This window comes from Pseudanabaena yagii GIHE-NHR1, assembly GCF_012863495.1.
GTDB lineage: Bacteria > Cyanobacteriota > Cyanobacteriia > Pseudanabaenales > Pseudanabaenaceae > Pseudanabaena > Pseudanabaena yagii.
The window spans coordinates 57,672-288,357 of the sequence record NZ_JAAVJL010000001.1 but is presented as its reverse complement, the minus strand read 5'-3'; the positions used below and the strand labels follow the sequence as shown (position 1 = coordinate 288,357).

The window sequence follows — 230,686 nt, the reverse complement described above, 5'->3', positions numbered from 1 at the left end:
AATTCTCTTTCTCTTTTTGGTTAAACTGCATCACGATGCGATCGCCATCAAAGCTAATCTCAGCAGCACCCTTGGGACGACTTTCGAGTTCGCCAATGGTGAGGGCAATTTCGGACTGATCGGGGTGAGTGGCTCTAAGTACTAACTCAATGGGACGACGGGTGGGATAGACCTGACCTCTCCGAAATAGGGGCTGATATTTCCATTGTTCCGTAGTCCGATCCCAATGACGAATCGCATAGGAATGGAATAGATAGTCCTGCACACTTACACCCTGACTAAGTAGCAATGCCCCGTGAGCGATCGCTTCAAAGGGTTTGTGGCTATAGACTTTTCCCATCGTGAAATAGGATTCAACAAAGGTACGCACTGAGGGAATGAGGGTACAACCACCGACTAAGAGAATATGCTTGATATCACCTTTGAGAACTCCTTTATTAAAAGCACGGTTAATTAATTCATTGATCGCTAATTGCAGAATGCGATAAAAACCTTTGCGATCGAGTAACTGTTCTAGCTGTTGGCGAGTATAGCTAATCTCAAGTGCTGATTGAGAATTGATATCAAAAAATATTTCGGAAGCAGTTTCTGTTTCCGAAAGCTGGATTTTAATCCGTTCCATTAATAATTTCAGAATACTAGAACTCCTTAATCCATCACTATCAACAATATCTTCTCGACTATCTAAATAATCCTGAACTAGCCACTGATCGATATCTTCACCACCCAGCGTATAACCAGTTTTGGCGATCGCTTCGGCTTTATGTTCCGTCCATTGACTACGATTGACACCAATCTGATCACCCCATTTCACCACATTGTCACTCTTAGGCAAGCGCACCAATGATAAATCTAAGGTTCCGCCTCCAAAATCAATTACTAGTACCAATGCACTAGGGGCGATCGCCTCATAGCCCAGTGCTGCTGCCGTTGGTTCGTCAATAATCCGAATGCGCGGTACTTCTAAAGTCGGCAAATTGGAAGCGAATATTTCTACACTACATTCCTCTAGCCAGCGTAGATATTTCTCGTAAGCTTGGACAGGAGCCGTCAAAATCACTTCCGATGGAAAGATTTGTTGCGATCGCAATTTGTTGAGGAGTTGCCTCAAGAACTGATTGCCCACCCATTCTGGCGTTACTTTTACATCATCAAGCCTAGGACTATAGCCAACATTTGCCACCAATCGCCGCTTGATTTGATTAAACAATCGTGGTTGAGGACGATCTTTTCCCCTATCGATTACATATTGTCCAATCTCTACGATTTCCTCTTGAGCATTCTGGACATAGAGCAATGATGGCACAAGGGCATTTAAAGGTGCTGGACGATTGAGATTTTCAAAATTTAAAGTTTCAGGTTGATTAGTAGCGATATTCCATCGAGCAATCACCGTATTACTACTACCAAAATCAATGGCGATCGCATTCATAAATGTTCCACAAAACTAACATCTTCGTAGAGATCCTCAAACTTACCTTCAAAGTTAATACTAGATAATCGGAAAATTTCTTGCTCATCGGAATATGTTGCTAAAAACCAGCGTCCTGCTTCTTTCCGAAAACAATCAAGGCGTTGACGTTTGGTATTAACTAAAACATATTCTTCTAGGCTTTCTAATTGTTGATAATCAGCAAATTTATCACCTCGATCAAATCCCTCAGTAGATTTTGAGAGAACTTCGATAATTAGTTTAGGAAAGCTTTTATGATTTGGAGTTTGAGTATCTCTAGGATCGCAAGTTACCATGACATCAGGATAGTAAAAGCGATTTAATGAGTCTATCCGTGCTTTCATATCTGACATATAGACTCGACAATTAGAACCGCGTAAGTGGTTGCGGATTACAAAAGCCATATTTAAAGCGATCGTCACATGGGGATCGTTTGCTCCAGCCGTTGCATAAATATATCCATCAATATATTCATGTTTGATATCGCTGTTTTCCTCCATTTCGAGATATTCTTCTGGAGTTATATAATTAAATTGCGGATTGGCAATCATAATTTACTATTGATTTAGTGATGCAGTATCTTAATTTGTTGACATTGTTGACATAAATTATTTGTGCAGTATTTAAATCGACGCTCTGCCAGCGATCACAAAATCCTCAAATCTGTGGATAGGAATCTGAGTGTTATTGACTAAATATGTAGTCATATTATTTTTCCCTCAATATTTGTTCAACTTCTTTAATAAAAGCTGTTGCTTTCTCTAAAAGCATTTCTGCTTCAGCTAATGTTCCAGTAAACTCTATATCGTAGTCACTCAATTGTCTAAGATCATAGGCTGCCTTTAAAGTATTTGACCACTCTGAAGAGAATTGTCCTGTTTTTACAAAATGTAGACTAAATAGGCGAATCAGTCCTTTATGGGTCGATACATCTATATTTTGAGATAAAAATAGTGCTTGGGTAGCATAATACATGGAGTAATAAGAACGGGAAATACTGGTACGATAATGTACTCTTTCAAGTAAAAGTTTCGCTATATCTAATTCTTCTAATGCTAAAGCTAATAACTTCTTAAACTCGTTCATAGTTCAATGCCTTCTCTTTGGATATTTCTCAATAAAGCAACATCTTTAGCATTAAATCGAGCTTCACTCATTGGTATGATAGAGACAAGCTCATTGTAGTCTAATAGAATTTTGACGCAAAGTTCTGACATATGAGATATTTCTTGTGATTGAGATACTGGACTTTTAAGTACTGCTAGTAAGTCAATATCTGAGTCAGGATTGGCTTCGCCTCTGGCATGGGAGCCAAATAAAATTAATCGCACAAGGCGATCACCATATAGCTCTTGCAACTCTCGTTTGAGTTCGTTAAGTACTGGCTTAATGTTAGCTAGGGTAATATTCATGAGAATGGGAAGCATCCATGTAATGCAAATAAATTTCTATCGCAAGGAAGGTTAGTTGATCGCTAACCCCTCCTCCAAATTACAAATAGATTTACTTCTTCTTAAAGAATGGTAAGGCTCCCTTGAGCAATTCCATTACACTCTTATCCTCTAAATTATTAGACTGTTCTTCATCTACAGGATATTTAAAATCTAAGAGTAGAACGATGCGAGTTTGTGTACCGCGATTCCATGCCTCATGCTCGGTGGTGTCGTCAAACACAAAGGTCTTTCCCTCTTCCCAACCGCGAGTTTCATCGCCAACTCTTAGCCCACATCCTTCACAACCAACTAATCCTAAATGACAGCGCAGTACGCCATCGGGATAGCCAGTATGCGGCTTAATATGAGTTCCAACTTTGAGGGAGGAAAAACCTGCGGTGACGAGATGAGGAATTTGCTCAACTAGTTTGGTGGTTTCGGGACAGAGTTGGCAATTTTTGTCTAGCTTCATGCCAAAGGCGTACAAACCGAAAATATCCCAGCCATCTTGATAGAGGTGCTTTTCTGGCCATTCCACAAAACTGCGATCGCTGAGTTGTTCGAGTTCGCGACGCACAGTCAGCCAATTGTCTTCTAAAATCTTGGTAAAAGGAAAATCTTGAGAATTTTTATACATAAATTTATTTAACTGTAATTAGGCAGCAACTCCAGAAGCGATCGCCTGACTATCAACCACATTTGTAACATCGATTAATTCTGCCTCAAAACTGACTTGGGCACGATTGGTCTTGCCTCCGACATAAAGGCGATCGCCTACTTGCAAAGCCCATACCTGCGAATGACTGATATAGCTCATCACTACACCCAACATCAACAGTCCAAATCCTGCGTAAACAATGGGAATTCCGGGGTCAGCTTTAATTTGTAAGCCTGTGCTACCGATCGCTTCTTTTAGCGTAAAGGTAACACCATTAACTTCTGCTTTACCATTAGTTCGCACTGTCGTGAGCAGATTTCCTTGCTCGTCATAAATCAAGAAAGTACCTTGCAAATCTGGCGTAATGAGTGTCACTCCTGCACTGAGATCGGGCTTCGTCGGAATCCATGTTCCCCAAACTTGCCGTCCGCCATTTTGAGATTCCAATTTATTGACAGGCAATTGGAGAACAGGACTATTATTGAGCGTAAATTTGATGGCGTGAATATCCCAGTTTGCTTGATAGAAGCTGACTCCCTTATATTTCAAGGGCTTGTTCACATGGATCGTTTGGCGATCAACTTCTTTGCCATCTTTATCGAGAACCGATAAATCGGAATAGAACTGATCAATTCTTCCTGTCGGTGTGTAATCAATCCAAAAGCGATTAACTCGCACTGACCAATCCTTAGGAACTTGGGAAGCTGACCAAATCCCTGCTTCCGTAATATTTTTTACTTGAAATGTCTCGCCACTGGGAACCATTTCCTGCGCGATGAAACCTGTCATCGAACCCCAGATCGAGCCAATCAAAACCAATAACATACTGGCATGAACGATGATCGGTCCAATTCTGCCAATAAGTCCTTTACGCGCATAAAGGCGATCGTCGGCTTGATATACCTTGTAATTTTTGGACTGTAATGACTGTGCTAACTGGGTGAGATTGCCGCCAACAATTTCCGTGGCAAGGGGCAGTTTCGCAAAACTTTGGGGCTTAGTGTAGTAAAACCAACGCTTAGAAGCCTTAAGGATTGGCAATTGACGATTGAAAGTGCAAGCAGTGAGACTTGTGCCAAACAAAATTAGTAAAGTGAGAAACCACCAGCTACCGTAAACATGTTCTAATCCGATCGCCAAAATCACTTTGTACGACAAGAAACCAAATAGGGCAGGATGTTCAGGATAATTTTCGCGATAGAAATCAAGGGTTTGCCCCTGTTCGATCACTGTGCCAAGGATGCTAAACAGGGCAATTAATAATAAAAGGGCGATCGCTACCTTGAGATTGGCAAGGACTGCCACGACCTGATGTCGCCAAATTTGGTTTGCCTGAAATCGGAGTTGTTGAAACACGTCACGTCAATGATTACTACTTCTAGACTAGATCTTAGCTCATATGTTTATCTTGACCTTCGTTAAGGGTTAAAAGTCAATTTTTGTGATGCGGCAAAGCCGCACTACAAAAATCGGTTCTTTATTTAAATTCACGCTAAAGTTATGCGAGATATCTAGGTATTTAAAATTTATGTCACAGGGCAAAGAAACTACAGTTTTAGTTCTGTCATTACTGGTCACAGCAGGGATTGCTGGTGGTGGCTATTGGTTCTTCTCGCAGCAGAGTAAACCAACTCAATCCCCAACTTCGACAGCCACACCTGAAGCAACATCTCCTACAGCTACTAAAACCAGTGCGCCAACTCCAACTAGCTTAAATTTTGATACATCTTTGCCCAATCCCAATGTTTTGGAAATTGACGGCAGTACCACGATGGTGACGTTAATTAAAGAATTGCGGACTGCCTATAGCCAAGTTAATCCGAATATCCCCACCACATTTGGATTGCCTGATGGTAAACCCAATGGCTCTAGTCAAGGTTTGCAAAATCTGATAAGTGGCTCGATCTCGATCGCTGCAACCTCACGTCCTCTCAAAGCCGCAGAAGCCCAAGCAGGTGTCCAACTAGTACCGATCGCCAAAGATGCGATCGCTGTAGTAGTGGGCATTAACAATCCCTTTAAAGGCAATTTAACTAAAGATCAAGTTCGTGATATTTATCAGGGCAAAATCACCAATTGGTCACAAGTTGGTGGCACAAATCAACCAATTAAAGTAATTAATCGCGCAACCACAAGCGGCACTAGAGAAGCTTTTCAAGATATCGTCCTACTTGGGCAAAACTTTCCACCTGATAGCCCTAACTTCATTACTTGGAAACAGGATGAAACGACAGCAATTTTAAGGGATTTAGGCGATAACGGCATTAGTTATGCCACAGTTTCTCAAGTGGAAAAACAGGAAATTGTCAGAATAGTGGCAATTGATGGCATCAATGCTACTGATATCGCTGCGATTAAATCTGGTAAGTATCCGATCAGTCGGAGTTTGTTTTTAGGAGCCAAGAAAACAACTAGCCCTGTTGTTAAGCAATTTATCGAGTTTGCCCTTTCGCCTCAAGGTCAGCAAATTGTCCAGAAATTAGGATTCATTCCTATGCAATAAAAAAAGGGATGCATTGCATCCCTTTTTTTATGAATTGATAATTTTATTTACGCTCGCCTGTATAACCCGATAAATCAGCTAGTTCATCTAAAGAGCGCTCGCCTGAAACCATCTTGCCATTAATTTCCCAAGTAGGATAACCCTTAATGCCTTTTTGCTCGCATAGTTGAGCCTCTGACTTTACTCCATTAGGAGGATTGGCAGCACATTCCACGTAAGGAATTAGTTTCTTTGCCTCGCCAAATCTTGCTTTCTGATCCTGACAATGCGGACACCAATATGCGCCATACATCTTGGCATTGGTGGCAGTCAAGTGATGGGCGAGCCTACCAGCAAAAGAATTACTTTGCACAGCAATCTTAGTTTGGCTAGCATAAACACCAACAGTAGCTGTCAAGGTGATGATCGCCACGATCGCACCTGTGAAGAACAACTGCCCCACATCTTTCCAAGAGTTGCCAAATACTGTCAGCAACCAAATCAAAGCCATGTTTGTCGCGGAGGTGACACAGTAAAGGCAAAACTGTGGTTGTCCGTTAATGCTGTCAACTTTGCCTGAGGCAAGTAGATACATTAAGTAACCACTAAACACAAATGTTGCTGACGAAACCATAAACATCAAGAAATTGGCAACTTCCTTGATTTTGGCTTGCTCTTTAGGGTCGTCGCGTTTTAGCAACATTGGCACTCCAGCCAGAAGCCCCAGAGTCAGATAGCCTAAAGCTCCAAAAATCGTGAGGGGAATACCAAAGATTTTGGCATATTCACTACTTAGTACTAGGTCACAACCACTGCCTTGAACATCACAAAGAGCAACTTTTTGCCCAAAGAAGTGTGTGACGGTTAAATAGGTTGTAAGCGAAAAGCCAAATATAGCGATCGCAATGATCGCAGGGTGCGACCATCGATGCAACCAAGGCTCAGATCGTTTTCGCGTATTTGTTCCAGACAATTTGTACCTACCTGCTAATAGCCCCGTTGAAAATCACAGCGCATATTGCACCATGATTTCCAAATTATAAGAGTTTATTCAATCTACTTTTACCCAATTGACACTGTTGGCGATCGCAATATTTGCTCTTCAGCCAGATTTTTTTTGCGATTAGCAATATCCAAACGGACAGCATCAACAAAACGGCTGACCCGAATCGGATCGATCGCCTGTTGAATCTGACCATTTCGCTTGAGAGAACTGGAAACAATGACACCATCAGCATATTGCATCAGTTGCGGCACATTGTCCCATGTTGCGCCAGATCCAACAAATAGAGGCGTGTCACCACAGGCAAGCTTTGCTTCCTTGAGATCCTCAGTTGTCGGTGGATTGCCTGTTGCCCATCCTGATAGAATCACGGCATCGGCAAGTCCGCGATGAATCGTATCGTGAACCGCCGCAGTAATTTGGGGCACAGAAATGGGTTGAGCGTGCTTGACCAAAACATCAGCAAAGATTTTCACATCTGTACCGAGTTCGCGGCGATAACGCAGCAGTTGATAAGCATCACCTTCGATAATGCCTTGATCGGTTGCCATTACGCCCATGAGGACATTGACACGGATAAACTGAGCGCCTACACAGGAGGCGATCGCCATCGCGCTATGACCGTCATTCCTCAGAACATTAATGCCTACGGGGATACCCACCATCTGTTTGACTCGATGCACAACCAGACTCATGGCACTAACCACCGCAGGATCAACACGATCTTTAGTAAAGGGAGCGTCAAAAAAATTCTCTACGATAATTCCTTGAACTCCGCCTGCGGCAAGGGCAGTGGCTTCTTGTTCGGCTCGATCAATGACCTCTTTAAGGCTGCTCCCCCAACGCGGTGAAGTAGGCAATGGTAAAAGATGAATGACCCCTATTACGGGTTTTGATGTATCAAATAAACTAATTAAATCCACATGCGTGATGTTTATAAAAATTTGGGTAAAAAGCTCAGTTACTAGCTTTTAATTTAACTCGATTATGAGTGCATAATTTTATCGTGAATTCGATCCCGTCATTTCAATTTCTAGCGATAATACAGAAAATGAGTTTTAGCGATCGCGCCAATAGCAAAGGAGCAAAATAAATGACTCAAGCAATTGCACCACCATTGACCCTGTACGAGCGCGATCTTGATCTGTGGTTAGAGACTGTGATCACCCAATTAAAAGCAGGTGATTTTCACAATCTTGATGTCGAAAATTTAATAGAGGAGTTAGAGGGCTTGTCAGGCAGTAACAAACGTGAGATTGAGAGCAGACTCAAAAGATTAATCGAACATATCCTGAAACGATGCTATGTCGATATGCCTGAATGTTATCGTGGCTGGCTGTTAACAATATTCGAGCAACGAGATGAACTAAAATCACTGCTCAGACAGTCACCTAGCCTCAAGCGTCACTTTTTGAAAATGTTTGATGATTGCTTTGAAACTTCTTTAAAGCGGCTCAAGATTGAATACCCTGATTACCAATTCCCCGATACATGGCAATTTGGGCGGGATATCGACACAATGCTCAATGTTGATTTTTGGGAATAGCTACAGCGCTTTGCGCTGACTTGAAACCCAGAGAAATTTGTGAAAGCACGGCTTCGCCGTGCTTTCACAAATTTCTCTGTAATACTTTAAGTAAGCCTCAACAGGCTGTATTATGCTTTCCTCGATAAATCCTTGAGCGCATGGGAATACGAGGTTTTAAATATTAAGTGGCGGCGCGAAGCGCCGCCGCTTATATTTTGGGTTTATGATTGGGAAGAAAAGTCGGTAATTATTCATGCTCTCCACTCCTCTTGTCACAGATATTTCTACGGATATCCTGATCCTGTCCAATGGACCAGGGGAGCTGACCACATGGGTATATCCTTTTCTGAAAGCTTTGGAAAGTGCGTGGCGATCTCCAGATGATGCAGCGAAAACTCGGATCTCGATCGCCCTTGCCCCTTGTCAAAATGCCAGTGGACAGGAAGCGCAACTCGCTAAAAGTTTTCCCAATGTTGATCGCGTCTTGCCGCAGGAACAATTTTTCGATTTTCTAATATGGGGCAAAACTCCTGATTGGCAATGGGCTAAACAGGGCATGGTCGTATTTTTGGGAGGGGATCAGTTTTTTGCCTTAGCGATCGCTAAACGGCTGGGCTACAAAACTCTAATCTATGCTGAGTGGGAGGCAAGATGGTATCGCTGGGTGGATTTGTTTGCCGTACGAAATGAGGCGATCTCCACTAAAATTCCTAGCCCATTCCGACACAAAGCGCATGTAATTGGGGACTTAATGGTGGATCGCCTAGATTCCCAACCGCAATCAGAATCACTCACCCAGAAGCGTATTTGTTTTATGCCGGGATCAAAGGGACACAAACTCAGGATTGGTGTGCCTCTAGTTGTGGCGATCGCTGATATTTTGCACCAAAAGTATCCTGATATTGAACTAGCGATCGCCCTTGCGCCTACGACGACACCCGAAATTTTAGCGACCTATGCCCAGTTCAGTTTTCCAACCGCAGATAGTGAGGGATCGACGGCAAACTTGGCTGATGGCAACTTATTAACCGCAAAAGGAACAACTATCAAGATTCATCGTGAATTTCCTGCCCATGCCCTCATCAAGAGCAGTCAACTTTGCGTTACTACTGTTGGCGCAAATACTGCTGAGCTTGCCTCTCTTCATCAACCGATGATCGTCCTTTTGCCAACAAATTTTACTGACATGAAAATTGGCTGGGATGGAATATGGGGGTTACTAGCGGCTGCCCCATTATTAGGGAAGGTACTATCCAAGATCATTAATTCCATTCTCATCTCCCAAATTCAGAAAAAAGGTCAATTACTAGCTTGGCCAAATATCTGGGCAGGTGAAGCGATCGTGCCAGAGTTTTTAGGAGAACTTACGCCTACCCAAATTGCTGAGCAAATTGTGGTTTATCTGGAGCATCCTGAAGAACTAGAGAAAGTGCGAGATCGCTTAAAACAAGTATGCGGAGAAGCAGGTGCGGCCAGCAAACTTGCCGCAATGGTCATCAACGCAATCTAAAAGCCTCGCAATGCGAGGCTTTTAGACGCTATTCCCAATCGAAAAAAAGTGAATAGAGGTGTGCGGCAAAGCCGCACACCTCTATTCACTGGGAAGTTAGTAAAACAAAGAGTTCGCATTGCGAACTCTTTTTGCAATTTAGGCGACTGTGGCAGCAGGGTAGCAAACATTTGTGCCACCTAGACCACAATAGCCATTGGGGTTTTTAGCAAGATATTGCTGATGGTAGCCCTCAGCATAATAAAACTCGCCTGCATCACGAATTTCCGTGGTAATACCTTGCTTCATGCCCGAAGCCTTCAGTGCATCCTGATAAACTTCTCGCGAATCCTCAGCTAACTTGCGTTGGACATCGTTGTAGACATAAATACCTGAACGATATTGCGTTCCCTGATCATTGCCCTGACGCATTCCCTGTGTGGGATTATGGGATTCCCAAAAGACTTTTAGCAAATCGGAGTAGCTAATTACCTTGGGATCGTACACAACTAGGACAACTTCATTATGTCCAGTCATGCCAGAGCAAACCTCTTCGTAGGTGGGGTTAGGTGTTAAGCCTGCGGCATAACCGACAGCCGTTACATAAATCCCCTTTTGTTGCCAGAATCGACGCTCTGCTCCCCAAAAACATCCCAAACCAAATACAGCAGTTTCCATTCCTTCAGGAAAAGGCGGTTTCAGCGCATTGCCATTGACAAAATGGTGTGACGCTGTGGGAATTGCTGTAGATCTGCCAGCAAGAGCATTTGCCGCAGTTGGAAGTGTTAGTTTTTTGCCAAGTCCAAATAACATAATGCTCACTAAAAAAATAAAAAATGTTTAGCATTCACATAAGAGGTAAGGCAAAAGGGCAGTCCCCTCATTTGATGCTGAATTGCTATATCAAAAATTTCTAATAATTAAACTGACATCCAGCGATCGCTGATATGCACAGATATGGATCTTGTAAAGATCCTCTTTATGCATTTATCTCATAAAAAACTAGGGGCATCAGCCCCTGTAGTCATTGATCAATTTAGTGATTACAGAGTCTGACCGCTAAATGCAGGAAAGCGGTCGAACTTAAAATCCAGTGAGTCATCATAAACTGTGAGATTTTCTGGTCTGCAACGTTTAACTGTTACAGCCAAACCCTTAGACCCTTCAGCCTCTAAATCTTCGATGTAACCACTTTTGGCAGATTCAGCTTCAGACTCATTGCTGAAAGGTCCAAAATAATAAGTACAACGTGGTGAATCGGTGACAATTTCGACCCACACTGCCAAACCAAACGTTTCGAGAATTGATGTAAAAATGTTCTTAAACAAGTTACCACCCATGAGTTTACATAGCTAAAGTGAATGGTTTAGGTGAATGACAAAGCCTTAAATTTAAAGCTTTCTTCCTATATCTTTATATAACTTAAAACATGACTTCAAGACAAATTGTTCAGGTTTAACGTATTTACCCAACGTTGTCTGAAAATCTCATATAGCGCCATTCCTGTCGCTACTGATGCGTTTAAGCTTTCCACTTTTCCATCTAAAGGAATAGATACAAGGAAGTCGCAATTTTTCTGAATGGAAAGACTTAATCCTTCTCCTTCCGCTCCAATCACCAAAGCGATCGCTCCAGTAAATTTGGCTTTGTGAATGGCATCACCTGAACTTGCGACAGTTCCATATACCCAAAAACCAGCTTCCTTAATTTTCTCAAGGGCACGATTGAGATTGACTACACGCGCAACGGGAAGAATTTCCAATGTACCCGCAGCAACCTTAGCGACAGTGGCTGTGATCCCCGCCGCACGACGCTGAGGAATCACGAGAGCCTGCGCTCCAAGAGCTGCTGCACTGCGAATAATTGCTCCCAAATTATGGGGATCAGTGATTCCATCAGCTATCACAATCACAGGATTAGTAGATTTCTCTTTTGCCTTCACAATCAATTCATCAAGATCCGCATATTCATAAGCGGAAACTTGAACGGCGATCCCTTGATGTCTACCATTTTCAGTGATGCGATCAAGACGGGTATTGTCCACTTCATCAACTACGGCTCCGCCTGACTTAGCTTCATCAATGAGGGGCAAGAAGTCAGCGGAGTAACGCAGTCTGGGTGTGACCCAAATACGGTTAATGCTGCGATCGCTATTTAATACTGCTTCAACGGCATGACGACCATAGACAATATCAGGATTTGCTTCAGCTTGGCTGGGTGGCACAATCGCTAGTTCGCCATCGGGATCAAGATTGCGCGAAATTGGTGGCAGCGATCGCCTTTCAAAGTTGGGAACCGATGGACGATCTCCAAAGTTGCGATCTCGATCAAATTTGCGGTCAGGACGATCACCAAAATTGCGATCGCGATCAGAGCGATCAAATTTACGTTCAGGACGATCACCGAAATCACGATCGCCACGCTCAGAGCGCTCAGGGCGATCCCGATCAAACTTGCGATCGCCAAACTTCTTGTCACCAAATTTATCGCCAAATTTCTTATCGCCGAATTTTTTATCGCCGAACTTCTTTTCAGCAAACTTGTCCCCAATCTTTTTGGCGATCGGCTTATCAAACTTGCGATCGAATCTTGGTTCAGGTGCATCTGCTCGTCTCTCAAAACTCTTTTCGGGGCGACGATCTGCATATTTGTCTGAATACCTGTCAGATTTGCCTGAATATTTAGAATCAGAGCGGCTGTCTGCGGCTTTGTAAGGTTTATCAAAGGACTTTTCTGCTCGGTCTGGGCGCTTATCCGAGCGTTTGTCAGCATATTTATCTGAATACTTACCAGCACGGCTGTCAGTCCGTTTGTCCGAATATTTATCGAAAGACTTTTCTGGACGACTCTCGAAATTCCTATCTATGTCTCTATTGGACTTTTTCTTCTTCGATTTCAGTTTGGGTTGCGATGTCATGGCGATGGGGGATCGATGTGGCTAAGTAGCTGAGTAAAAATTTGGTCGAGGCGATCGCGATCGGTTAAGTAAAGATAACCAATCAGTACCTCAAATCCTGTTGCTTTTTGATAAATGTGAGGATTGACTTTACGGGGAGCCGATCCCGCAGCATTGCGCCCGCGTCTTACGAGATCGGACTCAAATTCTGTGAGATCAAGTTTTTCGAGGAGTTGCGCTTGTTGCTCTGCTCTGACTTGACTAACTACAAGTTGGTGATATTGCTTAGCAGTACGTGGCGGTAGCAAGTAATGCAATCGCATCTGCATTTCATAAATAGCATCTCCAATATAGGCTAGAGCAGAGACTGGGATCTCAGCGATATTGTCAATAGTTCGGCTAAGAGACATTATGGAATAATGCCGTTACACAAGAGTTTGCTTAAAGTACGTTTGGACAACAATGTTTAGATACTGACGTAGATATTTAACATTTACATTTATTTTAGACACTGATGGGCAAGCATTGCTTGCCCATCAGTATTTATAAACTTTGTCTTACTTACATCATAAGTTGATTCTGCCTAAATCAGCACAATCTCGAGACAATAGTTTTTGAAAGTCGGTAGATTCAATACAAACATCAAAACAAGAAGATTTGCCCCAATTAATCTCCCTAAACATCTAGTGATTAAGTTTTGTTCATTTTTGACTCAACTTAATTTTAAAGTTTTACGTCGAGCGTGATTTTGTGATGTAGATCGTGAGTGGATTCTCTAGCCTTGCTTGGGCTGATCAATTTTTGCCAGAGCTTCATCAATTGATGTCTGGAGTGATAGGAATTGGTCTAAGCGGACTAGTTTGACAGTTTGGGTAACTCTAGGATTGGTAATAATCTGAAGAGTGCCACTCAGCCCCTGAGTTTTTTTAGCCATTTGCACCAAAACCCCAAGCCCAGAGCTATCGACAAAATCAATGGTTGACAGATCTAAAATCACATTAGAAGGTCCATCCTCAACGCACTTACCAATTACCTTCTTAAAGGCTGGCTCAGAAAAAGCGTCGAGAAGACCTGTGAGGCGGATCAATTGATAGGTGTCCTTGACTTCGCGGCTGCCTCGTAAACTCACAGTCAGGGTTAGCGGTTCAGGAATAATGACCTCCAAGCGGTGCGAACGTACCTTAATTTGCGGATATATTGTATTTGCTTTGTCCGCACTTGTCCAGAAAATTGTTAAATTACCCTATCGTTAGCATTAGCTGGTTTGGTTTTATAATTGGGATTCTGCCCAATAACCCATCAGATTGTTTATGTCATCGATCGCCCAAATTCGGCAAACCTTAATCAATAAAGAGCGATCAGCAACTGAAATTGCTCAAGAGTTTTTAGATCGCATTGATCGGCTAGAACCGAAATTACATAGTTTTGTCACTGTTACTCCCGAAGTGGCGATCGCCCAAGCAAAGGTCATTGATGCTGCGATCGCCGCAGGTGAGACCTTACCAGCATTAGCAGGTGTCCCCCTTGGCATGAAAGACAATATGTGTGTCAAGGGAATGCCTACTACCTGTGGCTCCAATATGCTCAGAAATTTTGTGCCCCCCTATGAGGCGACAATTACCGCTAAATTGCGTGAGGCTGGAGCCGTGATGGTTGGTAAGACTAACCTCGATGAGTTTGCGATGGGTAGCTCAACGGAAAACTCAGCAATCGCCCAAACTACGAATCCTTGGAATACAGACTATGTTCCAGGAGGATCGTCAGGTGGCTCGGCAGCAGCAGTTTCTAGTGGTGAATGTGTAATTGCGACAGGTTCCGATACGGGTGGCTCGATTCGTCAACCTGCTTCCTATTGTGGTGTGGTGGGACTAAAGCCTACCTATGGACTAGTTTCCAGATTTGGACTAGTTGCCTTTGCTTCATCCCTCGATCAAATTGGTCCTTTTGCTAACACCGTTGAAGATGCGGCGATTTTCTTGGGTGCGATCGCAGGTTATGACCCTAAGGATTCAACAAGCATTAAGACAGAAATTCCTGATTATGCTGCTTTATTAACACCTGATCTAACTCAATCCCTCAAGGGCAAAAGAGTTGGTGTAATTACCGAAACCTTCGGTGAAGGTTTAGATAGTGAAGTGGAAGCTGCGGTCAGAAAAGCGATCGCCCATTTCGAGAGTATGGGTGCAGAGGTTTATGAAATTTCCTGTCCACGTTTTCGCTATGGCTTACCTACCTATTACATCATTGCTCCCTCTGAGGCATCGGCAAACCTCGCCCGCTATGATGGCGTAAAGTATGGCTTGCGGGATGAAAATGCCGATAATTTGCTGAGTATGTATGAGAATACTCGCGAGCAAGGTTTTGGTGCGGAAGTCAAGCGACGGATCATGATTGGGACATATGTACTGTCCGCAGGTTATTACGATGCCTATTACCTGAAGGCGCAAAAAGTCAGAACTTTGATTGTGCAAGACTTCCAAAAAGCTTTTGAGCAAGTCGATGTCCTCGTATGCCCCACGGCTCCGACTACCGCTTTCCAAGCTGGCAGTAAAACTGAAGATCCACTTGGGATGTATCTATCGGATTTGATGACTATTCCTGTCAACCTTGCGGGACTACCTGGAATTAGTATTCCTTGCGGCTTTGACTCCAAAGGTTTGCCCATCGGTCTCCAACTGGTCTCTAACGTGTTGCGAGAAGATGTGCTGTTGCAAGTCGCCTATGGCTACGAGCAGTCAACGGAATGGCACAAGCGCCAACCTAAAATTTAATACCAAAACACAAAATGGCATTGCCATTTTGTGTTTTTAATCCTGATTGGGTTGGTTTTTTAATTCACAAGAGTGTTGGTACACTTTCGTAAAGAGACTCAGATAAGCAAAGCTTTTTGCTTATCTGAGTCTCTTTACGATTAGTTTGTATGTACCTTTGCCTGTGCGATCGAAGGCATTGACGATGGTGCGATAGGTTCCTGTAAAGGGTAACTCAACGGTAATCGATGCACTGGTACGACTTGGCAAGCCATTGTTCTCTTTTAAAACTTTGCTGTTGGGGGCAAATAGGACTAGATAGGGGTGAAAGTCGGAACTGACCAGATCGATTTGGACGATTTGTCCTGCTTGGGCATTAAAGCTAAAGGTATCGAATAGACTGCCATCTCTGGCTAAGACGCGGCTCTTGTCGTCTAAAGTGCCATTTTTTTGTAAGAGGATATCGCGATCGCTTGTTGTCTCGGCTGTGAAGTTATTGCTGATGCGACCTGAGAGGGTAAAGGAACCTGTATCGCCGACTTCATAGGAATTGGCATAGAGAGTATATTTGCCTGTGCTAGGTAAGGTAATGGCAATACGGGCATTTTTGCCGCCGCCACCATCATCATCCTCGGCAATTTTGCGCCCCTTAGCGTCGAATAATACGAGGTAGGGATCAATCCCATTACCGCGCATCTCGATCACTACCGATTGTCCTGCTTGACCCTGAAACTGATATGCCTTGTAGTAGCTGCCATCGGGCAAGGTATTGTCATTTGTGCCGAGGGTGGAGGTAATCGGATTGCCATCTAAGGTTAGAGTGCTGGGGTTAGGTAGGTTTGCGACGGAACTCGGGACTCTACCTTGACGAGCTGCCGCTATAAATTGATTAACAGTATCGGCTTCGATCGCTAAACCAATGCCACTATTTGTCGAAGTGGTGGTAAAAATTGCGGTGTTTACGCCCACTAATTCCCCACGACTATTGAGCAAAGGTCCACCCGAATTTCCGGGATTGAGAGCGGCATCGGTTTGTAATAATTTGCGATCGCGATCGATGCGACTGATGATGCCTGTGGTGAGTGTGCCTGCAAAGCGTCCAAAGGGATTACCGATCGCAAAGGCACGCTGTCCTACTTGAATACCATTGGAAGTGGCGATGGTAACAGTTGGCAGATTGGTGGTGACTCCATCTAGTTTAATTAGCGCGAGGTCAGGGTTACGGCTACTGGCGATCACGGTTCCACGAAACTGACGCTTATCACTGAGGATGACATTAACGGTGGTGACACCCCGCACGACATGGGCATTGGTCAAAACTAAGCCTGTCGGATCAATAATTGAGCCACTGCCATTACCCCGTTGCGTTTGGATCGAGACGACCGCAGGGCTAGCTAATTTATAAACACGAATATTCGTATCTTCGTCGGATTGAGCCTGTGCGGGTGTGGATACCATGAAAGGAAGGGCGGCGATCGCATTCATGCCGCCGCATAGCACGAGGCTAGAGGCAACCAAATTTACAAAACCTTTTTTTATTCCTTTTTTCACAGCACCATCCTCAAACACAATCATCTTTGTCGATACCTTTAGCGATTTGCGGCTAGACAAATAGACTAGCTGCCATACTTGCTTGTTTCCAATCTATACCAAATGAAAAAATAGCTACGCCATTTCTTCATTTGAAAAACCTTACTGGGCTTGGTTTTTAATTAAATAGTTTGTGAAAGCGCAACCCAAAGGGTTGCGCTTTCACAAACTATTTAGGATTTATCTACAATCCCCAATATTTTACTCTGTCTGTGAGCCAGCTACTTTTGCGCCATTTGTCCACAATGGCAAAGACCCGATCGCGCAAGTCTAAATGCTGGAGTCCACGCGGTAAGGCGATCGCTAAACTATGTACGGCTAAGGGCTGACCAATAATTTCATATTCGGGGTGTTCCTTGAGCCATTGGGTGAGACTGCTGCGATCGCCAACAAAGGCTTTGACTTTACCTGCTTGTAGGGCAGCTAGACCATCCTCGTAGGAATTCGCGCCAATAATTGCTGCCTTGGGAAATTGCGATTGGATCACGGCAATGGATGCGGAATTTTTGAGAACAGCGATCGCTATGGGTTGGTTGAGGTCTTGACGGGTGTTGCCCTGCTTGGCGATCGCGATGGTGCTATCGGTGTAGTAGGGCAAGGAGAAATCAACTAGGCGTGTGCGATTGGTGGTGACGGTAATTTGGGCGATCGCTAAATCTACTTGATTATTGGCTAATGCAGATAGGCGATCGCGATTTTTGAGTGGGACAAATTCGACGGGTATATTTAGCTCTTTACCTAATTCACGGGCAAGTTCGATTTCTAATCCTGCTAAGTTGCCATTGCGATCGCGAAATCCCAATGGTGGCAAGTTGTCCTTAATGCCCACGATTAGTTTGCCGCGTTTCTGAATTGCATCTAGGGAATTGATGTCTGAATTTATGGCGGAGTTGTTATTGGAACTAGAGGCGATCGCATGGGTGAGTGGTTGGGCAGTGAGGGGATTTGCTAAATCCCATAAGGCGATCGGTGTTGCTATGGTGAGCGTGGATGAGACGACTGCTAAGCAATTTAGATACTGCCTTCTATTAGTTTGAGATTTGTTGCCTTTTTCTATCTGTCTCACACCCACATATCTCCACAATTGATTGAGGATTGCTAATGCAGTTTTCAAAGGAGTATGCATCCTTTGAAAACTGCTATAGGAATAGTAGCATTTACTTTTTGGTTGGAGATGGGCGATCGAGGATGACGCGAAAGAGAAAGGCGAGGGCGATAATAATCCAGAAGGTTGGATCGTTAACAAATGCAGGATTGGTGTTTGGGTTATCTGCGTTGTTGTTTTGGGCGATCGCTTGAGTTGTAACTTGCTTTTGATTTTGAGTATTCATATTTTTGAATTGCCTTTGGTTGTTTTGACAATATCAAGAATCTCAAATTAGGTTTGGAGGTCACTCCACATACATAGCCTTACAAGCCTTACATTGCCTTACATATTTCCTTACATAGTCAGGGTTACAGAACTTACCTCCACTACCACAAAAAAGATCAAAGGCTGTAGGGGCAAAGCATTCCCGCAATAATTTACAAATTTACCGAGCTTTTTAAATCGGGAATGCTTTGCCCTTAATCTCAAATCGCAGGGACAATTTTTTAAATCGGGAATGTTTTGCCCTCAACCTTGAATATGCATCGATTATTCTCAAACCGCAGGGAAAATTTATCGGTAAAAGCGGAGAGGGTTCAGCATTTGCAGAGTGATATCTCTGTGATGGGTTTTGAGATTGTGGAGCAAATGCTGAACCCCTACAGGTTTTGTTCATCTTAAATTTTCGGTTAAGATAAGCCTATCTAATCGCCAGATTGCCTATGTTTCCTCGCAATTTCTTAACTGATTTGGCTCGTAAGTACGAGTTGTCTCCTGAACAAGAAGAAGTGTTTTTGCTTTGGTGGGGCAATGGTAAGGGAGATCGCGAGATATCGGAACAACTACATGTCACAGTTGAGGCAATCCGCAATCGCAAGACTGGTATTTACAAGAAATTTAGTATTACGGGTACTGGCGCGAATAAGGCGAATAAGTTGAGAAATTGGTTAGAGACAGAGGCGAAAAAGCAAAATGTAAAAGCTGATCTTCAACCTGACGACAATCTCGATCTCCTAGTCCAAGAGGTGAAGCAAAAAATCGCGGCGGATGTTACTGAGTGTTGTGGAACAATGAGAGTGTTGGATATGACGCAACCTCTTGATCTAGCTCGTATTTATACCGATGTTAGTATCATAAAAGAGCTGACTGGACTACGACGCATTGGATATGACGAGGTGATGGATGTTTGTACTCGCGAACATTTTGACCGCTTTTTAGTGGGAACAAATCAAAAACGGGTGACGAGTTTTGATGCGGTAAATAAGTTGCAAAAGCTGATTGTATTAGGCAAACCGGGGGCGGGGAAAACTACATTTATGAAATATTTGGCGATGTCTTGCCTCAATGGAAAATTTCATGGGGAGCTTGTGCCAATCTTTGTGACTCTGAAAGTTTATGCCGAAACTAGGGGCGAACCATCGTTACAGGAATATATTTTTAGTGAGTTGCAACAGCGCAAGGTGACGCGAGATTCAGTAGAACGCTTGCTAGAAAATGGGAAAGCTTTGATCTTGTTGGATGGATTAGATGAAGTCAAAAAGGAAGACGATCAACGCGTTAAGCAAGATATAGATAAATTTTCTAGGGATTGGCTCAACAATCGATTTGTAATCACTTGTCGAATTGCAGCGCGGGACTATCAGTTTGAGAAGTTTACGGACGTGGAAATTGCTGATTTTGACAAACAACAGATATTGACGTTTGTAAATAAGTGGTTTCAGAAGAAAAGTCCGTCAAAAGCGGCGAGGTTGTTAAAGAATTTGAAAGAGAATAAATCTGTAAAAGAATTAGCGAAAAATCCTTTGTTATTGACGTTTTTATGTTTTGTTTTTGAGGAAAAAAATAATCTTTCTGAAAGACGATCTGATCTTCTCAAGGAATGTTTAAGTTTTTTACTAAAACAGTGGGATAAAAAACGTAATGTTGACAGAGATGTTTCAAGGCACTTTAGAGGGGAGCAAATATACAAAAAACTATCTTCTGAGGACAAAGCAGACATGCTTGCGAAAATCGCCTTTCGCTCCTTTGTAAGTGGGGAATATTTATTTCAACAAGAGGATTTACAACAACAAATTAAAGACTATATCTGCAATCTTCCCAAAGCCTCATCCGATCCTGACGCGCATAGCCTTGATCTTGAAGTTGTGCTAAAAACAATCGAGCACCATCATGGGCTGCTAGTGGAACGGGCAAGAAATATTTATTCCTTTTCACATTTAACTTTTCAAGAATATTTTACGGCACGAGAAATCGTGCGGGAATGTCAATGGGAGATGCTGGTAGCATATCACCGATCCACGATGGAAAGAAGTTTTCTTATTGACAGCAGAAATGTTGAGAGGCTCAGATGACTTTTGGCGATTGCTGAAAAAGCAGATTGATGGAATATTAGCCGAAGATGAGAATTTGCAAAAGTTTTTACTTTGGGCAAAACATAAGGCAGATTCAGTTCAGACAAATTATAAAACGGTTGCTGTAAGAGCTTATTACTTTGAATCTGAGTTATATGCCCTAGACATAGCCATTGACTATGCCATCGCTCTAATCCTAGCTATCGACCATAATCTCGCCATTGTTCATGAACGTGTCGTTGCCCTCGTCAAGCGACTCAATAGCCATGAAGATAGCGGTTTTAATAGCTCCGAAGATAGCGGTTTCAACAGATCTCAAAGCAGTGGGTTCAATAGACCCAAAAGCCGCGCTTTCCACGCCCCCGAATCCATCCTTGTGCTTAATGATAATGGCGATTCCACTATTGTTGTCAGAGTACCCAATGGCAGCACATGGAATGATAACAATTCCATGCTTGCTGTCAGTGCCCCCGATGGCACATGGCTTGCCTCTATAGTAAGCACTTCTGATTCCATCAAACTTAACTCCGACCTCAACCTTGACAGCAAACTGGCTAGCGCAAGCAAACTATCAGGCGAACATTCCCCTGATATTGAGGGCATACTCAAACTCGCTAGTGATATGGGTAACGATGTATTGCAACAAAAGCTACTATCACTTAAGGATAGATTACCCTATAAGCAAAGGAATTCTAATCATAACGTTCAATGGTGGCTAACTAACGGACAAGAATGGATAGGTGAATTGCGCCAATTATGCATCGACCACCGCAACATTTGTCACAATTGGAAGTTTACTGGTGAACAAGTTCAACTACTTGCAAAGTATTTCAAAGCCAATCTCCTCCTTGTCGAGTGCATGAACCGCAGCTACGTCAGCAAACAAGTCCGCGAAGAAATCGAAGCAACGATGCTGTTGCCAAGGAAAAAGTAAAAAGGTAAAAGTAAAAAGTTTGGGAATAGATGTTTTTTTACTTTTTACTTTTACCTTTTTACTTGAGTAACGCTTAACCATCTTCGCCTTCACCGATCGCTTGCCCCTGCGTTGCGAGGTTTAGGGCAGAGCATTCCCAAATTGAAGGAATCTGTAAAATCATCAACTTCTGCGAGAATGCAATGCCCCTAAGAGATTTTGGAACTATGGGGATATTTCATAATCATCCAGAGCGATCGCTTTAGCGAAACCCCTTACCCTGTGATGATTCTGTCCAAAGCATGAGCTGACCATCAGCATTCGCCGCAGCAAGCTTTTTGCCCTGTGGTTGCCATTGCAAAGCTGTAATCTCACCCATCGGAGTCTCAAGCGCCTGTACCCAGTCCTTCGCATCTTTCCAAATGGCGATTCTGCCATTTTCATCGGCGGATGCTAAGGTTTCGGTCTTAGGCTTAAAGGCAACAAAGCCCACAATGTTGTTATGTCCCTTAATGACCTCACCTTCCCAACCAACATTTAAGTCAGCATGTTTTTCCCACACCACCACATCGGAACCGCTTGAGGAAGCTAATAGGGGGGATGTTTTACTAGCTGTCCAGTCAAAGTAGCGAATCTTGCCTGGAAAGCCCTGCATCCGCCAAGGAGAAGCATCAAAATCCTTACCGAGCCACTGCATCACCACCACCAAATTATCAAGGGTGCTTGCCACGAGATATTCTCCTGAGGGATTCCAAACCATCTTTGCCGCAGCAGTGGGCATTTCAAAGAGAATAGGGTCTTCATACCAATCCTGTGCCGCCCAAACCTTAATCCCTCCATCACCACCAACGGAGAGATAGTCGCCACTGGGATGCCATGCGATCGCTAAAACCGTTGATTGCTCAAAATGCAAAGTAGTCACAATATCCAGAGTTTCTGCACTCCAGACCTGCACATATTTCCCTAAGCCAAAGGCAAATTCGGAACGGGTAGGATGCCAAACGAGATGTTCGATCCATGTTTTGCCAAGGTCGATCGTTGAGGCGATCGCAGGTTGCGCTCCTGCCAAGTCCCAGACACGCACCTTCCCATCCTGTCCCCCAGCCGCCAGCCAACGCCCATCGGCGGAAAAGCCCAAACAATCCACAGAAATTTCCGTTGGTGCTTGTAATTCCGTTTGTTTCTGAGCAAGGTCATTCCCTGCCTTTGCCTCATCGATCAGGACGATCTCTCCTGAAGCAGTCGCCGCCGCTAGATATTTGCTATTAGACGACCATGCGATCGCGGTGATGTATTCGCTGAGGGTAATTTGTGATTGAGGTTTGGAATTCAGGATGAGATTCGTCTTAGGCTTTGGCATATTGATTATTTGCTGATGTTATATGCAAGGAATTCTTGTGATGTCCAAGGTTGGGGGCTGGCACGGGGGCACAGCCCCTACAAGATCTAAAATTATACAGGTAGGGGCAAATCCCCCGTGGTTGCCCTGCCTTGTGATTTAGCAAGAGATTCATCAGAGCATTACGATTTGATTAGTTGCTGCCGCTTTTTCCGCCGCATTTGCCACAGCGAGAGAATGCAAAATACTTTCGTGATTGGTATAAAGCGGAGTACCTGTAAACAAATGAGAAAGGACATTCTCTGTATCCTTCTTAAACAATCCTCTTGTTGTCCCCGCATCCAGTTCCATTTCGCCATCGGCAGTAATCAGCTTACCTTTATCAGCAGAGAAAATTAAAGCACCTTGACTTCCCTGCAATTCCATAATTCGCTCTGGTTGCCAGAAGTTCTCACCCTTGCTATAGCTAATATCCGCAATTACTCCATTCTCAAACTGAAGCTGAGCATTGCAGACACAGGAAGTAAAATGATGAGGCAAATTTGCGCCACTATAGCGTAATTGACAAGAAACTGCTTTAACTTTTCCAAATAAAACAATAATCCGATTGAGGCGGGAAACTGCCGCCGTTAGAGGAAAGCCAAACAGGTCGGGTTTATATGTCCATTTGTCAGGTACAGGACGCTGTGGGCTTTTGGTGGAATATCGCGCATAGAAGGGAGTTCCCACTTTCGCTAAATGTTCCATCACCAATTGATGTACGCCGCCTAATAGCTCAATATGCTCGACATGGAGCAATAAATTCTGCTGTTGAGCTAGCTTTACAAGTTCTTCTGCTTCAGCCAAATTGAAGGAAAGTGGATATTCCACAATTACGTGTTTGCCCGATCGCAAAGCTTGCCCAACTACGGCTCCATGATCGCGATTGACATTACATACCACCACCAAATCCACATCAGGGCGCACCACCAACTCTGACCAATATTGATGCACCTTGGGAATATTAAACTCTTGGGCGATCGCCTGTGCTTTTTCGGGAGTACCAGCGATCGCGACTAGTTTAATCCTTGCATCTTGGCTCAAAATTTCGGCACGTAGCTTGGCAACAAAGCCCGAACCAACGATGCCAACTCGCAAAGGTTGGTTTAATGATGCGTAGGTCATGGTGTGAGAATTCTCTTATTTATTTCGGGGGATTGCGGATAATTTATTTCAGACGATTTAACTTAGAAGGCGGCAATAGTTTGCGCTCTTGGACGACTTTAGGACGAGGCGATCGCACATAGAAAATTTTGCGTCCTGTGGTTTCATTGACCCAACGGGCAAAGCGATTCCAGACTTTTTCTGATAAATATTTTTGAGCCACGATCGCTAAACCAATCACAACTCCGATGGGAAATACTGTATCAAAGGGATTGCCATCACGACTGCCCACAAATAAAAGTACTATCGAGGAAATTAGCGCCGAGATTAGTAAAAATTGAAATTTAGACATAGGGTTTCCTGAAGTGTTTTGTTGTTAGCTGTTAGCTTTTGGCTGTTAGCTTTTGGCTGTTAGCTATTAGCTGTTAGCCGTTAGCTTTTGGCTATTAGCTTAACTAGGGATTCTCTTAATTTTCATGGATTCTACATTTGATAACCCTTAATAAGTGAACTACATCCAAAAGCCAATCGCTAACAGCTAAAAGCTAATCGCTAAAAGCCAATCGCCCTAACGAGTTTTGAATGTTGTACCATCTTTGGCGATCGCTAAACATTTTGTCACAGCATTAACACCAATTGCTTGCCATGCCTGACTCATTGCTTGGGCGACTGCCTCTATTGTACCCATTGGCGCTAAAGAAAGTAGGGTGGGACCAGCACCACTAATTACCAAGCCGTAGGCTCCTGCGGCGATCGCGGCGGCTTGTACCTCTGCCATGCCTTTAATCAAACTTTGGCGATAGTTTTGATGTAGTCGATCCTGCAAGCCCGCCTTCAACCAATTCACATTCCCTGTCTGGATACCATGACTTAACAGGGCTAAGTGCGAGGCATTAAAGACCGCATCATGCATCGAAAATTTCTTAGGTAATACTTCTCTCGCCTTGGCTGTCGATAGCTCAAAGTCAGGAATTGCCACAACTAGCCCAATACTTTCATGCCACTGCAAATCGCAATATTCCCAACCACCTGCTTGATTAGATGCCATCAACTGACAACCGCCCAACATCGCAGGCGCAACATTGTCGGGGTGACCTTCCATTGCGATCGCTAAATCCAACAATTCCAAACGCTCAAGTGGTGAACCTGCCAATAGATTTGCGCCGACAATACCGCCTACAATTGCAGTTGCGGAACTACCTAACCCACGCGATAGGGGAATCTTAGTATCTGTATGAAAAGCGATCGTCGGAATTGGGCGATCAATATGCTGATAAAACTTAGCGATCGCTCGATATACCAAGTTTGTTTCGTCCCGTTCCACCTTGTCTGCACCTTCACCCGATGCTGTGATTGTGAGGCGATCGGCGAGAGAAAATTCAAAATGGTTATAAAGTGTTAAGGCTGCGCCAAGGCAATCGAACCCCGGGCCAATATTAGCAGTAGTCGCAGGAACGGAAACTTCAAAAATGGTCATGTTGAAAATCTAAAATACACTGGAGCCAAGAACTATTGGTTATCTCCGTCAACGTAGGACATTATATAGCTAAGGGTATTGTGTCTTACTATACTGACCTAATAGAGTGTAGAAGTGATGGAGTTTTTGCTTTCATCTCCATTGCAAAGGCTTCATCTTCAGCAATTTGTTGTCTAATTTCTCGAAAATGGTCGTGATAATAGGACAGGGCAGAATAAACATCCGCCAATATAATTGTGGGATATTGTGAAACTATTTCATCGGGTGATAGTCCCATGCGTTCATGCCAGATGACAATATCTTCAACTCTAATCCTATGTCCAGCGATGCGAGGTCTTCCTCCACATACGCCTTCGGTAATTTCAATGTGGCTGTTAATCACTGTTGTCATTTACAGTTTTACCTGTTTCTCAGAGATTGGTTATAAATTTCCCTTAATTAGCAAATTAGAAATCATCTTTATCATCTCTGGAAGATATATGTTGATAAAGATCATTTTCCTTAAGGAGTTTATCGAAAGTATCAGGATCTAATTTCTTGTTCTGTTTTAATTTATAAATTACTGAACCAACTTCAAAACTTCCCTTTATTTGTTCATTAGTAACAATACCTTTGATTATTCGTTCAATTTGTTCTAGTGAATAATCATTATAATTTTCTATTATAAATTTACTACATCTGTTTGCAGCGTCATACGAATTAGATGTTAAGTAGAGATCGATACTCCTATCTGCTACCAGAGGATGAAGATCAAAGCCACATACCTGATTTAACAGGTCAATTTGGTTTATCTCTCTAAGTCTTTGCTTAGCTTGTATTTGTAAAGGTTTAAAATTCAAAAAAGTTCCTAAGCTACCTATATCTCTAGATGGTAAATTTTGAATGTACTGCGCTATTTTTTGTTGAACATCGTTATCTATATAGTTCCAAATCTCCCTATAAGTTATTATTATTAACTCAATTTTATCCATTTCATTATCTTTTATCTCTCTTAATAAATCTGACAGCTTTTTATTTAAAACGTCGTCATATATGTCTTTGTACATTATTTCAGTTGCTTGTAAAGCACAAATGTACTTTTGTATTTCTTTAAATTTATCTACATTAAGATTGCTGATTAATTTCTTAAGAAGTATGATTATAAAATTCCTTACAAGACTGTATCTTGCTTTAAATAAAGGACTCTTCTTAAAAGCAACTTCAGCCTGTTTTGTCGTAATTGGAAAATATTCAGAATCAACTTCAGCCAATAGTTTATCTAATGCATATTTACCTTGTGCAGGTGGATACTGCAATAAATATTCAACAGCATTTCTAATATGGACTCTAGCCAACTCAGCAGGAGGATTAAATATTTCTCCTTCAGATGTCATTGATGGATGAGCGCACCGATCTCGGTCTTGCTTTAACCGTTCCAAGTCTAAGCACTCAATATGTGAGATTAATTCAAGCTTATCTTTGGCAATTCCCAAAAGCTCTCTTTCAAACTTTAATGCACTTGTAATATCATTCTGTCTTCTTGCTTTTTCAAAGATTTCGAGTTGGTTTTCGGCTTCTTTATCGCCAGATAGAGCAAGTTCTTTGATTTTATCGATTATGTCAAATGTTACTGCAATCCAAGTTGAAACAATTGCCGATCTGAAAGCTCCTGCTTTGTAACAAGATACAGCCTCTCGAATATATTGCTTGGATTTTTCATCTCGACATTTCAAAACTAATTCATCTAAATCGGCTAACGGTGAAGCCATAATTTTTCCCTCCAATAATTTACGATGCTATACATTCTTCATAGTGATAAATAGTCAACGTTATCATGAGAAGAAACGCTCGTAATCATCATGATTTCCAATCCAAAACCAAGTCACCATATCGCCTTCTAATATTCCAAGCGCTCGATAATTCCTCGTCACCCTCACAGACCAGATAGCCTCATCGCTATTTATACACTTGAAATGTAAAGAAGGATGAAATGAATTTTCTGCCCACAATCTATAAGCTTTTCTAGCACTTTGTCTGACATCATCATCAAGTTTTCGATACTCAATCCAAAATGAAGGTAAGATAAACGATTTCATAGCTGTTCGTAGTCAAGAGCAACAGCTTTTCCCTCAGCGATTTCTTGCTTAGCACGCCTAGCTGCCATAACTAGTTTAGATTGCGTCTTTTCAAATGACTTGCTCCATTTAATGTCATCTTGCAAGTCATAAATATACTCTCTCAAATGTTCTGTAACCTTCTCCTGTAAACTATCAGGCAAAGTTTCCATTATCTTGACTAGCGTTGTAATTTGAGGTGACGACATAGTTGCAATAATCTAGAGAAATATTCTGATTTTAAAGCTAGCACAAATTTACTTTCGCTTGTCAGTCTAGGCAAGGTTATCGATATATTCGAGGCATTTACGCATTTGTTGTTGCATGGTGGCGAGATCGCTGTTAAACCTTCTACCCACTCTTGATTGAAATTTTAAGAAACACTTTAAAATATTTGTATTTAAATAGAGTGAGAAAAACTAGAGCATATCAGGACGACGCTGTTTTGTTCTTAAAATTTGTTGTTCCTTTCTCCATTCTGCAATCAGCTTATGATTACCCGATCGCAAAACTTCGGGAACTTCCCAACCCCGAAATATTGGTGGGCGCGTATATTGCGGATAATCTAACAATCCATCTTCAAAACTCTCAAACTTGAGCGACTCTTCTTTCCCAACAGTTCCCGGGCGCAAACGTACTACTCCATTAATTAGCGCCAATGCAGGAATCTCGCCACAGGTCAGTACAAAATCACCAAGGGAAACTTCGCGAGTTACGAGATGTTCACATACACGTTCATCAATTCCCTCATAGCTGCCACAAATGAGAACTAGCTGTTCATAATCTGCTAATTCCTTAAATAGATTCTGTTTCATTGGCTCCCCCTGCGGAGTCATATAGATAATTTCGCGCTTTGGCAAAATTGGCAAAGACTCCACCGCCGCAAAAATAGGATCAGGTTTCATCAACATTCCCACACCACCGCCGTAGGGTTCGTCATCGACTCGATGATGCTTATCGGTGGTGAAATCTCTAGGATTGGTGAGATGTACTTCCGCAATTTGATTAGCGATCGCCTTTCCTAGCAAACTGGTCTGCAAAGGCGAAGTAAAAAATTCAGGAAAGAGGGTAACAATATCTATACGCATACATAAATTTTACCCGAACCAATGCTATTTTTTGAAAAGCTGACTTGGTGAGCTGTTCAAAAATAACATTGGTAATAGCATTGGTAAATTGATATGCTGCCTGTCTCTGAAGTCGAAAAAATTATTTTGGATTTGGTAAAACCTTTTGCACCTGAAGGCGATAGTGAAATTTTGCCACTGTTGGAGGTTAACAACCGAATTTTAGCAGAAGACATTACAAGCGAATGGGACTTTCCCCATTGGGACAACTCAGCAATGGATGGCTATGCACTACGTTATGCCGATATTGCTGACGTAATCGACTGGCAGAATTTGAAATTAGCGATCGCCCCCTATGAAATCACCGCAGGTAAGGCGATCACTCAATTGTTAAAACAAGGTGAATGTGTCCGCATCTTTACGGGAGGAATGTTGCCGAAGGGAGCAGATACGGTCATCATGCAAGAAGATACTGAACGAATAGATAATTTTTTGCAACTTAAAGTCAAACCGACTCAAGGTGAATATGTAAGACATAGGGGTGAATTTGTCAAAGCTGGCACAACTCTGGTTAGAGCAGGCACGAAATTAGGTGCAACTGAGATAGGTGCTTTAGCCTCAGCAAGATGTCAGCAGGTGAAAGTTTATCGCCAGCCTAAAATCGCCATTATTTCTACAGGTAATGAGTTGGTGAGCCTTGATCGTTCTCAATTTCTTCAAGATGGACAGATTATTGATTCTAATCTCTATGCCCTAGCTACTCTAATTACCCAAGCAGGAGCGATCGCAATTCCCTTTGGTATAGTAAGTGATGATCAAGCAGAACTAGAAATTACGATCAAAAAGGCGATCGCCTCAGCAGATATCATAATTTCTTCGGGAGGTGCTTCCGTTGGTGATTATGATTATGTCGATGCAATTCTCGAAAAAATGGGAGCGAATATTCATGTATGTTCAGTAGCAATTAAACCAGGCAAACCTTTAACCGTTGCTTCCCTCACTCGCTCTCTCAATGTGAATGAAAGTGAGGATGTTATTCTCTATTTCGGAGTTCCCGGAAATCCTGTTTCTGCAATGATGAGTTTCTGGCGATTTATTCGTGGTGCGATCGCTAAATTAAATGGAGCGAACAGTAATTATTGGCATCCTCAATTTATCAAAGCCATTACTACTGAGGATTTGCACGCTCAGGGTAGACGCGAAACCTATCTCTGGGGGCAGCTCACCTATCATAAAGGGAACCCAATCTTTCAGCCTATCAAAAACTATAGCTCTGGCAATTTGATTAGTGCGATCGGGACAAATGCACTGGCAGTCATGCGTGTCAATCAAACCTATGTGCCTGTAGGTGACGAAGTGATGATAATGATAGTTTGAGAGAATGTTTAGAGAAAAGTAATCTTAATTCTCTTTTGAGATTTCGCAATGATTTAGGATAACGATACTTGTATAATCTAGGGCAGGGAACCGCGCATTAGAATGTAGATTGTATAAGATTCATGTTTTTATATTGCTTATATCCTAAAGTGGTCTTACACTAAACCGATATTTGGGGTTGACAAAAACTAAGGTAATAAAGCCTTTCTACATGTCTATGTGCAAGTGACAACTATCGGTATCAAGCACATGTATGCAAAATTCTCATGTTATGTGTTGGGCATATCTTCGAGCTGCTTACATCTTTGAGGATGTCTGCCGTATGCCATTAGATTCAAATCCGTCAACTAATGAGAATATATTGCCTCTGTTAAGAGCCTATCGAGTTTCGCCATCGGAAAACTTGCAGGAGCAGATTGTCGAGATTTATATGGGCTTAATTCGGGAAACGATCGCTGCTTTGCCCGTATCTTTAATTAATCAAACAAGGATTGGCGATCGCCGATCGCCAAATCGACCAGCTACATCTGACCGTCGTGTATCTAATCGTCGCACTGCGGAACGTCGGGAAAGCGATCGCGAATTACTCGAAATCGGAAAGCAGGGATTTAAAAAGGCGCTTGTCCAATTTAATCCTGAAAAAGATATTGATTTTTCGGAATTTGCGCGATCGCAGATCTATCAACACTTAGAGAATTTTTTGCAGAGACAACATCTAGACAATCGCAACGAACCACAGGACGAGGAGGATGTTGATATCACGCCCACGATTAACCGTAAACAAGAAACCCTCGAAATTTTGCAAGCCTATCGGGCGAATCCCACAACTAAACTTCGCAATCAGCTTGTCAATTTGAATATTGGCTTAGTACGTCGTGAAGCCTATCACTGGAAAAATCAATGCCAAGAAAGTTTTGAAGACTTAATGCAGGTTGGTTCGATTGGTCTGATCAATGCGATCGAGCGTTTTGATGTTAGTAAAGGCAACGCTTTTAGTTCATTTGCCGTGCCATATATTAAGGGGGAAATTCAGCATTATTTACGCGATAAGAGTCCAACGGTACGGATGCCGCGTGCTTGGCTCACTACATACAATCAAGGCTGTAAGATCATTCGCAACAAACGTACCGAAACTGGTCGTGAGCCTTCTAGCCAAGAAGTTGCGGATGAGCTAGGTATTAGCGTCAGCGAGTGGTACGACATTAAACTCGCCTGCCAAAACCGTTCTCCTATTAGTCTGGATACTCCAGTCGATCAGAGTGAAGATAGCTCAACATCCATCGGCGATCTCGTCACCGATCATAAATATCAAAGCTTTCAACTTGCCCAAGAAGATAGTATTCGTTTACAGCAAGCTCTTGATCTCTTAGAAGATCGCACCCGCGAAGTCGTAGAGTTTGTATTTTTAAAAGAATTTACGCATCGTGAAGTTGCGGAAACCTTAGGCATTAGCGCAGTCACAGTTTCACGACAACTCAAAAAAGGCATAACTGCCCTCAAAAAAATCTTAGCTACACCCATAGATTAAAAAAGCACTCATATTAAATGAGTGCTTTTTTAATCAAATAAATAATTAACTGACTTAAATCGGTGTAGTTGCTTGCACTCTAGCGCGAGCAGTACGTAGATGTTGTTCAGCTTGAATTTTGCCTTGCTTATCATCAGGCTTAATATTTGCCAGATCTTGCTCAGCTTTTGCCAATTCCTGACGAGCTTCTTCAGCATTGATTTCACTGCCAAGTTCGCCATTACGCACCAAAACGGTTACTTCATTTTCTTCAACTTCAGCAAAACCACCTGTAAGAGCGACGGCTGCCCAAGCTTTATCTTTCCGAAAACGTAATACGCCTGTTTCTAGTGCGGAAATTAGAGGAGCGTGACCAGTTAAAATACCAAGTTGCCCCGTGGAACTAGGTAAAATCACTTCCTCTGCGACAGTATCCAGAATCGTGTGATCTGGGGAAATTACTTTTACAGTTAGGGTCATTTTTTAAAATATTTGGTAATAGGTTTTAACTTTATAGCTGCTGGCTATTAGCCGTTAGCTGTTAGCTGTTAGCTTTTTATGAGCTAAACGCCAACAGCTAAACGCTAATAGCTAATGCCTAATTACCAGCCTTGAGCTTTTCAGCCTTAGCGATCGCTTCTTCGATGTTGCCAACGAGGTAGAAAGCTTGCTCAGGGAGATCATCGAGTTCACCCTTAAGGATGCGATCGAAACCACTGATGCTTTCTTCGAGGGTGACATACTTACCAGGAGATCCAGTAAATACTTCTGCAACGAAGAAGGGCTGAGACAAGAAGCGCTCAATCTTACGAGCACGGGCTACAGCCAACTTGTCTTCTTCAGAAAGTTCATCTAGACCCAAGATGGCGATGATATCTTGAAGTTCTTTGTAGCGCTGAAGAATTGCCTGTACGCCACGAGCAACACGGTAATGCTCATCGCTAACAACCCCTGGTTGCAACATGGTCGAAGAGGAATCGAGGGGGTCAACCGCAGGATAAATCCCCTTAGAAGCCAAGCCACGAGACAATACGGTGGTTGCATCAAGGTGAGCAAAGGTGGTTGCAGGTGCGGGGTCAGTCAAGTCATCCGCAGGTACATATACCGCTTGTACTGAGGTGATAGAACCTTCAGTAGTTGAAGTAATACGCTCTTGCAAAGCACCCATGTCGGTTGCCAAGGTAGGTTGATAACCTACAGCCGAAGGCATACGACCAAGTAGTGCAGATACTTCTGAACCAGCTTGAGTAAAGCGGAAAATATTGTCGATGAACAACAATACGTCTTGCTTGGACACATCACGGAAGTATTCAGCCATGGTCAAAGCAGTTAGACCGACACGCATACGCGCACCAGGTGGCTCGTTCATTTGACCGTAAACAAGAGCGAGGTACTGAAGTACTCCCGATTCTTTCATTTCGTTGTAGAGGTCATTACCTTCGCGGGTACGTTCGCCTACACCACCAAACACCGACACACCAGAGTGCTTTTTCGCGATGTTGTTAATTAATTCTTGGATTAATACGGTTTTGCCTACACCAGCACCACCGAATAGACCAATTTTGCCACCACGACGATAGGGTGCAAGAAGGTCAATTACCTTAATGCCCGTTTCAAAGGTGCTAGGTTTGGTTTCTAAGGAGGTAAATGCAGGAGATGGACGGTGAATAGGGAATTTTTCTTCGGTAGTAACAGGACCTAATTCATCAATAGGTTCACCTAATACGTTGAAGATACGACCGAGGGTGTTAGGTCCAACAGGAACGCTAATCGGTGCGCCTGTGTCTGTTACATCCATACCTCTAACGATGCCGTCAGTGGTACTCATCGCAACAGCACGTACTTGGTTATCACCTAGTAATTGTTGTACTTCGCAGGTGACGTTGATGTCTTGTCCTGCGGAGTTTTTGCCAGTTACGACAACGGCGTTATAAATTTCGGGGATTTTGCCACTGGGGAATTCGGCATCGACCACAGGACCGATGATCTTGGTGATGCGCCCGACTGATACTTTCTCTGCGGTTGTTACCATGCTTGCTGTTTACTCCAGCCTCTTAACTCAGAATCTAAAAAATTTGCAATGAAATGACGTGCAAAAAGATATATGCAAGAAAATGCAATACATCAAACTATAAAAGCTTAACTTTTTGTTTAACTTTTTGTTTAACTTTTTGCGCTCACATATAAAGCTAACCGCTTCTCAAAATATCATTTAATGGGGATCTAAAGATCGCTGGTTTCCTGAAAACGATTAGATTTTCTGTGATGGGACAGCTAATTTTGTACATTGCCACTAGCTTGGATGGCTATGTTGCGCGTAGTTCTGGCGAGGTAGATTGGCTTTTTACCGATCAAGATTATGGCTATGAGGATTTTTATAGTTCGATCGATCGTTTAATTATGGGACGCAATACCTATGAGCAGATCCAATCGTGGGGCGAGTATCCATACGCAGATAAGGTAGGATTTGTTTTTTCGCAAACTCTCCAAGGCGATCGCGACGAGAATGTAACTTTTGTGTCTAGCGATTTAGTTAGTTTTGTTAAAGACCTAAAAAATCAGGAAGGAAAAGACATCTGGTTAGTCGGTGGTGCAGCGATCGCTAAGACCTGTTTAGAGCAGCATCTGGTGGATAAATTTATTCTGTCAATACACCCGATAATTTTAGGTAAAGGAATAGCTTTATTCGCACCTCCATTACCCACGTTGCCCTTAAGTTTGGAGAGTTGTCAGGCTTTTGAAACTGGTTTAGTGCAACTCACTTATCAAACTTATCAAAACCATACTGGACTTAAAGAATCATGAAAACTTCTTTCCCTTTGATTAGGTTAGCTATCGCTTCCGTTTCAATCATTACAGGAACTTTCAGTACAGGAGCTTTGCCAAGTTTTGCTCAGGTAACTTTAACTGAAGAATCTCAAGTGGGTACAAATGGTATAGGGTCGGTTTTGGTAGGACAGACAATCGATGAGGCTGTAAAGGCTTCAGGTCTAAACATGAAGAAAGTCTATGGGGGAAATCCTAAATATTGTACTTACTACAAACCTGTGAGTGGATTAGATGGTGTTAGCTTCATGGTGTCTGACTATCGCATTGTAAGAGTTGATATAGATAATCCTAGAGTTACAACTTTTCGTGGTGCAAAAATCGGCGATTCTGAGGAACGAATTAAATATCTCTACCAAGGACAAATTTAAGTTCAAAAGCATCCCTACAATAGATTTGGAGGACATTACCTAGTCTTCATTCCGAGGGATGAAGAAGATAGTAATTATCGAGTGATTTTTGAGACAGATGGACAAAAGGTTGTACGTTATCGGGCTGGTAAGTTACCAGAGGTAGGTTATATCGAAGGTTGTGCTTGATGCAATCCATCTCAAATCCCTAATACTTGGCAAACGAGCGGCTGGGGGGAGCTGTGAATTGTGGTGGGCGATCGCTATTGGTGTTATTTGTATTTTGCGGATTTTGGCGTAGCGATGGGCGCGATAATGCCTCTGGATTAAAGCGATAACCAATATTTCGCACTGTTTGAATTAAATTGGGCTGCTGTGGATCAACTTCTAATTTTTTTCGCAATGATAAAACATGGGTATCCACAGTGCGCGGATTATTAATCTCATCTGGCCAAGCTCGTTGTAAAAGCTCCGCACGACTTAGGGCTAAACCCTCGGATTGAGCAAGGACATAGAGCAAGCTAAACTCCTGCGGCGTGAGATCGATCGCACTGCCCTTGAGTCTGACCTGTCGTTGCACTAGATCAATTTTTAATACGCCATAGTCAAGGCAGGCTGGCGGAGCCGAGGTGCGTAATCTGCGCGTTAACGCTTCTACCCTTGCCAAAAATTCCTGCATTCCAAAGGGTTTCGTCAAATAGTCGTCTGCACCTGCTTTCAAACCCTCCACGATGTCAGACTCGCTCGTACGCGATGAAATGACAAAGATCAAAGAACTTCTTTGCTTATGCAACCAACGGCATAGCTCAATTCCATCCCCATCAGGCAAATCTGTACTCAAAATCACCAAGCTTGGCTGTTGCTTTTGAAATACCAACTTTGCTTGCTGACCACTGACTGCCTGAAATACCGAATAGCCAATCTGCTGTAAATGCCAACCCAAGAGAGAGGCAAGATTCGGATTACCTTCTACAATTTCTATACTGATCGGAATCAAAGAAATACTCTCCTGCCGAGTAATGCCTATAGCTCTCGGATTATGAATCTGCATGATAACTTAGTGTCAAGCTGCATTTTGTAGCTGTAATTACTCTCTTCGAGTGCAGCAAACTTTGCTTTAAACCCTATAGTTCACAATAATGTTGAGCTTGTTCTGGGACTTCATTTCACCCTCATGACTAATCAAGTGACTTATCGAAACCCTGTTCCTACAGTTGATATCATCATTGCTCTGCGCGATCGCCCCCATCAACCGATTGTGTTAATAGAACGTCTTAATCCACCGCATGGCTGGGCGATCGTTGGGGGATTTGTGGACTATGGCGAGCGTTTAGAGGATGCGGCGAGGCGAGAGGCTCAAGAAGAAACTGGCTTAAAGGTTGAGTTAATCGATTTATTAGGAATTTATTCTGATCCCCGACGCGATGAACGATTACATACGATCAGTACTGTGTATATGGCTGAGGCAGTCGGTGAACCTAAAGCGGATGATGATGCTAAGTCTGTGGGAATTTTTGCAGCATGGGAAATGCCAAGCCAGTTATGTTTTGATCATGCCCAAATTTTGCAAGACTATTGGCGTTACCGCACCTATGGCATTCGCCCTGCAATTTGATTTTTGTGGTGCGGCAAAGCCGCACCACAAAAATCAATAAAATTTTCTTCAGGTGTTGACAAACTAACAACTAGGTAGGTATCTTAATAAAGGTCAAGAACACGCCCCCATCGTCTAGAGGCCTAGGACACATCCCTTTCACGGATGCGACGGGGATTCGAATTCCCCTGGGGGTATTCTTGACAAGCAAAAAAGCCTTTGCACTGCAAAGGCTTTTTTGTCGGAAAAGAAAATTAGCTCAATCAGCTAAAAAATAAACTCAAACAATACGCCCCCATCGTCTAGAGGCCTAGGACACATCCCTTTCACGGATGCGACGGGGATTCGAATTCCCCTGGGGGTATTAATAAAGAAGCCTTCGCATTGCGAAGGCTTCTTTGCTTAGAGAAGTTTTTCTAGTCCATAAATTAGTGACTTGAGAGCAAGCACTTTGCGGACACAAAGCAAGACTCCTGCCATGTAGCAAGTGCGATCGCTAGCATTATGCTCAATTTTTAAAGTTTCCCCCATTGCGCCAAAAATCACTTCCTGACGGGCGACTAGTCCCGGCACACGGACACTGTGAATGCGGATATTTTCGCCATAGGTCGCACCTCTTGCGCCTGTGAGATGTTCTTTTTCATCGACAAGAGCAGGATTGAAAGATTGACCTAGTTCTGAGAGCATTTGGGCGGTTTTAATTGCCGTACCGCTAGGAGCATCTGCTTTTTGATTGTGGTGCAGTTCGATGATCTCGACATGCTGGAAATATTTGGCGGCAGCGATCGCTGCTTGTTGCATTAGGATTACGCCAACGGAGAAATTTGGGGCAATGATACAGCCTGTACTTGCCTTGTCTGCAAAAATGGCAAGATCATCAATTTGTTTTTCGCTTAAGCCCGTTGTGCCGACGACGGGACGCACACCATAGGCGATCGCCGAGCGAATATTGTCATAGATGATGCTGGGGTGGGTGACATCGACCATGACGGGTAGTTGTGATTCTTGGGCAGCTTGAGCAAGAACGACTTCGAGATTATCGGTCACAGGTATTTCTAATTCGCCAATACCAACAACTTCGCCAATATCTTCGCCAAGGTGCTTCCGCCCGATCGCCCCTACAAGATACATATCTGGTGCTTGGGCGATCGCTTTGATAATTTCGCGCCCCATTTTGCCTGTCGCCCCAGAGACAACAACAGGAATTTGTGCATTATTGGTCATAAATAATAAGTAATTTGGCAGGTCTACACTTTGGCTAAATATAGCGCTTTTCCCGCAAGCGAAGTAGAGAGTTGTTTCCCCACAGAAGGTGGAGAAACAACTCTCTACTTCGCTATTTACTTTTACCTAAGCTACACCATAGCCCGTATATTTTCTTACTGCTGGCTCTTGGAAACCTAATACGATATCTTGCTTGGGAATACCTGACGCGACTAGTTCATCGGTTATGCCGTCTTCAGTGCCGTCACGTTGTACCCAGAGATGATTACCAATAATTTCAATATGAATCAAGCAACCATGTAAATGTCTTACGCCATCCCAGCCATCAGACATGATTAGATATTGTCCATGTTCATCATCAAAAACTGCAATGTTTCGTACAGGTACATTGGCATAGGTGATTTTTGTGTAGGGTAGTAAGACATTACGGATAATTTGTCGATAATTTTCTAATTTATCCATCGTTTTAATACCTCCATTTCTGGATCAAACGTTAACAATTTCAAAACTTGTCTATCTAACAAAAGCTTACCAATCGTCTCCTCAAACAAATCAACAAAAACTGACTCGCGTACAGCTAAATATAAAACGCGATCGGGCTCAAGAACGCTAAGAATATTGTGATACAAAACATACTGACCTAAAGCGTTTTCTAAATCTCGAATCTCAGATTGACTAACAAAGCTTTTAATTTCTACTGCAATTTTCTGATTATCCTTTTCTGCTGCCAAAAGTTTCTCTGCGCCTAAATCCACGAAAAAATCCTTTTTCCCCATGCGTAAACTTAGTGGATCATGGGTAATTGTCCAGCCATCCTTGAGCAATGCTGCTTTAGCGCTGTCATGGAACATATCTTTTGCAGGCATTTTTACCTCATGAAGCAGGGAAGTGTAGCAAGTGTTGCAGTGCATTTACGAGCTTAGCTTACAAGTTATACCAATTCACGAAAGTGTGACTGCATTTTTGTGAATTTAAAACCAAACCCAGTAAAGCTTTTCAAAGCTAAAAATGGCTATGCCATTTTTAGTTTCTGTATTAGCCAATTTCTTGTTTAATCTCTCTATTCGTGAATTTAATCGCGCCAATAATTAACAGGAAAATCACACAGCTTAAGATTGCCAATATTGTTTCCTGTGGCTTAGGGGAAATAATTACGATAAAACCTTGATCTTTGATCAGTGAAGAGAAACTAGATACACAAAAGGGCATTAAGTACAGTCGAAATACTTGCCAATAATCCACTTTGTCATTGCTATTAGAAACACTTAAGATTAGTGCAGTACCAATTACAACACTTATTCCCATCGCATTGATCCATATTTTAGGCGTAGGGTCAAAATGAAAAGTAATGATCACTAAATACCAAATTAAATAGCACCATAAAATTAATTTATTGAGTTTGATCTCTCGAAAATATTGCATCAACCATTTCATAGTTTCTATGCCAAAAAAATTACAATAAAACCCAAAGAGGCTGTTTTGCTCGCTACGCGAGCAAAACAGCCTCTTTGGGTTTTATGAAGTCGAAGTACTTATCAATACAGGTTGATACCCTGCGGTAGCAGGTGAAACGGTTGAGATAAAAACTAACGGTTCTTCGCCATCGTTCAATACTCCATGCACAAAGCCTTTAGGTGCAATTACGATATCGCCTGCGGCGATCGCTTCAGTTCTACCTTGTTGATCTAAATAATATTTGCCTTTGCCCTGCAAAATAGTCCAAGTGTCCTGTCCATGAGGATGAAGATGGGGCGCAATTTCTTGATTGGGGTTAATATACCAAGCAACAACGACGGTATCTGGAGATTCGGTAATGACTGAGCGAATAGGATCTCCTTTTGTTGATTGAAAAAACTTAGCACTATCAAAAATTCGGCTATTACTCATTTGTATTACAGTGCGTGCAATTTGCTTGCTTTACAAACTTAATTTTCCTGATTAATCTACATAAAAACTGTCAAACTAATCACCTTATGAAAGCTTATTAAAAAATTTCATTTAATATAGTGTATGAGTAATAGAACGATATTTTATTTGATTTTAATTAGACGTAATTTTTGAATAACTTCTAGTTAGGAGATCTTAGTTAACCACAAGTCAAGCGCAACCTCAATAATTAGATCGAGTGAATTTGCTTTACTAGGGTTGTCAAGAAGTTTTTTATAGCCTTTAGCTGCATAACCAGTTCTATCCTTTTGATACCATTTAACTAGGTCAATAGGATCTGACCAGTAAGACCAATCCCATGCGTCACCTTTTCTAAAACCTTTAGGACAATAATCTAGTCTATTTACTAAGAGCCAATCTTGTGTAGAAATAAGCATTCTAGCCATGTGCCTGCGGCTAGGATGTGGCAACCATAGGAAAAGACGGAAAGAATTGCTTGCTTTATCAAAGCGAAATTCAGCACATGGGCTATTTTTAGTTTTACTATACAGAACAGAAGATGTTGAATTTATCTCTTTTAATCTTTCATCAAAGTTTAAAATCTTTTCTCTGATGTCTAAGATCCTTTTTTGAATATTTTCATCATTGCTTAAAGCCCAATTTAAAAGTTTTCTTGGTACTGAAGGCAAAATTCGCTTTACTTCTTCTTGCTTATAAACAATGTCAAAATGTGAAAACTGACCGTTTTCTGAGTTTTGCAAAATAAAATTGAACTTAAGATCTTCATGAACAACTTTAAATGTTAAAAATTCTATAGAAAGAGTGTTGTATTGCCGATCAATTAGATTGTCTCTATGAAAAGATGGAGAGACAGCTATGAGACGGACTGGCTTTGAATAATCAACTTTGTCATCATGGGGCTTACTTTCTATCAACGCATGATAGTAGCGAGTTAGTTGCTGTACAACATAACGATCTTCTTGATTTTTTAGTTCAATGACAACTAATTGACGGTTTCTACTGACTGCAACAATATCGCAGTATTGACCATTGATATGATGCTGTCTTTTTAGCGGTAAAAGATCAAATATCCCCTCTAAGTTAGTCCAAATAAATTCTTCTAACTCTGCTTCAGTTTGAAAATTCCATTTGTCTACCGATTGTTGAAGTAAAACCATCTAAACCAGAATATAAAGCGAAAGTTGAACCATTATAACCAAATCGATAAGCTGGCTTATTGGATACATGGAATTAACTACATTCCTTGAAAAATCATTTTAATTTCAGCGAGATTAATGCGCGTTGCAGAAAATCTCAAAAATTAATTGCTTAAGAATAGTTCGAGGTTGTAATATGGTTAGCTGGACTGAAAAAATAGGAGACTAGTACTATGAGTCGCGTATGCCAACTAACAGGCAAAAAAGCCAATAATGCCGTATCGATTTCCTTCTCACACAAACGCCATAAGCACTTACAACACGTAAACTTACAAGATAAGAGAATTTGGTGGGAAGAAGGCAAGCGTTTTGTAAAATTACAAATTTCTACCAAAGCAATCAAGACTTTGCAAAAGAAAGGGCTTGCTGCATTTGCTAAGGAAGCTGGACTTGATCTCCGTAAATTCTAATATGCGTAAAGGGGTGCAAAGCACCCCTTTACGCATTGGAGCCTCTATGAAAATTGGTATAGTCGGACTGGGATTAATTGGTGGATCTCTAGGTTTAGATCTTCTCGCTGCAAATCAAGACTCTAAACAAGATAATTATGTATGGGGCATCAGTCGTAATCCTGAAACCTGTAAACAAGCAGAAGCGATCGCTGCGGTAAATATTGCCAATCCAAATATTGAGAATATTCCCGATCGCGTTTTGGCGGAAACAGAGATAGTCGTTATCTGTACACCGATCGCTTCGATATTACCGACGATTGCGGCGATCGCGCCCAAGCTACCAAACCATGTGATTTTTACGGATGTTGGTTCGGTGAAGGCAGCGATCGTTGAACCTGCCTCTAAAATTTGTGCAGATTTTGGGCAAAGGTTTATCGGTAGTCATCCGATGGCAGGCACAGCTTTTCAAGGCATCTTAGCCGCCGAGAGAAATCTTTTTCAAGATCGTCCCTGTGTAATTACACCGAGCGAAGATCTTGAAGCCTTAGAGAAAGTGCGATCGCTTTGGCAAGCAGTGGGAATGAAAGTCCTTGAATGTAGTCCAGAAGAGCATGATCGGGCGGTAGCGATGATTAGCCATGCGCCTGTGATGATTAGTGCTAGTTTAATTGCCGCTTGCCAACAGGAAGATGATGTCAAAGTTTTAGACCTAGCGCAGACTCTGGCAAGTTCGGGTTTCCGTGATACTAGCCGTGTGGGTGGTGGCAATCCTGAACTGGGGAGGCTCATGGCGGAGTACAATCAATCGGCAGTATTGCGATCGCTCCATACATATCAGCAATCTTTACAGCAAGTAATCAATTTGATCGAGTCCAAAGAATGGGACAAACTCGAAGCATTTTTAGCTAATACTCAACGCGATCGCCTGTTTTATGTGGAATAAAAACGAGCATTGCTTGTTTTTGCTGAATATATTGTCAAATCTAGAGTTGTCAGCTATATTAGCTATCAGGTTGAATAAACCTTTCGATGTCAGACATCGAAACCCCGTTTGATAATAAACATTTAGACAACAGGAGGTGATGCCCATGCAATCAGATAGTAGTAACGGTAAACGTATGGGTCTTCAGGTTTCCGAGCTGTGCGCTGGGGCTGTTCTGTAAGGTATCTAGTTAAATATCTCTAGTTCGCTAGTTTGATTTACTAGTAAGCCTGAGATCCTTCCAGCAGTTGACTGTGACCTAAAGATCCTAAAGTATTCCGAAACAAAAAGATCGAGCCATTGGCTCGGTCTTTTTGCTTAATAGGTAAGATGCAGTGCGAAGCACTGCATCTTACCTAACGTGAGTTCGGGATAAGGATAAGGACAAAAAAGGGAGAAACCGATAAGCTGAAAATAAGTAAAACAAGTTCAGCGAGGTAACTCCCATGACTAATAGTTTAGAAGAACTTTTTTGCCACGTCGATGATTTTTGCCAAATATTTGAACCAAAATGGCGGCAGTTACTGTTAAGCAATGGGTTACAGCAAAGACAAAGGTCACGATGTCTTTGCCTGAGTGAAATTATGACGATTCTGATTAGCTTTCATCAAAACCACTACCGCAATTTCAAACACTTTTATCAAGACCATGTTTGTAAATATTGGCGCAAAGAATTCCCGAAACTACTAAGCTATAACAGGTTCGTTGAGTTTATGGGTTCAGCAATGATGCCGTTGTGCATATACCTCAAGCAATGTTTTGGCAAATGTACAGGTATCAGCTTTGTTGACTCTACCTGCCTGCATGTTTGCCACAATCGACGCATAAAACAACACCGTGTCTTTAAAGAGATGGCAGAAAGAGGGAAAACTTCCGTGGACTGGTTCTTCGGTTTTAAATTGCATCTGGTGGTTAATGACTGTGGTGAGCTACTAAACATTCAGATTACTCCAGGCAATGTCGATGACCGTAAGCCTATTCCTGAATTATTCAAATCATTGTTTGGCAAGGTGTTTGGTGATCGAGGTTATGTTTCTCAACCTTTGGCAACACAATTATTGGACAACTTTGGCATTGAGTTTTTTGCAAAACCCAAGCGCAAGATGAAAAACCGTTTGATGCGCTTAACTGACAAGTTGTTAAGTCGCAAGCGTTCAATTATTGAGACCGTCATCGACCAACTCAAAAATATTTCCCAGATTGAACACTCTCGACACCGTAGTCCCATCAATGCCATGCTCAATGTCATTTGTGGACTGATTGCTTATTGTCATCAACCTAAAAAGCCTTCTCTCCATATGGATTGGGCTTTACCTCCTTCTGCTTAACCCGAACTCTAATAGGTAAGATGCAGTGCGAAGCACTGCATCTTACCTATTAGAGTTTTACTCCCAGAAATCAACATTTAACATCGTGTTGATATCACGCCCAAACTGCCATACATCAGGGAATTGATATCCTTTTTGGGAATATTCCTTTCTCACATCTCTCAGTGCAGCGCGAAAAGCAATATCGAAGGTATCATTCCACAAAGCTTGTAAGCTAGGGGAGTCATCAAGTAAGAACTCAATTTCAGTTCTTTGATTTCTGATAGTTCGCTCCCAGCCATTGAACTCTTGGGGCATATCGACATATATACGCTTGATCAAATGTTCTAGCAAGGTTGTTAGTCGGCTTTTAATCTCCTTTTTTTCTGATTTACCCAAACTTTCGATTTCCTCTATCAAGTTTTCCAAGTCCACATGGTCAAAGTCCTTAGCCTTTAGCTTGGCTACTGTGTCTTGAGTCCAGAGCAGAAAATCCGACTCATATAGCGATTTACTAAGGATTGCTTGTGTCATTTTGATTTAGCTCCTTTATTATTGGCGCGATCGCTATTCCCAAAAATCAACATTTAACATCGTGTCAATATCGCGGTTAAATTGCCATGTTTCAGGAAAAGCCGTTTCAAGATATTCAGTCCGTACTATTTTTAAGGCTGTAGCAAAGGAGTCATCAAACATTTTTGAGAAGTGACGTTTGAGGCTTGGTGATTGCTTAAGAAGTTTTTGGAGTTCATCGCGTTGATTAATGATCGTGACTTCCCATCCTCTAAAGCATTCAGGCATATTGACATAGCAACGTTTAAGAATATGTTCAATTAGCCTTTTTAGCCTAGTCTCTACCTCACGTTTGTTACTACCCGACAAGCCCTCTAACTCCTCTATTAAATTTTCAACATCAAGATTGTGAAAATCACCTGCTTTTAACTGGGCGATCGCGGTTTCTAACCATAGGTCAAGGTCACGCTCGTATAGGGTTATTGACGGAGTGATTGCTTGAGTCATTGATTTCAACTCCTTTGATAAAGCTAGTTATACCAAAACTAAAAATGGCTACGCCATTTTTAGTTTTGAAAACCCTTACTTGGTTTGTTTTTTAATTCATAAAAGTGTTGTCACACTTTCGTGAATTGGCATTAAGCGCTAGTAAGGAATAAAATTACATCGCCTTCTTGAACGACATATTCCTTGCCTTCACTGCGTAGTAGTCCCTTGGCACGCGCAGCACTCATTGATCCTGATTCTACAAGATCCTTAAAGGCAACGGTTTCGGCACGAATGAATGCTTTCTCAAAGTCAGAGTGAATCACACCTGCGGCTTGAGGAGCTTTCATGCCTGCATGAATTGTCCATGCCCGCGCTTCTTTGGGCCCAACCGTGAAATAGGTGCGTAAACCTAAGAGATGATAAGTAGCTCGAATTAGGGATTTTAATCCGCCTTCCTTAACCCCAAGAGATTCTAGAAAATCTTGACGTTCTTCTTCGGGCAGCTCTAGTAACTCTGCCTCCACTTGGGCGGAGACAATGGTTACTTCTGCATTTTCCGCATCAGCGATCGCTCTCACTTTATCGACAAAAGCATTACCTGTTGCCAAATCATCTTCAGCAACATTGGCAGCATAAATGGTTGGCTTGAGCGTTAACAACTGCAATACTGAAATTGCATTTTTCTCTTCATCAGTAAGATTAGCTAAACGCGCAGGTTTACCAGCATCAAGGACTTCGCGGACTTTTTCTAAAGCTGCCATTTCGACTTTTGCTTCAGAGTCATTACTGCGGACTCCCTTACGGGTGCGCTCAATGCGGCGCTCAACTTGGGCTAAATCAGACAGAGCGAGTTCAAGGGTGATGATCTCAATATCACGGGCAGGATCGATTGATGCTTCCACATGGATGATGTCATCGTTTTCAAAACATCGCACCACATGGACGATCGCATCGCAAACTCGAATATTTCCTAAAAACTGATTTCCTAAACCTTCACCCTTACTAGCACCTCTGACCAGTCCTGCAATATCGACAAATTCGACTCTGGTGGGGATGATTTGCGCGGACTTACCAACTTCAGCGAGGGTTTTGAGGCGATCATCAGGGACGGACACCGAGCCAACGTTGGGTTCGATCGTGCAAAAGGGAAAGTTGGCTGCTTCGGCTTTGGCGTTGGCAACTAGGGCATTAAATAACGTAGACTTGCCCACATTGGGTAGTCCGACAATCCCAGCTTTGAGCATGGCTATCTAAACGAAAACTTTTTTGACATTGTGCTTATAAATTTTGTCATAAAAGTCTCACTACATGAGACTTTTCGCAAAACAAACAGTAATTCTCTGTTTTTTATAGCAACGAAAGAGATAGCTAGGATAAACTAAAACCCAAAAGATGAGTTGCGGCGCGAAGCGCCGCAACTCATCTTTTGGGTTTTATGCCCTAATTTTGAGCATCCAATGTTCGAGCATTTCTTGGAGTTGTTTACGGCGGATGGGTTTACTGAGGTAATCATCCATACCAACCGCTAAACAGCGATCGCGATCTTCTTTAAAGGCATTCGCAGTCATCGCTAAAATCACAATATGATGCGGTAGCTCATTTGCCATTTCCATTTGACGGATAGCCTGAGTGGTGTCATATCCATCTAATAAAGGCATCTGGCAATCCATCAAGATAATGTCATAATGCTTGGATATCACTAATTGCAGTACCTTTTCCCCATTGTCAGCCAGATCTGCTTGGCAATTTAGCTGTGATAAGTATGTCATCATGATTTTTTGATTGACGATATTATCTTCTGCTAACAAAATTTTTAAATTACTTAAATTTTCTATGTGAGAAGTATCTTTGCAAGGCTTCCCGTTATATTGAGCAGAATTAGGTAATGGACAATCATTAATAGTAGAGAGGATATCGATACCTAAGGCTACAGATATAGTTTTCAACAATCGTTGTCTTTTAAAGGGTTTCGTAATATAGCCATGAAAACCTTGAGTAAGAACTTTCTGGATCTCACTTTGTTGGTTAGCGGTCAAGATGGCGATAAATGGTAAGTTTCTCGACTTGGATTGTGTATGAATTTGTTGGATTAATTTTGTAGCATCAAAATCTGTTAATTTCCAATCAAGTAGGACTATATCAATCGTTTGATCGGCATCTAAATAGGCGTTCACTTTGGCAATATTGATAGCTTCGTAGACCTCTGCACCAAAATGTTTCAGATAATAGCAAATTGCATCACGGGTATGTTGCTTTTCATCAATTACTAAAACTGATTTATGCTTGAGAGATTCGCTGCCATCCATCACTGAGGCTGAACTACTTGGCGGCTGAACATAGAAAGGAACTCGAAACCAAAAACAAGTGCCGCTTCCCTGCTCTGGAGTGGATATTCCAATTTCTCCTTGCATCAAATCTGCTAACTGCCGACAAATAGCTAGACCTAAGCCAGTACCGCCAAAACGACGAGTTGTGGTGGCATCGACTTGCGAAAAAGGTTTGAATAATTTGTCATAGTCTTGTTCATTAATGCCAATACCTGTATCAGTAATTGAGAATTTTAAGTAAATTGGAGTTTGTTCCAAATAGTTATCAGCAATACTTGCTAATTTGTTGTCTGTATCAGCTAAGGTTTCCTCAAAGAGGCGATCGCGCTCAACCTTGACAAATACTTCGCCGTGATCCGTAAACTTAATGGCATTACCGATGAGATTCATAAGCATTTGCCTTAATCTCACGGTATCTCCTAGGAGAAAATTAGGTAAATTATCTTCAAAAATAACATTGAGTTCTAATCCTTTATTGTGAGCTTGTAGAGCAAATACTTCTAGAGTCTCTTCTAAACATTGCTCTAAATGAAAAGATAAGCTTTCTAACTCTAGTTTCCCTTCTTCTAATTTTGATAAATCGAGAATGCGATTAATTAAGTTCAGCAAGAGATTCCCACTCAAGCGAATATTATCAACGAAATCCTGTTGACGATCATCGAGTTCTGTACTTAGCAATAAGTCAGTCATCCCCAATACTCCATTAATGGGAGTGCGGATTTCATGACTCATGTTTGCGAGGAAAATGCTTTTGGCTTGAGCCGATTGCTCAGCAAATTGTCGGGCAGCTAGTAATTCTTGTTCTTTGCGCTTAATTTCGGTAATATCTCGACCAACATAGACGAAATGATGACTTGGTTCGATATCATATTCAAGCTGATGATTTAAGATGGTTGAGCAAGAGAAAGAAATTAAGACCTCTTCTCTATTCTTAGAGAGACAGAGTACTTCGATGTTATAGAAATTGCGATCGCTTACGGTGATTTGCTCATCAGAACGCTCGGAATTATCATATTGTGATTGGAGCGCTTCAAACTGATGAGCATTATGAAATAACATGCTCATCGGGCTACCAACCAACTCAGATTGTGAATACCCAAATAAATTGATAGTCGCAGGATTGACCGTTTTAATCATCCCTTGGTCATCAGTGACAATTAAGGCATCTGCCATTGACGAAATAATCTTATCAATATATTCCTTGGATTTACTGAGGGCATTTGTAAGCAACTCAGATTCATTAATCCTCTGTAATAAGACCTGAGAACTATCCATGATATCCGTAACATCTTCAATACAGATAATAATGCTTTTATCTGTTTCTTCTAACTCATTAGTGCCAATGATATAAAAATCAAAATAAAGGTGCTTATTCGCATTATGGGAAGAACGGCAAATCCCCTTGATTTCAAAGCTAGTTACTTGATTGAGCCAAATGTTGCGAAATATCTCTTCTAAGCCAATTGTTTCTGGAAATACATGGCGAATGTCTTTCGATAATAGAGATTCATAGGGAAATTCAGAAAATCTCTCCGCACCATAGGATGTGTCCGTAATTACAAACTCTCGATCAATCATTACAAAGGATCTCTCTGAAGCAGTAAGTAGTTTTTTGAGGATTTTTGACTGTTTCATAGCAGTGTAACGATGGGACAGAGAATCAATCTTATGGTTCTTTTAGAGAGCTTTTGTTAATATTTTTGAATGTATCGAATGGTAAATAGTGCCTCTATTCTAACATTAGGATTTGGTGTGCTAGAGTTTGAAATATTTCATCAACTCCTTCCCCTGTCTTTGCAGATGTTACATATACAGAGATTTTAAGCTTAGCGAATTCCATCAGAAGAGATTGAAATAGAGTATCCCTTTCGTGGGCTGTGATTAAATCGACTTTATTTAGAGCAATGATCACTTGAGAGCGAGGATTAATCGACCGAAAAAGTTGGACATGAGCTTCCAGATTTTGCATACTTGTTTGTCTAGTGACATCACCAACAATTAATGCGCCTTTAGCTCCTTGTAGATAGCTAGGAGTGATTCCCTTAAAGCGTGTACTTCCTTCAATATCCCAAATAATTAGCTGGAGTTGCTTTAATTCTTCTGAAGAAGTATTTGTGGTATTGACAACTGAATCTGAAATAGATACTAGTTTACGCGAAATTTTCACGCCAACGGTTGATAGATATTTATCACTAAATTGACGATCTACAAATTGACGGATGAGGCTAGTTTTGCCAACCCCAAAATCGCCAACAAGACACATTTTTTGAGAAATTACTTTGGGAGAAGAATGCATTTAATTAGATAATCTCGGACATTTATTTTAGCGTAGGTTCAAACTCTACCCATCTTGCTATTTGGTCAGAAGGTTGCTGAATAGATGGCTCTATTATCCCAGAAATATGCAACCGATTTGCATTGATTCCCTTCTCTGTGAGAGCATCGCGTAATGCTTGGGTGCGTTTGACCCCTAATTGGTAATTGATACTGCGATCGCCAATATTGTCACTCTTCGCAGAAATTTTGAGGTTATAGTCGGGATATAGGTCTAAAAAAGCTTTTACTTCTACTAATTTTTCTAGTTCCGTTGGCTGGAGAGTGGTCACTCCAAAGGGGAAATAAATCCGAGTTGATAGCTTTGGTATCAGGATAGTTGCGGTATTAGTGACGGTTGTAATTCCAGAAATTTTGCTATAGGTCTGGGTGATTTTGGGCATGAGTCGGGGCTGCTCAACTTGTCCTGTAATCGTCAATTGCCCGTCTTTGAATTGAGTGGCGATCTTCACACCTTGGGTATAGTTCAGTACTTTGGTGAGGCGTTCCACCTCAGCCGCAACGAGGATTGGGTCTGGAGGTACATTCACGGCATAGATACTGTTATTGATATTGGAGATCGCTATTTCTGCTTTGGTGGCTTCATTGGCAACTTGGAGGGCGCGATCGCGTAAATTTTGATTAGGTAATTTTCCTGATAACTTGAGATGATTGCCATTGGCGTTCACATTGAGACGATAGACCGCTAATTCAGGCGTATTGGCAAAGGCTTCTAAGACTTTGGCTTCGATTTGGCGATCGCGTTGAGATTGATGCTGATAAATGCCAATGGGGACAAAAATGAGCGCCATTAACGCTAAACCCAGAAAGATCAGAGCTTTGGATGATTTTTTTTGAGGTTTCTCCGCTTGTACTTCCATCAATGACTTGAGTTCAAGATGGACTTTGAAAGGGACAGTACTAGCATCTCCGTCAAACTGTTTCAGCTTTTCCCCATAGACTTGGACAATTTGACCAAACACATCGCGAATTTTCGTGACAAATTCTAGATCAGGCTCACCACGAATGATAACTGCGAGATAGCAATAGCCAGCTACTTCTAATAAAATTTTTGAGCCACTGTAGTTAATTGTATCAATTTCAGCCTTGTCCTCAGATGAGCGTGACATACATTCACTAGCAAAGCTGCGAATGGCGGTCAGCATCCCTGCCAACATATCCGAATCAATCGGTGCAATCAGTGCATTCAAGTCACTTTGCTGAATGTCAACCATCACTAGTCCCGAAAGGTTGTGAATCAGAAATATCGCTTGTACCTCAAAGGGAACTGATTCTTTGAGAATGAGTTCTGCTTCGGAAACACCCTGTATCGTTGCTCGAATTTTGCGGCGCAATCCTTCCACGCTAAAGGTTTGCTCAACCTTTTCATTAATTGTCCGAATCGCTTCAGCAAAATATTTCGCGATCGTGTTGCCGATTACAGGATAAAGGGCATCTACCATGGAGTCCCGTTCGAGGGCAATTTGACGCTTAATCGCTGATCCCATTTCTGGTGCTAGAGCATCGATAATCGCATCTCGATCTAAGCGAATTTGTTCACGAATTGCTGCCCCCATCTCTGGAGCGATCGCTTTGGCAATCCCTTCAGGACTACTTTGAATATGCTCACTAATTGCACTGGGCAGAATATCGGAAATGGCATGACCCATGGCGACCCGATCAAGTTGCGATCGCTCAAAAATCACTTCCGCAATAATGGGCATAATCGCTTGACACATTGACTCGCGTGATTCCGTCACTTTGAGACTTAGGATATCGGCAATTACTGGCAATAAAAGCTGTACTAGTTCATCGGGTTCGTTAATTCGGTGTTCTAATTGAGTAATCCGCGCTCTCACCTGAGCAATTTCTGTAGGGATATTGTCTTGCTCATTCCCAAGTTCCGTTAGCTTTGAGCCAAGACTATTGAGCCCACGCGATGCATTTTGAATGAGGCTTTCTAAGCCCTCAATCTTATTCATAATTTCAGGATTATTGACCTGACTTTCGACAATTCCCAGCTTTTGTTCGACAGAAATTTTGAAACTTCTTAGATCTTCGATTTCTGGCACAACGAGAATATCTTGCAAAAGATGCAGGGCTTGATCATCTGCTAAGACATCTCCTGAATTGCTGTAGGCAGATTCGCTTGGTAATACTTTGGGTAATTCCCTTGTACTTTTGGGATAGACATCTTGATTACTAACTGCTAGTTGTGACTGTTCTAGCTGTACTTGGGCAGGAGCTAAAGGTTCATCAAGTATATTTAGAATTTCTCCACCTAGTAGCAAATCTTGAAGACGGTTGACAGTTTCTTTTTCTTTGGTTTGTCCTAGGGATGCATAATCTGGATTGTTAGGAGTGCTGGGATTACTTGAGCGGATAGCAATTTCTGGAGTTTGAGGCTGTTGATAGCTCCCTGAACTATTGTGACCATTAGTTTCAGGGACTTCACGAATAGCCTCCAGATCTTTTAAAAAAGGTAATTCATCTAAAAGGCTAGGAAATGGATAAACCGCAGGCGATTGCTTGCTCTCATATTCATTTAGAGATTCCTGTTCAGATAGGGTATCTAATAGTTTTGCTCTAGATTTTGGCTCTTCAATTGGAACTATAGGACTAGAGGGTGGGCTTGATTTAACAACTCTATTGTCATCATCAGGCAGGATTGGATCTTGATTAGTAGAACTTTGAGACTTGTCAGATTCAATAATATTAAGTTCGGAGAGCAGAAGGAAAAATTTCTCAACATCGCTGAGAGCATTATCGTTGAAATTTCCATTTCTCTCCGACATACTATTGGGGATAACAACGGTAATTTGTAATTATAAATAGCAATAATAGGGTAGGCTCAAGGCACTACCCCCCTACAGAGTTAATAACTCTCGAATTAGCTAAAATTTAAAGCTTAGAAGATGTAGACTTGGTGCGAGAGGCTTTAGTAGCTGTGCTGCTTGCAGTTGTTTCAGCACTTAGTGAAGATGGGCGTTCGCTTTTAGGTTCGATATTGACTTGCTCATACTTTTCGTCAACCCTTTCTTCGGCTGCCTCACGCAAAGCAGGTACAAATTCTGAGCCTTTGAGTCTCATCCCTAACTCAAATAGCAACTCTGCCAAATCATCTTTGGACAGCTTATCTTCACGGAGAATTGAGAAATGACGATCTAGCTCTTCTAAAACTAGCGATCGCAATTCACGGGTATCATTTTGCAGACTATCTCTAGTTTGAGCGAGTTCATCACGCAAAGCGATTCTTTGAGCCTCAACGGTTTCATCAAGGTTTTCAATGTTGCTTGTAAACTTGCGGTTTAGGCGATCAAACTGTTGACGGAGGTCAGCGGCTTCTTCTTGGGCTGATGAGCTAATGGTTTTTAAGCGTTTGTCAATTGACTCAACGGCAGTTCTTAATTCAGTAGCTAATGTTAGTTTTAGATCATTCAGGCGATCGCGGACATCCTGTTGAATTGCCGAAATATCGGATTCTGCCTTATCTAACCGACTGGTATATTCGCGCAAATGTGCGCCGAAAATGATATCGCGAATTTGATCAATATTGCCTAAGCGTTCGCGGATTTCATCTCTGGTGATTTCACCCATTGGATTACCTCTAGGAATGTTTGTAACGGATATATAGTGCGGAGGTACAGATAGGTATTTCCCCGCCAAAGGCGGGGAAATACCCCCCTTACTTCACTAGACTGGAAAACGCTATAAATTTTTAGCCAAGTTTTAGCCAAAATTTTAGCTTTTGGACTGTGAATATTCTGGCGATCGCCAATACAAAATAACCATAGCAAAGTCTTGTCATTTTTGTTGTATAGCTAAACCCAGAAAAGAAAGGCACAGGAACAAGTATTGTCATCTACTTTTAAGCTGGAATTGGGTAATATAAACACAGCAATGCTAGTTAGCAAGGCTCCTATTAGCAAAATATGTCTGCGATCGCCCAATTACCTCCCAAAAAACTACGCTGGCAGAGAATTAAAAGCTCCTCTCTTGCCCGCCAACGGGAAGTATTTTTAGCTGCCTTTACATTCCTGTTTTTTATATGGTGGGATAAATTTTGGCAAATCGACACATCGCGTACCCGCAGCAAACGCGCCGAATGGCTAGTACGCAATATGCTCGAGCTTGGTCCAACCTTTATCAAAATCGGTCAGTCCCTATCCACCCGTGTGGATATATTGCCTCCCGAATATATTAGTAATTTGTCACAGCTACAGGACAAAGTCCCTGCTTTTAGTGCCAAAGAAGCAAGAGACATCATTGAACTCGAACTTGGCAAGTCTCTTTATACGATCTATCGTGATTTTGATGAAGTGCCTCTAGCGGCGGCGAGTCTGGGTCAAGTCCATCGTGCGACTCTACATACTGGGGAAGATGTGGTGGTCAAGGTTCAACGCCCTGGGTTAAAAAGACTATTCGATCTTGATTTACTTGCTGTTGGTAAGTTGCTTAAGGTTTTTCGGCAATATTTGCCTTGGGCTCGCAAATATAACTTAGAGGGGATTTATAACGAATTTTTCACTATTCTTTATCAAGAAATCGACTATGCGATCGAGGGGAGCAATGCCGATCGCTTTCGCAAAAATTTTGAAGGCTATCCAAGAATTGTTATTCCTAAAGTTTATTGGGAATATTCGACTTCGATGGTTTTGACCTTGGAATATGTTCCTGGAATTAAGGTGGACGATCGCCAAGCTCTCGAAGCCTGTGGCTTAAATCCCAAGGAAATTAACCAGTTGGGGATCTGCTGCTATCTCAAGCAATTGCTCCAAGATGGCTTCTTTCACGCCGATCCCCATCCGGGGAATTTAGCTGTTAGCCCTAGTGGTAGTTTGATTTTCTATGATTATGGGATGATGGCGGAAGTCAAAACCATGGCAAAGGATCAGATGGTCAAAACCTTCTTTGCCGTATTGCGAAAAGATACGAATGAAGTGGTTGATACCTTGATGAGTATGGGCTTTATCGAGCCGATCGCCGATATGAGTCCTGTGAAACGGATGTTAAAGTTCGTTTTGGATCGCTTTACGGAAAGACCTGTCAATATTTACGAATTTGAGCAAATCAAAAGTGAAGTGGTTGCCATTTTTGAGAAGCAGCCCTTCCGATTGCCGCCACAGATGACTTATCTTCTCAAATCCCTGACGACATTGGATGGCATCGCGAGGATTCTCGACCCAGAATATAATTTTTCCACGGCGGCTCAGCCCTTTGTCAAAAGTATTGTGTTGACTAGAGGTCGGGGTAATACTTTAGGAGCATTAGCTCAACAAGCCAAAGATTTTCTGGTTTATCAGTTGAATAAACCGAGTCGGATGGAAATCCTGCTAGAGCGTTTGGAAGAAAGAATTGAACGTGGCGAATTGATGATTCAAGTCAAGTCTTCGGAAAGCGATCGCACACTCAAGCGGATTAATATTGCGGTTAAAGCTCTCATTTATGCTTGTTTAACAGGATTTTTATTGCTCGCGGGAGCTGTGCTTTTGGTCGGTACAAATGGTACTTATGCGAGTTGGGCGATCGTCACTTTTGTGGGTGCAGGTTTTACTGGCTTATCACTGATTCGTGCCCTAATTCAGCTCTCGATTCGTGAGAAGATTGATAATCTTGCTGAGCAATAGTTTTGAGAGAATGTACCCCTTAGGGACTTGCTATTAATTAAAGTACCTGTGGCTTCGACTCCGCTCAGCCAACGTTAGCTGAGCGAAGTCGAAGCTAAATAACTTTGGTGGGACATTTTTTATCCGCAAGAGCCTTAGGTATGTCTTCTCTCAAAACTTTAGGACTACGATATTTATGACCATTGAACCTGAACAATTATTAGATCTGGCGCACAAATTGGGCTGTGAAGCAGCAGAGGTCTATGCATCTCGCTCAGTTTCCCGTCCCGTATTTTTTGAAGCTAATCGACTCAAGCAACTGGAAAGCATTGACTCAGAAGGCGTAGGACTAAGAATCTGGAAAGATCGGCGCGTCGGTTTAGTCACTGCCTATGGTGAGGTAGAACCTAAGGACTTGGTGGAACAGGCGATCGCGCTCAGTGCATTGAATGAACCTGAAGAAATTTTGTTGCGTAACTCTACAATTGCTGACTATCCGCAAATTTATGGTCAAGAAGTTAGTGTTGAGCAAATGATCGATTGGGGGAAAACAGCGATCACGGAAGTCCTAGCTCATTACCCCGAAGCAATTTGTGGTGCTGATTGGGAATGTAGCGAAGAGTCGGTAAGCATTATCAATAGTAAAGGGCTGGACTGTGGCTATACAGATATCACTGTGGATGGCTCTTTGAATGTGGAATTGACGCGAGGCGATGACTTTCTCAATGTTTGGTATGCTCAATCGGAACGTGGCAACTTAAATCCTCAGGTGATCGCTCAAAAAGTACTGCAATCCCTTCACTGGGCTAAGAAAAATGCCAAAGCCCCATCAGGTAAAGTCCCCGTGATTTTTACAGGCAAGGCAGCAGATTTGTTATGGGGCGTAGTAGCGATCGCGATGAGTGGCAGACAAGTTCAACAAAAGGCAACACCTTGGCTCGAAAAAGTAGGACAGCCCGTAATTTCCCCTATTTTCACCGTCAGTCAACATCCGAATTTTGGCGTTTATAGTGCTCCCTTTGATGATGAAGGTACGCCCACTAAGGAAATAACTTGGATTGATCGGGGCATCTTGCAAGGATTCTATGGCGATATGCGTACTTGTAAAGAGTTAGGAATTGCCGCAACGGGTAACGGATTTCGTGGTGATTTAGGCAATTATCCTAGTCCGGGTTTATGCAATTTGGAGATCGCTGCTAGTGAAACGATACAAGGCGATGTTTTAGAACTTGCGGCTACTTTAAAAGATGGATTAATTGTCGATCAGGTTCTCGGTGATGATACAGATTTATCAGGAGATTTCTCAATCAATGTCGATTTGGGCTATCGCGTCAAAAATGGCAAAATCATCGGGCGCGTCAAGGACACAATGCTAACAGGAAAAGTCTATACGGTACTAAATCAAGTGACGGCAGTAGCAAGCGATCGGCATTGGCATGGTTCGCTATATGTTCCCGCCATGCTTGTTGAGGGTATATCTATTACTAGTCGGGATTCCTAAGTAGCTATGCAAATTAAAACCCCCAAACCTGTAGCGCACGCTGCGCGTGCGCTACAGGTTTGGGGGTTTTAATTTAATTGTGTCTATCTACTTAACTACTTAACTACTTAACATGATGTAGCTATACTGCTTTATTGTTTTTATCAAATATAACTAAAACTGTTTTTACAATTAGCTGAAGATCGTACCAAATACTCCAATTTTTACGGTATTCGATGTCATAGTTCACTACTTCTGCAAAACTCCTTACACTAGAACGCCCATTTACTTGCCATACACCTGTAATCCCTGGTCTGACATCAAGGCGGTTCCATTCAGTGTAGCGCTCATCCTGATATTCAACCTCTAGTTCGTAGGAGTTAATCTCATTAAAGGTAGGTGGACGAGTACCAACTAAGCTCATATCACCAATTAGTACATTCCAAAATTGGGGAAATTCATCAAGACTAGTCTTTCGTAAGAATTTACCAATCCTAGTTACACGAGGATCATCGGCATTCTTGAAAAATTTGTCATTAGCACTATTCGATTGTTCACTTCCTTGGGCATTAGCAGTACTAGCACTCACTTGATTTTCTACTTTCATCTTTAGCTGTTCAGCATTTTGTACCATTGAGCGGAATTTCCAAATCTTGAATGGTCGACTGAGTAGTCCACAACGGACTTGCCCAAATAACACATTACCCTTACTTTCCATGAGAATTGCGATCGCGATCGGTGCAAATAGAATAGCTGTAAAGCTTAGCCCGATCAGTGCTCCGATGATATCAATTAATCTCTTTAAAGGGTCTCTTACAGAGGGATGGACAGGAACACCAGGATCAATATCCACCGAAGGGAAGCAGAATTTTAATATCGGATAAAAAATTCTTAGGACAGGGATTTTCTTGAGTAATCTCTGTGTGCGGAATAGGAATAAACCAAATGGTGTAATATTACTGACTCGATTTTCCTGAATTAAATGTGAAAACCGAAATGTATTGGTGTTTGGCTCAATTATAAATAAATTGCTGAGGGAAGACAGTGATATCAAAGAGCTTACCGCTTCACTAACACTCCAAAGTACTAACTCAGTCTTGTTTAATTTAGCGAATCTCAGACAATTAGTTAATGCACCTAATCCTGCTCCATCCATAAAAGTGGTATGGCTCATATCAATGATAATTTTTTTGTAAAACTCATCAGGATTACAAATAGTTTGAAAATCACTCAGGAATTCTCTAGCAGTAGAAAATTCTAATCTTTCAGGACTGTAGATAAAAGCAACCTCATCAAAGGTCACAATTAATGCTTGTTTGTAATCCCTGAGACTAGTAGAGTCTTGACTAATATCATGGACAGGAATGTAAACAGATTTCGGATGAAGATTCGCAATCTCTCTACTTCTAACTACAAGTAAATCTAATACATTTAACTTCATTAATAGCCAAGCAGGTAAACCTAAAGTATGAAGGCGCGTCTTAGATTCAACATAAACTATCTTGCTATGACAAATCCATTTCGCAACTAACAAATAGGGAATGGCAAAACCTGAACCTGTGCAAAAAACTAAATCTGGCTTCTGTTTTGGTACAACCTTTATCGCCAATAGTAGGTTGCGAAACATGTTTGGCAAGTTATCCTTGACAGGTATATATCCCCAATAGCGGTGATCATCTTCTATCTGTTTTTCCGTGATCGCAGTACGGATAGAGATCCAACAGCGATCACTAAATTTTTGCCAAAATGGCTTCATGCTTTGCATATAACGGAAGTAACCACCTGAAGAGCTAATTAACATTAACTTCTGAGATGGATATCTTGCTTTTAGGTATTCACACAAATCAGTTTCATCAACTTGCGGAGTTATATCTGAAGTTTGCTGTAATTTTAGAAATTTCACAAGATCTCCTGGGGATCTTGCGATCGCTACTCCTCGACGTTCAAAATCCTCTGCAACCTCCATTTGACGATTGTCTATATGTTCACGAAATCTCTGTAATCGCGGAACTAGAACATAGGGATTTTCTTGATCCTCCAGTAGTTCAGCAATACTTTCATCACAATGACTAACAATTAAACTTGCTCTGTCAACAAAGCTCAAGAATTCTTGCTCAGACAGAAACCGATAAGCTCTTGCTCCATCGGGTAAATAATTAGAAGAGCCATATTGTACTACTATTTCTTCATTATTAACTAGTTGGTACTTTATCAGTATGTCTATCCATTGCATTAAAGCATTAAACTGATATTGTTCTGTGCCAACTGTGATTAAAAGCATATCTCAAACCTTATTACGTCTCAAACAAGCAAATGGCAATCCCTAATAAAATCTCCTCTATAAACCTAATAATAATGTTTAAAAACCAAATAAATTCATTGCTTTAAGAGCAAGTTATACGTTAATCGTATTTATTTTAGTTTTATACATAATGATGAGGATTAAAGGGATTATCAGTTTATAAAAAGCTTACATTTTGATTAAAGCTTTTACAAGCATCTATTAAATTACCACTCATTTTTAGTCAGTAGAATGATTCCCAAAGATTACAATTCTCTTTGTAGAGATTTACGATCTTCTAGGGATTGGGTTGGGGATTGGAAGCGACGTATTCTTATAGCAGTTTTCATTTTGCCATAGACCAAAATGAAAACTAAAAACTCTTACTAGGATTGATTTTTAGTTTGCAAATGAGTATTCACTTAATTTGGAAACTGCTATCGTAAATTATTATAGATTGCTAGATGCGAACTATTACAATAGCAAGTGAAATGATTTTCAAGATATTAAAATATATGCCAAAGGCTATTTGGAATGGTGCTGTCCTTGCGGAGAGCGATCGCTGTGAAGTTGTGGAGGGAAATCAGTACTTCCCTGCGGATTCTCTGAATATGGAATATTTTAAGCCTAGCAATACCCATACAACTTGTGGTTGGAAGGGTGTAGCAAGCTACTACAACATCGAAGTTAATGGTGAAACCAACAAGGATGCTGCGTGGTATTATCCTGAACCAAAGGATGCGGCTAAACAGATTAAAGGACATATAGCTTTTTGGCGAGGTGTAAAAGTTCAGGCATAAGCAGCATAAGAGCAAACTACACTTAATGTAGTTTGCTCTTATACGTTAATGGCTTTGATATGGGCTTGACGGGAAATAGGGGAATTAACTCGATGCAAGGCACTGCGTGGTAATACTCGTAAAACTTCTTCACTGGTGGTAATTCCAGCATTGAGTTTATCGATCGCTGCCTTTCGGAAAGAATTAAAATCAATTTCATTAAGATAACGATTCATTTGGGTAATTGTGCCTTCATAAATCATGTGGCGAAAGGCATCATCAATATCGATGAGTTCCACAACTGCTTCCCGCCCAATGTAACCTGTGAAAAAGCATTTTTTACAGCCCTTGCCTTTACGCCACTGTGTGGGATTAAGATCTTCGCGTTCCAGCCTTAGGGCTTGTAATTCCGAGGTTTGTGGATGATGGGTAACTGAGCAATAGGGACAGTTTTTACGGACAAGACGTTGAGCGACTACACCTAATAGAGCATCACTAATTAATCCAGGATCAGGTCCTAAATCCTTAAGGCGGGGGATCGCACTAGCCGCATCATTAGTGTGCATGGTTGAGAGAACTAAGTGACCTGTTAGAGCTGCACGGACAACGGTTTCCGCCGTTTCAGGATCGCGGACTTCCCCGACCATGACAATATCGGGATCTTGTCTGAGGATGGCGCGTAGTCCTGCGGCAAAAGTCATGCCTGCGGGTTCACAAACCTGTGTTTGCGTAATATTCGGCAAAACATATTCAACGGGATCTTCCACGGTGATCACATTGACATGTTCTTGGGCGATCGCTTGCAAGCTGGTATACAGAGTACTGGTTTTGCCCGATCCCGTTGGTCCCGTCATGATGATTAGTCCTTGAGGTTGCCGTAACCAACTGTCATAAATTTTCAGAGTGTGATCGCTAAAGCCCAAAGATTCCAAATGATTAGAAAAAGGATTATCGCGAGGCAATAGCCGAATTACCGCTTTTTCTCCACAGACGCAGGGCAAGGTACTCACCCGCATATCGAGATTGAGATTGAGGTTTTCATCGCTGGTATATTCTTTGCCAATGCGTCCATCTTGGGGGCGGCGACTATCGGCAATATCCATATTGGACATTACCTTGAGGGCAACAATAATTTTGCGACTAATTTCGAGTGGCAAGGTTTTGATATCGCGCAAAATGCCATCAATGCGATAGCGTACCCGTAAGCCAGTGGGGGTTGGCTCTAGATGAATGTCACTGGCGCGATGTTGTAAGGCGATCGAAATTAGGGCATTAATGCGTCGCGTCTGATCGACCGCTTGGGATAGGTACAAATCGGTGACTTCACCAATATCAACTTGCTCGGTTTCACCTGTGAGGGGATTGATCGGTTGTGCTGAGTGAATCTGATTAGGATTAGGAATATTTTGGCGACGAAACCATGTGCGATAACTGTCGGCTGAAATCCTGAGGACTTTAATTTCCGTTAACGTGCGATCGCTAATTAGCTTGATCTGTTCGTGACTGATATTGTTGGGGCTACCGATATAAAAACAATTGCGCCATAGCAATAATGGGATTACAGGCGGCAAAATGCTGCGATCTTCAAATTCGCGAAAAAATCGATGATTTAAATCTTTATCTAACCAATCTAGATGTACGTTGCCGTGAATATCAATTAGAAATTGCAAAGCCTCTTCACAGGAGGCAATGTTGCCATGACGCAACCTTTTCCAAACTGATTCCCCTACGGATTGCCCCACTTGCCCTATTATCTGACTCATTCCCGTTAGCCCATCGTAGAACTTGCCAATATACTATCAGCAAATCAAAGCAGTGCTTTACCACTCCTCTAAATTGCAAAAGGACAAAGCACTGCCTTGTCCTTTGAAACTTGCTATAAAGTACCTGTGGCTTCGGCTCCGCTCAGCCAAGGTTAGCTTCGGCTCCGCTCAGCTAACCTTGGTGGGACATTTTTTATCCGTAAGAGCCTTTGCAATTCACTTCATCTCGTTATATTTTTTGTTGAACTGTTTCTTAGCCTGTTCATAAACCTCAAGTGTAATCTGCTGAAAGTTGTTATCTTGAGCGTATTTTTCAATCTTTTTAAAAGCAAAAGGTCTCACAAAAAATGGGATATCCTTGAGTTTCGCTTCAGCTTCGGCAGTCCATGTAATCTTTTCACTCATTGATTTTTACTTATATTTCAGTTAGATTTTTTGGCGGAGTACTTAATACTTTACAAATTTTAAAGCGTTGTCTGGCTTAATGTAGTGTCTTCCCGCCTTCGGCGGGAAGACACTACATTAAGCTTCGACCTCATGCCAAGTTTCTAAAAGTTCTAACGCTTCATTACACCAATCAATCCAGCCTTGCTCAAAGTTAATGCCTCGGCGCAAGGTCAAATAGGCGAAACGATATTCCCTCTGACAGTCTTGGGGTGAGCTAAAAAAATTACGCTCGATCGCTTGATAAATTTCCAATTGTTGTTGATGCAGTTGGCGATGATCTTTGATTTTTTGGATGGTTGCTTCTTCAGGAATTAAATAACCTGCATAGATCTTAAGCAAAAACTCATCTTTGCTCGGTGCAATATCGCTAGCTTGGAGAAGCCATGTTTTCAAGTGGGACAAGCCTAAACTTGTTACCGAAAAAACTTTTTTATCGGGTCTGCCCTCTTGGGCGATCGCTTCGGCTGCAATCCAGCCTTGTTGTTCTAGTTTGGTTAGCTCTCGGTAAATCTGTTGGTGGGTAGCTTGCCAAAAAAATCCTACCGAGCCATCAAATTGTTTAGCGAGGTCATAACCACTTTTTGGTTCTTGAATTAGTGAGACTAACAGAGCGTAAGCAAGAGACATACTTTTGTAACTATCAAGAAGATTTTGAGTAAGTAGCTAGACCTGCGCCGCAGGTCTAGCTACTTAGTAATTTTTTCTTGGTTTTATGTAATTAGGGTTGACATATGCACTTAGTTGAGTATACATTGTTTCGTATATTCAACTAAGTGCATATTAACTTGTTTGAATAGAGCCTAGCTTTTATCCAAACAACTCATCACTTTACAGGAGACTAAAATCATGAACGCTTCTCAGGACGGACTTCACGTTATTTTTGGTACAGGGGCATTGGGCATGGCGATCTCCAAACAACTGCTTGCCCAAGGTAAAAGGGTGCGAATGGTTAACCGTAGCAATCGGGTCAAGCTGCCTCAAGAAGTGGAATTGATGGTGGGCAATGCCGCTGATCCACATTTCTCTGAAACTGTTTGCCAAGACGCATCGGTGATCTATCACTGTGCAGGGACAAAGTACAACTTCAAAATTTGGCAACAGGAGTTTCCTCCTTTGCAACAGGGCATTCTCGCAGGGGCGATCGCTAGTGGTGCGAAGTTAATCTATGGCGATAGTCTTTATGGCTATGGCAAAGTCAATGCACCTATGCGGGAAGATATGCCCTATGCCGCGCAAACCAACAAAGGCAAAATGCGAGCAGCCCTTGCTGAAACCGTCATGGATGCCCATCGCGCAGGCAAAGCACAAGTAGCGATCGCAAGAAGCTCTGATTTTTATGGTGAAGGTGTTCTTGGTTCCGTATTTGGCGATCGCGTATTTATTCCTGCCATTCAAGGCAAGACTGCGGAGGCGATCGGTAACTTAGATTTGCCCCACAGCTATACCTACATCGGTGATTTTGCCAAGGCGATGATTATTCTGGGTGAACGGGAAGAAGCGATCGGGCAAGTCTGGCATGTTCCCAATGCGCCCACCATCACCACAAGAGCAATGCTGAATATTCTCTTTGAGGAATTAGGATTACCCGCCAAGATGAACGGCATGGGCAAAATGATGCTGCGGATTGGTGGAGTCTTCATTCCTGAAGCCGCCGAAACCATCGAAATGTTCTATCAATTTGAGAATCCATTTATCGTGGATAGCTCGAAATTTGTCAAAGCCTTTGGTGATATTGCTACTCCCCATCGCGAAGCCATTCGCAATACAATTGCATGGTATCAGCAATATTTACAAACACAAGCAGAACTAGAGCAAGTAAAAAGCGAAGTTCGCAAGTCTGTCCAGAAAGTTGCTGCAACCTAGAGCAAATTCCAGTCAATTCTCCTCACAAATCTATGACTATCATCGATCCTAGCCAAGTTCCTAGTCGCACAGGTTCTAACTATCCAGATTGTTTTAAGCCAGTAGTAGCGGGGCGCGAAAAGAAACGCCTCGGCGATGCCGCAGGAATCAAAAACTTCGGAGTGAACTTGACCACCCTTGCACCACAATCTCGTTCTGCACTCCGCCATTGGCATACCAAACAAGATGAATTTATCTATGTCCTATCGGGAGAATTGACCCTGATTACCGATGCAGGCGAATCGATTTTAAAGTCAGGGCAAGCGGCGGGATTCCCTGCGGGTGAGGCGAATGGGCATTGTCTCTATAACCATACTAACGAGATTGCAACCTATCTAGAAATCGGCGATCGCACTCCCAATGACGCGGGAAATTATCCCGATGACGATCTTGTTGCTATTGCGACTGAACAAGGCTGGCAATTTACCCATAAAGATGGAACTCCCTATTCTTCTTAGAATCTATTAAACAAGAGAAAACTATGACTACAACTATTGATAAACAAGCAACACAAGCATCTTGGGCAAAGGCGATCGCTAAGCCAGCGACCGAGTTTCCCCTTACTCAACTCTCAATTGTTTCTGGCAAAATCCCTGCCAATCTTAAAGGTTCTCTCTATCGTAATGGACCTGCCCGACTAGAACGTGGCGGAATGCAAGTAGGACATTGGTTTGATGGTGATGGCGCAATTCTGGCGGTACATTTTGCAGAAGGTCAAGCCCGTGCAACCTATCGCTATGTGCAAACGGAAGGATATCTCGAAGAAGAAAAAGCTAACAAGCTGATTTATGGTAATTATGGAATGACGGCTACAGGCTCATGGTGGCAGCGTTTCGGGAAAACCTCAAAGAATGTGGCAAATATTTCTGTTCTCGCTTTGCCTGATAAACTCCTTGCTCTATGGGAAGGTGGCTTACCCCATGCGCTCGATTTAGAAACTTTAGAAACCTATGGCTTAGAAAATCTGGAAGGACTAGATCATAAGCGCTCCTATTCAGCACACCCTAAGCGAGATCCCCAGACTGGCGAGATCTTTAACTTTGGCGTTTCCTACGGTAAGAACGCAACTTTAAATCTTTATCGCAGCGATCGCAATGGTAAGTTAATCAAAAAGAATCAAGCGAATTTGCAAGGTCTGCCAATGATTCATGACTTTGTATTAGCAGGTGATTACCTAATTTTCTGTGTACCACCATTGCGGATGAATCCCTTTCCTATCTTGCTGAATCTCCAAAGTTATAGCGATTCTCTAGCATGGAAGCCTCAGGAGGGTACAGAAATCTTGGTATTTGATCGCCATAATCTCGAACTGGTTAGCCGCAATATCGCCGAGCCTTGGTTTCAGTGGCATTTTGGTAATGGCTACAGCGATCGCGATGGCAATCTAGTATTTGATCTCATCCGTTATTCTGACTTTGCCACCAATCAATTTTTGAAGGAAGTTGCTACGGGTAAAATTAAAACTCCAGCCAAGGGAACTCTCTGGCAAATACGCCTCAATCCCCAAACGGGTGAATTTCTCGAAACTTCACAAGTACTAGATCGCGGTTCTGAATTCCCCATTGTTGCCTCTGCCCAAGTTGGTGAAAATTCTCGCTATACTTATCTGTCTGTGCATCGTTCTGAAGATCAGCAAACAGAATTATTTGATGCGATCGCTCGTTATGATTACCAAACTAATACTGTAACTGAAGCTGATCTAGGTACAAATCGCTATCCAATGGAGCCATTGTTTGCCCCTGATCCCACCAATCCTAACAAAGGTTATATCATTACCGTCGTCTTTGATGGTGATCGCGAATGTTCCGAGGTATGGATTTTTGATAGCGATCGCTTAGATGCTGAACCAGTCTGTCGTCTTGCCCTACCAAGCGTTGTGCCAATGGGATTTCACGGCACTTGGCGATCGTAAAATAAAGGGAATATTCATATTGGTTCGTATACCTTACCCGATGATTTAGAAGATTTAATTAGCATTTTGGTAGGAATTCTAGAATGAGCAAGGGGCTTAAACCCCTTGTTTGTCTTACGGCAAGGGATCTTTGAAAGAGCTGATAAGCAACACTTTCAAAGATCCCTTAGTTCGGTTTTGGGTGCAAAGCGTTGTAACAGTGAAAGCGAACACTATAATTGGTATAAGATCATCCATTAATGTTAGATTAGCTTTCTATTTGAAGATCTGACCAAGTTTTCGATATTACTAAAGATGCCACCAAGGTTACAGGTTAAAACTGAAGATTGCTCACCTTTAGGACTATATGTTCTCCAATATTTAGAAGAACAAGACATTAGCATGAACCATCTCGCAGAATTGGCTGGTGTACCCCAACCAAGGCTTCGTGGTGCTTGTTTTAAAGGAACATGCCCCACACCTGAAACCCTAAGAAAGTTGGCAAAAATCATGGGCAAGCACCATTTAGAGCTGTATACCTTGGCATATCAGGGCAGGATTGAACAGGTTCCTGAAGATGTTGATGATAATTTGTTAGATATCTTAATTAGGCAAATGCTAGAAACTGCTCGTGAGTTAAATTTAGCTATGCCCAAAATTCAACCATCAAAAGCAAAAATCCGTAAGGCTTTAATAGAATTGGGGTTTAGGGAAAAGCGCGAAGAGATATCTTAAATCTTGACGATGCAAGGCAAAGTAAAGATTAAGCAATAAAGATTTAAAGATTTAAGGTTGATCTTTTCCGATCGCTGCCGCTAATTTCTGGAACCGACGTGGATCTCCCTCCTCTAAGTTCTCTGCTCTCTCTTGACTCTTAATTTCATAGAGTTTGTTGAGAATATCCTGCCAATCATCAGGAGTTAAAGGAGATTTCTTAGCTTCAGATTCTTCTAAATTGATAGATGTATGCGCCTCTGGTTGAATATTGTGCTGAATATTTTTTAAGGCAAGCCATACACGAGCACGCACTGCCAAGGTTTGTTCCTTATTCGCCATTTGCTCAAGTTGCGATTGAATCTCTGATCGCCAATGCGGATAGGTATCAGCGATCGTCATTGCCAAAGCCTGTAAACCCACAACCGCCGCATAGCGTACTACCCATTCATCATCCTGATGTGCGACAAATAATAATGCTTCCAATGCTTCCTCTTGAGCAATTTCACGAAGTTCATCAGGAAACCAATGCCACTTCATTAAACCCAAACCCTTAACTGCTGCACGACGTACACTAAAAGCAAAGTCCGCAGTTGCCACACCCAGCAAAGTTACCAATCCTCGCGGATCACCAATCCCTGCTAATGCACGAATTGCCCACGATCGCGCTGTGTAGTTATGCATATCCAGCAGTTCCAATAACGCAGGAACTGCTGGATCGCCTAGCAAAATCAGTCCATCCACAGCAGCAACAGCAGCTCCGGGGTTGTTGTAGCTAAGCGCCTCAATTAAAGTAGGAATAGCTCCTTCTAACCGAGCATTCGCTAGATTTTGGACTGCTTCAAGTAGTCGTCTAGAAGAATCTGCTTCTTCTACAGCCTGAATGAGTTGAGAAAGAGACATATATCAGTAAATTAGATGAGGCAAGCAAAGTAAAGGATAGCTTTGTGGTTTCTCTACTTTACAATAAATCATCCATCAGTGCCATGACTCTAACTGCACCTGCGGTTAGATCAGGAGGTGTAGCGAGTGGTATTTGTTTTTCTAATACACCTTTGAGAGAAATTAATTTGAGGCTATTTTCCGCCATTGTGTTGCTAATTGCTTCCGCTGCTCCCAAATAACCGATCGCACCTAAATCAGAAAGAACAGTTCGCCGCAATTGTAAATCATTGTTGCTTAAGGCATTAATGAGAATATTGCCGTACTGAGCTGCGGTTTCAGGATCGGACGAAAGCTGATACATGGCACGCGCCGCCGCATACTTCACTCTAGGAATAGGATGTTCCAAAAATGGCAAGATCTGGGGAATTGTTTCCACTGCTCCCAAGGTTCCTAAAGCTTCGAGAATTGCGTCAAAAGGTTGCTCACTTTCTAAACCCGATACTTCTGATGTTATCGGTGTATTGAGCATTTCCAATAACTTAGGAACACAGGCTATATCACCAAGCATTTCTAGAGATTGAGCCGCAGCCTCTCGTACATAAAAATCCTCACAGTCTAATGAGCGAATTAATGCCGAGACAGCGCTGCGATCACCAAGCTTTCCTAAAGCTCTAGCAGCATTACGTCTCAATGGATACCCACCTGCATCAGTGCGATCGGCTTCATCAGCTAGAGCATTAATTAAAAGAGCGATCGCTCTAGAATCCTTTACTCGAAATCGTCCGAGCCACCATGCCGCATAGATCCGTAATCCTAAATCTTCGCATTGTAAATTAATAAGTGCCTGTTCTAAGGTCAACTGATTATCGTCTGGAAGTTCGGATTCACTCATCGTTTTGTCACTAAGAAATTTTTAAGATTCCATTTTGCTGTGGTCAAAATGGAAATTCACATAAAGCATTTTACAATCAAACAAACCCTCATTTTATAGCCTTTCTCTTTTGGAAAGTATTGTCTTGCAATACTTTCCAACTAAAAAAGACACCCCCTAAGGAGTGCCTTTTTTAATCCGAAGAATCTAATTAAAGATCAAACTAGATCAATGCGTTGATAGCATAATCGAGGTAGGAGTTTGCTTCGGAAGCAGCGTCACCGCTCAAACCGTGGTTAGCCTTGATGTACTTCAAAGCTTCAACATACCAGCTAGGAGACAATTCAAAAGTACGGTTGATTTCAGCCAAGCCACTGATGAGGTAGTCATCAAGAGGACCTGTACCACCAACAACCAACGAATAGGTTACGATGCGGAGGTAGTAGCCGATGTCTCTGGCGCACTTGTCCTTACCAGTTTGGCTAGAAGCATAGTTAGAACCAGGAGTATTGGTGGTGTAAGGGAACTTTTGGTAAACAGCATTAGCTGCACCAGCAACCAAAGAATCAGCCTTTTCGGTCAAAGCCTTAGCAGCAGCTAGACCAGATGCTGCTTGACGGAAACGACCAAAAGCAACTTGCAATTCGCTAGCGCTGAGGAAACGGCCTTGAGAATCAGCTGTAGCTAGAGCTTCGGTTAAAGGGGTTTTTGACATGACTTACAATATCTCCAAATAAATTTTTTAAACAATCAAAAGATGCAAACTAAGCAACTGCTGCTGCTGCTCTGTCGAAATAGCTACCGAGTTCAGCAATCAAGCTGCTGCAATCACCACGGGTAATGCCATTAGGATCGTTAGCGATAGCGATCGCTGCATCCTTCATCTTTTGAACGCCAACTGCAACGGAAGCACCAGGAGTACCAAGAGCCAAGTAGGTTTCTCTCAAACCGTTCAAGCAACGGTCATCCAAGATGCTAGAATCGCCAGCGAATACTGCGTAGGTTACATAGCGCAAGATAATTTCCATGTCGCGCAAGCAAGCAGCCATACGACGGTTGGTGTAAGCATTTCCACCAGGAGCGATCAATGCAGGTTGCTCAGCGAACAAAGCACGAGCAGCACTAGCAACGATTGCAGAAGAGCTACCAGTGATGCGGTTTACAACGTCAATACGCTTGCTGCCATCAGCAACGAGTGCATTCAAAGCATCTAGCTGAGAAGAGGTGAGGTATGCGCCACGTGAATCAGCTTGGGATACTACCTTGGCAAATGCATCTAATGTCATGTTACGTTTATCTCCAAATATGTTTAAGTGTCTTTATAAAGACTGAGATAGGCAGAGCCAATCATTTTTTTCTAAATCTACTCAAGTTCTGAACTTTAATTAATTTTTAATTTAACTAGAAAATCAAAAAAGCCAGAATTAGCTAGAAAAAGTTTTTATTTTTAATTTAAAGAGTTGTTTCTCTCAACCTAACTAGCTCAAAATTTCTTTTTCGCTGGTTTTGTTTAGTTTCGATTTCCAACTTCTATGTTTATACTATGTCGTTGGATCGTTTTATATTACGGATTGTCACAATTTATAACAGCTTGTTTCGAGCGCATAAACTTTAGTATCACAAATCACAATTTCTTTAAAAAGAGGAATAACTAAAATCCTTGGCATGTAAGCTTTTTCAGCTCTTTGTAAGTATTAAGAAGGTTAAATATGAATTTTTTCTTGTTCATCACATAATCCAAATAGGTAGCCAGATTGATGTTTTGCTGTTCACTTGGAACCATAAATACTGAACTTTTGCATAAAAGAAAGGAGACGCATCGCGTCTCCTTTCTTTTTAAATTACTCCTTGCAACTCAGATCCTAGTGGAAATCCTAATGCCTCTCGTTGAGCATAATAAAGCTTTGCTACCTGCCGAGCCAGATTGCGGATGCGTCCGATATAGCGGGTACGCTCGGTTACAGAGATTACTCCTCGCGCATCTAGTAAGTTAAAGGAATGGGAGCATTTCAATACATAGTCAAAGGCGGGCAATACTAGCTCAGATTCTAGTAAATGTCCTGCTTCTTTTTCGTATTGGAGGAATAGCTGGAACAATAGGTCAGAATCTTGAGGTTTACCGCCAAAATTGCCAAAGTTGTAGCCGCTATGCTCGACTTCACCTTGGTGATGTACTTGACCATATTTGATGTCGCCTAATTCTGGGTGCGATCGCCACACAATGTCGTACACCGAGTCCACACCTTGGAGATACATCACCAAGCGCTCTAGTCCATAGGTGATTTCGGCGGACACAGGGCGACAGTCTAGCCCCCCAACCTGTTGGAAATAAGTGAACTGGGTAACTTCCATGCCATCTAGCCAGACTTCCCAACCCACACCCCATGCACCAAGGGTGGGTGATTCCCAGTCATCTTCAACAAATCGGACATCGTGATCGGCGGGATCTATGCCAAGGTATTTCAAACTATTTAAATATTGCTCTAGCACATCATCGGGCGATGGCTTGAGAATTACTTGAAATTGATAATAATGTTGCAAACGGTTAGGATTTTCGCCATAACGCCCATCGGTAGGACGGCGGCATGGTTCGACATAGGCAACGTTCCAAGGCTCAGGACCGATCGCTCTTAGGAAAGTATGCGGACTCATTGTTCCCGCACCCTTTTCAATGTCATAGGGTTGAGCAATCAAACATCCGCGATCGCTCCAATACTTTTGCAACGCCAAAATAACCGACTGAAAATCCATGCTTTACGGGGCAATAACACTCTAATTGTCTTAATCCTACCAGCGATCGCCTTGACATTATTGATAGAGCTATTTGATCCGTGCTTCGCACGGATCAAATAGCTTTATCAAAGTGACCAAGAACTTGTTAACACTTGCTTGGTCGTTGTCAACGCATAAATATCGATCATCCCCGGATATCTGGATGCTCCTCGCGTTTTTAAGCTGGACATGCCCAAGGCGATTTTGACATTGCCATTTTCGCCAACTTTGGCACAACGACTAAAACGGCTATGGGCATTGACAAAAATCGTACTGCTATTAATGCGACTAACAAAGCGATCGCGTTCAGATAAGGAGTCAGTTAGTAACACATCAGCATGACCACTACTATATTGGTTGATCCATGCGATCGCCTCTTCAGTATCCTGCACCACTTTAATGGCAATGGTTTCATCTAAATAAGATTGTCCCCAAACATCTTCAAGCTCAATTGCTTTATCAATCAGCGCTTGACTCGGTTTATCTGTTTCATCGCTATGGCTCTCTTCAAGGAACTGTCGAAAATAATTAGTTGCTCCTGCACAGCCCCTTACCACCAAACCTTGCTTCTTTAAACGAACAATCCATTCGCCTAAACCACGATCTAGCCATGACTGATGCACAACTACTTTCTCGATCGCATTGACAGCATCAGGCTCACCTTTACGACTATTTAAAATAATTTCCTTAGCAAAGTCGAGGTTACCTGAAGCCGATAAATATAGATAACAATTACCCATAGCGATCGGCAAGGCGGAAACTGTAGCTTGCTTACTCACCTGTTGCACAAAACTGGGGCGACCATAGGGAATTACTAACCGCAAATATTTTTCTTGGACAATTAGCTCCTTCAGTGCAACCCCTTTAGGTACAGAGGTCATACATGCTTCAGGAAAGCCCCTAGAGAGGAGAACATCTTTAGCGATCGCTGTGATCGCTTCTTGGGTATATGTACCTTCATTGCCACCCTTGAGAATGATCGTGTTACCAACCTTGAGACACATTCCCGCCGCAATCAAGCTCAGCTGCGGAAATCCCTCATACACAAAAGCCACCACTCCCAGTGGGATGCGTTGATAACCATTGATCCCCACATGCAGTGTCAGAGGATCAGGCAAGCTAGAAAGCTGTCTCAAGCATTCGATCGCATGATTTAGTCTTTCAGGAGTTAGTTTAAGCCACTCTAGTACGATCTCAGGCACTGCCATATCTCGGCTCGCCTCTAAATCTAAGGTGTTTGCCTCTAAGATTGCATTTTTATGCTTTTTAATTACTTCAGCAATCTCTAGCAATAAACTATCGCGTTCTTTTGTAGGAATTTGCGCGAGTTGTAGTGCGGCAGCGTGGGATTTATAAATGAAGCCTGTAAGGTCTTCTGGTGACATATGGGTAATAACTACTTAAATACAAGACCGAAAATATTTCTGTACAAATAAAAATTAACGAAATTTACTAAAAATATTCTCAAAAAGTTTCTAAAAATCGCGACGACGCAATATGAGCAATCGCCATATTAACAAACTCAAAAGCGTAAACAGCAAAATCACTAGAGGCATAGTAAACGCTGATTTGGGATCCAGCATCCACATAATTACTAGTGATAAAAACAGTAAAGAGGTTATGTACATCAAGACTGTCTCTAGCAAAGGATATTGCTGATATTCACGAATGGCTCGCCATTTGCCAATCCATTGCCATGTATGGCGTTGAGAGTCAATCCCGCCTACCTGCAATAAACTATAGCCATCATTTTCCAACTCGAACAACAATGAGCAGCGATCGCAGCCAAAGGCATCCGTCAATGCGATCGGTTTTAACTTTCCTCGTTTGCGTGGGCAAGGACAAGGATAAATTTGCTCTAGGTCGATTTTTTGAGGCTTATGAATATGCACTAGACAGACAGGCTCAACAAAAATGCTAACAATATACGCAGAGCAAGATACTTATCTAAAAATTGTATATCAATACAAATAAGGTAAAAGCAACAATTTAAGTAACCTATTTACCAATATAGCGATCATCTTAAAATCCTTAAAATTTCACTCAAAAAGATTCTCCAAAAATTTGTGCTGCAATTCACCAAGATTGATGTATTATTCTATTCGGTGTTAAAAGCACCTATACAAGCGGATGTGGCGGAATTGGTAGACGCGCTAGATTTAGGTTCTAGTATCTCTGATGTGAGAGTTCGAGTCTCTCCATCCGCATTTAACAAATCAAAAAGAGCCATTGCTTAGCAATGGCTCTTTTTGATTTGTTAAGTCTCATCAAGATTATTACAGCCTCTTTAATCTGTAAGAGATCCAAAGATTTTTTCAAAAATTTATGTTATAAGTTCTTATCTTATTCTATAAATAAGTGCCCTATCATCACTTAATAGAATTGAGATAAATGCTTAATGACCTAGACTTGCTCTTAAAAAAAACACCAAATTACTTATGTCCGAAACTGTAATTAGAGTAGAGAATCTAAGTAAAAAATATATAATTGGTCACGAGAGAGAAAGATATACAGCTCTAAGAGATGTTATCGCTAATGGCATAAAATCAATAGGTAAAAGATTTTCTAAGCAGGAATATATTGATCCAAATATCGAAGAATTTTGGGCACTTAAAGATATCTCTTTTGAAATTAAACAAGGCGATCGCGTTGGCATCATCGGACGCAATGGTGCAGGCAAATCAACATTATTAAAAATTCTTAGCCGCATCACTGAACCCACTACTGGCAAAATTTCAATTAAAGGTAGAGTCGCCAGTCTTCTAGAAGTTGGCACAGGATTCCATCCAGAACTTACAGGCAGGGAAAACATCTATCTCAATGGAGCGATCTTAGGGATGGATCGCGCTGAGATCAAGAAAAAATTTGATGAAATAGTCACTTTTGCAGAAATCGAAAAATTCTTAGATACCCCTGTCAAACGTTATTCTTCAGGAATGTACGTGCGCCTAGCCTTTGCCGTAGCTGCCCATCTAGAACCAGAGATTTTAATTGTTGATGAAGTCCTAGCCGTAGGTGATGCCCAGTTTCAGAAAAAATGTTTAGGAAAGATGGAAGATGTTGGTAAAGAAGGAAGAACTATTCTATTCGTTAGTCATAACATGGCTGCGATTCGGACGCTATGTTCAACTGCAATGCTATTAAAAACTGGGAAATTAGTCAGTATTGGTAGTTCTTTAAGCTGCTTGAAAATTTATGAAGCTGAAAACATAAAAAATCAAGGCTCTCTTTGGAAGAGATCAGAAAAATATAAAAATGGTAGTTTAGTAATTACTCAAATCACTATTGATCTAATTGGGAAGCAGCCCAATCTAGAAATAGAACTAGAGTTGCAGCTTAAGTCATTAGACAGTCATAAGCCAGCATTTTTAGCAATTGATATTTTGGATTCTACTGGTACAGCTATAATGCAGGCAGTCCCTTGCTATGATGATCTTCTATATTATAAAATAACACTTCATTTATTAAGAATTAATATTCAACTTCCTCCGCTTATTCCAGGACAATACTTAGTCTCTGCTTGGGTTGGAAGTCATAATAATGAAACAATAGATTGGATAAAAGAAGCTGTGGTGTTTGAGATTAATGAATCACCAATTATTAATAGAAGCTATCCTCATAGTATTGATCATGGATATATAGTTCCTATATCTTCCTGTATTAAGCTTGAATACTAAGGAATTAATATACTATGGTAAATTATTTACGCGAAATATTTTGCAAATATAAAGAAAATTTAAAATTTAAGAGAATATATAAAAAATTCAAGAAATTTACTATGATTCCTGAATCAGTTTATATTAGCAACTTAGTTTTAGCTAAGAAAATAATTGATCTAGATGGATGTGTTGTTGAGTGTGGTGTCTGGCGAGGAGGTATGATCGGAGGTGTTGCAGATGTATTGGGAGATACGAGGTCCTATTATTTATTTGATAGTTTTCAAGGACTTCCTAAGGCTCAAGAAATTGATGGTCAATCAGCCCTTGACTGGCAGAATAATATTAATGGTGCAATGTATTTTGACAATTGTTATGCACCTAAAGAATACGCAGAAGAGGCAATGTCAATTTCCTGCGCAAAGAAATATACTTTTGGTGAGGGCTGGTTTGAAGAGACACTACCTGATTTTAGACCAGATACTCCAATCGCTCTGCTTCGTCTTGATGCTGACTGGTATAAGTCAACAAAAATCTGCTTGGATAATCTGTTTGATTTGGTAAAAGAAGGAGGTTTAATAATTTTAGATGACTATTATACTTGGGATGGTTGCAGCAAAGCCATTCATGACTTTTTAAGTGAAAAATCTCGTTCAGAGAGGATTGAATCATTCAATAAAGTCTGCTTTATTATCAAAAAATCATGAGTATTATCAACTATAGTCACTCAGGAAATATGCATCTTATAGATGCACCTTCCGTCATATTTCCAATTATTAATGAATTGTATAGACCAAAGAATATATTAGATGTTGGTTGTGGAACAGGGACATGGCTAAAGATAGTTTCTGAATATGGAATTGAAGACTATGTTGGGATTGATGGAATTGAAGTAAGTGATGAAGAGTTCCTTGCATCTAAAGAAAAATTTAAAAAATATGATCTAACAAATTATTGGAATCTTGGAAAAAAATTTGATTTACTGTTATGCCTTGAAGTAGCAGAACATTTGCCAAGTGATTTAGATTCCATTTTTGTGCAATCTCTTACAAATCATTCTGACATAATAATATTTTCGGCAGCATGTCCAAATCAACCTGGTCAAGGACATATTAATTGCCAATGGATTGATTATTGGCAAGACTTATTTAATAAGTATAGATATGCTTGTTTTGATGAAATTAGACCTTTAATTTGGAATAAAGATTTTCCTGAATGGTGGTATAAGCAAAATATTTTTGTCGCTAAAAGGGATGAAATAAATGCTGGCACAGAAACCAAATTAATGTCTATAGTCCATCCAGATCTGTATATTGAAACATTTAAATCATTACATAAATTTATAGAAGGAAATGCTAGTCTTAAAACATATTTGGAAATATTTTTAAAGAAAATCAAAAAGAAATTTTATTAAAAACTATTAAGTAATTGTTTAATTGTTTATGACTTCCTCTGTTTTAATTAGCGTTATTATTTGCACGTACAATCCACGTCCCGATTATTTGATTCGAGTATTACAAGCCCTTGATTCACAAACTTTATCTAAAGAATTATGGGAGTTATTATTAATTGATAATGCAAGCTCAAGGATACTCTCAGACGAAATAGATCTGAGATGGCATTTAAATTCTCGTCATATTCGAGAAGAACAACTAGGATTAACTCCTGCTAGATTAAGAGGCATTGAAGAAGCTAAATCAGATATTTTAGTTTTTGTTGATGATGATAATGTTATAGATGCTAATTATCTTGAAGAATGTTTAAATATTTTCACTAAATATCCCTATCTAGGAGCAATAGGAGGCTCTATCACTGCAGAAACAGAGAAGCCTATTGAAGAATGGCAGAAACCATTTCTATCTTTTTTGGCGATACGAACTGTAAGTAAACCAATTTGGGGAAATACATCAGTCAATGATCAAAATTTACCCTATGGAGCTGGTATGTGTATCCGAAGAGAAGTGGCTATTTATTACAAAGAAGTTGTCAAAAATGACCCTGTTAGAATTCTACTTGATCGCAGAGGAACCTTTCTATCTAGTGGTGGAGATACAGATTTAGCATTTACCTCGTATGACTGTAATTATGGTACAGGTATTTTTCCGTCTCTCAAATTATTACACCTGATACCCAATAAGCGGTTAAGTCTAGAATATCTATTGCGTCTCAGGCGTGAAGGTGGAACTTCAGGATATATACTTGATTACATCCGTAACGGTAGAATACCGAACAATCCAAACAAAAATTTAATTTTAGCTTTTATTGAACAAATCCGATTACTTAAACTTACTCCTTTAGAAAGAAAGATGAGACTAGCTAGTAACTTAGCACTTAAGTTGGCTTTACAAGAAATTAAGAATATAGCAACAACAACAAAGTGAACTTATACGAGCAATATAAGTTTATTATTCCATTTGAGTGTTTGATTAAATTTGTTTGTCTGACTAATTTTTATATTGTCTAGCTAATGAAAAAAATTTTAATTCTATCAAAAGAATTTGATTACTCTAAAATGATTACTCAGGACGCTGGTCCAAACTATGCATTCAATATGGGTTGGGAAACTGATTATTTAGATAATATTAGCTTGTATCAAACAAGTATCATTATTATCGATAACCGTATTAATGAATTAGAGTGTTTTAAACTTGAGAAGTACATAGGAGCAAACAAGGCTATGTTATTTCTGCTCAAGGTAGTTGATCCATGTGAGGAATGGTGTAGGAACCACTATTACTATAACTTTTTGTTTAGAATAAAAGACCTTATAAATGTTTTTTTTCTTACTACTTATATTCCACAGGAGGTGGTTAAGGATTTAGAAATATCCTTGAAAAGTAAGAAAATGATATTTATTCCATATCCATTTAATGATAACTTTAATATTAAGAAAGGTTTAGATAAACGAATAAAAAAAATACTATTCTCGGGTAATCAAGATCGTTTTGTTTATCCGTATAGATACCAGTTTATTAAAAAGGTTAAATTTAATCCCTGCTTAGTCAACAAAATTTCTACCTTAAAACATCCTGGTTACCCTGATATTAACCAAAAGTTAGTTCATGACATTATTGGAAATAAATATATTGAATATTTATCTAAGTATATATTCATGTTCATTTCGCCATCTCGTTGTGGACTAGAATTTTTAAAATATAGTGAGTGTGCTTATGCTCGATGTGTGCCAGTTGGCAAGGCTCCTTTGAGTTTTAGTCCAAAACTAAAGGAGTTTTTTCTTGAACTTAATTTTGATGATTTATATCGATCAATCAAGTATATTTTCTCTATCCCATTATCTGACTTGGAACATATATCTAAAAACTATTATCTTACGTATCTAAAGGAAAGAAATCCTAAGCTTCTTAATTCTCTGTTAGATGAATTCCTAGATGAGGTGATTAAATGAAGCTCTTGTATATTATCCCTGAATATCCGCCTCATTTCGGTGGTGGAATTTCTACCTTCTACAGAGATATAATTCCAGAAATTGCTGACCAAGGACATCAAATTAGTATTGTAGTAGGTAGCGCCTTTATGTCTAAGTTACCTAGCTATGTAAAAGATAGTGTTAAAGTGGATTTTCTAGACACAGATTTAGTCAATTTCTATTCACATAAATTTAGTTGCTACAAAACAACTCCTGAATTGCAAAGACATCTTGCCGCAGCGTGGGCAGCATGGGAGTACGTCAAGGGAGGAGATGGATATGATTTAGTTGAAGTAACTGATTGGGGAATGCTATTTGCACCTTGGATTACATCTACTAATAGTCCCCCTACTGTCGTTCAGCTTCATGCCAGTGTCGGGCAGATAGATTTCTATGATCCGCAGATCGATAGTCGCTTGCAAGGCAGTTTTGTTCGATTACTAGAAGCAGGATTATTAGCTAGTGCCGATGAGTTGCAAGCAAATAGCCAATCTAACGCAAAGGCTTGGCAACTGCTAACAAACCGTAATGTTCACTATATTCCACCATCGCTAACACTTAAGAATATAAATATAGCACCCGAAAATCCTGATTTGGGTAATGGTTTAGTAGTAGGACGAATTCAATATTGGAAAGGTGTAACAGTTCTTTGCGAAGCATTGAGGCTGTTGAGAGAGCAAGCCCCAAATATTGATTGGATTGGGCGTGATACAGTTTATTTCGATTCCAAGAGTCTGATGTCCAGACATTTAGAGCAAAATTATAGAGATATTTGGCGAAGTAAAATACTGCCACTTGGTACGTTTTCATCAGAAATAATTCGCCAATATCAAGCACATGCAAAATTTATCGTTGTGCCTTCTATTTGGGATGTATTTAACTATACTTGTGTAGAAGGAATGGCTCAGGGAAAGGTGGTACTGTGTTCAGAAGGAGCAGGAGCCGTAGATTTAATTCATAATGGATTAAATGGCTTAACTTTTAAAGCAAATGATTCACAAAGTTTAGCTACTTGTCTAGAAACAGTAATGAGTTGGAGTGCAAGTAAATTACGCGAAGTTGGTCTAATAGCAAAGGAAACTGTAATTAAGGAGCTTGATCCGAGGCTAATTGCTCAAAAACGAATACGTGCTTACGAAGATTTAATCACTCGTGGTAAATATCCTATGAAACCTAATCAATGGTTAATTGATGCGGTCTCACCGCAACAGAAACTAGATAGACCACTAGCTTTTTTAGATAGACTGCCATTACGAGATTTAGTTGGCTATACAATTAATCGTAGTCTTAGGAAAGTTTTGAAGAAAATGTAATGGTTTCGCAATCTTTAGCTTTGTGTATTCCAGCATATAATGCTGCTTCATATTTACCAAGACTACTAGAATCTGCTATATCGCAACAAGTCCCATTTGATGAGATTTTGGTTTATGACGACTGTAGTACTGATGAGACAGCACAAGTTGCTGCTAAGTATGGAATTCAAATAATTAGAGGTGAGGTTAATCGAGGTTGTTCTTATGGAAAAAATGTATTAGCAGAAGCAACAAATTGTGACTGGATACATTTCCATGATGCTGATGATGCCTTGTATCCAAATTTTGTAGAACAAGCTCGTAAATGGATGGCATTAAAGAATCCACCAGATATTGTTTTGTTTGATTATGAATGGCGCAGAGATGATACTGGAGAGTTAATTAGTGTGCGTCAATTTGATGCTGCTGAATTAAAAAGAGATTCGATATCCTATGCAATCCGAGAACAAATTAATCCCTTTTGTGGTTTGTATCTCCGTTCTTCATATTTACGTGCAGGTGGTTATGATACCGATCCTTTAGTTCTTTATAATGAGGATGTAGCTTTTCATTGTCGGATGGCGATCGCTGGTTTAAAATTTGCAGCCGAACCAACTATCACAATTATTAATTACTATCGATCAAATTCCATGTCTTCTGCTAATCAAATTAAATGTATAAAAGCTAAATTTCATGTTATGAGAAAGGTGGCTGAGTCTCTTAAGGGTAAATATGCTGAAGAAATTACTCAAAATCTTTGGGGAATTGCTGGTAATGCGGCTGCTTATTTAGATTGGGAGACGGCTGATAGCTGTTTACAATTAGCTCTATCTCTCAACAATAAACCTTCAAAAAAATTAAGCTCTTCGTTTCGATTATTATCTAGCTATAATCCTTATTTAGCAATTCGCTTAAGAGAATGGTTGATCAGGCTTTTGAAGCCACAACTTCGTAGTAATTTTTAAGTATAGTCATGAAGCCACTAGTTTATATTTTGCCCACAGCCTACAATGCTTCACTATATATGTCAGAAATATTGGATTCTTTACTATCCCACAACTTGGCAAAATATAGAACTATTATTGTCGATGGTCAGCAATTCTCATTATGAACGAAGGCTAGTCAAACCGTTGATATAGGGATATTGTAAATAACATGATGATTGATTTAGGGGAAGAGCTTTGAAAGCACAAGGCTCATTCGACAGAATTGTAGAAATTTTCCGACAACAACTAGAATCATTGCCAGACAAGCGGACAGGCAAAAATAGTCGCTATGGCATGGAAGATGCAGCCATGAGTGCATTCAGTGTATTTTTCACTCAAAGTCCATCATTCTTGTCTTACCAGCGGACAATGGAGCAGACAAAAGGGCGAAGCAACGCCCAAAGTTTATTTGGGGTGCATAAAATACCAACGGATAACCATATCCGAGACTTGCTAGACCCAGTGCAACCTAAAGAAATGTTTCCAGTGTTCGAGACAATCTTGGAGACGATAGAGCAAAAGGGGAAACTGCAAGGATTTCGAGGATTCGCCAACAATCTATTAATGGCGCTAGATGGGACAGAGTACTTTAGTTCAAAACAAATACACTGTCACCATTGTTCGAGTAGGAAAATGAAATCAGGAGAAATTCATTATTTTCATAGCGTAGTTACGCCAGTTATCGTCAGTCCACATCAATCGCAAGTGATTCCCCTAGTACCAGAATTTATTGTGCCGCAGGATGGAAATGACAAGCAAGACTGTGAGAATACAGCCGCCAAAAGATGGTTGTTACAACATGGCAGTAAGTACAGTGCATTCAAGGTAACTGTTTTGGGTGATGACCTTTATTCTCGCCAACCCCTCTGCCAAATGCTATTAGAGCAACAGTTCAACTTCATCTTAGTCTGCCGCCCCGAATCTCACCCCACTATCTATGAGCATATAGAAGGGATTGCTTTGCCAACGGTGGTTGTCAATAAGTGGACAGGGAAAGTTCAAGAGACCTATACCTACCAATATGTCAATGGGCTACCTATCAAAGATGGTGACGATGCTTTGCTGGTTAACTGGTGTGAACTAACTGTGACTAGACCTGATGGCAAGGTAGTTTACAAAAACTCTTTTGCCACCAATCACCTGATTACTGAGCAAACAGTGGTGGAAATCGTGCTGGCTGGTCGTACTCGTTGGAAAGTGGAAAATGAGAATAACAATACTCTCAAAACTAAGGGCTACAACCTAGAACACAACTTTGGACATGGCAAGGAGCATCTTGCTTCATTCCTAGCCACCCTCAATATTTTGTCCCTACTATTTCACACGTTATTGGAATTGGTCGATGACAAGTACCAGTTATTGCGCTCTCATTTGCCAACCCGCAAAACCTTTTTTAACGATTTACGCGCCTTGACTCGATATCTTGTTTTTGATAGTTGGGATCATCTTTTGACTTTTATGATTCAAGGTTTGGAGTTAGATCTCCCTCCCAACAGTAGTTAATTTTTCATAATGAGAATTGCTGGTCGATGGTAGTTTCAGCGATGTGTATGTAAAAAATACACATCACTAAAAAGTTAAATTGGCTAGCCAATTTAACTTTATCAGACAAGTCTTTCTTCAATAACTAGTTTACTGATCGTTATTTGCACTATTTAATTTCTCATTTTGTACTATTTAATCCTTTATTATACTGTAAGTAAAAACAAATATTATGACATGGTCAATGCATCATCCTATCATTCGTTTAATTATTGGATATCTCCGTTATACTCCTAATCATTTTTCAAAAATACGAATTGTTAGGAGTCTTTTTAAATTTTTATTTCGGCAGTGGTCAGTAAAGGATCTGATTGACTGACAAAAGTGGTAAGAGAAGTTGCGAGAAAGTATACAGAGATTGAATTTGAGTAAAAAAGAGGCGTATGCTGTTTTTTGAAGAAAAAGGAGCATAGGACAAATGACCCAAAACGCCTCACGTATCTATAATGAACTAATAAAATTCGGGAGTCAATACAGCCAGTGGTCAGATGTGCGCCATTTGGGAGTAATGGCGTGGATGATGGTGGGAATGATCGCCACAGGGAGTGTGAATTTAACGAAGTGGTTAAGCCATATCAACACAAAAGCATTGATCGCCCAAAGCACGCAAAGACAACTATCAAGATGGCTGAACAATCCGCGCATAAATCCAGCTAAGCTATACAGTCCAGTAATCAAAGAGTTAATCGCTAAATGGAAAGAGCCAGAAATATATCTGAGTTTTGATACCAGTCAACTGTGGGAAGAATACAGCATGATCCGATTGTGTGTAGTTCATCAGGGAAGAGCTTTACCGTTATGTTGGCGTGTAATCAAACATCGCAGTAGTAGTGTGGAGATGAGTAGCTATCAAGACATGCTCAAACGCGCATCGAAACTGTTGCCCGTGAATGTCAAAGTAGTTTTATTAGCAGACCGAGCATTTGCTAATCCAGAACTGGTGCGCTATGTGTGGGAATTAAAATGGCAATGTCGGATTCGGATCAAGGGTAATTTCTGGATATATGCCCCCAAGCATGGCTGGCAAACAGTCAAACAATTACATCTTCGTCTTGGTGAAGCTAAGTTGATCCACAATGTTAAAGTTCACAAAACTGAGTCCAAGCGTCTTACCGATGTGCATATTGCGGCGGCTTGGGAATCTGGGAGCCGAGAGTATTGGTATATTCTCAGTACTGAACCTACCACACTCCAAACTTTTTGGGAGTATGGTCTGAGATTCGATATTGAGGAGAATTTCTTGGATGATAAATCTAATGGCTTTGATTTAGAATCTTCGCGTTTACGTTCGGCTCCTGCCATTTCTCGCCTTTGTTTTGTGATAGCACTGACCACCTTGTTTTTAACGGCTCAAGGACTGGCGGTTGCTGATTCTGGCTATCGTCGTTTGGTTGATCCTCATTGGTTTCGTGGGCTTAGTTATCTCAAGATTGGCTGGAACTGGATTCACACCGCTATCACTAAAAACTGGGCTTTCTTGCCTTTCTACTCTTTTACTTCTTATCTTGACTCTCACCCTGCTATTGCTTCTCGTCGAAAACATCTTCAGAAATTATTCCGCATTGAGTTCTATGCTTCTACTCTCGACTATGCTTCATAGACTTTTGTCAGTCAATCAGGTAAAGGAGTGAGGGTTAAAATAGAGAGGTAGAGACAAGGAGGCAAAGATGAAATGTCCGCACTGCCAAAGTGAAAAGGTGGTCAAAAATGGCAGAGATTACCACCAAGACGGCAAAGCAATCCAAAATTATTTATGCAAAGGATGTGGCAAGCGATTCAACGAACGGACAGGAACAGCGATGTCAAGGCTAAGAACACCCGCAAGTATCGTGTCCTATGCGCTGAAAATGAGGACAGAGGGGATGGGAATCAGAGCAAGTGGGAGAGTGCTAGAGAAATCGCACACCAGCATCATGAGATGGGAGCAAAAACTGGCGAACCAGTCACAGCAATGGAGTCCAGAAGCACCAGCAGGAGGAGAAGTGACTATTGAAGGAGATGAAATTTATACTCGCGTAGGCGAGAACCTTCCCCCCCCAGTGAATCAAAAGGGTGGACAGTAGTATTTATCGAACGCAACAGTCGCTATTGGATTGAAGCAAAGGCAGGAATTAAAACCACTGAACTATTTGCAAAAGCAACGAAAATAGCATGGCAATGGGCAAAAATGAGTCAATACATCCGATGTTTTAGCGATGGCGAAAGGAGATATGCCCAACAACTGTGGCAAATGGCAAGTGTGTACCTCAAAGCTAGCGAAGTAAGTCGTGAGTATGGACATCGCAAGGTATGGCGACATGGATTAGAAGTGGCAATCAAAATCAAAGGTTCACAAGGTAATCGTCGAGTCGAATGGGTAAAGCTAGAACATCCCTATACAGCGATTAGCGACAAGAGTGACGTTCATGCTAATCACAATGAAGCAAACAACAGTGCATTGAGAAGGAGATGTAGCGCTTATCGCCGTAGACAAAACCTGTATGCGAAAAATACTGAAGGATTACAACGGGCTGTCACTGTGCAAAGATTGGTACACAACTGGGTAAGACCACATGGGGGCTTAGGCAAGAACAAGACTCCAGTTATGGCGATCGGTCTGTATCATCGACCGATTTCGATGTTAGAGTTGCTGTCATTACAGGGCTTTACTTCTCTCACGGGTTAACTGTCCAGTGCCTAATATTGCCCTTGCAGATTTTGAAGGGATAATAGAGATGGAATGTAATAACAATGCTAATCTTGGTACTGCTAGGGTTGTATTATTCTGATAGTATTTCATCTAAATTCACCCATGCAGTTTCAACGACAACTTTGCAATCTCTATTAAATTTTTCTGGTGTTAAGACAATTACATTAATGAAGATAGATGTGGAGGGCTATGAGCTGCAAATTCTATATGGACTGGGGAAGTCATTTACGACCGCAGCATATAATCATTGAGTTTACAGACTACTCAGCACGTTCTCAAGGAGAAGGTAGAAAGAGTATTCTAGATTTTTTCGTCAGTCGAGGTTATCAAGGAAAGACTATCGATGGGAAAGATTTAGATAAAGCTATTCTCGAAGATAATGCCTACTTTAGAGATTTACGTTATTAGCACTGCTCAGTTAATGAAAGATGAACACTAAAATGTCCTCATGCTGAAAAAAAGATGTAAATATATGCCACTCACACTTTAGGTGATCAGTTCCTATGTTATTTAGTTGATTGATAATGAAAACTAATTTCTAATCATATGAAGCCATTAGTCTCGATCTTAATCCCTATCTACAACGCCGAGAATTATCTTAGAGAAACAATTAGTTCTGCCTTAAATCAAACTTGGCAAAATATAGAAATAATTTTAGTAGATGATGGCTCTACTGATAATAGTTTGGAGATCGCCCAACAATTCGCATCACCTCAAGTCAAAATCATTTCACAGTCTAATCGAGGGGCGAGTGCTGCCAGAAATAGAGCTTTGATGGAAGCACAGGGAGATTTTATTCAATATTTAGATGCTGATGATTTATTATGTCACAACAAAATTGCTTTACAGATAGAGATGCTCAAGAAAGGAATTGAAGATTGTGTCATTGCGGGTGAGTGGGGGCGATTTTATACTGCACCATCTGAGGCTTTATTTGTGCAGGAGCAAGTTTGGCAAGATATGGATTCAATAGATTGGCTTCTCTGCTCTTGGTTGGGTGGAGGTATGATGCACCCTGCGGCTTGGTTAACACCTCGAAACATTGCAGACAAATCAGGTAGTTGGAACGAGAATTTATCTCTAAATGATGATGGTGAATATTTTTGTAGGGTTTTACTGGAAAGTAAAGGCATTAAATTTTGCTGGGGAGCAAGATCTTATTATAGGTCAGGTAATTCTAATAGTTTAAGTGGATTAAAATCTAGTAAAGCTTGTGAATCTGTTTTTTTATCTCTAGATATATGTACTAAAAATTTATTAGCTAAAGAAAATAGTGTAAGAACTCGTAGAGCTTGTGCTAACTTATTCCAAAGGTTTATTTATGAATATTATCCAGAAGCAAATGACTTGTTAATTAAAGTAGAAGAAAAAATTATTGAGTTAGGTGGATCAGATATTGAATTTATTAATAGTCCACTATTTGAATTTTTTAAAAGTTTTTTGGGATGGAAAATAGCAAGGAGACTTCAAATAATCCAAAGAAATTTAAAACAAGGTATTAAATGAGATTAGAACTTCTGTACAATCCTCGGCTACTCATTGAACGCCTAGCTGTTGAATCGCTGCGATATAGACGTTTAGGTAAGCTTAAAGGAACTATTGCATCCAGTTTGCTAATCGGTCATATTGATTCACTAGAACTTTTAGAGCTTACGCAAAAGCAATCACCTCAGATTATTTATGATATTGGTGCAAATGTAGGGACTTGGACAGCTTTAGCTAAAGCAACTCTGCCATCATCAATAATCTATGCATTTGAGCCATTAATAATTCATTGCAAAATTTTTAAAGAACAAATAATTGCAACTCATAAAGATGTAAGTGCGAACATTCATTTACATCAAGTTGCACTAGGAGCAACTAAGGAACAGAAGAATATAAAAGTGGCTAGTTTTTCAGATGCGTCAAGCTTACTTAGCTTTGCTAATGCTACATACCAGTTTTTTGGTATAACGCAAGAAAGAGAAGAATTAGTCAACGTTGTCGTTCTAGATGATTATGTGATTTCTAATAAATTGCCATTGCCAGATCTAATTAAGCTTGACATTCAGGGATATGAACTAGAAGCACTCAAAGGAGCAAATGAATGTTTAAGACATGCAAAATATATAATTATCGAAGTTAGCTTTGTCGAATTTTATCAAGACCAACCTCTTTTTCATGATATTGTAAATTTTTTAGCAGCTAAGAATTTTTATTTATATGCTCTAGGTGTAAATACACCAACAGGAAAAGAATTATCTCAAACTGATGCCTTATTCATTCGTAAGACTTAACAAAGGAAGTTTCTATCTGTGAGAATTTTTTTAAGTAGCCAGCAGTCTTTAAAAAAGCATAATATACCTGCCTATAGGTTTTGGGAAATATATCTTAAAAATGGAATTGAAGAAGCAGGACATGAATGGCTAGAAGTAAAAGAGGTAGATTGGGCAGAAGGACTAGTTTATTTAGATAAAGAAAGATTAAAAATATGGCGTGATCTCGCTTGGATACAGACAGTAAATTATATAAAATATCAACATAAAATTAAGCCTATTAATTTATTTCTAAGCTACTTGTTTCCCAAACAAGTTGATTCACTTGCAATTAGAGAAATTCAAGAATTAGGCATACCTTGTGTTAATTTTTTTTGTGATAATGTTAGAGAGTTTAAAAAAATCCCTAAAATTTTTTATTGTTTTAACTTACATTGGGTTCCAGAATTTAAAGCCATTAAAATGTACCAAGCCTCGACTTTAAACTATATATATGCACCTATGCCTGTTTGGATCCCTCCAGCACTCCGTAATTACAATCACTCCGAAAAATATGGAGTGAGTTTTATCGGTTCAAGAGATGTACAGAGAGAAAGGCTATTTGCTAATTTGATTGAGTTTAATATCAATCTTGAGCTTAGAGGTGAAGGATGGTTATATGATGAGCCCGACGAACTAATTAATAAACTACAAAAAATACGGCAAAATTTATGGATAAAAGCTAATAATCATCTATTAGATATTAGTAATGAAGGGTTAATATATTGGTTAAGAAAGATTCAATCTCGATTTATACCAAGGGTCACGAATCAATTGTTTTCCCCATATGTTCGAGAAAAGCCTGATTTTGATGAATACTTTAAAATTACTCAACAAAGTCAAATCACATTAGGAGTAAATCGTTATCCTAGTTTTCAATATCCTTTAGATAGACCTAATACCTACTCCCGAATGAGGGATATTGAAGCACCAATGTTAGGAGCTTGCTATCTAACAGAATGGACTGAGGGACTAGATGACTTATATGAAATAGGTGAAGAAATAGAAACATATTCTTCAGTGGAAGAGATGGCTGAAAAAATAAAATATTTACAAGCTAGTCCAGAAAAGCGTAAAATCATGAGAGCAAATGCACAATATAAAGCAATAAAAGAGCATAGCATTCCCAACACTCTAGCTAAAATTATTAGTAACTTTCAATGAGCCGTATTTGTCTTTATTATAAACGAGAAGCTGAAGGTGATCGTTGGTTAGTAGGTGATCGATATATTCGTCATTTGGCTCGCCGATTAGTTCGAGGTAAGTCTCGACTTAGTGGGATTGAAAAGGTTTTTGCGAATCTTTGCTTAGGGTTGGATAAATTAGGAATTAAATACTATATCAATTTACCATTTAATCAACTCCATGAAAGTGATTTTGTTGGGGTTTTAGGAGCAGGGAAGGGATGCTTAAATGGGTATAGAAAATCCAATTCGATTGTTGCAGGAATAGGATTAATGACTCATCCAAGTGAGTGGTCGACGCTTTGCAAAGATTATCCAATTGTAAAATATTTGCAGCATTCAGAATGGGCAAATAATATCTATAAACCCTATTTTGGTGATCGCTGCCAGATTTGGGCTGTAGGAATTGATACGGAAACATGGCAAAATCAACAGACAATTATGAAGACTACTGATTTTTTGATATATGATAAAATTATGTGGAACTATGACATAAAATCTAAACAGATACTGAGACCAATTCGTGAATTACTAAATGATAAAGGACTAACTTTTAAGGAATTACGTTATGGCTCCTATAATCCTCAGGATTATAAAAATATTCTGTCTTCTTGCCGTAGTATGATTTTTCTTTGTGAACATGAAAGCCAAGGCTTAGCCTATCAAGAATGTTTATCTAGTGATGTACCGATTCTAGCTTGGGATCAGGGAGAATATTTAGATCCAAATCGCTTTAAATGGGGTGATCCCTATATTCGTGCTACATCAGTACCTTATTGGAGCAATCGCTGTGGTATAAAATTTCAAAATATTAATGAATTTCCGAATAAGTTAGAAGAGTTTTTAGATAATTTGAGTTCCCAATATTTTGCCCCTCGTGACTATATTTTGAATAATTTAACTTTAGAAAAATGTGCCAAAAATTATCTTGATATATTGTTAAATATTTAGGGGAAATATTTTTGGTTTTAGAATGGTAAAAATCTTCATTCTCATTGGTGGACATTTATGTACTGCACCTCGTCCCCAGAAAGAAGCTGAGACTTTAGCTAATGCTGGTTATGATGTAATTGTGGGTGGAATTTGGTTTAGCCCAGAACTAGTTGAACGTGATCGCCTATTAATATCTCAACAAAAATATAAATTTGAGCCAATAATTGATATCCAACCTAATCGTAAATTTATTAATTATTGGATTCGTATTCAAACAAAAATTGCTAAAGAGGTTTTTAGAAGATTTAAACTTTTTTTGCCTGAACTACTTGGTTATGGAATAAGGAGAATATTGAAATATGCCCAAAGTGTTCATGCAGATTTGACTATTGTCCATTCAGAATCTGGACTTTGGATTGGGAAGCAGTTACTAGCTCAGGGATTTAAAGTGGGAGTCGATTTTGAAGACTGGTTTTCTGAGGATCTTTTGCCTGAGGTGCGTATTGATCGACCTATTGATATGTTAAGAAATCTGGAAAGACATCTAATGCATAAATGTAAATATTGTTTAACAACCTCTCATGCCTTAGCTGAATCTCTAGCCAATGCTTATCAAGCTACCAAGCCAACAGCTATTTATAATGTATTTCCTTGGTCAGAGCGATCTCAAATAGATGGGAAAATTTGCGATCACCAAAATCTTGATTTGATCTCAATTCATTGGTTTTCCCAAACTATAGGACAAGGTAGAGGGTTGGAAGTTCTTTTCCAATCACTTCCATATATTCATCAACCAATAGAAATACATTTACGCGGAAATTATCCAGAAAGTTCGAGACGGTGGTTGGAGCCACAGATTCCTGACGAATGGCGCGATCGCTTATTTATTCACCCCACTGTTTCTAATGGTGAACTACTATCGCGGATTGCTGAGCATGATATTGGCTTGGCTTTGGAAACAACTGCAATCCCTAGTCGAAACTTGACGATTACTAACAAGCTTTTCCAGTATTTACAGGCTGGGTTAGCTATAATTGCTACGAATACAGAAGGACAAAGCGAAATTTTGTCTCAGTACCCTGAAGTTGGGCAACTAATACCAAGCAACGATCCAATAGCACTAGCAAACGCCATTAATAATTTAGTAAATAATTATCCTCAACTACTTCTATCTAAACAAGCAGCTTTGAGAACTGCCCAATCACAACTAAATTGGGAGAATCAAGAAAATACTATTTTAAGAACTTTAGAAAGAGCGATTAGTTGATCAGAGGAGGTGAGTTTACAAATGAGTATGCACTCATTTGTAAACAAAAATTTTACTATTGACGGACTGGTAAGCAAATTGTGCGTGTGACTTGACAATTCACGCCTTGATAATCTCTGCAAACTTTCTTAGCTAGGTTTTCCGCTTCAGTGGATTTTACTGACCAAGCTGAGCCTGCTGCACCGTTAGAACCTTCAGCAATAGACATACAGGCGTTTCTTGTCCAGACTAGAACTCGACAATCTGTCGCATTGGAAACACTTTCACATTCGCTTAAAGCCCTAGCTTCAGCCGCTTTTTGGTTAGAGTAATTCCATGAATATCCTTTATCTTGAGTGATGGATGAAAAGGCGATCGCACCATAACTAACAGTTCCTGTCATGTCAGGAGGTGCTGTGGGGACTACCGTCTGAGTGACTATGGGGGTAGGAGTTTCAGGTTTAGGGGTAACACTTTGAGTTGCTGTTGGTTTAGGGGTTTCTGTGCTTGGGGAAGATTTTGGGGATTCACTAGGAGTATTACTTGGAGAAGTGGTGGGAGAGGCAGTGGGAGAAATGGAAGCAGTTGTTGTAGTTGAGGTTTCAGGTTTAGAACTATTATTAGAATTGTTAGAACTACTGTCTGCTTGACGATTGGTGATTTTGGGCAAGATCATCGCTGTGGCGATCGCGGCAAAAACTGAGGTCAAGCCAATGAGAGCGATCCATAAAATTGGATTAACAGAATTAGAAGATTGACTAGGTGCAGAAATAGTTGGATGAGCATCTGTTCTAGGAGTTTGGGGAGTGGTTTGAGCAGGAATAGGTGCAGTTGCGCCATTAGCAGAATTGGGGGCAGTGGTGGGTGGTACGGCTCCTCCTGATGATGGATAGGGAGGATGGGTAATGGCTTCAGTGGGAGCAATATTCACGACAGGAATATTGGCTGTATTGATGAAGTTGATGTTAGTGGCTGACAGCGATCGCATGGCGTGCAGTGCTTCACTCGCAGATTCATAGCGCTGGTTAAAATGATAAGCCACCATTTTTTGCAATATTGCGGCAAATTCAGGACTGACCTGTGCGCGATCGCGCCACAAAATTTCACCAGTATTCGGATCTTCCTGTAAGCTGTCTGGGGCAATGCCCGTCAAGGCTTGAATACCAATCATCCCCACCGCATAGACATCACTACTTAATCGAGGCTTCCCCCTTGCTTGTTCACTGGGCATATATCCTGGGGAACCAATACTAACGGTAACACTAGTATTGCCTTGGGGATCGGTTCCTAATGCGCCCACATCCTTTACTGCGCCAAAATCGATGAGGACAATTTTGCCATCTTGACGACGACGCATGAGGTTAGCCAGTTTAATATCACGATGGATGACATTATGCTGATGGACAAAGGCAAGTACTTCGAGAATATCCACCAATAAGGTAATCGCGTCACTTTCCGATAGTTTGCGACCGATGGGAATTTCTTGGGCTAAGCTATAGCCATCCACAAATTCTTGAACTAAAAAGAATTCCCCATTTTCTTCAAAGTGAGCAAATAATGTAGGGATTTGAGAATGGGAATTACCTAATTTGTAGAGATAATCAGCTTCGCGTTCAAAGAGACTTTTAGCGATCGGCAACACCTGTGGACTAGTATCCTTGGGCTTAAGTTGCTTCACAACACACTTCGGATGTCCTGGTAAATCTATGTCTTCAGCCAAGTAAGTATCCCCAAAGCCCCCACTTCCTAGTACTTGTAGAATTCTGTAGCGATTCCTTAATGTTGTACCTAATAGCATAATAGTTATCTACCAAGCTCCAGAGAATTTCTATGATTTTAAGCTTAACAAACAGAGATATGATTGAGCTACTGTGCTTAATTAATCATATTAGGGAGTGGTTCTCATTAACAAGGAACCGATTTTTTGTGGCGCGGCTTCGCCGCGCCACAAAAAATCGGTTCCTTATTTCCCTGCATGTCCCTTAATATTGTTGATAACTACGCTGAGTTACTTAAAAGCCAAAACCCAAAGAAGCTGATTCGCCTGCTTCGCGGTCAAATCAGCTTCTTTGGGTTTTATATTTAATTGTGCCTACCTAATTAACTGAATATTACATAAAGACTGAATGCAAAATCAAAGGGCTATCGTATTAGGAGTATCTGGGGCATCAGGCATGATCTATGCTGTGCGATCGCTCAAATTTTTACTGAGTAATGATTACAATGTCGATCTGGTGGCATCTAAGGCGGCGATGATGGTATGGCAATCGGAAAATAATATTGCGATGCCAAGTAACTTGCGATCGCAGGAACAATTTTGGCGCGATCATGCTGAGAGTCAATCGGGTAAGCTTGTTTGTCATCAATGGGCAGATGTGGGGGCAACAATTGCCAGTGGCTCATTTCGGACATTGGGAATGTTAATTATCCCTTGTAGCATGGCAACGGTAGCCAAAATTGCCCATGGTTTGAGTTCCGATTTATTAGAACGCGCTGCTGATGTGCATTTAAAGGAAGGTCGCCGCCTTGTACTCGTGCCGCGTGAAACCCCTTTAAGCTTAATCCATTTGCGAAATCTCACCACCTTAGCGGAGGCAGGTGCAAGGATCGTCCCCGCAATTCCTGCGTGGTATCACAATCCTCAAACTATCGAGGATTTAGTAGACTTTGTAATTGCTAGAGCACTTGATCAATTAGATATTGATTCCGATTTAATCCAGCGTTGGCAAGGCAAACAGCCCATAAATAGAGAGTAATTGATGGGCGGTGCAAAGCACCGCCCATCAATATAAATAAACCGCAAATATTGTCGAAAGAGAGTAACAACCATGACGCGATCGCCATTTGCTCCCAAATCTCAAGCCCAAAACTCTACCAAAAAAGATGCAGTCGCGTTCCCAATTATGCAACTTATCATCTTAGGCATTGGGATTACCCTCATAGCCGCAATTATGATCCAAAATTTACAGCCTGTAGTGCAGGTTTTCTTTTTAGGACAAAAGACTCTCCCCATTCCTCTAAGTATGGCAATGTTAATCGCTTTTGTGACTGGCGGCTTAATTGCTTTTGTCTGTAATGCGATCGCCTCTTGGCGACAAAATATCATGATCCGTCGAGCGATAGTCGCGTCAGGTTATGACAAAGAACCTAAAAAAGAGCAGGTCAAATCGACGACTTCTCCTAATAGTTATCCTCAAGATAAAGCTCAACAACAGGATGAACAATCTTTTGAAGACGATGAACTTTACGATGACGAAGAATATGACGAGGATGAACTAGAAGATGAGGATCTGTATGAGGAGGAGGAAGAGGAAGATGATGATCCTGATACTGTCCCCTATAACGATCGCAAAAATTTAAAATCAGCCAAACCTAACCGAGAAAAGCGCGATCGCCCTCCCCTCGATGCCAGATATATTCGCTAGATTAAGTGTTGCTAATCATCGGTCAATCCAAGTCAATACTTATGAGAAAATAAAGCAAATTAAATATCAGTTATTGTGTGTGTTTTGTAAGCGAATAATTAAAAAATTATGTGCTTACAAAATGGGGGGAAACGCTATGTTGTTCAAATATACAGCGCGTTGTGCTGAATTAAAAACCAGAGAAATTCTTGATAGTGCGGCTTTGCCATGCTTTCAAAAATTTCTCAGCTTCCATAGGCTATATGTATTAGCCCCAACAATAGTATTAATCGCTATTTAGCTTCTAGTTATTAGCGTCTAAATTATCAGCAAAAACGGACAAAAGGATGAACAAGTTAGTCACTCAAATTGCTAACCGCATTCTCGATTCTTTAAATCTCCAAGAGATTATGGACATATGTGTTGCTGAACTGCAAGAGGAATCGAGCCAAAGGCAAAAAACAGAAGCACAGTTACAAGAATTATTACGGGAAAGGGAAGAAAATGAGCAAAAGCTCCAAAGGCTTAATCAAGAATTAGAAGCTAAGGTCGCAGAACGTACTAATGAGTTATGGCAAGTTAATCATCTCCAACAAACTATTCTCAACAGTGCAGATTATTCAATTATTGCGACAGATACCCAAGGTTACATTCAAGCCTTTAACACTGCCGCCGAAAGGATGCTCGGCTATAGTGCCAAGGAATTAATTGGCAAATCTACCCCTGAAGCTTTTCATGATTTACAAGAGGTCATCCAGCGTGCGCCTATCCTCTCTGAGGAGCTAGGAGAAGAGATTCCTTTAGGTTTTGAGGTGTTTGTTGCTAAGGCTCGGCGGGATATCGTTTGTGAAGAAGAATGGACTTATATTCGCAAAGATGGCTCACGTTTTCCCGTCTTGCTCTCCATTACCTCCCTCAAGGATGCCAATCAAAAAATCACAGGTTTTTTAGGTGTTGCCAAAGATATTAGCGATCGCAAACTTGCCGAACAAGAACGACAACAACTGCTGCAAGAGCTATCTGCATTTAAGCTCGGCTTAGATCAATCTGCGATCGTGGCGATCACCAACGCCCAAGGAGTGATGACCTATGTCAACGATCAATTCTGTGAGATATCTGGATATTCCCGTGATGAACTAATCGGACAAACCCATCGTATTGTCAAGTCTGACTACCATCCACCTGAATTCTTTCAGAATATGTGGCGCACTATTGTTAAGGGTAAAGTCTGGCGTGGTGAAATCTGTAATCAGACTAAGCAAGGTAACTTGTATTGGATGGAAAGCACAATTGTGCCCTTTTTAGATGGACAGGGACGACCTGTAAAGTATCTCGCAATTCGATTTGATATTACGATTCGCAAACAAGCAGAAATCAGTCTGACCAACTATGCCCATGAAATCGAAGATCTTTATAACAATGCCCCCTGTGGTTACCATTCTCTAGATCGCAACGGCTGTTATGTCCAAGTTAATGACACAGAACTTAAATGGCTAGGCTATAGCCGCGAAGAGCTAATTGGTAGACGCTTTCAAGATTTTCTTTCTGAATCAAGTATTCAAATCTTTCGCCATAATTATCCAATATTTAAACAAAGAGGGTGGGTCAGTGATATTGAATACGAACTAGTTGGTAAAAATGGCAATCTACTTCCTGTATCACTGAGCGCGACCTCAGTGTATGACAGTGATGGCAATTATGTTTACAGTCGTTCCACCCTATTTGATATTCGCGAACGGAAAGAATATGAAGAAAAATTGCAGCAAACTAATCAAGAATTGATGAAGGTTACTCGCCTAAAAGATGAATTCTTGACAAGTATGAGCCATGAACTACGCACGCCACTCAATGCCATTCTCGGACTAACTGAAAGTTTACTGGATGGAGTTTTTGGGGAAATCTCGAACAGGGGGCAGAAGATGTTAAAAATCATCGAGCGTAGCGGCAACCATTTATTGGAATTAATTAATGATATTCTCGATCTTGCCAAAATTGAATCAGGAAAAGTCTCATTAGAATTTGCACCCGCAAATATTGAAATCCTCTGCCAGTCTAGTATGCTCTTCATCCGACAGCAGGCAGCCCAAAAAAATCTACAACTCAAGGAAGAGATTCCTCCATTACTTCCCGATTTGCTCATTGATGAACGACGCATTCGCCAAGTTCTTATTAACTTGCTAAACAATGCGATGAAATTTACCCCCGAAGAAGGCTGTATCACGCTCAAAGTAACCGTAGAACCTACTCCTAACAGTAATAATGAGCCTCAGCAATGGCTCCGCTTTGCGGTGATCGATAATGGGATTGGCATTAGCGATGATAATTTACAGAAATTGTTTCAACCCTTTGTCCAAGTTGATAGCTCTCTGAATCGTAAATATGCAGGTACAGGCTTAGGACTATCTTTAGTTAAACGGATTGTGGAAATGCATGGAGGCAAAGTACAGGTGACTAGCGAAGTTGGTGTCGGTAGTAGCTTTATGATTGATTTACCTTGCCCAGACACTATGATTTCATCCGTCAAACGTAGCCCCTCCAATAGTCCCGACGCAACAGCATCTGATCCTAGTCAAATCCAAGGAGCACCGCTAATTCTGATCGCAGATGATAATGAGATGAATGTGATGACAATATGCAGCTATTTGGAAGCTAAGGGATATCGGATTATGGTTGCTAAAGATGGACAGGAGGCGATCAATCTGGTGCAATCAGCCCATCCAAATTTGGTCGTGATGGATATCCAAATGCCCGTGATCGATGGACTAGAAGCCATTAAAAGGCTAAGGGCTAGTGAGTTTCAGGATTTGCCAATTATTGCTGTGACAGCTTTGGCAATGACAGGCGATCGCGAAAGATGTCTAGAAGCAGGGGCAAATGAGTACCTCAGCAAACCAATTAAACTCAAGCAACTAGCGAAAATCATTCAACAAACTCTATCATCGTAATCTCTATACATCCTCTTTTGAAAGCGTTGTAAAGCAACGCTTTCAAAAACTCAACAGAAAAACAAAGTGGGCTGAATATCAGGGGTAATTAATATGCACCTTTGCCAAATAGAACGAGTCTAACGGTTTCTACAAGAATTTCTAGATCGAAGTTTAGTGACCAGCGATCTATATAAAAAAGATCTAACTTAGCAACATCATCAATTGTATCTAAATCCGATCGCCCTGAAATTTGCCATAGCCCCGTAATCCCTGGTATGACCAAATGGCGCGTATGATGCCAACTGGAAAATTTTGCCACATCCCGTATCGGCAAAGGTCGAGGGCCAACAAGGCTCATTTGTCCCAGTAATACATTAAATAATTGGGGAAGCTCATCTAGACTGGTACAGCGTAAAAAATGTCCAACGGGAATAATACGGGGATCGCGTTCGATCTTGAACATGACTCCATCAGAGCTTTTGTTGAGGTGCTCTAATTCCGCTTGGCGGCGATCGGCATCCATGAACATACTGCGAAATTTCCACATGCGAAACACATGTCCCTGTAAGCCAATTCGCTCTTGGGTATAAAAAACACTTCCCTTCGAGCTAGCCTTGATCGCGATCGCGATCGCCACAAATACAGGCGACAGTGCAATTAGCCCAATCAAAGCCGCCACAAAATCTAAGCACCGCTTAAAGATATATTCCCAATTTGCTAGTAATGATGGCTCAATCCGAATCATCGGCATGGAGGCAAAAATTTCAGGATTACCACGTCGATGCAGCAACATCAAACTGGATGGAACAAGCCTTAGTCCAATTCCCGCATTACGAAGTTGCCAATACAATTGAGAAGCTAGTTGGGTTTCAGGCAGCCCTTCGGCAATTACTTCCTTTGCACCCGAACTCATAATTGCTTGAATGGAGTGGGAAGAATTGGCTAGTGAAGAAGCTAGCACCCCGACAACTCTATAGCCTGTACGCTTTTCGACAATATTTGCTAAATAGGAAAGGCGATCGCTAGGGGCAATGATAAAAACGGGTGTATGAGTTCTAGCGATCGGAAATTGGTCAAATATCAACGTCAAGAGCAACCGCAAGCCAATAATCATGACAACGCTACCTAACCATGCAGGCAAAAATAGCGATCGCGGTGCATCCACTTTAGGATCATAAAAGTAACAAACTACTAATGATGATAGGTAAACACTACTAATAAATTGCGCCTGTTTGACGTAATTGCGCCACTGGGACTCACTTTTATAGAAATTGTAATAGGCAAAACCTGTCACAATTACTGCCGCAAATGCCCAAAACAAACCCGTTAAACCTGCAAATTCTCCCCAATTTAATTCAGGTGGTAAAGGCGAAAAAGCTTGATTAAAATCTAATGAAACTTTCCAAGCTATTCCTAGCCCGAAAATATCACTCAAGATTAGTAATAGGGTTCGCAACCAGTTCATTTCCACTATATGCCACTGTTGGAAATGATGACCTGCCCGAAGGTCACGTTTGTTAGAACGTTTTTCGGTTGGTTTGCGATCGCTACTCACTCTCATATTCCTCTTGTCTTCTTACCCTGATTTTGCATCACAACTAGTTAATCCCTGCTTACTATCTTGCCCAAATTTATTAGGACTTACGCAGTCAAGAGAATTCTGTAATTTAATAAATAAAGAGCCAGATTTTTGATGGCGCAGCAAAGCTGCGCCATCAAAAATCGTTAAGCTAAAGGCTAATAGCTAAAAGCTTTTAGCCAAATCCAATGAGTTGTGTGTAAGCTTTATGCTAATATCACTAAGGCAAAAAATATGGCTTTGGAGTTGTGATTCACTAAATGAGTACAGAAGTTGCGGAAGATTTATTCACTCAAGGTTTAGAACGCTACAAACAAGGTGAATCTGCGGCGACCTTAATTCCTGTGTTTGAAAAAGTGTGCGATCGCCAGCCCAAAGTTGCAAGCGGTTGGATCTGTTTGTCTTGGTTATATCTACTAGACAATAACGCCAAGCTTGCTGTCAAAGCTGCTCAAAAAGCAGTCAAACTTGCCCCCGAAGATCCTCAAGGACGCATTAACCTTGCGATCGCTATGTTGGAGTTATCTCAAAAAGGTGTGCGCGAGCAAGTCGAGGCAGCCCAAAATTGGCTAATGCTTCTCAAAGATATTAAGCCAGAGATTGTTGAGAATTTTGAAGAAGGTCTACGTCGTCGCCCAAATTGGAAAGCCCTTGAAAAGGTTAGAGATTGGGTACTTAACTAAAGTACAAGTTGTAAATTTTCTCTATCTTTAATATTTATTAAACTTAATTGATTGAGTTCTGTATATAACTTTACCTAAACTCATATAACTTCATAACTATCCGTACTTTGTCAGAAAAACTTAACACAGGTTTTTTGTCAAGAGTGTTAGGCTACCTAAATATAAGCAACTAATAAAGTTGTTAAATTTTTTAGCCGATAGTTGTAAATCTTTGTATTGAAAAGGAAGTTAGTCCCATGATTTTAGAAAATGTTAGAGTCAAGCCTGACACCCGCAACCACAAGGGCTTTTTTGTTTTAGAAGCTTCTTACAAGCTGATTAACATTGATGGCAATGGTTGGGCGTTGATTTGCTTGGATGACTATGCCTGTCATTACGTTGACCCCGACGATCTTAAGTTACCTAGAGGATGGAAAAAGGCGGCTACTAACGAAGTTGTAGGTGCTTAATTGTAGCTTTCTGATTTCCTTTATGTTTGATATTGAAAAAATACTAATTTTGACAAATAATTCAATAAATAAAAAAAGAGCGAATCTTGATTCGCTCTTTTTTTATTGTTTTTATTGCCTTTCTTTCAAATAGCGACGCGAAGCGCCGCTATTTGTATTTGGTTTTAATTCAGCGCAACGCGCTGAAAATAAAAATTTCCAAACAAAAATTCCAGAGGTAATATGTCACCTCTGGAAGATGGAATAAAAAAGTTAAACAGGTAAAATCTGTTAGAAAAGCAACACAAGTTAGTAGTGAGGCTTTTTTATATTTCTGATTATTTGATCAAAATTTATCGAGATACAGCAAGTGCAACTTCTCTTTCTTCAGGCGGTTTTAGACTAGGGAACAAGAAGTGATTTTCTTCAACATACTGTGCTCCAAATAGTCCTTTTTCTGCCCAGAAGTATCGATCTGTTGTATGCTCGTTGCGTCTTACAAGCAACAGTGCTGGAGGAAGAATGCCATGTGTATGAATGTACTTACGTGCAGCCGTCACAGGCTTATCTTCACCGCTATCGATACTAAATTGAGGAATATGTTCTAGGATTTTGCGCCCTTCTTGGCGACGTCTACTCTTGCGCTTACGTCTCCTTGCCAAATCAATACCTCCTAATTTAGACCCTGAAATGCGATCGGGATTACAAAACATAGCTATTATAGCTAGGGTAAATAAGAAATTTCAACTTTTCTTTACAAATTTTTGTTAGGTTGTCTCTAATGTGCTTAGTTAGATACATTTTAGAATTGACAAAAAGCTTATATAGTGCGAGGACTGCTCTCGTCATCACTGAAACTTTATTCAAACTCAGATCAAAAACTCATAGCGCACACAGAGCTTACATCATAGGTTTTTAGGTTTTATTTTATATTTAATTACGGTCAGCCACTTAACGATGGTTAGGCATTCTCCAAATTTTGTTCCTAAAAGGTTGTCGGATAAATATGCTTTTGGTGAATAATCACCAATCATCTAAATTTTAGATCCTACTTTGCATCAAAGTGATTTAAAGCCTCAGCAAAATCTCGTACTCCACGAAACTGTCGATAGACTGAGGCAAAACGTACATAGGCAACTTCGTTAATATCTTGCAAATATTGCAAAACCATTTCGCCAATTTCGACACTAGACACTTGATGCCGATCGCGTGTTTGTAGTTGTGCTTCAATTTCATCGATGATCGATTCGAGGGTGGTCTGTGATACCCCAGTTTTCTCACAGGCGCGGATCATGCCTCGCAATAATTTAGAGCGATCGAAGGACTCACTCACACCATCACGTTTTAACACGGTAATGGGTACAAATTCGATGCGCTCGTAGGTAGTAAAGCGACGCTGACAACTGAGACATTCCCGCCTGCGCCGAATACTACTGCCTGCCTCTGCCGAACGAGATTCTAAAACACGGCTATCGGTATGCTGACAAAACGGGCAGAGCATGACATATCTCAAATTGATGAATTATTGCTAGCTTAGGCTTTGTTTTGGACTGTCCCAGCTATTTATTAACTTTAAATTATAGTGAGTCATTCCAAAATAATTTTTGTTGAAAGTGTTGCAAAGCAACACTTTCAACAAATCAAAGACAAGGGCTAACCTGCATAGGGATGTAAAACGACGGCTTTGAGAATGCGATCGCCTTTCCAGAGTGGTAAAGATAGCCATAATTTCCCTGCATCGATCCATTGTTGACGCAGGAAGGTACTACTAAGGTTTGGATTATTAGATTTCAAACAGATAATATTTAGAGTTGGTTCACAGACTAGTTCTAATTCGGGTGATGCTTCTACCCATTGTCTCAAGTTATCGGAGAGATCTAGCGATCGCTCGACGAGATAGCGACAACCTGAAATTCCCATCGCCTTCAGTGCCATCCATAGCTTCAGGCTATCGGTACGGCGCGTTCCCTGTAGGTTAAGGTTTCCAAAATTGAGAGTGCGATCATCCATATAGGGAAGTTCGCCATCAAAGCCATCGACAAGATGCTGCTTATCTTTGACGATGAGCATGGCACAGGTTCGCGCTACCCATAGCCATTTTTGCGGATTAAAGGTGATCGAGTCCGCAAGTTCACAGCCTTGGAATAGCGGTTGTAATTTCGGCGAAAAAATCCCTGCGCCACCGTAGGCTGCATCGATATGAAACCAGCAGTCATAACGTTTAGCGATTTCTCCCACGGCTTGAATCGCATCGACTGCGCCTGTGACTGTCGTTCCTGCGATCGCTGCTACAAAAAAAGGTTGTTTCCCTTGTCTAATTGCTTTTTGGATTTCCAGTTCTAATTCTTCGAGAATAATTTCACCCCGATCATTGGTGAGAACTCGTACTAAGTTCTCTTTGCCAACACCGATTACATTCATCGCCTTCTCAAAGGAAGTATGAGCAGCATCGGAGACAAAGGCAACTAAATTATTCGCCTCGCCTACAGTCTTGCTCTGTGGTTGTTTCCAGTTTCTCGCTAATAATAGTCCCGAAATATTGGCGAGACTTCCCCCTGCGGTCAATGTACCGAAACAATCAGTTCCCATTCCAAAGAGATTCCCAAACCATTGCATCAGTTGTGCTTCCATTTCTGTAAATACGGGAGCGAGTTCATAACTGAGCATATTGTTGTTAATAGCCGAGATGAGCGCATCTGCCCAAATCGTAATCGCAGTAGGTACACTGTCCATATGTCCCATGTAGCGAGGATTTTGGAAATTGACAGTACGAGGCAAAACCTGCGATCGCACTTCGGCTAACAAGTCTGCAAGTTTATCGCCATGTTCAGGAATATTGATTTTAAAAGAGGATTCATCCTGAACGAAGGCTTGATTTTGTGTATCTAGAACCGAATCAACAATGAGATCGACAAAGGCATAGCCCAACTTACGGATGTCTTCAAGATTAGAGCGATCGGGATTGAGAAAGTGGGAATCAAGAAAATTTTGCGGTAAAAAATCGGGAGGGAAATCGGGCATTGTCGCGGTTAATGATTTATAGTCACTAGGAAAAGATACGAAGTATCTTTTCCTAGATTAATTATTGACATAGGGAATGCGTGGAATCGAAGCGATTAAAGACTTGGTGTATTCATGTTGGGGATTGGTCAACACTGCCTCAGTACTGCCCTGCTCTACAATTTTACCCTTACGCATCACCGCAATGCGATCGCAGAAAAATTGAGCCACGGCGAGATCGTGGGTAATGAAAATATAAGTTAGCTTAAATTCCTGTTTGAGATCGCGCATTAATTGCAAAACTTGGCTCTGAATCGACGCATCGAGCATACTCACAGGCTCATCGCAAATAATAAATTTGGGATGCGTAATCAAGGCGCGGGCGATCGCTACCCGTTGCAATTGACCACCCGATAAGTCCGAAGGATAGCGATCAGCAAGATCAGAATTAAGTCCGACTTTTTCGAGAATTGCATAGACCTTATCCTTAGCCGCTTCGAGATTGGGGGCAAAGTTATGAATTATTAAAGGATCGGCAACGCTGTTAAAAACGGTCATATAGGGGCTAAAGCAAGCGCGAGGATCTTGGAAGATCATTTGCATTTGCGATCGCATTTGGCGCAATTGTTCACCCTTGAGTTTGGTTAACTCCACCCCATTAAATCGCACAGAACTACCGCGATCGGGTTTGATTAATTGCAAAATTGCTCGACCCGTTGTACTTTTGCCAGAGCCACTTTCGCCAATAATCCCAAAGGTTTCTCCTGACATTATTTCTAAATCAATGCCATCAACTGCTTTGACTAAACCATTAGAAGGATCAACAAAGCGCGTTAACGGATTGCCCCCCGTAACATAATGCTTTTGTAGGCGATTGACATGGAGAATCACTCTGGGAGCTGCTTTTACAGAAGTCACTGACTTCTCAATCATCGCAAATTCTTGACTATTCCCTTGAGCATTAGTCTGTTCTTGACTGTCTTCTAGAATATTGACATCGGAAGCTACGGGAACATCATCTGCAATATTTTGATTAATTTCCTCCCCAGTATCTTGATCTTGAGATTCAGATTCATCTGTTCTGATAGTTAATGCTTCTGGATTGAAATGGAGAACTGAAGCTAGCAAACTCTGGGTGTAGGGATGCTGCGGATCGCGGAAGATCTGCTCCACATAGCCAGTTTCCACAATATTCCCGTTATACATTACGGCAATGCGATCGCAATATTCGGCAACCATACCGAGGTCATGGGTAACTAACAATAAGCCCATCGATCGCGTTTTGCGAAGTACTGTTAGCTCCTTGAGAATATCAGTAGCAACGGTGACATCGAGGCTCGTAGTTGGCTCATCGGCAATTAATAAAACGGGATTTAGCAATAGTGATAAAGCGATCGCTACTCTCTGCCGCATCCCGCCGCTAAATTCGTGGGGATATTGCTTAGCGCGACTAGGATCGATGCGAACCGAGCGTAGGGCATCATGTATGCGCTGTTTTGCCGACTGCGATGAAAGTTTAGGATAGTGGGAAGACAATACTTCTAACCCATGATCTTCGATGCTCATCAAGGGATCGAGCCTTGTCATCGGATCTTGGAAAATTAAGCCGACCTTTTCACCGCGCCATGTTCCATCTTTTTTCTCCGCAATTTCTTCCCCATCGACGCAAATCGTCCCCTCGACATTGGCATATTTGGGTAATAGCTTGATTAGCGATCGCCCGATGGTCGATTTACCACAGCCGCTTTCACCAATTAATCCCAGCGCTTCACCTGCTTGCAAATGAAAAGTCACGCGATCGACCGCAGGCGTTGCTTCGCCATAGCGAACAGTCAAGTTGTCAACTTCAAGCAGCATGATTTTTTTGGACTTTTTAAGAGTTAATTGATAAGCATCTCAAGCTAAAATATCATGCTATTGCTACTTAATTGCTGAAGTTGACATTTAAGAGTTAGGGCTTCGACTTCGCTCAGCCACCTCTCACCGATGGCTGAGCGAAGTCGAAGCCTCTAGTAAATATTTAAAATTGCTATATAGCTGGATAGAAATTGTTCCGAATAAATTGCTTTCGCCAAGACAAAAATAAAGTGTGTTGCATTGATTTGCGGTTGAGAATTTGTGGTGCGAATGTTGGAGGTTTAGGGCAGAGCATTCCCGATGTGAGGTTGTCTGTAAATTGGTAAATTATGACGGGAATGCTTTGCCTCTACAGAAATCTTTCATTTTTTTGATAAAAGAATCCTGATATATTTATTAAAATCTCAATTCTTGCAAATAGAGATCTTTAACTTCAGTCGGTTAACCCAAACTTCATGACTCTATCCTTTGTCGGTCAAGACTTGCGTCATCAATCCTTTAATGGACGAGAAGACTTAGCAGGTGCAGATTTTACAGGTGCAGATCTGCGAGGTTGTGATTTTCGAGAGGCTATACTAACTGGGGCAAATTTTACAGGTGTTAAAACTGGTCAGAGTAATCAGCAATTCATCTATTTAATAGAGGTTACAGTTGCATTTACATTTATGTTTGTAGTTATAGGATCAGGGGCATCTTTGGGATTTCTTTTGGGTGTAATTGTAGATGATGCTTTGGTTTCAATCTTAGGTTCAGTTTTAGGTGGATTTTTAGGTGCAGTTGCAAGTGGAATTGTGGTCAGTCTCGTATCATTTTTAACTGCATTTATAGCTAGAGTGACTGGTGGTGCTGGAATTGTGAGAGTAGACCCATTAATGTTTAAAATTACACTTGCTATTGTCAGTCTACTTGGAATTGTAGTTGTAATTATAGTTCAAGCATATAAGTCTTTTCTCACTGGCAATGTTAGATGGGGAATTTTATGCATTACTGCCAGTTTGGTCTTTATCATTATTACGCTGCCTGTGTCCAAAGAATTACTAGAAACGTTGAAAAGTTCAATAAGTACCTACTTTAATGGTGCAGATCTTACTGGTGCAAATTTTGCCAATGCGGAATTACAATTTACCGACTTCACAGATACAAATTGTGATTTAATTAACTGGCAAGGAGCTAAATTCTTTAGATGCAAATTACCAAAAAATATTGAAGATACTAAAGTACGAAATTTATGCAAGAAACCTGAGAGCGGAAGAGCAGTAAATTATGCATCGGCTAACTTCCATAAGGCATATTTACAAAATGTCGATTTAGTCGATGCCATTCTCCACAATGCCAATTTAAATGGTGCTGATCTGCGTGGTGCAAAACTGATCAATGCTGACCTCAGCAACTCACAAGCATTAGGAACTGACTTCACAGGTGCAACTCTCACAGGCGCAAGGATATTTAATTGGGGAATTAATCCTGAAACCAAATTTGAGAATGTTATTTGCACACACGTTTATATCGATGAAGCAGGAAAGGAACGTAAACCCGCGAGTGGTGATTTTGCTGAAGGTGACTTTGCGCTTTTAGTTGGAGAGTTTACCAATACACTCGATTTTCTATTTAAAAATGAAATCAACTTCAGCGCTTTTCAATATGCCATGCAGCAAATGGTAATCAAAAATCCTGAAGTACAACTATCCATCAACCAAACTAAATTTATTGGTCAAAATAAAGACGCTCTCAAAAGAAGCTACGATGTAAGCCCTGATGCAGACAAAGGCAAACTCCATGCTGACTTTTCGGAATCCTACGACATTTACAAGCGACTTCATCCAGAAGACAATCAACTCATCAGGGATTTAAACCGAAAACTCACATTTTTAGAAGGTGAAGTCAAAACTTTAAAAGTTCTCAATGCTGAAAAGGATGAACGTATTGCCGATTTGAAAGATGCAAATGCAGGTTTCAAAGAAATTGCCAAAACCCAAGCAACTAAATCTAACGATAAAATTATTGTTCAACAAGTTCAAGGAGAGAAAAATCAAGTGTCTGACAAAAATCAAAATATTTCTCTAAAATCTGATGGCAACATGACAGGCGTAACCGTTGCAGGTGGAGATATTAGCGGCACTGTCACCGTCACGATTCAACAACTCCGTGACAGCGACACCCCCGAAGCACCAAAACTTGCCGATCTCCTGACTGACTTACAAAAAGCAATTAGCGAATCTACGGAATTGACAGAAGAAGACAAGACAAAAGCTTTGCAATATATCGATACGATTGGCAAGTTTGCTAACAACAAAGAAGATCACGACATGATTGGCACAGTAATTGACAAAATCATCAAAGTTGTTAGCAAAGCTGCGAAATTACTTACCCCCGTCCAAGCGATCGCCGATGGGTTGCGAAAGATTCTACAGCTATGAGGGCGAGAGACTGACAGTGAGTTGTTATAGGATCACTAGCCTCTGCTTTTGATTTCGTTTTTGATTGCCTGCAAAGTATCATTCAACGCATCCTTAAAAATGCCATAAAAAGCATCCGCAGGAGTCGAATCACTCGGCTGAGCATTCACAGTGTAAGTAATCAAAACCTGATTGGCGGGACGATTGGGAACGGAAGATACAGGTTCCATTTTCCAATAGCCTTCCATTTTCGATAGATCACCATCAATGAGATGGAAATCAATCTGCTTGCGATCAGTTTCCTCAATAGCAAGCTTGGTGCGAGAAACGATAGAAACAATAAAGACTTGACGCGTATCTACCTGTTCAATCACCTTGCGATTGCCATAGCTCTCAAGGACTTTGCTAGAGGTCATATTCGGGATAAATTTAGAGAGATTGGCATAGTCAGTCAAAACCCGCCAAACCGCATCAGGGGAAGCCGTGACTAGTACCTTTGCTACATATTTTCCTTTCTCACCTGTAACTACCGTTTGTCCATTACGCAAAGAATCACGCTCGATCGCAGGTAAGCGATCAACTGGCCCATCAAAGAGCGCCGCACGGACGGGCATGGTCGGTGTGCAACAGGCAATCGCGATCGCCATCACCACCGCCGAACCAGTAGAAAATTTCGTCATAAACTTTGAGACTAAATTCTGAGAGGACTGCATGGAATTTGGATAGGATGAGTACTTTGTCATGAAATATTGTGCTTGTATGTATATCAAAATTTGCGGACTTACGAAAATCGATCAGGCTCAGGCGATCGCCCAAATGGGAGTTAACGCAATTGGTTTTATATGTGTCTCGTCATCACCACGATATATCACTACCTCCGCGATCGCCCAGATTACAACTAGCCTAATACCTGATTATCCTACGATTGATTTGATCGGGGTATTTCTCAACGCTAGCGCCGAGGAAATTTGTCAAACCGTAGAGCAAGGGGGACTTAATGGCGTACAACTACATGGCGATGAATCACCAGAGTTTTGTCATGAGGTGCGATCGCATCTCGATCAACTGCAACCAAATATCAACTCAAACATTAAACTCATCAAAGCCCTTCGAGTCAAAGATCAAGCAGGCTTAGAGCAAGCTCAACGGTATAGTGATGTGGTTGATGTGATTTTACTCGATGCCTACGATCCACAAATGGCGGGAGGCACTGGCAAAACTATCGATTGGCAAATGTTGCGCGATTTCCGTCCCCATTGTGACTGGTGGCTAGCGGGAGGGCTATCTCCAGAAAATGTCGAACAAGCGATCGCGCTAGTATGCCCAAGTGGTTTAGACGTATCAAGTGGGGTAGAACGTTCCGCAGGAGACAAAGATCTATCTAAAGTTAAAGAATTTGTGCGGAAGTTGGTAAGACCCTCACCCCTATCCCCTCTCCCAAAAGGGGAGAAGGGAACAAAAAATTAGCTTTACTCCCCTTCTCTCTTAATGGGAGAGGGATCTGGGGGGTGAGGGTTTCATCACATCAGTTAGAATTAAGATAGATTAAGGAGCTAATTCGCGTTTGTTTGCGTCACATAGTCCCATCGATCGCAGCAAACTTAATCAACAGCGTTGAGGAGCTAAATTATGAAAATGCCAGTTTTAAGTAAAGGTACTTGGTTAGGGCTAGTTGGAGCAGCGCTAGTTGGTGGTTCGGCAACGGCAGTATTGCTCAATAGTCATTTTAATCAACCTAACCAACCCAATCCTCAGATATCTGCTCCTGCGTCAGTAAATCAAATTAGCCAGTCCCCACCTGCACAGCGAGCCGTAGATGGTGAATTAGCTGTTTATTGGATTGAATCTAGCAAAAATAAATTAAAGGCTGTCCCGATCGCCATCAAAGCCAAAAGTAATGACGAAGCGATCGCTTCTGGTTTAAATACTTTGATATCTGAGAAACCATCGGAATCGAGCCTTTATAGTGCCATTCCCGCCAATACAAAAGTTCTAAAGGTACAGGCTAAAGGCAAAGAAATTCGGATTGACCTATCCAAGGACTTTACCAAGGGTGGCGGCTCTGCTTCGATGCAGGGCAGGATTATTCAGGTGCTTTACACAGCAACTAGCTTAGAACCTGAGGCAAAGGTTTATTTATCCGTTGAAGGTAAAGCTTTAAAATATATCGGCGGCGAAGGTTTAGAAGTACCACAACCGATGACACGCAAAGATTTTGCGCTAGAGTTTTAGGGATGCGCGGTGCTTATTGCCGCATATAGTGTTTTCATGTTTCCCCGCCGAAGGCGGGGAAACAAACCTGAAGCGCTATATTGTTGTTTATTTTTTAGTTAACTATGCCAATCCACTTGCCTGATATTGATACGTTGAGCCTCGTTGAGCAAGTCTCGCAAATGTTGGTTGTTCGCACCTGCGGAATGCTGTACGACCATCAGATTCAATATCCACAGTGGGAATTAACAAGTAAACAACTACAAACCCTCATTGGTGAATATGGGGTTGGTGGCGTAATTTTGCTGGGTGGAAGTGCGGCGGAAATTGCTCTCAAAACACAGCAAATGCAGTCATGGGCAAAAGTACCTTTGTTGATGGCAGCCGATATCGAAGAGGGTGTAGGACACAGGTTTAGTGGCGCGACATGGTTTCCACCACCGATGGCGTTGCAAGATGTCGGTATTGACTATGCCGAAGCAATGGGGCGTGTTACTGCCGAAGAAGCTCTAGCGATCGGGCTAAATTGGGTGCTAGCACCGATTGTGGATATCAATAACAACCCTCAAAATCCTGTCATCAATGTACGTTCCTTTGGAATTACAGTTGGCGAGGTGATGGGGGCGACGCGGGGCTTTATCGCAGGGGCAAAGCAATATCCCGTATTGACGACCGCAAAGCATTTCCCCGGACATGGTGACACGGCTGTAGATTCACATTTACAAACCCCGACATTGACTCACGATCGCTCAAGATTTGAGAATTTAGAATTTCTACCCTTCAGCAATGCGATCGCCGCAGGCGTAGATACGATCATGAGCGCTCATATCTTCGCCCCACACCTAGATCCACAAAATATTGCGACTTTATCACCGCATATCCTCACAGAAATTTTGCGCGACCAGTTGGGCTTTGAGGGGATTATTACCACCGATGCGCTGATTATGTCGGGAGTTGCCAATTTAAATAGCCCTGAAGCGATCGCCGTGCAGGCAGTCAAGGCAGGTGCAGATATTTTATTAATGCCCGTCGATCCGATCGCTACGATTCATGCTGTATGTGCCGCCGTGGAATCTGGGGAAATTAGTCGCGATCGCATTAAGCAATCATTGCAAAGAATTTGGCAAGCAAAACAAAAAGTATGTGGGATACCCACGGATTTAACGCAACTGGGTAAGCCTGAAAATCTGGCAATTGCTAAGGAGATTGCCACCAAATCAATTAGCGTCTATTCGGCAATTCCCCATTTGCAATCTGGTGATACTGCAAACCCAAAAGCCAATTATCTCAACCTGATCATTGTCGATGATCCGCTCACCTGTGGTGAATTTCTCAACTCGCGATCGCCTGCGGTGTTATTCCCCAAGAATAGTGGCTACCAGAGAATTATCACCGATGGTCAGACAATAGAGCATCTCCAACTGAAGCAATTTACTGATGTATTTATCCAAATGTTTAGTCGTGGTAATCCATTTCGTGGCAACACCAATCTGCACGCTAAAACACAGACCTTAGCGAATGCACTCCTAGCAAGCGAAAAATTAGAAGCTATGGTTGTCTATGGTAGTCCCTATGCCCTCGATCCATTTCTGCAAATTTTGCCAGCCAATATTCCTTGGGGATTTGCCTATAGTCAGCAACCAGAGGCTCAGGCAGCAGTTTTACAAAAATTAGGATTTGGATAAATCTAGAACAAACCCTGTATTGCACCATGCGCTTGCACTACAGAGTTGTAGTTTCGCCCAGTTACTTATGGCAAATTTATGAACATGGCAAATCTATTTCGGTTCATCTTAATTGCTGCAATTACCGCATCAACTTTAGTTGCTTGCCAGATTTGGGTGAATAGTGAAGCGCCTAAAACTCCCTTAGAGAGTAAACCCCTGCCATCAGTTCCCAATATTGATCCCAAAAATTCTGATCCAGAGCGGACTCCTGATGCGCCCTATTTGCAAACTCCTGAGCGAGTTGTTATCAAGATGCTAGAAATGGCAAAGGTGAATTCTCAGGATGTGGTTTACGATCTTGGTAGTGGGGATGGCAGAATTGTGATTGCGGCAGCGCAGAAATTTGGGGCAAAGGCGATCGGTATAGAGATCGATCCTGAATTAATTCGAGAATCTGAGAGAGCGACAAAAGCCGCGATCGTCAAAACTCCACAGATTCGCTCTCAAATTAAATTTGTCAAACAGGATCTATTTAAAACTGATTTACGAGATGCAACGGTGATTACGCTATATTTGCTTCCCCAAGCAAATCTGCGGATACGATCAGAAATTTTACCAAAATTAAAATCAGGAACACGAATTGTTTCCTATCAATACAGTTTAGGAGATTTATCTGCAACTAGAACCGAAAAAGTTAAAGTTGGCGATCAAGAACATATGATTTATCTATGGACTATAGATTAGTAATGTTGAGGCACAATATCGCTAATCTGAAATCTATACATATTCTTTCTGCCTTGTTCATTAAATGCAACTTCAGTCTCTTTCCTCACGCTTTATTTGTCAGTTGATGAAGCGTAATTTCCAAGGCTCTATATTTCCAGCGATCGCCCTAGTTGCAATTCCTCTGATTGCGCCATTACCTATCCAAGCCAATCCCGATCGCATTTGTCCTGCCCAGTTGCAACAGGAATTGTCCCAAGTTGCCCAATCTCCTCAATTACAGTCTTCACGAGTGGGGGTATTTGTCCAAACCAATGAGCCGAAACCACAAGTATTAGCCAATCTTGATGGCGATCGCTATTTCATTCCTGCCTCTAATACCAAACTATTTACCACTGCGATCGCCTTAAAAGTTTTGGGAGCAGACCACCGCTTTGCAACCAAATTGATGTCCAGCAATTTGCCCAATCCTCAAGGCACTCTAGAAAATGGATTATGGCTAGTGGGATCGGGTGATCCCAGCTTTAACTCAGAGACAGGATTAAAATCCCTCGTCAGCCAACTCAAAGATAAAGGGGTCAAGCAGATCAATGGTGGTATTTGGACAAGAACTATTCGTAGGGGTGACGAACTTGTAGATAGTTGGGAATGGAAAGATCTCCAAGAATATTACGCCGCTAAGGTTTCTCCCTTCACGATTAATGAAAATGCCTTGAATTGGTCAATCCGTCCCAATAAAATTGGTCAACCTGCCATCTTTGAATGGGAAAATCCTGCATTGGCTAAAGACTGGCTGGTGGAGAACAAATCCTACACAGCTAGTGATGACTCTATGCTGTATATGTTTCCTGATAACGCTTTGAGCATTGTCCGTCCCTACGGTCAAAAAGTACTGATCATTAGTGGCGCAATTTCTGACAAGGCTGAGCCAGAGGAGGGTGGTGTCGCAATTCCCGATCCTGAAGCTAATTTTGTGCGCCTATTGAGTAAAGAGTTAGACGCACAAGGAATTAAAGTCAACCCATTCGCAAATATTCCCAAAAAACTGCCACCGACCCAAGACTTAGCGATCGCCTACTCGCCACCGCTCTCTGCGCTCATTACAACTACCAATAAAGATAGCAATAACCTCTACGCCGAACTATTACTCAGAGCCGTAGGTGAGAAATTCTATAGCAAATTATTTCAAGAAAAACTAGGCGATCGGGTTTATGAATATGTTTCCCTCAATGGTGTGAACGGTGGCATATATGCGCTCAAGGAATATTTAGATGTCATCAAAATTGGCTCGCATAATGTCTTGCTAGCAGATGGCTCTGGACTATCGCGACGTAATTTGACGACCCCTAGAGCGATCGCCCAACTTTTGTATAATGTGGCTGATGATCGTACTTTTCGTAGTTCTTTGCCAGTATCAAATGGCGATGGCACAGGGGATGGTACTTTAACTAACCGATGGAGAGTTAATCCCATTGCTATGCAAGCTAAAACTGGCACATTAACAGGTGTAAGCGCTTTATCGGGTTACGCTAAACCTCAGCATTATCCTGAAGTTATTTTCAGTGTCATGATTAATAACAGCAACTTACGACCGAGGGAATTGAACAGCTATGTCGATGCGATCGTTGCTCGCATCAATCGCCTTGAGACTTGTCAATAACATCAAGCCCATCCAGCTAGCCCATGAAACAAGTTCATGAAAAGGGGCTGATTGCCTCAAATAAATTTCTAGTTGCGGCGATCGGAGCTTTAAGCATAGGCGCTGTATTCATGTTGATGACAATTTCCTCGCCTAAAAGTCCAGAGATCTCAAATCTAGATTCTTCTCTATGTCCTACGATGACAGAAATCAGAAACTCAACTAGCCTACAATTTCATCCTGTTAAGATTGTGGCGGAACCTTGGCGGGGTGAGCATAATGTTTACGCGATATTTGCGCTACCTTTGCAATATCAAGAAATCTACTATCGTTCTGCCTTAGTAGTCAAAGGTACTGATACGCATTGGTATGCCACAATTACCGACGGTAAGAAGTATGGCGTAACAGTTCCTGAGAATTCTTTTTTGATGGTTGGTTTCTTTCGGACTCGTCTTGCTCTGTGGTACTGGCTAACTGGCAAGTTTAGCGATCTTCAGCAACCCTGTAACTGGACATTGCACCTATTTCCCTAGATGAGAGACGGCGCTAAGAGCCGTCTCTCATCTCTTAGATTTTTGGGAGCTTTCAATAATCTCTAAATCTTTTGCTAGTGTAGGATAGGCGGCGCACCGCGCCGTCCATCCTACACTCCACTCTAATTTTGCTATAGGATGAAAACAATCAAACAGGAATTTTAGGGCATGGGCAATTTTGGTAGTTGGCTAGTTAAAGTGGGGCAAAGTTGTCTACTAGTTGGACAAATCATCACCCATATTTTGATATATCGACGTTTCCATTGGCGCAATACAGTCGAGCAAATGTCCATAGTTGGTACAGAATCTCTGTTGATCACTTTGATTACGGCTTCCTTTGTCGGCGCGGTGTTTACAATTCAAGTTGCCCGCGAATTTATTCACTTTGGTGCTCAACAGGCGATCGGTGGGATCTTAGCGATCGCTTTGAGCCGTGAGTTAATTCCTGTGTTGACGGCTGTGATTATTGCAGGACGGGTTGGCTCCGCCTTTGCCGCAGAAATTGGCACAATGCAGGTGACTGAGCAAATTGATGCGCTCTATATGTTGCGGACAAATCCGATTGATTATTTGGCAACCCCTCGCGCGATCGCCTGTATTTTAATGTTGCCAATCCTCACGATTATGGGCTTTTTAACAGGGATGGCTGGCGGTTTATTTCTCTCAGATGCGATGTATGGTATTTCTTCGACCATGTTCCTTAACTCTGTGCAGGATTTACTCAAGCCTTGGGATTTGATCGCGGCCTTACTCAAATCGAGCTTTTTCGGTTTGTTGATAGCTGTAATCGGGACGACATGGGGTTTAACGACTACAGGTGGTGCAAAGGGTGTGGGTGAGTCCACAACTACCGCAGTTGTGACTGCTTTACTAGCTATTTTTATTAGCAACTTCTTTCTATCATGGGCGTTCTTCCAAGGTATCGGCTCTTCATTAACCGCATCATAGGACTGTGGCTTCGACTTCGCTCAGCCAACGCGGGCTGAGCAAAGTCGAAAGTAAAAGCCTTGCGAAGCAAGGCTTTTACTTTTGAGCTTTTAGAGAGGGTTTGCGTAGCAAACCCTCTCTAAAAGTTTTAGGTGTTTGTTGAGTTGGTATGAAATAAGCGTGAAGTACCACATTTTTCGCATTCAGTAAAAAACTGTAGGCTGCTTTTTCTGACTTTCTCGCGATCGCCACAGGATGGGCATATATTTTTAATCGCCGTATTTTTGCTGCAATCGTTACATTTAAAGAAGTAACTATGAACATACAAAATTGACAAATTTAGACTTTGACAATGGGAACAGATGTTCTTTGCAGTTGGCTTTGCTTCTTTAATAATCGGCTTATTCTTGATTTCTGGTTTCTGAATATCCTTAGGCGCAACAGAAACAGTTTTTTTATGAGTTGCGGCTGGTTTGTGGCTAGTCAGCAAAAATTGACTAATTCTTGGGATTTCATCTTTAGCAAACTCATAGGGAATCTCTAAGCTAAGGTTGAAGAGACTATCTTTTTTCCGATATTCCGTTGCGATCGCTTTAACCTTGTCAGGAACTTGATCCGCCTTACAGACAAGATCGAGCTTTTCATTCTGAGGACGGTTGATAATTCCAGAATCAGAAATTGCTACCAAAACATCAATTGGCATTTTCGTGAAATGGGTTTGATTGCCCAAAAGGTTCTTATTTAGAAGAGTCTCAACATGATTCTCCAAATAATCTTTAAGAAATTTCCCCTGTCGTTGTGCCTGCAAAATTGGTGATGGCATTCCTTGCCAAGCATTATTAAACCAACGCTTCCACTCACCATGCTCATTAACCTCAACACGAGTAGTAACGCTTTTACTCTCGATAATTACCATTCCATATCGATGTAATACTAAATGATCGATCTGGCAAACATCATTAGCTTTTACTAACCGTAGATTATTAAAAATTAGAAACTGTGGATCATCTTTAAATTCACGTTTGAGATAAAACGCAAGCTGGGATTCAGCGTAATATCCTGCTTGCTCAAATTTATCACTTGGTTCTAGACGATCTAATTCTTTAACAATCATTACTTGGATACACCCCCTAAACGCCTTTTCTTTTTTAGCATATAGCTGTCGCGATTCTTGAAACCCAAATAGTGTTAAGGCAGCGCTTGCGCCACCTTAACACTATTTCCTGATACAGGTGACTATAGCTATAAGTCGCTAGGTGTAATTATCTGTAGCCAAAATACAAGTAGCAGCGCGAAGAGCCACTACTTGTATTTTGCGATCGCTCGTCCTAGCATTTAATTTCCAAAAAGAGAAGGGACGCTTAGCGTCCCTTCTCTTTTTTTATGTATTAGCTGCTGCTGCTGCTCTTGCTGCTGCTGCCTCATCGGGGTGAATACCCAAACGAGTGAGATTGAAGCGTCCGCGACTATCTACTTCGCGAATTTTAATCAAGACTTCATCACCAACGGCAACTTCATCTTCGACTTTGCCCACACGACCTTCCGCCAATTGGGAAATATGTACCATTCCTTCCTTACCAGGGAGAAACTCGACAAACGCGCCAATGGGAATAATCCTTGTGACCTTACCCAAATAAACATCACCTGAACCAACACGACGGGTCATATTTTCGATGATGCGTTTCGCCTTGAGCGCACCTTCGCCACTCATCGAGGAAATCATCACCGTACCGTCATCTTCGATATCGATCTTGGCTCCAGTCTCCTCAGTGATGCCCTTGATGTTTTTACCACCAGGACCAATGATCATACCGATTTGCTCTGGATCGATGCGAATTGTTAGCAAGCGTGGCGCATAGGGTGATAGCTGTGGTCTTGGCTCAGGAAGAATTTCCAGCATCTTTTGCATGATGTGAGCGCGACCAGTTTTGGCTTGGGTGATCGCTTCACGCACTGTATTCATGGAGATGCTAGTAATCTTCATATCCATTTGCAGTGCTGTGATACCTGTATCAGTACCTGCAACCTTGAAATCCATGTCACCAAGGAAATCTTCGATACCTTGGATGTCAGTCAAGATACGAACTTCATCGCCTTCTTTGATCAAGCCCATCGCTACACCGCTAACGGGTTTAGAGATCGGCACACCTGCATCCATCAAGGCAAGCGTCGAACCACAGACAGAACCCATCGATGTGGAACCATTGGATGACAAGACCTCGGATACAACACGGAGGATATAGGGGAATTTATCTTTAGGTGGTAATACAGGTTCGAGAGCGCGTTCGGCTAAGGCTCCGTGACCAATTTCACGACGACCGGGCGATCGCATAGGTCTGGCTTCACCCACAGAGTAGGGGGGGAAGTTGTAATGGTGCATATAGCGCTTCTTAGCATCGGGATGCAGATCGTCAAGTTCCTGTGCATCACCGGGGGTTCCAAGGGTTGCGATCGATAGAACTTGGGTGAGACCACGGTTAAATAGACCACTACCATGCACGCGAGGCAATACGCTGACCTCTGTCCAAATGGGGCGGACTTCATCGAGCTTGCGTCCGTCAATCCGCACGCTCTGCTCAATTACCTGCGATCGCATTAGTTTTTTGGTGAGTTCCTTGTAGGTGGCGCTAATCACCTTCTTATCGGCAGCCAACTTGATCGGATCTTCATCGGGCAAAGCAGCGATCGCTTCTAGTAGCTCGGCTTTGATTGCATCGAGGTTAGCATCACGGACATTGCGATCCCTTTCACAGCTAGCAACTACTTGGGCAACTTTATCCTTAACTTGATCCGCAATAAAGTTTTCTAGAGTTGGATCAGTTTCAGGAGGTGTAAGGTCTGGTGGTGCAATGCCTAGCTCTTGGATCAGATCGAGTTGGGCTTTGATTAGCTCTTGCACAGCCTCATAACCAAAATCGATCGCTTCGATCATGTCCGCTTCAGGCAACTGGTTTGCCCCTGCTTCTACCATGATGATTCCTTCAGCAGTACCAGCTACTACGAGATCAAGGTCGCCTGCTTCTACTTCAGCATAGGTAGGGTTGATGATAAATTCATCACCGACTAGACCTACACGTACACCTGCCATTGGACCACTGAAGGGGAGTCCTGCAATTTGGGCTGCGATCGATGCACCTGTTACCGCCAACACATCGGGGGGAACTTTTTCGTCGATCGCCATTGTTGTTGCTACGATCTGCACATCATCGCGCAACCAATTGGGGAACAAAGGACGCATCGGGCGATCGATTAAACGGCAAATCAGGGTTGCTTTTTCAGGTGGTCTACCTTCACGACGCAGGAAACCACCAGGAATCCGACCTGCCGCATATAAACGCTCTTCGTAATCAACAAGGAGGGGTACAAAATCTACACCTTCACGAGCAGGACCTCTGGTCGCTGTCACTAAGATTGCAGTTTCCCCACACTGGACTAATACTGAGCCACCAGCTTGGGGCGCAAACGTGCCAATTCTTAATTTAATTTCCCTGCCATAAAAAGGGATAATTTTTGTTACGGCATCCATCTATAATCTTCTTCCGTTTTGACTTTTTTCTCTTTATATATCTCGCAATGTTAGCACTGATGTAGTAAAGTCTGGTGTTTACTGTCGAGAAAGTGGATAGGGACGCAAAGCGTTCCTATCCATTTTATTAAGTATTACAACCTATTTAGGTTTTGTGGAGTCTAGAGCAACCTTCAAAAAGCTTGCTTTGTAAGCTTTTTGAAGGTTGCTCTGAGTTTTAAGAAAATGCAAAGCGCTGTACTACCGTTTATCAGTTTGCAACTGAATTAATAATCGTTTAATTAACATGATCACGGTCTTCTTTATAGAACTTAATAATTGACGAATTCCGCCAAAGCTGCCCATCATTTTCCAGATAAATACAACCCAATGCCAACCTTTAATAATCTCTCCCCATAGAGTAATCTTTTCTTGAACAGGTTCTTCTGTGACAGATGTAACGGAAGTTGCTGTGTCTGAATTGTGTAAGTTTGATTCTTGTGGCATAAATTTTCTCTCTTTAGTGCAATGGCGATCGCAATTCGTAACTAGTGATAAAAGTCTTAACTTTTATCACTACGTAAGAGTCTGTTTGAACAGTTGGGATTCTCCTAAATCTCCCCTAAAAAAGGGGCTTTTTTAATATCTCCCTTTTACAAGGTACGGTGTACGCACAAGTCTAACTGTCTACGTTTCAATTTATCTAAGCCCCCTAAATCCCCCAATTCTGGGGGACTTTGAAAGAATGTTATTTTCTTGTTCCCCCAGAATTGGGGGCTAGGGGGCGAATAAATGTTGACTTGACTAGGTTTTATGACTTTTATATACAAAGTAGTCTCATAAGGGGGAAGGGGAACTCAATCAGTATTTTTAGCGAAGGTCAGAATTTTACAAATAGTTTCTAAGTAGAATTATCTAGTCATTGGAGGATCGCGTAAAGCTGGTTATAATAACTAAGTAGTTAAGCAAAACCCAGATTGCTATGCCGCCCGCTACGCGGGCGGCATAGCAATCTGGGTTTTATTTATAACTATTCTGAATTACCTATAGCAGTCCTAAATCATTTGTAGATTTTTGGGTTTGTGGAAGCGCACCCCTTTGGGGTGCGCTTCCACAAACCATTTAGGATTGCTATATCATGTTAAAAATTAAGAAAATTAAATCCTTGCGACATGTTCGTTACTAAAATGGAATAAAGAGAATAAAAATTTCTCAAATCCCAAATTTGTTGACTGAATTGCAGTGTTAGGTAGGAATTATGTTTAAAACTGTTTTATTCCCTTTAAACAGAAGTCAAGAAACCCGCCAAGCTGTAGCCGTCGCGATCGATCTGGTACAGAAATATCAGGCGCAACTATATGTACTGTCGGTTACGGAGCCTGATGCTAACGATAGCGATCGCATTTCATCCCAAGATTTAATCGAAGAAGTCAAGACTTATTTTGCTGAAGTCGGTATTTCCGTTCAGACCAAAGTTGCTGAGGGCAAGACTGCTTTTGTAATTTGCGATTTTGCCGATGAAATTAATGCTGATTTAATTGTCATGGGTTCACGGGGAGTTAGCTTGACCGAAGAACATCCTGAGGAGCACAGCGTAAGCCAGAAGGTGATCAATCTTTCTCCTTGTCCTGTTCTCGTTGTGCCGTAAGTATATTTACGACTATAAGGTAGGTTTGCCTGCGGAGCAGGCAAACCTACCTTATGCTCTTGCGGATAAAAAATGTCCCAACAAATTTATCTAGCTTCGACTTCGCTCAGCTAACGTTGGCTGAGCGGAGTCGAAGCCACAGGTACTTTAACTTTAATAGCAAGTCCCTAACGTTGGCTGAGCGGAGTCGAAGCCACAGGTACTTTAACTTTAATAGCAAGTCCCTAACGTTGGCTGAGCGGAGTCGAAGCCACAGGTACTAATAGCAAGTCCCTTATGGCTATATTTCTTAAACGCGGCTCAGAATTTGATGTATTGCCAATGCTGTCCACTCGATATCGGCTTCGGTGGTGGATTTGCCGAGGGTGAGGCGAATACTATTTCTAGCTTCGGAATCAGAATATCCCATTGCTAATAGGATGGCGCTTGGCTCGATCGCACCGCTACTACATGCTGAACCAGAACTAATTGCAATTCCTGCATAATTGAGTTCCCGCACAAGCCGACGACCATCAAGGTATTTATGATAGAAGCTCAGATGATGGGGTAATCGGTCTGAGCTTCCTGTGGGAACGAGGTCAGGGATGTCATCTAGTAATGCATAGAGGCGATCGCGCAATTTTGTAAGGCGTTGTGATTCGCTCATTAATTCCTTGGCGGCTAGTTCAGCAGCAAGCCCTAATCCTGCGATCGCGGCAACAGCCTGTGTCCCTGAGCGATAACCACGTTCTTGTCCACCACCTAGGTTGAGGGGAACTAGTCCATGTTTTTGAATAATTAGCGGATTAATATATAACGCACCAATCCCCTGTGTGCCATAGAACTTATGGGCGGATAGAGATAACAAATCGATCGGTAAAGTCTGAACATTGATGTCTATCTTCGCGATCGCTTGCACCGCATCAGTATGAAATGGCACATTAGCATTGCGACAAATTTGACCAAGCTTATCAATCGGTTGAATTGTACCCACTTCATTTTGAGCAGCAATTACTGACACTAGTACTGTATTAGGACGTAGCGATCGCCCTAAATCTTGAGGCGATACTTTCCCATCGCGATCGACAGATAATCTGGTAATTTCCCAACCATGTTGTTCTAAATATTGAGCAGGCAAACGCACGGCGGAATGTTCCACCGATGAGATGATCATGTGCTGTGGTGTTCGATATTGCCGCGCAATCCCCATCAAAGCCATATTGTCTGACTCTGTTCCCCCCGAAGTAAAAATAATGCCTTCAGGATCGGCGTTTAACAAACTTGCCACTTGCAAGCGTGCACGTTCGATCGCCATTGTTGAACGCTCACCCCACGCATGGAGGCTAGAGGGATTGCCCCATTGCGATCGCATTACTTCTGTCATTAGCTCAATGACTTCTGGACGCGCAGGGCTAGTAGCACCGTGATCTAGATATATTTGCATGAATCAATTTTAGCGGTTTGTTGAGTGAGCTTACGAGTGCCGCTCAATACAAACTCCGTTTAGAAAGGTTGCTTGGCAACCTTTCTAAACCCATCTTATGCAAGCGAAAACAAAGTAAAAGCGTTATTTGTGGTTTGTTCAGCGAGAGTGACTAACTCAACATTTCGTAACTTAGCGACGTGCTCAGCAACATGTAGGACATAGGCAGGTTCATTCCGCTTGCCACGTTTTGGTACTGGTGCGAGAAATGGGCAATCGGTCTCTACTAAAAGGCGATCGCTTGGCACAAATTTTGCTGACTCATGCAAGTCATGGGCATTTTTGAACGTTACTACACCACTAAAACTGATATACATCCCCAGATCTACAAACCATTGTGTTTCCTCTGGATTCCCCGCCCAGCAATGCATTACACCACGAATTGGTTCTTGGGGCGCTTCGGCATTAATTTCTTGCAATACTTGACGAGTCGCGACTGAGGCTTCACGCGAATGAATAATCACGGGCAAATTTAGCGATCGCGCAGTGCGTAGTTGCGATTTAAAGGCTTCGATTTGAGCAGCTTCATTATCTGACTTAAAAAAATCTAAACCAGTCTCGCCGATCGCTACTACCCTCGGTTCACTACTAGCTAATGACTTAATGCGATCGCCAATTTCAGGATGCCAACCCGTTGTATTCAAATTTTTATCTAACGGATGTAGCCCAACCGCTAGGCTGACTTCAGGAAATTGATCGGCGATCGCTTGCAGTTGGGGAAATTCATCAGGGCTAACACAGGAATGTACGAGTTTGGTGACACCATTACTCAACCAGCGATCGCGCACTGCATTGAGATCAGCCTGAAAATCTTTGAAGTTAATGTGCACATGGGTATCTACAAGCTGCATAGAAAGGAATCCTAGAAAGCAAAAGTTATATTAAAAATCAGAATAAATAAAAAAACGAGAAAATGAACTACTCCATATTAAGCAGTATCAATCTTCTCGCTTAGTTTTACTAGTTAAATAGTTACTTAAAATACAAGTCTAAGTTTTCTCATAAATATGATTTACAGACTATAAGCTTAAACATAACTTGTATATAGAAGTAGATCGATATATTTATTCTTCGCCATCTTCTGGTTGATCATTAGTCAACTGAATCAGATGGATATGCTTATATCCTAGTTTAATTTCAAACTCATCCCCTTCATTCAACCCCATTGACCTTGTATAGGTAGAACCAATCACGATTTGACCATTTTTATGAACGCTAACACGGAAAGTTGGTTCGCGTCCACGACCATCTTTATTCTGTTCAGGATTAATGGCAAAGCCTCTAGCAGCAAGCACTGCTTCATAAAACTCTGTCAAATTAACTCGGTCTACGCCATCTTTCCCCCTAGTGAAATAACCACATTTTTTGGCTTGTTCACGTTTAGGCAAGTTATTTAGCTCTTTTGCCTTTTGAAGGAGAGCCTTTCCTGTTAAAGGAGCAGTTACAGTGTCTGTCATAGGATTATCAGAAATTTCAAGGTTTCAAAATTGTAAATCTCTCTTTAAAACTAATAAGGAGTGATTTGACAAATTTGGTGGTTTTAATCTGTTTAAGAATTACTTTCTTATTGTCGTACATTTTTAAACATATTGGACAAAAATATTATCTAATACTTGAAAATAATTTTAGAAATATTAGGAGTTTTCCAAAATTATAACAAAATGAAATTATACAGATATAGGAAATGTATGGAAATACGAAAGAAATAATCCTAAGATTTAACCTATTTCTAACATTGATTATCACTATGTAAGGTTAGTTAGAGCGGTTAAACATATTTTCCCCTAATGATGACTAGTTATTTTCGCTAAATCTAGCATCAGATTCTTGGTCGTACTTTGTTAGGTTTTATTGATGTTAAATCACTAGGTGTGATTTCAAAATAGATAAGTAGGACAATGCTTTTAGCTAGTTATTTTTCTCAACTAATATCTACCCTGCCAAAACTTCACACGAATTAAAGTTATATTTCTTCACCCACTTAGGTGATTTGTCAATCTTGTAACAAATGTTCATTGCTATAATACCGAAATCTTGATCCAACGATTTTGAAAATTAAAGAGCCTCACCATATTCTCGGTACATTTTCATCACTCCAAGAAATTCCTGGGCTGAGACTAAGTTGCTGGACATGGAACCGAAAACTTGCAATTATGCATAAAATGTTTCTACATAAAGCATCTTTCCAATTTACGGTGATTACATAGGATGCAGATGCGTTATCTTTACACTGCATATCCTCGGCGATCGCAAATCCAGTATTTCCCAAACATGAATTGAGGTTAAATACTTGGCTTGTGCTAAGTTATTACCCCAAACTCGCATAGCATTTTTTAATATTTTGATGGAGTAAATTTATGAGCGCACAGAATCGTATCCCTGTAGGTATTATTGGCGCATCAGGTTACGGTGGCATCCAATTGGTCAGATTGCTGCTAGAGCATCCATTAGTGGACATTACCTATATGGGTGGAAGCGGTTCTGTTGGTCAAAATTTTGCGGATCTTTATCCACATATCTCCCATGCTGTAAATTTACCAATCGAAAATATCGAACCAGAAGAGGTCGCTGATCGCGCCCAAGTCGTGTTTTTATCATTACCAAATGGTCTTGCTAGCAAAATTGCTCCAAGGCTATTAGCTAAGGGCTGCAAAGTACTGGATCTATCTGCCGATTATCGCTTCACCGATCTGCAAGTCTATGAATCTTGGTACAAAGAGACACGCACCGATGGCGAGGTCAATTCTAAAGCTGTGTATGGTTTGCCAGAAATTTATCGCGATCGCATTGCTACTGCTAATCTCGTTGGTTGTGCAGGTTGTTATCCAACGGCAAGCTTATTAGCTTTACAACCTTTGCTCAAACAGGGATTAGTTGATCCTAGTACGATTATTATTGATGCTAAGTCGGGAACATCAGGTGGCGGTCGTCAACCGAAAACCAATTTATTGCTAGCCGAAGCTGACGGATCTCTGGGAGCTTACGGAATTGCAAACCATCGCCATACGCCAGAAATAGAACAGGTTTGTAGCGATCTGGCAGGTCAAGAGGTGCTGGTGCAATTTACTCCGCACCTAATTCCGATGATACGCGGCATTCTATCGACGGTATATGCCAAATTACGCGACCCCGGTTTAGTTAAGGACGATATTCTCACGATCTATAAATCCTTTTATCGCAATTCTGAATGGGTACAGGTATTACCCAAAAATATCTTTCCGCAGACGAAATGGGCTTTGGGTACAAATCTCTGCTATCTCGGTGTGGAAGTTGATCCGCGCACAGGTCGCGTCATTGTCGTTTCAGCGATCGATAATCTGATGAAAGGTCAAGCCGCCCAAGCGGTGCAATGCATGAATATCATGATGGGTTGGGAAGAATCATTAGCTTTACCTAAGCTAACTTTCTATCCTTAATATTCACAAGGACTTCGTCGTAAAATAAGAACTAGATTTTTGATAGCGCGGCGAAGCTGCGCTATCAAAAATGATGTTAATCCTGTGGAGTTTATTGATTTTGCCAACTTCTGAGCAAGGGATTATTTGCGTAATTTTATGTCAATCGTTAACAAGTACTTTTACGACTATTTTTTTAGTAAGATTGGACGAGCGAACAGGTAATGTATTTATACTAGCTGGGGATAATATAGAGATAGAGATTTATCGTAATGGTCTTTGGAGGTTCTTGTGATTAATCTAAATTTCAACACAATGACTAAGAAAGAATTACGAACTTATGTGATTAAGAATCCCAGTGATAGAGAAGCATTTCGGATCTTTGTCGATCGCTTTACGGTAAACACATCGTCAGAAATATTTGCGATGCCTCAGTCAGTAACCGATCTGCAAGAAATTGAGAATTTAATTAAGCAAAAACTGGAGCAGTCTTCTTAAGAAACTGCTCAGGGCTATCAATAGCTATAGATGACAGAAACGATTAAAAATTTAGGTGAGCAAGGATTGCTGAAAATCTTTCGGCAATATTGTAGTGAAGTTGTTGGCGATGATGCCGCACCGATGGGGGGGACTTTAACTGAGCATCAGATGGTCGTCACTACAGATATGTTGGTGGATGGTGTGCATTTTAGCGATCGCACTACTAGTCCTGAAGATGTCGGTTGGCGTGCTGCTGCCGTGAATTTATCAGATTTAGCCGCAATGGGAGCTAAACCTTGGGGAGTAGTCATGTCCGTTGGCTTACCATCTGATACCACAGTTGCGTGGATTGAAGGGGTATATCGGGGCTTTAGTGAATGTTTGCGAACCTATGGCACAGAGTTAGTGGGTGGGGATACAGTGCGATCGCCAATTCGGACTTTATCAGTGACGGCATTTGGACAGGTTCCCCAAAATCAAATTATCCAACGACATACTGCAAGAGTTGGTGATGCCATTGTGATGACGGGACTGCATGGTCTTTCTAAGGCAGGGTTAGAACTTCTGTTACACGAAAACTTGCAAGAGAAGTTATTGGCGAACTTAAAAATTGGCAATTGTATTTTGTCAGGAAAAGCTCTAGAGCAAGCAATTTGTCGTTACCATCAGCGTCCAACTCCTCGTTTTGATGCGATCGCCCTTTTACACAAACTGCTCAAACAACATAATCATTTAAAGGATTTCCCAATCTCAGGCATGGATAGTAGCGATGGACTTGCCGATGCGATCGCCCAAATTTGTCGCGCCAGTCAAGTTGGGGCGAAAATATTTTGGCGTTCATTGCCGATTCACCGCGCCATCCGCATTTTGGCAGGCGATCGCGCCTTAGATTGGGTCTTGTATGGGGGAGAAGACTTTGAACTTGTTTTATGTATGCCCTTTAAACTCGCCGAACCATTTGTCCATCAATTACCCAATTCAGCAATCATTGGCGAGATTATCGAAGGCAATCAAATTGATGGCTTAGAAATGCGATCGGCTTTTCAGCATTTTGCAACTTAAAAGAGAGTGGTGCAAAGCACCACTCTCTTTTGGACTAATAGGTTCCAGCCTTATGCGCTGTATCTTTGAGATTGGCATTAAAGAACATGGGAATAAACTTTTCCACAAAAGAAGAAGGGTCTTTTTCCCATGCTTTGCGAGCAAGTTCGATTCTTGTCTTTTGCAATTCAGGCGAGAATAGGGTCTTAGGCAGTTGATCGATGAGATATTGAGGACGTTGCCAGATTGGCAATGTATCGGCAATTTTCATCAAGTTCTCCATGCGGCGAACCTCAGCACCAGCAAGAACATCCATTCCTGATTCATAGGCAGCTTGCTCGATCGCAGCATATTTGCGCTTAGCGGTATCAACCTTGACATAGTGAGCTTCACTCTTTTTGGCAATTTCCGCGAGTTTGCGATTTCCCCAACGAACGTGAGCCACTTCTTCAGGGAGAATCTTTTCGATAGTTTCGCGAATCTTAATATTTTCAGAGGTTTGCTCTGCTTTTTGGAGCGATCGCACATGAGCTGCAAAGTACTCACAACCACGCTTTTCCGTGACATTGATCGCTGCTAAAGATTCAATGATGCCATCTTCAGGATCAGTCCCAATGGTTTCATAGCTAATCAATCGCTCAAACTCATCAATGTAGGAAGTCCCGGGGGGAGTACCAATATCTTCACCAAGATTATAGAGTAGATCGGTCAGCCAGAGTGCATGACGAGATTCATCGGCAATGTGGTGCGATAAATCTTTGATTAAATCCCGTGGCTTGCCATCTAGTCTTTCAATCAAGTCGGTAAGATCTTTGCAGCTACGTTGTTCACTATAGCGATAACGATTGATCGTTACCATGTGGATTTCACGCTGACGCACCACTTGATCAAGAATGTCTTGGGCGCTTAGCTGTCCACGAAGTTTGCGAGGATATGCAACAGTCATTTTTTAAACCTTGATAATAACGGTAGGATCAATGGCGCGATGCGTCACTTACTCCTTGCATCCAATTTTAAACTGATTTGTAAAGAAGTGTGAAGACCGAACCCATATCTACGCCCTACGACTGGCTCGATCGCAATTTAGCCTCAATCCATAAAGCTAATTGGTATCGTTCCACGCAAACGATCACCAGCAAGGCGGGAACGATCGCGACCATTGATGGGTGCGAAATGCTGATGTTTGCCAGTAACAACTATCTGGGGCTAGCTAGCGATCGCCGTTTGATTGAAGCTGCTATGAGCGCTACACAAATGTATGGCACTGGCTCGACGGGATCGCGCTTGGTGACAGGACATCTGGCTTTACATGAGCAATTGGAACAAGCAATCGCGGATCTCAAAAATACAGAAGCAGCTCTCGTTTTTAGCTCAGGCTATTTAGCAAATTTGGGAGCTATCTCCGCCATTGTCGGCGCACGCGATTTAGTTTTAGGCGATGCATATAATCATTCTTGTCTGAAAAAAGGAAGTTTACTTAGCGGCGCAAAGGCGATCAATTATTTACATCTCGATATCGCTGACCTTGCTGCCAAATTGCAAGAAAATCGCGCCAAATACCGTCGTTGTCTGATTACAACCGACAGTGTGTTTAGTATGGATGGCGACCTTGCCCCATTGCAGGAAATTATGGACTTAGCCGATCGCTATGACTGTATGGTGCTCGTCGATGAGGCTCATGGAACAGGCGTATTTGGCGATCGCGGTGGCGGTTTAACCAATGCCGTAGGAATTGAGCAGGAGCTAATTCAGGTGGGAACCCTGAGTAAAGCCTTGGGCAGTTTAGGTGGTTATGTCGCTGGTTCAGCAAAATTAATCGATTATTTACGCAATCGGGCGGCGACTTGGATCTATACCACAGCGCTTTCGCCTGCGGATACGGCTGCTGCGATCGCGGCGATTAATCTTGTCACAACCGAACCTGAGCGCCGTCAGCAACTTTGGCAAAATGTCGAATTTTTGAAACAGGGATTACAGGATTTAGGAATTCAGGCGATCGCTTGTGATTCTCCAATTATGGCGATCGAGTTTGGTGATATCGAATTAACGATGCAAATTGCCCAACACTTGCGTCACAATGGCATCTTTGCTCCTGCGATTCGTCCACCGACAGTACCAACTGCACGTATCCGCCTGACGTTGATGGCAACTCATACAACTAGTCAAATTCAGACCTTACTTCAATGTTTGGCAAGTGTTTAGGGACTTGCTATTAATTAAAGTACCTCTGGCTTCGGCTTCGCTCAGCCAACGTTAGCTGAGCGAAGTCGAAGCTAGATAACTTTGGTGGGACATTTTTTATCCGTAAGAGCCTTATCGCAAACCCAAAATATAAGTAGCGGCACTTCGTGCCGCTACTTATATTTTGGGTTACATGGAAGTTTGTAAAATCGCCTCGATTCCTTTGAGATCAAGGGGGCGAAACAGAAAAAATCCTTGACCATCGCCTTCTTGTAGTAAATCTTGCAAATAGTTTAACTGCGCTAGACTCTCAATTCCTTCTGCCACGATATGGGCATTTACACTTTGGGCGAGCGAGATAATTGCTTGAAGGATTTCTGTACCATTATTATCAGCATGAATATTATTCACAAAGGAACGATCTATTTTTAAGCCATCAAAGGGAAACTTGTGCAGATAAGCAAGGGATGAATAACCTGTCCCAAAATCATCGATGTAGATGTTAATGCCTGCTTGCTGCATTTTCCGAAGTACACTCACCGCAAAATTAGGATTTTCCATAATTGAGCTTTCAGTGAGTTCGATTTTTAGATATTGCGGCTCTAGCTCTATTTCTTGGAGCGTATTTAGACATTTATCTAGCACATCATCTTGGGCAAGTTGCTTCGGCGAAAGATTCACACTGATGGTGATATCCTTGGCGTTAGTAAAGCGTTGATGCCAAGATTTAAGCTGATAGCAAGCATTCCGCATAATCCAATCACCAATGGGAATGATTAAACCTGTTTCTTCGGCAAGGGGAATAAAATAGGTGGGAGAAATTAAGCCGCGTTGGGGATGTCGCCAGCGAATTAGGGCTTCTAGTCCCACGATCCGCATATTTTTTAGTGAGACGATAGGCTGATAGTAGATCAGAAATTCTTGATTTTCTTGATTTTGTGGATCTTGATTTTGCGGATCTTGAGCGATCGCTACGGCTTGGCGTAAATCTTTTTCTAACTGGAGTCTTTCAAGAACCCGTTCGCGCATGGAAATTTCAAACACTTTAGTGTATGAGTTGCCGAGCTTCTTGGCGTAAAACATTGCTGTGTCAGCATCTCGGAGAATAGTCTCAGGAGAAATCTGTTCCGCAGGTTTCTGTTCGCGTATTTGTTCATGCGTTGGCGCGATATCCCCTTGCTCAACTGGTGGCTCCACTTCATGGAACTTAATGCCAATATTTGCGGCAATCTCTATCTCATGACCTTGAAGGATAAATTTTTCTTGCAGTCTACTTTGAATGCGATCGGCAATATCGATCGCCAATTGCTCATTGGCTAAATTTTCTAAGAGAATCACAAACTCAGCACCGCCAAACCGCGCTGTTGAAGCGGTGATTGGAATGCAACTTTGTAAACGCTTACCCACCTCAACTAAGAGCAGGTTCCCAATCGGATGACCAAAGATGTCATTGATATTTTTAAAGCGATCGATATTAATCCATAGAACTGCTAATAGCCGATGCTTCACATTTGCGGGATAAGTATGTGGAGATAATGCTTGATCGAGAAACATGAGATTTTGTAACTTCTCTTCAATCAGGGCGCGATTAAATAGTCCTGTCAAGCGGTCATGGGTAGCATCATAGAAGATTTGAGACTTGGCGTAGTTGAGCGATCGCTGGACTTGCCAACGCTCTTGGAGAGCAATTACTGCATTTGTTAATAGCAACATCAGGATTGGTACAGCACTAATAATCCAATAGTTGAAATTAAAAGCAATCAAGGCGATCGCAAACCATAGCCCAGAAATTATGGAGGCACTAATGAATCCTAGCCAAAGATTGCGTCTAGGTAGCAGCAAACTCATACAAAAGCTGATTAATAGGGCAATGCTCCAAACATCTTGATTATTAGCAATTGTCAGTGAATTTTTTTGCAGGAGATTTTGCAAAAGCACCGCATGTAAATGTACCCCATTGGCTGGCGGATTGCGGTCAAAGGGAGTGACTAAGCCATCGATTCCTGAAGCAGTCACGCCAACTAAGACAATCTTATTGCGAAAGGCAGATGCAGGAATCTTGTCATCGAGAACATCACTAAAAGATATATGGGGAATATCTTTAATGCGTTTTGTCCAATTGATTGTTAGAGGTTGTCTCAGACTAGGTAAATGGGATAGAGCCGCAGTAGTCAACTCATAGGTTTGCAACATCGCCACACTTAAAGCAGGAATATCGTGAATTTGCAAATCCATTTGCCGCACAATCCCATCACTATCTTCACGTTTGAGAATATGCCCGATCGCTACGCCAGCATTACTTAGCTCATCCGTAGGTAATAGGGCTTCTCCCGACTTGTTCCAAGCCATAGATAGAACTACCCGTTGATAGCGACCTATAATCTCGGCAAGTTGTGGATCGGCGGGACTCGTTTCAGACCATAAAATATCAAAACCAATTACACTTGCTGCCTTTAGGCTCGGCTTTTGCAAAAGCTGTACATAGCGATTGCGTGTCCAAGGAAATCCCCCCAACTTACTAATACTGGCATCATCAATGGCAATAATCACAATCCGATCATCCCAAGGGCGATCGCCTCGCCAAGTCGTAAAACTGTTGTAAACCCAAAACTCAAGGGGTTGTAACGTCTGAAAGTAAACAAAGGGAATGATAATAACTATGGCAAATATGGTCGGTAATGCTCGCCAAACTAATCTCACTACACGCGATCGTATTCTCCCGAAACTACGATTCGTCCATGCTTTAGAGAATAGTTGCGAAATAAACTCAGAGAATTGGAATCTCATAGACTTGTATTTTTCCCTGAGGGGTTTCCACCGTTACATTCACTTTAAGGTTTGAAGTTGCTGGGAATTGTATCGAAAAATTACCATTACGATCTAGAGCTTGCTCCTGCCCATTAACTTTTACAGCATTAAAAGGATTTGTGTAACCTATGAATAAGATAGAACGCCCAGCCCCTGTTGATTGTCTAGTAATCACATAACTAAAACTGGCATCATTGCTAATGGGGACAGGACGAGAGGGCGGTTCTCCCACAACTGTCAAATTCTGAAATCCACCATTCACCATTTCTGTCCGTTTCTGAGCAGTAGTCGCGACACTACCCTCAAAGGTCGTAATGATCATATTGCCATTGGGTTTGGCAATTACAATATATTTAGTACCGCGTACCCCACTAATACCCGCAGGGGTCTGGATATTCAGTTGTGAGCCGCGATTGGTGAATTTGCGAATTTGTAATCTTGCTCTACCCCGCGAAACAAATAAATTGGTGATGCGACCGTTATCCGAGGCAAGTCGAAAGGAATTAATTTTGATGGTTGTGTTTTCGGCAACATAGATGGAACCCACACCTGTATCTACGCTCAAAATTGCCGAACTATTAGCACCTGTAGAGATTTCGTCGCTAGGAACTTGCAAGAGATCGCCTACTCTAGCGGGACGATTGGCATAGTTATAATAATTGCGATAGACAACGTTACCTGATACTTGATCCACCCGTAACCATTGATCGGCACGTACCTGAATACCCCCCTGAGCCTGCACATTTTGGTTATTTAGAGATGCAAAAAATATCCCTGACGCATCAAATAATAAGCCAACAACAGTAACTAAAACAAAGTTGATCGCTTTAAAATTTGTGCGTTTGGGAAGCATTTCAATATGGTCTAAAAGGTTAAATATAGAAAGCTACAAAAACTTACAGCGCTTTAAGCTCAGCCCTGAAGCAATTTTCTGAAAGTGCTACAAAGTAAAGTAACACTTTCAGGAAATTGCTTCAGATTCTTTTGATCGAAAATTGCTGTAGGAGAAAGGACTTAGCATTAAATCTATGTTACCCCCAAGGGCTACATTACTTTACATAAGTTAAGGATAGGCGGCGCTTTGCGCCGCCTATCCTTAACTTATGTAAAGATGGCATTAGACAGGACTATAGGCAGAGTCAGCCAGAAAATCACGTAAACGTCGAGAAATTAATTCACGACTACCCATTCTTCTTCCTAATTCTTTCTCTAATGCACCAACAGGAGTTAAGTTTTGAGGTGCACGGGGATCTCGAGTAGGGTGGGAGGCATATTGCGGAATTAAATAGGTACTTTGGTCAGCGATCGCCTTCGCACGTTCTAGAGGAATGCTCCCATCGAGATCGATGCGAATGATGCCATGCAAATCGTGGTAGCCCAATTTCTTGTAATTTAAATCTTTGCTTCCCGAGCGCAAGTACCAACTGAGATTAGAACCATTGCTATTAGAAATCCGAAAAATAGGTGTGCGTTCGCCAACTTTGAGCGATCGTAAGACTTGAGCATTTTCCCCTTTGAGATATGCCTTACCCATCGTTTTGACATAGCCAATCGTATCGAAGGGGGTTTGATAAACGCGATAGAGTAACGGTCCATCACGCACAATCAAGGTATTTTCTTTGATGAGTTCTTTATTTAAGGATAGTTCATTGGCAATGCGAAGCTCTTCATCAAGCATTGCACTTTGTACTATTTGTGAAGGCGTATCCGAATCATTATTACTACTCGTGAGACAGTAATCATATTTAAGCTCACCCCGACCACTCATCGGCGCTGGAATGATTGTGACAGGTGGATTTAAGTTACCCCCGATCGCAATAATCCGCTTAACCTCGGTGGCAATACATTTAGCACGGCTAATCGTTCGATCAACTAGAACTGCCCCTACGGAGATCGTTGCGAAAGCTCCATACAAAATCTCATCATCACGCCGACCTAGAAAATTAGCATCGATTCGCAACCTTCCATCGATAAATAAAAGCTGATTGGGAAGATCTGGCGCGATCGCATTACGGATTGGCTGCCAATCACTATTACCAACCTCGACTTCCGTATTAACCTTGTCACTAGTAGGAATCTCTTCAGGATTGATACTAACAGGGGCATCGTAGCCAATACTCCAAGGTTCTAGGCGAATGTTATATGCACTCCAAAAGTTTTCTGCTATTGGTTTGACAAGATTAGTAGTCATGCTGCTGTAAATTTTTGCGTAATTAATAGCACAGAATGAACATAATTAGGTAGTTTTTATAGCAAATTACAGCCCAATGCGCTGAATTAAAAACCAGAGAAATTTTTGAAAGAGCGGCTTAGCCATTCTTTCAAAAATTTCTCTGGGCTACTAAATGTATCTATATTTTTATGGCAAACTCTTCAATTAAAAGCTTAATTTCTCAATTTTGCTTAAATCCAATGCTGTTGGGAACGTTAGCGATATTAGCTAGTGTGGGACATCTTGCTGATCAAGCGATCGCGGAAACTCCCAAGCCTGTTAATTCATCACCAATCACGGGAACTTGGAAATTAACTCCTAATAATCCCAGCTTTTCGGTGAATTTGATGCCACCCTTGAAAATCATCATTACCCCAGAGGGCAAGTTGTTTGTCCAAGATCCATTACGGCAGGATGAATATACTGAGGTTGGCATCATCCGCAAGTCTTCTGATAATTCCTCTTTACCTCCTAATGCCAAAATTCTGCCTCCTCACTCTTCGACAAATCGAGCTAGAAATTCGGAGGCGAAAGCCTATGTAGGTTCTATGAATAGAGGACAACAAGCTCATTTCTTAGAGAAAGAGACTTGGAGCAAGAGTTTGCAAGAGCTAGGCATACCCATGAAATCGGAAACTGAGAATTATCGCTACAGTATTCAAGTAAATAAGGCGATCGCAACTGCTACCACAAAACCCTATACTGACGCAGGTATTGCTATTAATCTGGGCATTGCTAGAAAACCAAATTTAAAAAGCTATGTGGGTATTGTCTGGTTGCAAGATATTTCTGTTTCCAAGGATGTTACTTCCTATGCTAGTCTCTGTGAATCTATAGAACCAACGATGAAATTGCCACCTATACCTAAATGGGATGGACGAGAAATCAAGTGTCCTGAAGGCTATAAACCGATTTTCTAAAACCTTCTTTTAAAAAACTACTTGAGTTTCACCTCCGATGAGCGATGTAAAGGTAACTGAGTTGTGACCGATGTACCATCTGGATTAAACAAATCACAGGAAATGGGAAGGCGGCTAATATTTTTGTTGCTACCAATCACCACGATCGCTGAGCCTTTAGATAGTTTTTGAAGAGGATCGGGATTAATTTCAAACTTTTGACCTTGACTAACAGCAATTACATTCACCCCATAATGGCTGCGGAGTTTGAGGTCTAAAATTGTTTTGCCATCAAATTCTTCGGGAACCATCACTTCCACAATACTGTTGTCTGGATCTAGCTCAAATCGTTCTAAGATGCCTCTTTGCGTGAGCGATCGCGCCAAAGCACAGCCCATTTCCGCCTCTGGATAAACTACTAGATCTGCGCCAACTTTTTTCAGCAATGTCCCATGTACTTCTGATGAAGCCTTGGCAACAACATGATGAACTCCCGCCTCCTTGACATTTAGGGTTGTCACAATGCTCTCTTCTAAGAAATTACCAATAGCGACAATCACGGTGTCAATTTCTAAAATACCTGACTCTTTTAACGCAAGTGGATTAGTTGAATCTAGTTGAATGCAATGTGCTGCCAAATTTTCAGCCCTTAGTTGACTGACACGCTCCTCATCTTTGTCGGCGGCTAATACTTCATGCCCTAGGCGATCGAGTGTAAAACATACCGCTCGACCAAAACGCCCTAAACCGATGACGGCAAACTGTTTATTCTCAGGACGGAGACTCCGAAAAAAGCTTAACGACGAGATATCCACAGAAATTTCCTTGATTTTCTACTTTATGCCAAGTTAAAAAATGTCAGCGCCATTTTTTATTACAAACACTAACCAAATTATCCAACTAACATTGATTCTTGTGGGTACTTAATCAAGCTAGGTTTTGTATCGGTAAATATCGCTGCCATCAATAGTAATACGCCCACCCGACCGATATACATTGTCGCGATGATCACTAGCCGCCCTGCTGAGGATAACGAACTGCTAATGCCTGTGGATAGACCAACTGTGGCAAAGGCAGAGGTTGCCTCAAATAAGATGCTGATAAAGCTCATATTGCGATCGGTCAGTGATAGCAAACCTGTTGAGCAAATTACTGTAAATAGTGAGCCTACCGCCACACCAACCGCTTTCAAAATTAGCCCATTGGGAACTTGAAGTTTATAGAGATTAACTTGATCTCGACCTTGCAAAGCCGCACCTGTGCAACTTGCCAAGATTCTTGCTGTAGTAGTCTTAATCCCTCCTCCTGTACTCCCCGGACTTGCACCAATAAACATAAGGGCGATCGTGATAAACATCGCTGTTACGGTCATTTTGCCATTATCAATGGTGTTAAAACCTGCGGTACGAGTACTGACTGATTGAAACCATGCAGCCACAATTTGCTCAAATAGCGATAAATTACCAAGGGTGTCATTGTTTTGAAATTCGGTGAACCAGAAGGCGATTGTCCCAAATAGCAATAAAGCGATCGTCGTACTGGTCACAACGCAAAAAGTTAAACTGAATGAGATATAGTCACGATTGCGTGAAAGCTTTGTGCGGAGCCATAGATAACCTTCTAAAATCACCTGATAGCCAATTCCACCAAATATAATCAACAAACCAATAATGATGCTAACCATTGGGGTCTGAACATAGCCCATTAAGTTATCAGTAAACAGGCTAAATCCTGCATTATTAAAAGCATTCACACTATGGAAAATCGCCTGCCAGACGCTCTCATGAAAACTCATCTTTTGATTAAAGATCGGAATTAGGGCAAATACACCCGTTAGTTCAAATAACATTGTCACTGCAATAATGGACTTCACTAATTGCAGCCCACCACGAATACCGGGGGTATCTAAGGATTGCTGTAAGGTGATTTTATCTCGCAAGCTAAATTTACGACCAATCAGTAATAGCAGGATAGAAGTCGCAGTCATATAGCCCAATCCACCCACTTGGACTAAGCCCGTCAAAAATAGTTGTCCCCAAAAGGAATAAAATTTTCCCACATCAACGACCGAAAGCCCTGTCACACATACTGCTGAAGTTGACGTAAACAGAGCGGTAATTGGGTCTGTCCATGTGCCGTTACTAGAAGATATGGGCAGCATCAATAGAAATGTGCCAAATGAGATAACGGCTAAAAAGCCAAAACATATGGTTCTAGCAGGATTCACATTTATTTCTGTAAGTTACAGCATTAATTCTATAGCGATCGCTAGTTAAATTAACGTAAGTTTTGATATAGCCCGCATATGTTTAAGGCTGTAAGCATATCCTTGAGATAGTTGTCATCCCAACCACATTATGGCGTGTCATCAATTAAGCTAGATAACAGAAGCAGTGAGATAAATAACGCGAGTTCTGGATAATTTGAAATAGGCTTTGAGAGATGGTTTGCATAGCAAACCATCTCTCAAAGCCCCAAAGTAAAAGCCTTGCTATGCAAGGCTTTTACTTTGGGGCTTTTAAAATTTGCCAACTTAACCCGAACTGACGTTAATTCACTACCTTAATTACAAATCGCTCCCTTCTTTTTCTTGATTCATCTTTCATTTGTGCAACGCCTGCTTTGTTATGTAGAGAACATCTTTATTGCAAACCTATATGTCATCATTAAGACAAATCTACGGTAAACCGATAAGCAAACCGTAGTATTTCACCTAAAATTAATCAGCATCTTCTCAAATATTCCTATGACTGCATTACATCTTTATTTTGCGAAGGCTTCTACCTTTGCTCAACGTACTCGCGCAGTTCTATTAGAAAAAGGTATCGAATTTACCTCTACTGACATTGACTTCCAAAACAAATCCGCAGAATTTCTCAAGGTTTCTCGCTATGGCAAGGTTCCTGCCATTGTCCATAATGGTTTTGAAATTTACGAATCTGCGATTATCAACGAATATTTAGAAGAAGTATTCCCTGAACCTGCTCTCTTGCCTAAAGATGCTGGACAAAAGGCGATCGCCAGAATTTGGATTGACTATGCCAATACCCGTTTTGTCCCTGCTTTTGTAAAACTGTTGCGTGGTAAAACCGTCGAGGAGCAAGAGCAAGGAAGACGTGAGTTTATCGAAGCTTTGCTTTACATTGAACAGGAAGGTTTTGGCAAGTTCTCAGGTGAAGGTGCTTATTTCTTTGGTGAGCAGATCAGTCTAGTTGATATTAGCTTCTATCCTTGGTTTGAGCGCTTACCCGTGATCGAGCATTTCCGTAAATTTGAACTTCCTTCCGAAACCCCACGCATTCAGAAATGGTGGGCAGCCCTGCGCGATCGCGAGTCAATTAAATCTATAGCTAATTCTAAGGAATTCTATCTAGAGCGATTTGCAAAGATTTTAGGTGAAGTGGCTCCTGCTAGCAAGTAATGCAGTCACGTATTGATTTTTACTATGGTTTGGGAAGTCGCTATTCTTATTTAGCTGCTTCCCAAATTTCGCGTTTTGAAGCTAAGTTTGACTGTAAATTTATTTGGAAACCTCTATTTAGCGGAAGTTTAATCAATCTGAGACAACATAATCCATTTACGCATAGCTCTGGACAATATGATTGGGGCTATCGCCAACGGGATGCCAAACTTTGGGCTGATTATTATGGGATTCCTTTTCATGAGCCGAAGCTTAAAGCGATCGCACCTGAACTCTTAGCGATCGCGGTTTTAGCGGCGAATCGGCATAACTTACTGGAGGCATACAGCCAGATTTTGTTTAAGGCAATTTTTGCAGAGCAGCTAGAAATACAAGTAGACGTACTAGTGCAACTTGCTACTAGTTTAGGAATTCCTAAAGATGATTTTCAAGCAGCTTTGCGATCGCCAGATCTTCAAATTGAATTAGAGCAAATTACCCAAGAAGCTTCTCAGCGTGGCGCGTTTGGTGTTCCTACATTTTTTGTAAATGATGAAATGTTTTGGGGCAATGATCGCTTAGTTTTACTAGAGCATTATCTTGCTCAAACAGGTACACTGCCTCGCAGTGTACCTGTTTGAGTGCTTTTCAAATGAGAACACACTTTAAAACAAAAAATCAACCCCAGTAAGAGTTTTGAGGTTTCATTTTGCCTACGGCAAAATGAAACCTGATAGATCTAAGTCGTGTATTCAGCGTTGATTTTGACGTAATCGTAGCTGAGGTCACAGCCCCAAGCTGTGCCACTGCCATCGCCATCGCCCACACCGACATTGATGATCACGGTGTCATTTTTGAGATAGTCGCTGGCGGCGGCGCGATCGTAATCCTGTGGTGTGCCATCCTGCATCATCACAAAATCACCGAGTTGAATATTCAACACATCTTGATTAAAGTTCACATCTGCACGTCCTGCGGCGGCAGCAATTCTGCCCCAGTTAGGATCATTACCAAAGACAGCAGATTTTACTAATGAAGAACCGACAATGGTTTTGGCAATTTTGCGAGCATCCTCAGTGCTAGATGCTCCTGAAACATTGACCTCGATCATACAGGTAGCGCCTTCACCATCACGGGCGATCGCCTTAGCAAGACTCATACATACTTCTTGCAGCATCGCTTGTAATTGTTTCGCCGTAGGAGAGCTTTCATCATCAATGGTTACGCCTGACTGTCCATTGCTTAAGGCTAGCACCATGTCATTGGTACTGGTATCACCATCGACGGTGACTTGGTTAAAACTGGCATCGATTGAGCTTGACAGCATTTTTTGCCAGAGCTTGGGTTCGACACCCGCATCACAGGTGACAAATCCGAGCATCGTTGCCATATTTGGGTGAATCATGCCCGAACCTTTACAGATACCACCGATTCTCACGGGTTTACCATCAATTACAGTTTCCAAGGCAATACTTTTTGGCACAGTATCGGTAGTCATGATCGCTTTGGAGGCTGCTTCACCACCATCGGGTGAAATCAGCGGCGCAATTTTGGCAATGCCTGCCCGCATTTTGTCCATGAGTAGTTGCTTGCCGATGACACCAGTTGATGCAACCAAAACCCCATCTTCAGTATTTAAAGCTTTTTGGACTAGTTCTGCTGTTTCCAAGGCATTGCGCCAACCTTCTGCGCCTGTGCTGGCATTGGCTTGACCCGCATTGCAGAGAATTGCGCTAACGTTACCACCCTTGGCTAAGACTTCACGGTTAAAGTCCACGCAGGCAGCACGAACACAGGATTTTGTAAATACTCCTGCCGCGATCGCAGGTACATCAGATGCAATCAGAGTTAAGTCAGGTGCGCCCGATGGTTTCAATCCTGCGGTGATTCCTGCGGCTTTATAGCCCTTAGCGGCAGTCACGCCGCCTGCAATTACTTGCCAATCTGCCATGATTTTATTAATTTCCTCTTTGAATAATCACTTGAACCATGCTTAGCGTGGCTCAATATCTAAATTCCTGCAAGTTTGGCGATCGCCCCTTCTAAAGAGCTTGGTAGCGATCGCAACAACTTACGTTTCTCAAAATCTACAGGTACGAGTGTCACCGTTGCTGTTACACATAGATCTGTTTCTGTACGAATTTGATATTCCCAGTTTAGACGTACCTTATCTGGTACAAGCTTCGTCATGACCAGCACATCATCTCCCATCCTTGCTGAACGGTGATAACGCAAAGACATCTCCGCTACAGGTAAATCCACCCCTGCCGAGACTAGTTCCTCAAAGCTCATCCCCACTGTCCGTAAGCATTCTACCCTTGCCTCTTCCATCCAAGTTAAGTACATACCATGCCAAACTACACCTGAATAGTCCGTATGGTGGGGATAGACCCGTACAGGGTAGTGAAACCAACCATCATTGGTATTAGTTGGTTGAAATTTAGTAATCTCACTGGTTAGAGTTGTAGAAGGTAAATCTGCCATTGTGGTCATACCTAGAATAAATAACTACAGTAAATTCTCTAGGCGACGGCGCATCATGGCAATTACGGGATCTTCGACTATGATTTCCTCCTCTGGCTCTGACTGATCCTTTTCGAGATCCTTAGACCAATCAGTTTTATCAACATTTTTCTCAGGTGGAACTAGCAGACCTTCGGTTGGCACAATATTTAAGTCATAGTCTGATTCTCGACAAAATGCTTCTAAATCTTCGCTGTCGATGCTTTCTACTGTCGGCGATAAGAAATCCTGCGCTTCTAGTAGACCTGCATAACGAATTGCATCATCTTCCTGTTCAAACGCAACCACAATATTGTCGCCATCTATTTCTAGGGTGTAGATCCCTTCGTTATCGGTGTTGGCGTTAAACAGCAATACCCAAACTTGCATAGAAAAAACTCGACCATTAGAAAAGCCTTAATATTGTATAGCACGCTTATATACCTATCGCTAAGCTCACCCTATGGGCGAACTCTAAATAGGTAGGGATGGGCGCGCCCATCCCTACCACAATAAATTAGCAGCTTAGCGATGATTAAAAAATTTTAATGGGGAGTTGTAACTTTGCGTCTCGATCGCTACACCACAGGAACTTACACTATCGGTGCACCACTTTGGCAACAAGTCCTTTGGTACTTTATCGGTGCACCAATTGTGCGGAGTTACTTGATCCCTTTTTCGGGATTCAAAGTACTTATTTTGCGATGGTTCGGCGCAAAAATTGGTCAGGGTGTGCGGATTAAAACAGGGGTGCGGGTTAAATTTCCTTGGCGGCTCATCATTCAAGATTTTGTCTGGATTGGTGAAGATACTTGGCTAGATAATCTTGAGCTGATTACGATTGAGAGCCACTGCTGCATATCCCAAGGTGTATATCTCTGCACGGGAAATCACGACTGGGGCGATCGCGATTTTGCTTTGCGTACTGCCCCCATTTATATCGAATCAGGTAGTTGGATTGCCGCCCATGCGACCATTGCCGCAGGGGTTAGAGTCGGTCAAGGAGCAGTTTTGGGCTTAGATAGTGTGGCGACGCGATCGCTAGAACCAATGACAATTTATATGGGCAATCCTGCGATCGCCATTAAGTCACGTAGAATCAAAGAGTAGCAAGCTTAGCTTGCTACTCTTTGATTTTAGAAATTATATTTTTTAAATTATTATGACTGTTGCCAATTCAGCCCCTAGCCCCAAAATTGGACTAGCTTCACGATTAGTTAATGGCATTTTAGCGATTAGCCCTTTATTCAATATTGCCAAACAACGCGCTCGGAAGATGATGATCGAACGTGCCGAGTCAATGGGCGTAAACTGGCGACAAATTGTTGCGGATTTGCAAAAACAAGATCTTGATGGCGAACTTGCGAAAGTCCAAAATCCCAATATTAAGTATCCCGAATATTACCTCAAGCATTTCCACGCCTATGAAGAAGGGAATCTCGGCTGGCTACCTGCAACGGAAGTAGAAGTTGCGGCCTATGCTGTGCATTCACGGATTTGGAATGATGCGGAACCTCCTGTAAAAGGCGATTCCCGTCTACGTCAAAGCTATATTGATATTGTGAAAGAAAAGCTTCCTACTGCACCTCAAGATATTCTCGATATTGGTTGCAGTGTGGGGATGAGTACTTTCGTATTGCACAATGCTTATCCACAAGCAAAAATTACAGGCTTGGATTTATCTCCCCATTTTTTAGCGATCGCAAATTACAATACGCGCACTAAACATCCCGAATTACTAGAATCGCAACAAATCAACTGGATTCACGCCGCCGCCGAAAACACAGGCTTACCTGATGCTTCCTTTGATTTCGTTTCCTGTTTTCTCCTATTTCACGAATTGCCTCAAGATGCGACGCGCCAAATCTTGCGTGAAATCCGTCGTGTCTTGCGTCCCAATGGTTACTTCACACTCATGGATATGAATCCCTACTCGGATATCTATCTCAAGATGCCTCCCTACATCCTGACTTTACTCAAGAGTACCGAACCCTATCTCGATCAATACTTCTCTTTTGATCTCGCCTCAGAACTCGTTGCCGCAGGTTTTGAAGCTCCTACTATCACCGCGAATACTCCTCGCCATCGCACTGTGATTGCCAAAGCCATATAAAAAACGATGGCGATGATGTGCCATACTTTGTACGGCATATCATCGCCTTTAAAGTGCATTACCGATCGCAAAGAAAGCTGACCAGAAGTAGGGATGACTATAATTTGGCGATTTAATTAGAGATACTTGCGCTCTGCGTAGTGATTCAGAAATCGTCACATTGCCTTTTTGGAGTTCACTATAAAATGCTTCCATGAGCACTTGTGTACCTGTGTCATCAACCTGCCATAGAGATGCGATCGCCACTCTTGCTCCTGCCACTTGCATTTGATATCCCAATCCGAGAATCTCGATACCATTACCCAATTTACCACCAACCCCAGACTGGCAGGCACTTAATACAACTAGATCGACATTGTTTAATGCCCAGTCACGAATTTCACTGACGGTTGCCTTATCTCCATTACCAAAGAGAATAAATGAATCTTCAGGTTTGCCTTGCACTAGTTGTCCATGTGTAGCTAAATGCAGAATTGTATAAGAGTTCGCTTTAGATTCTGTAATCGTTTTTGAGAAATCAGATTCGACTAAAGTAGTTGTGTTACCAAAGCGATTGGCGATCTTTTTAACTTCGATCACGGTTGCAGGTAATCCATTAAATCCCGAACGATTTTCATTACTTTTACCGCCAAATGCTCCCGCAAGAATATGTGGAGTAGAAATCTGCTTTACATTAAATTTAGTCAATGATTGTGCGGTGATATAGTTAATCCGATACTTTTCGGCTAACCATTGCTTACCATCATAGAGCGCAGCAAGGGGAATATATCGCAGTCTAGAATCGGGAGCGTAGGCGATTGTATCGATTTTTAATTGTGCTAATTCAGTCTCGAATGGCTCAATTAACCATGTATGGAATTTTTGGGCAGACACCTTAACATCTTCTGAAGTTGTATCTCGCAAATTTGTCACAAATTCAGCTATTTCTTTGTTTAGTATGTCACGCCTGATCGCGATCGTGCGACGAATCGGTGGTGTTTGAGCCGTGAGCAAGATTAATTCAAGTCGATCTTCAAGAACTAAGGGATAGAGAATTGCTACATTAGACCGCTGAGAGAGAATTTCGTTTCGTAAATTACGGACATTTTCGAGATCGATATTGTTTTTTTCAGTATTTCGGAGTTCATTAATTGACTTTTGCACTTCAGGATTATTGAGAAAAGCACTAAACTGCTTGTTTCTATCCTTTTCATCTCCAATTAGTTTATTTAGGCGCTGTTGTTCTGATGCTGAGAGTTGATTGTTACGTTCCTTTTGTAGCAAACTATTGAGTTCAATTGCTAAAGCAATTATATTTTGTTCGGACTGGTATAGGTTTAACCCTTTTTCAGTTTCGCTATTGCCGCGCACATTACGCAGGTATGCACTCAGTTCCTGCACCTTGAGCAAATCGAGCACTTGTTGAGCCTCAAGGATGCGGTTTTGCTTGAGCAAAAGATCGGCAAGGTTACGATAGGACTCCTCAATGGTTGAGAGATAGGTCTTTTGTATCTCTTTTGGTAATTTGCGAATGTCTTTGCGAATGGATTCGTGGACGTTAACAGATTGCTTGTAAAAAAGAATTGCCAATTCAGTCTGATTGAGTTTGCTCAATGCTAGTCCCAGATTTTCGAGGGAATAGCCTTCGCTATAACGATCGCCAATTTGTTTTGAGATGGATAAGGACTGCTGTAAGAAATCAATTGTTTGGTCATATTGTCCAACTTTGCCATAGACATATCCCAATCCATTAAGAATGTAGGCTTCACCATTACGATCACCAATCTGTTTCTTGATGGCTAAGCTTTGTTGAAAATAATCAATGGCTTTTTGATGCTGACCAATGCTGGTGTTGATAATTCCTAGCCCGAAGAGAGAACTAGCTTCACCATTGCGATCGCCGATTTGTTGTCTGATGGCGAGGGATTGTTGATAAAAATCGAGAGATTTGGGGTAATCCTCTAAAGTTTCGTAAATATCCGCTAATCCGAAAAGAACATATGCTTCACCAATCCGATCGCCAATTTGTTTTCTAAGAACTAGAGATTGTTGGTATAGCGTAATTGCTTTAGGATATTGCCCTAAACTTTCATAAACATCGGCGAGTCCATTGAGAGCATTACCTTCACCATCGCGATCGCCAATTTGCTTGGCAATATCTAGAGCTTGTTGGTGGAACTCTATTGCTTTGGAATATTGTCCTAAACTATCATAAACATCTCCTAGACCATGTAATGCATTTCCTTCCCCTTCGCGATCGCCGATTTGTTTTTTAATTCCTAGGGCTTGTTGATAAAGTTCCAGCGCTTTTTGATATGTGCCCACACTGTTAAAAATATGCGCTAAACTAATAATGGCATCGGCTTCACCTTTGCGATTGTTATTAAGTCGATAGCTTTCTAATGCGGATTGAAATGTTTTGAAGGCTTCTTGATACTGACTTTTCCCAAACTGTTGTTCTCCCATTTCAAGTAAGCGATCGGCTTCTGACTTATGCTCCTGCTCTGATTGAGCTTGTAATCTTTCATTTGTCACTATTTGCATGGGCAAACAAAACAAAATTGCTAAAAGCATAATGCCAAAACCTTTACGCATAAGCTTATGTATCCTCTTACTAACAAGATGTCTAATCGCTCTAAATCAAGAAGCATATAGCATTTTTCATTCTATTGATATAGCAAATTTTGCTTAGAAAATCCAAAGAGAAGGGCGCTGCTTCGCAGCGCCCTTCTCTTTGGGAATTTGTCCTTACTGCCAAGTAACATTAGTAATTAAAAAGAAGTTCCCATGCGACGTAACCAATGGAAGTGGGAGAGGCAACCCGCCCAGAAGGAACGGTGATAGTTATACTTCACACCAAATTCCTGACAGGTTTGTTCGACTATTTTGGAAATTGCTGGGTAATTAACATGGCAAACATTGGGGAAGAGATGATGCTCGACTTGAAAATTTAAACCACCGAGCAACCAAGTAAGAAAGGGATTGTTCCGTGAAAAATTTACTGTAGTTTCGATTTGGTGAATTGCCCAATCTTTCTCAATTAAACAGGTCTCTGCATCAGGAATAGGAAAATCTGCTTCTTCAACCACATGGGCTAATTGGAAGACGACACTTAGGACTAGACCTAGGGTAAATGCGACGAGACTATAGCTAGCTAAAACCAGCCAAAATGAATGAAATAGTGAGGGAATCACGAAAGCAATCGTCAGAAATACTATCTTGCCAGCAAAGAATGTGACTAAATTGCTATTTCTAGGACGAGGATAGTTGCGATCGCTAATTTTGCCAGTAATCAAGTTATTAAAATCATCAAAAAAATGCCACTTGATTGCCAGAAAACCATATAACAGCCATAGGTAATAATGCTGCCAACGGTGAAATGGAAGTTTTTGATGGGAAGGAGAAAGTCTGCCAAACATTCCCACTTCTAAATCCATGTCATAACCCACAATATTGGTATAGGTATGATGCAAAACATCATGTTTCCAATGCCAAATGTAGGAGCTACCACCGATGAGATCGAGGCTCATCGACATGAGTTTATTTACCCATAGGGAATTGGAATAGGCGTGATGAGCGCCATCATGCTGAATGCTAAACCCAATACCTGCGGTGATCACACCCATTAGGATACATAGCGGAACAACCTGCCACCATGTTTGGGCTAAAAAAATTAAGGCTGCATAGGTTCCCAAAAAGCCAATTAACAGGGTCGCTGTCTTGGCATACATTTGGGGACAATCACGCTCTTTGAGCTTACTGTTTTGAAAAAGTTCGTCAACCCGTCGTCTTAGTTCTACCTGAAATCCACTATTCTTGGCAAATTTCAATTTTTTCGCTGATTCTTTTTCGAGAACCGTAGACTGCGAGGATTCATCTCGATCTTGCATCTTTTACCATGTCTAACTAAATGTCGTACTTATAATTCTTTCACTTATACGGTAGTGCCAAAGATGGCAGCATTTTAGTGAATACAGATGGTGTGTCACCCATATTTCCTAAGCCACTACCCACATTCAAACTCAAATTCGTAATGCTTGTAGCAAAAAGTCAGTTTTTATTTGGCGCAAAGACCTGTAGTAGCGATCGCAATATGTTTCTGATGTTACATGATTCGTTGGAAAATTCCTGAAGGGATTTGTAAAACGCAATCAAAATGTTTTGACATAACCAAGTAAGAAGAGAGTTGCCGCGCTTCGCGCGGCAACTCTCTTCTTACTTGGTTTGTAGCTTATGGGGCGAAATTACCAATAAGCTGTCATTTTTGAGTATACTTTTATTGATAAGCGTACACATTTCATGTGTTTGTAATGTACTTGGAGAAAATCAAATGCCACGAGGAGGAAAACGTATAGGTGCAGGTCGTCCCCAAGGAACAGGGAAATATGGTGAGGCGACAAAAGCGGTAAGGCTACCGATAAGAATTGCTGACGAAATTTTAGCAGCTTTGGCTGGGGGAAGCCAAGAAATTGAATTAGGAACTATGGTGCAATCCATCTTCAAACCCGAAAGAAAGACTAAGGTGAGCTTACCTCTTTATCTCAACCCAGTTGCAGCGGGGCTTCCTGCTCCCACCGAAGATTATGTGGATGATAATATCGATCTCAATCGCCATCTGGTGAAGCATCCTGACACCACATATCTGGTGCGTGTGGTTGGGGAATCAATGATTGATGCAGGGATTCACCCCAACGATATGTTAATTGTCGATCGCTCGATTGAAGTTACTAATGGTCAAGTTGTGATCGCCGTGGTGAATGGAGAATTAACGGTAAAAAGAATTCGTAAGGATAGAGATAAACTATGGCTTATGCCTGAGAATGAAGCTTTTAAGCCCATTGAGATTGATGAACATACCGATCTTCATATTTGGGGCGTAGTTACCAATGTAATTCACGCACTTTAGAATTACAGCGCAAAGCGCTGACTTAAAGTAGTCCAGAGAAATATTTGAAAGCGCGACTCAGTCGCGCTTTCAAATATTTCTCTGGACTACTTTAAGCCGTTGCTGGAAACACCAAGCTATACTTCAATTTATGAATTTAAAATAATGATTTCCCATCATTTTTGCGTCATCCCTATAAAATAAGCACATGCAGGGAAATAAGGAACCGATTTTTTGTGGCGAGGCGAAGCCTCGCCACAAAAAATTTGGTTCCTTATTAAATTGCAGAACCCTCAGCACATTTAGTGAATGAATTATGCGCTATCGTCGTTTTGGCAAAACTGAGATGCTTTTGTCCGTATTCTCCTTAGGAGCAATGCGCTATTTAGAATCTGCGGCGAATGCGGAAAAAACGATTTGGCACGCCTTAGAAGTTGGCATTAACCATATTGAGACAGCGCAGGGCTATGGCAAGAGTGAAGAATTTATTGGTCAGGCAATGCGAAATGGTCTTAGTAAGCAACGCGATCGCTTTTATCTGACAACCAAAATTGGTCCTACCAAAGATGCAGACTCTATGCGTCGGCAAATCGAACAGTCCCTCAAAAAGATGAATGTGGACTATGTCGATAACTTCGATATCCATGGGATTAATCTATACGAACATCTCGATCTGGTGAAAGATCCCAATGGATGTATGAAAGCGGTTAGGGAAGCGATCGATCAAAAGATGCTTGGACATGTAGGCTTTTCTACCCACGGTTCACTTGAAGTAATTTTAGACACGATTCGTACTGGCTTATTTGAGTCTGTTAATTTACATTATTACTACTTCAATCAGCGTAATGCCCCTGCGGTACAGCTTGCCCATGAAAAAGATATGGGGGTATTTATCATTTCGCCATCGGATAAAGGCGGGATGCTCTATAACCCTTCCGAAGAACTATCAGGTGTTTGCTATCCATATACAGCTTTATATATGTGCGATCGCTTTTTGCTGAGTGATCCGCGTGTACATACCCTCAGCCTTGGTGCAGCGAATCCTAGCGAAGTAGATTCCCATCAGGACGCATGGGATAACGATGCCCCGATGTCTGAATTAGAAGCCGCAGTTCTCGATTGCATGAATCGCCGCTACACACTCTTAGAAAACGATCGCTGTTCACAATGCTATCAATGCCTACCCTGTCCCGAAGGCATTAATATTCCTGAAGTCCTCAGACTCCGAAATTTAGCGATCGGCTTTGATATGGTGGAGTTTGGGAAATATCGCTATAAAATGTTTGAGAATGCAGGACATTGGTTTCCGGGGAATAAAGCCATTCGCTGTACCGACTGTGGCGACTGCTTACCGAGATGTCCTGAAAATCTTGAAATCCCTAGACTTTTGCGGGATACCCATGATCGCTTACATGGTGAAGAAGGTCGGCGACTCTGGGAATAGGTTTGTGGAAGCTCATCCCTTCGGGGTGAGCTTCCACAAACCATTTAGCACTACCGTTTTTTGGTAGGATGAGGAACGCAAAACACTGCTGCTCCTGCTGCTTTGTGATCAACAAAACCTGAAATAAATCTATGGCTTCCAGTTATTCCTTTGACATCGTTAGCGATTTTGATCATCAAGAACTTGTCAATGCGATCGATCAAACTCGCCGTGAAATTGTTAGTCGCTATGACTTAAAAAGTACAAATACAGAAGTTGAACTTGAAAAAGAACTCATAACCATCAAAACTAATAGTGAAATGACACTTACCTCGGTTGTTGATGTGTTGCAATCTAAAGCAATCAAGCGTAACCTATCTCTAAAAATCTTTGACTATGGCGAAATCGAGTCCGCTAGCGGTAATCGTGTCACCCAAAAGATAAAACTCAAGCGTGGTATCGAGCAAGATCAAGCCAAAAAACTTTCTAAAACCATCCGTGATAATTTCCCTAAAGCTCAAGCCTCAATTCAAGGCGATGCTTTACGAGTTACTTCCAAATCAAAAGATGAACTTCAAGAAATTATCCAACTAGTAAAAGGCGAAGACTTCCCCCTCGCACTCCAATTCACAAACTACCGTTAACAAAAAAGCGGCGCGAAGCGCCGCTTTTTTGTTATGAAGCTTTAGACATTTGTTCAAGAATTCTCTGGACAATTTCAAAGCCTGTCAGGGTTTGCCATACAAAAACACCGACTAATACAGTATTAACCGCGATATGGGTACTCCGCGCCCATTCCTTGCCCTGTTGCAGAATAGGTGCTAATGCCGCCGATAAGGCAGCTAAGAAGGTGAGTCCCAAACCAGCAATCAAATGCGCTCCTACAAAAAGCTTGCCATTGTTGTTGTAAGTCACAGCCATGCCACCGATCGCACCTGCCACCATTAATAATAAAAACACTGAACCTAGATTGTGATGGAGGAGGTTATATTTCTTGGAGATTAGCGCTTTTTTCTCTTCACCCTCAGTGCTACGAATTCTGCGGTATTGCCACCCAACATAACCTGCATACAATGCCAAAATTAGGGTCAGGGTCATGAGAATGGGGTGAGCAAAAGTCACCAACGTTTTAAGAGGCTCGGGAATTGCAATAATCATAAACTTGGTGGGCTATTTATTAAAATGAGCAATACAAATACTTTGTAGTAAATCTTATCCAATCTTTAATAATTTTAATATAGCGTTAGCCAGTTATGCTAGTGAAAACCCCAAGAACCCGATTTACCCGATTTATTATAGAGCGACAAAACAACTGCTCTACAATAAATCGGGTTCTTTATTAAATCGCATAACCCTTATAGCGTTTATTAATTTTTGATTTTCATCTTCCAGACGTACTGCTACTCGAAAATAGCGATCGCCTAATTCAGGAAAACTCAAGCAATCGCGAATGAGAATTTTATCTTTTTGTAATAGTTCCTTTTGTAAAAGCGAACCTGCTATTTCGGTTTGAACTAATAGATAATTTGCAGCATTTGGTAATGGATTTAAACCTGATATTTGCGATAAACCTTTAAATAGTTGAGATTTAGCACTTTTTAACCATGCCCATGTTTGCTGCTGAAATTCCACATCTTCTAATACGGCAATTCCTGCGGCGGCAGCTAAACTATTTACACACCAAGGATCACGCCATGCTTGCCAACGTTGCAAGCGTTCGGGATGGGCGATCGCATAGCCAAGTCTCAATGCTGGCAAACTGTAGAATTTAGTAAGCGATCGCAAAATTACTAAATTCGGATGTAATGGAACTAAATCGATTAAACTTTGCTGCTGATCTGGTGTGAGGAAATCCATAAAAGCTTCATCAATCACCACCAAAGCAAATTTCTCTAAATAGGGCAAGATACTATCTCTTGTAAATAAATAGCCCGTAGGATTATGGGGATTATTGATCAAGATTCCTTTGGTATGGGAATTCGTAATTTCTGGCAGTTCAGAATCAAAACTTACGTCTTGAGTTCTCAATAGAAATGGATACCTTTCTATTTGACAATCAAAGGTTTTTAAAGCGCGATAGTAATCGGTAAAGGCTGGTGTAAATAGAACCGTTGAGGATAGTTGCGAAAGATCGCGCCCCACCCAAGTTAATAGCTCCGCCACACCGTTGCCAGCCAAAATCCACTCTGGTGATAGTTGATGAAACTTTCCTAATGCTTCTCTGAGCAATGTATATTCAGGGTCAGGATAATGACCGAGATCGGTTAAATGGGATTGGATGGCTGCGATCGCTGATTTAGGTGTGCCAAGAGGATTAATACTTGCCGAAAAATCTAAGATTTGCTCTGGTGAGATACCAGCCATACTCGCCGCCCATTGACGATTTCCCCCATGGATTGGACGCGATGCTTGCTTGAGATCATTAACCATTACTCACCATTATTTCCATAAAATCACAAAATTTTTCTAAATCATCTGCTAAGGATTCATAGCAATCCCTCAATGTCCCTACTAATTCCCGCACCCTTGATGGACGGAGATTTAATGTATAAACATTGCGTACCACATGGCGAAACCCACGATATTCATCTAATTTTTGGCGAGTTTCCTGAGAAATCACCGCAGGGCGTAAATCAGGTATTTGAATTGACATTTGTAGTAGAAGATTTTGATGCCAATTAGCCCCCGCAGGTAATCTCTCACTAAAAGCCGCCGCGATCGCTTCTAGCATCTGCTCTATAGTCGTATAAAAGCCTTGCAGATGTAGTGCAACCCCATCAATATAGTCGTCATCTTTGGATAGATTGGACTTTTGCAACAAAGTCTCAATCCTTTCTACTAGGCGTAATAAATCTAGTAACTTTTGGCGCAAAACTGCGCTCAGCGCCAGATACTCTGTCATAACTCCTTACCTTCACGGATGATGCGATCGCGTAAACTTTCTGAAGCATCATCGAGCATCACCAAATCCACACTGACATTAGCATTTAAGTCTAGTAATCTGCTAACAGCCCTTAAATACGATGTTTCTGCTAAACCTTCTACCGCAAGATCGACATCTGATTCTAAATGAATTAAATCACGACGTAGTCCAGACCCAAATAACCAAACTTTATGAGCAGCAAAATCAGTTTTGAGTATTTCTGCTCCCTTTTGGGCAACAGTCTGCAAAAGCTCATAGCGAGCATCTAGCAAGATTTGTTTTTGCCGTTGGCGTTGCTTTGCGCCTGCAATATAAGTTTTTAAATCATGGGAACTGATCATTTTCTTTCCTTCAAACGAACCCCAAGAGATTTTTTGAAAGTGTTACTAAGCAACACTTTCAAAAAATCTCTTGGTTTGGAATTGAATATAAAGCGCTGTAATAAAAATCCTAACTCTCTTTTTTAGATTTTAGGTCACACAACTTACGGGAATACAGGTTAAGCTAGGATTAATCATCGCTTCTTACGTCACAATCTATGCTACGAATTGTCACCCAGAGAACTGAAGCAGAATCCGAAATCAAGCGGATTTGCGATCGCATTTATGACGATCAGATGATCCACAAGGAAGCCACCGTCACCGAAATCATCCAAACGGTAAGACGCAAAGGCGATACAGCCCTGCTGCACTATACCTCTGAATTTGACGGTCAAGACTTTACAGCCGCAGAACTGCGCGTAAGTGGATCGGAACTTGATGCTGCTTATCAACAGGTCAAAGGAGGTCTGCTGAAAGCGATCGAAATGGCGCATCAACGCATCGAAGAATTTCACAAAATGCGTGTGCCAAAAAGTTGGGTGCATTTTGGTGACAAGGATGTAGTCTTGGGCAAACGCTATACGCCAGTTGATGCTGCGGGTATTTACATTCCGGGGGGAAAAGCTGCCTATCCGAGTACAGTTTTGATGAATGCTGTACCTGCAAGAGTTGCAGGTGTCAAAAAGATTGTGATGGTTACGCCTCCCGGTCAGGAGCGCACAATTAATCCTGCAATTCTTGTAGCAGCACAAGTAGCTGGGGTGGAAGAAATTTATCGTGTGGGTGGCGCACAGGCGATCGCTGCCTTAGCCTATGGCACAGAAACTATTCCCAAGGTTGATGTGATCACAGGTCCGGGCAATATCTATGTCACCCTTGCAAAGAAACAAGTATTTGGTCGTGTTGGTATTGACTCGATCGCGGGGCCTTCAGAAGTCTTGATTATTGCTGATGCGAGCGCTAATCCCACCTATGTTGCTGCCGATATGCTTGCTCAAGCGGAGCATGATCAAATGGCAGCGTCAATCTTGATCACCAATGATTCGCGCCTCGCGAATCGCGTCTCTGAAGAAGTAAATCGGATGCTCGAAAATCATCCCCGTCGGATGATGACCGAAAAGGCGATCGCCCATTATGGCTTAATTGTCGTTGTCGATAGCCTGAAAACTGCTGCTGAGCTATCCAACCAGTTTGCGCCAGAACATCTAGAACTAGAAGTCGAAGAGCCTTGGCAATTGATTGATCAAATTCGTCATGCGGGGGCAATTTTCATTGGACATTCCACGCCTGAAGCCGTAGGGGACTATTTAGCAGGACCAAATCATACTTTGCCGACCTGTGGCGGTGCGCGTTATTCCTCGGCACTTGGGGTCGAGACTTTTCTCAAGCATTCCAGTTTGATCCAGTACAGTCCTGAAGCTCTAAAGGAAGTATCAGGGGCGATCGCATTGCTCACGGAAGCCGAAGGCTTACCTTCCCACGGTGACTCGGTTAGCTTACGTCTAAAAGATCTGTAATCGTTTTTTAATCGCGATGGTTATAGCCAATTCTCCGCCAACGTTAACAATTCTAGAAAATGGCGATCGCTTAGATCGCCTTGAATTTGAGCGACGTTATACAGCCTCAAGTATCAAAAAAGCGGAACTCATCGAAGGAATTGTATACGTGGCATCTCTCTTAAGATTTACTCCCCATGCTGAACCTCATGGTCGCATTACTGGTTGGCTGATTGCATATCAAGCTATGTCAAGTGGTTTAAAAGTCGGCATTGAGCCAACAGTTCGCCTTGATATTGATAATGAACCGCAACCTGATGCTGTGCTTTTTCGGTTAGGTGGTAAGGCTCAAATTGATGAGGATGGCTATATTACAGGATCGCCTGAATTAATTGTGGAAATTGCGGCAAGTACTGTTTCCTACGATTTACATGCTAAGAAACGTGCTTATGAACGTAATGGGGTGAAAGAATATATTGTTTGGCGGACGTTAGAGCAAGCGATCGATTGGTTTGTTTTAGAAAATGGTCAATATGTGGAGTTAGCGCCCGATGCTTCAGGAATTATTCATAGTTGCGAGTTTGCTGGCTTACGGTTGAATGTAAGTGCAATTTTAAATGGTGATATGGCAACGGTACTGCGCGGAGAGCGATCGGGGCTTTAGCGAGAGGTTTGTAAATGTTTACATTACTTTAGGTTGACTTTTTATTTTTTAGCCTTTAGTCTATTTTGTATCGTCAAATCGACCCATCCTTCTCGAACCTTGAAAACCGCATAATTTCGTTTACTTGTGTCGATGCTTTACCCAGTAAGGTTTGCAAGATGTCCGTTTTCTTGAAAACCTGTCAATAAGGTGTTCTTATTGAGACTAAAATGAGGTGTGTCGATTGACCCCTTTGAAAAGGTTGCTAGGTATGGCTTAGAATTTACAGAGTTTCATAACCATTTCCCCGCAAGGGGACGGAAACATAGATTGTTAATCAGATAATAGGCTATTTTAATGTACTGTTTCATAACCATTTCCCCGCAAGGGGACGGAAACCTAAATGCGCTGCTCCCGCGAAACATGTGTTGTTCAAGTTGTTTCATAACCATTTCCCCGCAAGGGGACGGAAACATAGGAATAGAGCAATTCTTTGTCTTTTAGTCATAATCAATGGTGTTTCATAACCATTTCCCCGCAAGGGGACGGAAACTATTAATCGGTACTTCGTAGGAATCGCCAGAGCAAATGGTTTCATAACCATTTCCCCGCAAGGGGACGGAAACCAAACGTTTCCAAAACAGTGCCGAAAATTGGTTTCACAATAGTTTCATAACCATTTCCCCGCAAGGGGACGGAAACCGTATCTTTCATAATCGCGACCTAGACGGCGTGTTGCGTTTCATAACCATTTCCCCGCAAGGGGACGGAAACATGTATGGCAGATTGTTTTGGTATACACCTGCAATCTCGATTTCATAACCATTTCCCCGCAAGGGGACGGAAACGAGAAGAAACTAAAATCTCAGAAACTATTGACCACAAACACGTTTTATAACCATTTCCCCGCAAGGGGACGGAAACAGCTGATTGTTAAGCTGTTGAGCTGTTTGCAGATCAACGTTCAACGTTTCATAACCATTTCCCCGCAAGGGGACGGAAACGAATAACAAGCTTATGTGGTAAACATTGCTTAGCTACTACAACGTTTCATAATCATTTCCCCGCAAGGGGACGGAAACGAAAGTAATTTATCTTTTGATAAATTACCGAAGCCTATTCTCCGTTTCATAACAATTTCCCCGCAAGGGGATGGAAACGCGAGAGAAAGATCGAAGAATGAAGATCGAAGGTCGAAGAAGTAAAAACAAAGAACAAAAAAACAAGAAATTTATGTGATCATATAAGGTCGGATTTTTGAGATAATCCCATTCCGCCTTCAATCTTCCGTCTTCCCTCTTACCTCTATAACCATTTCCCCGCAAGGGGACGGAAATGGGAAGGAAAGATCGAAAAATGAAGATCGAAGGTCGAAGAAGTAAAAACAAAGAACAAAAAAATAAGGAATTTATGTGATCATGTAAGGTCAGATTTTTGAGATAATCCCATTCCGCCTTCAATCTTCCGTCTTCTGCCTTTAAAATAAATTCTTCATTCCGCCTTCAATCTTCCGTCTTCCCTCTTACCTCTATATCCATTTCCCCGCAAGGGGACGGAAACGAGAGGGAAAGATCGAAGATTGAAGGTCGAAGAAGGAAGATCGAAGAAAGAAAAATAAAAGAATAAAGAATAAAAAATTCTGTAATTACTGATATTACGTGGAAGGAATTCCTGCGATGTTGAAGTATCGGGGCTGGCACGGAGGCACTGGAATTTAGACTAAGTTGATTAAGAGAATCAGAAAAAGAGCAGGAAAAAGTGACCCAGAAAACGGAGAACTGAGAAAAAGCAAGAGAGAGAAAAAGAGAATATTGAAAGTTAGGAATTAAGGTAGTCTTGATTGACCTTTTTCGAGCGAGAAGCTCGTTTTTTGACGACAGGAAAGCGAGAAAAAGGAGAACGCTTGCGTCCAGATTTCCAACCGAGAGACTTACCACGAGGTTGGGGAGAACAAGCAGGAGAGCCAATCCTGACCAAAAGTGCGGCAAAGCCCTGAGCGACTCGACCAAAATTAAGATTGGTTTGAGGTTTCTGCCAAGGCAAAGGAGTATCAATAACCAGTTGACGAGCCAACCACAATTGCCAAGAGAGTAAAGGCATAAGGTCACTCCAACGCAAAGCTTGCTGAGGAGTCAACAAATGGGGAAGAGTCCAATGTAATCTTTGTTTGGCAAAACGATACCAATGGTCGATGGCAAAACGACGTAAGTACAAGCGCCAAAGGGAGTCTAAAGTCGGCATCTGTTCACCCACCCAAGCTAACCACAAACCAGAGCAATGAGAATGTGTAACTCGAATAACTTGAATATGTCGTTGGGCTGCTTGCCGAAAGTGTAAGTTAGACCATTGCTGGATTTGCACCTGTCCAACCGTCTCATCTTCTAAGCTAAAAGTTGCCGATGGCTCTCCCCAACTATCAGCATTGGCAAGTTGGAATTTATCCCCATGCTTACGAGGACGACCATAACCACTGTAGGGCGCAGGGGCTTTGTATAAGCATCGGTTAGGACGTAGACGTATTAGTAAATCGGCAGGGATATCCTCAGTCAAATTCATAAAGACGGCACTGCCATATTCACTGTCGTAAGTAGCGATTGGTCTTACCGTTAAATCTCGACATACTTGACTCAGTTGGAATGCGGCTCTTTGCCCTGCTGTCTCAAAACTACTGATCCGCTCGTGACATAACGGGATTGCCCAACTCCCTGTCATCTCTGGTATCCATGCCAAGGTGCTGTAGTCATGCCCTAACACGATCGGTTTGTTCCCTTCTACCAAATTCGGTTGATGCACAAAACTCCTGTCTTTTAGCGTTTTGGCATGGGGTCTTCCCCATCCTGTATGGTCTCCTGCTAGCAAAGGGCGGATGTCTTTGGGTATTTGTTCCACACATAACCGTCTTATCCTGCCTCGGTTGGGGCGACTGTCTTTTAATGATTCATACAGACTTGACCATTTTCTTCGATACACTGCGGATAACGATAATTCTACAAATGATTTCACTCTCGGACTGGTCAATACTGCATCCATCAAGTCAAATATTGCATCCCGTCCGTTCCCTAAAAATCTATATACCTGTTGACGAAAGTCTTGTAGTTTATCAATAATCATGGCTGTAGATGTCTCTTTACTTTTCATCTACTTTAGGCAGTTTGTATCTCTTTTACTCTGCCTTTTTTACCTTTTTTAGTCTAAACTCCAGGGAGGCACAGCCCCTACAAAAATTTAAAAAAATTTCAATTATTCAGGTAGGGGCAATCCCCCCGTAGTTGCCCTGCTGTGCTATCAGCAAGAAATTCATACCCTGAGTTCCACAACATCAGTGATTATATAAAGTCAAACTTTTGAAATAATCCATTCCGCCTTCCATCTTCCATCTTCCGTCTTTAAAATGCGCCGTATCAAGCTGAGACTGATGAGACAGGTGGCAGTATTGAGGTTAGGGCGATCGCACAATCAGGAAATACTAAAGGTGAAACTTGGCTAGGCTCGGAAAGGATGAGATGTTCGATGTAACCTGTTGCTGTTGGTTTGCGAAAGATATGCAGTTGACGTTTTTGAGGAGCCAATACCCAATAGTCAGCAATACCTGCTTTTGCATAGAGTTTATCTTTGGTTTCACAATCCTGCTTTAATGTGGAGTCAGCAACTTCTACGATGAGATAGATTTGCTCAGGATATGGATGTTGGTCGGTATAGTCGAGAACCGTCCCTTGGGCGATTACTAAGTCTGGTTCAGGTTCCGAGAAATCATCTAAATGAATGGGATCTTGGGTACGAACTAAGGCAAAATTGCCAAGGCGATCACGGAAAACATTGGCAAGCAAATGTAGTGAAGTAACGTGGGGCGTTCCTTTGGCTGCCATTAAAGTAATTTGTCCGTCAATCAGTTCAGTGCGCTCATTGCAATCCAAAATTCCTAATTCACTCATGCGCCGATAATCGTTAGCTGTCCAACGTTTAAGGATGCTTGACTCCAGAGTGATCCGAGGAATAGTTTCATTGACAAGAGCCATAGTTTGCTTGATTAGTTATCTCACGAATGATGAAGTTAGGTTCATAGTGCGATCGCCTATTTCTTGCCTATGTTCTTTCGCAACCGATATGTAGACTCGCAAAGTACTTTTACATAGATTTTGCATAGGTTTTACATATCAGTTGCGAACAAATGAGTTGCGAAGTACCTTAATTAAAAGCCCATGACTTTAGCGACGCTCGTAATATCTGGGGCAATGCCTTTATGTAATTTGGCATCAGCCGCCGCGATCGCGGTGTCAGGATCTTTAATACCATTACCAGTTAGTACACAGACAATCGTTGCGCCTGAAGGGATTTGATCGCTTACTTTCAGCAAGCCTGCAACAGAAGCGGCACTGGCAGGTTCACAAAATACACCTTCTTCGCCTGCTAAGAACTTGTAAGCCGCCAGAATTTCAACATCGGTAACGCTATTAAATTCGCCACCACTTTCTTCGCGGACTTTGAGGGCTTTTTGCCAATTAGCAGGATTACCAATTCTGATCGCTGTAGCGATCGTTTCAGGCTTCTCGAAGATTTGACCTGTTACCAAAGGTGCAGATCCTGCGGCTTGGAAGCCCATCATACGGGGTAATTTTTTAGATTTGCCTGACGCATAATATTGATTAAAGCCCATCCAGTAAGCGGTAATATTACCTGCATTACCCATGGGAATACAGAGCCAGTCAGGAGCATCACCGATCGCCTCAACCAATTCAAAGGCGGCAGTCTTTTGACCTTCTAAACGGTAAGGATTGACGGAATTAACCAAGGTGATCGGGAACTTTTCAGACATTTCCCGCACAATTTCCAGAGCTTGGTCGAAGTTACCATCGATCGCAATTACCTCTGCCCCATAGATTAAAGCTTGGCTTAACTTACCGAGAGCAATTTTGCCATCAGGAATCAATACAAAAGCTTTGAGTCCACCACGTTTTGCGTAGGCTGCTGCTGCTGCTGAGGTGTTACCTGTACTCGCACAGATTACCGCCTGCGATCCAGCCTCTTTAGCTTTAGAGATCGCCATGGTCATACCGCGATCTTTAAAACTGCCTGTGGGGTTGAGTCCGTCGTACTTGAGCAGGACTTTGATATTGCGTCCCAGTCTTTCACTGAGCGCGATCGCAGGGATTAGAGGGGTATTGCCTTCATGCAAAGTTACGATCGGCGTTTGGTCTGTAACTGGCAAATAATCCGCATAGCGACATATCAGTCCGGGCCAACCATTAGGAACTGTAGAGGCAGGGTAAAGATCGAGACGAGTATCAATCACGCTTTCTTCTAAATAAAATGCTTATAAAGTGTCAAATCAAGTTTCAAACCTAGTTTAGCCTGAGATTAAATTTAAATTCAGACTGGGTTTGAGTCGTACTGGTAAACAAGTATAAGCTTATATATTACTGCAAATAGTTGCTGCTATAGTCACGACTATAAACCATCTCACTGTATTGCTCCCATTGTTGCTGTGACCAGTGATTATTTTTCATCGTTGCTTCTTGAATTTTGATCATCAAAGGAACACGCACTTCCTCATATTTATGAAATGCTTTAGCGATCGCTTGTTCGTCGTCTAAACAGTGATCTTGAATCAGCTGAGTAATTAAACTCGAAATCAGCGCTGCGTCTTCTAGACCCTGATTAGCACCCTGAGCCATAAATGGGGGCATTCCATGGGCTGCATCTCCGACTAAAACCACACGACCACAACTCCAGAATGGTTGACGAGCAGATGGCGTATTTGCTGGATGAATATAGTAGGGACGATGAATTAATTTTTCTGGATTTGACAAATTGAGTAAATCCGCAAAAACAGGAGGAAATCCAGCATTTTTTAAGCATTCAATGCCTAGACTAATAATTTCAGATGGTTGCTTATTTTGAAATGCTTCTAATCCCAAGGGTGTATGAAGCAAGTAACCCATGCTCTGGTCTGGCTTGCAAAATAAAATAATCCGTAATTGATCTAAACCGTGAAAGTCAAAATCAGTAGAAGTAATAGCGTCATTGGACAAAGTAATAACGCGATCGCCTTGAAAATATTTAGACTCTAATTCTTCTCTAATTGCATTGGGGATTGCTTCAATTTGCGAACAGCCAATCGCAACAAAACCAGAATATTTAGGTTTTGCAAATTCTTGTAAGTCTGTTTCTGCATAAATAATCTGCCGAACTGTTGAGTTAATGCCATCAGCCGCAATAACTAACTTGGCGCGAAACCTTTTATAGCAATCCTCTTGCCTCTTTTCTGATATATCTAGATCATTAGAATTAGATATATCCATTTTCCGATGGGCAAAAGAATTATTAGTAATTGTGGTATCTGAGATACAGTCTAAATATACTCCTGCTAAATTTTGCTCAACATTAATGCATCGATGATTTGCTTGGATAATTTCTGCTGGCAATACATTTCTCAATGTCGTTTGTAAATCGTACCAAGACATAGAAATTCTTCCTTCTCCATAACGATTAAACCAACTATCAAAATCCAAATCAACTGAGCTTGTTATTTCTCCTTGAAGATTTTTATGATGCCATTGTTTTTTTGAAGGAACTTTTGTTTCTTTAACTTCGCTCTCATTGCTATTACTAGGAGCATTATTTCTGAGCGGAGAATTTAGTGATTGAAAAGCAGTTTCTTTGACTTGTTGATAAGCGTCAGGACTGATATATTTAATTGACTTTAAACCATTTGGTAAGAGGTCAATTACTTGACCGACACGACGAAATTTGCGAGTTTGATCTATGACTAAAATATTATCAATACCACGTTTATATAAAGCGATCGCTGTTGCTAATCCCACTGGACCTGCACCAACAATCACAACATCATATTCTCGTTCTTGACTCATGGAGATATTCTTTGCAGTCGTCACAACTTTCAATTTGGATTGCTTTTTTAGTATGGAAACCCTCTATAGCAGTCCTAAGTCATTTATAAATTTTGGGGTTTATGGAAGCGCACCCCGAAGGGATGCGCTTCCATAAAACATTTAGGATTGCTAGAGATGTTTTATGGATTAGTAGTTGGCAGAGTAGTAAGTGTCTGCTGATATTCTGGTTTTTCATGCTCAACCACAAACACATTGGAATAGAGGTGAGCAACAATTTCCTGACCTTGTTGGGTGAGCGACAAGTAGTAGAGTGCATCCTTGACGTAAGGATATACACTCGTCCAATAGAATTTGGGATAGTTGCGGCGTAAATCTCCGGGGTGAGCATAACCTAATGCTTCATTGACACCAGTTTCTTCAAACTCATAAAATAATGCCCCAATCTTTTTCAGATAACGAGGATCGCTGAGCTGTCCGATTAAATCCGCCGATCGCACTAGCCCTGCAAAATTAGTCGTATCTTGATGATCGCCAGTTTTCGGCACAGGAAAACGTGTCAGCTCAATATTGCGGCAGATTTTCTCAGCCTTGATTAGGGAATGGTTAGCAAAGCGTTGATTAACAAATAATTTAGCGCGATCGACATGGTAGGGAGTCAAGCCAGCATCGGAAGCTCCGGGAGGTAACTCCACCATGCCATCACCAACCCCAGTCGCAAACTTGCCACTACCATCTTGTAGACAAACCCCTTTGACATAGCCAATGTCATGGCAAACAAGAGAAATAATGAAATGCAACCAATCTTCAGGGGCTACTCGACCTTCGCGAATATGTTTTCCTCGCAAAATCTCTTGACCAACTAGGGTGACTAAGATCGTATGTTCAACATTGTGGTAGAGCGCATCACTATTAGCGATGTTTTCTAGAGCCATATTGCCAGCCCAACCGATAATATCTTCATAATCATGGAGATAGCCGCCATAGGTACGACGATATCCCAACTTTAGTTGTTCTACAAAATTACCGATCAGAAGCTCAGTTGCATTAAACATAAATCTTCGTATGCCTATGTAAAGCCAAAATTCAACCTAAATAATAAGCCTAACTTTTGTTTTTAGAGATCATTTATTAGGATTTATCTACAAAATTATCGGAAGCTATATAGCAACCGTAAATGGTTTGTGGAAGTGCACCCCTTCGGGGTGCACTTCCACAAAAGCTAATTAGATTAATTTGTTGTAGGTAAATTTCTCTTATTTTATGATTTATTGTGTTGCAGCAAAAAGTACTATACCAACTCTATGGGTAGGGTAATATCATGGGGTTGTAATCTTAAACTCCAGAATTAAATATGATTAAACACTTTGCTAAGCGTTTGTTGCTGCCTGTCTCCGTCGCATTGGCAGTAGCATCATGCCAGCAGCCTAGTGCAACAACCAGTTCTTCGCCGTCAGCTTCAGCTTCAGCTAGTCCTTCAGCTACTGCTTCAGAATCTCCCAAAGCTTCAGAATCGCCTAAGGCATCAGAATCTCCCAAAGCTTCAGAGTCACCTAAAGCATCAGAATCTCCTAAAACTGATACTACTAAGTCCGATACTACTAAGTCCGATACTACTAAGTCTGATACTGCTAAGTCTGACGCTCCTTCTTCTCCTAAGACAAAGGATGTTGATGCATTCATTAAAGAGAATCCAGAATACAAAGAAATGTATGAAGCCACTGGGGGGATCAAATATGTTGGTCTAGTGGAAACTGAAACTTGCAAAGCTTTGGATCAGGGGGTTCCCTTTGCAACTTTGATTGATGCTCTAGAAAAGGAATTTGATAAGCAAGGTAGTTCTCTTCCACCTGCTAAACTTACCAAATTGAAGGAATATACTGGATTTGTGGTTGGTTCTAGTGTTGCGATCGCTTGTCCTCAACATAAAGACAAGATTAAGTCTTAATTTTCCGCATTGATGCAGCGCTTTGCATTGAATTGAAAAACAGAAAAAACTTTGAAAGCGTCGCTTTGTAACGCTTTCAAAGTTTTTTAGACTAGACGTAATTAAGCGAAGTTAATATGATTTTAATGAGTGGTACTTCGCGCCGCCCATTCTATCTAGATATAGTGTTGAGTTAGCATCAAGTGCTGTAAAAAACATTAAAAAATGTTAATATGCTCGACATTCAGAACGTATCGGGATGAAAAATTTAATGCGTTGGTCAATTGTGCTAATGCTCAGTGCTACATTGGCAGGAGCTAGTGCCCCAATAATTACGACTTCTTCTGAGTCAAATCTTGCTCTTAATGCAAGCTTAGCAAATAACCGAGACAGCAAGTCATTCGATCCTCTCACTTACTCTTCGGTCGAGCAAAGACTCGCTAAATTAGAAACTCAAGCTCAACAGACATCTGAGAATACCGATCGCGTTCGTGCCAGATTGGTAATTGCGGATATTCATCTTAATAACCGAAAATTCCGTGAAGCGATCGCTGCTCTTGACAAATTGGAAATCGAATATCCGCTTTTGGCTGATTATGTGTTGCTCAAACGCGCACAGGCTCAAACTCAACTGCGAGATCTCCAAGGCGCAACAACCACTTGGCAAAGTATTTTAACCAATTTCCCCAATAGTCCTGTAGCCGCAGAAGCCATGTTTGCCTTGGGGCAAAACCAACAGATTTTAGATAAATTTCCTGCTCATCCCCGATCGCAAGAAGCTGCCCTTCGCCTATTGGCTCAAGCTCCTAATCGAGTTGATTTGATAGCGCATTTGGCGACCTATTTTGGTGATCTTAAAGGTATCAGCCCAACTTTAGATCGGTTAGTCGCTAGTTCACCTGCACTTACAAGCGAGCAATGGTGGGCGATCGCCGATGCCTATTACAAAAATTTTGAATTTGGTAAAGCCGCGAATGCCTATGCTCGGGCAACGGTTAATCCGCTTACAGCTTATCAATATGCCCGTAGCCTGCACCGTGGTAGACAGATTGAATCAGCAATTGTTGCCTACAATCGCGTTGTTCAACAGTTCCCCAAAAGTCCTCAAGCTCCTCGCGCCCTGATTCGGATTACTCAGATTGAATCTCCTGAAGTAGCGATCGCGGCGACTGATCGAATTGTGGCTAACTACCCTGACACCGCAGGCGAAGCATTAGCCATTAAAGCTACCATCTTGCAAGATAAACTTGGTAGTCCGCAAGCTGCTAGTAATGCTAGAAATCTATTGCTAGAGCGCTATGGCAATAGTGATGCGGCAAGTCAACTGCGTTGGCGCATTGCAAAAGGGCAGGCACGCGGCGGACAACTGAATAATGCGATCGCCACTGTTGATGCAATTATCGCCAATAGTCCTGATAGTGACTCTGCTGCCGAAGCAAGTTTCTGGGCAGGCAAATGGGCTAACCAAATCGGTGATAAGTCCAGAGCCAAGAAATTTTTTGAATTTACAATTCGTCAACACCCCTCTTCCTATTACGCATGGCGCGCCGCAGGTTCACTCGGTTGGCAAGTGGGCACATTTACCACAGCGCGTTATACTGCGCCCGCGATTGCCATCCCTAGTGCGCGTACTCCCTTGCCTGCTGGTTCGGCAAAGTTGCAAGAGTTATATGTGCTTGGTTTAGATCGTGATGCGCGATCGCAGTGGCAAACAGAGCTAGGTGCAAAGCGGAATTTGGAACCTAGTGAAATTTTTACCGATGGCGTATTGCGCGTAGCCGTTCAGGATAATCTTGTTGGCATTAAAACCATCGAAAGCTTAGATTTGATTGATGTTTCTTCTCCTCAAAAGGTTGAAATCGCCAAGATCAAACAGCATCCTGCCTATATGCAATCCCTTTATCCATTCCATTACTGGGATATCATTTCTAATTGGGCGCGTGAACGGAGACTTTCTCCTGCATTGGTAATTGGTTTGATGCGTCAAGAGTCACGATTTGAAGCGCAAATTCGTTCTCGTTCTGGTGCGATCGGTTTGATGCAGATTATGCCCGATACAGGCACATGGATTGCTAGCAAGAAGGGAGTAAGTAATTACAATCTTGATAATCCTTCGGACAATATCAGTTTTGGTACTTGGTATCTGGACTATACGCACAGCCGCTATAGCGATAACTCGATGTTAGCTGTCGCTAGTTATAATGCGGGTCCTGGAGCAGTTGGTAGATGGGTAGAAGAGCGTGGAGTTGGCGATCCCGATGAATTTGTCAATAACATTCCTTACGAAGAAACGAGAGACTATGTATCGAAGGTTTTAGGTAATTATTGGAACTATTTACGCTTATATTCGCCATCTGTACAGCAACAAATCGCGAGTTTACAACAGTCCAGTAATCTCAATGCTTCAGCCAAATAATAGAAGCAACGCAGAGCGTTGCTTCTATTATTTAACGTCAGTTCGGGGTAAGCTGACAAATAAAGCCCAAAAATAAAAGCCTTGCGTAGCAAGGCTTTTATTTTTGGGCTTTGAGAGAGGTTTTGCGTAGCAAATCCTCTCTCAAAGCCTGTTTCAAATCATCCCGAACTCGCGTTATTTAATCTAATGATATAGAGGCGACGCACTACGTCGCCTCTATTATTTAAGTTGTTGAGCTAAGATGTTTTTCTGGATTTTGCCCATTGCATTACGGGGAAGTTCGGTAACAAAAAAGATTTGCTTGGGACACTTATAAGAGGCGAGACGACTTTTGCAATAATTGATTAATACTTCAGGAGCGATGCTCATGTCTTCTCGAAGAGCGATCGCTGCCACAACTTTTTCTCCGAAATCCTGATCAGGCAAGCCAATTATGGCTGACTCCTTAACCGCATCGTGACTTTCCAAAATATTCTCGATTTCTTTAGGATAGACATTAAACCCGCCTGTAATAATTAGCTCCTTAGCGCGACCTACTAAATATAGCCGATTGTTATCATCAGGATCTTGAAAACCAAGATCGCCTGTGCGAAACCAACTATTGACAAAGGCTTCGGCTGTCTTGTCGGGCATCTGCCAATATCCTTGAAAGACATTCTCACCGCGAATCCAAACTTCACCAACTTCCGATCCCTTGACCTGATCACCATCTGCATTAACGATGCGAATTTCCACTCCTGACAATGCAAAGCCAACACTCTTGGCTTTGCGATGTTCTGGGGCAATCAGGTTAGATGCATTCATGCCTGTTTCTGTCATGCCATAGCGTTCGAGAATCCGAAATCCCGTCAGCTTCTCAAACTGATAGAATTGTGGATCGCTAAGGGGAGCAGAACCAGAGATAAATAGGCGCATTTGTTGCAAATTTGGCTTAGGCTCCAGTTTTTCCCATTCATTCATCAATCTTTGATAAATCGTAGGCACAGCCATAAAGATCGTGCAGTTTTGAGAAGTTAAGGTTTCCCATGCGCGACGAGGCTCAAATTTCTCAAACATTATCATCGTCGCGCCTGCATAGAGACAGCCCAGAGCAGCGACATTTAAGCCATGCACATGAAATAGCGGCAAGACATGGAGCAAAATATCGCGATCGCTCCATGCCCATGCTTGATATAAGGATTGTATATTCGCGATGAGATTACGATGCGAAATCGCAGCCCCTTTCGAGCGTCCTGTGGTTCCTGAGGTATAGCAAATCATGGCAATATCATCACCACCTGTAGCATAGTCAGGAATAAATTCTTCTGTTTGGAAAGTGGGGATATTTTCTTTGAGGAGAATCTGTAATGCTGATAAATGTTGAAGCTCTGATTGGACTTTGGTGTAAAGAGGATGAGTCGTGACCAATAAAGAACTGCTTGAATCAGTTAAGAAATATACAATTTCTTCGGGGCGATAGTCGGGATTTAGGGGAAGTGCGATCGCGCCGATGGAAAGAATCGCGAAATGCAAAAATAAAAACTCAATACATTTAGGCAATTGCACTGCCACGCGATCGCCTTTGTTAATACCTAAGTGCTGAAGTATGGCAGCGTAATGATGGACTTGATGATCAAAGTCTCGGTAATTCCAAGTTCTCCCCTCAAAGATGATTGCTGGCTTGTCAGCATATTTGGCGGCAGTTTCGGAGATTAACCGAGCTAAATTCATGGCTGGATTTACCTAAAAGTAACGACTTGGTGCGTTATACAGCGCATTGTGCTGAATTAGTAATTTTTGAAAGCGCAGCAAAGTCCCGCTTTCAAAAATTACTAAGCAGGCTGCAAACATGAACAATATAGCGTTTCCCAGCCTAAACACAAAGATTAGCTCGTAAGACATAAAACCCTGAAGAGAGTTGCGGCGCTGCCGCAACTCTCTTCAGTACCTAGATCAAAATTTATCCACAGCGATAGACTGATGCTATGGCTATCTGTGCGATGATTATTTGCACTATCTTGTCGTTAGGTTTTGTTGACTGTGAATACCGTCCGTACTGTTTCTGATACCAAAAAAGATTTTTATTTAGCTTTCCCCAAGCCAGTCAATCAAGTCTATCGACGGGTTGTAGATGAGCTTTTGGTGGAAGTGCATTTGCTAAAAGTCAATCAAACATTTGTTTATGACTCCATCTTTGCCTTAGGTTTTGTGACCACATTCGATCGCTTTACTGTTGGTTACAAGCCTGAAACCGATCGCTTTGCCGTATTTCATGCGCTATGTTCAGCACTTCAGTTTGACTCTGATCGCGTTCGTCAAGATGCAACGACCTTGCTCGACCTCGCTACGCGATCGCCAAATGAAGTCAAGGATCTATTGACTAAGCTCGAATCTGGTGGCTATCTTGAACCGCTAGCGGGACAACTCCATACTATTGCCAACAAAGAAAATTTCAAATATAGCCGTCTACTTGGTGTTGGAGTATACGCTTTATTAGAAATCAGTGATCCTGATGCGATCGCTGATAATACAAAGCGGGAAGAAATCCTGAAATTAGTTGGTGAAACTTTAAAATTTGGTAGCGATCGCTTACTCAAGGATATTGATTTGTATCGCTCTAACCTCGATAAAATCGAGCAAGCCAGACAAATGATTGCCGATATGGTGGAAGCTGAGCGAAAAAAACGCGCCCAAAAAGAGGCTGCCACCACTGCGGAATCAACTAGTGATACTCCTGCGGATAATTAGGAAGAGCATACAAAAAACAAAAGATGAGTGGCAGCGCGAAGCGCTGCCACTCATCTTTTTAAGCAAAATACAGCCTGTTGAGGCTGAAAGTAGTACAGAGAAATTTTTGAAAGCGAGGCTTCGCCTCGCTTTCAAAAATTTCTCTGGGTTTCAAGTCAGCGCAAAGCGCTGTAATCACTATGCGCTTCTATTTTGGTATGCCTTTTCTAAGGATCTAGTTAAATCTTGGACTTTGAGAGGTTTACTTAAATAATCTTGCATTCCAGATTCGAGGCAAATATCGCGATCGACTTGGGCAGCATTAGCAGTGAGCGCAATAATCCAAGGACTTTGGGGAAATTCGGCAATAATTTTCTTAGTTGCAGTAATACCATCCATTTCGGGCATATGGATATCCATAAGGATGACATCATAGTTTTGACGATAAATTGCTTCTAAGGCTTCAAGTCCATTGGCAACCACATCAACACGGTAGCCTAAACGATTGAGGAAGCGTGTTGCCACCTTTTGATTAACAATATTGTCCTCAGCTATCAAAATCTTCAGGGGGAATTTCGCTGCAAAGTTTTCATCAAAAATGGAATCTTCTTTCTGCTTTATTGGTGTTGACGATTGCGATCGCTTATTTAGTTTTAATAATGCACTATATAAAAGCGATCGCTTGATGGGTTTACTTAGAGAAATGAGCGTATCACTCTCTTGAACAACACACTTGCAATGGGGCATTAATAAAATGATTGGTAGTGATCTAGATTGCATTTGGATTAATGCGCCCATATCACATTGATTGTGAGGATCTTGAGTATCTGTTTCCCTATCATTATCCAGATGAGGGAGACAAGCATCAACAATTGCTAAATCAAATTTTTGTCCTTCCTGCAACCAAGCGATCGCTTGATGACTATATGGAGTTGCCATCACTTCCATTTTTAATAATTGGGCAAAATTAATTAACTCTTCCCTATTAACGTCATGATCTTCCAGAATTAATAAGCGTTGCCCCGCTAAACTTGGCTCCCATTGAGGCGGAATCGATTCGGGTTGGGTCGCAAAGGTGGAGATTGTAAATGAGAAAATCGAGCCAATACCAACCGTGCTCTCACAGTAGATATCACCACCCATAATTTGAGTCAAATGCTTAGAGATGGCAAGTCCTAAGCCAGTACCACCATATTGACGAGTAGTTGAAGAGTCAACTTGGCTGAAGGGTTTAAATAAACGATCATAGCGATCGCGAGGAATACCTATGCCAGTATCTTGAACAGCAAAGAGTAGTTGGTATGGTATTTCTGCACTAGCGCCATGATTAGGCAGACCATCCTTAACGGAAACTCTCAGACTGACTGAACCTTTAAGCGTAAATTTGATCGCATTACTCAATAAATTAACTAATATTTGCCGTAAGCGAGTGATATCTCCCAAAATCCAATCTGGCACATCAGTAGTTATGCAATAGACTAGCTCAATATCTTTAGATACGGCATAGCCGGCTAAAAGGTCGAGACAATCTTCAATACAACTCCGCAGGTTAAAAGGATGATTATCTAAACTAAATCGTCCTGATTCGATTTTAGAGAAATCCAGAATGTCATTAATAATTGTGAGTAAATTATCTCCACTGGATCTGATAATTTCCGCAAATTCATGCTGTTCATGATTTAGATCCGTATCTAATAGCAAACTTGCCATCCCAATCACAGCATTCATCGGAGTCCGAATTTCATGACTCATGGTAGCGAGAAATTCACTCTTAGCTTGGTTGGCAGCCTGTGCAGCCTCCATCGCTTGTAACATCTCGATTTGAGCTTGTTGACGTTCTAGATGTAGGGATAAAGAAGAAGCCGCAATAGTCAATAAGCTGATTTCGGCATGGTCACGTAGGCGATCGCTATGATAGTCATGGAAACTCAAGAATCCCCAAAACTTGCCATTGACCATAATTGGCATGACTAAAATTGACAGGAGTCCTTTAGAGGTCAAAATTGATTTTTCGGATGCATCAACTGTAGACGCAGACACATTGAACAATTCTCCCTGTGCAAGTCTCTGAAGCCATTGGCAACTAATTAGATTTTGGATAAATGTTGTTTGCTGTGATGCTTGCGGTGGATGTATGCCTTGGCTATACCAAGCCGCATATAAATCAACATGGAGATTCGTACCTAGGGCAATACCGATTTCCTCTTCAAAAGAATCACTAAGGTCTTTTTCACAGGTGAATAACTTGACACTTGAGAAATCAGAAACCTTGCCTAACAGTTCTAAAATTCTGCCATAGTCTTGAGTACTCTCTGCAATTAGATAATGCTGCACATCAACCAGCATCGCAAGATAACTCTCACGCTTTTCTAAAGCAGCGATCGTGAGTTTGCGATCAGTTACATCGCTATTTGCACCTACCAAGCGTAGGGGCTTGCCCTGCTCGTCCCACAGAGCCATCGCTTTAGTTAAAATCCATCGATAACTTCCATCTTGATGTCTCATGCGATGTTCCATTATGTATCGTGGAACTTCACGATTGAGATAACGGGCATGGGCTTGTAAGACATTCTCTCGATCATCAGGATGGATAATCGAGAGCCAATCCAAGTTTTCCTCGTCATCCAGATGGGGATCTAAGCCGAGAATAGTCCGCCAGCGCGCTGAGCGAAATATTATGCCTGTCTCTAGATTCCAATCCCAAATGCCATCATCAGCCGCTTGAATTGCTAGTTGCCACCGTTCTTCACTCTTTTGCAGGGCTGACTCTATCTCCTTTAAGTGAGTGATATCCGTGAGGATTCCATTCCAAATAATACTGTCATCACTTTGACGCATGGGTTGGGAGCGTCCAGATACCCATTTAAACTTACCACTAGGTGTCCTTAGCCGAAATTCATGTACCCAACTTGTTTCTGTTTTAGCAGAATCTTCAATTGATTCAAACAGCTTTTCTAAGTCTTCATCAATTACTAGATCAAAAGCTTTAGCAGCATCTTGGCAACATTCTTCAGCAGTCAATTCAAACAAATCATAAGCACCTTGGCTCATAAATGGGAAAGAGTAACTACCATCAAGGTCGCGACGGAATTGATATACCGTACTTGGCACAGCATCAGTAATCCTTTCTAGTCGAAGTTCGCTTTTAAGTAGTTGTTCAGTGCGCTCTTGGACTCTTTTTTCAAGATTGAGGTTAGCTTGTTGAATTTCTTGGAATTTTTCACGCAAGGCGCTTGCCATGACCTGAAAGTTATAGCCTAGCGTGTCAATTTCAGCAAAACTTTTAGACTGCCAGACGAAATCGGACTCACTAGAGAGATTTTGTTGAAGCTCTGTCGTCAGTCGCATGAGCTTTGCAATAGGTTTTACTAAACGTAGGCTGAGGGAATTGGCTACGGCTGTCGCTAAGAGAATAATCGTGAGGACAATTACTAAGATATAGGTATATAAATTTTCTAAGGCATCAATATAGGCAACGGGAGATAAGCGGACAACTAGAACCCAAGGATTTTGAGCATCAATAGTAGCTTGTTGAATATAGTAAGATTTACGCCACCGAGTCATTAATGCTGCGCCTTTGATATGAGGGATCCATTGGATCTGATCATTCTTAAAACTCCGAACTTCTCCTCCCTGTTTCACATCAAACACATTTCCTAGTTGGAGATTAGGAGAAGAAACAGAAATGATTTCCTTATGTCGATCAATTAGGAACGCTTCCACCTTTCTGTTGGGAGTGCTTTTTGCCAAAATTTTATCGATTTGGGGAACATCTAATGCACCGATTACGATGCCTTGAAAGCGGTTTTGCCTAACAACTGGAACCGCCATATCAACATGGGGCATCGAGATCATGTGATCATTATTATGAATATTGCTAAAAGCAGTGCTGAGGGTTGTACGAGTAGTTTGAAAGAGATCACTGCTGCCAATGGATACACTTAGCTCTGCTCTATCTGTATCGGATATATTCGGGAAGGCAGCTAAAATATTGCTTTGGACATCTGTAACATAAATTCTTAATAAGGATGGATTAACTTTACCTAGGGTGGTAGTTCCAAATTGCAAACGTTCCCAACTTTTATCATCGGCAGCTAAAATAGCAATCTCTTGTAGAGTTCGTAAATTGTTTTGATGCCAGATTTTTAAATCTAAGACTAGCTCTGCGGTATTTGCATGTAATTGATTACTAATTTCATTTTCGATGTAATTTAAGGCTTGATAACCTGTCAAGATCGCAATTGCTAGTAGTGGGAAAAACACAAATGCTAATAATGCGTGAAATAGCATTTGTTGAATAGTTAGATGATGGCGATCGCTTGATTGATGCCGCAACCATTGACGTATGGGTAGATAGCCTAGACATAAATGGGCAATGAGCGCATTAAATGCACCGTTAATTACCTGCTTGAGGGTAACGAGAATAACTGAATTAATCCCAAATTTCAGAAAAAAGTAATAGAATAAAAAACAGCATGGAGCGCCTAAACATAGCCAATAGGACAATACCAGCAAGACCATGTTGCGAGGCTGCTTGTTCTGATTTTTATAATGCAGTCCTATCCCCACCCAGATCGTTTCTAAAATCAACAAAATCGCAGCATAGGGCTGTCCCCAAAGAAAATAAGTTTGCAGACTAGCGATCGCTGAAACTACAGTCCCCATTCTTATCCCATAGAGATAAGTTGCAATCAAGACAAAAATACTTCCAAATAGAAATTCCACCCCAAAGAACAATGGTAATCGGAGATAATTGCCCCAATACCCCAAAAATCCGAATAAAAATAGTATAAATAAAACTTTAAAGTTAAATTTTCCTTTAAAAAGCTTATTTATCAATTTTGAATCTAGTAAAGAAATATTCATATATGACACATCGCCTTCTTACATTCTAACTGACTAACAAAAAGGCGATTCCCCCTAACCAGTAATTGCAAGAACAGTTTTTCTAATCTAAAAAACTACATATAGCAGTCCTAAATGTTTTGTGGAAGTGCGCCCCTGCGGGTTGCACTTCCACAAAACATTTATATAGTAATCCTAATTAGTTTGTAGGTGAGTACCTCTTTCAGTTTCCCCTCTTACAACCCTAAAATCTTATAAAGAATTTAGGGTTGCTATAGCTAATTTTATGAGGATTTTGGGGTTGTCAATTTACTGTTTGTATAACTTTATATAAGTTAATAATCAATGCTCAAGAATTACTTGCTGATGGAGGGAAATACACTTCTTGTTGAATGAGTATCTATACCTGTTCCAAATATAGGTGTGGGATCTAGCCCTGTAATCAAACGAAAGTGGGTTGCAGAAATATTTGGGGCGATTGTCTTATTTTCCCAAGATTTCAAAAGATTGTGCGATCGCTCTAGGAATAGAACTCCACGCAGGAGGGGAAAATTACGCCAGCTTTCAATCAAGATTTCGACAAGCGCTAACTCAATTTGTGGCGGTGGATAGGCTTGGAGGAGATCATCTAAATAGTCATAAAAATATTCATCGTCATCACCATCTAACTGATAGCTATCGACAATGTATTTGACTCTTTGGCGGCTAATTTCTTCCCATATTTCCATAACGCTCTCAGCTTTTAGTTGTTGATGCTGTGCAGCTATAGGAATTCTAAAACCGAGTAGGGATAATTTATGAATTACCTGTACTAGATGAGAGAGGCTGCACTTTTGTTGGACAATACATTATTATGATAATTAAATAATAGCTAGTATAACTTGTTAGGAAAGATTCTTACACACCAAAATGATCCCTCAGAAATTAAGATTAAAAAATTTCTTGAGCTATCAACAATTAGCCTTAGATTTCAGTGGGCTTCATGTTGCTTGTATTTGTGGCGCGAATGGAGCAGGTAAGTCTTCGTTATTAGAGGCAATTTCTTGGGCGGTATGGGGCGCGAGTCGGGCGGCAAGTGAAGATGATGTGATTCATGTGGGTTCTAAGGAGACTCAAGTAGATTTCACTTTTATCGCAGGTGGGGAGATCTATCGGGTCATTAGAACGCGATCGCGGAATAGTTCAACATCTTTAGAATTTCAGGTGCAGAGTGAAGGGAAATTTAAATCCCTGACTGAGCGTAAGGTGCGATCCACGCAGCAAAGTATCATTTCCCATCTGAAAATGGATTATGAAACTTTCGTTAATTCCGCCTATTTGCGCCAAGGTCGCGCTGATGAATTTATGCTGAAGCGTCCCAGCGATCGCAAGCAGATTTTGGCGGATATGCTAGCGCTATCGCAGTATGACGAGTTGGCGGAGAGGGCTAAGGATATTGCGCGAACTAGTAAGGCGGAGTCGGCTGTTTTAGAGAATTTATTGGCGCATTTGCAGTCACAGATTTTAGCGGGAGCAGAAATTGTGCCGCAGTTAGAAACTTTGCGATCGCGATTAACAGAGTTACAAACTTGGGAAAGTCGCGATCGCGCCAAATTACAAGCTGTCGAAGATTTGCAAAAGCAATATAACAGCGTTTCCCAGCAGTTGACTTGGCAACAGCAACAGCAAACTTCGCTCTCTAGTAATTTAACGCAAACAGAAAGACAACTTGCTAGTCAACAGAAGCAATTACAACTGTTAGAAAACTATCTGCGCGAGCGATCGCTAATTTTGCAAGATTACGAACGCTATCAATTGCTATCTAATCAAGAGGCAGAGCTAGAGCGCAAGTTTCAAAAATATCAAAAACTAAGTGAAAGGCGTGGCGACTTTAGTCACAAACTCGCTAGTTTGCAAAGTGAACTTAAAGGTCAGTTACGCCATTATCAAGCCCAGTTAGAAAGCCTAGTACAGCAGGAAACTGATTTGCAAGGCGTGTTAAGTCGAGCAACGGAAATTGAAGCCGCGATCGCCGAATTACACAAAGCAAGGGCAGTTTTGCAGGAATTTGATCGCCTCCATGCCCAATCTACGCCCCTCGTCCATCGCTATCAGACGCTCAAACATCAGTTAGAACGGGAAGAAACAAAACTTACTGCCAAGTTAGAAGAACTAGTTGCCAAACGTGACCAATTGCAGTTGCAAGTCAAAGATCGCGATCGCCTTCTCAGTCATGCTCAGGAGCTAGATCGCCAAATCGAAGCATTGCAAAAAAAGCAAGTCTATCAACAGCGTGTCCATGAAAAGGGATTAGAACGACGGGACTTTTTGGAACGATTAAAAAGCCGTTTAGCGGATAGCGAGGCTGCCTTTAATAAACTAGAAGCGAAAATGCGTCAGTTAACCGTCCCGAATGCGCCATGTCCATTGTGCGATCGCCCTCTTGATGAGGCACATTGGCAATTAGTGCAGAAAAAACATAGGCAAGAATCTCGCGATTTGCAAGCGGATATTTGGGTGGTCAAGGAACAACAGGCGGCTTCTAACTGTGAAATCGAAGTTTTGCGTGAGGAATATCGTAATCTCAAAAAGGAACTCGCGCCACTTAATGATTTAATTCAGCGCAAGGGAACTTTGCAAGAACGGCTGAAGGCAATTGCTGAGGCAGTGCAAAGACTGGGGCTAATTGAAGCGGAGATTCAAGATTTAAGCGATCGCTTGCAAACTAAAAATTATTTGCGCGAAGCATGGGAGGAAATGGAATTAATCGATAAGAATATCCATAAATTTGCCTATGATGAAAAAAATCATGCTCTGGCTCGTGGCGATGTCGAACGCTGGCGCTGGGCGGAAATCAAGCAATCAGAATTAAAAAATGCCCAACGTCAAGCGGATCATCTCTCGCAAAAAATCCCTGATCTGCAATTAAAAATTAATCAATTAGAAGAACGCTTAACCAAAAATCTGATCGATCTAGAAGTTCAGCATGAACTCGAACAGTGCGATCGCGCTCTTGCCCAATTATCCTACGATCCAGACCGACATCAACAACTTCGCACCCAAAAACAAGAACTGACGACCTCACTATTGCGCTATCAAGAACTTACTCGCGCCGAACAGGAATATCCCGAACTTCAGCAACAGGTGAGCCATTTGCAACAGTCTCAAACTAAACATCAGCAAGAATTTCAAACTATCTCTGCTCAAATTACAGGCTTACAGGCTCAGGTTCAAGCCTTGCATGGCGATCATGCTCAGGAAATTCATGGTCTAAGGCAAAATTTACAAAACTGGCGATCGCAAATGGACACTCTCCTCGCCCAAATCGGTAGCCTTCAGCAATCCCAACAACAACTAGAGCAAAGCCGTCAACGCGAACAGGAAACCCTCTCGCAAATCGAAGCGGCTCGCCAACGTCAACGCATTCATAATGAACTCTATCAAGCCTTTGGCAAAAATGGCATTCAAGCCTTGATGCTCGAAAATGTCTTACCACAAATCGAAGTGGAAGCCAATCAAATTCTCGCGCAACTCAGCGATCGCCAATTAAATGTCCGCTTCATCACTCAAAAATCTGGCAAAAAAAGCGATCGGCTCATCGAAACCCTCGACATTGAAATTGCGGATACGAGAGGTACAAGACCCTACGAAACCTATTCGGGAGGAGAAGCCTTTCGCATTAATTTTGCGGTGCGGCTTGCCCTCTCTCGTGTGCTTGCTCAGCGTAAAGGCAGTACTTTGCAAACCCTAATTATCGATGAAGGTTTCGGCAGTCAAGACCAGTTAGGATGCGATCGCCTTGTCAGTGCCATTAATGCGATCGCACCCGATTTTGAGTGCATTCTCGTCATTACCCATATGCCACAAATGAAGGAAGCTTTTAATACGCTGATCGAAGTATCGAAAAATGATGAGGGTTCAACAGTTCAATTAGTTGGATAAAATTGTTAGCAATCTACTTAATTGACATATTGATCGTGCCATAAATTACAAGACTAAAATGGGCTATTTAGGTAATTTTATGGAATAATACTTAACTAAGGATCACAATAAGTAATTAGAAATGGATCACAGAGATCTGTAAATATAAATAGCTTGTAGATTTAACTAAAAAATTTGACGAATAGTACAACTATCTTAGATACTAAGTTAGAAATAATTTGATATAAAACTGTTAGAAACCTATGGCAAAAGTCAAACAACCCGTCCAACTCTCTGGTGAAGCTTTGTTGCAGAAAGTCAAAGAACTAGAGCACCTATCAAAAGAAGAAAAAGCTAAAGCTTGTGGATACGCAACCATCACCAAAAACAATCAAGCTCGTGTTAACTTGATGAAATTTTATAATGCTTTGATGGAAGCAGATGGGGTTGAGCTTGAAGCTAAAGGAAGCGGCAAAGGCGGACGTAGTGCTAGTTATCGTGTAAGTGTTCAAAAGAATGGCAACCTATTAATCGGTTCAGCCTACACACAACTTATGGGTTTAAAGGCTGGTGATGAGTTAGAAATTCGTCTCGGACGCAAACATATTCATCTACGTCAAGTTGGTGCAGACGACGAAGAATAAATAACAACACAAAGCAAAAAACAAGCCTGCATTGCAGGCTTGTTTTTTGCTTTTAGAATGAAATTTTGCCATTTTCTACTTGAAAAATTCGGGCGGAATTTAACCACTGAGCATCAAACGATCCTAGATGGGTTGTGGTAATTATTGTTTGCACGCGATCGCCAATTGCATTTAATAGATGATCTTGGCGTTGAAGATCTAGCTCAGCTAGTACATCATCTAACAATAATAATGGTGGTTCTCCAAGTACGGATTCCAGTAATTCTAACTCCGCTAGTTTTAGAGCTAATACTAAAGTCCGTTGTTGACCTTGAGAGCCATACTCACGCGCAGGCGTAGCATTAATCGTGAGGGAAACTTCATCGCGATGAGGACCAACTAAACTTGTACCTTGATGTTGTTCAATGATTGTTTTTTGGAAAATTGCCTCAAAAAAAGCCTGATGAATATCCTCAACTAGATCTGTTGGTGCAAACTCAAATTTAGGGACATAGGTAATTTCTAAATGCTCACTACCACCGCTAATAGCTTGATGCCAATGCCTTGCGATGGGGGTTAAGCGTTCTAGTAAACGAGATCGTCTTCTAATTAATCTGGTTCCCGCTGTAACTAACTGAGCATCCCAGAGCGCCATTTGTTGCGGTTCATAGCTTATTTGTCCCTGTTTAATTGATTTGAGTAAAGCATTTCTCTGGCGCAAAACTTGGTTATATTGCTGCAACAGATTAATATAAATCGGCTCTAATTGAATTAAAACTGTATCCAGCCAATTGCGCCGACTTTCAGGACTACCACGCACTAAGTCTAAATCTAAACTGGAAAACATAACGGCATTTAAATTGCCGAGAAAATCTAAATGTCTTGCCTGATTTACAGCATTTACAGTTAAAGTGCGTTTGCCACTAGAGCGCATCCGCATTCCTAACTCTACGGGATAGCTTTCAGGCGATCGCGATCGCTGACAGATAGCAATAATTTCGCCAATCGACTCGCCATTTTTTACTAGATCTCGATCTTTACTCACACGGTGCGATCGCAAAGTCGCTAATAGTAAGACTGCTTCTAGTAGGTTTGATTTGCCCTGAGCATTATTACCCACTATGACAGTCTTGGGCGCAGTGAAAGCGACTTCCTGATCGATGTAGTTACGAAACTGCTTAATGTGGAGAGATTTGAGATACATTCACACAAATGTTGCTATTGGCAGCTTTCTAGCATAAGGCTTTTTCTCAAAATTAATGCGTAAGTTCACCCAAGAGGTGAGTAGCGGCACCTCGTGCCGCTACTCACATTGTTACATTGCTCCCAACATGAATCACAAAATAAAATGTTGCCCCTTGAGTGATGAGATCTGATTGCCAGTTTAGAGGAGGATTGCCTCCAACTTGTCCAAAACTCTCTACCCAAATTGTGCCTCCCATTAGTTCAACCAATCTCCTACTAATCGCCAAACCTAGTCCAGTACCACCATAGCGGCGGCTAATCGAGGTATCAGCTTGGGTAAAGGCTTGGAAGAGATTAATGAGGCGATCGCCTTGAATACCAATACCACTATCTGTTATTGCAAATTTCAACTCATATTGTGAAGTATCAGGTAAGGGAATAGCGTTAATCGAAACAGATATATTTCCCTTTGGCGTAAACTTAATTGCATTACCAACTAAATTAATCAAAATTTGACGTAATCGCGAGCTATCTCCAATCACGCTTTTAGGCACATCAGGATGAATGGAATAGTAGAGATGGATATGTTTGCTTTCAGCTTGATTATACATGAGGCTGAAAACTGAATTAATCACATCTTCTAAAATAAACTCTCTTTGTTCTATTTCCAACATTCCCGATTCAATTTTAGAAAAATCTAAAATGTCATTAATAATCGTCAATAGAATATCGCCACTTTCGATAATGGTTTGGACAAGTTCCTCTTGATCTGTTGTCAGTTCACTAGTAGCAAGTAACTGCGCCATAACTAAGACACCATTCATAGGGGTGCGAATTTCATGACTCATGTTCGCAAGAAACTCACTCTTCGCCTTGGTCGCCGCTTCGGCAGCTTCTTTGGCATTAGCTAAAATAATTTCAGATTGCTTCCGTTCGGTGATGTCTCGTGAAATTTGGATTACTGTATCTTCCGTTAGCGGTGAAATACTGGTGGCAAACCACATTTCGCGATCATCAATTTCTAATTTGTATTCGCAATTTGCAATCTGATTATTTTTTAATGCGGTTTGAATCGTTCTTACAATTGTCTCAGCAGCATCATGGGGTAACTCTTCGTAAATTGATTGGCTTAAAACTTCTTCACGAGTTCCCTTTAAATTTAAATCTTTAGTTGCAGCTATTTTGATGCAACTTCCTTCAGAATTGCGAACTAGAACCACATCACTCATAGCATTAAATAAGATACTTTGCTCTGTATAGGCAGTATTGAGCTTTGCTTGACTTTCTTGTAGTTCTATTTCTGTTTTTTTGCGATCGCTAATATCTTTCATAATGCCAATCACGCAATCCTGACCATCCAAAGACATGCAAATTGCGGATATCAAGACTGTCTTAAGCTCTTTCGTTGCGGTGCGAACTACTACTTCAAAATTTTCGATGCGCCCTTCCCGATGCAGTACGTCCCAGTAACGATACATATCCTCAGGATCACCCCATAAATTCAGTTCCCTACAGGTATGACCGATGATCTTATTTTGGTCAGCTCCCAAAAAATGACACAAACTCTGATTGACATATAAGCATCTACCCTCTGCTAAGGTCGCAATCCATGCAGGATCGGGGCTAACCTGAAAAATAGTAGAAAATTTAGCTTCTGATTCCCGTAGAGATTGATTGACTTGATCAAAAGATTGATAAAACTGATCAGCCATCCAATTAAAGGATCGGGCAAGGGTATTTAATTCCGCGATCGCAATATCTTCTGGTAAAGCTTGCCAATCACCATTCACTAGATCCTGACTGGCTTTGCCTAGGCGCTTAATTGGAGTTGTAATCCAGCGCGCAAGCAGCAGCCCAATGCCCGTGGACACCAATAAAGTCAGGACGCATAACCAAAAGGTTCTATTCGCATTTTCCTGAATCTCAGCCATAAAGTCTGCTTCAGGAATTACAATCACCGCTAACCAATCTAAATCCTGATGGCTACTGTCTCGCTTCAGAGGCAAAATCTGTACAAAATAATGTATTCCTTCTTTCTCAAATCGCAATTGTTGACGATCTTTAATGTTATCGAGTCCTCCAAACTTTTCTGTCAGATATTGAGCAGTAATTCTCGTTAGCGCATTTTGACTATTTAAAACACTAAAGCGGCGATTATTCGGATCAACATTTTTGGCAGTGTTTTCTGTCAATGGTGCAAGTAAACCTTGTCGAAAGGGAATTTCACCTGTGGACATCCCAATCATTTGACCATTACGCTCAATCACAAAGGCTTGCCCTGTTTTCCCAATTTTGAGCTTTTGCAAGAGATCTCCTAAATGAGTCAAGGAGACCGCAGTTCCTAATACACCTTGAAATTGATTATTGCGATCGCTAAAGGGCAAAAAATTTACAGCGATTAGGGAAGGTTGATTCGGATTGGCTAGAGAGACATTAATTCTCCAGACTGCTCTTCTAGCATTTTTAGCATGTCCATACCAAGGATGATTGGGCGGATCGTTGTGGGGATCATAGGTTGCAGAGCGTCTAATTAGCTGCTGCCGATTACCTGCTGTATCGGCAAGATAGGTATCCCAATTGTAATTTGTGGATTGATCTCTGACGCGAATGGCACGGGAACCATCCTCTAAATTTTCAACTATGAGAATTTCCTTTTGTTCTGTAGCGATCGCCACGGAAGATATATCCGTAAATATTTGAGATTGCTGCCAAAAATATTTTTCTACGGCTGCCAAATTTTGCCAATCGAGCATTCCCAGTTTTATGTTAGCAGCATTATTTTGATTGATCTCCGTAGGCTTGTGCAGATAACTATGGAGGCTTTGGTCAATGCGATCGCCTACCTCCTGCATAATTTGATTAGCTAATTTATCAATTGCTGATTCACCACTACGATAAGATAAATAGCCTACAAGTCCTACTGAGCCGACAATCTGCACCACAAAGGGTACAAGCATAATCCAATATAGGGAGATGTTTCCCAGCCCAAGGCGTTTGAATAAGTCTGGAGAAGACATCATGAACTAATAGGTACAAAATAGCATTGATGATTTTAACTTGATGTTTTAGCGATCGCTAATGGTTTCTTAAGCTGGACGGACAAACCATAAACTTCGCTTACCATCATGGGAGATGCAATCGAGAATGAGATTTTTGATGCGAATGGGTAAACGACCACTTCTACGCGCACGCCGTAAACTACTTGGTGAACATTCGACAATTTTAGCAATTTCTATAGTTGTCCAGAGTCGCGTAAATAAATCATCAGGGAAAGAAGACATATTTTGCGCCAATTCTTTCCATGCCTGCACATAGGCTTCAGTTGCCTCGGTATGTTGAATTACCGTCTCACTATCTACACTGTTGCTATTTATCTCAACAAGGGCAGGTGGGCGCGGATCTAACTCTCCAAAAATTTCAGTATCAATGTAAACTTGGACATTTAATATGTCATCCCAACTTTTACGAAAGTCTTCGTCATTTTCTAATTCTGAGTTATGGGAATAATTGGTTAAATTTTGATTTTTTAATATTGGGTAAATCTGATCATCTTTAGCTGCGGCGATCATATTTCTGACAGCTTCTAGGACGTTTTGTTTATTGTGATGATGATAGAGATAGATAATCTCTCGAATCGATAATGCAAGCTCCTTCGGCACGGCTAGCATTTCCGTATCTGATTGCTGTGTTGGTTGAGATGGATCGACCACAGGAAAAACCTAAGTAAAATTGCTGTGAAAATATGAAAGATTTCCAACAAATCAGTAATTTTAAAAGTATAACGCTAGTCTCTATAGAGACAACAACTATTCGTTGATTTATCGATAGGCAAAAGTGCGTATGTTGACATCTAACTTAGAGATTGATTCTCCACCTACTAATAAATTCCCAATTATTTATTCTGATATTTTTCTAGAACATGATACAGGCACTTATCATCCTGAGAAAGCAGGTCGCCTTACTGCCATAGTTGATACTTTGAAAAATTCGGCGATCGCCCCACAGTTAATTTGGCAGGAACCAACTTCCATCAAATCACGACAGCGATCGGGATTTGATATCTTACAAGAAGTGCGGCGTTTTCACACTCAGGAATATATCGAGGCTCTCCGTCAATTAACAAATCAGGGTGGTGGCTATATTGACGGAGATACGATCGCTTCTTGGCAAAGTTACGATGTGGCTCTTTTAGCCGTTAGTGCATGGCTCGATGGTGTGGATATAGTGATTAATTCTGGTCGCCCTGCCTTTGTGCTAGCACGTCCCCCCGGACATCATGCTCGCGCTCATACAGGAATGGGTTTTTGTATCTTTGGTAATGCGGCGATCGCGGCGATGTCAGCAATTGATCGCTTAAATCTTCAGCGTGTCGCTATTCTCGATTGGGACGTACATCATGGCAATGGCACACAGGAAGCAGTATGGGATCGCCATGACATTGCCTACATTTCTACGCATCAATCACCTTTTTATCCCATGACAGGGCATCAAGATGAAACGGGTGAACATGAAAATATTTTGAATATTCCCATGCGAGCAAATTCGACTATTACCGAATATTTACCAATATTTGAAAATCAAATTATCCCATTTCTCAAAAACTTTAATCCCGACCTCCTAATCGTCAGTGCAGGTTTTGATGCCAATGCTGACGATCCCCTTGCGAGTGTTTTGCTGAAACCAGAGGATTTCGGTACTTTGACAAAGCTTTGTCTAGAGGTAACGCCTAAAATCTTATTTGGTCTAGAAGGTGGTTATGACTTCAATAGCCTTTCGCGATCGGTCGTTAGTGTCATTGAGCAATGCCTAAAAAAATAAAGAGACGCATCGCGTCTCTTTATTTTTAAGTAAAGAAATGACGCATCGCGCCATTTCTTTACTAACCTTCTTTGTTGATGAAAGGCAGTAATGCAACTACACGAGCTTGTTTAATCGCTGTGGTCAAAGCACGTTGTTGCTTTGCGGTCAAACCTGTAATACGACGGGGAAGAATTTTGCCACGTTCGGTGATGTACTTACGCAGTAATTCGACATCTTTATAGTCGATTTTGGCAGCAGGCGCGATCGGAGAGAGGCGCTTGCGATAAAAAGAGGAGTTAATTGCCATGATGGGATTATGCGATTTTAATGATTGGGATTAACGGACTACTTGATTTCTTTGTGAACAGTGTGAGAGTTGCAATGAGGGCAGAACTTTTTGAGTTCTAATCTTGCAGTGGTATTACGACGATTTTTCATGGTCGTATAACGAGATACACCAGGCGATCGCTTATTGGCATTGGTGCGACATTCGGTGCACTCTAGCGTAATAACGAGACGGACACCTTTGTTTTTAGCCATTTTTTTAGTTGTGAGATTACTTAAAAGTGCGATCTACAAGTATTACACAAAATTATCCTACTTCCACACCAATAGGAAAATTATTGTCAGAAATTTAGGCGATCGCCATAACTATAGCAGTTCTAAATAAGTTAAAAGAGGCTTCGACTCCGCTCAGCCATCTATATACGTTGGCTGAGCGGAGTCGAAGCCCTATTTTTTATTTGAATTATCTATAACGTCAGTTCGAGTTAAGCTGGCAAATTTTAAAAACCCAAAAGTAAAAGGCTTGCGTAGCAAGCCTTTTACTTTTGGGTTTTGAGTTATTCCGAACTCGTGTTAACTAGATTCGTGCAAAGTTATACAGAATAAAACTTTGGTGCGTTGTAACGTCAATCTTATAGAACTAGACACAAGAGTGATTTTTATGGTAGCAACCAAAGAAGTATCTTTGCCACGCAATTGCACTTTTAGTTCAACTGATTGGCAAGCGCTTGCACCCTTCTGGTATCCCGTTGCATTTTCCCATGAGATCACAACTGAAAAGCCCTATGGCACACACCTATTAGACGAAAGATTGGTGATTTATCGAGTTTCCGATGGCTCGGTTATTGTTGCTAAAGATCTATGCCTGCATCGTGGCGCACCCCTGAGTTTAGGTTGGATTGAAAACGATCGCCTCGTTTGTCCTTATCATGGTGTGCAATATGACTGCAATGCTAAATGTGTTCATATTCCCGCTCAGCCTGAAGCCACAATTCCATCAAGACTTAAACTTAAGACCTATCCAGTAATGGAGCGCTATGGGTTAGTCTGGACAAGATTGATCGATAATGGTGCAGTTCCATTTCCTGAATTTGATGAATGGGAAGATCCAGATTATATTCAGGTGTTACCTAATTCCGTGGATTTGGATGCGGCAGCAGGGCGACAAGTGGAAGGATTCTTAGATGTCAGTCACTTTGCCTTTATCCATGCGAAGTCTTTTGGGGAAAAGGATAATCCCGAAGTGCCAGACTATAGCATCGAGCAAACAGCCTCTGGATTCAGAGCCGACTATATCAGTACTGTTAGCAACTACGCTCATGGCATGAAGCATTTAGCTCCACCTGATTTTTTGTGGCGCAGACTATTTGAACTGTTTATTCCCTTCACCGCCAAGTTGACTGTTTTCTTTCCTCATGGCAATCTACATATTCTCAACGCGGCTTCGCCAATTTCGGCACGGAAAACGCGATTGTTTGTTCCGATTTGTCGAAACTTTGATAAAGATGCGCCTCTACAAAACACTCTCGATTTTAATGATCAGGTATTTTATGAGGACAAGGCGATCGTTGAGGAGCAATGGCCAGAGGATTTGCCAATTTGCCTTGCGGACGAGGTACATATTGCAGGCGACAAAAGCTCGATCGCTTTTCGTAAAAAGCTGGCAGCGATCGGCTTAGGCAAATCTTTTACTTCGTAGTTCCAGAAATAGCAGTGCTTTGCACCGCCATTACCCAAACCTATAAAGTTGTGCCCCAAAGGGTCACAACTTTATAGGTTTGGGTAATTTCGTAAGCTGCGAGGATTAATTCCTGCTTTCATTGCGGTTAAAACCCCGATCGCTTCCCAATAATTTTCAACTACAACACCTTTTAATCCCAATATCTCAGGGGTAACTTCTAGCGCCGTTTGATTTTCCTTCACAAAAATAGTTTGGACATGGGGTAATGGATTAAGTGCTAATAAACCCGCACCACCGCAAGCACTGTAAGGCGTAACGATCGCATTGATATCATCAGCCGTAATATCATCAGGCTTAAGCAGATTGCGATTGGTAATGATTTTCGGGGCGCGACTTAATCCGACTAATACACAGGGCAGAAATGTATAACCTAGTTCCTCAGCCGCCGCACGGGGCGAAACGCTTGGATCGAGTGGTAATGGTTGTAAGGCAGGGGCATGGGCGCAAGGTATGGCAAATTCGCGCACGATCGCATGACTAATTACGGCTTCGGCTCCTGCGAGAGCATCCACCCCTTTGCCTTGGCGATAGTTTTGTAATGCCTCGCTATCAGGATCATCGGGAAATCTGGCGACTACTGCGATCGCTTCTACTTGAGAAACTTTAATCAATTTCTCGGCGGCTCTGAGTAAACTATCGAGATTGGCGATCGTTCCCCATGTCGCGCCCGACTCCCCCGATCTCAATTCCACACCCAGATCGCGATCGGTCACTAATACATCGCTAATATTCAATCCTAATGTCGCTTGTGCCGCCGCAATCGCTTGACGGTGACGTAATTCTAAGTCTGATTTCATACCGCGATCGAGAATTATACCTATGCGATTAGATCTGACCGCACGCAGTCCCCAGTCATCCTTTGCCATGCGATCAAGGGCATATCCCTCGGTGTATAACACATTTGGCATTGACCAATATAAACTTGCGCCGTTTAAGACATTGGGATGGGTGATTACGTTATCCGCTATTGAGGCGATCGCTCTCGCCACTGGCAAAGCATCACCTGCATAGCCACCAATAGCGGCATTAATGCCAGTAGGCACTAGTAGTAAGACATTAAAAGATGGGGAAGAAGATTTTAAATTCATGAATGCAAGAGTTAGCGCCTAGATATGATTTAGGAGAATAATGATCGCCTGTAATCAAATAATCGGCTTTGCCATTTACAACATACAGATATATGACTACATCTGTGGATAATGCGATTGCGCTTCGCTGTAAAGTTAAACGAGCAAGTGATTGTTATAAATTATCATTTTAGAATTTGAACTATTGGATAGTTAATGATCGCTTGATCGGCAGTCACTATCGTTAAATTATGCTGAATAGATTGACAAATTAAAAGTCGATCAAAGGGATCTCTATGTAAAGGTGGTAATCGAATTAGTTGTGTAATACTAGCTTCGTCAATTTGTAGGCTATCGATTTGATGTCGAATACGTTGTCTTGGTAAATATGTTGCAGGGGATTCTGGGAAAGGAAGTTTACCAAGTTGATATTTAATTGTGGCTTCCCAAACAGATACAACGCTCAGGTAGACATTGTTATTGGGGTCTTGGATGTAGTCGCGAAACTGTGAAGAAAGTTGAGGATCTCCATTAAGAAACCAAAGAAAAATATGTGTGTCAAGAAGCAATCGCATAATTTGTCTATTCTATTCAAAGTCTTTTAAGATATCTTCTGGTAAAGGGTCGTCAAAGTTTTGAGGAACAGTAAATTCGCCAGCACAGAGGGCATAGGGTCTTGGTTCTTTTAAGGTTTTATTTTGTTGTCTGCGAGTTTGTGTGAATAGCAAGAAGTCAAAAAGCTCTTCTACTAGTTCTTCAGGAACGTGGGAGATTTCTTGAATAAGTTTTTCTCTGGTAGTCATTTGTTTGTTCTCTTGGATATTTGCATTTATGACAAATCTAGGTTTAGTCATAGTCTTCATTCAAAATTTTATTCAGGATCTCTTGGTTTAGTCCGTTGGCTTTGGCTTGTGTTTGCATTTCTTGAATGGTGTCTTCCAAAGATAGCTTACGCACAAATTGTTTGAGCGAACTATTGAGGATGATTTGCATTTTTTTGCGTTCCATCAAGTTTGCCTCTTGATAGGCTCTGGCAATTTCTGGCTCAACTTCAATACTAATAGTTTCCATGATCTACCTCTAATCTAATCTGATAAAAATCTTGCTTCGTGTCTACTCATTTCTTGATTACGATAACCTTATAACCAATAAGGGATAGTTCCCTCTAAATCTTTAGGTTTAATTCCTTTCAAAACTAAACCACCGATTTTGTCACTAAAGTGAATACTGACTGGAGATCTTGTCCCCCTAAGTGAACCATAGTGCAAAAGTGTGAGCGATAAAACGGAGTGGACAGCTTGCTCAATTGTAAAAGGGGCTTCTGTACGAATTTGCAAAGGTTGAGGAGTGGAATTTTTAAATGGGGGCAATGACGAGACTAAAAAAGCTTGAGTATCACTTAATTTAAAAACATCACCTTTAGCTGGTTGTTTCACTTCTCCATTAGTGAAGGAATAAATTCTTGGTACGGCATCTTTAATTACTTCAACCAGATAAAATTCTGCACCAATTTGTTTAGCCCATGATTTTAGAACCTGTTTCTCTTTGCCACGAAATAAGCCATCTCTATGAATAACTACTCTTTTTCCCTGAAACTCATCGATAGGGAATAAACTTTGTAATACATTTTGTGGAATCGTTTCTCCTTCTAGTGGAGCATCATGGATGCGATATCTTAGTAGATCTCCATTGCTAAAGTAAATACGGGCTATAGCAGTAGCATTGAGGCTTCCTGCCAGATTTTGCTTTTTTTGACGAGCAACATCAAGACCAATTACTAAATCAGCATAAGGTAATGGTTCAGCTAAAGCAAAAGGGGTATTGCCTGTTTTTCCTAAAATCCCCAAAGCTATATTACCTAATGCGAAAGTATTGGTAGTTGTTGATTTTTCAATATACTGACTAGGTATACCTCGACCGATAGTTATAGATTTAAATTTATCGTACGCACTACCCTCTTCTTCAGAGTTATCATTAAAAAAAGCTAGTATGATATCTGGCTGTTTTTCTTTCTGCATCAAGATATTAATAGCTTCTTCTATTTTTATCCTTGAATCTTCTTGGATATTCTTTAATCCGACGTACTCAGACTTGAATTTTAATTTGCTTAGTTCTTCTTGCAACGCGGGACAGAATTTTTCTAAACTCTCTGTCTTAGCACCTTTAATAATACCAATATAAATTGGGTTATTTTCAGAAAAATTTTTTGCTCTCCTATATACACCATATAGTTTTAAGCTACTCAACATCTCATTATGCTTGCCGATTTTGGCATTGCCAAAACAAAGATTTGAGCTAAATCCGATGCTTTCAGAACTCAAGAACAAATTTGTATTTTTCCCAGAAGTGTAAGCATTTTGAATAAAATTTTGTTTTTTAGCAATTTCAGCGATAGAGCTTATTATATCGGAACGCAACTTAGGTTCTATTTTTAAAATATTTAACGCTTTCTGGGAGTCTACCCCAAAGCGCTGACAGTCTGCCAACCGAAGAACAATCTTTAATGCACTCGCAATGTAGTCGTAACGAGATTTCCCGACAGAAACAACTAATTCATCATCAGGTGCATTATTAATCAGAGCTTTTGATTCATCTTTTTTTGTTAAGCTCAAAAGCCTCGTTCTGTGGTCAATCAGCCGCCCTGTTATGGCGACAATTTCATCTTTTAAGCTAGATCCCTTATCTTCAACCATTATTCCTAATAGCTGATTAGGGTCAGCAACTTTCGCTGCATAGGTCTTGAAATCTTCTTTGTAGATTAAATTTGATTGAACCGAAATAGAGATCGATGGATGGTCATTGACTACCCATGCTTTTACACCATAAGTTCTCTCTATTTTAGCTCTGCCAAGATCGTGATTCTTCTGAGATAGCTTCAACTTGATTTCTCTTTGAATATCTGAGAACAAACCAAAAGCCACAAAATCTGCTTGGGATTGAGGTGTGATTGCAAAATCTATATCTCGCTTCAATCCTTGCAAATTCCTATAAACTTCGGGCTGCTCTTGCCAAAGGACTTCTACAATATTTTTAATTTCGAGTTCGGATACTAACTTATCTCCAACAATCTTGCTTTCACTCCATACCCAATGCCCCCCCAATTCAGCCCTTAATCTATATGCAAATTTCCATCCAATAGTGGACATATCGTTATTCCCTATTATCAACTTGTAAGCATAAAGTATTGGCAATGCAGAAAGATTAATAGGAAAAACTTCTATAAATGTTGTCATTAGTAATTACGAAAAATGGCTTATAAACTCAGTAAGGTTATGATTTCAGTGATTTTAGCATAAAACATATAGATTAAATTCATGATTTCTTGGGTTTATGCTTTAAGGATTGAGCGATCTCCGTGACATGGCATTGCCCCGTTGCCTCAACTTTTTGTTCGACATCTTTCATCAATATGCGATTTCTTAGTTCAGGATTTCACTTAACATACCGCCGCAAAGCACACCCAAATTTTGGCGAAAAGACAATCTTTCTCATAGATTATTCTGGTGAATCAAGCATATTCCGTAACTCAGTGATCGCCTCTTCTGCGGTGTAAGACTTTAATTCGCCAATCTGATACGCCGCTAACGCCTCACGTCCATTTTGAGCAATCTCATTACGCCGACGCTCAATCTGACGATTACGAATAATTTTTACCAACATATCTTGTTGATCTATTGGTAACTGTTCAACAACCTCAATTGCTGCTGCAAGTGTAAACATACGCTTTCCTAAGTTTTAAATTCACTTTCTCTAAATACTATCTTAATTTTCTAGATTTACGCTTTACCGATGAGGCGATCGCGCAAAGCCTTAATCTTGTCGCGAAAAGCAGCAGCCTGCTCAAACTCTTGCTTCTTCGCAGCATCCTTCATTTGGGCTTCCAACTGCTCAATGATGGCGGGAATGTCATCCAGAGAAATCTCCTTCGCATTATTGACCACATACTCAAGCTGGCGCTCATTGAGTCGGCGCGAAACTGATAGAAAATCAAGGATCGCATTACCTTCAATCGACTTCACAATTGACCTTGGCGTAATATTGTTATCTTCATTATGTTTAATCTGAATGCGGCGGCGACGTTCTGTTTCCGAAATTGCCTTTTCCATACTGTTAGTCAAGCGATCGGCATACATAATCACCTGTCCCGCCACATTTCGCGCCGCCCGTCCGATAGTCTGAATTAGCGATCGCTCGGCTCTTAAAAAGCCTTCCTTATCTGCATCGAGAATTGCCACCAGTGACACTTCAGGCAAATCTAATCCTTCTCGCAACAAGTTCACCCCGATCAGAACATCAAATCCCCCTTTTCGCAAAGCTTGCAAAATCTCAATCCGCTCAATAGATTTGATATCGGAATGGAGATATCGCACCGATAGATTTCGCTCTTGAAAGTAGGTAGTCAAGTCCTCCGCCATTTTCTTAGTTAGTGTTGTAATTAAGACCCTTTCCTTGCGCTTAATCCGCAATTGAATCTCATGATAAAGATCATCCACTTGTCCCTCAGTTGGGCGGACAAAAATCTCAGGATCGACTACGCCTGTGGGTCTGATGATTTGCTCAACTACCTGTTCTGAGACTTCCATTTCCCAATCACCGGGGGTGGCGGAAACAAAAATACATTGCTTGACCATATCCCAGAATTCATCAGCCTTGAGAGGTCGATTGTCCGCCGCGCTGGGTAAACGGAAGCCATGATCGATCAGGGTCATTTTTCTGGCGCGATCTCCATTATACATCCCTCTAATTTGCGGAATGGAAACGTGAGATTCATCGACAATCAGTAACCAATCATCCTTGGGGAAATAGTCTACTAAACAGGCTGGCGACTCTCCCGCTTGTCGTCCTGCGAGATGCCGCGAATAGTTCTCCACGCCATTACAGAAGCCGACTTCCTGCAATAGTTCCAAATCATACTTAGTGCGCTGTTCCAGACGTTGAGCCTCTAGTAATTTTCCTGCATTAGTTAACTCTTCGAGACGCTCTTCCAGTTCTGCTTTAATATCGGCACAGGCAATTTCTAAGCGATCGGCAGGGGTGACAAAGTGCCTTGCAGGATAGATATTCAAAGCTTCCATACTTTGCAAAATCTCTCCCGTCACAGGATCGACATAGCGAATTGCTTCAATCTCATCGCCAAAAAATTCTACGCGAATGGTGCGATCTTCGTAGGCAGGTCCAATTTCTAAAATATCACCCTTAACGCGGAATTTACCACGACCTAGCTCAATATCATTGCGTTCGTACTGCACATTAGTTAAGGCTTTTAGCAATTCCCTTTGATCGTATTCCACACCGACGGCTAGAGGGATCGAAGCCTTAAGATATTCTTCTGGAATTCCTAAACCATAGATGCAGCTTACGGAGGCGACCACAATCACATCTTTGCGCTCAAACAGCGATCGCGTGGCGGAGTGGCGCAGCATATCGATTTCGTCATTAATCGAGGCAGTCTTCTCGATATAAGTATCGGTAACGGGAATATATGCCTCTGGCTGATAGTAATCGTAATAACTAATGAAATATTCAACGGCATTATTGGGAAAGAATTCGCGCAATTCATTACATAGCTGCGCTGCCAAGGTCTTGTTATGGGCTAGGACTAGAGTGGGCTTTTGATATTTAGCGATCGCATTGGCGACAGTCATCGTTTTACCAGTACCCGTTGCGCCCAGTAGGGTCTGATAACGCATTCCTTTTTGTAAACCATCGAGCAGTTGGGCGATCGCTTTGGGTTGATCGGCGGTAGGTTGCCAAGGGGTACGAATGTCGAACAGTGCCATGAGGTTTGTTGAGAACGCTATCAAGATCAAGGATCTCTATCATATCAAACCCAAATTTTATCTGTTGATATTGGAACTACTTTTGGAGGGCGACCGTATAAAAAGGGCAATGAAATTCTCTTCCATTAGGGACTTGACGAGAAAAAAGGTACCACCGAGTTTGTATGGCTTCGACTTCGCTCAGCCAACGTTGGCTGAGCGAAGTCGAAGCCGTAGGTACTTTAATTAATCGCAAGTCCCTTAATGAAAAAAGCCCCGCTTCGCGTAAGCAAAGCGGGGCTTTTTTATCTAGGCATTTACTGTTTCTGTAGTGCGGTAGAGCTTCGCGCCAACATTGCGTAACTTCTCCTCAATGCGATCGTAACCGCGATCGAGGTGATGCAAGCCCATGACTGTGGTTTCACCATCGGCGGCTAGTCCCGCGATAACCAATGCTGCCGAGGCACGTAAATCCGTCGCCATCACAGGAGCGCCCGACAATTGCGGAACACCTGTCACTACCGCCACATTATTCTTGAGGCGAATATTTGCACCCATGCGATTGAGTTCCGCAACGTGCTGCAAGCGATTTTCAAATACAGTTTCAGTCACTACGCCATTACCTTCACAGATAGTCAGCAAAGCCATAAACTGCGCTTGCATATCCGTAGGGAATCCGGGGTAAGGCAGGGTTTCAATGTCAACGGCACGATAGCGATCGCCACCAATGACGGTGATGGTATCGGGGGCATCAATCCGTACAGTCACACCGATATCTTGCAATTTAGAAATGGCGGCGGTGAGGTGTGCGGGAACTACTGGTGACATTGATAAGGTCGATCGCGTAATGGCGGCTGCAACCATGAAAGTTGCGGCTTCAATGCGATCGGGAATGGCGGTGAAGTCAGCAAAATGGAGCCTGTCGACACCATCAATGATGATGGTATTTGTACCAGCACCATGAATTTTTGCCCCCATCGCAATGCAAAGATCCGCAAGATCGATCACTTCAGGTTCTTGGGCAGCATTTTCAATAATTGTTTGACCTTCGGCTAATGTTGCCGCCATCATTAAGGTTTCGGTCGCACCAACACTGGGGCAATCAAGATAAATTTTTGCACCTTGCAAACGTCCATTACGACTCTTGGCATGGGCGATCACGATGCCATGCTCAATTTGAACATCCGCCCCCAAAGCTTGTAAACCACGTACATGCAATTCGACAGGACGCGCCCCGATCGCACAACCTCCGGGGAGAGGCATTCTTGCGGAACCAAGTCTTGCTAGTAATGAACCTAGGGCGAAGAAACTCGCTCGCATTTTGCTGACCAATTCGTAGGGCGCAGAGTTGGTGGTCAGGTTGCTAGTGTCGAGATCGAGGACTTCAGCATTGCGAGAAATTTTGACACCAAGGGTTTCGAGAATGTCACCCATACGCTGCACATCAGCGAGGTTGGGGACATTACGAATACGGCAGCCTTCGGAGGATAAGAGTGTGCCTGCCATGAGGGCAAGGATCGAATTTTTTGCACCGCTAATAGGGACATGACCAGATAAAGGGGCTTTACCGATGATGCGGAGGACTGGGGCGTTGGGTTCAATTTGTGGCATTTGCGAAAGTTCGAGCGTGGTTGATTCTAATGGCTCAATAATTTGTGAAGCTGTGCCGAGATCCATCGTCGATTGCATAGGCTGTAATGTTGGCTGTAGAGTGCTGGTTGTACCTGCATTGGTTGAACGGTTTGTAGAAATGATCGCCTTATCCTCCTCACATCAGAATTAACGTGGGCTAAGAGTCTAGCGGAGTATATCCGATAAACTGTTAACTTTTGTACAGTAAGTGTATTTACTCATTATTAGCGATCAAGCCGTATATGGCTATAGCTGTTGATAATTAGCTAAAAGCTATTAGCTATTGGCTATTGGCTTTTAGCTTTTGAGAAGGGACTATGATGTCATCGGTTTGCAAATTTAGCAATACGCTTCTTCTATGAAACCCTATCAACACATTTCCATTGCCGATTGTAATGAGCCACTGGTCGCACTCTCCTCTGATCTCGACTCTGGCATCATAACAATCGATCCGCATCCATATATGTCTTTAGGCGCACCATATGGCGATCGCTCTCCTTTTTTTGTCCGCCAAGGAATTTTAGAAAGATTACAAAAATCTCAAGCCTATTTGCAAGCCCTTCGCCCCAATTGGAAAATTGCGATTTTTGATGCCTATCGTCCGATTCCTGTGCAGCAGTTTATGGTGGACTACAGTTTTGCTCAGTTAGTGGCAAGTAAAGGCTTAGAAATAGATTCGCTTACTGAAGATCAAAAAAATTCACTTAATGCTGAAGTAATGAAGTTTTGGGCAATTCCTAGCCAAGATCCGAAAACTCCGCCTCCTCACAGCACAGGTGCAGCGATCGATGTGACCTTGTGTAGTTTCAATCCTTCCTACGGAAGGATTGAAACTATAGATATGGGTTCGCCGATTGATGAAATTAGCGATCGCTCTTTACCTGATTATTTTGCTAACTCTAGTGATAAGCAAGAGATGGAATTTCATAGCGATCGCCAGTTATTAAACGAGGTAATGACCTATAGCGGATTTGTGCGACATCCAAATGAATGGTGGCATTTCTCCTATGGCGATCAACTTTGGGCATGGATTAGTCATGAGAAACTCGCAATTTATGGAGGAGTTAGATAGTTCAATATTTTGGAGAAATGTAGAGATTATTTGGCTTTATATCGAACAGAAACGCTATATTTATGGTGTTAGACTACACACCTTAAATTATGGACTGGCAAACTCGAATTACTGTTAATCCTAATGTTTTAGTTGGCAAGCCAATCATTAAAGGAACAAGACTGGCTGTTGAATTTATCATTGATCTTCTGGCGCAAGGTTGGAGTATTGACGAAATTTTGCGAAATTATCCAGGTATAACTGTTGCGGATATACAAGCTTGTCTTAGCTATGCCAGTGCTGCTCTCAAATCCGAAAAAGTCTATGCTATTTCTACTTAATCTATGAGATTCCTTGCTAGTGATTGCCACGTGTGATACCTGACTTGGACATTTCAGTGTTATTAAAGATGACAAAATTAGAATGAGAACTCTTAGAAAATAAGGCGATCACTCTTTGGTTAATTATTGTGCAAATTCTCTTGATATTTTAGACATGGAACCTTATCGTGATCGCTAATTACTAAACCAATTAATAATCTATAGTAGATTTCAAAGAAGTATCAATGAGTGTTATGAATGGTGATATCTTTTCTATAGTGATCGCCCGTGAATATCAGTTAGCAATAAGAAATTTACGCTTTATAGGGAGATTGAATGACAAACCTGTTAAAGTGGAATTGATTACTTATCTACCTGCACTATTTGCTTTATTATCGCGAGATAGCTATGATTCCCGAAACATCAATCATTTCTTTGTTTGTCGGCATGATTGCAGGTATGACTTTTTATCTTGATAGTTGGCGAACCTCAACTGATGTCAAAGACATCTCGGAATCACAACGATATAGAGGACTTATTATAGTCATTGGAGGAGGCACAATAAGCCCAATTATAGATAAGTTCTTATTAGCGACTGAGAAATATGATTTTTTTAAAGGATATTTATTTGGCGTAGTTATTGGATGGTTGGGATTATTTATTAGTGTAACCGCTCTATATATTATTTGGAAAAACACTAAAGATTTAGATCCACATAGTAGTTATCATAGGTTTGGTCAAATATCATATTCATTTATAGAAGTTGTATCTGGGGGAATTAATGTTGCTCCTCTTCAACAGCAAATACAACTTGAGAAGCAGCTAGCTGAAAATAAACTTTTGGAGACTAAACAGAGATTAAAGCAAGAAAACCCTAAAGCCTATGTGGCTTTTGAAGAGAAATTGCTACAGGGACAAAGCGATGCCTTAAAAGCTCAGAGAGAAAATTTGGAAAGTTTAAAAATTGCTATTGATCGTTCTGATTCTGAACCTGAGAAAGATGCAGAGCTATTAATTCAAGATAAGAATCAATTAATTCAAACACTTCAAAATGAGTTAGAGCTGGCTCGTGGTCGCCAAGATAGTAAAAGAGCACAGAAAGCAATTGATGAATATACAATACAATTACGTCGTCAAGAAGACGAAATAAGAGAATTACACAAGTTAATCGAAGATTTTAGGAATCAGAATATTAGTCAATCAGATTTTTCCAAAAAAGTAACTTTCAAGAGGATAAATCAGTATGAGTTTGGAGGTCTATTTATAGGGGAATTAGCTGTTAATGGTAGATTGATAAGAATTTATCAAGGTGAAATTACTAATCTGGTAACTGATATCATCGTCAGTTCAGATGATAATTACCTAAGTATGGGAGGTGGTGTTTCTTATAGACTTCGCTCTGTTGGAGGTGGAGATATTTATTCGGAAGCACAAAAGTTGATTCCTCTATCTTTAGGAGATGTTGCAGTTACTAATGCTGGAAAACTACCTGCTCAAAAGATCTTTCATGGAGTAGTTATTGACTTGAATACTGGAGAAAGACTTTCTAAACCAGTTATTCAAAAAGTAATACACACCTGTATAGAAAAAGCCAATCATGGTAATTATCGAAGTATTGCTTTTCCGTTACTTGGTACTGGAACAGGGAGGTTCCCTGCTATAGAAGCATTACAGATAATGCTTTCACAAATTATCCAAGATCTATCTAGTAACTCTAATAGTAACAGTCTTTCCGAAGTTATTGTGGCTATTTATGGAAGGGTGGCTGAAGTTATAGATGTTGAGGCAGTTATCAAAGAAGTTCAGGGAAACTAAAATATCTGAGAAGATCCTAGGATTTTAACTTTTACATGCAATGATAGTGATTTCTTTGCAGTAGTTTCTGATTAGTTATAATGCTAAATTAAAGTGCGATCGCGGAGAAATAAGAATTATGGCAATCTGTCAACCTCGCTATAGTAAAGAAGAATTTGCCCAACTTGGCGATCTGATTTACCAGAATCAAATTCGTCCACAAGTTGAAACAGATAATCATGGCAAAATTGTAGCGATCAATCTGAAACAAGATATTACAGATTATGGTTTTGATGAGTTTAGCCGCTAAGGTTCGCACTATTGTAAATAGATGTTTTCGCAGCTTGTTTCAAGCTAATGTTTTGCTACCGATCGCTGGCTTTGCGGGAGTGATTGCCCTATGGTGGGCGATCGCTTTATTTCGCCATGAAATGATGCCCACACCGCCAGAAGCCTTAGCCAAGAATTTAGATTTTATTTTAAATCCATTTTATCGGCGCGGGCCGGGAGATATTGGCATTGGTTGGTTTACTCCTAGCGAGCCTCCGTCGAGTTTGTATTGGCTTTTCCTTGGGGGCGATCGTTGCCATTCCCGTTGGTGTTTGGATTGGGTTATCGCGCCATGCTTGGTTAGCAATTAATCCAATTATTCAGGTGTTTAAGCCCGTTTCTCCCCTTGTATGGTTGCCGATCGCCTTAGCAATTTTTAATGCGGCGGAACCTTCAGCGATTTTCGTGATTTTTATTACTTCCCTCTGGTCTACGATCATTAACACGGCTGAAGGTGTTAGTAATGTTCCTAAAGACTATTTGGAAGTTGCCCAAGTTTTAGAAATGCCTCGATGGAAGCAGTTGATTAAGGTGATTTTACCCGCTAGTTTGCCCTATATCTTTACAGGTTTACGCATCAGTTTGGGGATTGCATGGCTGGTGATTGTGGCGGTAGAAATGCTCACGGGAGGCATTGGAATTGGCTTCTTCGTTTGGGATGAATGGAACCGATTGAATGTGAGTTCCGTATTTTTGGCGGTCTTTGTGATTGGTGTAACGGGGTTGATTTTGGACTATGCCCTCGCCAAATTGCAAGCAATCATGACTCGTCGCCCTATACAATCTTAAGCTTAGGAGATTTTCATGTACACACCACGTACAAGAAGATCATTTCTCAAGGGAATGACCGCTACTGCCTCAGCGATCGCCTTTTCCGCTTGCGCTCAAGAGCAAGGACGAAATCCAACGGGACTATCGGAAACAGCGTTGGCTGTAGAACACATCATTAATCCCGCCAGCTTAGAGAAACCTAACTTAACTGTCGGATTTGTACCCGTTAACGATTGCGCTCCCTTTGCGATCGCATGGGAAAAAGGATTCTTTCGGAAGTATGGACTAAACGTTACGCTCAGTCGAGAAGCTAGCTGGGCAAATTCCCGTGATGGGATTATTTTCGGGCGCTTAGATGCCTCCCCTGTCGTATCGGGTGCTGTCACCAATGCCCGAACTGGCGCGGAAGGCGCACGCCACTTTCCCCTTTGTGCGGCGATGACTATTCATCGTCATGGCAATGCAATCACCTTCAATCGCAAGCTGTGGGAAGCAGGTATTCGTCCCTTATCTACCTATAATGGAGACTTAGAGAGATTTGGGAAAAATTTGCGAAACTATTGGCAGACTGCACCTATTGAGGATCGGGTATGGGCAACGGTTCTGAGTTCTGCGATCTATGAATATTTCATTCGCTATCTGCTCTCCGCATCTGGTATCAATCCCGTTGCCGAATTACGTTCCATTATTACCCCACCACCACAAATGGTGAGCAATATGCGAATGGAAACAATTCAAGCCTATATGGTTGCAGAGCCTTGGAATACGCGAACGATCGCAGGTAATGAAGGCGTAGGCTTTACCTTTGCTCAAGGTCGAGAAATTTGGCATGGTCATCCCGATCGCTTATTAGCCGTGCGCGAATCCTTCATTCAGAATTATCCCAAAACTTACCGCTCGCTAGTAAAAGCGATGATCGAAGCCTGTCAATATTGCAGCGAAGCTTCCCATCGTGAAGAAGTTGCTAAAATCATCTCTCAACGTTCCTTTACAGGAGCAAATGTTAAATATACAAAACCTGCAATTTTAGGAAATTATAACTACGGTGGATTTGATAATCAACCGCGCATCACTAATAGCATGGAGACAACTCTTTTCTTTGAAATGCCTTCCTCTGTTTCTGAGATTGCCCACGATCATTCCACTTTTCTATGGCGTTGTTGCATAAAAAGGGGAAGAGAAGGTAAATTAGATAAAAATCAGGAGATGGAGTCCCAGCAAATGACACAGAAACATGAGATCCGCAACTGGACAGAGTATAACGCAGGGCTAAAACAAAGAGGAAGCCTGACTTTTTGGATGAGCGAAGAAGTAATTGAAGGATGGTTAAATCAAACATTAAGTGGCAAACGGGGAGCTTCCAAAGATTACAGTGATATAGCAATAGCGACATTTATCACGGTCAAAGCGGTATATCAGCAAGCAGGAAGACAAACGCAAGGACTGTTAGAGTCAATATTTGCCTTGATGGGAATAGATTTACCAGTACCAGACCACAGCACCGTGTCAAGACGGACAGCAAGTTTAAGTGTGACCTTACCAGTAATCCCGAAACAGGGAGCAGTGCATGTAGTAGTTGATTCGACAGGGATCAAAGTATACGGCGAAGGGGAATGGAAAACACGGCAGCATGGAATTAGTAAGAGACGGACATGGCGCAAATTACACCTAGGAGCCGATGAATCAACAGGAGAAATACTGGCTGCGGTCGTCACCACGAATGATTGCCACGATGGAGAAGTACTCGCCGATATTCTCGATGCGATTGATGCTGAAATTGCTCAAGTTTCCGCAGATGGAGCTTATGACCATCGTCATTGTTATGACGAGATTGCCCAACATGGTGCTAAAGCCGTGATTCCTCCGCGCAAAGATGCCAAAATCTGGCAGCATGGCAATACCAATGCTCCACCACATCCGCGTGACCAAAATCTCCGTTATATCCGTAAACATGGGCGTAAAAAATGGAAACGTGACTCAGGTTATCATCGGCGCTCTTTGGCAGAAACTACGATGTTTCGTTTCAAAAAAATCTTTGGTGCTACTTTATGTTCTCGTAAATTTGACAATCAGGCGGTTGAGTTGTTCATCAAATGTGCTGCTCTTAATCGCATGATTCAACTGGCTAAACCTCTCTCCTCTCCTGTTGTTCGTTAATTTTCTAAGATCCTCCATCTTTTGGCTTCTTTTTATTCATGCAACAAAGCCCTTTTCTATGGCAATCCCAGAGCCTCTGGTTGATGACTCAATCAGCCCGTTGGGGACAAATCCCTGAATTCCCGAACAATGCTGAAGCGATCGCCCGTCAAGCATGGCGAACAGATTTGTATCGAGAAATTGCTGCCGAAATGGGAATTAAATGTCCATCGGATGATTATAAAGTGGAACCTGCTTCAGCCTTTATTGATCGCAAATCCTTTGACCCTAGCAATCCTATTGGCTATCTGAACAGCTTTGAAATTAGAGCAAATGCTCCCCAATCCTTTTCCCTTGCATAATTTTTCCTTGCATAATCTTGCATAATATTTTTTATGACTACTCAACCATCGCTCAATTCTAATCATCCCCAAGACAAGACATTTCTAGCGATCGAAAATGTCGTCAAGACCTTTCGCAAACCTGATGGTAGTCAGTTTGTGGTGCTTGATGGCATTGACCTTGCGATCGCTGAGCAGCAATATATCTCGGTGATTGGTCACTCAGGCTGTGGTAAATCGACTCTCTTAAGGATTGTCGCAGGGTTAGAGAAACCGACATCAGGTTCAGTTACCTTAGAAGGTAAGATGATTCGTAAACCGGGAGCAGAGCGAATGATGGTCTTTCAAGGCTATTCGTTGCTGCCTTGGTTGACAGTAAAAGAAAACATCCGTATGGCAGTAGATGAAGTATTCAAAACCGCCAGTCGTGAAGAAAAAATTGCGATCGTAAATGAACATATCGAAATGGTGAATCTCACTGCCGCCGCCGATAAATATCCTCATGAACTTTCTGGTGGAATGAAGCAAAGAGTTGGTGTGGCTCGCGCCTTAGCGACTCGTCCCAAGATGCTGCTATTAGATGAGCCATTTGGAGCGCTAGATGCCTTGACCAGACCTAAATTACAACAGCAAGTTTTAGATATTTGGGAAAACCATCGCCAAGCGGTAATGATGATTACCCACGATGTTGATGAGGCGATTTTCATGTCCGATCGTGTGGTAATGATGACGAACGGCCCCCATGCAACTATCGGGAAAGTGCTAGATATCCCCTTACCACGTCCTCGCGATCGCCATGAATTGCGAGAGTCTAAAGAATATTATGATCTACGAAATCAAGCATTGGATTTTCTAGAGCGATATCAGTAGATTATTGCGATCGCCAATTATTAAACGAGGTAATGCCCCATAGTGGCTTTGTGCGACATCCCTATGATCTCCTATGGCGATCAACTTTGGGCATGGATTAGTCATGAGAAACTCGCAATTTATGGAGGAGTTTAGATAGTTCAATATTTTGGGAGAAGTGTAGAGATTATTTGGCTTTATATTTAACAGAAACGCTATATTTATGGTGTTAGACTACACGCCTTAAATTATGGAATGGCAAACTCGAATTACTGTTAATCCTAATATTTTAGTTGGCAAGCCAATCATTAAAGGAACAAGACTGGCTGTTGAATTTATCATTGATCTTCTGGCGCAAGGTTGGAGTATTGACGAAATTTTGCGAAATTATCCAGGTATAACTGTTGTGGATATACAAGCTTGTCTTAGCTATGCCAGTGCTGCTCTTAAATCCGAAAAAGTCTATGCTATTTCTACTTAATTTATGAGATTTCTTGCTAACGAAAATTTTCCCTTTGATGCTGTTGCAGCGTTACGTCAAAACGGACATGATGTTGCATGGATTAGAATAGAATCTCCTGGCATCTCTGACCCAGAAGTGTTGAATCGCGCTCAAGTAGAAAATCGCATTCTTTTAACCTTTGACAAAGATTTTGGAGAATTGGCTTTTCGTTCAAAATTGCCTGCTACTATTGGCATTATTTTATTTAGGATTAAAGCACCATCTGGAGCAGCAGTAGCTGAAAAAGTTTCTAGAGTGATTGCCATGCGCGATGACTGGCATGGACATTTCAGTGTTATTGAAGAAGACAAGATTAGAATGAGAACTCTTGAAAAATAAGGCGATCGCTCTTTACCAGATTATTTTGCTAATTCTAGTGATAAGCAAGAGATGGAATTTCATAGTGATCGCCAATTATTAAACGAGGTAATGAACCATAGCAATTTTGTGAGACATCCAAATGAATGGTGGTATTTCTCCTATGGCGATCAACTTTGGGCATGGATTAGTCATGAGAAACTCGCAATTTATGGAGGCATAATCTAAATTAGTAAACGCCAGAAGCATTGCACTATAAACTTGAAACTTAGTGGGGTAAGCAAATGTCAGTTAAAGACCAACAAAGTGCTACTGAACGACTGCGTCGATGGCGATTGATTTTGGGTGGAGGTGTAGCTGATGGGATTGGTGGTGGATGTCTTAGCGATCGCGACTCAGCTATGGATGGAGCATTAGCAGCCTTGTATGGCAATGACGAAAGTGCTGATGGTTCACAGGATCGGAAAGGGGGATTAGGCAGTTCATCGCCAAAAGTTGCCCGATGGCTAGGTGATATTCGTACATTCTTTCCGACTTCTGTAGTGCGGATTATGCAGCAGGATGCTCTAGAAAGACTGAACTTGCAGAGAATGCTATTAGAACCCGAAATGCTCGAAGTGATCGAGCCAGATGTGCATCTCGTCTCCAATCTTCTATCCCTCAGTGGCATTATGCCTAGTAAAACCAAAGAGACTGCAAGGATAGTCGTAAGGCGAGTAGTCGAGGAACTTCAAAGGAAATTAGAAAATCCCACAAGGCAAGCTGTATTAGGCAGTCTCAATCGTGCTACCCGCAATCGTCGTCCTCGCCACAATGAAATTGACTGGCATCGTACCATTCGCGCTAACCTCAAAAACTATCAGCCTGAATACCGCACCGTCATTCCTGAAACGCGCATCGGCTATGGTCGTAAGCGCTCCTCTCTCCGAGATATCATTCTCTGTGTCGATCAAAGCGGCTCAATGGCAACTTCCGTCGTCTATGCAGGAATTTTTAGTGCAGTCTTAGCCACCCTACCTGCGGTCAAAACGAGTATGGTGGTATTTGACACGGCTGTGGTTGATTTAACGGAATTACTGCAAGATCCAGTGGAAGTTCTTTTTGGCACACAATTGGGAGGAGGAACAGATATAAATCAGGCGATCGCCTATTGCCAAGGTTTAGTCCGTCAGCCTCACGAAACAATTTTTGTATTAATTAGCGATCTGTACGAAGGTGGCAATAATCAGGAAATGCTGAAGCGAATTGCAACTTTAGTAGCTTCGGGTGTACAGTTTATTACCCTATTAGCTCTAAATGACGATGGTGCGCCTTCCTATGATCACAACAATACAGCCGCGATCGCCAGTTTTGGTGTGCCTTCCTTTGCCTGCACCCCAGACCTCTTCCCTGACCTAATGGCAGCCGCCATCAATCGTCAAGATATTAGTCAATGGGCAGCCTCAAGGGAAATTTCTACTGCTAGAGCTTAAACAATGAACCCAATTTTTTTATATAGCAGCTAAGCTGCAAAAATTTGGATTCATTAGAAACCTAAAATTTAAGAGCTTGCCCCTAACTAACCTTGTTTAGTTGCACCGATTTTTCTGATAAACAAACAAAACAAAATATGCCAGATGCTCAAATTAGTGTTATAAAGTTCGCAAACTAGACGCAACCAAGCTCAAGCAATTCAACAAGCAATAAAAAAAGTAGTGCCAACCATAGTCCCTACCGTTATTTCAGATGGCATTGTTACGAGGTGATTTCTTCAATGGAGAGCAATAATATTCGTAGTAATAGTAATTACGAGCAGACCCTCGCAGGAGTCACCAAGGACTTGTCAGATCTGCGGGCAAATATCTTGGGTAAGCTCAGCCGTGAAATTTTAATTTTACAAGCCCAAAAGAATGCCTTAACTGATGATATTCAACGTCTCCAGTCTCAACGCAAGGAGCTAGAGGTACTAACTGTTGCTCAGCAGGGGATGAATCAACAGGAAATTCAGCGACAGCAATGGATCGAGCAACTTGCTCAAGCGATCACCTATCACCTCAAAAATGATGTGATCGTTACTAATTCGCAAGTCCTTAATGATCATTCACAAAATTTTGAGCAACTAATGCTCAACCTTGACAGCGCCATTCGGACTACATTTCAATCCTTGCAACGGGATGTAGATACCTATCAGCGTGATCTTGATGATCAAATGCAAAGAATGTATACCCAGCGTCAGCAAGGTGAATTAATGCTGTCGGCTCTGGTAGAAAGAATTGATGAATATTTACGACGATCTTCAGGCGATCGCTATGGTGGGACAGGAGGCAACCCACCCATCTCAAATTTTACGGGGACACCAAATTTTACGGGGGTGATCGGGACTAATGGCAACAGTACCGCATCAGTTAGACCAAATGGCAATGGCAACTATAGCCAAATCCAGATGCCCCAATTTAATGCGAATAGCACTCAATTTCGGGAATATGACAATGATACTCGTCCCTATGCAGGTGATCCGACACAGCCTTTGGAAGCTGTTGAGCCATCTCCAGCCATAGCTCAGCCTGCCAAGCGTCTTAATGACTGGTGGTTTGGATTTATTCTGGTTTTAGGAGCTTCAGTAGTTTTATCTCTACAAAATATTTTGGTAAGAGTAATTTTCTCTCACTCAAATATCTTTGGACTTTTTCAATTTGGCGGCTTGATAAAGCCAAGTGTCCCTAACTCGTTTATGTTGTTGCTATTGCGGATGCTCTTCGCTACGCCAATTATGTGGTTAGTAGCTAAGGCTATCTTTCGGGTTGATGTATTACGTGACTTCCAGCAATTGCTACTCCCCAGTCGTCGCCCATTATTCTGGCGAGTTGCCTTTAGTGCGTTATTACAATTTGCATCTTTCGCTTTTATTTACTTGGCTCTAGGGATTTTAAAGCCGAGTCTTGCGGTAACTTTATTTTTCATTTTCCCGACCATTACGGTGTTGATGGCTTGGTTTCTATTTGGCGATCGCCCCAGTAAGGAACGGTGGCTGGTCATTGGCATCATCTATCTAGGTATCATGCTGACCAATAACATCTTGGGAGGCATTAAGCCTGATACATGGGGGATCATTGCTGCCATATCTTCGGGTGTCGCTTTTGCGGGCTATATCATCACTTCACAGGCTTGTTTTAAACAACTCAATCCTGTCTCCTTTACTTCCATTAACTTTGCGATCATTTTATTGCTCTGTTTGGGGACATTGCCCTTCAACTTAGCCTCAATTTCCTTAAATGGGTTACTTGTATTCATGTGCTTCTTGATTGCCTTGACGACCTTGGGTGGTTACTTACTAACCAGTTTTGGTACAAAGCTAATGGGAGCAGCCCAAGCCTCGATAGTTAGTGCTAGTGGTCCTGTATTTACAACATTTTTAGCATTTACAATTTTGGGAGATAAACTAGAGTTCATTCAATTATTTGGTGTATTTCTGGTTACAGGTGGAGTAGGCTTGCTCAGTCTCCAAAATATGTATAAAAAACCTGCTAAGTAGCTGTCATCACTTGAACTCCAAGAAGAGAATGGCGGCGCTTCGCGCCGCCATTCTCTTCTTGGAGAAATATAAAAATAAGAGTGACTGCAAAGTGTCTCTCTTATTTTTTGGCTTAAAATCCTGTACAGTAGCTATTAGGGTCTTTAGGGATAAACAGTGGTTAAAGACTTTCGCTTTCAAGAGCAAGAAACAACTTCAACAACAACTTCACAGTCACAGCAATTGCTGCGATCGTTTTTTCGTGGGCTTTCTCGGGAGCAAGCCTTGCCAGTATGGGTCTTATTGGCAATTTTTTTGGTACTATTGCTAGTTTGGAATTGGCAATTAATAGCAGCTACTAGCACAGGCATCGCCGTGATGATTGCGATATATGTCATTCAGGATTGGAACTGGAATGTAATCCTATGGCGAGTCCAAAAGTTTTTACAGAGTCCCTATCGTCACCTGCCGCTATCCGTTGCGAGCGGTGCAATTACGATCTTTTTGACCTATACCATACTTACAATTTGGTCAACTCAGGATAACCATTGGTTAGCTTCCGCCAGTATTTTGCAACTTGTGGCAACTTTAGGAGTTTTGGCACTGTTAGCACGTCAAGCCTTTGGTAAATGGCTCCAACGTCAGCAAGATAACTTTGAGCAACTGATTACGCAACTGACGGTAAATGACGATCTGGCTAGATTAATTGCAATTAAACAAATTACGCAATATATCCAAGAGAACCAACTGCCTGCTGCCCAAGAACGCGCGATCGCTGATTGTTGCAATCTTTTGCTCAATCGGGAAACAGAAGTGACAATGCGTGAAGCAATATTTGAGACATTGGAGGCGCTACAACCCCATATGATTAAACCTTCGCTCAAGCGATCTGCTCACCATGTTAATTTGAAGATCAATGCTAACTAAAGATCAAATTCTCGATCGCCAAGTGGCTCTACTCGTAGAGAGTACCCCCGATGAGGAAACTGCTAGTGCAGTCAGTTTGATTACATCAGTACTCAAAGCGATCGCCCAAAATCTGAAGCACACAGTTTATTTTGTCATTCAAGATATTGAGGGTGGCTGGCTCCTGACACCTCTCAGCAATCACGATAATCCTGAAGTGGAAAAGACGACGATTTATGCCTATTGCGATCGCACACCTGCCAATATTGATCGCCTCAAGTTAAATGATGAAAATCTTGAATGTGGTGAATACAACGTCATCGATATGCTGTTTCGCTTAATTGGCATGAAACAGGTGGATAGTATCGTCTTTTTTGATCGGGCAACGGATACCCAACATGGGATTGAGATCGGGCGTACTGACATTGAGGAGTTATGTGAGAAACAAATTAAGCGTGCTCAGTTTGGCTTACAAAAACTCAATGAAATGAAAAATAATGCCAATATTGCCTAAATAAAAAAGCCTCGCACTGCGAGGCTTTTTTATGTTTTTATTCGTGGTCTACAAGACCACAGGTCACAGCACCATTAGTAGAACCTCTACCGCTAACCATACAGACTATATTATCTGAGTGATTCATCGTAACGATGCGATCGTAGCTATCACCAAACATCAAGTTTTCGGCAATAGTAACGACTTCTGGACTGGTGTTAACAGCAATGATGATTGGATTGCTATCAACTTTAGCGTTGTCATAGCGTACTTCTGTTTGAGGAGAAGATGGGTTTTGATAGAGAGCAGCAATTATTGCGGTTTGGGCATTAACTGGTGCGGCAAGAGCAAGCCCTGAAATGGCGAAACCCGAAATGGCTAATAGTGTGGCGACAACTGTGTTTTTCATAACTGCCTCGATGCTGCTTTCTCTAACTGCGTTCAATGAAATTGATAGATCAAAACGAAAATCCGAAAACTTAACTTCTGCTCTTGGTCTTTATTTAAGGTTTTTATTTTGCGTAGGTAAAATAAAAACCTCTTAATAATTGAATTTTCTAGCATTAGTAGCGATCGCCACTTCCTACTATCAACTCAACCAATTGGGTGAACTTTACCCATTAGCGGTTAACTGAATGACATCATCATCAAACTTTTTGCAATGTTTGCCAGTGATATCAGCTATATGCCCTTGTGATTGCGATCGCATTTTGCCGTGATTTATCAATCAGCCGAAAAAGAGCTTTGAGTCTTTATGCCTACGCCAAAATGAAAAACGCTATAGGATATTGCTAGGGCAAGAATACAAGCATCTAACATATGTAGTCTAAATAACAAAACTCTTCACAAAACTCCACCCTAGAAGACGAGTTGCGGCGCGAAGCGCCGCAACTCGTCTTCTGGTTTTATGTCTTAAGCAAAACTTGCTTTGCTATAGAAACAACATTTCGGGATGCACAGTTAAAATAAGGAACCAATTTCTTGTGACGTGGCTTAGTCGCGTCACAAAAAATGCAAAACATTTAGCTCAACCAGAGATTAACAATGAAAACTCTAATTAATTCCTGCTTAGCAATTTCAGGACTCATCGGTGCGATCGCCTTAACAAGCTATACCGAATCAGCCTTTGCTGATCCCACACACCTGCGCCAAGTTTTACAAACACGCTCCTGTGAAGGCTGTGATCTCGTGCGTGAAAAATTAAGTTTTGCGAATCTTAGAGGTGCAAACTTACGCAATGCCAATATGTTTTCTGCGGATCTCAAACTTTCTGATTTGCGTGAAGCGAACCTGATCGGCGCAATTTTAGATAAGGCTGATTTGCGAGGCGCAGATCTCACAGGGGCAGATCTCACGGGAGCCTATATGTCCGAAACTAATTTTTGTGGTGCAATTATGCCCGATGGTCAAAAATCTAGTGAAGGTTGCCCTAAACCAGCAAAATAAGCAATTATTGCGCCAATGCTAGAACCAGTTGTGTAGAATTGTATGCAAAGGATTGAGAAAGTTGGAAGAGTATCCCAAAAACTCAATAAAAGCTATAGGCTAGAAATTATTTGTGTTGATCTCATATCCTTATATTTATTCGTCTAAGCGGAGTTCCGCCCTATGATTGACGCTATTATTATCTTCACATTCATTCTTGCGGGAGCAGGCACGGGCTTCCACGGCATCGATTTCTTACCATCGGATATGATCGCGCATATCAATGTCCAAAATTTTCGATGGGTAACGCTTGGGGTTGGTTCATTTGTCGGACTAATTGCAGGATTGATTGGGCAAAACACCTATCGCCGCATTGAGTCCAATGTCCGCGCTTTGCCGATTGAGACAATCTTGGGGCGGGCAGTTGGTTTAGTATTTGGGCTATTGGTGGCTAACTTGATGCTAGCGCCATTGTTCTTGATCCCTATTCCTGAAGATTTTGCTTTTATCAAACCGCTGACTGCAATTTTAGTGAGTATTATCTTTGCCTATTCGGGGATGACGCTTTCCGATACTCACGGACGCGCTCTGTTGCGGTTGATTAATCCTAATAATGTCGAAAGTAGTCTACTCGCGGATGGAACTTTAAGAACCGCTACAGCTAAAGTTCTCGACACAAGTACGGTCATTGATGGACGTATTCAAACTTTGATGGAAACGGGCTTTTTAGAAGGGCAATTGTTGATCCCCCATTTCGTGATTCAAGAATTGCAAACGATCGCGGATAGCTCCAACGATCAAAAGCGTGTACGTGGTCGCAGAGGATTGGATATTCTCAACAATATGCGTGAAGAATATAGCGATCGCATTACCATTCATTCCGCCGATTATGAAGATCTCCATACCGTTGATGCAAAGTTAGTGCGCCTCGCTCAAGAATTAGGATGTACCTTGATTACTAATGATTACAACCTCAATAAAGTTGCCAACTTGCAACAGGTTGAAGTTTTGAATATTAATGATCTTGCCCAAGCTTTGCGACCCACCTACTTACCTGGAGATTCGCTAGAACTGAAGGTATTGAAGGAAGGAAAAGAAGCTTCTCAAGGGATTGGCTATCTTGAAGATGGCACGATGGTAGTCATCGAGGAAGGTCGTGAATATCTCGGTAAACAAATTATCGTGATTGTCACTAGCGCCTTGCAGACCTCCGCAGGGCGGATGATCTTTGCTCGTCATGAAGCGATCGCTACAGTTTAACGAAAAGAGAAAAGTAAATATGCAAGTTTCGCCTTCCCACTCACAACGGCAATTGGTATCAGGTAAAGTTGGGTGGGGATGGCGGCAAGCAACTTATCCGATTTGTGCAAACTTTGGTTTTGCTGGTTTTCTGATCCTGTTGGGAGTGATTGCGAGATTATTCCAATTAGATGATCCCAGACTTTTAGCGATCGCAGGATTACTTTTTAGCTTGGGTTTTTTACTTGGTATCTATACAGCCAAGTCAGTTGTGGAAGTATGTCGCCAAAATGCTGACTATGTTTTCTCTCAATGGCAATTGATTGCTCTGGTTAGCTATTGGTTAATTTTGATCACAGGGGTTAGTAATGATTCTCCTCTAACTACTCAAACCTTTGTGGCAATGTGGTGGATTGTCCCTGCGGCGATTTTGATTGGTATTTCTAGCAATTTGATGCTGCGATCGCTTAGATCTCAACTTGCGAAAACGAATGCTCAAGCTGCCCCAGCAATTCCTAATCCTGAAGCTTTAAATGTTGTTGCCTATTCTGACCAAACGGTTTTAGTTAGTCCTTCTCCATTAGCTCAGCAACCACGACAATTTAATAGTCTTGTATTAATTGTTATTGGCTTTTTCTTTTGGACAATGCTCGATTTTTCTAGCAGTATCAGAGCAATCATCGTCATTATTTTTACACTTACGGGGCTAACAGGTTTCTTTACATGGCAAGTGCAACTGCGATCACCTGAAAAGATTTTGCATCTGCGGTTTAGTGGTTTGTGGGGCATTTCGGCAGAATATGCGATCGATTTGCGTCCTTTTTCACGATTGTCATTGGTCAAGCTGCAAGAAGCTGGGGGCGAATTAAGTTGGATGCAATTAGCGGGTAGCAGTAGCGAGATCACGCTTCCCTTGGCTATGACGATGTTAGTAGATCAAATCAAGGGGAAAGATGATGACAACGATCAGTTAGGTCAAACGCTCCGTGAAGAATTTCATTTGGCTAAGCAAGAAACTGAATGTGATAGCTTGGGTTTAGCCCATGTATTGCTACCACAGGGGGCTGGGATATTGGCAGGCACTGCCTTTACGATTATTGGTGTTTTCGCTTTGATCATTTTTCCCATCGAGACAAAATTATCCGCAGCTACTGTCATCGCTTGGCTTGGGGTCTGTATTGTTAGTCCTGCGATCGCCAGATTTTTTCTAAAATTAGTCGCCCCCAATAGTTTAGATAGCGATTATCGCGATCGCAGAAATAAATTACAGCCTTGGGAAATGGGCACTGCACTTTTACTACTCAGTATATTTCTTGCTACCAGAGCCACAGGAACTAGTCTTTCGTTGAGTCAAGCATTACCTTTCCTAACACTCATTTGCGGATGGCTGAGTATGAGTATCGGAGTCTGTATTTTTGCCTTTGTCCGTCGTACTCCCCTTTGGTATAGCAACTATTAAAAAAAAGACTCGCGAAGCGAGTCTTTTTTTAGTTCAACATAGCGGTGCATTCAAGAATTAATTTTTGATTGGTGAGTGAATAGGGCTGAATTTCCAAGGCTCTACGAAAAGTGGCGATCGCTTCGTGATAGTTACCGATCGCGGCATAACATAAACCCAAACCATGTACTGCTCCAAAATGGTAAGGATTCAGTGCGATCGCCTTTTGGCAATCTTTGATGGAGCGCTTGTAATCCCCCTGCATATAAAACAGTACTGCCCGACGATTCCATGCCTCGACAAAATCTGGCTGAGCATGAATCAACTGTGTCAGCATTAACTCCGCCTGACGAACATTGCCACTATCCGCCATCATCTGACTTTGGCGCAAAACCTGTAAACCCTGCATCCCCTTTTGCATAAACCACATTTCCCAAAGACCCTGAGTAGCACGCTCACGTACACCTTCATCTTCGCTCTTAAGATCTTGCAACAATTCTTCGATGGGTTGGCTCATTAGTCTAGACAGATTCTGCGGTAATAGGGAAACTGCAATATCTAAGTTTGGGCTAAAAGTGGAGACTTGTGATAGGTTTTTAACTCATACCTAAGAGATATTTTGAGAGTATTGTGCGCGTATGTCTATCATACAAATTACTGTCCAAGAACTCGCTGAACGTTTGGCTGGCGATCGCTCAGAGAATCAACCAGCTTTACAATTAATTGACGTGCGCGAACGGGATGAAGTGGAGATTGCTGCTATTGATGGGTTTTCAATCTTTCCCCTGAGTGAATATGACCAATGGGCAGCAGATTTTAAAGAGAAATTTGATCCCCATACAGAAACATTAGTCCTATGCCATCATGGAATGCGATCGGCGCAAATGTGCCAGTGGCTGATTAATCAAGGCTTTACCAATGTTAAAAATATTGCTGGTGGGATTGATGCCTATGCCTATGGGGTTGACCCGAATATGGCTAAGTATTAAAAATCTGGCGAAGCAAGGTTTTTAGTTTGCGGTTAAAAAGGGAACGCTGAAAAATATTGCTAGCCCGATCGCGGAAACTATACAAGTTGCGATGGTAATAATAATAAATTTGCGATCATTCGCGCCATAGAACCTATTCGGTAATGAACTCGCTAATACCATCAACCCAATTACAACGAGAATTCCGATAAACAAGGTGCGATTCATAGATTTCTAGGTTGCAGTTTGAAGATTTATCGTTTTCCAGTATGCCACTGCGCTTAGGAAACTGCAATTTGGTTAGCATTTTGCATTGCCAAAGTACGGTTTAATAAAACCGTACTTTATGAAATCTCTCTATGACCGATTGGGTGTGGCTTCAGCGATCGCTACCTAAGGAAATAACAGGAGCAGATCTATGGGAAGCCCTCTACTTAGGGGAACCAATTACGGTTCTATTGGAAAGCCCTACCACAGCTCCTTCAAAATTAGCTCGATACTCGATCACCGCAGGTAAACCTCGTCAAATCTGGACTCCTGAAGTTGGCGAAATTTTGTCATGTCTAGAGAAACTGCGATCGCGAATGCAATCTGCTCCAAATACTGATCCTGATTTACCAAATCACTTACCCTTTACGGGAGGGTATTTAGGCTGGTTAGGCTATGACCTTGCATGGGAAATTGAGCGCTTGCCATATACCAAATCTGACAGTTTGCCCTTCCCAGTTGCCTTTTGGTATGAGCCATCGAGCTTTGCTGTCATTGATCATCAGACTCAAACTGTTTGGCTAGCCGCTAGCGATCACCATGAGCTAGATGAATTAAGCGATCGTCTTAGCAATTTAGAAAACAAGGGACTTAAGCCCCTTGTTTTTACTAGTAATGATCACAGTCAAGCTAACCCAACTTATTCGCCAGAACGACAAGGCTATGAGTCCATCGTGGAAACTGCCAAGCAACATATCTATGCGGGTGATATTTTTCAGGCAAATCTCTCCATGCGATATGGCTATCCTTGGGCATCGGATGGATGGCAACTATACCGCCATTTACAAAAAATCAATCCCTCACCCTTTGCTAGCTATTGGCGCACCACTTGGGGCGAAGTGATCAGTGTCTCACCCGAGCGTCTCGTGAGTTTGCGCGATCGCCATGCCGAAACTCGTCCGATTGCAGGTACAAGACCACGAGGCAAAACTGACCAGCAGGATCTAGAACTTGAGCAGGAATTACTTGCCTGCATCAAAGAACAAGCTGAACATATTATGCTCGTTGACTTAGAACGTAATGATCTAGGTAAGGTATGTGAATGGGGAAGCGTTAAAGTTGATGAATTATTAGTGATCGAGCGTTACAGTCATGTGATGCACCTCGTTAGTAATGTGGTGGGGACATTACGAGGCGATCACAATTTTGTGGATCTGATTCGCGCAACTTTTCCGGGGGGGACAATTACAGGCTGTCCCAAGGTGCGCTGTATGGAAATCATCGAAAAGCTAGAACCCCAACGACGCAGTTTGTTTTATGGTTCCTGTGGCTATATCGACAAACGTGGCAATATGGATCTCAATATCTTGATTCGGACTTTGCTAAAGACCAACGATCATATTTGGGGACAGGTCGGTGCAGGTATCGTCGCTGATAGTATTAGCGATCGCGAATGGCACGAGTCATTACAAAAAGCTCAAGCACAATTAGCTGCGCTCGGACTAGTAAGATAAAAATATACTCAAAGATTGATATAACCGTGAATTACTACTTTCCTTCTGATCCTCCCTATTTTTTATTCGCTATTTCCCTACTTGCTGGACTTGCCTGTGGGCGCTCCTTTGAAGTGACCCTACGCAATTTAGTAAATGTTTGGTCAACTCGTAAATCATCTCGCACAATATTAGAACTCAAAAGCTCCAGTATTAAAGTTCCTTACCTCGGCATGGTCATCAGTATTACTATATTCATGTCAACGGGATTAGAGGTATTTGGTTTCCCAGCCATATTTGGTTATATAGTTGCAATTCCTATCACTCTTGGTATTGCGCTTCTTATCTGGCGGCAATTGGGACAAATGCTAGTTGAGCTTGAACGGGGCGGTTCAGCAGCATTAGATCTTGATTCCTTAGAAGGTTAATCCAAGAAGAGATGTGGTATGGGCAAATCCCACACCACATCTCTTCAAAACCCAGTAAACTCGATAGCATTGCGTAAGCCCTAATTGCTACAGTTGGGAGAAGACTCAGACTGTCAGAGTTTTCTCTAATTGCTGATGTCTTTAGCGCCTAAGACTTGTAGAATTATTGATCAATCCGAGTTTAAAATCGCTTTCAAAAATATTCATGTTCTCATAGATTTTGCCTAGGCTAAGCAATTAATGGATGCTAAAGAATTTTTGCAACTATATCGAGCGGGACGAAAAGTGTTTTCTAATGTCGATCTTGTGGGTGCAGATTTAAAAGCGATCGACTTACACAAAATTGACTTTAGCCACGCATCAATGAGCAAAAGCAATTTTGCTAATGCCAAGCTCTGTAGAGCTAATCTGAGTGGCGCAGATTTGAGCTACGCAAATTTAAATAGTGCCGATCTGCATCGTGCTAATCTCCGTCATGCCAATTTAAAGGGAGCGGATTTACGCAAAGCTGATCTACGTGGGGCTGACTTACGGGGTGCAAACTTAAGTTGGGCAAACTTGCAAGAAACACTTTTTGAGGGCGCTCAGATGACAAATGCGAACTTGTATAACGCCAAGAACTAAATGACTAAAGACTTGGTGCATATAGTGCACCAAGTCTTTAGCTTATGCTTCACCTGTAATTGATAATCCTTCTACCCAAACTTGAGGAGCCACACCTGATGGGGTAATTTTTACCTCTGGCTCGACATAGACGATCGCCTTGAGCAATTCCAAAATATCACCAGCGACCGTTGCTGCCTCGATACTCATGCGATCGCCTTTATTCACTAGCCAACCATCAAAGGGCAGAGAGAAAGAACCTTGAGATGCTTGCACACCCGCATGGAGTGCTTGCAAATCATCAATCAAAATTACATTCTCAACCGTTGCCAAGTCATAGACTTTCTCATTGGTAGAATTAGCAGCTTTACTACGCTCAATATGGAAGAAGTTGGGACTGACGGAAACCTTTGCGCCAACACTCCCATTACCCGTCGGTTGAGCATTTAAGCGTTTTGCGGTTACAGAACTATGGAGGAAATTAGTTAAAATCCCATTTACGATTAAAGGAATGCGGCGAGTGGGAGTTCCTTCGCCATCAAAGGTGGATGCGCCAATGTTACCCACATGGAGTTCATCATCGCTCACATCTAGCAGGGGTGAGGCAATCTGAGTACCAAGCGATTCGGGTGTAGAGAGACTGTTTTTATCAAGAATGCTTTGGGCATTGAAGAGACTAGAGAACGCACTAATCAAGCTCAGAAATGCTTCGGGAGAAAATACGACTAAGTATTTGCCAGATTTGATTTTGTCATAGTTCAAATGACTAATTGTTTTCTCGGCAGTTTCCTCAACACAACCCTTGACATCTAAACTCGCAAAGTCTCGGCTAATGCGATAGGCTCCTGCACTGCGAGGTTTTCTGCCTTCTTCTTCAGTTTTAGTATAGAGATAAATGGAGCTATAGGAACTACTTTCATTTCGCATTGCACCATCACTATTGAGATAGAAGCGGCTGAGATCGCGTTGAGAAAGTCCATTATAGGGAACCCCTGCGATCGCAGGATGTGCATCTAACAATTCCTTCTCAGCACCCAAAAGTGTTTCTACGAGTTGCTCGATCGCAGTTTGCGGTGCAGTTTGTGGCTCGCGTGCAGGAATATCAGCAATCGCTTCAGGACTAAAATCAGGAATATTTTCTTTAGCACCAAAGAAACTAGCTTCATGGGCGCTTTGGAGTGCAAGTTCTAAGCCAACGCGATCGATATTGGTGGTAGAAGTAACGCCGACAGTTCCCTCATCATTCCAGACGCGCACGGTGATGCTGGCGCGATTGGATGCGGATACTTGTTTGGGTGCGCCACTATCGACTTCAGCGCTAGTTTCATCGACGATCGCGCCGTAAATATCAAATTTTTTAATTCCTAATTTGCTAGCGGTCTCTTTGGCATCGGAGACTAATTTTTCTACACTGAGCGCTGATGACATAAACCCTTTATTCGTTTTTAATTTTTCGTTGCTTAATTAATATCATCATAGCAATCTAAAACACAGAATTTCACAAGGGTAATATTGGTACAAGATAATTTAATTAATTAATACTTGACAAAATATAAAAATATTAGATAATTTTTTCCGTTGCTGACTTCCAAATCTAAGCATCAGTATCTAAACATCAGTAAAAGGGCTTACATAATGCAAGTTTCTATTCCAGATAGCCTCAAGTTCTTTAGAACATCTCATTTTGTACGAGGGGAATGTCGAGTAGAACTTTGGACAGAAACTGGCATTGTTGTAAGCCATCAGCAGACGACTACCACTGTTGGTAGTTCAGTGACTGTTGATCAAGCATTGTGGCTGCAATTTGAAGATGGTATCGAAAGGAGCATAGATTTGGTAAATACAAATATGCATCTAGCTAGACCGGGACATAAAATCACTGAAATAATAGGTGCAAATTTACTAGACAAAGAAAAATTTAATGCTCTTGTTGCTTTTTATAACCATACTACGGATGAGTTTTATTTTTATAGAAATATCCGAGGATTTAGATCTCAATGGAGGTTTATTCTATACAAATCTCCACCATTAGGATTATTTGGTTATTGGTTTAGAACTGTTTTACTGTCTTTTGGTGTTGCTTACCTTCTATTTATGGCACCGAATCGCAGTCTAATTTTACTTGTTGCTAGTCCACTACCATGGATCCTTAGTATTCTTCTTTGGATAATACTTCACGTAACTGATCGTCGATATACTCTTTTTGAGAAACATCTTGAGAAAATTGTTGAAGACTTTCGGAAACAGTTGAAAGAAAGTTAAAGAATTACTAATTAATTATCAATGACCGAGACACAAGTTCAATATCAACCACAGACAGAGCCACCTCTATCTGATTGGTTAAAGTTTTTGCGCGAAGAAGTGAGATTTGAATACAACATTAGCGCTCAAAGAGTCGCATGGTTCCTCACTTCACAAACATTTCTAATTTCTGCCTTCGTTTTAGGATATTTTAACTCCAATGCAATTATAGCCAAAGACTTTTTTGGACAGATAATTCCTATGATTGGCATAATCTCATCCTTACTTCTTCGAGTCAGCATTATGGTGGCACATATTCGTATATGGCAGCATAGTAGGAACTTGCAAAGATTCCATCAAGAAGGACTATATGACGGATTGGATGATTTCTTGCGAAATATTGCAATGCTTTATCCGAGAATAGTTCCCTGCTTATTGCTTAGTACATGGATTGTCATTTTATTGACCTTCGGTTATCCATCACCTCTTAAAGATTTATCACCAAGTTTCTTGTTTCTTGTATTTTTCTTGATTTTGGTTGTTGCAGATATCTTTTTAAACAAATTTGAAAGAAATGATCAATTGCCAAGTAGAACGACAACATAAAAGTTTTACATACTCAGCATTGCGATCGCTATAATTAAGCTAAAGGAGTTCTACCAACCATTTTCCCAAGAGTAACTATTCCAAGAGTAGACAAACAATGTCCCAAACAACTCTAAAACTAGAACTTGCCAATCTATACAAGACGGACTATCTCGCATGGGTTGAACTAACCTTAACCAAATTGCGATCGCAGGACTTAGCAGCGATCGACTGGGACAATATTATTGAAGAAATTGCTGACATCGGGAAAAGTACACGTAGTAGCTTGAAAAGCAATCTGAGAATCGTCCTACAGCACTTACTAAAATGGCAATATCAACCTAGTCATCGGAGTAGAAGTTGGCAGTCTAGTATCATTGAACATCGCTTGCGAATTGAAGATGCGTTTACGGAATCTCCAAGTCTCAAACGATACTTTGCAGAAATATTTGATGATGCCTATACAGGGGCAATTCAGTTAGCTAGTAGCGAAACGGGTATTTCTAAAAAAACTTTCCCTAATACTTGTCCATATACACAGGAGCAAGTTTTAGATCCAGATTTTCTACCTAATTAAGTACTTCTATGGTCTTGCCCGAAGCTCTCAATGAATTACGCAAAACACTCCGCAAGGGGCAGCAAACGATGGCAGACTGGCAAGGGGGCGAGCTTGCCGTATCCGCAGTGCCGGGGGCAGGAAAGTCAACGGGCATGGCAGTTGCCGCCGCGATCGCGATCGCTAATTTCAACTTACATCGCCAAAAGCAATTGGTAATTGTCACCTTTACGCGATCGGCAGTCAGCAACATTCGCAAAAAAGTATCGGAACATTTAAAAAACTTGCGATTGCCCCAGAGTGCTTTTACTGTTAGTACTTTGCATAGCTTGGCATATACCATTGCCAGCAATCATCGTGAATTATCAGGATTTGGCGCAGGTGAAACGATCATTGTTTCTGAATCTCAAAAACAGCGCTTAATTCGTAATGCTACGAATCTTTGGGTAAAAGAGAATCCCAAATTGTACGATCTACTCCTTGAAGGTAGAAGTTTTGATGGGGAAGATACGGAACGCTTGCGGCGGCAGACTGTACTACGCACCGATGTTTTGCCGAGCTTAGCGAGAGAAGCGATCGCTACAGCAAAAAGTTCTGAATTAACGCCAGAGGATTTGCGCCAAGCCGAATCTCCCGATGGGGGAACTATTTTAGAAATTGCCGCAGGGCTTTATGAAACCTATGAGCGACTATTGCGGCAAGAAGGGGCGATCGATTATGACGATATGATTTTGGGCGCGTTGCGAGTATTAAAAAACGACAGTATTCGCAAATATTGGCAGGAGCGTGTTTTTGCTGTATTTGAGGATGAAGCACAGGATTCTTCCCCATTACAAACTGATCTGCTAGAGATTCTTGCCCTTACTCCCTACTCCTCTCTCCCTGAAGGAGATGGGGAAAAATCTTTCTTACTCCCCTCTCCCTCAGGGAGAGGGGTTGGGGGTGAGGGTATTAAAAATTTGATGCGGGTTGGAGATCCGAATCAGGCGATTAATTCCACATTTACCACTGCCGATCCACGCTTTTTTAATGAATTCTGCGATCGCTGCCAACTCAATTCACAACTCTCTACTCTCGATCAAGCAGGACGTAGCACTGTCAATGTGATGCGCGCCGCTAATTACGTTTTGTACTGGGTCAATCATTCCGAATATGCCAAATTAGAAAAGCCATTCCGTCAACAAAGAATTCATCCTGTAGATGTGGATGATCCACAGGCAAATGCTAATCCTGAACCCATTGGCAAGGGTGTAGAAATCTATTTACCCAATACAGTCGATGATATTGAACATGAAATCGAGTTGATTGGTTTACGGATTAAGCAACTGCATGAGCAAGATCCGAAACTCAGCATGGCGATTTTAGTGCGCCAACATAATCAAGGTCGCTTTGTGGCGGAGGCTTTGGCATGGTTGACCAAGGAGCATGACATTAAAATCTATGATGTCGAACAGAGCGATCGGCGATCGCGTGTGCCAATGGATATGTTGGCAATTTTGCAATTTATGGAGCGTCCCCATTCGCCCGATAATCTCAAATCTGCCCTAGAGGTTCTCAAAGATCGCCTAAAAATCTCATCCCAGCAAGACTTAAATGCTCTCGCTAGCAATCCCGAAAAGTTCCTCTACCCAACATTATTAGATCCTGCCCTAACACCACTTGCTCAAGATGCTCAGTCGAAATGTAAGGCTTTACTCCGCGCCAAAATTGAACTTCCTCTCTATAACCTGATTCCGTTTATCGCCTTTACTCTCTATGATGACGAGGCGGGACTCTTGGCGACAGCCGATAAATTAGGCGATCGCCTCAATCAACAGCTTGTGGGCAATTACTCCATGCAAACAGTGATTACAGAATTAAAGGAAATTGTCGAGTCTGAGAACTTTGAAGCGGTGGAAGATGAGAATCTAGAAGGGCGCTATATGACTGCTGGACAGTTGACGATTATTAGTCTGCATAAAGCTAAAGGTCTAGATTGGGATGTGGTCTTCATGCCCTTTCTGCATAAGCGCATTTGTCCGGGGGAAGCCTATATCCCTGAATCCGTCAAGTTTCTAGGGGATTTTGGTTTACCCGAAGTAGCAAGAGCACAGATTCGAGCGATCGTGCATCATGAGCGAATTCCCAATCCTGAGGAAGCTTGGAAACAATGTAGTTATCTCAAGCAGGCGGAGGAGTTTCGACTGCTCTATGTGGGAATGACCCGAGCGAAAAAATTGTTATGGCTATCAGCAGCACAATCAGCTCCGTTCAGTTGGAATACTTTAGAGAATCGTACTGAGAATGCGCCAATTTGTCCTGCAATTACGGAACTAGCGAAGAAGTTTCCTGAATTTATCTCTTGGTAAAGTTTATGCAATTTAGAGTTTTGAAAGCGCGGCTTTGCCGCGCTTTCAAAACTTTTGATAGGGATGATGCAACGTAACACCTGAATCGGCATCAAAGGCATAGAGCTTATTCAATTCAAAGCGCCAAAAACTGCGATCGCCAATTTGCCAATGATATTCCAAGCTAATATCGGCGGAAACCCTTGCTCTGATTTCACTATTCGCGAGTTTTAATAGCACAATGGTTTCCGAGCCTAGCGCTTCGACTAGTTCGACAGAGCCTTCTAAATGAGCATTTTCGGCATCTGTTGGCTGTAAATCTTCGGGACGGAAGCCAAGGGTAAAAGCGCGATCGCGTCCTATCTGATTAATTGATAACTCATTAATAGAAATCGGCTGATGCAAACTCTCACCATGCAGATTGCCATTACTATCGACCTGTACTGATAGAAAATTCATCGGTGGTGAACCCATAAATCCCGCTACAAAAACGTTGGCAGGTTTACGATAAATATTTAACGGCGTATCCACTTGCTGAATATCGCCTTTATTTAAGACCACAATGCGATCGCCCATGGTCATTGCTTCTACTTGGTCGTGGGTCACATAGATCGTTGTGACCTGTAATTGCTTTTGTAGCTGCACAATTTGCGATCGCGTATCACTGCGTAACTGAGCATCAAGATTTGATAGCGGCTCATCCATTAAAAAGACTTGAGGATTGCGGGCGATCGCTCGACCGAGGGCAACCCGTTGTTTTTGTCCGCCCGATAGTTCCTTGGGTTTGCGGCTGAGTAAGTGGGAAATTTGTAGAGATTCCGCAACCTGCTGTACCCGTTGATCGATTTCAGACTTTTGTTTTTTACTTGTAGGTGATAGCCAAGCAAGGGGTGACAAATTACGCGATCGCTGCCGTCTCAAGCCAAAGGCAATATTGTTATAAACGGTCATGTGGGGATAAAGCGCGTAACTTTGAAACACCATCGCAATATCGCGGACTTTGGGCGGTAGGTGATTGATTTGGCGATCGCCTAAATAAATGGAGCCGTCCGTTACTTCCTCTAAGCCAGCTATTAACCGCAATAATGTACTTTTGCCGCATCCTGAGGGACCTACCAAGACCAGAAATTCGCGATCGGCTACTTCTAGATCAATTTCTCGAAGAACTGTATTTTCTGCAAATTTTTTGGTAACGCTGCATAGACGAACGGGAGCCATTTTAAATGTCCTAAAAACTGATTTTGATTGGGGAAGGAAACCACTAAGGCACAAAGACACAAAGGTCTAGAGGACGATGCGTTTGAGTCCGTCTTTGATGAGGGGGACGTTGAAGTTGATTAGGAGTCCGAGGCGGTGTTTGGTGAGTTTGAGGTAGGTCATGAGTTGGGCGGTATGTACTGGCAAGAGATATTCTACGGCTTTCAGTTCGACGATGACGCAGTTATTCACTAAGAGATCTAGACGAAATCCAGCTTCAAGCCTTACGCCATCATAAATTACAGGAATCGGTACTTGTCGCTCTACCCTTATCTCCCTTTTCCTTAGCTCATGCTCCAAACAAATTTCATAAACACTTTCCAACAACCCAGCCCCCAACGTAGAATGCACCTGAAAAGCCGAATCCACAATCTCCTTAGCCACCTGATTCACCCCCTCCGAAATCGCCTCTCTCATAATCCCTTTGTGTCTCCGTGCCTTTGTGGTTTATATTCCTAAAATACCAAAATAATTTTAAAATTACCCATGTCCGATCCCAAAGTCAGCGAAGCCGTTGCCAAACTCTACAACACCTACCCCTTCCCACCAGAACCCCTCCTAGATGAGCCACCTCCCGGATATAACTGGCGCTGGAATTGGCAAGCTGCCTATAACTTTTGTACTGGACAAAAACCTACTAAAAATGATATTCGCGTTCTCGATGCGGGCTGTGGCTCAGGCGTAAGCACCGAATATCTTGTCCATCTCAATCCCGAAGCTCATGTTGTCGGCATCGATCTCAGTGAAGGAACTCTCGCTGTTGCCAAAGAACGCTGTAAAAGGTCAGGTGCAACTAGAGCAGAATTCTATCACCTCAGTCTATTTGATGCTGATCAATTGGAAGGAGAATTTGATCTAATCAATTCCGTAGGCGTTCTCCACCATACCGCCGATCCCATCCGTGGCATACAGGCTCTAGCAAATAAGCTTGCTCCCGGAGGATTGCTACATATTTTTGTGTATGGCGAACTAGGACGTTGGGAAATTCGTTTGATGCAGGAAGCGATCGCTTTATTGCAAGGTGATAAGCGAGGCGATTATGTTGATGGCGTGAAAATCGGTAGGGAAATATTTGCGAATCTGCCTGAGACTAATGCGCTCCGTCGTCGTGAAACTGAACGTTGGGCGGCGGAAAATCAACAGGATGCTTGTTTTGCGGATATGTATGTGCATCCCCAAGAGCTTAATTACAATGTAAATACTCTCTTTGAATTAATTGATGCCTCAGGATTAGAATTCCTTGGCTTCTCCAATCCGCAAGTATGGGACTTAAATCGCTTGATCGGCAAAGCCCCTGACTTAAGTGCGCGATCGCAACATCTTACTGAGCGCCAACGTTATCGCCTCATCGAAGTTCTCGATCCGCAGACAATTTCCCATTATGAGTTCTTCTTAGTCCGTCCGCCGCTTGAGAAGAAGACTTGGCAAGTTGATGCAGAATTACTCAGAGCCATTCCTGAGCCGAGTCCCTGTATTTATGGCTGGCGCGATAGTGCTCATTTCTTTGATTACAACTATCAGCTTGTGAAAATCAGTGAGTCAGCATGGAAGTTCCTGTTAGCTACTGATGACAATCAAAATAAAGGTCAAACCGTCGCGCAGATCCTAGAGTCCGTTGAGGCTACTTTAGAAGATGTGCGATCGCTCCAGCAGCAACAAATCATCTTATTAACGCCCCAATAGATTGCAGCGCTTTGCGCTAAATTAAACCCCAAAGAAATTTTGAAAGTGTGGCGGAGACACACTTTCAAAATTTCTTTGTACTACTTAAAGCCTCAAGGCTGTATATGAAGATATTACTCATAGAAGAAGATGAAATCTTAATCGCTAATTTAACTAAACATCTCACCGCACATCATTACATCGTTGATGTAGTTAAAGATAGCGAAACAGCTTGGAGCTATGGCTCAACCTTTGAATATGACCTGTTTATCTTCGATATTACATCACCAAATTTAAATGGAATCAATCTCTGTCATCGCTTTCGAGTAGAAGGCTATACGATGCCCATTCTGCTCATTACCGAAAATAGTAGTAAAGTCAAAGTAAATGGACTAGATGCAGGCGCAGATGATTGTGTGGTCAAACCCTTTGATATGCCAGAATTAATTGCAAGGGTTCGTGCTTTATTGAGAAGGAGCAATGCCAGCTCGTTTCCTTTGTTAGTTTGGGGAGATTTACTACTCAATCCTAGTACCTGTGAAGTTTCTTATAATAGTCAGCCGCTAACACTAACCAATAAAGAATATGAATTATTAGAACTGTTGCTACGTGATAGTCAACATTTACTCAGTGCTGACGAAATTCTTGATCGCCTTTGGTCTTCCGATGATTTTCCCTCCGAGGCAACCGTGCGATCGCATATTCGCCGCTTGCGTCACAAGTTAGTCCAAGCAGGCGCTCCCTCAGATTTTGTTGCCACCGTACATGGACGAGGCTATTACCTCAAAGCACCAGATAAGAGTCCAGATTTAGAATCAGCAAAAACATCACAGATTTCTAATTTACCTGATTTATCTGGCGTAGATTTCCCGTTAACCCCAATCGTCGCTAACTCATCGCTTTCATTCACCATCAAGCAACCTCAAGCCGCAATCAAATTAATGGTTGTCGATGATGATATTGACTATTTGCGATCGCTACCAGAGCTACTTGCACCTTGGGAATTTAAAGTTACGACCCTAGATGATCCACAGGAGTTTTGGTCAGTTTTAGAAGCCGTATTACCAGATGTCCTCATATTAGATGTGAATATCCCCCCCTTTGATGGAATAGATATTTGTCAGGCTCTCCGTAGCTATCCTCAATGGCAACGTTTACCAGTTTTGTTTTTAAGCGCTGTAAGCGATCGGCATACGCAAAACCTCGCCTTTAGTGTCGGTGCTGATGACTATTTATGTAAACCGATCGCAGGTATCGATCTGGCTAACCGCATTCGCAATCGCTTGCAACGCATTAGCGCCTATCGGCAATAATTGCCCCCCAATTTCAAAGAGCACCGCTCTTTGAAATTGGGCTTTGGAATTTAGCTATAGCTATATTTCTTAACTTTTACTGCGTCAATTATGCTAGCGGACGGTGAGAGAATGAATATTCACATAAGTAGCTAGGCGTAATTAAAAAATAGAACCAAAACCTGTGGCGCACGCGCAGCGTGCGCCACAGGTTTTGGGGTTTTATATTTAATTGCACCCAGCTACTTAAATAATCTGGATATGTGGCGTTTCGCATAACAAATCCCCTTTACTAATATTTTTTTAGATTAACTTTAGATATAGACCCATGTCCCAAACTCTAGAAGCATCACTACGAGAGAAACAATATCCTTTAATTCGTGATTTAGCGAATTGCATCGAAACCGTATGGCGAGAAAACCTAGATTTATCTCCCTATCAAATTCCAGAAGATCTCGGTTATGTAGAAGGTGCATTGGAAGGTGAAAGGCTAGTAATCGAAAATCATTGCTACAGCACACCACAGTTTCGGAAGCTACATTTAGAACTAGCGCAGGTGGGTAATGGGTTGGATATTCTCCATTGTGTGATGTTTCCTAATGCTGAGTATGATATTCCTATCTTTGGAGCCGACTTAGTAGGTGGTCGTGCAGGAATTAGTGCTGCGATCGCTGATCTATCTCCTCTTTATCCTGATTTTGCCTTACCACCCAGCTATCATCAAGCTTTATCAAATTTACCGATAGTCAACTTCGAGCAACCTCGCGAATTGCCACAGTGGGGCGATATTTTCTCGCAATTTTGTTTGTTTATCCGTCCAATGGGCGATCGCGAAGAGGCAGATTTCCTAGACCGAGTGCGATCGATCTTGACTTTGCATTGTCAACTCTCCGTTGCCACAACTCCTTTTAGTACTTCCGAAGAGATTAGCAAGATTCGGGCTGGTCATCGCTACTACTGCCAAAAGCAACAGCAAAATGACAAAACGCGACGGGTACTCGAAAAATCCTTTGGAGAAGAATGGACAGAACGCTACATGACAACCATGCTTTTTGATTACGTTGAGTAAAGGAGAAGGGGGCACAAAGTGCCCCCTTCTCTTTTGGGTGAATATATAAATAAATGTAAAGAATTGCATAATGGTATACCCTTAACAATTGTTTACTTATGGATAAACTTTCGCAAACTAAATAAAAAAATTAAAAATGGCGTAGCTAAATTACATACCCATCTTTATATTCAGCAAATAAGTATAGTAAAAAAGCCAAAATCTAAGTTTGTTACTAATCTTTATATTGTAAAGAAATGAAACTAAATGCAACGATAGGTTCATACTTTAAGGTTAGGTAAAAAAGCTTAGATGCCTTGTTAGATCAAGGTTTATAGATATTCTTCAGAAGTTTTAGTTAACTTGATTTTGAGCTTTTAATGGATTGCACAAAATCTGCACAAATTAGTTGTTTTAATCAACTCAATCCAAAAGCCACTGAACCAAAAAACTTACAAAGTTAAGGTTTAGTTCCATTAAGTAAATTGAGAAGCTTGGTTATCGCTTTACTCAATTAATGCTTGAGGAATCTTATGAATTGGGTGTTTCGCGAAATAAATATCCCAATCAATTAAGAAGGTACGGAATCATTCTCAATTTATATATTTAATTAATAAAAAGGAGACTCTTTAAATGCTAGATGCTTTTACTAAAGTAGTTGCTCAGGCAGATACTCGCGGTGCTTTCGTTACCGATTCTCAAATCGATGCTTTGAAACAAGTGGTAGCAGACGGAACAAAGCGCTTAGACGTTGTTAACCGTATTACATCCAACGCTTCTGCGATCGTTACAGATGCTGCTCGTGCACTATTTGAAGATCAGCCTCAATTGATCGCTCCTGGTGGAAATGCTTATCCTCATCGTCGTATCGCCGCTTGTATGCGTGATATGGACATCATCCTTCGCTATGTTACCTACGCTATCTATGCTGGCGACGCAAGTGTATTGGAAGATCGTTGCCTTAATGGTTTGCGTGAAACCTACAGCGCATTGGGCGTACCTGGTGGATCAGTTGCAGTAGGCGTTGAAAAGATGAAAGCAGCAGCGATCGCACTTGCTAACGATCCTAATGGCGTAACTCGTGGCGACTGTAGCGCTCTTATGGCTGAAGTAGCTAGCTATTTTGACAAGGCAGCAGCAGCGGTTGGCTAAATTTTTCAAGCTTGCTGAATTGACTTAATTGTATAAAAAATCAATTCACAAAGCTGATTAAAATTTGCTTTCACTAGCCTTATCGCAAAATTTTGCATAATCCTTTTTGCACAATTCCTTTTTTGTCTAATCCATTTTTAGTCTCAAATAACTTTTTAGAGGTAAATTAAACATGAAGACTCCTTTAACCGAAGCAGTTGCTACAGCCGATTCTCAAGGTCGTTATATCAGCGTTCCTGAAATGCAAGCAGCTTTTGGTCGCTTGCGTACCGCCGCCGCTAGCCTTGATGCTGCAAAAACCTTGAGTGCTAAGGCTTCCAGCTTGGCTGAAGGTGCAGCAAACGCTGTATATCAAAAATTCCCTTACACCACCCAACAAGCAGGCAACAACTTCGCTTCTACTCCTCGTGGTAAAGCAAAGTGCTCTCGCGACATTGGCTACTATGTTCGCATCATCAGCTACTGTCTAGTTGCTGGTAGCACTGGTCCTTTGGATGATTACATGATCAGTGGTTTGGCTGAAATCAACCGTTCTTTTGACCTTGCTCCTAGCTGGTATGTTGAAGCGCTGAAGTACATCAAAGCTAATCATGGTTTGAGTGGCGATGCAGCTTTAGAAGCTAACTCCTACATCGACTACGCTATCAATGCGTTGGTATAGGTTTTTTAATTCTGCAAACAGAATCTAGAAAGCCCCGAAGACGATAAGTCTACCCTGCGGGGTGGGCTTATCGTCTTTTCGTATATATAAATATACTCAAATAAATAAAAGATATTTGTATGGGGCTATACTTGATCTTTATAAAACTTTTGGTTTAAATTTTTACTGAATAGCAATTCTCATTTTCTTGCTATGTCTGATATAGAAGGCGAAAGTTAACTATATTGACCTTTCTCGTCTCAACACTAAATTTTTATTAAATTTACACTTAAGAAAAACAAGGAAAATAAACTATGGCAATTACAAATGCCGCCTCCCAGTTAGGAACTGCTGCTTATAGCAATGCCAGTCCTTTAGAATTGCGTTCTCACTTTTCTGCGGATGACGCTAAGGTTGTTATTAATGCTGTTTATCGTCATGTACTCGGCAATGATCACATTTTGTCATCAGAGAGATTGGTTGGACTTGAATCCTTGCTGACCAATGGTCAAATTTCAGTGCGTGAATTCGTGCGTGGAGTTGCTAAATCAGAACTGTACAAAACCAAGTTCCTTTATCCTAACTTCCATAGCCGTGTAATTGAGTTGAACTTCAAGCATTTATTGGGACGTGCTCCTTACTCTGAAGCTGAATTGATTGAGCATCTCGATCGCTATCAAAATGAAGGCTACGATGCTGACATTGATTCTTACATCGATTCTGACGAGTACGACTCGAGCTTTGGTGATTCTGTTGTACCTTACTTCCGTGGCTTCAACAATAAGGTTGGCGATAGAACCGTTGGCTTTACCAGAATTTTCCGCCTCTATCATGGCTATGCTAGCAGCGATCGCGCCCATAGCAAGAACAGATCAACTTGGCTGTCCACTGAACTCGCCCAAAATTCTGCTAGCGCTATTCGCACCCCAGGATTTGGGCTGGGTCTAGCTGGTAACACCAGTGATGACCGTGGTCAACTCTACCGTGTCAGCGTCATTCAAGCAAATAATGGACGGACTACCCAAATTCGTCGTAGTGCTACTGAGTACTTGGTTCCTTACGACCAGCTTTCTAGCACTATGCAGCGTTTAAGCAAGCGTGGTGGTCGTATTACGCAAGTTTCTCTTGCTTAATGCAATTGATTAGAGATATTCTGTAGAAAGAGCAGTACAAAGTGCTACTCTTTCTCGTTTTGATTGTTCTCAAAGATAACAAGATTTAAAAGTTAAGATAGGTGGTCATTTTGACTCGCTTGTCTTAACTGTTGGATCTTTACCCTATTTTTTTATTTTTAAAGTAAGACAAGGAAAATAAACTATGGCAATTACAAATGCCGCCTCCAGTTTGGGAACTGCTGCTTATAGCAATGCTAGTCCAGTAGAACTACGTCCTAACTTTTCTCAAGATGATGTCAAGGTAGTCATTAACGCTGTTTATCGCCATGTATTGGGAAATGACTACATCTTGGCGGCAGATCGTTTGGTTGGACTTGAGTCTTTATTGACAAATGGTCAAATCACAGTACGTGAATTCGTGCGTGCAGTTGCCAAGTCTGAGCTATACAAGAGCAAGTTTCTTTATTCCAACTTCCACACCCGTGTAATTGAATTGAACTTCAAGCACTTGTTAGGACGTGCTCCCTACTCTGAAGCTGAAGTAATTGAACACCTCGATCGCTATCAAAACGAAGGCTATGATGCCGATATCGATTCTTACATCGATTCTGATGAGTACGAAGCGAGCTTCGGTGATTCCGTTGTTCCTTACTATCGTGGTTTTACCAATAAGGTTGGCGACAGAACTGTTGGCTTTACCAGAATTTTCCGCCTCTATCGCGGTTATGCTAATAGCGATCGCGCTCAAGTTGCAGGTAGTGCTTCTAGACTAGCAACTGAACTCGCTCAAAACAGTGTTTCTCCTATTGTTGGTGCTTCTGGCGGCAATGACGGTTGGGCTTATCAACCAGCAAAACAAGGCAATACTCCTACCCGTGCCTTTGGTCGTTCTTCTGTGGGTTCTGAAGATCGTCTATACAGAATTGAAGTTGCTGCGATTTCTCTACCTAGATACCCTCAAGTTCGTCGTAGCAATAGAGAGTACATTGTTTCTTATAAAGAGTTGAACAATACATTGCAACGCATCAGCAAGTTGGGTGGCAAAGTTGCTAGTGTAACGATCGCTCAATAGGCTCTTATAGTCATTCATTAAAGGCTCATCTACAGGATGTGCCTTTAATACTCTCCCAAAATCTCACTATCAACCTTTCAAAATTTAGTAAAACTGAGTTTTATGATTACTTCCGCTAAAGATAATCGCGTGTTTGTTTACGAAGTATCTGGCTTACGTCAAAGTGATGCAACCGATCTTAACGGTTATCCTATTCGTAACAGCAGCAGCATTTTCGTTAAAGTTCCTTTTAGCCGTCTAAATGAGCAAACCCGTAGAATCACTCGTCTCGGTGGCACAATTGTTGATGTACGTCCACTTAACGCATCTACTGAAGGTTAATTTTTCCTAGTTAACAAATAAGAAAGGCGACGCTTAGCGTCGCCTTTCTTATTTGTTAACTAGGGTGATAAGGAATCAAATTTTTTGTGGCACGGCAAAGCCACAAAAAATTTTTATTAAACAAGACCAGAAGAGAGTTGCTATAACTAGGGCACTACAAATGATTTAGGGACTTACAGTAAAATAAAGAACCGATTTCTTATGATGTGGCGAAGTCATGTCATATGCTTGTGCTTCAATGAAACTGGCAAACCCCATACTTTTTGTCTTTTGGAAATAGGCTGACATGCAACTTAGTCCTCGCTTTAAATGGTTTTCGCAGCCCCTCGATCGCTATGCGATAGGTTTTGTCGCAGCTCTAAGTGTGGCGATCGCGATTGTGCTATGGATTGGCGATCGCACTGCACCACAGGTGAAAGACTTTAGTTGGCAAGGTCAGCGAATTGATGCTAGCAATGCATCCTTTGTATTGACCTTTAACCGTCCAATGAATCGCGAAAGTGTCGAGCAAAATCTCAAATTCGATCCACCCCTTGCAGGCAAAATTAGTTGGTCATCAAGACGCATGTCCTACACCCCATTAGCACCTGCGACCTATGGCAAAAACTATACGATGAAACTTGAGAATGCCTACGATCGCTTTGCGAATGAGTCTGGCAAAAAAATTGCGATTGAGCCTTTTGTAGGCAGTTTTAAAACTCCTAATCCCTATTTTGCTTATATTGGCTCACAGGGCGAAGAAAAAGGTCGCCTTGTGCTTTACAATGTGTTACAAAAGGAAAAGCGAGTTTTAACACCTCCTAATCTGACAGTTCTAGATTTTCGGATTTATCCTGATCGCCAAAAAATTCTATTTGGGGCGATCGAAGCGGCGGGGCAAAGCTTACTTGACCAAAAACTCTATGTGGTGACAACGGGAATTGATCGTGAAGATCATTTAACGTCAAATCCACCTGAAATTAAACCTATTCTCGGTAGTGATGACTATCAAAACTTTAAATTCGATCTCTCACCCGATGGTAAAAACATCTTGGTGCAGCGTCTCAGCCGTCAGCAAGTCGGACGTTATGGACTCTGGCTTATCAAAGAGAATCAACAACCGCGATCGCTGGACAACCAACCCGGGGGCGATTTTATGTTTACGCCCGACAGCTCGTCGGTGGCGATCGCTCAAGGCGAAGGAGTTGCGATTTTGCCTCTTGAGCCGCAAGCCCCACCGTTGGACTTTCTCCCCAGATTCGGTACTGTTTTAAACTTCGGTAGAAGTGGCACGAAGGCGGCAACAATTAAATTTAATAAGGACTATACGCGATCGCTCTATTTAGTAAATAACCAAGGCATCCAAAAGGAACTGACCAAAATTAATGGTTCGATCCTTGGTGCTCAGTTTGATCCACAAGAAAAAACGCTCTATTGCTTACTAACTGATGTTGAGCAAGATCCTGCCAAAAACATCTTTCGTGAAAAGCCTTACATTGCCGCGATCGATCTTGATTCCGCGCAATTGCGCCGCATTCTCGAACTTCCATCACAAAGAGAAATTCAATTTAATGTTGCTCCAGATGGACAAGCCATACTGCTCAATTCCGCAGTGAC

General features: G+C 41.7%; 218 protein-coding genes, 3 tRNA genes, 3 pseudogenes and 1 CRISPR repeat array (2 of these 225 only partly in view). Of the genes and pseudogenes, 114 read left to right on the top strand and 110 right to left on the bottom strand.

The genetic code is table 11. The features are described from left to right. From HC246_RS01395 to HC246_RS01370, 6 genes are all read right to left on the bottom strand, one after another. Window positions 1-1,432: the 5' portion of an Hsp70 family protein gene (locus HC246_RS01395; protein ID WP_169361829.1), read on the bottom strand. It extends 200 nt beyond the left edge of the window; the window shows 1,432 of its 1,632 coding nt (coding positions 1-1,432); its start codon is at window positions 1,430-1,432; its stop codon lies off the left edge, out of view. Further along, window positions 1,429-2,004 carry a Uma2 family endonuclease gene (locus tag HC246_RS01390; RefSeq protein WP_169361828.1) on the bottom strand — a complete coding sequence of 192 codons (576 nt, stop codon included), beginning with the start codon at window positions 2,002-2,004 and terminating at the stop codon, window positions 1,429-1,431. The genes HC246_RS01395 and HC246_RS01390 overlap by 4 nt, the downstream gene beginning before the upstream one ends. A gap of 157 nt (window positions 2,005-2,161) precedes the next feature. After that, on the bottom strand, window positions 2,162-2,539 hold the full coding sequence (locus HC246_RS25750; protein ID WP_225902893.1) for a HEPN domain-containing protein: 378 nt from the start codon (window positions 2,537-2,539) through the stop codon (window positions 2,162-2,164). Continuing rightward, on the bottom strand, window positions 2,536-2,880 hold the full coding sequence (locus HC246_RS01380; protein WP_225902892.1) for a nucleotidyltransferase domain-containing protein: 345 nt from the start codon (window positions 2,878-2,880) through the stop codon (window positions 2,536-2,538). The genes HC246_RS25750 and HC246_RS01380 overlap by 4 nt, the downstream gene beginning before the upstream one ends. A 76-nt stretch (window positions 2,881-2,956) precedes the next feature. Next, window positions 2,957-3,523: an aspartyl/asparaginyl beta-hydroxylase domain-containing protein gene (locus HC246_RS01375; RefSeq protein WP_169361827.1), complete on the bottom strand. Its 567-nt coding sequence runs from the start codon at window positions 3,521-3,523 to the stop codon at window positions 2,957-2,959. 18 nt (window positions 3,524-3,541) lie between these two features. Continuing rightward, complete coding sequence (locus HC246_RS01370) at window positions 3,542-4,900, bottom strand: cytochrome c biogenesis protein (RefSeq protein WP_169361826.1); 1,359 nt, start codon at window positions 4,898-4,900, stop codon at window positions 3,542-3,544. A gap of 172 nt (window positions 4,901-5,072) precedes the next feature. On the opposite strand from HC246_RS01370, the gene HC246_RS01365 reads away from it, so the two are divergent. Continuing rightward, on the top strand, window positions 5,073-6,047 hold the full coding sequence (locus HC246_RS01365; protein WP_169361825.1) for a phosphate ABC transporter substrate-binding protein: 975 nt from the start codon (window positions 5,073-5,075) through the stop codon (window positions 6,045-6,047). Between the two features lie 43 nt (window positions 6,048-6,090). Here the strand turns inward: HC246_RS01365 and HC246_RS01360 are convergent, their stop codons facing one another. Together HC246_RS01360 and btpA are read right to left on the bottom strand one after the other, a co-directional pair. Further along, on the bottom strand, window positions 6,091-6,999 hold the full coding sequence (locus HC246_RS01360) for a vitamin K epoxide reductase family protein (protein ID WP_169361824.1): 909 nt from the start codon (window positions 6,997-6,999) through the stop codon (window positions 6,091-6,093). A gap of 89 nt (window positions 7,000-7,088) precedes the next feature. Beyond that, window positions 7,089-7,952, bottom strand: a complete 864-nt coding sequence (btpA, locus tag HC246_RS01355; RefSeq protein WP_169361823.1) for a photosystem I biogenesis protein BtpA — start codon at window positions 7,950-7,952, stop codon at window positions 7,089-7,091. Between the two features lie 170 nt (window positions 7,953-8,122). On the opposite strand from btpA, the gene HC246_RS01350 reads away from it, so the two are divergent. Together HC246_RS01350 and HC246_RS01345 are read left to right on the top strand one after the other, a co-directional pair. Further along, window positions 8,123-8,575 (top strand): DUF29 domain-containing protein, encoded by a 453-nt coding sequence (locus HC246_RS01350; protein ID WP_169361822.1) that lies wholly within the window; start codon window positions 8,123-8,125, stop codon window positions 8,573-8,575. A 235-nt stretch (window positions 8,576-8,810) separates the two neighbouring features. Next, a complete protein-coding gene (locus tag HC246_RS01345; protein WP_169361821.1) occupies window positions 8,811-10,067 on the top strand; it encodes a glycosyltransferase family protein in 1,257 nt (418 codons plus the stop codon). A gap of 138 nt (window positions 10,068-10,205) precedes the next feature. Here HC246_RS01345 and msrA read toward each other — a convergent pair whose 3' ends face one another. The 5 genes from msrA to HC246_RS01320 form a co-directional block, all read right to left on the bottom strand. Continuing rightward, window positions 10,206-10,862, bottom strand: coding sequence for a peptide-methionine (S)-S-oxide reductase MsrA (gene msrA, locus HC246_RS01340; protein ID WP_169364415.1), 657 nt, complete (start codon window positions 10,860-10,862; stop codon window positions 10,206-10,208). A gap of 227 nt (window positions 10,863-11,089) precedes the next feature. Next, on the bottom strand, window positions 11,090-11,386 hold the full coding sequence (locus tag HC246_RS01335) for a DUF1816 domain-containing protein (RefSeq protein ID WP_169361820.1): 297 nt from the start codon (window positions 11,384-11,386) through the stop codon (window positions 11,090-11,092). A 95-nt stretch (window positions 11,387-11,481) separates the two neighbouring features. Then, window positions 11,482-12,963 carry a 23S rRNA (guanosine(2251)-2'-O)-methyltransferase RlmB gene (gene rlmB / locus HC246_RS01330; protein WP_169361819.1) on the bottom strand — a complete coding sequence of 494 codons (1,482 nt, stop codon included), beginning with the start codon at window positions 12,961-12,963 and terminating at the stop codon, window positions 11,482-11,484. Then, window positions 12,960-13,352, bottom strand: coding sequence for a Mini-ribonuclease 3 (locus tag HC246_RS01325; RefSeq protein ID WP_169361818.1), 393 nt, complete (start codon window positions 13,350-13,352; stop codon window positions 12,960-12,962). Before HC246_RS01325 ends, rlmB begins: the two co-directional genes overlap by 4 nt. Window positions 13,353-13,717: 365 nt before the next feature. After that, the gene (locus tag HC246_RS01320; protein ID WP_169364414.1) at window positions 13,718-14,128 is read right to left on the bottom strand and encodes an STAS domain-containing protein; all 411 of its coding nucleotides are present in this window, start codon (window positions 14,126-14,128) and stop codon (window positions 13,718-13,720) included. 124 nt (window positions 14,129-14,252) lie between these two features. On the opposite strand from HC246_RS01320, the gene gatA reads away from it, so the two are divergent. Continuing rightward, window positions 14,253-15,713 (top strand): Asp-tRNA(Asn)/Glu-tRNA(Gln) amidotransferase subunit GatA, encoded by a 1,461-nt coding sequence (gatA, locus tag HC246_RS01315; RefSeq protein WP_169361817.1) that lies wholly within the window; start codon window positions 14,253-14,255, stop codon window positions 15,711-15,713. A 120-nt stretch (window positions 15,714-15,833) separates the two neighbouring features. On the opposite strand, the gene HC246_RS01310 is transcribed toward gatA, so the two are convergent. From HC246_RS01310 to HC246_RS01300, 3 genes are all read right to left on the bottom strand, one after another. Then, a complete protein-coding gene (locus HC246_RS01310) occupies window positions 15,834-17,303 on the bottom strand; it encodes a trypsin-like peptidase domain-containing protein (RefSeq protein WP_225902890.1) in 1,470 nt (489 codons plus the stop codon). A 163-nt stretch (window positions 17,304-17,466) separates the two neighbouring features. Further along, window positions 17,467-18,396: a transporter substrate-binding domain-containing protein gene (locus HC246_RS01305; RefSeq protein WP_225902889.1), complete on the bottom strand. Its 930-nt coding sequence runs from the start codon at window positions 18,394-18,396 to the stop codon at window positions 17,467-17,469. 43 nt (window positions 18,397-18,439) lie between these two features. Then, on the bottom strand, window positions 18,440-18,613 hold the full coding sequence (locus HC246_RS01300; protein ID WP_169361815.1) for a hypothetical protein: 174 nt from the start codon (window positions 18,611-18,613) through the stop codon (window positions 18,440-18,442). A 478-nt stretch (window positions 18,614-19,091) separates the two neighbouring features. Between HC246_RS01300 and HC246_RS01295 the strand changes: the two genes are divergently transcribed. After that, entirely contained in the window at window positions 19,092-20,720 is a 1,629-nt protein-coding gene (locus tag HC246_RS01295) for an NACHT domain-containing protein (RefSeq protein WP_169361814.1), read from the top strand. Beyond that, window positions 20,701-21,654, top strand: a complete 954-nt coding sequence (locus HC246_RS01290) for an NACHT C-terminal helical domain 2-containing protein (protein WP_169361813.1) — start codon at window positions 20,701-20,703, stop codon at window positions 21,652-21,654. The genes HC246_RS01295 and HC246_RS01290 overlap by 20 nt, the downstream gene beginning before the upstream one ends. A 241-nt stretch (window positions 21,655-21,895) precedes the next feature. Here the strand turns inward: HC246_RS01290 and HC246_RS01285 are convergent, their stop codons facing one another. The 9 genes from HC246_RS01285 to trmD all read right to left on the bottom strand — a co-directional run bounded on the left by HC246_RS01285 (window position 21,896) and on the right by trmD (window position 28,773). Beyond that, window positions 21,896-22,993: a WD40 repeat domain-containing protein gene (locus HC246_RS01285; RefSeq protein WP_169361812.1), complete on the bottom strand. Its 1,098-nt coding sequence runs from the start codon at window positions 22,991-22,993 to the stop codon at window positions 21,896-21,898. A gap of 153 nt (window positions 22,994-23,146) precedes the next feature. Continuing rightward, the gene (locus HC246_RS01280) at window positions 23,147-24,136 is read right to left on the bottom strand and encodes a Gfo/Idh/MocA family protein (RefSeq protein WP_169361811.1); all 990 of its coding nucleotides are present in this window, start codon (window positions 24,134-24,136) and stop codon (window positions 23,147-23,149) included. Window positions 24,137-24,179: 43 nt separating this feature from the next. After that, window positions 24,180-24,467: a hypothetical protein gene (locus HC246_RS01275; RefSeq protein ID WP_169361810.1), complete on the bottom strand. Its 288-nt coding sequence runs from the start codon at window positions 24,465-24,467 to the stop codon at window positions 24,180-24,182. Window positions 24,468-24,683: 216 nt separating this feature from the next. Beyond that, window positions 24,684-25,592, bottom strand: a complete 909-nt coding sequence (gene thrB, locus HC246_RS01270) for a homoserine kinase (RefSeq protein WP_169361809.1) — start codon at window positions 25,590-25,592, stop codon at window positions 24,684-24,686. Window positions 25,593-25,680: 88 nt separating this feature from the next. Further along, window positions 25,681-25,983: a DUF433 domain-containing protein gene (locus tag HC246_RS01265; RefSeq protein WP_169361808.1), complete on the bottom strand. Its 303-nt coding sequence runs from the start codon at window positions 25,981-25,983 to the stop codon at window positions 25,681-25,683. A 55-nt stretch (window positions 25,984-26,038) separates the two neighbouring features. Then, complete coding sequence (locus HC246_RS01260; RefSeq protein WP_169361807.1) at window positions 26,039-27,340, bottom strand: hypothetical protein; 1,302 nt, start codon at window positions 27,338-27,340, stop codon at window positions 26,039-26,041. Window positions 27,341-27,403: 63 nt separating this feature from the next. Then, a complete protein-coding gene (locus HC246_RS01255; protein WP_169361806.1) occupies window positions 27,404-27,667 on the bottom strand; it encodes a ParE family toxin-like protein in 264 nt (87 codons plus the stop codon). Beyond that, window positions 27,664-27,894 (bottom strand): hypothetical protein, encoded by a 231-nt coding sequence (locus tag HC246_RS01250; protein ID WP_169361805.1) that lies wholly within the window; start codon window positions 27,892-27,894, stop codon window positions 27,664-27,666. Before HC246_RS01250 ends, HC246_RS01255 begins: the two co-directional genes overlap by 4 nt. A gap of 210 nt (window positions 27,895-28,104) precedes the next feature. Beyond that, window positions 28,105-28,773: a tRNA (guanosine(37)-N1)-methyltransferase TrmD gene (gene trmD / locus HC246_RS01245; protein WP_169361804.1), complete on the bottom strand. Its 669-nt coding sequence runs from the start codon at window positions 28,771-28,773 to the stop codon at window positions 28,105-28,107. Window positions 28,774-28,866: 93 nt separating this feature from the next. Here trmD and HC246_RS01240 point away from each other — a divergent pair, with 93 nt between their 5' ends. Both HC246_RS01240 and HC246_RS01235 read left to right on the top strand, forming a co-directional pair. Next, window positions 28,867-30,129 carry a molybdopterin molybdotransferase MoeA gene (locus HC246_RS01240; protein ID WP_169361803.1) on the top strand — a complete coding sequence of 421 codons (1,263 nt, stop codon included), beginning with the start codon at window positions 28,867-28,869 and terminating at the stop codon, window positions 30,127-30,129. 322 nt (window positions 30,130-30,451) lie between these two features. Then, entirely contained in the window at window positions 30,452-31,657 is a 1,206-nt protein-coding gene (locus tag HC246_RS01235) for an RNA polymerase sigma factor SigF (protein WP_318655887.1), read from the top strand. 54 nt (window positions 31,658-31,711) lie between these two features. Here the strand turns inward: HC246_RS01235 and atpC are convergent, their stop codons facing one another. Together atpC and atpD are read right to left on the bottom strand one after the other, a co-directional pair. Beyond that, on the bottom strand, window positions 31,712-32,116 hold the full coding sequence (gene atpC, locus HC246_RS01230; protein WP_126387303.1) for an ATP synthase F1 subunit epsilon: 405 nt from the start codon (window positions 32,114-32,116) through the stop codon (window positions 31,712-31,714). Window positions 32,117-32,234: 118 nt separating this feature from the next. Beyond that, complete coding sequence (gene atpD / locus HC246_RS01225; protein WP_169361802.1) at window positions 32,235-33,668, bottom strand: F0F1 ATP synthase subunit beta; 1,434 nt, start codon at window positions 33,666-33,668, stop codon at window positions 32,235-32,237. Window positions 33,669-33,901: 233 nt separating this feature from the next. On the opposite strand from atpD, the gene HC246_RS01220 reads away from it, so the two are divergent. Continuing rightward, a complete protein-coding gene (locus tag HC246_RS01220; RefSeq protein ID WP_169361801.1) occupies window positions 33,902-34,441 on the top strand; it encodes a dihydrofolate reductase family protein in 540 nt (179 codons plus the stop codon). Beyond that, window positions 34,438-34,833, top strand: coding sequence for a hypothetical protein (locus HC246_RS01215; RefSeq protein WP_211167592.1), 396 nt, complete (start codon window positions 34,438-34,440; stop codon window positions 34,831-34,833). The genes HC246_RS01220 and HC246_RS01215 overlap by 4 nt, the downstream gene beginning before the upstream one ends. Before the next feature lie 187 nt (window positions 34,834-35,020). On the opposite strand, the gene HC246_RS01210 is transcribed toward HC246_RS01215, so the two are convergent. Next, on the bottom strand, window positions 35,021-35,863 hold the full coding sequence (locus tag HC246_RS01210) for a response regulator transcription factor (RefSeq protein ID WP_169361800.1): 843 nt from the start codon (window positions 35,861-35,863) through the stop codon (window positions 35,021-35,023). Between the two features lie 135 nt (window positions 35,864-35,998). Here HC246_RS01210 and HC246_RS01205 point away from each other — a divergent pair, with 135 nt between their 5' ends. The 3 genes from HC246_RS01205 to HC246_RS01195 all read left to right on the top strand — a co-directional run bounded on the left by HC246_RS01205 (window position 35,999) and on the right by HC246_RS01195 (window position 36,770). Then, a complete protein-coding gene (locus HC246_RS01205) occupies window positions 35,999-36,427 on the top strand; it encodes an NUDIX domain-containing protein (RefSeq protein WP_169361799.1) in 429 nt (142 codons plus the stop codon). A 103-nt stretch (window positions 36,428-36,530) separates the two neighbouring features. Then, window positions 36,531-36,603: transfer RNA gene (locus tag HC246_RS01200), tRNA-Glu, on the top strand. Between the two features lie 94 nt (window positions 36,604-36,697). Beyond that, a tRNA-Glu gene (locus tag HC246_RS01195) sits at window positions 36,698-36,770 on the top strand. A gap of 38 nt (window positions 36,771-36,808) precedes the next feature. Here the strand turns inward: HC246_RS01195 and dapB are convergent. The 6 genes from dapB to HC246_RS01165 form a co-directional block, all read right to left on the bottom strand. Then, on the bottom strand, window positions 36,809-37,630 hold the full coding sequence (gene dapB / locus HC246_RS01190) for a 4-hydroxy-tetrahydrodipicolinate reductase (RefSeq protein ID WP_169361798.1): 822 nt from the start codon (window positions 37,628-37,630) through the stop codon (window positions 36,809-36,811). 126 nt (window positions 37,631-37,756) lie between these two features. Further along, on the bottom strand, window positions 37,757-38,092 hold the full coding sequence (locus HC246_RS01185) for a XisI protein (protein ID WP_169361797.1): 336 nt from the start codon (window positions 38,090-38,092) through the stop codon (window positions 37,757-37,759). Beyond that, the gene (locus HC246_RS01180; protein ID WP_169361796.1) at window positions 38,080-38,496 is read right to left on the bottom strand and encodes an element excision factor XisH family protein; all 417 of its coding nucleotides are present in this window, start codon (window positions 38,494-38,496) and stop codon (window positions 38,080-38,082) included. The genes HC246_RS01185 and HC246_RS01180 overlap by 13 nt, the downstream gene beginning before the upstream one ends. A gap of 169 nt (window positions 38,497-38,665) precedes the next feature. Continuing rightward, window positions 38,666-39,064, bottom strand: a complete 399-nt coding sequence (locus HC246_RS01175) for a hypothetical protein (protein ID WP_169361795.1) — start codon at window positions 39,062-39,064, stop codon at window positions 38,666-38,668. Window positions 39,065-39,145: 81 nt separating this feature from the next. After that, complete coding sequence (locus HC246_RS01170) at window positions 39,146-39,517, bottom strand: cupin domain-containing protein (protein WP_169361794.1); 372 nt, start codon at window positions 39,515-39,517, stop codon at window positions 39,146-39,148. Between the two features lie 185 nt (window positions 39,518-39,702). Beyond that, window positions 39,703-40,695, bottom strand: coding sequence for a PDDEXK family nuclease (locus HC246_RS01165; RefSeq protein ID WP_169361793.1), 993 nt, complete (start codon window positions 40,693-40,695; stop codon window positions 39,703-39,705). A gap of 212 nt (window positions 40,696-40,907) precedes the next feature. Here HC246_RS01165 and rpmB point away from each other — a divergent pair, with 212 nt between their 5' ends. The 3 genes from rpmB to HC246_RS01150 all read left to right on the top strand — a co-directional run bounded on the left by rpmB (window position 40,908) and on the right by HC246_RS01150 (window position 43,436). After that, window positions 40,908-41,144 carry a 50S ribosomal protein L28 gene (gene rpmB, locus HC246_RS01160; protein ID WP_126386374.1) on the top strand — a complete coding sequence of 79 codons (237 nt, stop codon included), beginning with the start codon at window positions 40,908-40,910 and terminating at the stop codon, window positions 41,142-41,144. A gap of 46 nt (window positions 41,145-41,190) precedes the next feature. Further along, on the top strand, window positions 41,191-42,069 hold the full coding sequence (locus tag HC246_RS01155) for a prephenate/arogenate dehydrogenase (protein ID WP_169361792.1): 879 nt from the start codon (window positions 41,191-41,193) through the stop codon (window positions 42,067-42,069). A 485-nt stretch (window positions 42,070-42,554) separates the two neighbouring features. Then, window positions 42,555-43,436 carry an IS982 family transposase gene (locus tag HC246_RS01150; RefSeq protein ID WP_169361791.1) on the top strand — a complete coding sequence of 294 codons (882 nt, stop codon included), beginning with the start codon at window positions 42,555-42,557 and terminating at the stop codon, window positions 43,434-43,436. A 57-nt stretch (window positions 43,437-43,493) separates the two neighbouring features. On the opposite strand, the gene HC246_RS01145 is transcribed toward HC246_RS01150, so the two are convergent. The 8 genes from HC246_RS01145 to HC246_RS01110 form a co-directional block, all read right to left on the bottom strand. Continuing rightward, window positions 43,494-43,949 carry a DUF29 domain-containing protein gene (locus HC246_RS01145; protein ID WP_169361790.1) on the bottom strand — a complete coding sequence of 152 codons (456 nt, stop codon included), beginning with the start codon at window positions 43,947-43,949 and terminating at the stop codon, window positions 43,494-43,496. 33 nt (window positions 43,950-43,982) lie between these two features. Further along, window positions 43,983-44,435 carry a DUF29 domain-containing protein gene (locus HC246_RS01140; RefSeq protein WP_169361789.1) on the bottom strand — a complete coding sequence of 151 codons (453 nt, stop codon included), beginning with the start codon at window positions 44,433-44,435 and terminating at the stop codon, window positions 43,983-43,985. Window positions 44,436-44,566: 131 nt separating this feature from the next. Next, window positions 44,567-45,661 carry a redox-regulated ATPase YchF gene (gene ychF / locus HC246_RS01135; RefSeq protein WP_169361788.1) on the bottom strand — a complete coding sequence of 365 codons (1,095 nt, stop codon included), beginning with the start codon at window positions 45,659-45,661 and terminating at the stop codon, window positions 44,567-44,569. A gap of 189 nt (window positions 45,662-45,850) precedes the next feature. Continuing rightward, a complete protein-coding gene (locus HC246_RS01130; protein ID WP_169361787.1) occupies window positions 45,851-48,379 on the bottom strand; it encodes a response regulator in 2,529 nt (842 codons plus the stop codon). Between the two features lie 94 nt (window positions 48,380-48,473). Beyond that, window positions 48,474-49,040 (bottom strand): Rab family GTPase, encoded by a 567-nt coding sequence (locus HC246_RS01125; protein WP_169361786.1) that lies wholly within the window; start codon window positions 49,038-49,040, stop codon window positions 48,474-48,476. Window positions 49,041-49,062: 22 nt separating this feature from the next. After that, on the bottom strand, window positions 49,063-51,852 hold the full coding sequence (locus tag HC246_RS01120) for a BON domain-containing protein (RefSeq protein ID WP_169361785.1): 2,790 nt from the start codon (window positions 51,850-51,852) through the stop codon (window positions 49,063-49,065). A gap of 106 nt (window positions 51,853-51,958) precedes the next feature. Continuing rightward, window positions 51,959-52,654, bottom strand: a complete 696-nt coding sequence (locus HC246_RS01115) for a hypothetical protein (protein ID WP_169361784.1) — start codon at window positions 52,652-52,654, stop codon at window positions 51,959-51,961. 121 nt (window positions 52,655-52,775) lie between these two features. Next, complete coding sequence (locus HC246_RS01110; RefSeq protein ID WP_169361783.1) at window positions 52,776-52,919, bottom strand: hypothetical protein; 144 nt, start codon at window positions 52,917-52,919, stop codon at window positions 52,776-52,778. A gap of 70 nt (window positions 52,920-52,989) precedes the next feature. Between HC246_RS01110 and HC246_RS01105 the strand changes: the two genes are divergently transcribed. Both HC246_RS01105 and HC246_RS01100 read left to right on the top strand, forming a co-directional pair. Beyond that, window positions 52,990-54,684: an ABC1 kinase family protein gene (locus HC246_RS01105; protein ID WP_169361782.1), complete on the top strand. Its 1,695-nt coding sequence runs from the start codon at window positions 52,990-52,992 to the stop codon at window positions 54,682-54,684. Window positions 54,685-54,859: 175 nt separating this feature from the next. After that, window positions 54,860-56,164 (top strand): TldD/PmbA family protein, encoded by a 1,305-nt coding sequence (locus HC246_RS01100; RefSeq protein WP_169361781.1) that lies wholly within the window; start codon window positions 54,860-54,862, stop codon window positions 56,162-56,164. Between the two features lie 121 nt (window positions 56,165-56,285). Here HC246_RS01100 and HC246_RS26175 read toward each other — a convergent pair whose 3' ends face one another. Continuing rightward, the gene (locus tag HC246_RS26175) at window positions 56,286-58,424 is read right to left on the bottom strand and encodes a sugar transferase (RefSeq protein ID WP_169361780.1); all 2,139 of its coding nucleotides are present in this window, start codon (window positions 58,422-58,424) and stop codon (window positions 56,286-56,288) included. Window positions 58,425-58,939: 515 nt separating this feature from the next. Between HC246_RS26175 and HC246_RS01090 the strand changes: the two genes are divergently transcribed. Continuing rightward, complete coding sequence (locus tag HC246_RS01090; protein ID WP_169361779.1) at window positions 58,940-59,224, top strand: DUF427 domain-containing protein; 285 nt, start codon at window positions 58,940-58,942, stop codon at window positions 59,222-59,224. Window positions 59,225-59,262: 38 nt separating this feature from the next. On the opposite strand, the gene HC246_RS01085 is transcribed toward HC246_RS01090, so the two are convergent. The 3 genes from HC246_RS01085 to HC246_RS01075 all read right to left on the bottom strand — a co-directional run bounded on the left by HC246_RS01085 (window position 59,263) and on the right by HC246_RS01075 (window position 62,040). Then, window positions 59,263-60,966, bottom strand: coding sequence for a GspE/PulE family protein (locus HC246_RS01085; protein WP_169361778.1), 1,704 nt, complete (start codon window positions 60,964-60,966; stop codon window positions 59,263-59,265). 216 nt (window positions 60,967-61,182) lie between these two features. Further along, a complete protein-coding gene (locus HC246_RS01080; RefSeq protein ID WP_126386924.1) occupies window positions 61,183-61,371 on the bottom strand; it encodes a PCP reductase family protein in 189 nt (62 codons plus the stop codon). A gap of 117 nt (window positions 61,372-61,488) precedes the next feature. Continuing rightward, complete coding sequence (locus tag HC246_RS01075; protein WP_169361777.1) at window positions 61,489-62,040, bottom strand: PadR family transcriptional regulator; 552 nt, start codon at window positions 62,038-62,040, stop codon at window positions 61,489-61,491. A 219-nt stretch (window positions 62,041-62,259) separates the two neighbouring features. Between HC246_RS01075 and HC246_RS01070 the strand changes: the two genes are divergently transcribed. The 4 genes from HC246_RS01070 to HC246_RS01055 all read left to right on the top strand — a co-directional run bounded on the left by HC246_RS01070 (window position 62,260) and on the right by HC246_RS01055 (window position 65,941). Further along, window positions 62,260-63,276 carry an NAD-dependent epimerase/dehydratase family protein gene (locus HC246_RS01070; protein WP_169361776.1) on the top strand — a complete coding sequence of 339 codons (1,017 nt, stop codon included), beginning with the start codon at window positions 62,260-62,262 and terminating at the stop codon, window positions 63,274-63,276. A 32-nt stretch (window positions 63,277-63,308) separates the two neighbouring features. Further along, complete coding sequence (locus tag HC246_RS01065) at window positions 63,309-63,773, top strand: cupin domain-containing protein (RefSeq protein ID WP_169361775.1); 465 nt, start codon at window positions 63,309-63,311, stop codon at window positions 63,771-63,773. 23 nt (window positions 63,774-63,796) lie between these two features. Next, the gene (locus HC246_RS01060; RefSeq protein WP_169361774.1) at window positions 63,797-65,227 is read left to right on the top strand and encodes a carotenoid oxygenase family protein; all 1,431 of its coding nucleotides are present in this window, start codon (window positions 63,797-63,799) and stop codon (window positions 65,225-65,227) included. A gap of 294 nt (window positions 65,228-65,521) precedes the next feature. After that, the gene (locus HC246_RS01055) at window positions 65,522-65,941 is read left to right on the top strand and encodes a helix-turn-helix domain-containing protein (RefSeq protein ID WP_169361773.1); all 420 of its coding nucleotides are present in this window, start codon (window positions 65,522-65,524) and stop codon (window positions 65,939-65,941) included. Between the two features lie 51 nt (window positions 65,942-65,992). Here HC246_RS01055 and HC246_RS01050 read toward each other — a convergent pair whose 3' ends face one another. The 7 genes from HC246_RS01050 to HC246_RS01020 all read right to left on the bottom strand — a co-directional run bounded on the left by HC246_RS01050 (window position 65,993) and on the right by HC246_RS01020 (window position 72,340). Continuing rightward, entirely contained in the window at window positions 65,993-66,823 is an 831-nt protein-coding gene (locus tag HC246_RS01050; RefSeq protein ID WP_169361772.1) for a HEAT repeat domain-containing protein, read from the bottom strand. Window positions 66,824-66,881: 58 nt separating this feature from the next. Then, the gene (locus HC246_RS01045; protein ID WP_169361771.1) at window positions 66,882-67,697 is read right to left on the bottom strand and encodes a HEAT repeat domain-containing protein; all 816 of its coding nucleotides are present in this window, start codon (window positions 67,695-67,697) and stop codon (window positions 66,882-66,884) included. Between the two features lie 202 nt (window positions 67,698-67,899). Continuing rightward, window positions 67,900-68,391: a phycocyanin subunit alpha gene (gene cpcA / locus HC246_RS01040; protein WP_169361770.1), complete on the bottom strand. Its 492-nt coding sequence runs from the start codon at window positions 68,389-68,391 to the stop codon at window positions 67,900-67,902. 49 nt (window positions 68,392-68,440) lie between these two features. After that, a complete protein-coding gene (locus tag HC246_RS01035; RefSeq protein ID WP_169361769.1) occupies window positions 68,441-68,962 on the bottom strand; it encodes a phycocyanin subunit beta in 522 nt (173 codons plus the stop codon). 550 nt (window positions 68,963-69,512) lie between these two features. Continuing rightward, window positions 69,513-70,427: a glycine--tRNA ligase subunit alpha gene (gene glyQ, locus HC246_RS01030; protein ID WP_169361768.1), complete on the bottom strand. Its 915-nt coding sequence runs from the start codon at window positions 70,425-70,427 to the stop codon at window positions 69,513-69,515. Window positions 70,428-70,534: 107 nt separating this feature from the next. Next, a complete protein-coding gene (locus HC246_RS01025) occupies window positions 70,535-71,833 on the bottom strand; it encodes an aldehyde dehydrogenase family protein (RefSeq protein WP_169361767.1) in 1,299 nt (432 codons plus the stop codon). A 90-nt stretch (window positions 71,834-71,923) separates the two neighbouring features. After that, window positions 71,924-72,340, bottom strand: a complete 417-nt coding sequence (locus tag HC246_RS01020) for a hypothetical protein (protein ID WP_169361766.1) — start codon at window positions 72,338-72,340, stop codon at window positions 71,924-71,926. 234 nt (window positions 72,341-72,574) lie between these two features. On the opposite strand from HC246_RS01020, the gene HC246_RS01015 reads away from it, so the two are divergent. From HC246_RS01015 to HC246_RS00925, 19 genes are all read left to right on the top strand, one after another. After that, window positions 72,575-72,655: transfer RNA gene (locus HC246_RS01015), tRNA-Leu, on the top strand. 231 nt (window positions 72,656-72,886) lie between these two features. Next, window positions 72,887-74,125, top strand: coding sequence for an ABC transporter ATP-binding protein (locus HC246_RS01010; protein ID WP_169361765.1), 1,239 nt, complete (start codon window positions 72,887-72,889; stop codon window positions 74,123-74,125). A gap of 14 nt (window positions 74,126-74,139) precedes the next feature. Further along, a complete protein-coding gene (locus tag HC246_RS01005; protein WP_169361764.1) occupies window positions 74,140-74,811 on the top strand; it encodes a TylF/MycF/NovP-related O-methyltransferase in 672 nt (223 codons plus the stop codon). Beyond that, on the top strand, window positions 74,808-75,518 hold the full coding sequence (locus HC246_RS01000; protein WP_169361763.1) for a class I SAM-dependent methyltransferase: 711 nt from the start codon (window positions 74,808-74,810) through the stop codon (window positions 75,516-75,518). Before HC246_RS01005 ends, HC246_RS01000 begins: the two co-directional genes overlap by 4 nt. A 28-nt stretch (window positions 75,519-75,546) precedes the next feature. Continuing rightward, window positions 75,547-76,485, top strand: a complete 939-nt coding sequence (locus HC246_RS00995; protein ID WP_169361762.1) for a glycosyltransferase — start codon at window positions 75,547-75,549, stop codon at window positions 76,483-76,485. An 86-nt stretch (window positions 76,486-76,571) separates the two neighbouring features. Then, window positions 76,572-77,510, top strand: coding sequence for a hypothetical protein (locus tag HC246_RS00990; RefSeq protein WP_169361761.1), 939 nt, complete (start codon window positions 76,572-76,574; stop codon window positions 77,508-77,510). Then, on the top strand, window positions 77,507-78,844 hold the full coding sequence (locus HC246_RS00985; RefSeq protein ID WP_169361760.1) for a glycosyltransferase family 4 protein: 1,338 nt from the start codon (window positions 77,507-77,509) through the stop codon (window positions 78,842-78,844). The genes HC246_RS00990 and HC246_RS00985 overlap by 4 nt, the downstream gene beginning before the upstream one ends. After that, entirely contained in the window at window positions 78,844-79,788 is a 945-nt protein-coding gene (locus tag HC246_RS00980) for a glycosyltransferase family 2 protein (RefSeq protein WP_169361759.1), read from the top strand. Before HC246_RS00985 ends, HC246_RS00980 begins: the two co-directional genes overlap by 1 nt. An 8-nt stretch (window positions 79,789-79,796) precedes the next feature. Then, a complete protein-coding gene (locus HC246_RS00975) occupies window positions 79,797-79,934 on the top strand; it encodes a hypothetical protein (RefSeq protein ID WP_169361758.1) in 138 nt (45 codons plus the stop codon). Window positions 79,935-80,031: 97 nt separating this feature from the next. Then, the gene (locus HC246_RS00970) at window positions 80,032-81,312 is read left to right on the top strand and encodes an ISNCY family transposase (RefSeq protein WP_169364411.1); all 1,281 of its coding nucleotides are present in this window, start codon (window positions 80,032-80,034) and stop codon (window positions 81,310-81,312) included. Between the two features lie 457 nt (window positions 81,313-81,769). Further along, the gene (locus tag HC246_RS25735; RefSeq protein ID WP_169361634.1) at window positions 81,770-82,951 is read left to right on the top strand and encodes a transposase; all 1,182 of its coding nucleotides are present in this window, start codon (window positions 81,770-81,772) and stop codon (window positions 82,949-82,951) included. A gap of 67 nt (window positions 82,952-83,018) precedes the next feature. Next, window positions 83,019-84,016, top strand: a protein-coding gene (locus tag HC246_RS00960) for an IS1 family transposase (protein ID WP_169361757.1) whose coding sequence is annotated in 2 segments (ribosomal slippage) — window positions 83,019-83,393 and window positions 83,396-84,016 — 996 coding nt in all. Because the reading frame shifts where the segments join, the coding sequence is not laid out codon by codon here. Between the two features lie 65 nt (window positions 84,017-84,081). Next, window positions 84,082-84,291: an FkbM family methyltransferase gene (locus HC246_RS26810; protein WP_169361756.1), complete on the top strand. Its 210-nt coding sequence runs from the start codon at window positions 84,082-84,084 to the stop codon at window positions 84,289-84,291. Next, entirely contained in the window at window positions 84,230-84,448 is a 219-nt protein-coding gene (locus HC246_RS00950) for a hypothetical protein (RefSeq protein ID WP_169361590.1), read from the top strand. Before HC246_RS26810 ends, HC246_RS00950 begins: the two co-directional genes overlap by 62 nt. 138 nt (window positions 84,449-84,586) lie before the next feature. After that, window positions 84,587-85,546, top strand: coding sequence for a glycosyltransferase family 2 protein (locus tag HC246_RS00945; protein ID WP_169361755.1), 960 nt, complete (start codon window positions 84,587-84,589; stop codon window positions 85,544-85,546). Further along, window positions 85,543-86,316 carry an FkbM family methyltransferase gene (locus tag HC246_RS00940; protein ID WP_169361754.1) on the top strand — a complete coding sequence of 258 codons (774 nt, stop codon included), beginning with the start codon at window positions 85,543-85,545 and terminating at the stop codon, window positions 86,314-86,316. Before HC246_RS00945 ends, HC246_RS00940 begins: the two co-directional genes overlap by 4 nt. 18 nt (window positions 86,317-86,334) lie before the next feature. Further along, a complete protein-coding gene (locus HC246_RS26665; protein WP_169361753.1) occupies window positions 86,335-87,498 on the top strand; it encodes a glycosyltransferase family protein in 1,164 nt (387 codons plus the stop codon). After that, window positions 87,495-88,469: a glycosyltransferase gene (locus HC246_RS00930; RefSeq protein WP_169361752.1), complete on the top strand. Its 975-nt coding sequence runs from the start codon at window positions 87,495-87,497 to the stop codon at window positions 88,467-88,469. Before HC246_RS26665 ends, HC246_RS00930 begins: the two co-directional genes overlap by 4 nt. Window positions 88,470-88,491: 22 nt before the next feature. Further along, on the top strand, window positions 88,492-89,718 hold the full coding sequence (locus HC246_RS00925; RefSeq protein ID WP_169361751.1) for a glycosyltransferase: 1,227 nt from the start codon (window positions 88,492-88,494) through the stop codon (window positions 89,716-89,718). Between the two features lie 55 nt (window positions 89,719-89,773). Here HC246_RS00925 and HC246_RS25385 read toward each other — a convergent pair whose 3' ends face one another. Continuing rightward, on the bottom strand, window positions 89,774-91,495 hold the full coding sequence (locus tag HC246_RS25385; RefSeq protein ID WP_211167589.1) for a protein kinase domain-containing protein: 1,722 nt from the start codon (window positions 91,493-91,495) through the stop codon (window positions 89,774-89,776). A gap of 328 nt (window positions 91,496-91,823) precedes the next feature. Between HC246_RS25385 and HC246_RS00910 the strand changes: the two genes are divergently transcribed. The 3 genes from HC246_RS00910 to HC246_RS00900 all read left to right on the top strand — a co-directional run bounded on the left by HC246_RS00910 (window position 91,824) and on the right by HC246_RS00900 (window position 96,046). Continuing rightward, on the top strand, window positions 91,824-92,453 hold the full coding sequence (locus HC246_RS00910) for a flavin prenyltransferase UbiX (protein ID WP_169361750.1): 630 nt from the start codon (window positions 91,824-91,826) through the stop codon (window positions 92,451-92,453). Window positions 92,454-92,525: 72 nt separating this feature from the next. Further along, entirely contained in the window at window positions 92,526-93,122 is a 597-nt protein-coding gene (locus HC246_RS00905; RefSeq protein ID WP_169361749.1) for a LapA family protein, read from the top strand. A gap of 326 nt (window positions 93,123-93,448) precedes the next feature. After that, complete coding sequence (locus tag HC246_RS00900; protein WP_169361748.1) at window positions 93,449-96,046, top strand: hybrid sensor histidine kinase/response regulator; 2,598 nt, start codon at window positions 93,449-93,451, stop codon at window positions 96,044-96,046. 88 nt (window positions 96,047-96,134) lie between these two features. Here HC246_RS00900 and HC246_RS00895 read toward each other — a convergent pair whose 3' ends face one another. Continuing rightward, on the bottom strand, window positions 96,135-97,589 hold the full coding sequence (locus HC246_RS00895; RefSeq protein ID WP_169361747.1) for a sugar transferase: 1,455 nt from the start codon (window positions 97,587-97,589) through the stop codon (window positions 96,135-96,137). 278 nt (window positions 97,590-97,867) lie between these two features. Between HC246_RS00895 and HC246_RS00890 the strand changes: the two genes are divergently transcribed. Together HC246_RS00890 and HC246_RS00885 are read left to right on the top strand one after the other, a co-directional pair. Further along, the gene (locus tag HC246_RS00890; protein ID WP_169361746.1) at window positions 97,868-98,290 is read left to right on the top strand and encodes a tetratricopeptide repeat protein; all 423 of its coding nucleotides are present in this window, start codon (window positions 97,868-97,870) and stop codon (window positions 98,288-98,290) included. 236 nt (window positions 98,291-98,526) lie between these two features. Continuing rightward, window positions 98,527-98,739, top strand: a complete 213-nt coding sequence (locus tag HC246_RS00885; protein ID WP_169361745.1) for a hypothetical protein — start codon at window positions 98,527-98,529, stop codon at window positions 98,737-98,739. A gap of 332 nt (window positions 98,740-99,071) precedes the next feature. Here the strand turns inward: HC246_RS00885 and HC246_RS00880 are convergent, their stop codons facing one another. The 4 genes from HC246_RS00880 to HC246_RS00865 all read right to left on the bottom strand — a co-directional run bounded on the left by HC246_RS00880 (window position 99,072) and on the right by HC246_RS00865 (window position 103,575). Continuing rightward, on the bottom strand, window positions 99,072-99,380 hold the full coding sequence (locus HC246_RS00880) for a DUF3155 domain-containing protein (protein ID WP_126390166.1): 309 nt from the start codon (window positions 99,378-99,380) through the stop codon (window positions 99,072-99,074). Between the two features lie 386 nt (window positions 99,381-99,766). Further along, window positions 99,767-100,219, bottom strand: coding sequence for a transcriptional regulator NrdR (gene nrdR, locus HC246_RS00875; RefSeq protein ID WP_126386392.1), 453 nt, complete (start codon window positions 100,217-100,219; stop codon window positions 99,767-99,769). Between the two features lie 152 nt (window positions 100,220-100,371). Continuing rightward, window positions 100,372-101,739, bottom strand: coding sequence for a pyridoxal phosphate-dependent decarboxylase family protein (locus HC246_RS00870; RefSeq protein WP_169361744.1), 1,368 nt, complete (start codon window positions 101,737-101,739; stop codon window positions 100,372-100,374). A 57-nt stretch (window positions 101,740-101,796) separates the two neighbouring features. Then, window positions 101,797-103,575 (bottom strand): ABC transporter ATP-binding protein, encoded by a 1,779-nt coding sequence (locus HC246_RS00865; RefSeq protein WP_169361743.1) that lies wholly within the window; start codon window positions 103,573-103,575, stop codon window positions 101,797-101,799. Between the two features lie 455 nt (window positions 103,576-104,030). Here HC246_RS00865 and HC246_RS00860 point away from each other — a divergent pair, with 455 nt between their 5' ends. Beyond that, window positions 104,031-105,992 (top strand): pentapeptide repeat-containing protein, encoded by a 1,962-nt coding sequence (locus HC246_RS00860; protein ID WP_169361742.1) that lies wholly within the window; start codon window positions 104,031-104,033, stop codon window positions 105,990-105,992. A gap of 35 nt (window positions 105,993-106,027) precedes the next feature. Here the strand turns inward: HC246_RS00860 and HC246_RS00855 are convergent, their stop codons facing one another. After that, complete coding sequence (locus HC246_RS00855) at window positions 106,028-106,651, bottom strand: SRPBCC family protein (RefSeq protein ID WP_225902888.1); 624 nt, start codon at window positions 106,649-106,651, stop codon at window positions 106,028-106,030. Between the two features lie 61 nt (window positions 106,652-106,712). Here HC246_RS00855 and HC246_RS00850 point away from each other — a divergent pair, with 61 nt between their 5' ends. The 7 genes from HC246_RS00850 (at window position 106,713) to HC246_RS00820 (ending at window position 113,692) form a co-directional block, all read left to right on the top strand. Continuing rightward, entirely contained in the window at window positions 106,713-107,438 is a 726-nt protein-coding gene (locus HC246_RS00850) for a phosphoribosylanthranilate isomerase (RefSeq protein ID WP_225902887.1), read from the top strand. Between the two features lie 162 nt (window positions 107,439-107,600). After that, window positions 107,601-108,203 carry a GerMN domain-containing protein gene (locus tag HC246_RS00845; protein ID WP_169361740.1) on the top strand — a complete coding sequence of 201 codons (603 nt, stop codon included), beginning with the start codon at window positions 107,601-107,603 and terminating at the stop codon, window positions 108,201-108,203. 104 nt (window positions 108,204-108,307) lie between these two features. After that, window positions 108,308-109,867: a glycoside hydrolase family 3 N-terminal domain-containing protein gene (locus HC246_RS00840; protein ID WP_169361739.1), complete on the top strand. Its 1,560-nt coding sequence runs from the start codon at window positions 108,308-108,310 to the stop codon at window positions 109,865-109,867. Window positions 109,868-109,945: 78 nt separating this feature from the next. Beyond that, a complete protein-coding gene (locus HC246_RS00835) occupies window positions 109,946-110,593 on the top strand; it encodes a methyltransferase domain-containing protein (protein WP_169361738.1) in 648 nt (215 codons plus the stop codon). A gap of 64 nt (window positions 110,594-110,657) precedes the next feature. Beyond that, complete coding sequence (gene dacB / locus HC246_RS00830) at window positions 110,658-112,232, top strand: D-alanyl-D-alanine carboxypeptidase/D-alanyl-D-alanine endopeptidase (RefSeq protein WP_169361737.1); 1,575 nt, start codon at window positions 110,658-110,660, stop codon at window positions 112,230-112,232. A 23-nt stretch (window positions 112,233-112,255) separates the two neighbouring features. Then, window positions 112,256-112,744 (top strand): hypothetical protein, encoded by a 489-nt coding sequence (locus tag HC246_RS00825; protein WP_169361736.1) that lies wholly within the window; start codon window positions 112,256-112,258, stop codon window positions 112,742-112,744. Window positions 112,745-112,912: 168 nt separating this feature from the next. Next, a complete protein-coding gene (locus tag HC246_RS00820) occupies window positions 112,913-113,692 on the top strand; it encodes an MlaE family lipid ABC transporter permease subunit (protein WP_169361735.1) in 780 nt (259 codons plus the stop codon). A 127-nt stretch (window positions 113,693-113,819) separates the two neighbouring features. Here the strand turns inward: HC246_RS00820 and HC246_RS00815 are convergent, their stop codons facing one another. The 3 genes from HC246_RS00815 to HC246_RS00805 all read right to left on the bottom strand — a co-directional run bounded on the left by HC246_RS00815 (window position 113,820) and on the right by HC246_RS00805 (window position 117,683). Next, entirely contained in the window at window positions 113,820-114,785 is a 966-nt protein-coding gene (locus HC246_RS00815; protein WP_169361734.1) for a nuclease-related domain-containing protein, read from the bottom strand. A 267-nt stretch (window positions 114,786-115,052) separates the two neighbouring features. Next, entirely contained in the window at window positions 115,053-117,197 is a 2,145-nt protein-coding gene (pnp, locus tag HC246_RS00810; RefSeq protein WP_169361733.1) for a polyribonucleotide nucleotidyltransferase, read from the bottom strand. A gap of 240 nt (window positions 117,198-117,437) precedes the next feature. Beyond that, window positions 117,438-117,683, bottom strand: coding sequence for a hypothetical protein (locus tag HC246_RS00805; protein WP_169361732.1), 246 nt, complete (start codon window positions 117,681-117,683; stop codon window positions 117,438-117,440). Between the two features lie 751 nt (window positions 117,684-118,434). Here HC246_RS00805 and HC246_RS00800 point away from each other — a divergent pair. Continuing rightward, complete coding sequence (locus HC246_RS00800) at window positions 118,435-118,824, top strand: universal stress protein (RefSeq protein ID WP_169361731.1); 390 nt, start codon at window positions 118,435-118,437, stop codon at window positions 118,822-118,824. Window positions 118,825-119,113: 289 nt separating this feature from the next. Here HC246_RS00800 and HC246_RS00795 read toward each other — a convergent pair whose 3' ends face one another. The 4 genes from HC246_RS00795 to HC246_RS00780 form a co-directional block, all read right to left on the bottom strand. Then, entirely contained in the window at window positions 119,114-120,247 is a 1,134-nt protein-coding gene (locus HC246_RS00795) for a cysteine desulfurase family protein (RefSeq protein ID WP_169361730.1), read from the bottom strand. Between the two features lie 95 nt (window positions 120,248-120,342). Further along, window positions 120,343-121,137 (bottom strand): TatD family hydrolase, encoded by a 795-nt coding sequence (locus HC246_RS00790; protein ID WP_169361729.1) that lies wholly within the window; start codon window positions 121,135-121,137, stop codon window positions 120,343-120,345. A gap of 213 nt (window positions 121,138-121,350) precedes the next feature. Beyond that, a complete protein-coding gene (locus HC246_RS00785) occupies window positions 121,351-121,743 on the bottom strand; it encodes an AbrB family transcriptional regulator (RefSeq protein WP_169361728.1) in 393 nt (130 codons plus the stop codon). Window positions 121,744-122,351: 608 nt separating this feature from the next. Continuing rightward, window positions 122,352-122,555 carry a hypothetical protein gene (locus HC246_RS00780; RefSeq protein ID WP_169361727.1) on the bottom strand — a complete coding sequence of 68 codons (204 nt, stop codon included), beginning with the start codon at window positions 122,553-122,555 and terminating at the stop codon, window positions 122,352-122,354. A gap of 88 nt (window positions 122,556-122,643) precedes the next feature. On the opposite strand from HC246_RS00780, the gene argC reads away from it, so the two are divergent. The 4 genes from argC (at window position 122,644) to thiL (ending at window position 125,223) form a co-directional block, all read left to right on the top strand. After that, a complete protein-coding gene (gene argC / locus HC246_RS00775; protein WP_169361726.1) occupies window positions 122,644-123,702 on the top strand; it encodes an N-acetyl-gamma-glutamyl-phosphate reductase in 1,059 nt (352 codons plus the stop codon). A gap of 73 nt (window positions 123,703-123,775) precedes the next feature. Further along, the gene (locus HC246_RS26805) at window positions 123,776-123,976 is read left to right on the top strand and encodes a DUF6888 family protein (RefSeq protein ID WP_225902975.1); all 201 of its coding nucleotides are present in this window, start codon (window positions 123,776-123,778) and stop codon (window positions 123,974-123,976) included. 20 nt (window positions 123,977-123,996) lie between these two features. After that, on the top strand, window positions 123,997-124,179 hold the full coding sequence (locus HC246_RS00770; protein WP_211167588.1) for a DUF6887 family protein: 183 nt from the start codon (window positions 123,997-123,999) through the stop codon (window positions 124,177-124,179). A 30-nt stretch (window positions 124,180-124,209) separates the two neighbouring features. Further along, on the top strand, window positions 124,210-125,223 hold the full coding sequence (thiL, locus tag HC246_RS00765; RefSeq protein ID WP_169361724.1) for a thiamine-phosphate kinase: 1,014 nt from the start codon (window positions 124,210-124,212) through the stop codon (window positions 125,221-125,223). Window positions 125,224-125,257: 34 nt separating this feature from the next. Here thiL and HC246_RS00760 read toward each other — a convergent pair whose 3' ends face one another. Beyond that, entirely contained in the window at window positions 125,258-126,148 is an 891-nt protein-coding gene (locus tag HC246_RS00760; RefSeq protein ID WP_169361723.1) for a ferritin-like domain-containing protein, read from the bottom strand. An 89-nt stretch (window positions 126,149-126,237) separates the two neighbouring features. Between HC246_RS00760 and bioF the strand changes: the two genes are divergently transcribed. Then, a complete protein-coding gene (gene bioF / locus HC246_RS00755) occupies window positions 126,238-127,404 on the top strand; it encodes an 8-amino-7-oxononanoate synthase (RefSeq protein WP_318655886.1) in 1,167 nt (388 codons plus the stop codon). Between the two features lie 168 nt (window positions 127,405-127,572). On the opposite strand, the gene HC246_RS00750 is transcribed toward bioF, so the two are convergent. From HC246_RS00750 to HC246_RS00740, 3 genes are all read right to left on the bottom strand, one after another. Next, window positions 127,573-130,170 carry a putative bifunctional diguanylate cyclase/phosphodiesterase gene (locus HC246_RS00750; RefSeq protein WP_169361722.1) on the bottom strand — a complete coding sequence of 866 codons (2,598 nt, stop codon included), beginning with the start codon at window positions 130,168-130,170 and terminating at the stop codon, window positions 127,573-127,575. Continuing rightward, entirely contained in the window at window positions 130,151-131,044 is an 894-nt protein-coding gene (locus tag HC246_RS00745; RefSeq protein ID WP_169361721.1) for a FecR family protein, read from the bottom strand. The genes HC246_RS00750 and HC246_RS00745 overlap by 20 nt, the downstream gene beginning before the upstream one ends. Window positions 131,045-131,308: 264 nt before the next feature. Beyond that, window positions 131,309-132,382 (bottom strand): hypothetical protein, encoded by a 1,074-nt coding sequence (locus tag HC246_RS00740; protein WP_169361720.1) that lies wholly within the window; start codon window positions 132,380-132,382, stop codon window positions 131,309-131,311. Between the two features lie 170 nt (window positions 132,383-132,552). Between HC246_RS00740 and HC246_RS00735 the strand changes: the two genes are divergently transcribed. Next, window positions 132,553-133,323, top strand: coding sequence for a type IV pilin-like G/H family protein (locus HC246_RS00735; RefSeq protein ID WP_169361719.1), 771 nt, complete (start codon window positions 132,553-132,555; stop codon window positions 133,321-133,323). Between the two features lie 17 nt (window positions 133,324-133,340). Here HC246_RS00735 and HC246_RS00730 read toward each other — a convergent pair whose 3' ends face one another. Next, window positions 133,341-134,117, bottom strand: a complete 777-nt coding sequence (locus tag HC246_RS00730; protein ID WP_169361718.1) for a potassium channel family protein — start codon at window positions 134,115-134,117, stop codon at window positions 133,341-133,343. Window positions 134,118-134,194: 77 nt separating this feature from the next. Then, window positions 134,195-135,529, bottom strand: a complete 1,335-nt coding sequence (locus tag HC246_RS00725) for a TrkH family potassium uptake protein (protein ID WP_169361717.1) — start codon at window positions 135,527-135,529, stop codon at window positions 134,195-134,197. Between the two features lie 519 nt (window positions 135,530-136,048). On the opposite strand from HC246_RS00725, the gene HC246_RS00720 reads away from it, so the two are divergent. Beyond that, entirely contained in the window at window positions 136,049-136,723 is a 675-nt protein-coding gene (locus HC246_RS00720) for a glutathione S-transferase family protein (RefSeq protein WP_169361716.1), read from the top strand. After that, the gene (locus tag HC246_RS00715; protein ID WP_169361715.1) at window positions 136,723-137,343 is read left to right on the top strand and encodes a 2-hydroxychromene-2-carboxylate isomerase; all 621 of its coding nucleotides are present in this window, start codon (window positions 136,723-136,725) and stop codon (window positions 137,341-137,343) included. Before HC246_RS00720 ends, HC246_RS00715 begins: the two co-directional genes overlap by 1 nt. A gap of 98 nt (window positions 137,344-137,441) precedes the next feature. Here HC246_RS00715 and argJ read toward each other — a convergent pair whose 3' ends face one another. The 3 genes from argJ to HC246_RS00700 are packed head-to-tail and all read right to left on the bottom strand — an operon-like array spanning window position 137,442 to window position 139,594. Beyond that, a complete protein-coding gene (gene argJ, locus HC246_RS00710) occupies window positions 137,442-138,653 on the bottom strand; it encodes a bifunctional ornithine acetyltransferase/N-acetylglutamate synthase (RefSeq protein WP_169361714.1) in 1,212 nt (403 codons plus the stop codon). A gap of 59 nt (window positions 138,654-138,712) precedes the next feature. Continuing rightward, window positions 138,713-139,186, bottom strand: a complete 474-nt coding sequence (locus HC246_RS00705; protein ID WP_169361713.1) for an acyl-CoA thioesterase — start codon at window positions 139,184-139,186, stop codon at window positions 138,713-138,715. Between the two features lie 24 nt (window positions 139,187-139,210). Beyond that, window positions 139,211-139,594, bottom strand: a complete 384-nt coding sequence (locus HC246_RS00700; RefSeq protein WP_169361712.1) for a DUF3110 domain-containing protein — start codon at window positions 139,592-139,594, stop codon at window positions 139,211-139,213. Window positions 139,595-139,768: 174 nt separating this feature from the next. On the opposite strand from HC246_RS00700, the gene HC246_RS00695 reads away from it, so the two are divergent. Together HC246_RS00695 and HC246_RS00690 are read left to right on the top strand one after the other, a co-directional pair. Further along, entirely contained in the window at window positions 139,769-140,314 is a 546-nt protein-coding gene (locus tag HC246_RS00695; protein ID WP_169361711.1) for a WcaF family extracellular polysaccharide biosynthesis acetyltransferase, read from the top strand. 52 nt (window positions 140,315-140,366) lie between these two features. Next, window positions 140,367-141,317 carry a class I SAM-dependent methyltransferase gene (locus tag HC246_RS00690; protein WP_169361710.1) on the top strand — a complete coding sequence of 317 codons (951 nt, stop codon included), beginning with the start codon at window positions 140,367-140,369 and terminating at the stop codon, window positions 141,315-141,317. 48 nt (window positions 141,318-141,365) lie between these two features. Here HC246_RS00690 and HC246_RS00685 read toward each other — a convergent pair whose 3' ends face one another. After that, window positions 141,366-143,891 carry a CHAT domain-containing protein gene (locus tag HC246_RS00685; protein ID WP_169361709.1) on the bottom strand — a complete coding sequence of 842 codons (2,526 nt, stop codon included), beginning with the start codon at window positions 143,889-143,891 and terminating at the stop codon, window positions 141,366-141,368. A gap of 176 nt (window positions 143,892-144,067) precedes the next feature. After that, entirely contained in the window at window positions 144,068-145,186 is a 1,119-nt protein-coding gene (locus HC246_RS00680) for a fatty acid desaturase family protein (RefSeq protein ID WP_169361708.1), read from the bottom strand. Window positions 145,187-145,626: 440 nt separating this feature from the next. Between HC246_RS00680 and HC246_RS00675 the strand changes: the two genes are divergently transcribed. The 3 genes from HC246_RS00675 to HC246_RS00665 all read left to right on the top strand — a co-directional run bounded on the left by HC246_RS00675 (window position 145,627) and on the right by HC246_RS00665 (window position 148,248). Further along, window positions 145,627-146,202, top strand: a complete 576-nt coding sequence (locus HC246_RS00675; protein WP_169361707.1) for a LexA family protein — start codon at window positions 145,627-145,629, stop codon at window positions 146,200-146,202. A gap of 295 nt (window positions 146,203-146,497) precedes the next feature. Further along, window positions 146,498-147,625, top strand: coding sequence for an aldo/keto reductase (locus tag HC246_RS00670; protein ID WP_169361706.1), 1,128 nt, complete (start codon window positions 146,498-146,500; stop codon window positions 147,623-147,625). A gap of 131 nt (window positions 147,626-147,756) precedes the next feature. Beyond that, window positions 147,757-148,248 (top strand): YajQ family cyclic di-GMP-binding protein, encoded by a 492-nt coding sequence (locus tag HC246_RS00665; protein ID WP_169361705.1) that lies wholly within the window; start codon window positions 147,757-147,759, stop codon window positions 148,246-148,248. Between the two features lie 31 nt (window positions 148,249-148,279). Here the strand turns inward: HC246_RS00665 and HC246_RS00660 are convergent, their stop codons facing one another. The 4 genes from HC246_RS00660 to HC246_RS00645 form a co-directional block, all read right to left on the bottom strand. Next, entirely contained in the window at window positions 148,280-148,762 is a 483-nt protein-coding gene (locus HC246_RS00660; protein ID WP_169361704.1) for a DUF4079 domain-containing protein, read from the bottom strand. Window positions 148,763-148,921: 159 nt separating this feature from the next. Next, window positions 148,922-150,034, bottom strand: a complete 1,113-nt coding sequence (cobD, locus tag HC246_RS00655; RefSeq protein WP_169361703.1) for a threonine-phosphate decarboxylase CobD — start codon at window positions 150,032-150,034, stop codon at window positions 148,922-148,924. Beyond that, complete coding sequence (locus tag HC246_RS00650; protein WP_169361702.1) at window positions 150,027-150,506, bottom strand: ribonuclease toxin HepT-like protein; 480 nt, start codon at window positions 150,504-150,506, stop codon at window positions 150,027-150,029. The genes cobD and HC246_RS00650 overlap by 8 nt, the downstream gene beginning before the upstream one ends. Continuing rightward, window positions 150,503-150,868 carry a nucleotidyltransferase family protein gene (locus HC246_RS00645; RefSeq protein WP_169361701.1) on the bottom strand — a complete coding sequence of 122 codons (366 nt, stop codon included), beginning with the start codon at window positions 150,866-150,868 and terminating at the stop codon, window positions 150,503-150,505. The genes HC246_RS00650 and HC246_RS00645 overlap by 4 nt, the downstream gene beginning before the upstream one ends. A 197-nt stretch (window positions 150,869-151,065) precedes the next feature. Between HC246_RS00645 and hisD the strand changes: the two genes are divergently transcribed. Both hisD and HC246_RS00635 read left to right on the top strand, forming a co-directional pair. Continuing rightward, complete coding sequence (gene hisD, locus HC246_RS00640; RefSeq protein ID WP_169361700.1) at window positions 151,066-152,364, top strand: histidinol dehydrogenase; 1,299 nt, start codon at window positions 151,066-151,068, stop codon at window positions 152,362-152,364. A 16-nt stretch (window positions 152,365-152,380) separates the two neighbouring features. Then, entirely contained in the window at window positions 152,381-153,007 is a 627-nt protein-coding gene (locus HC246_RS00635; protein WP_169361699.1) for a Uma2 family endonuclease, read from the top strand. Between the two features lie 269 nt (window positions 153,008-153,276). Next, window positions 153,277-154,146: a CRISPR direct-repeat array (repeat unit 35 nt; unit sequence GTTTCATAACCATTTCCCCGCAAGGGGACGGAAAC). Window positions 154,147-154,804: 658 nt separating this feature from the next. Here HC246_RS00635 and HC246_RS00630 read toward each other — a convergent pair. The 6 genes from HC246_RS00630 to HC246_RS00605 all read right to left on the bottom strand — a co-directional run bounded on the left by HC246_RS00630 (window position 154,805) and on the right by HC246_RS00605 (window position 161,517). Next, a complete protein-coding gene (locus tag HC246_RS00630; RefSeq protein WP_169364407.1) occupies window positions 154,805-156,097 on the bottom strand; it encodes an NF041680 family putative transposase in 1,293 nt (430 codons plus the stop codon). 290 nt (window positions 156,098-156,387) lie between these two features. Next, window positions 156,388-157,002 carry a Uma2 family endonuclease gene (locus tag HC246_RS00625; RefSeq protein WP_169361698.1) on the bottom strand — a complete coding sequence of 205 codons (615 nt, stop codon included), beginning with the start codon at window positions 157,000-157,002 and terminating at the stop codon, window positions 156,388-156,390. Window positions 157,003-157,175: 173 nt separating this feature from the next. Next, complete coding sequence (gene thrC / locus HC246_RS00620; RefSeq protein WP_169361697.1) at window positions 157,176-158,276, bottom strand: threonine synthase; 1,101 nt, start codon at window positions 158,274-158,276, stop codon at window positions 157,176-157,178. A gap of 124 nt (window positions 158,277-158,400) precedes the next feature. Then, a complete protein-coding gene (locus tag HC246_RS26170) occupies window positions 158,401-159,879 on the bottom strand; it encodes an FAD-dependent oxidoreductase (RefSeq protein WP_318655885.1) in 1,479 nt (492 codons plus the stop codon). Window positions 159,880-160,016: 137 nt separating this feature from the next. Next, entirely contained in the window at window positions 160,017-160,889 is an 873-nt protein-coding gene (locus HC246_RS00610) for an Npun_R2479 family HD domain-containing metalloprotein (protein WP_169361696.1), read from the bottom strand. Between the two features lie 280 nt (window positions 160,890-161,169). Beyond that, window positions 161,170-161,517: a hypothetical protein gene (locus tag HC246_RS00605; protein WP_169361695.1), complete on the bottom strand. Its 348-nt coding sequence runs from the start codon at window positions 161,515-161,517 to the stop codon at window positions 161,170-161,172. A 25-nt stretch (window positions 161,518-161,542) separates the two neighbouring features. Here HC246_RS00605 and HC246_RS00600 point away from each other — a divergent pair, with 25 nt between their 5' ends. Beyond that, on the top strand, window positions 161,543-161,782 hold the full coding sequence (locus HC246_RS00600) for a hypothetical protein (protein WP_169361694.1): 240 nt from the start codon (window positions 161,543-161,545) through the stop codon (window positions 161,780-161,782). 238 nt (window positions 161,783-162,020) lie between these two features. Further along, window positions 162,021-164,177, top strand: coding sequence for a lytic transglycosylase domain-containing protein (locus tag HC246_RS00595; RefSeq protein WP_225902886.1), 2,157 nt, complete (start codon window positions 162,021-162,023; stop codon window positions 164,175-164,177). 219 nt (window positions 164,178-164,396) lie between these two features. Here HC246_RS00595 and HC246_RS00590 read toward each other — a convergent pair whose 3' ends face one another. Further along, the gene (locus HC246_RS00590) at window positions 164,397-165,887 is read right to left on the bottom strand and encodes a class I adenylate-forming enzyme family protein (RefSeq protein WP_169361693.1); all 1,491 of its coding nucleotides are present in this window, start codon (window positions 165,885-165,887) and stop codon (window positions 164,397-164,399) included. Window positions 165,888-166,196: 309 nt separating this feature from the next. Here HC246_RS00590 and psb29 point away from each other — a divergent pair, with 309 nt between their 5' ends. Beyond that, a complete protein-coding gene (gene psb29 / locus HC246_RS00585; protein WP_169361692.1) occupies window positions 166,197-166,904 on the top strand; it encodes a photosystem II biogenesis protein Psp29 in 708 nt (235 codons plus the stop codon). A 177-nt stretch (window positions 166,905-167,081) separates the two neighbouring features. On the opposite strand, the gene HC246_RS00580 is transcribed toward psb29, so the two are convergent. Next, complete coding sequence (locus tag HC246_RS00580) at window positions 167,082-171,578, bottom strand: PAS domain-containing protein (RefSeq protein ID WP_169361691.1); 4,497 nt, start codon at window positions 171,576-171,578, stop codon at window positions 167,082-167,084. A 506-nt stretch (window positions 171,579-172,084) separates the two neighbouring features. Further along, window positions 172,085-172,456 carry a hypothetical protein gene (locus HC246_RS00575; RefSeq protein WP_169361690.1) on the bottom strand — a complete coding sequence of 124 codons (372 nt, stop codon included), beginning with the start codon at window positions 172,454-172,456 and terminating at the stop codon, window positions 172,085-172,087. 181 nt (window positions 172,457-172,637) lie between these two features. Here HC246_RS00575 and HC246_RS00570 point away from each other — a divergent pair, with 181 nt between their 5' ends. Both HC246_RS00570 and HC246_RS00565 read left to right on the top strand, forming a co-directional pair. Beyond that, entirely contained in the window at window positions 172,638-175,649 is a 3,012-nt protein-coding gene (locus HC246_RS00570) for an SbcC/MukB-like Walker B domain-containing protein (RefSeq protein WP_169361689.1), read from the top strand. Between the two features lie 242 nt (window positions 175,650-175,891). Further along, complete coding sequence (locus HC246_RS00565) at window positions 175,892-176,272, top strand: AbrB family transcriptional regulator (RefSeq protein ID WP_126386977.1); 381 nt, start codon at window positions 175,892-175,894, stop codon at window positions 176,270-176,272. A gap of 52 nt (window positions 176,273-176,324) precedes the next feature. On the opposite strand, the gene recF is transcribed toward HC246_RS00565, so the two are convergent. From recF to HC246_RS00550, 3 genes are all read right to left on the bottom strand, one after another. Further along, the gene (recF, locus tag HC246_RS00560; protein WP_169361688.1) at window positions 176,325-177,455 is read right to left on the bottom strand and encodes a DNA replication/repair protein RecF; all 1,131 of its coding nucleotides are present in this window, start codon (window positions 177,453-177,455) and stop codon (window positions 176,325-176,327) included. A gap of 103 nt (window positions 177,456-177,558) precedes the next feature. Continuing rightward, window positions 177,559-180,456, bottom strand: a complete 2,898-nt coding sequence (locus HC246_RS00555) for an ATP-binding protein (protein WP_169361687.1) — start codon at window positions 180,454-180,456, stop codon at window positions 177,559-177,561. A 66-nt stretch (window positions 180,457-180,522) separates the two neighbouring features. Beyond that, the gene (locus tag HC246_RS00550; RefSeq protein ID WP_169361686.1) at window positions 180,523-181,146 is read right to left on the bottom strand and encodes a helix-turn-helix transcriptional regulator; all 624 of its coding nucleotides are present in this window, start codon (window positions 181,144-181,146) and stop codon (window positions 180,523-180,525) included. A 130-nt stretch (window positions 181,147-181,276) separates the two neighbouring features. On the opposite strand from HC246_RS00550, the gene HC246_RS00545 reads away from it, so the two are divergent. Continuing rightward, window positions 181,277-182,254: a histone deacetylase family protein gene (locus HC246_RS00545; RefSeq protein ID WP_169361685.1), complete on the top strand. Its 978-nt coding sequence runs from the start codon at window positions 181,277-181,279 to the stop codon at window positions 182,252-182,254. A gap of 61 nt (window positions 182,255-182,315) precedes the next feature. On the opposite strand, the gene rpsR is transcribed toward HC246_RS00545, so the two are convergent. Together rpsR and rpmG are read right to left on the bottom strand one after the other, a co-directional pair. Next, window positions 182,316-182,543 (bottom strand): 30S ribosomal protein S18, encoded by a 228-nt coding sequence (gene rpsR / locus HC246_RS00540; protein ID WP_126386092.1) that lies wholly within the window; start codon window positions 182,541-182,543, stop codon window positions 182,316-182,318. 38 nt (window positions 182,544-182,581) lie between these two features. Beyond that, on the bottom strand, window positions 182,582-182,776 hold the full coding sequence (gene rpmG / locus HC246_RS00535) for a 50S ribosomal protein L33 (RefSeq protein ID WP_009629301.1): 195 nt from the start codon (window positions 182,774-182,776) through the stop codon (window positions 182,582-182,584). Between the two features lie 406 nt (window positions 182,777-183,182). Between rpmG and HC246_RS00530 the strand changes: the two genes are divergently transcribed. Then, on the top strand, window positions 183,183-184,220 hold the full coding sequence (locus tag HC246_RS00530) for an aromatic ring-hydroxylating dioxygenase subunit alpha (protein WP_169361684.1): 1,038 nt from the start codon (window positions 183,183-183,185) through the stop codon (window positions 184,218-184,220). Window positions 184,221-184,291: 71 nt separating this feature from the next. Here the strand turns inward: HC246_RS00530 and HC246_RS00525 are convergent, their stop codons facing one another. From HC246_RS00525 to murA, 8 genes are all read right to left on the bottom strand, one after another. Beyond that, window positions 184,292-185,350: a DUF3326 domain-containing protein gene (locus tag HC246_RS00525; RefSeq protein ID WP_169361683.1), complete on the bottom strand. Its 1,059-nt coding sequence runs from the start codon at window positions 185,348-185,350 to the stop codon at window positions 184,292-184,294. Between the two features lie 164 nt (window positions 185,351-185,514). Beyond that, complete coding sequence (locus HC246_RS00520) at window positions 185,515-185,904, bottom strand: type II toxin-antitoxin system VapC family toxin (protein ID WP_169361682.1); 390 nt, start codon at window positions 185,902-185,904, stop codon at window positions 185,515-185,517. 12 nt (window positions 185,905-185,916) lie between these two features. Then, window positions 185,917-186,183: a DUF2281 domain-containing protein gene (locus HC246_RS25710; protein WP_225902885.1), complete on the bottom strand. Its 267-nt coding sequence runs from the start codon at window positions 186,181-186,183 to the stop codon at window positions 185,917-185,919. Beyond that, on the bottom strand, window positions 186,176-186,400 hold the full coding sequence (locus HC246_RS00510) for a hypothetical protein (RefSeq protein ID WP_169361681.1): 225 nt from the start codon (window positions 186,398-186,400) through the stop codon (window positions 186,176-186,178). Before HC246_RS00510 ends, HC246_RS25710 begins: the two co-directional genes overlap by 8 nt. Before the next feature lie 68 nt (window positions 186,401-186,468). Beyond that, on the bottom strand, window positions 186,469-188,562 hold the full coding sequence (locus HC246_RS00505) for a Piwi domain-containing protein (protein WP_169361680.1): 2,094 nt from the start codon (window positions 188,560-188,562) through the stop codon (window positions 186,469-186,471). Window positions 188,563-188,824: 262 nt separating this feature from the next. Continuing rightward, on the bottom strand, window positions 188,825-189,049 hold the full coding sequence (locus HC246_RS00500; protein WP_169361679.1) for a hypothetical protein: 225 nt from the start codon (window positions 189,047-189,049) through the stop codon (window positions 188,825-188,827). Between the two features lie 56 nt (window positions 189,050-189,105). Then, on the bottom strand, window positions 189,106-191,109 hold the full coding sequence (gene uvrB / locus HC246_RS00495) for an excinuclease ABC subunit UvrB (RefSeq protein WP_169361678.1): 2,004 nt from the start codon (window positions 191,107-191,109) through the stop codon (window positions 189,106-189,108). A 288-nt stretch (window positions 191,110-191,397) separates the two neighbouring features. Next, the gene (gene murA / locus HC246_RS00490) at window positions 191,398-192,777 is read right to left on the bottom strand and encodes a UDP-N-acetylglucosamine 1-carboxyvinyltransferase (RefSeq protein ID WP_169361677.1); all 1,380 of its coding nucleotides are present in this window, start codon (window positions 192,775-192,777) and stop codon (window positions 191,398-191,400) included. Window positions 192,778-193,078: 301 nt separating this feature from the next. Between murA and HC246_RS00485 the strand changes: the two genes are divergently transcribed. From HC246_RS00485 to HC246_RS00410, 16 genes and pseudogenes are all read left to right on the top strand, one after another. Next, a complete protein-coding gene (locus HC246_RS00485) occupies window positions 193,079-193,792 on the top strand; it encodes a M15 family metallopeptidase (protein ID WP_169361676.1) in 714 nt (237 codons plus the stop codon). Between the two features lie 89 nt (window positions 193,793-193,881). Then, entirely contained in the window at window positions 193,882-194,112 is a 231-nt protein-coding gene (locus HC246_RS00480; protein ID WP_169361675.1) for a DUF433 domain-containing protein, read from the top strand. A 387-nt stretch (window positions 194,113-194,499) separates the two neighbouring features. After that, window positions 194,500-195,906 carry a macro domain-containing protein gene (locus HC246_RS00475; RefSeq protein WP_169361674.1) on the top strand — a complete coding sequence of 469 codons (1,407 nt, stop codon included), beginning with the start codon at window positions 194,500-194,502 and terminating at the stop codon, window positions 195,904-195,906. Window positions 195,907-196,024: 118 nt separating this feature from the next. After that, entirely contained in the window at window positions 196,025-196,195 is a 171-nt protein-coding gene (locus HC246_RS00470; RefSeq protein ID WP_169361673.1) for a hypothetical protein, read from the top strand. Beyond that, window positions 196,170-197,004, top strand: a pseudogene (ntrB, locus tag HC246_RS00465) (nitrate ABC transporter permease). The gene HC246_RS00470 and the pseudogene ntrB overlap by 26 nt, the downstream one beginning before the upstream one ends. A gap of 15 nt (window positions 197,005-197,019) precedes the next feature. After that, window positions 197,020-198,144: pseudogene (locus HC246_RS00460) on the top strand (CmpA/NrtA family ABC transporter substrate-binding protein); the annotation flags it as partial. A 63-nt stretch (window positions 198,145-198,207) separates the two neighbouring features. Further along, the gene (locus HC246_RS00455; protein WP_169364403.1) at window positions 198,208-199,143 is read left to right on the top strand and encodes an IS5 family transposase; all 936 of its coding nucleotides are present in this window, start codon (window positions 198,208-198,210) and stop codon (window positions 199,141-199,143) included. Between the two features lie 47 nt (window positions 199,144-199,190). Beyond that, a pseudogene (locus HC246_RS00450) lies at window positions 199,191-199,484 on the top strand (twin-arginine translocation pathway signal protein); the annotation flags it as partial. Between the two features lie 33 nt (window positions 199,485-199,517). Then, on the top strand, window positions 199,518-200,333 hold the full coding sequence (locus HC246_RS00445) for an ABC transporter ATP-binding protein (RefSeq protein WP_169361672.1): 816 nt from the start codon (window positions 199,518-199,520) through the stop codon (window positions 200,331-200,333). Between the two features lie 229 nt (window positions 200,334-200,562). Next, window positions 200,563-200,793: a DUF433 domain-containing protein gene (locus HC246_RS00440; RefSeq protein WP_169361671.1), complete on the top strand. Its 231-nt coding sequence runs from the start codon at window positions 200,563-200,565 to the stop codon at window positions 200,791-200,793. Between the two features lie 3 nt (window positions 200,794-200,796). Further along, the gene (locus HC246_RS00435; protein ID WP_169361670.1) at window positions 200,797-201,153 is read left to right on the top strand and encodes a DUF5615 family PIN-like protein; all 357 of its coding nucleotides are present in this window, start codon (window positions 200,797-200,799) and stop codon (window positions 201,151-201,153) included. 51 nt (window positions 201,154-201,204) lie between these two features. Next, entirely contained in the window at window positions 201,205-201,360 is a 156-nt protein-coding gene (locus tag HC246_RS00430; RefSeq protein ID WP_169361669.1) for a M15 family metallopeptidase, read from the top strand. A 56-nt stretch (window positions 201,361-201,416) separates the two neighbouring features. Continuing rightward, window positions 201,417-202,604: a VWA domain-containing protein gene (locus HC246_RS00425; protein WP_169361668.1), complete on the top strand. Its 1,188-nt coding sequence runs from the start codon at window positions 201,417-201,419 to the stop codon at window positions 202,602-202,604. 281 nt (window positions 202,605-202,885) lie between these two features. Continuing rightward, window positions 202,886-204,643 carry a DMT family transporter gene (locus HC246_RS00420; protein ID WP_169361667.1) on the top strand — a complete coding sequence of 586 codons (1,758 nt, stop codon included), beginning with the start codon at window positions 202,886-202,888 and terminating at the stop codon, window positions 204,641-204,643. 156 nt (window positions 204,644-204,799) lie between these two features. Continuing rightward, the gene (locus HC246_RS00415; protein WP_169361666.1) at window positions 204,800-205,549 is read left to right on the top strand and encodes a hypothetical protein; all 750 of its coding nucleotides are present in this window, start codon (window positions 204,800-204,802) and stop codon (window positions 205,547-205,549) included. After that, complete coding sequence (locus HC246_RS00410) at window positions 205,539-206,042, top strand: hypothetical protein (RefSeq protein WP_169361665.1); 504 nt, start codon at window positions 205,539-205,541, stop codon at window positions 206,040-206,042. Before HC246_RS00415 ends, HC246_RS00410 begins: the two co-directional genes overlap by 11 nt. Before the next feature lie 37 nt (window positions 206,043-206,079). On the opposite strand, the gene HC246_RS00405 is transcribed toward HC246_RS00410, so the two are convergent. Further along, window positions 206,080-206,430, bottom strand: coding sequence for a hypothetical protein (locus tag HC246_RS00405; RefSeq protein WP_169361664.1), 351 nt, complete (start codon window positions 206,428-206,430; stop codon window positions 206,080-206,082). Window positions 206,431-207,065: 635 nt separating this feature from the next. Here HC246_RS00405 and HC246_RS00400 point away from each other — a divergent pair. The 3 genes from HC246_RS00400 to HC246_RS00390 all read left to right on the top strand — a co-directional run bounded on the left by HC246_RS00400 (window position 207,066) and on the right by HC246_RS00390 (window position 210,144). Next, window positions 207,066-207,467, top strand: coding sequence for a pentapeptide repeat-containing protein (locus HC246_RS00400; RefSeq protein ID WP_169361663.1), 402 nt, complete (start codon window positions 207,066-207,068; stop codon window positions 207,465-207,467). A gap of 162 nt (window positions 207,468-207,629) precedes the next feature. Beyond that, the gene (locus tag HC246_RS00395) at window positions 207,630-208,706 is read left to right on the top strand and encodes a PIN/TRAM domain-containing protein (RefSeq protein ID WP_169361662.1); all 1,077 of its coding nucleotides are present in this window, start codon (window positions 207,630-207,632) and stop codon (window positions 208,704-208,706) included. A gap of 19 nt (window positions 208,707-208,725) precedes the next feature. Continuing rightward, window positions 208,726-210,144: a hypothetical protein gene (locus tag HC246_RS00390; RefSeq protein ID WP_169361661.1), complete on the top strand. Its 1,419-nt coding sequence runs from the start codon at window positions 208,726-208,728 to the stop codon at window positions 210,142-210,144. A gap of 28 nt (window positions 210,145-210,172) precedes the next feature. On the opposite strand, the gene HC246_RS00385 is transcribed toward HC246_RS00390, so the two are convergent. Continuing rightward, complete coding sequence (locus tag HC246_RS00385) at window positions 210,173-210,640, bottom strand: tetratricopeptide repeat protein (RefSeq protein ID WP_169361660.1); 468 nt, start codon at window positions 210,638-210,640, stop codon at window positions 210,173-210,175. 121 nt (window positions 210,641-210,761) lie between these two features. Between HC246_RS00385 and HC246_RS00380 the strand changes: the two genes are divergently transcribed. Further along, a complete protein-coding gene (locus HC246_RS00380) occupies window positions 210,762-211,112 on the top strand; it encodes a rhodanese-like domain-containing protein (protein ID WP_169361659.1) in 351 nt (116 codons plus the stop codon). 21 nt (window positions 211,113-211,133) lie between these two features. Here the strand turns inward: HC246_RS00380 and HC246_RS00375 are convergent, their stop codons facing one another. After that, window positions 211,134-211,319, bottom strand: coding sequence for a hypothetical protein (locus HC246_RS00375; RefSeq protein ID WP_126386493.1), 186 nt, complete (start codon window positions 211,317-211,319; stop codon window positions 211,134-211,136). A gap of 131 nt (window positions 211,320-211,450) precedes the next feature. On the opposite strand from HC246_RS00375, the gene HC246_RS00370 reads away from it, so the two are divergent. The 3 genes from HC246_RS00370 (at window position 211,451) to HC246_RS00360 (ending at window position 213,843) form a co-directional block, all read left to right on the top strand. Beyond that, entirely contained in the window at window positions 211,451-212,812 is a 1,362-nt protein-coding gene (locus HC246_RS00370; protein WP_169361658.1) for an anthranilate synthase component I, read from the top strand. A gap of 26 nt (window positions 212,813-212,838) precedes the next feature. Further along, a complete protein-coding gene (locus tag HC246_RS00365) occupies window positions 212,839-213,219 on the top strand; it encodes a hypothetical protein (RefSeq protein ID WP_169361657.1) in 381 nt (126 codons plus the stop codon). Window positions 213,220-213,459: 240 nt separating this feature from the next. After that, a complete protein-coding gene (locus tag HC246_RS00360) occupies window positions 213,460-213,843 on the top strand; it encodes a pentapeptide repeat-containing protein (protein WP_169361656.1) in 384 nt (127 codons plus the stop codon). 42 nt (window positions 213,844-213,885) lie between these two features. On the opposite strand, the gene HC246_RS00355 is transcribed toward HC246_RS00360, so the two are convergent. Continuing rightward, window positions 213,886-215,250, bottom strand: a complete 1,365-nt coding sequence (locus HC246_RS00355) for a TldD/PmbA family protein (RefSeq protein ID WP_169361655.1) — start codon at window positions 215,248-215,250, stop codon at window positions 213,886-213,888. A 207-nt stretch (window positions 215,251-215,457) separates the two neighbouring features. On the opposite strand from HC246_RS00355, the gene HC246_RS00350 reads away from it, so the two are divergent. The 4 genes from HC246_RS00350 to HC246_RS00335 all read left to right on the top strand — a co-directional run bounded on the left by HC246_RS00350 (window position 215,458) and on the right by HC246_RS00335 (window position 219,552). After that, the gene (locus tag HC246_RS00350; RefSeq protein ID WP_169361654.1) at window positions 215,458-216,084 is read left to right on the top strand and encodes a hypothetical protein; all 627 of its coding nucleotides are present in this window, start codon (window positions 215,458-215,460) and stop codon (window positions 216,082-216,084) included. Window positions 216,085-216,105: 21 nt separating this feature from the next. Beyond that, entirely contained in the window at window positions 216,106-216,669 is a 564-nt protein-coding gene (locus tag HC246_RS00345) for a hypothetical protein (protein WP_169361653.1), read from the top strand. A gap of 97 nt (window positions 216,670-216,766) precedes the next feature. Further along, complete coding sequence (locus tag HC246_RS00340) at window positions 216,767-217,225, top strand: DUF29 domain-containing protein (RefSeq protein ID WP_169361652.1); 459 nt, start codon at window positions 216,767-216,769, stop codon at window positions 217,223-217,225. Between the two features lie 8 nt (window positions 217,226-217,233). Beyond that, the gene (locus HC246_RS00335; protein WP_169361651.1) at window positions 217,234-219,552 is read left to right on the top strand and encodes an ATP-dependent helicase; all 2,319 of its coding nucleotides are present in this window, start codon (window positions 217,234-217,236) and stop codon (window positions 219,550-219,552) included. 45 nt (window positions 219,553-219,597) lie between these two features. Here HC246_RS00335 and HC246_RS00330 read toward each other — a convergent pair whose 3' ends face one another. Together HC246_RS00330 and HC246_RS00325 are read right to left on the bottom strand one after the other, a co-directional pair. Next, entirely contained in the window at window positions 219,598-220,749 is a 1,152-nt protein-coding gene (locus HC246_RS00330; protein WP_169361650.1) for an ABC transporter ATP-binding protein, read from the bottom strand. Window positions 220,750-220,815: 66 nt separating this feature from the next. Further along, window positions 220,816-221,205, bottom strand: coding sequence for a GxxExxY protein (locus tag HC246_RS00325; protein ID WP_169361649.1), 390 nt, complete (start codon window positions 221,203-221,205; stop codon window positions 220,816-220,818). A gap of 69 nt (window positions 221,206-221,274) precedes the next feature. On the opposite strand from HC246_RS00325, the gene HC246_RS00320 reads away from it, so the two are divergent. The 9 genes from HC246_RS00320 to HC246_RS00280 all read left to right on the top strand — a co-directional run. Then, on the top strand, window positions 221,275-222,471 hold the full coding sequence (locus HC246_RS00320; RefSeq protein ID WP_169361648.1) for a class I SAM-dependent methyltransferase: 1,197 nt from the start codon (window positions 221,275-221,277) through the stop codon (window positions 222,469-222,471). Between the two features lie 104 nt (window positions 222,472-222,575). Next, entirely contained in the window at window positions 222,576-223,763 is a 1,188-nt protein-coding gene (locus HC246_RS00315) for a response regulator transcription factor (protein ID WP_169361647.1), read from the top strand. Between the two features lie 307 nt (window positions 223,764-224,070). Further along, on the top strand, window positions 224,071-224,811 hold the full coding sequence (locus HC246_RS00310) for a phycocyanobilin:ferredoxin oxidoreductase (protein ID WP_169361646.1): 741 nt from the start codon (window positions 224,071-224,073) through the stop codon (window positions 224,809-224,811). Window positions 224,812-225,423: 612 nt separating this feature from the next. After that, complete coding sequence (locus tag HC246_RS00305) at window positions 225,424-225,942, top strand: phycocyanin subunit beta (protein WP_169361645.1); 519 nt, start codon at window positions 225,424-225,426, stop codon at window positions 225,940-225,942. Window positions 225,943-226,114: 172 nt separating this feature from the next. Continuing rightward, a complete protein-coding gene (cpcA, locus tag HC246_RS00300) occupies window positions 226,115-226,603 on the top strand; it encodes a phycocyanin subunit alpha (protein WP_169361644.1) in 489 nt (162 codons plus the stop codon). Window positions 226,604-226,896: 293 nt separating this feature from the next. Then, on the top strand, window positions 226,897-227,715 hold the full coding sequence (locus HC246_RS00295) for a phycobilisome linker polypeptide (RefSeq protein ID WP_169361643.1): 819 nt from the start codon (window positions 226,897-226,899) through the stop codon (window positions 227,713-227,715). Between the two features lie 184 nt (window positions 227,716-227,899). Beyond that, window positions 227,900-228,769 carry a phycobilisome linker polypeptide gene (locus HC246_RS00290; protein ID WP_169361642.1) on the top strand — a complete coding sequence of 290 codons (870 nt, stop codon included), beginning with the start codon at window positions 227,900-227,902 and terminating at the stop codon, window positions 228,767-228,769. A gap of 102 nt (window positions 228,770-228,871) precedes the next feature. Beyond that, window positions 228,872-229,090, top strand: coding sequence for a phycobilisome linker polypeptide (locus HC246_RS00285; protein WP_169361641.1), 219 nt, complete (start codon window positions 228,872-228,874; stop codon window positions 229,088-229,090). A gap of 286 nt (window positions 229,091-229,376) precedes the next feature. Continuing rightward, a protein-coding gene (locus tag HC246_RS00280) for an Ig-like domain-containing protein (RefSeq protein ID WP_169361640.1) crosses the window boundary here: on the top strand, window positions 229,377-230,686 show its 5' portion. 184 nt of this gene lie beyond the right edge of the window; 1,310 of the gene's 1,494 nt are visible here — the first part of the coding sequence; it begins with the start codon at window positions 229,377-229,379; its stop codon lies off the right edge, out of view.

Excerpts from the sequence above, each read along its gene's own strand:
- HC246_RS00715 (WP_169361715.1), top strand. The coding sequence starts at position 136,723 with ATGCAGTCACGTATTGATTTTTACTATGGTTTGGGAAGTCGCTATTCT.
- HC246_RS01080 (WP_126386924.1), bottom strand. The coding sequence starts at position 61,371 with ATGAGTGAAAAGATTACATGGACTGCCGAAGCTGAAGCGAAACTCAAG.
- HC246_RS00650 (WP_169361702.1), bottom strand. The coding sequence starts at position 150,506 with ATGACAGAGTATCTGGCGCTGAGCGCAGTTTTGCGCCAAAAGTTACTA.
- HC246_RS00680 (WP_169361708.1), bottom strand. The coding sequence starts at position 145,186 with ATGCAAGATCGAGATGAATCCTCGCAGTCTACGGTTCTCGAAAAAGAA.
- HC246_RS26805 (WP_225902975.1), top strand. The coding sequence starts at position 123,776 with ATGTTAATCCTGTGGAGTTTATTGATTTTGCCAACTTCTGAGCAAGGG.
- HC246_RS01025 (WP_169361767.1), bottom strand. The coding sequence starts at position 71,833 with ATGTCACCAGAAGACCTTACAGGCTTCATTTATAAATCCCACGCTGCC.
- murA (WP_169361677.1), bottom strand. The coding sequence starts at position 192,777 with ATGCAATCGACGATGGATCTCGGCACAGCTTCACAAATTATTGAGCCA.
- trmD (WP_169361804.1), bottom strand. The coding sequence starts at position 28,773 with ATGCGTATAGATATTGTTACCCTCTTTCCTGAATTTTTTACTTCGCCT.
- HC246_RS00720 (WP_169361716.1), top strand. The coding sequence starts at position 136,049 with ATGACTGCATTACATCTTTATTTTGCGAAGGCTTCTACCTTTGCTCAA.
- hisD (WP_169361700.1), top strand. The coding sequence starts at position 151,066 with ATGCTACGAATTGTCACCCAGAGAACTGAAGCAGAATCCGAAATCAAG.
- HC246_RS00305 (WP_169361645.1), top strand. The coding sequence starts at position 225,424 with ATGCTAGATGCTTTTACTAAAGTAGTTGCTCAGGCAGATACTCGCGGT.
- HC246_RS01220 (WP_169361801.1), top strand. The coding sequence starts at position 33,902 with ATGGGACAGCTAATTTTGTACATTGCCACTAGCTTGGATGGCTATGTT.
- HC246_RS00340 (WP_169361652.1), top strand. The coding sequence starts at position 216,767 with ATGTCCCAAACAACTCTAAAACTAGAACTTGCCAATCTATACAAGACG.
- gatA (WP_169361817.1), top strand. The coding sequence starts at position 14,253 with ATGTCATCGATCGCCCAAATTCGGCAAACCTTAATCAATAAAGAGCGA.
- HC246_RS00845 (WP_169361740.1), top strand. The coding sequence starts at position 107,601 with ATGAAAATGCCAGTTTTAAGTAAAGGTACTTGGTTAGGGCTAGTTGGA.
- HC246_RS01130 (WP_169361787.1), bottom strand. The coding sequence starts at position 48,379 with ATGAAACAGTCAAAAATCCTCAAAAAACTACTTACTGCTTCAGAGAGA.
- HC246_RS01060 (WP_169361774.1), top strand. The coding sequence starts at position 63,797 with ATGACTACAACTATTGATAAACAAGCAACACAAGCATCTTGGGCAAAG.
- HC246_RS00795 (WP_169361730.1), bottom strand. The coding sequence starts at position 120,247 with ATGCAAATATATCTAGATCACGGTGCTACTAGCCCTGCGCGTCCAGAA.
- HC246_RS01170 (WP_169361794.1), bottom strand. The coding sequence starts at position 39,517 with ATGAGTAATAGCCGAATTTTTGATAGTGCTAAGTTTTTTCAATCAACA.
- HC246_RS00360 (WP_169361656.1), top strand. The coding sequence starts at position 213,460 with ATGGATGCTAAAGAATTTTTGCAACTATATCGAGCGGGACGAAAAGTG.
- HC246_RS00635 (WP_169361699.1), top strand. The coding sequence starts at position 152,381 with ATGGTTATAGCCAATTCTCCGCCAACGTTAACAATTCTAGAAAATGGC.
- HC246_RS00310 (WP_169361646.1), top strand. The coding sequence starts at position 224,071 with ATGTCCCAAACTCTAGAAGCATCACTACGAGAGAAACAATATCCTTTA.
- HC246_RS00930 (WP_169361752.1), top strand. The coding sequence starts at position 87,495 with ATGAGCCGTATTTGTCTTTATTATAAACGAGAAGCTGAAGGTGATCGT.
- HC246_RS00740 (WP_169361720.1), bottom strand. The coding sequence starts at position 132,382 with ATGACTACTAATCTTGTCAAACCAATAGCAGAAAACTTTTGGAGTGCA.
- HC246_RS00815 (WP_169361734.1), bottom strand. The coding sequence starts at position 114,785 with ATGATTGTTAAAGAATTAGATCGTCTAGAACCAAGTGATAAATTTGAG.
- HC246_RS00500 (WP_169361679.1), bottom strand. The coding sequence starts at position 189,049 with ATGTTTACACTTGCAGCAGCAATTGAGGTTGTTGAACAGTTACCAATA.
- HC246_RS00335 (WP_169361651.1), top strand. The coding sequence starts at position 217,234 with ATGGTCTTGCCCGAAGCTCTCAATGAATTACGCAAAACACTCCGCAAG.
- HC246_RS01090 (WP_169361779.1), top strand. The coding sequence starts at position 58,940 with ATGCCAAAGGCTATTTGGAATGGTGCTGTCCTTGCGGAGAGCGATCGC.
- HC246_RS00330 (WP_169361650.1), bottom strand. The coding sequence starts at position 220,749 with ATGGCTCCCGTTCGTCTATGCAGCGTTACCAAAAAATTTGCAGAAAAT.
- HC246_RS01375 (WP_169361827.1), bottom strand. The coding sequence starts at position 3,523 with ATGTATAAAAATTCTCAAGATTTTCCTTTTACCAAGATTTTAGAAGAC.
- HC246_RS00700 (WP_169361712.1), bottom strand. The coding sequence starts at position 139,594 with ATGCAAGTTTGGGTATTGCTGTTTAACGCCAACACCGATAACGAAGGG.
- HC246_RS00400 (WP_169361663.1), top strand. The coding sequence starts at position 207,066 with ATGAAAACTCTAATTAATTCCTGCTTAGCAATTTCAGGACTCATCGGT.
- HC246_RS00570 (WP_169361689.1), top strand. The coding sequence starts at position 172,638 with ATGATCCCTCAGAAATTAAGATTAAAAAATTTCTTGAGCTATCAACAA.
- HC246_RS00750 (WP_169361722.1), bottom strand. The coding sequence starts at position 130,170 with ATGAGATTCCAATTCTCTGAGTTTATTTCGCAACTATTCTCTAAAGCA.
- HC246_RS00790 (WP_169361729.1), bottom strand. The coding sequence starts at position 121,137 with ATGCAGCTTGTAGATACCCATGTGCACATTAACTTCAAAGATTTTCAG.
- cobD (WP_169361703.1), bottom strand. The coding sequence starts at position 150,034 with ATGGTTAATGATCTCAAGCAAGCATCGCGTCCAATCCATGGGGGAAAT.
- HC246_RS00440 (WP_169361671.1), top strand. The coding sequence starts at position 200,563 with ATGGAATGGCAAACTCGAATTACTGTTAATCCTAATATTTTAGTTGGC.
- HC246_RS00380 (WP_169361659.1), top strand. The coding sequence starts at position 210,762 with ATGTCTATCATACAAATTACTGTCCAAGAACTCGCTGAACGTTTGGCT.
- HC246_RS00975 (WP_169361758.1), top strand. The coding sequence starts at position 79,797 with ATGAAGCCACTAGTTTATATTTTGCCCACAGCCTACAATGCTTCACTA.
- argC (WP_169361726.1), top strand. The coding sequence starts at position 122,644 with ATGAGCGCACAGAATCGTATCCCTGTAGGTATTATTGGCGCATCAGGT.
- dapB (WP_169361798.1), bottom strand. The coding sequence starts at position 37,630 with ATGACCAATAATGCACAAATTCCTGTTGTTGTCTCTGGGGCGACAGGC.
- HC246_RS00325 (WP_169361649.1), bottom strand. The coding sequence starts at position 221,205 with ATGAGAGAGGCGATTTCGGAGGGGGTGAATCAGGTGGCTAAGGAGATT.
- HC246_RS00805 (WP_169361732.1), bottom strand. The coding sequence starts at position 117,683 with ATGCCACAAGAATCAAACTTACACAATTCAGACACAGCAACTTCCGTT.
- HC246_RS01005 (WP_169361764.1), top strand. The coding sequence starts at position 74,140 with ATGGTAAATTATTTACGCGAAATATTTTGCAAATATAAAGAAAATTTA.
- HC246_RS01105 (WP_169361782.1), top strand. The coding sequence starts at position 52,990 with ATGTCTGCGATCGCCCAATTACCTCCCAAAAAACTACGCTGGCAGAGA.
- HC246_RS00355 (WP_169361655.1), bottom strand. The coding sequence starts at position 215,250 with ATGTCATCAGCGCTCAGTGTAGAAAAATTAGTCTCCGATGCCAAAGAG.
- rpmB (WP_126386374.1), top strand. The coding sequence starts at position 40,908 with ATGAGTCGCGTATGCCAACTAACAGGCAAAAAAGCCAATAATGCCGTA.
- HC246_RS01240 (WP_169361803.1), top strand. The coding sequence starts at position 28,867 with ATGCTGCCTGTCTCTGAAGTCGAAAAAATTATTTTGGATTTGGTAAAA.
- HC246_RS01175 (WP_169361795.1), bottom strand. The coding sequence starts at position 39,064 with ATGAAATGGTTGATGCAATATTTTCGAGAGATCAAACTCAATAAATTA.
- HC246_RS00785 (WP_169361728.1), bottom strand. The coding sequence starts at position 121,743 with ATGACAGACACTGTAACTGCTCCTTTAACAGGAAAGGCTCTCCTTCAA.
- HC246_RS01055 (WP_169361773.1), top strand. The coding sequence starts at position 65,522 with ATGCCACCAAGGTTACAGGTTAAAACTGAAGATTGCTCACCTTTAGGA.
- argJ (WP_169361714.1), bottom strand. The coding sequence starts at position 138,653 with ATGGCAGATTGGCAAGTAATTGCAGGCGGCGTGACTGCCGCTAAGGGC.
- HC246_RS00665 (WP_169361705.1), top strand. The coding sequence starts at position 147,757 with ATGGCTTCCAGTTATTCCTTTGACATCGTTAGCGATTTTGATCATCAA.
- HC246_RS00445 (WP_169361672.1), top strand. The coding sequence starts at position 199,518 with ATGACTACTCAACCATCGCTCAATTCTAATCATCCCCAAGACAAGACA.
- nrdR (WP_126386392.1), bottom strand. The coding sequence starts at position 100,219 with ATGCTCTGCCCGTTTTGTCAGCATACCGATAGCCGTGTTTTAGAATCT.
- HC246_RS00390 (WP_169361661.1), top strand. The coding sequence starts at position 208,726 with ATGCAAGTTTCGCCTTCCCACTCACAACGGCAATTGGTATCAGGTAAA.
- HC246_RS01180 (WP_169361796.1), bottom strand. The coding sequence starts at position 38,496 with ATGCCTGCAAAAGATATGTTCCATGACAGCGCTAAAGCAGCATTGCTC.
- HC246_RS01165 (WP_169361793.1), bottom strand. The coding sequence starts at position 40,695 with ATGGTTTTACTTCAACAATCGGTAGACAAATGGAATTTTCAAACTGAA.
- HC246_RS01145 (WP_169361790.1), bottom strand. The coding sequence starts at position 43,949 with ATGACACAAGCAATCCTTAGTAAATCGCTATATGAGTCGGATTTTCTG.
- HC246_RS00600 (WP_169361694.1), top strand. The coding sequence starts at position 161,543 with ATGTATGAAGCCACTGGGGGGATCAAATATGTTGGTCTAGTGGAAACT.
- HC246_RS00745 (WP_169361721.1), bottom strand. The coding sequence starts at position 131,044 with ATGCTTCCCAAACGCACAAATTTTAAAGCGATCAACTTTGTTTTAGTT.
- HC246_RS00480 (WP_169361675.1), top strand. The coding sequence starts at position 193,882 with ATGGACTGGCAAACTCGAATTACTGTTAATCCTAATGTTTTAGTTGGC.
- rpmG (WP_009629301.1), bottom strand. The coding sequence starts at position 182,776 with ATGGCTAAAAACAAAGGTGTCCGTCTCGTTATTACGCTAGAGTGCACC.
- HC246_RS01000 (WP_169361763.1), top strand. The coding sequence starts at position 74,808 with ATGAGTATTATCAACTATAGTCACTCAGGAAATATGCATCTTATAGAT.
- HC246_RS00925 (WP_169361751.1), top strand. The coding sequence starts at position 88,492 with ATGGTAAAAATCTTCATTCTCATTGGTGGACATTTATGTACTGCACCT.
- HC246_RS00505 (WP_169361680.1), bottom strand. The coding sequence starts at position 188,562 with ATGACAACATTTATAGAAGTTTTTCCTATTAATCTTTCTGCATTGCCA.
- HC246_RS00685 (WP_169361709.1), bottom strand. The coding sequence starts at position 143,891 with ATGCGTAAAGGTTTTGGCATTATGCTTTTAGCAATTTTGTTTTGTTTG.
- HC246_RS00545 (WP_169361685.1), top strand. The coding sequence starts at position 181,277 with ATGTTGACATCTAACTTAGAGATTGATTCTCCACCTACTAATAAATTC.
- HC246_RS00470 (WP_169361673.1), top strand. The coding sequence starts at position 196,025 with ATGGCAATCTGTCAACCTCGCTATAGTAAAGAAGAATTTGCCCAACTT.
- HC246_RS01250 (WP_169361805.1), bottom strand. The coding sequence starts at position 27,894 with ATGTCGTCACCTCAAATTACAACGCTAGTCAAGATAATGGAAACTTTG.
- HC246_RS00675 (WP_169361707.1), top strand. The coding sequence starts at position 145,627 with ATGCCACGAGGAGGAAAACGTATAGGTGCAGGTCGTCCCCAAGGAACA.
- HC246_RS00885 (WP_169361745.1), top strand. The coding sequence starts at position 98,527 with ATGATTTTAGAAAATGTTAGAGTCAAGCCTGACACCCGCAACCACAAG.
- HC246_RS01325 (WP_169361818.1), bottom strand. The coding sequence starts at position 13,352 with ATGTCTCTTAGCCGAACTATTGACAATATCGCTGAGATCCCAGTCTCT.
- HC246_RS01155 (WP_169361792.1), top strand. The coding sequence starts at position 41,191 with ATGAAAATTGGTATAGTCGGACTGGGATTAATTGGTGGATCTCTAGGT.
- HC246_RS01050 (WP_169361772.1), bottom strand. The coding sequence starts at position 66,823 with ATGTCTCTTTCTCAACTCATTCAGGCTGTAGAAGAAGCAGATTCTTCT.
- HC246_RS00420 (WP_169361667.1), top strand. The coding sequence starts at position 202,886 with ATGGAGAGCAATAATATTCGTAGTAATAGTAATTACGAGCAGACCCTC.
- HC246_RS01365 (WP_169361825.1), top strand. The coding sequence starts at position 5,073 with ATGTCACAGGGCAAAGAAACTACAGTTTTAGTTCTGTCATTACTGGTC.
- HC246_RS01215 (WP_211167592.1), top strand. The coding sequence starts at position 34,438 with ATGAAAACTTCTTTCCCTTTGATTAGGTTAGCTATCGCTTCCGTTTCA.
- HC246_RS01110 (WP_169361783.1), bottom strand. The coding sequence starts at position 52,919 with ATGACAATACTTGTTCCTGTGCCTTTCTTTTCTGGGTTTAGCTATACA.
- recF (WP_169361688.1), bottom strand. The coding sequence starts at position 177,455 with ATGTATCTCAAATCTCTCCACATTAAGCAGTTTCGTAACTACATCGAT.
- HC246_RS01120 (WP_169361785.1), bottom strand. The coding sequence starts at position 51,852 with ATGTCGGAGAGAAATGGAAATTTCAACGATAATGCTCTCAGCGATGTT.
- HC246_RS00385 (WP_169361660.1), bottom strand. The coding sequence starts at position 210,640 with ATGAGCCAACCCATCGAAGAATTGTTGCAAGATCTTAAGAGCGAAGAT.
- HC246_RS00900 (WP_169361748.1), top strand. The coding sequence starts at position 93,449 with ATGAACAAGTTAGTCACTCAAATTGCTAACCGCATTCTCGATTCTTTA.
- HC246_RS00595 (WP_225902886.1), top strand. The coding sequence starts at position 162,021 with ATGAAAAATTTAATGCGTTGGTCAATTGTGCTAATGCTCAGTGCTACA.
- HC246_RS01065 (WP_169361775.1), top strand. The coding sequence starts at position 63,309 with ATGACTATCATCGATCCTAGCCAAGTTCCTAGTCGCACAGGTTCTAAC.
- HC246_RS01265 (WP_169361808.1), bottom strand. The coding sequence starts at position 25,983 with ATGACAACAGTGATTAACAGCCACATTGAAATTACCGAAGGCGTATGT.
- HC246_RS01035 (WP_169361769.1), bottom strand. The coding sequence starts at position 68,962 with ATGACATTAGATGCATTTGCCAAGGTAGTATCCCAAGCTGATTCACGT.
- HC246_RS00985 (WP_169361760.1), top strand. The coding sequence starts at position 77,507 with ATGAAGCTCTTGTATATTATCCCTGAATATCCGCCTCATTTCGGTGGT.
- HC246_RS00835 (WP_169361738.1), top strand. The coding sequence starts at position 109,946 with ATGAACATGGCAAATCTATTTCGGTTCATCTTAATTGCTGCAATTACC.
- thiL (WP_169361724.1), top strand. The coding sequence starts at position 124,210 with ATGACAGAAACGATTAAAAATTTAGGTGAGCAAGGATTGCTGAAAATC.
- HC246_RS25735 (WP_169361634.1), top strand. The coding sequence starts at position 81,770 with ATGACCCAAAACGCCTCACGTATCTATAATGAACTAATAAAATTCGGG.
- HC246_RS26175 (WP_169361780.1), bottom strand. The coding sequence starts at position 58,424 with ATGCTTTTAATCACAGTTGGCACAGAACAATATCAGTTTAATGCTTTA.
- HC246_RS01210 (WP_169361800.1), bottom strand. The coding sequence starts at position 35,863 with ATGCAGATTCATAATCCGAGAGCTATAGGCATTACTCGGCAGGAGAGT.
- HC246_RS00520 (WP_169361682.1), bottom strand. The coding sequence starts at position 185,904 with ATGCGATTGCTTCTTGACACACATATTTTTCTTTGGTTTCTTAATGGA.
- HC246_RS00435 (WP_169361670.1), top strand. The coding sequence starts at position 200,797 with ATGAGATTTCTTGCTAACGAAAATTTTCCCTTTGATGCTGTTGCAGCG.
- HC246_RS01010 (WP_169361765.1), top strand. The coding sequence starts at position 72,887 with ATGTCCGAAACTGTAATTAGAGTAGAGAATCTAAGTAAAAAATATATA.
- HC246_RS01100 (WP_169361781.1), top strand. The coding sequence starts at position 54,860 with ATGACCATTGAACCTGAACAATTATTAGATCTGGCGCACAAATTGGGC.
- cpcA (WP_169361644.1), top strand. The coding sequence starts at position 226,115 with ATGAAGACTCCTTTAACCGAAGCAGTTGCTACAGCCGATTCTCAAGGT.
- dacB (WP_169361737.1), top strand. The coding sequence starts at position 110,658 with ATGCAACTTCAGTCTCTTTCCTCACGCTTTATTTGTCAGTTGATGAAG.
- HC246_RS01380 (WP_225902892.1), bottom strand. The coding sequence starts at position 2,880 with ATGCTTCCCATTCTCATGAATATTACCCTAGCTAACATTAAGCCAGTA.
- HC246_RS01125 (WP_169361786.1), bottom strand. The coding sequence starts at position 49,040 with ATGCATTCTTCTCCCAAAGTAATTTCTCAAAAAATGTGTCTTGTTGGC.
- ychF (WP_169361788.1), bottom strand. The coding sequence starts at position 45,661 with ATGCTCAAAGCTGGGATTGTCGGACTACCCAATGTGGGCAAGTCTACG.
- HC246_RS01185 (WP_169361797.1), bottom strand. The coding sequence starts at position 38,092 with ATGGATAAATTAGAAAATTATCGACAAATTATCCGTAATGTCTTACTA.
- HC246_RS01280 (WP_169361811.1), bottom strand. The coding sequence starts at position 24,136 with ATGACCTACGCATCATTAAACCAACCTTTGCGAGTTGGCATCGTTGGT.
- HC246_RS00910 (WP_169361750.1), top strand. The coding sequence starts at position 91,824 with ATGCAAAATCAAAGGGCTATCGTATTAGGAGTATCTGGGGCATCAGGC.
- HC246_RS00630 (WP_169364407.1), bottom strand. The coding sequence starts at position 156,097 with ATGATTATTGATAAACTACAAGACTTTCGTCAACAGGTATATAGATTT.
- HC246_RS01350 (WP_169361822.1), top strand. The coding sequence starts at position 8,123 with ATGACTCAAGCAATTGCACCACCATTGACCCTGTACGAGCGCGATCTT.
- HC246_RS25750 (WP_225902893.1), bottom strand. The coding sequence starts at position 2,539 with ATGAACGAGTTTAAGAAGTTATTAGCTTTAGCATTAGAAGAATTAGAT.
- HC246_RS00350 (WP_169361654.1), top strand. The coding sequence starts at position 215,458 with ATGCAAGTTTCTATTCCAGATAGCCTCAAGTTCTTTAGAACATCTCAT.
- HC246_RS00510 (WP_169361681.1), bottom strand. The coding sequence starts at position 186,400 with ATGGAAACTATTAGTATTGAAGTTGAGCCAGAAATTGCCAGAGCCTAT.
- HC246_RS01085 (WP_169361778.1), bottom strand. The coding sequence starts at position 60,966 with ATGAGTCAGATAATAGGGCAAGTGGGGCAATCCGTAGGGGAATCAGTT.
- HC246_RS00645 (WP_169361701.1), bottom strand. The coding sequence starts at position 150,868 with ATGATCAGTTCCCATGATTTAAAAACTTATATTGCAGGCGCAAAGCAA.
- HC246_RS01075 (WP_169361777.1), bottom strand. The coding sequence starts at position 62,040 with ATGTCTCTTGCTTACGCTCTGTTAGTCTCACTAATTCAAGAACCAAAA.
- HC246_RS00905 (WP_169361749.1), top strand. The coding sequence starts at position 92,526 with ATGACGCGATCGCCATTTGCTCCCAAATCTCAAGCCCAAAACTCTACC.
- HC246_RS00475 (WP_169361674.1), top strand. The coding sequence starts at position 194,500 with ATGATTCCCGAAACATCAATCATTTCTTTGTTTGTCGGCATGATTGCA.
- HC246_RS01345 (WP_169361821.1), top strand. The coding sequence starts at position 8,811 with ATGCTCTCCACTCCTCTTGTCACAGATATTTCTACGGATATCCTGATC.
- HC246_RS00980 (WP_169361759.1), top strand. The coding sequence starts at position 78,844 with ATGGTTTCGCAATCTTTAGCTTTGTGTATTCCAGCATATAATGCTGCT.
- HC246_RS01290 (WP_169361813.1), top strand. The coding sequence starts at position 20,701 with ATGTTGAGAGGCTCAGATGACTTTTGGCGATTGCTGAAAAAGCAGATT.
- HC246_RS00605 (WP_169361695.1), bottom strand. The coding sequence starts at position 161,517 with ATGAATGCATCAACATCCTTTGTCTTAGGAGAAGAAGGAGCGTCAGAC.
- HC246_RS00940 (WP_169361754.1), top strand. The coding sequence starts at position 85,543 with ATGAGATTAGAACTTCTGTACAATCCTCGGCTACTCATTGAACGCCTA.
- HC246_RS01140 (WP_169361789.1), bottom strand. The coding sequence starts at position 44,435 with ATGACTCAAGCAATCACTCCGTCAATAACCCTATACGAGCGTGACCTT.
- HC246_RS01335 (WP_169361820.1), bottom strand. The coding sequence starts at position 11,386 with ATGGGTGGTAACTTGTTTAAGAACATTTTTACATCAATTCTCGAAACG.
- atpC (WP_126387303.1), bottom strand. The coding sequence starts at position 32,116 with ATGACCCTAACTGTAAAAGTAATTTCCCCAGATCACACGATTCTGGAT.
- HC246_RS00820 (WP_169361735.1), top strand. The coding sequence starts at position 112,913 with ATGGGCAATTTTGGTAGTTGGCTAGTTAAAGTGGGGCAAAGTTGTCTA.
- HC246_RS00285 (WP_169361641.1), top strand. The coding sequence starts at position 228,872 with ATGATTACTTCCGCTAAAGATAATCGCGTGTTTGTTTACGAAGTATCT.
- HC246_RS00320 (WP_169361648.1), top strand. The coding sequence starts at position 221,275 with ATGTCCGATCCCAAAGTCAGCGAAGCCGTTGCCAAACTCTACAACACC.
- HC246_RS00315 (WP_169361647.1), top strand. The coding sequence starts at position 222,576 with ATGAAGATATTACTCATAGAAGAAGATGAAATCTTAATCGCTAATTTA.
- pnp (WP_169361733.1), bottom strand. The coding sequence starts at position 117,197 with ATGGATGCCGTAACAAAAATTATCCCTTTTTATGGCAGGGAAATTAAA.
- HC246_RS01260 (WP_169361807.1), bottom strand. The coding sequence starts at position 27,340 with ATGGCTTCACCGTTAGCCGATTTAGATGAATTAGTTTTGAAATGTCGA.
- HC246_RS01070 (WP_169361776.1), top strand. The coding sequence starts at position 62,260 with ATGAACGCTTCTCAGGACGGACTTCACGTTATTTTTGGTACAGGGGCA.
- HC246_RS00990 (WP_169361761.1), top strand. The coding sequence starts at position 76,572 with ATGAAAAAAATTTTAATTCTATCAAAAGAATTTGATTACTCTAAAATG.
- HC246_RS00865 (WP_169361743.1), bottom strand. The coding sequence starts at position 103,575 with ATGCTGCTTGAAGTTGACAACTTGACTGTTCGCTATGGCGAAGCAACG.
- HC246_RS00555 (WP_169361687.1), bottom strand. The coding sequence starts at position 180,456 with ATGATGTCTTCTCCAGACTTATTCAAACGCCTTGGGCTGGGAAACATC.
- cpcA (WP_169361770.1), bottom strand. The coding sequence starts at position 68,391 with ATGTCAAAAACCCCTTTAACCGAAGCTCTAGCTACAGCTGATTCTCAA.
- HC246_RS26810 (WP_169361756.1), top strand. The coding sequence starts at position 84,082 with ATGCTAATCTTGGTACTGCTAGGGTTGTATTATTCTGATAGTATTTCA.
- HC246_RS01275 (WP_169361810.1), bottom strand. The coding sequence starts at position 24,467 with ATGTCTAAATTTCAATTTTTACTAATCTCGGCGCTAATTTCCTCGATA.
- HC246_RS00590 (WP_169361693.1), bottom strand. The coding sequence starts at position 165,887 with ATGAATTTAGCTCGGTTAATCTCCGAAACTGCCGCCAAATATGCTGAC.
- HC246_RS00425 (WP_169361668.1), top strand. The coding sequence starts at position 201,417 with ATGTCAGTTAAAGACCAACAAAGTGCTACTGAACGACTGCGTCGATGG.
- HC246_RS00530 (WP_169361684.1), top strand. The coding sequence starts at position 183,183 with ATGGTAGCAACCAAAGAAGTATCTTTGCCACGCAATTGCACTTTTAGT.
- HC246_RS00690 (WP_169361710.1), top strand. The coding sequence starts at position 140,367 with ATGACTGTTGCCAATTCAGCCCCTAGCCCCAAAATTGGACTAGCTTCA.
- glyQ (WP_169361768.1), bottom strand. The coding sequence starts at position 70,427 with ATGGATTTTCAGTCGGTTATTTTGGCGTTGCAAAAGTATTGGAGCGAT.
- HC246_RS00760 (WP_169361723.1), bottom strand. The coding sequence starts at position 126,148 with ATGACTGTTGCATATCCTCGCAAACTTCGTGGACAGCTAAGCGCCCAA.
- HC246_RS00610 (WP_169361696.1), bottom strand. The coding sequence starts at position 160,889 with ATGTTTAATGCAACTGAGCTTCTGATCGGTAATTTTGTAGAACAACTA.
- HC246_RS00670 (WP_169361706.1), top strand. The coding sequence starts at position 146,498 with ATGCGCTATCGTCGTTTTGGCAAAACTGAGATGCTTTTGTCCGTATTC.
- HC246_RS00485 (WP_169361676.1), top strand. The coding sequence starts at position 193,079 with ATGAAACCCTATCAACACATTTCCATTGCCGATTGTAATGAGCCACTG.
- uvrB (WP_169361678.1), bottom strand. The coding sequence starts at position 191,109 with ATGGCACTGTTCGACATTCGTACCCCTTGGCAACCTACCGCCGATCAA.
- HC246_RS00410 (WP_169361665.1), top strand. The coding sequence starts at position 205,539 with ATGCTAACTAAAGATCAAATTCTCGATCGCCAAGTGGCTCTACTCGTA.
- HC246_RS00395 (WP_169361662.1), top strand. The coding sequence starts at position 207,630 with ATGATTGACGCTATTATTATCTTCACATTCATTCTTGCGGGAGCAGGC.
- HC246_RS01295 (WP_169361814.1), top strand. The coding sequence starts at position 19,092 with ATGTTTCCTCGCAATTTCTTAACTGATTTGGCTCGTAAGTACGAGTTG.
- HC246_RS00850 (WP_225902887.1), top strand. The coding sequence starts at position 106,713 with ATGAAATATTGTGCTTGTATGTATATCAAAATTTGCGGACTTACGAAA.
- rpsR (WP_126386092.1), bottom strand. The coding sequence starts at position 182,543 with ATGGCAATTAACTCCTCTTTTTATCGCAAGCGCCTCTCTCCGATCGCG.
- thrB (WP_169361809.1), bottom strand. The coding sequence starts at position 25,592 with ATGACCATTTTTGAAGTTTCCGTTCCTGCGACTACTGCTAATATTGGC.
- HC246_RS00950 (WP_169361590.1), top strand. The coding sequence starts at position 84,230 with ATGAGCTGCAAATTCTATATGGACTGGGGAAGTCATTTACGACCGCAG.
- HC246_RS00455 (WP_169364403.1), top strand. The coding sequence starts at position 198,208 with ATGACACAGAAACATGAGATCCGCAACTGGACAGAGTATAACGCAGGG.
- HC246_RS00430 (WP_169361669.1), top strand. The coding sequence starts at position 201,205 with ATGGAATTTCATAGTGATCGCCAATTATTAAACGAGGTAATGAACCAT.
- HC246_RS00895 (WP_169361747.1), bottom strand. The coding sequence starts at position 97,589 with ATGAGAGTGAGTAGCGATCGCAAACCAACCGAAAAACGTTCTAACAAA.
- HC246_RS00945 (WP_169361755.1), top strand. The coding sequence starts at position 84,587 with ATGAAGCCATTAGTCTCGATCTTAATCCCTATCTACAACGCCGAGAAT.
- HC246_RS00705 (WP_169361713.1), bottom strand. The coding sequence starts at position 139,186 with ATGGCAGATTTACCTTCTACAACTCTAACCAGTGAGATTACTAAATTT.
- HC246_RS01300 (WP_169361815.1), bottom strand. The coding sequence starts at position 18,613 with ATGAATACTCAAAATCAAAAGCAAGTTACAACTCAAGCGATCGCCCAA.
- HC246_RS00370 (WP_169361658.1), top strand. The coding sequence starts at position 211,451 with ATGACCGATTGGGTGTGGCTTCAGCGATCGCTACCTAAGGAAATAACA.
- HC246_RS00870 (WP_169361744.1), bottom strand. The coding sequence starts at position 101,739 with ATGCCCGATTTCCCTCCCGATTTTTTACCGCAAAATTTTCTTGATTCC.
- HC246_RS00345 (WP_169361653.1), top strand. The coding sequence starts at position 216,106 with ATGACCGAGACACAAGTTCAATATCAACCACAGACAGAGCCACCTCTA.
- rlmB (WP_169361819.1), bottom strand. The coding sequence starts at position 12,963 with ATGACATCGCAACCCAAACTGAAATCGAAGAAGAAAAAGTCCAATAGA.
- HC246_RS00565 (WP_126386977.1), top strand. The coding sequence starts at position 175,892 with ATGGCAAAAGTCAAACAACCCGTCCAACTCTCTGGTGAAGCTTTGTTG.
- HC246_RS00735 (WP_169361719.1), top strand. The coding sequence starts at position 132,553 with ATGGCAAACTCTTCAATTAAAAGCTTAATTTCTCAATTTTGCTTAAAT.
- HC246_RS01390 (WP_169361828.1), bottom strand. The coding sequence starts at position 2,004 with ATGATTGCCAATCCGCAATTTAATTATATAACTCCAGAAGAATATCTC.
- HC246_RS00860 (WP_169361742.1), top strand. The coding sequence starts at position 104,031 with ATGACTCTATCCTTTGTCGGTCAAGACTTGCGTCATCAATCCTTTAAT.
- HC246_RS00290 (WP_169361642.1), top strand. The coding sequence starts at position 227,900 with ATGGCAATTACAAATGCCGCCTCCAGTTTGGGAACTGCTGCTTATAGC.
- atpD (WP_169361802.1), bottom strand. The coding sequence starts at position 33,668 with ATGGTAACAACCGCAGAGAAAGTATCAGTCGGGCGCATCACCAAGATC.
- HC246_RS01235 (WP_318655887.1), top strand. The coding sequence starts at position 30,452 with ATGCCATTAGATTCAAATCCGTCAACTAATGAGAATATATTGCCTCTG.
- HC246_RS00855 (WP_225902888.1), bottom strand. The coding sequence starts at position 106,651 with ATGACGAAATTTTCTACTGGTTCGGCGGTGGTGATGGCGATCGCGATT.
- HC246_RS00995 (WP_169361762.1), top strand. The coding sequence starts at position 75,547 with ATGACTTCCTCTGTTTTAATTAGCGTTATTATTTGCACGTACAATCCA.
- HC246_RS00840 (WP_169361739.1), top strand. The coding sequence starts at position 108,308 with ATGCCAATCCACTTGCCTGATATTGATACGTTGAGCCTCGTTGAGCAA.
- HC246_RS00890 (WP_169361746.1), top strand. The coding sequence starts at position 97,868 with ATGAGTACAGAAGTTGCGGAAGATTTATTCACTCAAGGTTTAGAACGC.
- HC246_RS25385 (WP_211167589.1), bottom strand. The coding sequence starts at position 91,495 with ATGCTATTAGGTACAACATTAAGGAATCGCTACAGAATTCTACAAGTA.
- HC246_RS01150 (WP_169361791.1), top strand. The coding sequence starts at position 42,555 with ATGACTAATAGTTTAGAAGAACTTTTTTGCCACGTCGATGATTTTTGC.
- HC246_RS00375 (WP_126386493.1), bottom strand. The coding sequence starts at position 211,319 with ATGAATCGCACCTTGTTTATCGGAATTCTCGTTGTAATTGGGTTGATG.
- HC246_RS00625 (WP_169361698.1), bottom strand. The coding sequence starts at position 157,002 with ATGGCTCTTGTCAATGAAACTATTCCTCGGATCACTCTGGAGTCAAGC.
- HC246_RS00575 (WP_169361690.1), bottom strand. The coding sequence starts at position 172,456 with ATGGAAATATGGGAAGAAATTAGCCGCCAAAGAGTCAAATACATTGTC.
- HC246_RS01255 (WP_169361806.1), bottom strand. The coding sequence starts at position 27,667 with ATGAAATCGTTTATCTTACCTTCATTTTGGATTGAGTATCGAAAACTT.
- HC246_RS00800 (WP_169361731.1), top strand. The coding sequence starts at position 118,435 with ATGTTTAAAACTGTTTTATTCCCTTTAAACAGAAGTCAAGAAACCCGC.
- HC246_RS00825 (WP_169361736.1), top strand. The coding sequence starts at position 112,256 with ATGAAACAAGTTCATGAAAAGGGGCTGATTGCCTCAAATAAATTTCTA.
- HC246_RS01045 (WP_169361771.1), bottom strand. The coding sequence starts at position 67,697 with ATGAGTGAATCCGAACTTCCAGACGATAATCAGTTGACCTTAGAACAG.
- HC246_RS00525 (WP_169361683.1), bottom strand. The coding sequence starts at position 185,350 with ATGAATTTAAAATCTTCTTCCCCATCTTTTAATGTCTTACTACTAGTG.
- HC246_RS01285 (WP_169361812.1), bottom strand. The coding sequence starts at position 22,993 with ATGCCAAAGCCTAAGACGAATCTCATCCTGAATTCCAAACCTCAATCA.
- HC246_RS00295 (WP_169361643.1), top strand. The coding sequence starts at position 226,897 with ATGGCAATTACAAATGCCGCCTCCCAGTTAGGAACTGCTGCTTATAGC.
- HC246_RS00660 (WP_169361704.1), bottom strand. The coding sequence starts at position 148,762 with ATGATTATTGCAATTCCCGAGCCTCTTAAAACGTTGGTGACTTTTGCT.
- HC246_RS01115 (WP_169361784.1), bottom strand. The coding sequence starts at position 52,654 with ATGGGTGAAATCACCAGAGATGAAATCCGCGAACGCTTAGGCAATATT.
- HC246_RS25710 (WP_225902885.1), bottom strand. The coding sequence starts at position 186,183 with ATGACTAAACCTAGATTTGTCATAAATGCAAATATCCAAGAGAACAAA.
- HC246_RS00405 (WP_169361664.1), bottom strand. The coding sequence starts at position 206,430 with ATGAAAAACACAGTTGTCGCCACACTATTAGCCATTTCGGGTTTCGCC.
- HC246_RS00770 (WP_211167588.1), top strand. The coding sequence starts at position 123,997 with ATGACTAAGAAAGAATTACGAACTTATGTGATTAAGAATCCCAGTGAT.